The sequence below is a fragment of the Siminovitchia sp. FSL H7-0308 genome (assembly GCF_037980985.1).
In the GTDB taxonomy this organism is placed as follows: Bacteria; Bacillota; Bacilli; order Bacillales; family Bacillaceae_C; genus Siminovitchia; species Siminovitchia thermophila.
Map to the genome: position 1 here is coordinate 3,287,275 of NZ_CP150282.1, position 230,686 is coordinate 3,517,960.

General features: G+C 41.6%; 205 protein-coding genes, 12 tRNA genes, 3 rRNA genes, 4 pseudogenes and 2 riboswitches (1 of these 226 cut by a window edge). Of the genes and pseudogenes, 47 read left to right on the top strand and 177 right to left on the bottom strand.

The window, feature by feature from the left end; translation table 11 throughout:
• Window positions 1–67: 67 nt before the first annotated feature.
• From MHB50_RS15515 to MHB50_RS15540, 6 genes are all read right to left on the bottom strand, one after another.
• A complete protein-coding gene (locus MHB50_RS15515; RefSeq protein ID WP_340084146.1) occupies window positions 68–1,714 on the bottom strand; it encodes an ABC transporter substrate-binding protein in 1,647 nt (548 codons plus the stop codon).
• 50 nt (window positions 1,715–1,764) lie between these two features.
• Window positions 1,765–2,730: a dipeptide ABC transporter ATP-binding protein gene (locus tag MHB50_RS15520; RefSeq protein ID WP_077113589.1), complete on the bottom strand. Its 966-nt coding sequence runs from the start codon at window positions 2,728–2,730 to the stop codon at window positions 1,765–1,767.
• Window positions 2,705–3,721 carry an ABC transporter ATP-binding protein gene (locus MHB50_RS15525; protein ID WP_340084147.1) on the bottom strand — a complete coding sequence of 339 codons (1,017 nt, stop codon included), beginning with the start codon at window positions 3,719–3,721 and terminating at the stop codon, window positions 2,705–2,707. The genes MHB50_RS15520 and MHB50_RS15525 overlap by 26 nt, the downstream gene beginning before the upstream one ends.
• 241 nt (window positions 3,722–3,962) lie before the next feature.
• Window positions 3,963–6,131: a Xaa-Pro dipeptidyl-peptidase gene (locus MHB50_RS15530; RefSeq protein WP_340084148.1), complete on the bottom strand. Its 2,169-nt coding sequence runs from the start codon at window positions 6,129–6,131 to the stop codon at window positions 3,963–3,965.
• A gap of 321 nt (window positions 6,132–6,452) precedes the next feature.
• Window positions 6,453–7,412, bottom strand: a complete 960-nt coding sequence (locus tag MHB50_RS15535; RefSeq protein WP_340085353.1) for a carbon-nitrogen hydrolase family protein — start codon at window positions 7,410–7,412, stop codon at window positions 6,453–6,455.
• Window positions 7,413–7,653: 241 nt separating this feature from the next.
• Window positions 7,654–8,211, bottom strand: a complete 558-nt coding sequence (locus MHB50_RS15540; RefSeq protein WP_077113592.1) for a thioredoxin family protein — start codon at window positions 8,209–8,211, stop codon at window positions 7,654–7,656.
• 141 nt (window positions 8,212–8,352) lie between these two features.
• Here MHB50_RS15540 and MHB50_RS15545 point away from each other — a divergent pair, with 141 nt between their 5' ends.
• A complete protein-coding gene (locus MHB50_RS15545) occupies window positions 8,353–8,745 on the top strand; it encodes a thiol-disulfide oxidoreductase DCC family protein (protein WP_077113593.1) in 393 nt (130 codons plus the stop codon).
• Window positions 8,746–9,262: 517 nt separating this feature from the next.
• Here the strand turns inward: MHB50_RS15545 and thiT are convergent.
• Together thiT and MHB50_RS15555 are read right to left on the bottom strand one after the other, a co-directional pair.
• Window positions 9,263–9,835 carry an energy-coupled thiamine transporter ThiT gene (gene thiT / locus MHB50_RS15550; protein WP_340084149.1) on the bottom strand — a complete coding sequence of 191 codons (573 nt, stop codon included), beginning with the start codon at window positions 9,833–9,835 and terminating at the stop codon, window positions 9,263–9,265.
• 74 nt (window positions 9,836–9,909) lie between these two features.
• Window positions 9,910–10,007, bottom strand: a riboswitch (TPP riboswitch).
• A 52-nt stretch (window positions 10,008–10,059) separates the two neighbouring features.
• Window positions 10,060–11,334, bottom strand: a complete 1,275-nt coding sequence (locus MHB50_RS15555) for a DUF3238 domain-containing protein (RefSeq protein WP_340084150.1) — start codon at window positions 11,332–11,334, stop codon at window positions 10,060–10,062.
• A 697-nt stretch (window positions 11,335–12,031) separates the two neighbouring features.
• Between MHB50_RS15555 and MHB50_RS15560 the strand changes: the two genes are divergently transcribed.
• Complete coding sequence (locus MHB50_RS15560; protein ID WP_077113597.1) at window positions 12,032–13,639, top strand: methyl-accepting chemotaxis protein; 1,608 nt, start codon at window positions 12,032–12,034, stop codon at window positions 13,637–13,639.
• A gap of 212 nt (window positions 13,640–13,851) precedes the next feature.
• The gene (locus MHB50_RS15565) at window positions 13,852–14,391 is read left to right on the top strand and encodes a DUF420 domain-containing protein (RefSeq protein WP_340084151.1); all 540 of its coding nucleotides are present in this window, start codon (window positions 13,852–13,854) and stop codon (window positions 14,389–14,391) included.
• Between the two features lie 557 nt (window positions 14,392–14,948).
• Here MHB50_RS15565 and MHB50_RS15570 read toward each other — a convergent pair.
• From MHB50_RS15570 to MHB50_RS15650, 17 genes are all read right to left on the bottom strand, one after another.
• Window positions 14,949–15,536, bottom strand: a complete 588-nt coding sequence (locus MHB50_RS15570; RefSeq protein WP_077113600.1) for a CalY family protein — start codon at window positions 15,534–15,536, stop codon at window positions 14,949–14,951.
• Between the two features lie 54 nt (window positions 15,537–15,590).
• Complete coding sequence (locus MHB50_RS15575) at window positions 15,591–17,228, bottom strand: M20/M25/M40 family metallo-hydrolase (protein ID WP_340084152.1); 1,638 nt, start codon at window positions 17,226–17,228, stop codon at window positions 15,591–15,593.
• A gap of 75 nt (window positions 17,229–17,303) precedes the next feature.
• Entirely contained in the window at window positions 17,304–17,891 is a 588-nt protein-coding gene (locus MHB50_RS15580) for a CalY family protein (RefSeq protein WP_077113602.1), read from the bottom strand.
• Between the two features lie 193 nt (window positions 17,892–18,084).
• Window positions 18,085–19,509: a M14 family zinc carboxypeptidase gene (locus tag MHB50_RS15585; RefSeq protein ID WP_340084153.1), complete on the bottom strand. Its 1,425-nt coding sequence runs from the start codon at window positions 19,507–19,509 to the stop codon at window positions 18,085–18,087.
• A gap of 111 nt (window positions 19,510–19,620) precedes the next feature.
• A complete protein-coding gene (locus MHB50_RS15590) occupies window positions 19,621–20,208 on the bottom strand; it encodes a CalY family protein (RefSeq protein ID WP_205179117.1) in 588 nt (195 codons plus the stop codon).
• A gap of 66 nt (window positions 20,209–20,274) precedes the next feature.
• A complete protein-coding gene (locus MHB50_RS15595) occupies window positions 20,275–20,826 on the bottom strand; it encodes a signal peptidase I (RefSeq protein WP_340084154.1) in 552 nt (183 codons plus the stop codon).
• A 45-nt stretch (window positions 20,827–20,871) separates the two neighbouring features.
• Entirely contained in the window at window positions 20,872–21,306 is a 435-nt protein-coding gene (locus tag MHB50_RS15600) for a hypothetical protein (RefSeq protein WP_340084155.1), read from the bottom strand.
• 30 nt (window positions 21,307–21,336) lie between these two features.
• On the bottom strand, window positions 21,337–24,819 hold the full coding sequence (locus MHB50_RS15605; protein WP_340084156.1) for a M28 family peptidase: 3,483 nt from the start codon (window positions 24,817–24,819) through the stop codon (window positions 21,337–21,339).
• 942 nt (window positions 24,820–25,761) lie between these two features.
• Window positions 25,762–27,363, bottom strand: a complete 1,602-nt coding sequence (locus tag MHB50_RS15610; protein WP_340084158.1) for a M48 family metalloprotease — start codon at window positions 27,361–27,363, stop codon at window positions 25,762–25,764.
• A gap of 435 nt (window positions 27,364–27,798) precedes the next feature.
• Window positions 27,799–29,385, bottom strand: coding sequence for a methyl-accepting chemotaxis protein (locus tag MHB50_RS15615; protein ID WP_339164676.1), 1,587 nt, complete (start codon window positions 29,383–29,385; stop codon window positions 27,799–27,801).
• 410 nt (window positions 29,386–29,795) lie between these two features.
• Complete coding sequence (locus MHB50_RS15620; protein WP_077113611.1) at window positions 29,796–30,152, bottom strand: Na+/H+ antiporter subunit G; 357 nt, start codon at window positions 30,150–30,152, stop codon at window positions 29,796–29,798.
• A complete protein-coding gene (locus tag MHB50_RS15625; protein ID WP_077113612.1) occupies window positions 30,130–30,414 on the bottom strand; it encodes a Na(+)/H(+) antiporter subunit F1 in 285 nt (94 codons plus the stop codon). Before MHB50_RS15625 ends, MHB50_RS15620 begins: the two co-directional genes overlap by 23 nt.
• Entirely contained in the window at window positions 30,414–30,896 is a 483-nt protein-coding gene (locus MHB50_RS15630) for a Na+/H+ antiporter subunit E (protein WP_340084160.1), read from the bottom strand. Before MHB50_RS15630 ends, MHB50_RS15625 begins: the two co-directional genes overlap by 1 nt.
• 26 nt (window positions 30,897–30,922) lie before the next feature.
• The gene (locus MHB50_RS15635) at window positions 30,923–32,407 is read right to left on the bottom strand and encodes a Na+/H+ antiporter subunit D (RefSeq protein ID WP_340084161.1); all 1,485 of its coding nucleotides are present in this window, start codon (window positions 32,405–32,407) and stop codon (window positions 30,923–30,925) included.
• Window positions 32,400–32,738, bottom strand: a complete 339-nt coding sequence (locus tag MHB50_RS15640) for a Na(+)/H(+) antiporter subunit C (protein WP_077113615.1) — start codon at window positions 32,736–32,738, stop codon at window positions 32,400–32,402. Before MHB50_RS15640 ends, MHB50_RS15635 begins: the two co-directional genes overlap by 8 nt.
• 4 nt (window positions 32,739–32,742) lie before the next feature.
• A complete protein-coding gene (locus MHB50_RS15645) occupies window positions 32,743–33,165 on the bottom strand; it encodes a Na(+)/H(+) antiporter subunit B (protein ID WP_340084162.1) in 423 nt (140 codons plus the stop codon).
• Window positions 33,152–35,509: a Na+/H+ antiporter subunit A gene (locus tag MHB50_RS15650; RefSeq protein WP_340085354.1), complete on the bottom strand. Its 2,358-nt coding sequence runs from the start codon at window positions 35,507–35,509 to the stop codon at window positions 33,152–33,154. Before MHB50_RS15650 ends, MHB50_RS15645 begins: the two co-directional genes overlap by 14 nt.
• 565 nt (window positions 35,510–36,074) lie before the next feature.
• Here MHB50_RS15650 and MHB50_RS15655 point away from each other — a divergent pair.
• On the top strand, window positions 36,075–36,776 hold the full coding sequence (locus MHB50_RS15655) for a histidine kinase (protein ID WP_340084164.1): 702 nt from the start codon (window positions 36,075–36,077) through the stop codon (window positions 36,774–36,776).
• A 167-nt stretch (window positions 36,777–36,943) separates the two neighbouring features.
• Here the strand turns inward: MHB50_RS15655 and MHB50_RS15660 are convergent, their stop codons facing one another.
• The 6 genes and pseudogenes from MHB50_RS15660 to MHB50_RS15685 all read right to left on the bottom strand — a co-directional run bounded on the left by MHB50_RS15660 (window position 36,944) and on the right by MHB50_RS15685 (window position 44,880).
• Window positions 36,944–38,863: a heavy metal translocating P-type ATPase gene (locus MHB50_RS15660; protein ID WP_339164682.1), complete on the bottom strand. Its 1,920-nt coding sequence runs from the start codon at window positions 38,861–38,863 to the stop codon at window positions 36,944–36,946.
• A 1,283-nt stretch (window positions 38,864–40,146) separates the two neighbouring features.
• Window positions 40,147–40,344 carry a hypothetical protein gene (locus MHB50_RS15665; protein ID WP_339164683.1) on the bottom strand — a complete coding sequence of 66 codons (198 nt, stop codon included), beginning with the start codon at window positions 40,342–40,344 and terminating at the stop codon, window positions 40,147–40,149.
• An 872-nt stretch (window positions 40,345–41,216) separates the two neighbouring features.
• Window positions 41,217–41,600 (bottom strand): annotated as a pseudogene (locus tag MHB50_RS15670) (IS3 family transposase); the annotation flags it as partial.
• A gap of 399 nt (window positions 41,601–41,999) precedes the next feature.
• Window positions 42,000–42,707, bottom strand: a complete 708-nt coding sequence (locus tag MHB50_RS15675) for a nucleotidyltransferase domain-containing protein (protein WP_340084165.1) — start codon at window positions 42,705–42,707, stop codon at window positions 42,000–42,002.
• A 168-nt stretch (window positions 42,708–42,875) separates the two neighbouring features.
• A complete protein-coding gene (locus MHB50_RS15680; RefSeq protein WP_340084166.1) occupies window positions 42,876–44,192 on the bottom strand; it encodes a HAMP domain-containing sensor histidine kinase in 1,317 nt (438 codons plus the stop codon).
• 1 nt (window position 44,193) lies between these two features.
• Window positions 44,194–44,880, bottom strand: a complete 687-nt coding sequence (locus tag MHB50_RS15685) for a response regulator transcription factor (RefSeq protein ID WP_077111300.1) — start codon at window positions 44,878–44,880, stop codon at window positions 44,194–44,196.
• A gap of 262 nt (window positions 44,881–45,142) precedes the next feature.
• On the opposite strand from MHB50_RS15685, the gene MHB50_RS15690 reads away from it, so the two are divergent.
• From MHB50_RS15690 to MHB50_RS15705, 4 genes are all read left to right on the top strand, one after another.
• Window positions 45,143–45,364, top strand: a complete 222-nt coding sequence (locus tag MHB50_RS15690; RefSeq protein WP_077111298.1) for a hypothetical protein — start codon at window positions 45,143–45,145, stop codon at window positions 45,362–45,364.
• An 84-nt stretch (window positions 45,365–45,448) separates the two neighbouring features.
• Window positions 45,449–46,453 carry a DJ-1/PfpI family protein gene (locus tag MHB50_RS15695; protein ID WP_077111297.1) on the top strand — a complete coding sequence of 335 codons (1,005 nt, stop codon included), beginning with the start codon at window positions 45,449–45,451 and terminating at the stop codon, window positions 46,451–46,453.
• A 15-nt stretch (window positions 46,454–46,468) separates the two neighbouring features.
• Entirely contained in the window at window positions 46,469–46,903 is a 435-nt protein-coding gene (locus MHB50_RS15700) for a hypothetical protein (RefSeq protein ID WP_077111296.1), read from the top strand.
• 17 nt (window positions 46,904–46,920) lie between these two features.
• Complete coding sequence (locus MHB50_RS15705) at window positions 46,921–47,535, top strand: DUF2306 domain-containing protein (protein WP_340084167.1); 615 nt, start codon at window positions 46,921–46,923, stop codon at window positions 47,533–47,535.
• 320 nt (window positions 47,536–47,855) lie between these two features.
• Here the strand turns inward: MHB50_RS15705 and MHB50_RS15710 are convergent, their stop codons facing one another.
• The 43 genes and pseudogenes from MHB50_RS15710 to MHB50_RS15920 all read right to left on the bottom strand — a co-directional run bounded on the left by MHB50_RS15710 (window position 47,856) and on the right by MHB50_RS15920 (window position 90,132).
• A complete protein-coding gene (locus MHB50_RS15710; RefSeq protein WP_339164693.1) occupies window positions 47,856–48,692 on the bottom strand; it encodes a malate synthase in 837 nt (278 codons plus the stop codon).
• 325 nt (window positions 48,693–49,017) lie between these two features.
• A pseudogene (locus MHB50_RS15715) lies at window positions 49,018–49,399 on the bottom strand (nuclease domain-containing protein); the annotation flags it as partial.
• A complete protein-coding gene (locus MHB50_RS15720) occupies window positions 49,377–49,574 on the bottom strand; it encodes a hypothetical protein (RefSeq protein WP_205179140.1) in 198 nt (65 codons plus the stop codon). The pseudogene MHB50_RS15715 and the gene MHB50_RS15720, both read right to left, overlap by 23 nt.
• 540 nt (window positions 49,575–50,114) lie before the next feature.
• Entirely contained in the window at window positions 50,115–51,242 is a 1,128-nt protein-coding gene (locus MHB50_RS15725) for an acyl-CoA dehydrogenase family protein (RefSeq protein WP_205179149.1), read from the bottom strand.
• A gap of 75 nt (window positions 51,243–51,317) precedes the next feature.
• Complete coding sequence (locus MHB50_RS15730; RefSeq protein ID WP_340084168.1) at window positions 51,318–52,076, bottom strand: SDR family NAD(P)-dependent oxidoreductase; 759 nt, start codon at window positions 52,074–52,076, stop codon at window positions 51,318–51,320.
• 449 nt (window positions 52,077–52,525) lie between these two features.
• A complete protein-coding gene (pcaF, locus tag MHB50_RS15735) occupies window positions 52,526–53,731 on the bottom strand; it encodes a 3-oxoadipyl-CoA thiolase (RefSeq protein WP_328799784.1) in 1,206 nt (401 codons plus the stop codon).
• Window positions 53,728–54,378, bottom strand: coding sequence for a 3-oxoacid CoA-transferase subunit B (locus MHB50_RS15740; protein WP_205179151.1), 651 nt, complete (start codon window positions 54,376–54,378; stop codon window positions 53,728–53,730). Before MHB50_RS15740 ends, pcaF begins: the two co-directional genes overlap by 4 nt.
• Window positions 54,375–55,067, bottom strand: coding sequence for a CoA transferase subunit A (locus tag MHB50_RS15745; protein ID WP_205179153.1), 693 nt, complete (start codon window positions 55,065–55,067; stop codon window positions 54,375–54,377). The genes MHB50_RS15740 and MHB50_RS15745 overlap by 4 nt, the downstream gene beginning before the upstream one ends.
• The gene (locus tag MHB50_RS15750; RefSeq protein ID WP_205179155.1) at window positions 55,064–55,906 is read right to left on the bottom strand and encodes an alpha/beta hydrolase; all 843 of its coding nucleotides are present in this window, start codon (window positions 55,904–55,906) and stop codon (window positions 55,064–55,066) included. Before MHB50_RS15750 ends, MHB50_RS15745 begins: the two co-directional genes overlap by 4 nt.
• A 25-nt stretch (window positions 55,907–55,931) precedes the next feature.
• Window positions 55,932–56,399 (bottom strand): DUF3237 domain-containing protein, encoded by a 468-nt coding sequence (locus MHB50_RS15755; RefSeq protein ID WP_340084169.1) that lies wholly within the window; start codon window positions 56,397–56,399, stop codon window positions 55,932–55,934.
• Entirely contained in the window at window positions 56,396–57,535 is a 1,140-nt protein-coding gene (locus MHB50_RS15760) for a muconate/chloromuconate family cycloisomerase (protein WP_205179159.1), read from the bottom strand. The genes MHB50_RS15755 and MHB50_RS15760 overlap by 4 nt, the downstream gene beginning before the upstream one ends.
• Window positions 57,536–57,615: 80 nt before the next feature.
• On the bottom strand, window positions 57,616–58,383 hold the full coding sequence (locus MHB50_RS15765; protein WP_340084172.1) for a dioxygenase: 768 nt from the start codon (window positions 58,381–58,383) through the stop codon (window positions 57,616–57,618).
• A gap of 344 nt (window positions 58,384–58,727) precedes the next feature.
• Window positions 58,728–58,991, bottom strand: a complete 264-nt coding sequence (locus MHB50_RS15770; RefSeq protein WP_205180401.1) for a ferredoxin — start codon at window positions 58,989–58,991, stop codon at window positions 58,728–58,730.
• Window positions 58,992–59,048: 57 nt separating this feature from the next.
• On the bottom strand, window positions 59,049–60,086 hold the full coding sequence (locus MHB50_RS15775; protein WP_205180402.1) for an NAD(P)/FAD-dependent oxidoreductase: 1,038 nt from the start codon (window positions 60,084–60,086) through the stop codon (window positions 59,049–59,051).
• A gap of 124 nt (window positions 60,087–60,210) precedes the next feature.
• Window positions 60,211–61,521: a TRAP transporter large permease gene (locus tag MHB50_RS15780; protein WP_205180403.1), complete on the bottom strand. Its 1,311-nt coding sequence runs from the start codon at window positions 61,519–61,521 to the stop codon at window positions 60,211–60,213.
• The gene (locus MHB50_RS15785; protein WP_340084173.1) at window positions 61,521–62,021 is read right to left on the bottom strand and encodes a TRAP transporter small permease; all 501 of its coding nucleotides are present in this window, start codon (window positions 62,019–62,021) and stop codon (window positions 61,521–61,523) included. Before MHB50_RS15785 ends, MHB50_RS15780 begins: the two co-directional genes overlap by 1 nt.
• Window positions 62,022–62,049: 28 nt before the next feature.
• Window positions 62,050–63,054, bottom strand: coding sequence for a TRAP transporter substrate-binding protein DctP (gene dctP / locus MHB50_RS15790; RefSeq protein ID WP_340084174.1), 1,005 nt, complete (start codon window positions 63,052–63,054; stop codon window positions 62,050–62,052).
• Between the two features lie 103 nt (window positions 63,055–63,157).
• Window positions 63,158–64,165 carry a 3-hydroxybutyryl-CoA dehydrogenase gene (locus tag MHB50_RS15795; protein ID WP_205180249.1) on the bottom strand — a complete coding sequence of 336 codons (1,008 nt, stop codon included), beginning with the start codon at window positions 64,163–64,165 and terminating at the stop codon, window positions 63,158–63,160.
• Entirely contained in the window at window positions 64,152–65,252 is a 1,101-nt protein-coding gene (locus tag MHB50_RS15800) for an NAD/NADP octopine/nopaline dehydrogenase family protein (RefSeq protein ID WP_205180251.1), read from the bottom strand. The genes MHB50_RS15795 and MHB50_RS15800 overlap by 14 nt, the downstream gene beginning before the upstream one ends.
• Before the next feature lie 18 nt (window positions 65,253–65,270).
• Window positions 65,271–66,317, bottom strand: coding sequence for a TRAP transporter substrate-binding protein (locus tag MHB50_RS15805; protein WP_205180254.1), 1,047 nt, complete (start codon window positions 66,315–66,317; stop codon window positions 65,271–65,273).
• 13 nt (window positions 66,318–66,330) lie between these two features.
• Complete coding sequence (locus tag MHB50_RS15810) at window positions 66,331–67,728, bottom strand: amidase (RefSeq protein WP_340084175.1); 1,398 nt, start codon at window positions 67,726–67,728, stop codon at window positions 66,331–66,333.
• A gap of 138 nt (window positions 67,729–67,866) precedes the next feature.
• Window positions 67,867–69,156, bottom strand: a complete 1,290-nt coding sequence (locus MHB50_RS15815) for a TRAP transporter large permease (protein WP_205180255.1) — start codon at window positions 69,154–69,156, stop codon at window positions 67,867–67,869.
• Complete coding sequence (locus MHB50_RS15820; protein WP_205180257.1) at window positions 69,156–69,725, bottom strand: TRAP transporter small permease; 570 nt, start codon at window positions 69,723–69,725, stop codon at window positions 69,156–69,158. Before MHB50_RS15820 ends, MHB50_RS15815 begins: the two co-directional genes overlap by 1 nt.
• A gap of 21 nt (window positions 69,726–69,746) precedes the next feature.
• Window positions 69,747–70,796 (bottom strand): TRAP transporter substrate-binding protein, encoded by a 1,050-nt coding sequence (locus tag MHB50_RS15825; protein ID WP_205180259.1) that lies wholly within the window; start codon window positions 70,794–70,796, stop codon window positions 69,747–69,749.
• A 32-nt stretch (window positions 70,797–70,828) separates the two neighbouring features.
• Window positions 70,829–71,191: a hypothetical protein gene (locus MHB50_RS15830; protein WP_205180261.1), complete on the bottom strand. Its 363-nt coding sequence runs from the start codon at window positions 71,189–71,191 to the stop codon at window positions 70,829–70,831.
• 263 nt (window positions 71,192–71,454) lie between these two features.
• A complete protein-coding gene (locus MHB50_RS15835) occupies window positions 71,455–71,871 on the bottom strand; it encodes a membrane dipeptidase (protein ID WP_236017168.1) in 417 nt (138 codons plus the stop codon).
• Window positions 71,868–72,491: a membrane dipeptidase gene (locus MHB50_RS15840; protein ID WP_236017169.1), complete on the bottom strand. Its 624-nt coding sequence runs from the start codon at window positions 72,489–72,491 to the stop codon at window positions 71,868–71,870. Before MHB50_RS15840 ends, MHB50_RS15835 begins: the two co-directional genes overlap by 4 nt.
• Before the next feature lie 149 nt (window positions 72,492–72,640).
• The gene (locus MHB50_RS15845; protein ID WP_340084176.1) at window positions 72,641–73,918 is read right to left on the bottom strand and encodes a Rieske 2Fe-2S domain-containing protein; all 1,278 of its coding nucleotides are present in this window, start codon (window positions 73,916–73,918) and stop codon (window positions 72,641–72,643) included.
• Window positions 73,919–73,965: 47 nt separating this feature from the next.
• Window positions 73,966–74,448, bottom strand: coding sequence for a flavin reductase family protein (locus tag MHB50_RS15850; RefSeq protein WP_205180264.1), 483 nt, complete (start codon window positions 74,446–74,448; stop codon window positions 73,966–73,968).
• Between the two features lie 32 nt (window positions 74,449–74,480).
• A complete protein-coding gene (locus MHB50_RS15855; RefSeq protein ID WP_340084177.1) occupies window positions 74,481–76,370 on the bottom strand; it encodes a XylR N-terminal domain-containing protein in 1,890 nt (629 codons plus the stop codon).
• Window positions 76,371–76,381: 11 nt separating this feature from the next.
• Window positions 76,382–76,717, bottom strand: a complete 336-nt coding sequence (locus tag MHB50_RS15860) for a hypothetical protein (protein WP_205180266.1) — start codon at window positions 76,715–76,717, stop codon at window positions 76,382–76,384.
• 791 nt (window positions 76,718–77,508) lie between these two features.
• The gene (locus tag MHB50_RS15865) at window positions 77,509–79,557 is read right to left on the bottom strand and encodes a catalase (RefSeq protein WP_340084179.1); all 2,049 of its coding nucleotides are present in this window, start codon (window positions 79,555–79,557) and stop codon (window positions 77,509–77,511) included.
• Window positions 79,558–79,876: 319 nt separating this feature from the next.
• A complete protein-coding gene (locus MHB50_RS15870; RefSeq protein ID WP_205180268.1) occupies window positions 79,877–80,977 on the bottom strand; it encodes an aminotransferase class V-fold PLP-dependent enzyme in 1,101 nt (366 codons plus the stop codon).
• A gap of 55 nt (window positions 80,978–81,032) precedes the next feature.
• The gene (locus tag MHB50_RS15875) at window positions 81,033–82,211 is read right to left on the bottom strand and encodes a M20/M25/M40 family metallo-hydrolase (protein WP_340084181.1); all 1,179 of its coding nucleotides are present in this window, start codon (window positions 82,209–82,211) and stop codon (window positions 81,033–81,035) included.
• 21 nt (window positions 82,212–82,232) lie between these two features.
• Window positions 82,233–82,961, bottom strand: a complete 729-nt coding sequence (locus tag MHB50_RS15880) for an MBL fold metallo-hydrolase (protein ID WP_205180269.1) — start codon at window positions 82,959–82,961, stop codon at window positions 82,233–82,235.
• Between the two features lie 22 nt (window positions 82,962–82,983).
• Window positions 82,984–83,988 (bottom strand): Gfo/Idh/MocA family oxidoreductase, encoded by a 1,005-nt coding sequence (locus MHB50_RS15885; protein ID WP_205180270.1) that lies wholly within the window; start codon window positions 83,986–83,988, stop codon window positions 82,984–82,986.
• Between the two features lie 15 nt (window positions 83,989–84,003).
• Window positions 84,004–85,488, bottom strand: a complete 1,485-nt coding sequence (locus MHB50_RS15890) for a sodium:solute symporter family protein (protein WP_077111286.1) — start codon at window positions 85,486–85,488, stop codon at window positions 84,004–84,006.
• Window positions 85,489–85,836: a hypothetical protein gene (locus MHB50_RS15895; protein WP_077111284.1), complete on the bottom strand. Its 348-nt coding sequence runs from the start codon at window positions 85,834–85,836 to the stop codon at window positions 85,489–85,491.
• 19 nt (window positions 85,837–85,855) lie between these two features.
• Window positions 85,856–86,473: a bifunctional 4-hydroxy-2-oxoglutarate aldolase/2-dehydro-3-deoxy-phosphogluconate aldolase gene (locus MHB50_RS15900; RefSeq protein ID WP_205180272.1), complete on the bottom strand. Its 618-nt coding sequence runs from the start codon at window positions 86,471–86,473 to the stop codon at window positions 85,856–85,858.
• 41 nt (window positions 86,474–86,514) lie between these two features.
• Window positions 86,515–87,462, bottom strand: a complete 948-nt coding sequence (locus MHB50_RS15905; protein WP_339164695.1) for a sugar kinase — start codon at window positions 87,460–87,462, stop codon at window positions 86,515–86,517.
• Between the two features lie 10 nt (window positions 87,463–87,472).
• Window positions 87,473–87,940, bottom strand: coding sequence for a RidA family protein (locus tag MHB50_RS15910; RefSeq protein ID WP_205180276.1), 468 nt, complete (start codon window positions 87,938–87,940; stop codon window positions 87,473–87,475).
• A 58-nt stretch (window positions 87,941–87,998) separates the two neighbouring features.
• On the bottom strand, window positions 87,999–88,763 hold the full coding sequence (locus tag MHB50_RS15915; protein WP_339164696.1) for an IclR family transcriptional regulator: 765 nt from the start codon (window positions 88,761–88,763) through the stop codon (window positions 87,999–88,001).
• A 325-nt stretch (window positions 88,764–89,088) separates the two neighbouring features.
• Window positions 89,089–90,132, bottom strand: a complete 1,044-nt coding sequence (locus MHB50_RS15920; protein ID WP_077111278.1) for an AI-2E family transporter — start codon at window positions 90,130–90,132, stop codon at window positions 89,089–89,091.
• A 187-nt stretch (window positions 90,133–90,319) separates the two neighbouring features.
• Between MHB50_RS15920 and MHB50_RS15925 the strand changes: the two genes are divergently transcribed.
• From MHB50_RS15925 to MHB50_RS15950, 6 genes are all read left to right on the top strand, one after another.
• A tRNA-Thr gene (locus MHB50_RS15925) sits at window positions 90,320–90,392 on the top strand.
• A gap of 325 nt (window positions 90,393–90,717) precedes the next feature.
• A tRNA-Ser gene (locus MHB50_RS15930) sits at window positions 90,718–90,807 on the top strand.
• Window positions 90,808–91,100: 293 nt separating this feature from the next.
• A complete protein-coding gene (locus tag MHB50_RS15935) occupies window positions 91,101–91,247 on the top strand; it encodes a hypothetical protein (RefSeq protein WP_339164697.1) in 147 nt (48 codons plus the stop codon).
• Window positions 91,248–91,491: 244 nt separating this feature from the next.
• On the top strand, window positions 91,492–91,731 hold the full coding sequence (locus tag MHB50_RS15940) for a helix-turn-helix domain-containing protein (RefSeq protein WP_339164698.1): 240 nt from the start codon (window positions 91,492–91,494) through the stop codon (window positions 91,729–91,731).
• Between the two features lie 121 nt (window positions 91,732–91,852).
• The gene (locus MHB50_RS15945) at window positions 91,853–91,990 is read left to right on the top strand and encodes a hypothetical protein (RefSeq protein ID WP_339164699.1); all 138 of its coding nucleotides are present in this window, start codon (window positions 91,853–91,855) and stop codon (window positions 91,988–91,990) included.
• A gap of 148 nt (window positions 91,991–92,138) precedes the next feature.
• On the top strand, window positions 92,139–92,327 hold the full coding sequence (locus MHB50_RS15950) for a hypothetical protein (protein WP_339164701.1): 189 nt from the start codon (window positions 92,139–92,141) through the stop codon (window positions 92,325–92,327).
• Between the two features lie 69 nt (window positions 92,328–92,396).
• Here MHB50_RS15950 and MHB50_RS15955 read toward each other — a convergent pair whose 3' ends face one another.
• From MHB50_RS15955 to MHB50_RS15995, 9 genes and pseudogenes are all read right to left on the bottom strand, one after another.
• Window positions 92,397–92,525, bottom strand: a complete 129-nt coding sequence (locus MHB50_RS15955) for a hypothetical protein (RefSeq protein WP_339164702.1) — start codon at window positions 92,523–92,525, stop codon at window positions 92,397–92,399.
• Between the two features lies 1 nt (window position 92,526).
• Window positions 92,527–93,020: pseudogene (locus MHB50_RS15960) on the bottom strand (terminase large subunit); the annotation flags it as partial.
• On the bottom strand, window positions 93,017–93,376 hold the full coding sequence (locus MHB50_RS15965) for a hypothetical protein (protein ID WP_339164703.1): 360 nt from the start codon (window positions 93,374–93,376) through the stop codon (window positions 93,017–93,019). The pseudogene MHB50_RS15960 and the gene MHB50_RS15965, both read right to left, overlap by 4 nt.
• A 113-nt stretch (window positions 93,377–93,489) precedes the next feature.
• Complete coding sequence (locus MHB50_RS15970; protein WP_339164705.1) at window positions 93,490–93,795, bottom strand: HNH endonuclease; 306 nt, start codon at window positions 93,793–93,795, stop codon at window positions 93,490–93,492.
• A complete protein-coding gene (locus MHB50_RS15975; RefSeq protein WP_340084182.1) occupies window positions 93,792–94,085 on the bottom strand; it encodes a hypothetical protein in 294 nt (97 codons plus the stop codon). Before MHB50_RS15975 ends, MHB50_RS15970 begins: the two co-directional genes overlap by 4 nt.
• On the bottom strand, window positions 94,082–94,546 hold the full coding sequence (locus MHB50_RS15980) for a hypothetical protein (RefSeq protein ID WP_340084184.1): 465 nt from the start codon (window positions 94,544–94,546) through the stop codon (window positions 94,082–94,084). The genes MHB50_RS15975 and MHB50_RS15980 overlap by 4 nt, the downstream gene beginning before the upstream one ends.
• Before the next feature lie 77 nt (window positions 94,547–94,623).
• A complete protein-coding gene (locus MHB50_RS15985) occupies window positions 94,624–95,187 on the bottom strand; it encodes a hypothetical protein (RefSeq protein ID WP_340084186.1) in 564 nt (187 codons plus the stop codon).
• A 114-nt stretch (window positions 95,188–95,301) separates the two neighbouring features.
• Window positions 95,302–95,754 carry a hypothetical protein gene (locus MHB50_RS15990; RefSeq protein ID WP_340084187.1) on the bottom strand — a complete coding sequence of 151 codons (453 nt, stop codon included), beginning with the start codon at window positions 95,752–95,754 and terminating at the stop codon, window positions 95,302–95,304.
• A gap of 119 nt (window positions 95,755–95,873) precedes the next feature.
• Window positions 95,874–96,557: a DUF4145 domain-containing protein gene (locus tag MHB50_RS15995; protein WP_340084188.1), complete on the bottom strand. Its 684-nt coding sequence runs from the start codon at window positions 96,555–96,557 to the stop codon at window positions 95,874–95,876.
• Between the two features lie 129 nt (window positions 96,558–96,686).
• On the opposite strand from MHB50_RS15995, the gene MHB50_RS16000 reads away from it, so the two are divergent.
• A complete protein-coding gene (locus MHB50_RS16000; RefSeq protein WP_340084189.1) occupies window positions 96,687–97,127 on the top strand; it encodes a DUF2243 domain-containing protein in 441 nt (146 codons plus the stop codon).
• Between the two features lie 96 nt (window positions 97,128–97,223).
• Here the strand turns inward: MHB50_RS16000 and MHB50_RS16005 are convergent, their stop codons facing one another.
• The 4 genes from MHB50_RS16005 to MHB50_RS16020 all read right to left on the bottom strand — a co-directional run bounded on the left by MHB50_RS16005 (window position 97,224) and on the right by MHB50_RS16020 (window position 99,628).
• A complete protein-coding gene (locus tag MHB50_RS16005) occupies window positions 97,224–97,715 on the bottom strand; it encodes a sigma-70 family RNA polymerase sigma factor (protein ID WP_340084190.1) in 492 nt (163 codons plus the stop codon).
• 548 nt (window positions 97,716–98,263) lie between these two features.
• Entirely contained in the window at window positions 98,264–98,932 is a 669-nt protein-coding gene (locus MHB50_RS16010) for a hypothetical protein (RefSeq protein WP_340084191.1), read from the bottom strand.
• Window positions 98,925–99,125: an XtrA/YqaO family protein gene (locus tag MHB50_RS16015; RefSeq protein ID WP_340084192.1), complete on the bottom strand. Its 201-nt coding sequence runs from the start codon at window positions 99,123–99,125 to the stop codon at window positions 98,925–98,927. The genes MHB50_RS16010 and MHB50_RS16015 overlap by 8 nt, the downstream gene beginning before the upstream one ends.
• Window positions 99,126–99,310: 185 nt before the next feature.
• Entirely contained in the window at window positions 99,311–99,628 is a 318-nt protein-coding gene (locus tag MHB50_RS16020) for a hypothetical protein (protein ID WP_340084194.1), read from the bottom strand.
• Between the two features lie 519 nt (window positions 99,629–100,147).
• Between MHB50_RS16020 and MHB50_RS16025 the strand changes: the two genes are divergently transcribed.
• Window positions 100,148–100,306 carry an aspartyl-phosphate phosphatase Spo0E family protein gene (locus MHB50_RS16025; RefSeq protein ID WP_083717369.1) on the top strand — a complete coding sequence of 53 codons (159 nt, stop codon included), beginning with the start codon at window positions 100,148–100,150 and terminating at the stop codon, window positions 100,304–100,306.
• Between the two features lie 563 nt (window positions 100,307–100,869).
• On the opposite strand, the gene MHB50_RS16030 is transcribed toward MHB50_RS16025, so the two are convergent.
• Window positions 100,870–102,345 carry an amidase gene (locus MHB50_RS16030; protein WP_253191860.1) on the bottom strand — a complete coding sequence of 492 codons (1,476 nt, stop codon included), beginning with the start codon at window positions 102,343–102,345 and terminating at the stop codon, window positions 100,870–100,872.
• Window positions 102,346–102,552: 207 nt separating this feature from the next.
• On the opposite strand from MHB50_RS16030, the pseudogene MHB50_RS16035 reads away from it, so the two are divergent.
• Window positions 102,553–103,764, top strand: a pseudogene (locus MHB50_RS16035) (amidohydrolase).
• 38 nt (window positions 103,765–103,802) lie between these two features.
• On the top strand, window positions 103,803–104,501 hold the full coding sequence (locus MHB50_RS16040) for a DUF5058 family protein (protein ID WP_083717367.1): 699 nt from the start codon (window positions 103,803–103,805) through the stop codon (window positions 104,499–104,501).
• 261 nt (window positions 104,502–104,762) lie between these two features.
• Here MHB50_RS16040 and MHB50_RS16045 read toward each other — a convergent pair whose 3' ends face one another.
• From MHB50_RS16045 to MHB50_RS16060, 4 genes are all read right to left on the bottom strand, one after another.
• Window positions 104,763–105,938, bottom strand: coding sequence for a trypsin-like peptidase domain-containing protein (locus MHB50_RS16045; RefSeq protein WP_340084195.1), 1,176 nt, complete (start codon window positions 105,936–105,938; stop codon window positions 104,763–104,765).
• Between the two features lie 435 nt (window positions 105,939–106,373).
• A complete protein-coding gene (locus MHB50_RS16050; protein ID WP_077110370.1) occupies window positions 106,374–107,807 on the bottom strand; it encodes a HAMP domain-containing sensor histidine kinase in 1,434 nt (477 codons plus the stop codon).
• On the bottom strand, window positions 107,791–108,471 hold the full coding sequence (locus tag MHB50_RS16055) for a response regulator transcription factor (protein ID WP_077110368.1): 681 nt from the start codon (window positions 108,469–108,471) through the stop codon (window positions 107,791–107,793). The genes MHB50_RS16050 and MHB50_RS16055 overlap by 17 nt, the downstream gene beginning before the upstream one ends.
• Before the next feature lie 355 nt (window positions 108,472–108,826).
• Window positions 108,827–110,077 (bottom strand): DUF5068 domain-containing protein, encoded by a 1,251-nt coding sequence (locus tag MHB50_RS16060; RefSeq protein ID WP_077110366.1) that lies wholly within the window; start codon window positions 110,075–110,077, stop codon window positions 108,827–108,829.
• A gap of 1,014 nt (window positions 110,078–111,091) precedes the next feature.
• Between MHB50_RS16060 and MHB50_RS16065 the strand changes: the two genes are divergently transcribed.
• The gene (locus MHB50_RS16065; RefSeq protein ID WP_340084196.1) at window positions 111,092–111,529 is read left to right on the top strand and encodes a DUF5392 family protein; all 438 of its coding nucleotides are present in this window, start codon (window positions 111,092–111,094) and stop codon (window positions 111,527–111,529) included.
• 457 nt (window positions 111,530–111,986) lie between these two features.
• Here the strand turns inward: MHB50_RS16065 and MHB50_RS16070 are convergent, their stop codons facing one another.
• A complete protein-coding gene (locus MHB50_RS16070) occupies window positions 111,987–113,159 on the bottom strand; it encodes an MFS transporter (RefSeq protein ID WP_340084197.1) in 1,173 nt (390 codons plus the stop codon).
• A 784-nt stretch (window positions 113,160–113,943) separates the two neighbouring features.
• The gene (locus MHB50_RS16075) at window positions 113,944–114,714 is read right to left on the bottom strand and encodes a class I SAM-dependent methyltransferase (RefSeq protein ID WP_340084199.1); all 771 of its coding nucleotides are present in this window, start codon (window positions 114,712–114,714) and stop codon (window positions 113,944–113,946) included.
• Between the two features lie 119 nt (window positions 114,715–114,833).
• On the opposite strand from MHB50_RS16075, the gene MHB50_RS16080 reads away from it, so the two are divergent.
• Window positions 114,834–115,751 (top strand): LysR family transcriptional regulator, encoded by a 918-nt coding sequence (locus MHB50_RS16080; protein WP_340084200.1) that lies wholly within the window; start codon window positions 114,834–114,836, stop codon window positions 115,749–115,751.
• 172 nt (window positions 115,752–115,923) lie between these two features.
• Here the strand turns inward: MHB50_RS16080 and MHB50_RS16085 are convergent, their stop codons facing one another.
• From MHB50_RS16085 to MHB50_RS16105, 5 genes are all read right to left on the bottom strand, one after another.
• Window positions 115,924–116,652, bottom strand: a complete 729-nt coding sequence (locus tag MHB50_RS16085) for a hypothetical protein (RefSeq protein WP_339164732.1) — start codon at window positions 116,650–116,652, stop codon at window positions 115,924–115,926.
• The gene (locus MHB50_RS16090; protein ID WP_340084201.1) at window positions 116,649–117,356 is read right to left on the bottom strand and encodes a hypothetical protein; all 708 of its coding nucleotides are present in this window, start codon (window positions 117,354–117,356) and stop codon (window positions 116,649–116,651) included. Before MHB50_RS16090 ends, MHB50_RS16085 begins: the two co-directional genes overlap by 4 nt.
• Window positions 117,353–118,207, bottom strand: a complete 855-nt coding sequence (locus MHB50_RS16095; protein WP_340084203.1) for an ABC transporter ATP-binding protein — start codon at window positions 118,205–118,207, stop codon at window positions 117,353–117,355. The genes MHB50_RS16090 and MHB50_RS16095 overlap by 4 nt, the downstream gene beginning before the upstream one ends.
• Window positions 118,204–118,815 (bottom strand): TetR/AcrR family transcriptional regulator, encoded by a 612-nt coding sequence (locus MHB50_RS16100; protein ID WP_340084204.1) that lies wholly within the window; start codon window positions 118,813–118,815, stop codon window positions 118,204–118,206. Before MHB50_RS16100 ends, MHB50_RS16095 begins: the two co-directional genes overlap by 4 nt.
• Window positions 118,816–119,787: 972 nt before the next feature.
• Entirely contained in the window at window positions 119,788–121,044 is a 1,257-nt protein-coding gene (locus MHB50_RS16105; RefSeq protein ID WP_339164739.1) for an NlpC/P60 family protein, read from the bottom strand.
• A 391-nt stretch (window positions 121,045–121,435) separates the two neighbouring features.
• Between MHB50_RS16105 and MHB50_RS16110 the strand changes: the two genes are divergently transcribed.
• Both MHB50_RS16110 and MHB50_RS16115 read left to right on the top strand, forming a co-directional pair.
• The gene (locus MHB50_RS16110; RefSeq protein WP_339164741.1) at window positions 121,436–122,017 is read left to right on the top strand and encodes a TetR/AcrR family transcriptional regulator; all 582 of its coding nucleotides are present in this window, start codon (window positions 121,436–121,438) and stop codon (window positions 122,015–122,017) included.
• A gap of 53 nt (window positions 122,018–122,070) precedes the next feature.
• Window positions 122,071–123,279 carry an ABC transporter permease gene (locus MHB50_RS16115; RefSeq protein WP_340084205.1) on the top strand — a complete coding sequence of 403 codons (1,209 nt, stop codon included), beginning with the start codon at window positions 122,071–122,073 and terminating at the stop codon, window positions 123,277–123,279.
• Window positions 123,280–123,350: 71 nt separating this feature from the next.
• On the opposite strand, the gene ltaE is transcribed toward MHB50_RS16115, so the two are convergent.
• From ltaE to MHB50_RS16215, 20 genes are all read right to left on the bottom strand, one after another.
• Complete coding sequence (gene ltaE / locus MHB50_RS16120) at window positions 123,351–124,394, bottom strand: low-specificity L-threonine aldolase (RefSeq protein ID WP_340084206.1); 1,044 nt, start codon at window positions 124,392–124,394, stop codon at window positions 123,351–123,353.
• Between the two features lie 88 nt (window positions 124,395–124,482).
• Window positions 124,483–125,232, bottom strand: coding sequence for an alpha/beta hydrolase (locus tag MHB50_RS16125; protein ID WP_077110342.1), 750 nt, complete (start codon window positions 125,230–125,232; stop codon window positions 124,483–124,485).
• A gap of 58 nt (window positions 125,233–125,290) precedes the next feature.
• Window positions 125,291–125,905, bottom strand: coding sequence for an HAD family hydrolase (locus tag MHB50_RS16130; RefSeq protein WP_339164748.1), 615 nt, complete (start codon window positions 125,903–125,905; stop codon window positions 125,291–125,293).
• Between the two features lie 388 nt (window positions 125,906–126,293).
• Window positions 126,294–126,695 (bottom strand): effector binding domain-containing protein, encoded by a 402-nt coding sequence (locus MHB50_RS16135; protein WP_340084207.1) that lies wholly within the window; start codon window positions 126,693–126,695, stop codon window positions 126,294–126,296.
• A 658-nt stretch (window positions 126,696–127,353) separates the two neighbouring features.
• Window positions 127,354–127,899 (bottom strand): bifunctional transcriptional activator/DNA repair enzyme AdaA, encoded by a 546-nt coding sequence (locus tag MHB50_RS16140; protein WP_339165495.1) that lies wholly within the window; start codon window positions 127,897–127,899, stop codon window positions 127,354–127,356.
• Between the two features lie 187 nt (window positions 127,900–128,086).
• Window positions 128,087–129,361: an amino acid permease gene (locus MHB50_RS16145; protein ID WP_340085355.1), complete on the bottom strand. Its 1,275-nt coding sequence runs from the start codon at window positions 129,359–129,361 to the stop codon at window positions 128,087–128,089.
• Window positions 129,362–130,303: 942 nt separating this feature from the next.
• Window positions 130,304–130,918 carry an ABC-2 transporter permease gene (locus MHB50_RS16150; RefSeq protein WP_340084208.1) on the bottom strand — a complete coding sequence of 205 codons (615 nt, stop codon included), beginning with the start codon at window positions 130,916–130,918 and terminating at the stop codon, window positions 130,304–130,306.
• Window positions 130,919–131,779, bottom strand: a complete 861-nt coding sequence (locus tag MHB50_RS16155) for an ABC transporter ATP-binding protein (RefSeq protein ID WP_077109751.1) — start codon at window positions 131,777–131,779, stop codon at window positions 130,919–130,921.
• 2 nt (window positions 131,780–131,781) lie between these two features.
• Window positions 131,782–132,156: a GntR family transcriptional regulator gene (locus MHB50_RS16160; RefSeq protein ID WP_077109752.1), complete on the bottom strand. Its 375-nt coding sequence runs from the start codon at window positions 132,154–132,156 to the stop codon at window positions 131,782–131,784.
• Between the two features lie 301 nt (window positions 132,157–132,457).
• Window positions 132,458–133,765, bottom strand: coding sequence for a serine hydrolase (locus tag MHB50_RS16165; protein WP_340084209.1), 1,308 nt, complete (start codon window positions 133,763–133,765; stop codon window positions 132,458–132,460).
• 583 nt (window positions 133,766–134,348) lie between these two features.
• Complete coding sequence (locus MHB50_RS16170) at window positions 134,349–134,651, bottom strand: hypothetical protein (protein WP_077112808.1); 303 nt, start codon at window positions 134,649–134,651, stop codon at window positions 134,349–134,351.
• Entirely contained in the window at window positions 134,651–134,869 is a 219-nt protein-coding gene (locus MHB50_RS16175) for a helix-turn-helix transcriptional regulator (RefSeq protein ID WP_077112816.1), read from the bottom strand. The genes MHB50_RS16170 and MHB50_RS16175 overlap by 1 nt, the downstream gene beginning before the upstream one ends.
• A gap of 637 nt (window positions 134,870–135,506) precedes the next feature.
• Window positions 135,507–136,535, bottom strand: coding sequence for a hypothetical protein (locus MHB50_RS16180; RefSeq protein ID WP_340084212.1), 1,029 nt, complete (start codon window positions 136,533–136,535; stop codon window positions 135,507–135,509).
• A gap of 57 nt (window positions 136,536–136,592) precedes the next feature.
• The gene (locus MHB50_RS16185; protein ID WP_340084213.1) at window positions 136,593–136,733 is read right to left on the bottom strand and encodes a hypothetical protein; all 141 of its coding nucleotides are present in this window, start codon (window positions 136,731–136,733) and stop codon (window positions 136,593–136,595) included.
• Window positions 136,734–136,836: 103 nt separating this feature from the next.
• Complete coding sequence (locus MHB50_RS16190; protein ID WP_340084214.1) at window positions 136,837–137,568, bottom strand: glycerophosphodiester phosphodiesterase family protein; 732 nt, start codon at window positions 137,566–137,568, stop codon at window positions 136,837–136,839.
• Between the two features lie 17 nt (window positions 137,569–137,585).
• On the bottom strand, window positions 137,586–138,884 hold the full coding sequence (locus MHB50_RS16195; protein ID WP_340084215.1) for an ABC transporter substrate-binding protein: 1,299 nt from the start codon (window positions 138,882–138,884) through the stop codon (window positions 137,586–137,588).
• Between the two features lie 33 nt (window positions 138,885–138,917).
• Window positions 138,918–139,658, bottom strand: a complete 741-nt coding sequence (locus MHB50_RS16200; RefSeq protein ID WP_139345674.1) for a carbohydrate ABC transporter permease — start codon at window positions 139,656–139,658, stop codon at window positions 138,918–138,920.
• Window positions 139,659–139,782: 124 nt separating this feature from the next.
• Window positions 139,783–140,661, bottom strand: coding sequence for a sugar ABC transporter permease (locus MHB50_RS16205; protein WP_077112799.1), 879 nt, complete (start codon window positions 140,659–140,661; stop codon window positions 139,783–139,785).
• Window positions 140,662–140,664: 3 nt separating this feature from the next.
• Complete coding sequence (locus MHB50_RS16210) at window positions 140,665–141,708, bottom strand: ABC transporter ATP-binding protein (protein WP_077112797.1); 1,044 nt, start codon at window positions 141,706–141,708, stop codon at window positions 140,665–140,667.
• A 54-nt stretch (window positions 141,709–141,762) separates the two neighbouring features.
• Window positions 141,763–142,854 (bottom strand): alcohol dehydrogenase catalytic domain-containing protein, encoded by a 1,092-nt coding sequence (locus tag MHB50_RS16215; protein ID WP_236017066.1) that lies wholly within the window; start codon window positions 142,852–142,854, stop codon window positions 141,763–141,765.
• 398 nt (window positions 142,855–143,252) lie between these two features.
• On the opposite strand from MHB50_RS16215, the gene MHB50_RS16220 reads away from it, so the two are divergent.
• From MHB50_RS16220 to MHB50_RS16235, 4 genes are all read left to right on the top strand, one after another.
• Window positions 143,253–144,014, top strand: coding sequence for a DeoR/GlpR family DNA-binding transcription regulator (locus MHB50_RS16220; protein WP_077112793.1), 762 nt, complete (start codon window positions 143,253–143,255; stop codon window positions 144,012–144,014).
• 1,695 nt (window positions 144,015–145,709) lie between these two features.
• Window positions 145,710–147,413: a molecular chaperone HscC gene (locus MHB50_RS16225; RefSeq protein WP_340084216.1), complete on the top strand. Its 1,704-nt coding sequence runs from the start codon at window positions 145,710–145,712 to the stop codon at window positions 147,411–147,413.
• Window positions 147,410–148,741 (top strand): tetratricopeptide repeat protein, encoded by a 1,332-nt coding sequence (locus MHB50_RS16230; protein ID WP_340084218.1) that lies wholly within the window; start codon window positions 147,410–147,412, stop codon window positions 148,739–148,741. The genes MHB50_RS16225 and MHB50_RS16230 overlap by 4 nt, the downstream gene beginning before the upstream one ends.
• A gap of 13 nt (window positions 148,742–148,754) precedes the next feature.
• Window positions 148,755–149,465, top strand: coding sequence for a DUF1266 domain-containing protein (locus MHB50_RS16235; RefSeq protein WP_339164764.1), 711 nt, complete (start codon window positions 148,755–148,757; stop codon window positions 149,463–149,465).
• Between the two features lie 167 nt (window positions 149,466–149,632).
• Here the strand turns inward: MHB50_RS16235 and MHB50_RS16240 are convergent, their stop codons facing one another.
• The 4 genes from MHB50_RS16240 to MHB50_RS16255 form a co-directional block, all read right to left on the bottom strand.
• Window positions 149,633–150,397 carry a hypothetical protein gene (locus MHB50_RS16240; RefSeq protein WP_339164765.1) on the bottom strand — a complete coding sequence of 255 codons (765 nt, stop codon included), beginning with the start codon at window positions 150,395–150,397 and terminating at the stop codon, window positions 149,633–149,635.
• A 695-nt stretch (window positions 150,398–151,092) separates the two neighbouring features.
• Window positions 151,093–151,662 (bottom strand): DUF6434 domain-containing protein, encoded by a 570-nt coding sequence (locus MHB50_RS16245; RefSeq protein ID WP_340084219.1) that lies wholly within the window; start codon window positions 151,660–151,662, stop codon window positions 151,093–151,095.
• A gap of 449 nt (window positions 151,663–152,111) precedes the next feature.
• Complete coding sequence (locus tag MHB50_RS16250; protein WP_339164767.1) at window positions 152,112–152,870, bottom strand: class I SAM-dependent methyltransferase; 759 nt, start codon at window positions 152,868–152,870, stop codon at window positions 152,112–152,114.
• Window positions 152,871–153,289: 419 nt separating this feature from the next.
• Window positions 153,290–153,904, bottom strand: coding sequence for a PH domain-containing protein (locus MHB50_RS16255; RefSeq protein ID WP_077112784.1), 615 nt, complete (start codon window positions 153,902–153,904; stop codon window positions 153,290–153,292).
• Between the two features lie 563 nt (window positions 153,905–154,467).
• Between MHB50_RS16255 and MHB50_RS16260 the strand changes: the two genes are divergently transcribed.
• The gene (locus MHB50_RS16260; RefSeq protein WP_339164768.1) at window positions 154,468–155,007 is read left to right on the top strand and encodes a PadR family transcriptional regulator; all 540 of its coding nucleotides are present in this window, start codon (window positions 154,468–154,470) and stop codon (window positions 155,005–155,007) included.
• Window position 155,008: 1 nt separating this feature from the next.
• Window positions 155,009–156,163 (top strand): MFS transporter, encoded by a 1,155-nt coding sequence (locus tag MHB50_RS16265; RefSeq protein WP_339164769.1) that lies wholly within the window; start codon window positions 155,009–155,011, stop codon window positions 156,161–156,163.
• Window positions 156,164–157,037: 874 nt separating this feature from the next.
• Here MHB50_RS16265 and MHB50_RS16270 read toward each other — a convergent pair.
• From MHB50_RS16270 to MHB50_RS16280, 3 genes are all read right to left on the bottom strand, one after another.
• Entirely contained in the window at window positions 157,038–157,262 is a 225-nt protein-coding gene (locus tag MHB50_RS16270) for a hypothetical protein (protein WP_077112778.1), read from the bottom strand.
• Window positions 157,263–157,540: 278 nt separating this feature from the next.
• The gene (locus MHB50_RS16275) at window positions 157,541–160,117 is read right to left on the bottom strand and encodes an adhesive domain-containing protein (protein ID WP_340084220.1); all 2,577 of its coding nucleotides are present in this window, start codon (window positions 160,115–160,117) and stop codon (window positions 157,541–157,543) included.
• Window positions 160,118–160,783: 666 nt separating this feature from the next.
• Window positions 160,784–161,335 carry an XRE family transcriptional regulator gene (locus tag MHB50_RS16280; RefSeq protein ID WP_077112776.1) on the bottom strand — a complete coding sequence of 184 codons (552 nt, stop codon included), beginning with the start codon at window positions 161,333–161,335 and terminating at the stop codon, window positions 160,784–160,786.
• Between the two features lie 115 nt (window positions 161,336–161,450).
• Here MHB50_RS16280 and MHB50_RS16285 point away from each other — a divergent pair, with 115 nt between their 5' ends.
• The 7 genes from MHB50_RS16285 (at window position 161,451) to MHB50_RS16315 (ending at window position 170,350) form a co-directional block, all read left to right on the top strand.
• The gene (locus tag MHB50_RS16285; RefSeq protein WP_205179396.1) at window positions 161,451–162,425 is read left to right on the top strand and encodes a cysteine synthase family protein; all 975 of its coding nucleotides are present in this window, start codon (window positions 161,451–161,453) and stop codon (window positions 162,423–162,425) included.
• Window positions 162,426–163,024: 599 nt separating this feature from the next.
• On the top strand, window positions 163,025–163,459 hold the full coding sequence (locus MHB50_RS16290) for a hypothetical protein (RefSeq protein ID WP_340084221.1): 435 nt from the start codon (window positions 163,025–163,027) through the stop codon (window positions 163,457–163,459).
• Window positions 163,452–165,488: a hypothetical protein gene (locus MHB50_RS16295; RefSeq protein WP_340084222.1), complete on the top strand. Its 2,037-nt coding sequence runs from the start codon at window positions 163,452–163,454 to the stop codon at window positions 165,486–165,488. Before MHB50_RS16290 ends, MHB50_RS16295 begins: the two co-directional genes overlap by 8 nt.
• Before the next feature lie 54 nt (window positions 165,489–165,542).
• A complete protein-coding gene (locus MHB50_RS16300; RefSeq protein WP_340084223.1) occupies window positions 165,543–165,959 on the top strand; it encodes a hypothetical protein in 417 nt (138 codons plus the stop codon).
• A complete protein-coding gene (locus MHB50_RS16305) occupies window positions 165,956–166,201 on the top strand; it encodes a hypothetical protein (RefSeq protein ID WP_340084224.1) in 246 nt (81 codons plus the stop codon). Before MHB50_RS16300 ends, MHB50_RS16305 begins: the two co-directional genes overlap by 4 nt.
• Window positions 166,202–166,724: 523 nt before the next feature.
• Window positions 166,725–168,635, top strand: coding sequence for a Dam family site-specific DNA-(adenine-N6)-methyltransferase (locus MHB50_RS16310; protein WP_340084225.1), 1,911 nt, complete (start codon window positions 166,725–166,727; stop codon window positions 168,633–168,635).
• 20 nt (window positions 168,636–168,655) lie between these two features.
• Window positions 168,656–170,350 (top strand): AlwI family type II restriction endonuclease, encoded by a 1,695-nt coding sequence (locus tag MHB50_RS16315; RefSeq protein WP_340084226.1) that lies wholly within the window; start codon window positions 168,656–168,658, stop codon window positions 170,348–170,350.
• A gap of 49 nt (window positions 170,351–170,399) precedes the next feature.
• Here the strand turns inward: MHB50_RS16315 and MHB50_RS16320 are convergent, their stop codons facing one another.
• The 3 genes from MHB50_RS16320 to MHB50_RS16330 all read right to left on the bottom strand — a co-directional run bounded on the left by MHB50_RS16320 (window position 170,400) and on the right by MHB50_RS16330 (window position 174,687).
• The gene (locus tag MHB50_RS16320) at window positions 170,400–172,262 is read right to left on the bottom strand and encodes an ATP-binding protein (protein ID WP_340084227.1); all 1,863 of its coding nucleotides are present in this window, start codon (window positions 172,260–172,262) and stop codon (window positions 170,400–170,402) included.
• A gap of 342 nt (window positions 172,263–172,604) precedes the next feature.
• Window positions 172,605–174,230 carry a DUF927 domain-containing protein gene (locus tag MHB50_RS16325; protein WP_340084228.1) on the bottom strand — a complete coding sequence of 542 codons (1,626 nt, stop codon included), beginning with the start codon at window positions 174,228–174,230 and terminating at the stop codon, window positions 172,605–172,607.
• A gap of 148 nt (window positions 174,231–174,378) precedes the next feature.
• Window positions 174,379–174,687 carry a hypothetical protein gene (locus MHB50_RS16330; protein WP_340084229.1) on the bottom strand — a complete coding sequence of 103 codons (309 nt, stop codon included), beginning with the start codon at window positions 174,685–174,687 and terminating at the stop codon, window positions 174,379–174,381.
• A 310-nt stretch (window positions 174,688–174,997) separates the two neighbouring features.
• Between MHB50_RS16330 and MHB50_RS16335 the strand changes: the two genes are divergently transcribed.
• On the top strand, window positions 174,998–175,372 hold the full coding sequence (locus MHB50_RS16335; protein WP_340084231.1) for a helix-turn-helix transcriptional regulator: 375 nt from the start codon (window positions 174,998–175,000) through the stop codon (window positions 175,370–175,372).
• 69 nt (window positions 175,373–175,441) lie between these two features.
• On the top strand, window positions 175,442–176,596 hold the full coding sequence (locus MHB50_RS16340; protein ID WP_340084232.1) for a site-specific integrase: 1,155 nt from the start codon (window positions 175,442–175,444) through the stop codon (window positions 176,594–176,596).
• 92 nt (window positions 176,597–176,688) lie between these two features.
• On the opposite strand, the gene groL is transcribed toward MHB50_RS16340, so the two are convergent.
• Together groL and groES are read right to left on the bottom strand one after the other, a co-directional pair.
• Window positions 176,689–178,317 (bottom strand): chaperonin GroEL, encoded by a 1,629-nt coding sequence (gene groL / locus MHB50_RS16345; protein ID WP_077112772.1) that lies wholly within the window; start codon window positions 178,315–178,317, stop codon window positions 176,689–176,691.
• 60 nt (window positions 178,318–178,377) lie between these two features.
• Entirely contained in the window at window positions 178,378–178,662 is a 285-nt protein-coding gene (gene groES, locus MHB50_RS16350; protein WP_077112770.1) for a co-chaperone GroES, read from the bottom strand.
• A 369-nt stretch (window positions 178,663–179,031) separates the two neighbouring features.
• On the opposite strand from groES, the gene MHB50_RS16355 reads away from it, so the two are divergent.
• From MHB50_RS16355 to MHB50_RS16370, 4 genes are all read left to right on the top strand, one after another.
• Window positions 179,032–179,844 carry a basic amino acid ABC transporter substrate-binding protein gene (locus tag MHB50_RS16355; RefSeq protein ID WP_077112768.1) on the top strand — a complete coding sequence of 271 codons (813 nt, stop codon included), beginning with the start codon at window positions 179,032–179,034 and terminating at the stop codon, window positions 179,842–179,844.
• 51 nt (window positions 179,845–179,895) lie between these two features.
• Window positions 179,896–180,624 carry an amino acid ABC transporter permease gene (locus MHB50_RS16360; RefSeq protein ID WP_339165499.1) on the top strand — a complete coding sequence of 243 codons (729 nt, stop codon included), beginning with the start codon at window positions 179,896–179,898 and terminating at the stop codon, window positions 180,622–180,624.
• A gap of 4 nt (window positions 180,625–180,628) precedes the next feature.
• Window positions 180,629–181,351 (top strand): amino acid ABC transporter ATP-binding protein, encoded by a 723-nt coding sequence (locus MHB50_RS16365; protein WP_077112766.1) that lies wholly within the window; start codon window positions 180,629–180,631, stop codon window positions 181,349–181,351.
• A 134-nt stretch (window positions 181,352–181,485) separates the two neighbouring features.
• Window positions 181,486–182,391, top strand: coding sequence for an AEC family transporter (locus tag MHB50_RS16370; RefSeq protein WP_340084235.1), 906 nt, complete (start codon window positions 181,486–181,488; stop codon window positions 182,389–182,391).
• A 988-nt stretch (window positions 182,392–183,379) separates the two neighbouring features.
• Here MHB50_RS16370 and MHB50_RS16375 read toward each other — a convergent pair.
• Genes MHB50_RS16375 through MHB50_RS16385 form a run of 3 tightly spaced genes read right to left on the bottom strand, consistent with a single transcriptional unit; the run spans window position 183,380 to window position 185,730 of the window.
• The gene (locus tag MHB50_RS16375) at window positions 183,380–184,780 is read right to left on the bottom strand and encodes a nucleoside recognition domain-containing protein (RefSeq protein ID WP_077112762.1); all 1,401 of its coding nucleotides are present in this window, start codon (window positions 184,778–184,780) and stop codon (window positions 183,380–183,382) included.
• Window positions 184,743–185,486 carry a FeoB small GTPase domain-containing protein gene (locus tag MHB50_RS16380; protein WP_077112760.1) on the bottom strand — a complete coding sequence of 248 codons (744 nt, stop codon included), beginning with the start codon at window positions 185,484–185,486 and terminating at the stop codon, window positions 184,743–184,745. The genes MHB50_RS16375 and MHB50_RS16380 overlap by 38 nt, the downstream gene beginning before the upstream one ends.
• Window positions 185,464–185,730 (bottom strand): FeoA family protein, encoded by a 267-nt coding sequence (locus MHB50_RS16385; RefSeq protein ID WP_077112758.1) that lies wholly within the window; start codon window positions 185,728–185,730, stop codon window positions 185,464–185,466. Before MHB50_RS16385 ends, MHB50_RS16380 begins: the two co-directional genes overlap by 23 nt.
• A gap of 247 nt (window positions 185,731–185,977) precedes the next feature.
• On the opposite strand from MHB50_RS16385, the gene MHB50_RS16390 reads away from it, so the two are divergent.
• Both MHB50_RS16390 and MHB50_RS16395 read left to right on the top strand, forming a co-directional pair.
• Window positions 185,978–186,721: a type II CAAX endopeptidase family protein gene (locus MHB50_RS16390; RefSeq protein WP_339164787.1), complete on the top strand. Its 744-nt coding sequence runs from the start codon at window positions 185,978–185,980 to the stop codon at window positions 186,719–186,721.
• Window positions 186,718–186,912 (top strand): YdiK family protein, encoded by a 195-nt coding sequence (locus MHB50_RS16395; RefSeq protein WP_077112753.1) that lies wholly within the window; start codon window positions 186,718–186,720, stop codon window positions 186,910–186,912. Before MHB50_RS16390 ends, MHB50_RS16395 begins: the two co-directional genes overlap by 4 nt.
• A 246-nt stretch (window positions 186,913–187,158) precedes the next feature.
• Here the strand turns inward: MHB50_RS16395 and ssuE are convergent, their stop codons facing one another.
• The 6 genes from ssuE to moaC all read right to left on the bottom strand — a co-directional run bounded on the left by ssuE (window position 187,159) and on the right by moaC (window position 190,842).
• Window positions 187,159–187,707, bottom strand: a complete 549-nt coding sequence (gene ssuE, locus MHB50_RS16400) for an NADPH-dependent FMN reductase (RefSeq protein WP_077112751.1) — start codon at window positions 187,705–187,707, stop codon at window positions 187,159–187,161.
• Window positions 187,708–188,082: 375 nt separating this feature from the next.
• Window positions 188,083–188,265, bottom strand: a complete 183-nt coding sequence (locus tag MHB50_RS16405; RefSeq protein ID WP_077112749.1) for a YezD family protein — start codon at window positions 188,263–188,265, stop codon at window positions 188,083–188,085.
• Between the two features lie 71 nt (window positions 188,266–188,336).
• A riboswitch (SAM riboswitch) is annotated at window positions 188,337–188,443 on the bottom strand.
• A gap of 157 nt (window positions 188,444–188,600) precedes the next feature.
• Window positions 188,601–189,344: a twin-arginine translocase subunit TatC gene (gene tatC / locus MHB50_RS16410; protein ID WP_077112747.1), complete on the bottom strand. Its 744-nt coding sequence runs from the start codon at window positions 189,342–189,344 to the stop codon at window positions 188,601–188,603.
• 15 nt (window positions 189,345–189,359) lie between these two features.
• Window positions 189,360–189,539: a twin-arginine translocase TatA/TatE family subunit gene (locus MHB50_RS16415; RefSeq protein ID WP_077112745.1), complete on the bottom strand. Its 180-nt coding sequence runs from the start codon at window positions 189,537–189,539 to the stop codon at window positions 189,360–189,362.
• Window positions 189,540–189,606: 67 nt separating this feature from the next.
• The gene (locus tag MHB50_RS16420) at window positions 189,607–190,269 is read right to left on the bottom strand and encodes a redox-sensing transcriptional repressor Rex (protein WP_077112744.1); all 663 of its coding nucleotides are present in this window, start codon (window positions 190,267–190,269) and stop codon (window positions 189,607–189,609) included.
• Between the two features lie 78 nt (window positions 190,270–190,347).
• Window positions 190,348–190,842: a cyclic pyranopterin monophosphate synthase MoaC gene (gene moaC / locus MHB50_RS16425; protein WP_139345671.1), complete on the bottom strand. Its 495-nt coding sequence runs from the start codon at window positions 190,840–190,842 to the stop codon at window positions 190,348–190,350.
• A 123-nt stretch (window positions 190,843–190,965) separates the two neighbouring features.
• Here moaC and MHB50_RS16430 point away from each other — a divergent pair, with 123 nt between their 5' ends.
• A complete protein-coding gene (locus MHB50_RS16430; RefSeq protein WP_077112740.1) occupies window positions 190,966–192,903 on the top strand; it encodes an ABC-F family ATP-binding cassette domain-containing protein in 1,938 nt (645 codons plus the stop codon).
• A 210-nt stretch (window positions 192,904–193,113) separates the two neighbouring features.
• On the opposite strand, the gene tsaD is transcribed toward MHB50_RS16430, so the two are convergent.
• The 18 genes from tsaD to MHB50_RS16520 form a co-directional block, all read right to left on the bottom strand.
• Window positions 193,114–194,133 (bottom strand): tRNA (adenosine(37)-N6)-threonylcarbamoyltransferase complex transferase subunit TsaD, encoded by a 1,020-nt coding sequence (gene tsaD, locus MHB50_RS16435; RefSeq protein ID WP_077112738.1) that lies wholly within the window; start codon window positions 194,131–194,133, stop codon window positions 193,114–193,116.
• Window positions 194,130–194,600 (bottom strand): ribosomal protein S18-alanine N-acetyltransferase, encoded by a 471-nt coding sequence (rimI, locus tag MHB50_RS16440; RefSeq protein ID WP_077112736.1) that lies wholly within the window; start codon window positions 194,598–194,600, stop codon window positions 194,130–194,132. The genes tsaD and rimI overlap by 4 nt, the downstream gene beginning before the upstream one ends.
• Complete coding sequence (gene tsaB / locus MHB50_RS16445) at window positions 194,597–195,295, bottom strand: tRNA (adenosine(37)-N6)-threonylcarbamoyltransferase complex dimerization subunit type 1 TsaB (protein WP_077112734.1); 699 nt, start codon at window positions 195,293–195,295, stop codon at window positions 194,597–194,599. Before tsaB ends, rimI begins: the two co-directional genes overlap by 4 nt.
• Window positions 195,276–195,749, bottom strand: a complete 474-nt coding sequence (gene tsaE, locus MHB50_RS16450) for a tRNA (adenosine(37)-N6)-threonylcarbamoyltransferase complex ATPase subunit type 1 TsaE (RefSeq protein ID WP_077112732.1) — start codon at window positions 195,747–195,749, stop codon at window positions 195,276–195,278. Before tsaE ends, tsaB begins: the two co-directional genes overlap by 20 nt.
• A gap of 94 nt (window positions 195,750–195,843) precedes the next feature.
• Window positions 195,844–195,917, bottom strand: a tRNA-Met gene (locus MHB50_RS16455).
• Between the two features lie 831 nt (window positions 195,918–196,748).
• Window positions 196,749–196,864, bottom strand: a 5S ribosomal RNA gene (gene rrf, locus MHB50_RS16460).
• 183 nt (window positions 196,865–197,047) lie between these two features.
• A 23S ribosomal RNA gene (locus MHB50_RS16465) occupies window positions 197,048–199,978 on the bottom strand.
• Between the two features lie 499 nt (window positions 199,979–200,477).
• Window positions 200,478–202,028 (bottom strand): 16S ribosomal RNA (locus tag MHB50_RS16470).
• Together the 16S, 23S and 5S rRNA genes with 9 tRNA genes alongside form the textbook arrangement of a ribosomal RNA operon.
• A gap of 83 nt (window positions 202,029–202,111) precedes the next feature.
• Window positions 202,112–202,185, bottom strand: a tRNA-Gly gene (locus tag MHB50_RS16475).
• Between the two features lie 20 nt (window positions 202,186–202,205).
• A tRNA-Pro gene (locus MHB50_RS16480) sits at window positions 202,206–202,282 on the bottom strand.
• 23 nt (window positions 202,283–202,305) lie between these two features.
• Window positions 202,306–202,382, bottom strand: a tRNA-Arg gene (locus tag MHB50_RS16485).
• Between the two features lie 10 nt (window positions 202,383–202,392).
• A tRNA-Leu gene (locus MHB50_RS16490) sits at window positions 202,393–202,479 on the bottom strand.
• Window positions 202,480–202,568: 89 nt separating this feature from the next.
• Window positions 202,569–202,641 (bottom strand) — tRNA-Lys (locus tag MHB50_RS16495).
• 7 nt (window positions 202,642–202,648) lie between these two features.
• Window positions 202,649–202,723: transfer RNA gene (locus MHB50_RS16500), tRNA-Gln, on the bottom strand.
• Between the two features lie 62 nt (window positions 202,724–202,785).
• Window positions 202,786–202,861 (bottom strand) — tRNA-Asp (locus MHB50_RS16505).
• 287 nt (window positions 202,862–203,148) lie between these two features.
• Window positions 203,149–203,220: transfer RNA gene (locus tag MHB50_RS16510), tRNA-Glu, on the bottom strand.
• Window positions 203,221–203,230: 10 nt separating this feature from the next.
• Window positions 203,231–203,321, bottom strand: a tRNA-Ser gene (locus MHB50_RS16515).
• A 75-nt stretch (window positions 203,322–203,396) separates the two neighbouring features.
• Window positions 203,397–203,867: a SprT family protein gene (locus tag MHB50_RS16520; RefSeq protein ID WP_340084236.1), complete on the bottom strand. Its 471-nt coding sequence runs from the start codon at window positions 203,865–203,867 to the stop codon at window positions 203,397–203,399.
• Window positions 203,868–203,952: 85 nt separating this feature from the next.
• Here MHB50_RS16520 and cmpA point away from each other — a divergent pair, with 85 nt between their 5' ends.
• Window positions 203,953–204,066, top strand: coding sequence for a cortex morphogenetic protein CmpA (gene cmpA, locus MHB50_RS16525; protein WP_139345618.1), 114 nt, complete (start codon window positions 203,953–203,955; stop codon window positions 204,064–204,066).
• A gap of 21 nt (window positions 204,067–204,087) precedes the next feature.
• Here the strand turns inward: cmpA and MHB50_RS16530 are convergent, their stop codons facing one another.
• From MHB50_RS16530 to MHB50_RS16575, 10 genes are all read right to left on the bottom strand, one after another.
• Window positions 204,088–206,262, bottom strand: coding sequence for a Tex family protein (locus MHB50_RS16530; RefSeq protein WP_340084238.1), 2,175 nt, complete (start codon window positions 206,260–206,262; stop codon window positions 204,088–204,090).
• A 1,396-nt stretch (window positions 206,263–207,658) separates the two neighbouring features.
• Window positions 207,659–208,255: a PP2C family serine/threonine-protein phosphatase gene (locus MHB50_RS16535; protein WP_077111405.1), complete on the bottom strand. Its 597-nt coding sequence runs from the start codon at window positions 208,253–208,255 to the stop codon at window positions 207,659–207,661.
• A complete protein-coding gene (gene sigB, locus MHB50_RS16540) occupies window positions 208,252–209,046 on the bottom strand; it encodes an RNA polymerase sigma factor SigB (protein ID WP_077111407.1) in 795 nt (264 codons plus the stop codon). The genes MHB50_RS16535 and sigB overlap by 4 nt, the downstream gene beginning before the upstream one ends.
• Window positions 209,024–209,497: an anti-sigma B factor RsbW gene (gene rsbW, locus MHB50_RS16545; RefSeq protein WP_077111409.1), complete on the bottom strand. Its 474-nt coding sequence runs from the start codon at window positions 209,495–209,497 to the stop codon at window positions 209,024–209,026. Before rsbW ends, sigB begins: the two co-directional genes overlap by 23 nt.
• Complete coding sequence (locus MHB50_RS16550; RefSeq protein WP_077111410.1) at window positions 209,498–209,827, bottom strand: STAS domain-containing protein; 330 nt, start codon at window positions 209,825–209,827, stop codon at window positions 209,498–209,500. It abuts the gene before it with no gap.
• Window positions 209,828–209,903: 76 nt separating this feature from the next.
• Window positions 209,904–210,911 (bottom strand): PP2C family protein-serine/threonine phosphatase, encoded by a 1,008-nt coding sequence (locus MHB50_RS16555; protein WP_077111411.1) that lies wholly within the window; start codon window positions 210,909–210,911, stop codon window positions 209,904–209,906.
• A 15-nt stretch (window positions 210,912–210,926) separates the two neighbouring features.
• Window positions 210,927–211,328 carry an anti-sigma regulatory factor gene (locus tag MHB50_RS16560; RefSeq protein WP_077111412.1) on the bottom strand — a complete coding sequence of 134 codons (402 nt, stop codon included), beginning with the start codon at window positions 211,326–211,328 and terminating at the stop codon, window positions 210,927–210,929.
• A gap of 3 nt (window positions 211,329–211,331) precedes the next feature.
• Window positions 211,332–211,688, bottom strand: a complete 357-nt coding sequence (locus tag MHB50_RS16565; RefSeq protein WP_077111413.1) for an STAS domain-containing protein — start codon at window positions 211,686–211,688, stop codon at window positions 211,332–211,334.
• Window positions 211,685–212,521 (bottom strand): STAS domain-containing protein, encoded by an 837-nt coding sequence (locus MHB50_RS16570; protein ID WP_321189672.1) that lies wholly within the window; start codon window positions 212,519–212,521, stop codon window positions 211,685–211,687. Before MHB50_RS16570 ends, MHB50_RS16565 begins: the two co-directional genes overlap by 4 nt.
• A gap of 765 nt (window positions 212,522–213,286) precedes the next feature.
• Window positions 213,287–218,545, bottom strand: a complete 5,259-nt coding sequence (locus MHB50_RS16575; RefSeq protein WP_340084240.1) for an immunoglobulin-like domain-containing protein — start codon at window positions 218,543–218,545, stop codon at window positions 213,287–213,289.
• A gap of 265 nt (window positions 218,546–218,810) precedes the next feature.
• On the opposite strand from MHB50_RS16575, the gene MHB50_RS16580 reads away from it, so the two are divergent.
• Window positions 218,811–220,388, top strand: coding sequence for an alpha/beta fold hydrolase (locus MHB50_RS16580; RefSeq protein WP_340084241.1), 1,578 nt, complete (start codon window positions 218,811–218,813; stop codon window positions 220,386–220,388).
• 390 nt (window positions 220,389–220,778) lie between these two features.
• On the opposite strand, the gene MHB50_RS16585 is transcribed toward MHB50_RS16580, so the two are convergent.
• From MHB50_RS16585 to acpS, 8 genes are all read right to left on the bottom strand, one after another.
• The gene (locus tag MHB50_RS16585; protein ID WP_340084242.1) at window positions 220,779–221,342 is read right to left on the bottom strand and encodes a hypothetical protein; all 564 of its coding nucleotides are present in this window, start codon (window positions 221,340–221,342) and stop codon (window positions 220,779–220,781) included.
• Window positions 221,343–221,585: 243 nt separating this feature from the next.
• Window positions 221,586–221,936, bottom strand: coding sequence for a type II toxin-antitoxin system PemK/MazF family toxin (locus MHB50_RS16590; protein ID WP_077111417.1), 351 nt, complete (start codon window positions 221,934–221,936; stop codon window positions 221,586–221,588).
• A 4-nt stretch (window positions 221,937–221,940) separates the two neighbouring features.
• Entirely contained in the window at window positions 221,941–222,222 is a 282-nt protein-coding gene (locus tag MHB50_RS16595) for a YlcI/YnfO family protein (protein WP_018709208.1), read from the bottom strand.
• 180 nt (window positions 222,223–222,402) lie between these two features.
• Window positions 222,403–223,566, bottom strand: a complete 1,164-nt coding sequence (gene alr, locus MHB50_RS16600; protein ID WP_213089054.1) for an alanine racemase — start codon at window positions 223,564–223,566, stop codon at window positions 222,403–222,405.
• 620 nt (window positions 223,567–224,186) lie between these two features.
• Window positions 224,187–225,935, bottom strand: a complete 1,749-nt coding sequence (gene ade, locus MHB50_RS16605; RefSeq protein WP_205179590.1) for an adenine deaminase — start codon at window positions 225,933–225,935, stop codon at window positions 224,187–224,189.
• Between the two features lie 368 nt (window positions 225,936–226,303).
• A complete protein-coding gene (locus MHB50_RS16610) occupies window positions 226,304–226,444 on the bottom strand; it encodes a hypothetical protein (protein WP_205179583.1) in 141 nt (46 codons plus the stop codon).
• Between the two features lie 566 nt (window positions 226,445–227,010).
• Window positions 227,011–228,030, bottom strand: coding sequence for an outer membrane lipoprotein carrier protein LolA (locus MHB50_RS16615; RefSeq protein WP_077111423.1), 1,020 nt, complete (start codon window positions 228,028–228,030; stop codon window positions 227,011–227,013).
• 297 nt (window positions 228,031–228,327) lie between these two features.
• Window positions 228,328–228,684 carry a holo-ACP synthase gene (gene acpS / locus MHB50_RS16620; RefSeq protein ID WP_077111424.1) on the bottom strand — a complete coding sequence of 119 codons (357 nt, stop codon included), beginning with the start codon at window positions 228,682–228,684 and terminating at the stop codon, window positions 228,328–228,330.
• 96 nt (window positions 228,685–228,780) lie between these two features.
• Between acpS and MHB50_RS16625 the strand changes: the two genes are divergently transcribed.
• Window positions 228,781–229,383 carry a rhomboid family intramembrane serine protease gene (locus MHB50_RS16625; protein ID WP_077111425.1) on the top strand — a complete coding sequence of 201 codons (603 nt, stop codon included), beginning with the start codon at window positions 228,781–228,783 and terminating at the stop codon, window positions 229,381–229,383.
• Here MHB50_RS16625 and MHB50_RS16630 read toward each other — a convergent pair.
• A protein-coding gene (locus MHB50_RS16630) for a PH domain-containing protein (RefSeq protein WP_236017093.1) crosses the window boundary here: on the bottom strand, window positions 229,361–230,686 show its 3' portion. It continues 132 nt past the right edge of the window; the window shows 1,326 of its 1,458 coding nt (coding positions 133–1,458); its start codon lies off the right edge, out of view; it ends in the stop codon at window positions 229,361–229,363. The two genes, MHB50_RS16625 and MHB50_RS16630, sit on opposite strands and share 23 nt — an antisense overlap.

Sequence of the window (230,686 nt, forward strand, 5' to 3'; positions counted from 1 at the left end):
CAACTCGTGTGGTCTGCGCCACTCTTTTTCTAATGAACCGGCTTTTGTCCCAGCCCCATATTGATCTTTATTCCAGTTCTACTTCTTCCAACGGATCACTCGTGGATGGATGAGGTATAAAGTTTTTCACGGTGCTTTTTGCCGCCACAAGCGGTTTGGAATGTACCAACAATGCTGTCGGGGCGTCTTCACTTAACAGTACTTGCGCTTCCTTGTATAGTTTGGCCCGCTCGTCTTGCTCTATAGATAGCCGTGCCTGATCCAATAATTTATCCACTTCTTTATTTTCATAGAAGTTTCTGTTCTCTCCTCCGATCGCTTTACTGTGCATCAAGCTGTCAAAGAAGTAATTCGGGTCGCCATTTGTGCCCGACCAGCCCATTAAATACAATTCTTGATCACCTTTCGCCGTTTTCTCCAAATAAGGCGCCCATTCTTCACGGACAATGTTTACCTTGATGCCAACCTGTCCCAAATTGTTTTGAATGATTTCGCTTACCTTTTCTGGGTCAGGCATATATGGCCTTGATACAGGCATGACCCATAGGTCAATATCAAATCCATCCTTATACCCTGCTTTTTCCAGCAGTTCTTTCGCTTTCTCCGGATCGTAATCATACCCTGCCACTTCATCGTTATACCCCAAATAGGTTGGCGGGATGAGGTTCTTCGCGGGCGTCGCGTAGCCCGAATACAATGCGTCAATGATAGACTGTTTGTCAATGGCATAATTGATCGCCTGGCGTACTTGCTTATTATTTAACGGTTCTTTCTGATTGTTGAATCCCAAGTAACCTACGTTATTTTCGCTGCGTGTAAATAACTGCAAATTTTCATCCGCTTCAATGCCTTCGGCATCTTCGGGGTTTACATCATCAATGATGTCCACTTCACCCGATTTGAGGGCAATCAAGCGGGCGGCGGTGTCTGGAATGACTTTATAAATAACTCTATCTAATTTGGGCAATCCTTCTTTCCAATAATCTTCATTTTTTTCCAAAACAATTTGGTCATCCTTCGTCCAACTAGCAAACTTGAATGGACCAGTTCCCACCGGATTTTCGTTAATTTTTGAGCCATGTTCTTCTAAAGCGGCCGGAGATGTTATGGAAAAGTAGTGCATGGCCATATTTTGCAAGAAAGAACCTAACGGCTCATTTAAAACAAACTCGATTTCATAATCTCCTTTTACATTGACCTCCTTGATGATATGTCCCTCTTCCCCTTTATAGCCTCCGAACATGGCGCCGTATAAAGGATAAATATATCCATCATCGGTAAAGCTGTACTGATGTTCCGGATCGGACCAACGTTCAAAGTTGATTTTTACTGCTTCTGCATTGAAATCTGAACCGTCATGGAATTTCACTCCTTCTTCCAGGAAGAAAGTATACGTCAATCCATCTTCCGAAACTTCCCATTCCTTAGCAAGCTTGGGTACGATTTCAAATGACTCTCTGTCATAATCGAGTAAGCTTTCGTAAATATTCTTCGTCACACGGGAGGTTTCTCCATCAGAAACACTGGCAAAGTCCAAACTGCTGGAATCCCCGCCGCGAGCATAAATAAGCACCTGTTCAGTATCTTTTTCTTTCTTCCCCGATCCTTTTGAATCATCTGATGAAGTCTGATCTCCACCGCTGCATGCCGCAAAGAACAAAGCTAGTCCCGTGACAAGTGAAAGTAAAAGAGTTAAGCGTCTCTTCAAACCCATTTCCCCCTTTTCATTCATAAAATAAATTTAATAAAGCTTATTCCTTCTATTTAATAAAGATGACAAGCCACAAAATGCCCTTCTTCCATCTTGCGAAATTCTGGCCTTTCAATTTTGCAAATTTCCATGGCCTTTGGACATCTTGGATGAAAAGCACACCCCAATGGCGGACTCGAAGGGCTCGGCACATCTCCTTTTAAAATAATCCTTTCTCTTGCTACATCCGGGTCCGGTACGGGAGCCGCCGACAAAAGGGCTTCCGTATAGGGATGTTTCGGATTTGAGTATAGTTTGTCTTTCTCGGCCAATTCCACAATCCGTCCCAAATACATGACGCCAACACGATGGCTGATATGTTTGACCACACTTAAATCATGCGCGATAAAAATATAAGTCAAATGAAATGTTTCACGTAAATCCTCCAATAAATTAAGAATTTGGGATTGAACGGAAACATCCAGAGCAGACACGGGCTCGTCACATATGATCAACTTCGGATTGTTCGCAAGCGCTCTTGCAATGCCGATCCTTTGCCGTTGCCCCCCGCTGAACTGATGGGGGTAGCGGGAAGCATGATACATGCTTAGACCCACAATTTCGAGCAGTTCTTTCATCCGGGCTTTTCGTTCCTTTGCGGATGCCATTCCATGAACGAGAAGTGGTTCGGTGATAATTTTTTCCACTTTATGCCTTGGATTTAAGGAAGCATATGGATCTTGGAAGATGATTTGCATATCCCGCCTTAACTTTCGCATTTCTTCAGGTGGTATGGTGGTGAGTTCTTTTCCCTCAAAGCGAATTTTTCCGGCTGTCGGTTTCATCAATTGTAAAATGCACTTGCCGGTAGTGGACTTTCCACATCCGGACTCGCCGACGATTCCAAATGTCTCTCCCGGCATGACATGAAACGAAACTTCGTCAACAGCTTTCACTGCTCCTATTTTCCGTCCCAAAACGCCGCCTTTTATGTCAAAATGTTTCTTTAAACCCTTAACTTCCAAGAGTGGCTTTTGCATGTTCTCCCTGTTCACTCTCCTTCCCCTCATCTAAAAAACAGCGACTGCTCCTCCCTTTTGCAAGCGCATACAATTCTGGCGTTTCAACAAAACAGCGATCAAATGCAAACTCGCATCGCGGCGCAAAATGACATCCAACCGCTCCAATTTTCGGCTGTGGAACCGTACCTGGAATAGAATACAATTTTTGCTGTTTTTTATGTAAAACGGGGAGGGACTTGATCAGGCCCTGGGAGTAGGGGTGCTTCGGGTCTTTTAAAACTTGCCGCATCGTACCTTCTTCAACAACCTGTCCGGAATACATCACCAACACCCGGTCACATATTTCGGCCACAACCCCCAAGTCATGGGTAATGAATAATATGGCAGTCTCGTTTTCTTTATTTAACTTCTTCATCAAATCAAGAATTTGGGCTTGAATCGTTACATCCAGAGCTGTAGTCGGTTCATCCGCTATCAAAAGTTTCGGCTCGCATGCCATCGATATCGCAATCATGACGCGTTGCCTCATTCCGCCCGAAAGCTGATGGGGGTATTCATGGATAATTTGTTCCGGCCGGGGAATACCAACGAGTTTCAGTAATTGGATCGATTTCGCCCGGGCCTCTTTTTTGCTGATTTTTTGATGGATTCGGATCGCTTCAATGATCTGATCTCCAATCGTAAACAGAGGATCGAGAGATGTCATTGGCTCCTGAAAAATCATGGAGATTTCATTTCCCCTTATTTTTCTCATTCGCTTGTTGGAAGCTTTTACGAGATTTTCACCTAAAAAATAGATTTCCCCTCCCACAATTTTACCGGGAGGATTTGGAACCAATTGCATAATCGACAAGGACGTGACGCTTTTTCCACATCCTGATTCCCCAACAATTCCCAGCACTTCTCCTTTATGTATCTTGAGACTCACTCCATTTACAGCTGGAATTTCTCCGGTGTCGGTAAAAAAATGGGTATGTAATTGATTGATCTCTAAAATTACTTCATTCAAATATGTTCACACCTCCTAAAAAAAGCCATCCTATTTGGAATTATGTAAAAAATGAGATTAGGTTAAATATACTTTATTTAATCACAGTTTTCAAGTTTTATTGCAATAACATTTGTGTCTTCTTTCATTTTCAACCGCTTGTTTATTTCGTTACTGTTCATTTAAAATTTCCCGGCATCGCCTCGCCGACTGCTGCCGGGAAACAACTATTTTTCAAAAATATCATCCTATTACCGGTAAACTACGGCCCGCTTTCAATAAGTGATTCAGCTTCTTCTTTGAGCATATAATAGCCTTTATTGGATATTAGCCCATTATTTCGTTGCTGGTCCAGCAACAACATAAATCCATTCATATGTTTCGCTACTTTATCACCGAGCCCTTTTTTCTCATAAAGTTCAACTGCCGCCATATGAGTAGTTAAAGCACGGGCTTCCTCTTCATTTTGAAACTCGCCATCCTCTTTTAAACTCTCCACAAGCGATAGAATTTCTGTTGCGGTTGTTGGGGTTGTTTCTCCAAGTGCGTTTTCAAGAGCTTTTCTGCCTCCAACGATCGGCAATTCTACCAAACTCTTTCCTAGATGGACATGAAATGCAGCACGGTTTGGGTCCGTAAGGAGCCTTCCTTTATTGCTTCCAGCAATGACAATTCCAATCCGATGGCCTTTTTTAAATACATAATCTTCTGGAAGGGTTTCCCATTTGATGCGATGATTTTTTCCAGGCTCCAGAAAGACAGGGTGTTCAAGCGATTTTCTATTCTTGGCGCTAAGCCATCCATGTGTCACAATTTCATAGGGGGATTCAATTGTTGTTAATTCCGTTTCCAGATAGCAGGCGCTGTCGGTTGGAGAACTTTCACCCCAGCACGTTCTGTTGGAAAGTGTCCGGATCCCTTCATCACTGCTTTGATGATCTACCCTTACATCTGTTCCATAATCTACGATCAGCGCTGTAAGATTCGTATTTTCCTTATCAACGACCGTTCGAATATCTATTTCGGGAACACCGCTTAACCGGACATCTTCCTGAAGTTCCGGAGACAAAAAGATGAGTCTGTCCTCTTTTACTGTAAATTCATTTTGCACCATCTGCATGTCAGTTTGATCCGGGTTATCCGTGAATGTTTGGACAGCTTCTCCATTCACCGGTCCAGTTGTCAGCGTGCCTGGCAAGCTTTCATTTCCTGGAGCAAGTCGTACTCTGACAAACGTTGAATTTTCAGACGGCCAACTGGAATATGTTTCCCACTCACCCGGACCTGTTTCCAAGTCTAAAATCGGTTCATCCATGATGCCGTTTTCTATGTCCAGCAGCCAATAGTCGAACCAGCGGTGAAGTGTCTGTACCCATTCTGCTCTTCTAAAATCAAACGGGTCTACATGCCCTGTCTGTGTAAGCCATAATTTCCTCGGTATATCGTTTTCAGCTAACGCTTCCCACCATTTGGAAAAATGGTTCGCTTTCACATTATAGTCATTTAATCCGTGAATCATAAAAACGCTTGCCTTGACATTGCCTGTATCTTTATAGTAATTGCGCTCATCCCAAAACTCATTGTAATTTCCGGTTTCATCATCAGCGGCGACTCTTATTCTTTCGTGGATCGGTGCGCATTGCCGCACCCTTTTACTGTTTGTCACCCTGCTTGCCAAACCACTGGGGCCGTTGCGGTAAAACGGAATGCCTTCGTAACGATAATAATAATACCAGCTGCTGATGGCACCGATCGGCACGATCGTTTCCAAGCCTTCTACACCCGTGGCGGCTACTGCATTGGCCAAGGTTCCATCGTAAGACTTGCCGACCATTCCCACTTTTCCAGCAGACCAATCGGCACTCACTTCATTTCCCTCTTTGTCGAACGCTTTTCCCTTTCCGTTTAACCACTCGATGACCACTTTTACGCTTTCCGTCTCTTCAAATCCACCTGTTGTGGGACAGCCATCGGAATTGTTTGTTCCCACCATATCCAGCAACACGACCGCATATCCCCGCGGAACGAAGTAATTGTCGTAAAATAAAGGGAACATTTCGTTTGTTCCGGAACCATCCGGATCTTTTACTTGGGACTCATTACCTCGTCCCAACTTTTCATAATAAGGACTTGCCTCCATGATTACGGGCACCTTTAATCCTTCCTCTGTTTCTTTTGGACGCATAATGTCAATCGCAATCCGATCCGGCTCTCCATTTTCATCACTGTCCAATTCCGATTGAATGAAAACGGTTTCTTTAATGGCGTCCAAATAAGAATAGATGGGCCGTGTGACGCCATCTTCCAATTCATGTCCAGAAACCGTTACCTGCTCGGCATATACTTTATCATTGTCGAGGTGGGAAAACGACGGCACTAACAAAAGAGACAATACTAGACTAAGGGCCACTCTACTTGTACTCCAACGCATTATATCATTTCCCTCCCTTTTATTTATATTTTCATAATAATTTAAATATTCTTGATAGAAAAGGGTCTTTTCGGTTAATTATCTGGGATATTTTACAAATTTTTTTTACGAGAATGCTAGATTTCCCAAATCGACATTAGTCTTGTAGTGAGGAAAACGCCATAACATGGTCAGAACGGCTGAAAAAAGAAGCAGATTAAAAAAGCGTCATCAAAACACGCCGGATTAAATCTTTTGGTGCAGATAGCCCCATGTCTACCTTTGCAATATAAAAACCCTTCCAAGAAGTAATACCTATTTCCTGAAAGGATTTCTATCGTTCTACTTGATCCAAACTGTGTTTTTTTGCTCTTGTTCGTTCACAGTCAGCTGGAAAATATCTGGTCGCGCATAATGGCCTACGACATCAAAGTCAAACTGCGCTTCGGCAATCTTATCCAGATCGATTTCCGCGTAGAGAATCTTTTCCTTTCCAAACACTGGCTCAACAATAAATTCGCCCAGCGGATTCACAATACAACTCCCCCCGCGGGTGAGTTCTTCCGGCCATTCGTTCAATTCCTTGCGTGAAGAAAGATCCTCCGGATACATACTCTTTGTGGCATACTGGTTGCATGACAAAACAAAGCATCTTCCTTCCAGCGCGATATGCCTCATCGTGGAAAACCACGTATCCCTTCCGTCAGCGGTTGGCGCGACGTAAATTTGCACACCTTTATCATACATGGCCGCGCGCGCAAGCGGCATGTAATTTTCCCAGCATATGAGTGCGCCTATTCTTCCGTACGGTGTATCAAAAACGGGCAATGTGCTTCCATCACCTTCTCCCCAAATAAGTCTCTCCGCCCCAGTAGGCTTCAGCTTGCGGTGTTTTCCCAACAGCTCCCCATCCGGGCCGAAAAACAACGCTGTGCAATAGAGCGTCCCCTGGCTGGATTCACTTTCTTTTTCAATCACCCCTATCACAACATAAGCTTTTGCCTTCTTGGCAGCTTTGCCGATTTCTACTGTCTCCTCTCCAGGCACTGTAATGGAATTGTTCCAATACCGAAAAAAATCCTTTCTCCCTTCATCAGACCGGGAACCTACCACCGTTCCAAAGGACATACCCCTTGGGTAAGCCGGTATGAACGCCTCCGGGAACACAATGATATTGGCCCCTTTTTGGCTCGCTTCTCTGATCAACCGGACCGTCTTTTCGACCCCTTTCACTTTGTCCATCACTTCTGCGCCGGCTTGAACAACAGCGACTTGACACTGTCTTTTTTTCTGCAAAATCATCATCCTTCCACTTTTCTTTCCGGGAAAATATATTTCCACCATCTCCCTCTGATATAGATGTTTCTCCCGCATATCTGGCTACCTTCTGTCGGCAAACTGATGCCAAAATTGCGGCAATTCCGAGTGCTTTGTACCTTTGGCAAAAACGAAAAGGCCTGAGCCTGATGCAATATCGGGCTCTGGCCTTATTAGCGTTTCACTTTTCGCAGCACTTCAAGAGCATTGCTTGTCCCAATTGTTTTTAAGGTTTATAGTTATATAGTGCTGTTTTCATAGACTCATAAGAGTTGTTCCAAAAGTCCGGATTCTCCCTAAAAGATTTTGCCACTTGTTTTACCATCACTTTAAATTTTTCATCGTACCCTGGATCATCCTTCGGCGGCAAGTCTTTTTTGAACCCGTCAACAAACTTTTTTGTAAAATCTGTAATCGGTCCCCATTTCGCCACTTCATTTCCGTTTTCGTCTATAAAAATAAAAATCGGAATAATTCGTTTTTCATTCGTCAAATATCGGTCCATCAGTTCCAAGTTTTGATCCCGGAGCAAAAAGCGGACCGGCATATCCGTTTTTTCAGCCAAACGGAGCAAAACAGGGATGTTCAGCATACAATGTCCGCACCAAGGTTCTGCCAAGACAATGACCCGCAATTGCTTGTCTTTTATGGATTGAAAAAAGCGTTCATCCTCCGGGGGAGTAAACTGATCATAAACCCGCGAAAAGCCGTCCTTGTGATATTCAAGTGTTTCGATATATTCATCCGGCGTCAACCCTTTTTCATACCAATTATGTAAATCCATTCTCTTCATCTCCTTTTCCACTTTTATACTAAGAGTACTTCAATAAAATAGATTGTGTAAACCAAACCGCATTCTTCCGTTGTTTCAATTTCGCCAAATCGGTTAAAGTAAAAAGAGATTCCATTTGGAAGAGGTGTTAAGATGCATCCCATCGTATTGTTTGACGGCGAGTGCCATTTTTGTGATGCCAGTGTCCAATTTATCATTCAAAACGATCCAGAAGGAAAGATTCACTTTGCTTCTTTACAAAGCGACATCGGCCAAAAATTATTAAAAGCCCAGGATGTACCTGCCCATATCGACAGCATGATGTTAATCGACGAAAACAAAGTGTACTATAAATCGGCAGCAGCACTGCGGATATGCAGCCATTTGAACGCACCTTGGAAATGGTTATATCCATTGATGGTCGCTCCTTATCCAATCCGCAATCTATTTTATGACTTGATTGCGAAAAACCGTTACAAATGGTTTGGCAAAAAAGAAAGCTGTATGCTTCCGCCGCCGGACATACGCGCCCGATTTTTATCGTAGCAAAAGAACTTGTCACATCCACTTCGGATTTGACTCAAAAGCGGCACTTGGCCGGAGGGGGTTCGCTCAAATGGCGCTCCCTCCGGCTTTTGCTTTATTTTCATTCCAGACTCTTGAAAGAGGCTGTTTGTCTGCCGATATTCCCAACATTCCACCCTGAATACAACTTGACAGGCGTTTGACCAAGCTCAAACTGTTCGGGCCGATATTCCCAACATTCCACCCTGAATACAACCGCCGGAAAGCACCAAAGCGGTCTTGTCATGAAGCCGCCGTTGGCATGCCCTTGCCGGGGCCAAGAGCAATATTGCGCTTTCAAGTCGGGGAGAGGGAGCGGACTTCCCCTCTGACGACCTTTTCTTCGCCCCCCGATCATTCTTTTTCTAAATCCTTCACAAGCTAATCATAGAAGCCTCCGTATTCCCTAGTACACGATTTAGCCGAACTTTCACTTTCACAAAAAATAAGCAGCAAGCCCTTTGGCCGTGGGTTGTGCCGCTGCTTTCTACCTTTTCCATTATTTTACTTGAAGCAAACGGGGCGCCGTTGTGACGAGCAAAGCGATCACGATAAAACATGCCAATGAAGAGATAATGTAAGAAGTGCCGTTGGAAATCAGTGAATAAAGAAAAGCGGATTGACCCGAAGGTGCAAACTTACCCCAAAAAATGATTCCGGCTATGAAATGCCAAGTATATCTGGCAAAGCCGCCAACAAAGATCGCTGCAAACAAGAGCAGTACGAGCCTTGTTTTTCCTTCAGACCATACAGCCTTTTGCACTGCAGGCGCAAACCATCCTGCCGCTCCAACAAAGCTAAAAGCAACGAAAAATTCAATGAATCCTTGCAGAGGCGTTAATATTTGTCCCGCGGCTTCCCCGGAAACTACTTGCAACATCCCCCACAAAAAACCTGTAGCAAAACCGGCTTTAGCCCCCCAACGAAGCGCCACAATAAAAATAGGCACCATGGCAAACGAAAATTTGATCGCCGGCGTTACCTGAATCGATGGAATCATGTCCAGCATCATCGCAAATGCCGCAAAGATCGCTACCTCGATCAAAATGCGTAAAGACATCTTTTTTCCCATAAAAAAACCCCCTATGATGTAATAACCGACCGTAACCATAGGGGAACAAAGACAATGAAATACTCCATTGCCTTCACACCTCAAATAACCATCCCTGCGCTGGAATTAACCAACAGGTTCTAAGGGTCTGGAACGAATCCACTCTCAGCCAAAAGCTCCCCCTGGCACGCCGATTCAACTACTATCCTTTATTGTAATCGTTTTTTGAAAAATTTCAATATTTGTTATTGCAAATTTGATACCCGCCAATACTGTGAAGCCATCGTCCCCGACATCCATTCCAGGCCTTGGTCCTGCGCCTGATGGACAGGCTCCCATACTGCTTTGGATTGAGCGTCCGATTGAACATATACTTCATGGTGAGGCGACTGATCATGCTTCCCGGAAATATCATACAAACCATCCCGCCAAAAAGTGGCACAAACTTCATAGTCGACAGCCGGGGAAACAACAAGCGGGTTTTTTACGGAATGTGTAAGCCGAAAGATCGCTTTTTCACTAGTTTTCTCGATCTCTTCCACTTTCATGCCCTCACTGGATGCTGTTGCTCTATCCTTCATTCTTTTCGTCCATCCGTATCCCCTCGTTTCTCCCACATCTTTCTCAAACTGTATGTGCGGAGTTCCTCCTCCAAGCCGCACATGGACTTCTGCTTTCGTTCTGTAATTGGAAGAATGGGGATCAAACCCCCGATTGTCCCCTTGAAAATAACGATACGGAGAAAAAAAGTTGGGGTTTTTTATCCACTTGTTGTTTAAAAATGTTTGATAAAGAAAACGCCATTCAGTTTCGGAATCCTTCCCATTTGACTGTAAAACTTGTTCAATGGCACGAATCTTTTTTGTCATCCGGAACCTCTCCATCGTGGCGTCTTTTTCCCTTTTTCGTCCTCGTTTAAAAAATCCGATGACTCCCGCCGCCAAAAATTTTGGTTCATTTAAATCCTCTTCCGAATACGGAAGGATCCGCTCCGCCTCGATCGAGTATGTATACTCGGCATCCTGCCGGACAGTTTTGTCCGTGTAAAAGCAATTTGTAACACATGCAAGCTTTTCTCCATTGCGCCTGATTATATATTCACTGACCCCGGATATGGGCTCCCAACCCAAACTGATAAGCGAACGCGACACAACAGTCGTTACGATGAGATCCTTAAGAATATTACTTTCATCATTTTTTTCCGGCTTTGTCGCCGTTTGGATTTTTACTGGTCCAGATGTTGTTTCCATCATTTCCACGGTGTATAAATAACTCGTTGCCGGGTTAAGCCCCTTATCCGAAAAACAAATGTCGGAACCGCTGTATATTAACTGACCTTCTCTGTACAAACGGTAGAAGCCTATTCCTTCTTTCCAACGAAACGTGATGGCGTTCGTGGATTGCTCAATAGACTCAAGCTGGATGTCAGGCAGATTCGGCACCGATCGCTTTCGCCGTTTGGCAACAAACATAAGGATTCCGGCCAGACTCGCCAATGCAGCAAAAGACCGTTTGACCATAGAGTCACCCCCTAGTTGAAGTTCATTATTTAATACCCAAAAATATAACCGACAACACTTTCTGAAATTTGGCGGTAATAAGCGCACAATCGCTCTGTAAAGAAGAGAAGTCAACTCCGCGATACCGGGAAACGTCGAAACTTTGGTTCTAACAAAGATTTTCTTCGGCTGGGTATCCCTCTTTGGTGAATAAAATGTACGTTTCAGTCCCATATGATCGAAATCGATCGGTTTGTATAGCAATTCAGAACAATACATGAGAGACTGGTAGGAACATTAAAGAATGGCAGATTGGCGAAGAGAAACCTTTATAGGGAAAAACTCCAATTCAGAAAATATATTTGGAAAACATTTACAGTAATCCCCAATTTATATCCATACATTTACATTTATTTACTTCTCATCACATGATGAAAAACTTCTTTCATGAGATGACTTCATTTTTTAAAATTTATGCCGATTAAATATAATGTAGGAACTGAATTTTTTGCTAAATTTTGTCGAATGAGGAGCCGGAGCAAACAAAGCCTTCGTTAACAACGGCGCCTTCCTCCATTTGACCCCATACATCTAATAAGAACGGTCGTTCCTTTACATGGATCATTTAGAGGTGATGCGAAAAGGTTAAATCATCCTTTTTAACCATTATTAACAGTAAATATTATTTTCATATTATGTAGGGGTTGGTGTAATAAAGATGAAGATTTTTAATTGGTTTTTAAACTTAAAAACGGCAGTAAAATTGATCACAGCTTTCCTTATTCTCGCATTGCTTCAAGTGGGAACCGGAGTGGTCGGGTTGACTCAAATGAACACATTAAATCATTCCATTTCCAACATGTATAACAATAACTTGAAACCAATACAAGAAGTGGCGGAAGCCCGGGATTTAGTCCAACAATTGAGATTGGCCAGCAGGGATTTGTATTTGACGAAGACACAACAAGAAACCGAAAAGTTAGTTGAAGATATTAAGAGAATCAGAAAAGAAATTGAAGGACATGTTAGCGCATACAGTAAAAGCGAATTAACAGAAGAACAGGAAAGTAAAGTATACAGATTTAATAATATTTGGGAATCACACAACAATTCATATGATCGCGCCCTCCAATTGGCGACGGAAGGAAAAAGCGAAGAATATTTGTTAAGCCTTAATGGCGGATTGCTAAATATTCAAAATGGGCTGATCAATGAATTGAATGACCTTATGGACATGGACGCTGCTGCTGCCGAACAAGCCCAAAAGGACGCGCAAAAAGTATATTCCACTACATTCATGATAACGATAGGCATTATTGCTTTTATCTTTTTACTAAGTATATTGTTCGGCATCTTCATTGCCAGAATCATTTCTCGTCCACTTGGAAAAGTGGCTGATTTAGTGGAAAAAGTAGCTGACGGTGACCTATCCGAAACAGTCGATATACAGGCTAAAGATGAAATCGGAATTCTCGCCCGCTCTGTAAACAAGATGATTGGAAATTTGCGGGCCACTATTCAAAACATTTTAGGTGCTTCAGAAAATTTATCAGCTTCCGCCGAGCAACTTTCAGCCAGCACTGAAGAAGTCGCCAGCGCCAGTACAAATCAGGCGAATGCCGCGCAAACGATCAACGAATTATTTAAAGAATTGGCGGCTGCCATTGCCTCCATTGCCCAAAATACGGAACAAGCCGCGGAATATTCAAATAGGACGATTAAAATTGCCCAAGAAGGAGAACAAGTCGTCCACTCCTCTGTCGAGGGAGCCAATATGGTGAGCGTCCAAATGTCCGCACTCGAAGAAGATTCCAATAAAATTGGCGAAATTATAGAAGTCATCAATGATATTGCCGATCAAACAAACCTTCTTGCTCTAAATGCAGCAATAGAAGCAGCGAGGGCGGGAGAACAAGGTCGCGGATTTGCCGTAGTAGCCGACGAAGTCCGCAAGCTGGCGGAACGAAGCAGTGAGGCAACAAGTGAAATATCCGACATTATTAAACATATGCAAGACGCCACTATCCTTAGTGTGAAATCCGTTGAAGAAGGAGTCGCGACAACAAAGCAATCCGGCGAGGCCTTCGAAAATATTATTCAAATGATTAATGACACCGGGAATAAAGTAACAGAAATTGCCAGCGCCAGTGAAGAGCAATCTGCCCAGACATCCGAAATACTCTCCTATATTGAGAGCATTTCAGCCACAACAGAAGAAGCCGCTGCCAGCAGTGAGGAAACTGCTTCAACAGCCAATGCTTTAACTGAACTGGCTGAGGAGCTAAATGCCTCGGTTGCAACCTTTAAGCTAGACAAAAAAATATAATCTATTCTGAGGGCGTCCCCGAAGTCAACTTTTCGACCTTTGGACGCCCTCTTCCATTTAACAAGTTAGAAGTCTGACAGCCAGGGACCCTCTTCTCTTGTTGTTTCGTTTCACGATCATTCATGAAAAGAATGTGAACCTTTTCGTCCGTTGCGCCCTGGTAAAAAGATTATGATACACTAAACATAAAAAGTGACGGAGTGTGTCAAGCTATGAATAACCCCGTTGTATACAAAAAACGAAACTATCGTCCTGCTATCACGGCGATTTCCATCATCTTGATCGGAGCAATCGGTATTCTATTCGGACTGCCGGGAGTGGAAAACTTCGATGCGTTTGATGTTACCATTCTCCCGTTGATAAACGCCATTTTAAACAGCTTTACGTTTGTATTTTTATTTTCGGCGCTTATCGCCATTTTAAAGCGGAATATCACCGTTCACCGCAGATTTATTTACGCTGCTTTCACAACGACATTTCTTTTCCTCATCACGTATGTCACGTATCACTTTTTAGCTCCCTCCACCTCGTATGGAGGAACGGGCTGGATGGCGGCTTTATATTATTTTATACTCATTTCCCACGTGCTACTGGCGGCTGCCATCGTGCCGCTGGCGTTAACAAGCGTCGCTCGCGCCTGGAACATGGAAAATGAGCGCCACAAAAAAATAGCCCGCTGGACAATGCCGATTTGGCTATATGTCAGTCTTACAGGCGTACTCGTATATGTCATGATTTCTCCATATTATTAACAAGAAAATGAGACTGGGACACAAGCAAATACGAAATAGCAAAAGCCGAACAATTCATTTATAATTGTTCGGTTTATTTGTGTTAAAAAAATCCCTATCATCGCTACGTCAAAATATTTCGCTTTCCGCAGGCACGGCTTTAGCTTCCTCGGCTAGTTTACCGCCTGCTCCCCGAAAGGCAGCACGACGTTCAAGGTTAAGGTTCACTACCATATTGTAAGTCGCCCATCCCTTGCGGAGTTTTCATTCATAGTCCCTTTACTCGGATCGGGGGATAAAAATTTTTCAACGGGTTGATACAGTCAAACTGTTTCCAAAGATAAAAAGGACCTCCAATCGAAACAGTACCGGCATGCAGATCGGCGCCGGGGAGTAATGGGAATTTTTTCTTCCATGCAACCGCATCATAAACCTCTTGCGACAGTATCCGGCAACAATTGTGGTGAAAAAATGCCCCTCATCCATTTACTAGAACCCCTTTTTATATTGACGTGAGTCTTGTTCAATCAGAAAAAAGCGTACTCGAAACAATGTGAGTACACTTTTTCCTCTAACTGTTAATGATCAGTCCCGTCCGCTTGAACCGCTATAAACGTCCATCCCAAATTCAATGAATCACCCTGAAATTGATTTTGATCTTGGCCATTGTCAACAAATTGGAACTTTACAACAAGGCGGTCACTGGAACCAATGGGCAACCCCTCTTCACCAAAAGCGGGAATCGTAATATTTGTAGCAACAGCATCCGGGGTCATATTTTTTAATCTTGCCAGTGTCGTTTTGTAAATAGGTTGATTGTGTTTATCCATATTCAACAAAAACTCTACTGAAATATGTTCACCAAAATCTTCTGTATTGTCACCTTTTGCATCAATAACCTCATAGTCTGTCTCGATGATCACTTTTCCAATGTCCAAAGAACCTTTGTTTTCCAATTTAAAGTCACGGAGAAAAGAATCTCCGGGCTTGATATTTTTTACTTGAATGAGTGTTTCAGGGTTCACAGACAAATCAAGAGTTCCCGATGCAAATGTGTTATCAGAGACTTTATGATCACTGAAATAAGCGTACGTTCCTCCTCCTATTAATGAAATGCCTAGCAAGATCGACATTAGGCCAATGCCGAGTTTATTTTGATTACCCATTCTTTTCCCCCTCGTTCCATCTCCCCAGAGATCAAGATAGAGTCCATTTTGCCATTATGAAGCATCCTTTAAATGAGTTTGTTGGGGATGATGATCCGCCACATAATCCAATATAGCCGTACTTATCATATCCCCTGCAAATTGGAGCCTTTCCGGACTGATATTTTCGATCGTGTCATATGACGTGTGATACTCCGGCTCCAATCCGCCATTGGCGGTTCCCATATTAAAGCATACGGCCGTTATGCCCGCATTGTGGAATGGAACATGATCTGACAACCCTCTCTGAAACAGGATCAGTTTTTCTTTATCTTTCCCCCATTTGTCAAATGCGGCGTTCATATAATCCCAAGCGATATTAGGTTCGCCATCCACAGTATTAAAGGCCAGGTATGAGGCCGGTTCATATTTTGCGCCCATCATCTCCATCTGGAAATGAATCGCGCTACGATCAAGGTCTTCTTTTGGCAAGTGATCAACATAATAATGCGAACCGACCAAACCGATTTCTTCCGCGCCAAAAGCAATGAACCTCAGCTCTTTATCAGTTGGCAAGTCTTTCATCATCCTAGCCATCTCAACAATAGCGGCAGTCCCGGAGCCATCGTCATTGGCTCCTGGCGAATAAGGAACACTGTCATAATGAGCCGTAACATAAACGATTTCAGGATTTGTAACATCGGACGGCTTTTTCACCGCCACCACATTTTGTGATGTTTGATTTGTATGGGTGCGAATGATGAGATTCGCTTTTGCCGCCCCTTTTGAAAGCTGCTCCCGTAATGATTCGCCATCCACTTTTGTAACACCCACAACCGGAATGGTGCTGTTGTTATTTAGCGTCGGACGGAGTGGAGCAAGGCTTTCATCATGATCATAAATGATGACCCCTGCCGCTTGCGCATTCGTTGCATTCTGCACTTTTTCCCAGAAAGTATTCTCACCTCTTCGAACTAATGCGATTTTCCCTTTTGCTTCATCAGAAAAGTCTCCAGAAAGTCCATGATTCGCATAATATAATTCGGCTGTAATGCCATGCTCATCTGTTGTGGCCGATCCACTCGCCGCTCCCACCGGGAGTTCCTTGTTTTTATCAGTTAAAATGCGCAATGTCCTTTCCACTCGATTGTTAATGGGAAACTCTTGAATGGAAACATCGTAGCCAAAGCTTTGAAATTGCTTTTTCAAATATTCCGCCGCTTTCTTTTCTTCTTCCGTTCCGGCAACCCGCGGCCCAATTCCTGCACTTAATTCCCGTATATGATCCATGACTCGCTCAGAGTCAAAAACGGCTTCCCACTTTTTTATTAAGGCATCCGCATACTCTTTTAAAATATTTGCCGCATGATCGGAAATATGCTTGTTTTCGAGGTGTTTGTGTAACAAAATGTGAAAGCTTTCCATATGCTTGATCGCTTTCTTATATAACTTTCGTTCCTCATAATGTCCCACTGCAGTCATATGGGTGCTTAATGCACGATAAGTTTCCGGAGTGGAAAATTCCCCATCTTTTTGAAAAATCTCCATAAGAGCTTTCATGTTGGCAATACTAATATCATCTTTATCTTGAGTCGCAACAGGTGAATCTATCAGATTCACAGTCTGAAAAGCTGAATTTTTTGGTGAAAATCCCATTAATAGAAAAAAGATGATGAAAAGGGAAATAGATCTTCCAAAGCGGCCTGACTTCATATAAAAGCCTCCTTCGATCATCATTCAATGACAGTTCAGCTAAATTGGAGCAGAAAACCCTGCTCCAATTATTTCTTATCGCTGTTCACCCGGCTTTTGCGTTGCGTTGAATGTCCAGGTCAACTGTAAGGAATCTCCCTGAAATTGGTTTTGGTCCTCTTCGTTATCCATAAAGTTGAATTTGACGACAAGATCGTGAATCTCCCCGGCCGGAAGTCCTTTATCCCCAAACTCGGGATAAAATATATGCTGATTGATCGCTTCCGGTGTCATCTCTTTCAATTCGGCCAACGTCGTTTTAAAAATCACTTCATCCAGATTGTCTACGTTGTAGAGAAATTCCACTTCAATATGCTCCGCAAAATCTTCGGTGTTGTCCCCTTGCGGATCACTTACGGTATAGTCTGTTTCAATAAACACTTTGTCGATATCCAAAGTGCCGCCATTTCCTAATTCAAAATCACGAATAAAAGAGTCTCCCGGTTTCATATTTTCAATGTTGATGATTTCAGTCGGAGCGACAGTCAAGTCCAGAGTACCCGCCGCAAAGGTGTTGTTTGTCACCTCTCTGTCGCTAAAATAAGCGTAAGTTCCTCCCCCGATAAGCGCGATCCCGAGAGCCGCCGACATCATACCCATACCAATACGTTTTTTCATTCCCATTTTTCATTCCCCCTCAATAATGTTTGATCTCAAAAAGAAAGTTGCTCCTTTGTGTTGCAGGACATTTTGTTACTTTTCGCTTCAAAGGCGCTGCGTCCAACCGCATTCCCCTTCATAATGAATGTCAAGCAACATGCCGGATGAAACGTCGCCGTAGCCCGCAGCTATCAAAAAAGTTCCGCACATATTGCCTTTAGCCGGCGTTTGCAACGGACGAGCCATTGTCAGGCTGATGAAGCTGATTGATGAAATAATCGGAATTTCCTTTCAGCATTTGATACGCTCCAGTCGTCATGCCATCTTTATGATGGTCAAGCAACTGATGAAAAGCCGCCATATGTTTAACCACTTTATCCATCTGACCTTTAGCTTCATAATGGCTTAAAGCTGTCGCGTGCATCTTCAACGCTTGCGCGGCACCGCTGTTCGTAAATTTCCCCAACTCCTCATAGCGTTCAATCGTTTCTTTTATATGAAGCGCAGATACTTTTACAGGTATTTCCGGCCGGGGAGGACTGATAGGAATGATCCCCTGATAATCGGTGTTAAAGCCGCTAATTGGGCGGATTGGCACTTCATTCCACCGTTCAGGATCGACTTGATACAAATCACCGGACGCCAGCCCGTATAAAAAAGCATGAGTCGCAATCACATTTTGCTGAACTAAAGGCTCGCGCTCCCCATCCAAAAATTGACCGGACGTCTCTAAGAAAACAGCGGGATTGCTGTGTCCATTCGGATTAAGACCTTCATAATTAATACCGAGCATCATACCGGATGAAACGCCGCCCCGGATATCAATGACGTTAGCGCCTGTAATATATTGGTCTACGGTGAACTCTTTATACGGTTTCATCGCATCGAATACGGTAACCATCGCCTGGCGGGTCAAATCCTCATATCGTCCGCCCTGAATATGAGGCAATGTTGGCCCTCCCGGATTTAAAGAAATGCCGAGTGACAAAGATACGGGGATACTTGTCCCATAAAAATTTTTGCTTCCCTGATGGTGAATGTCCATCATAAATTCAGGCTGTACTTGGATCCAGAATTTGTAATACCCGATCGATTCGATCGCCTGAAATCCGCCTTCAACCCAGTCTCTGTTTAAATCAACCGTAACTGTTCTGCCATCTACTAATTTCGGTTCTCCTGTTTCATGGTCATACAGGATCGTTCCCCGCTGATTCCTTTCAGCGCCATCGACATTGTACATGGGGATAAAATAAACCGTTAATTCATCCATGATTTTTTTGTCGGAAGCATCTTTTTCATTTATCAAATTTTCAATCAGACGCAGCGTGGCGTTTGTTCCATACGGCTCATTTCCATGGATGCGTCCCTGAACCCATACTTTCTTGTTCCCATTACCTATTTTTGCAATATAAAGATCCTTGCCTGTCTCACTTCTTCCTTCTTCAATCCCTATTTCCTTTAGTGTAAACACATCCAGCTTGCCGCCACTTTGTTCTTCCAGTTGTTCTAAAACTTGCACCATTTCATCATATTTCATTATTTCTGAACCAACGATGCTGTCAGATGCTGCCCCTGCCATTCCACTGAAGGAGAACATGAGAAATAAAGTTATGACGATGAAACACACACGCGTCCTTAACATTGAATCTCTCCCTTTTGATTTATTCATCTCTTTATGGTATTGCGGTGAAGCATCTGATCATACTGAATCGAAGGGAACTCCCAAGCAGTTATAAAACTCAAACTCTATGAATTATCGTTTTTCACCCGGCTTTTGTGTCGCTTGGAACGTCCAAGCCAACTGTAAGGAATCTCCCTGAAATTGATTTTGATCCTCTTTGTTATCTACAAAGCTGAATTCAACGAGAAAATCATGAGCCTTCCCGGCCGGAAGTCCTTTTTCCCCAAGCTCGGGGTAAAATATATGTTGATTGATCGCTTCCGGTGTCATCTCTTTCAATTCGGCCAATGTCGTTTTAAAAATCACTTCATTAAAATTGTTTACGTTAAAGAGAAATTCCACTTGAATATGCTCCGCAAAATCTTTGGTATTGTCCCCTTGCGGATCACTTACGGTGTAGTCTGTTTCAATAAACACTTTGTCGATATCCAATGTACCGCCATTTCCTAATTTAAATTCACGAATAAAAGAATCTCCCGGTTTCATATTCTCAATGTTGATAATTTCCGTCGGAGCGACAGTCAAGTCGAGCGTACCCGCCGCAAAGGTGTTGTTTGTCACCTCGCTGTCGCTGAAATAAGCATAAGTTCCTCCGCCAATAAGCGCGATCCCGAGAGCCGCCGACATTATCCCCATGCCAATACGTTTTTTCATTCCCATTGTTCATTCCCCCAAAAGATTTCATTTTTATACAATTGTTCCTTATGAGAACAAGAAATTATTTATTCAGCGGATTGTTTGATAACTTTTGGCCATTCTTACTGTTCTCCATACGGTCAAAAAGCCATAGCCGATTAAGAGTATTCCCGGCAAAAACAGGATGAGGGCGGCTCCTAACGAAGAATCGGTCCATTTGAACATATAACCCGCATACGGTATCGCCACCCCTGTATACTGTGCGATTATATTTTCGATATAAACAGGATCCAAATCGGGGCCGTTATTGTTATCTCCTTTTGTCGTAAAATAGCGGCCTTTTGCATGTACTTCCTCAATTCTATGTGTAATGAGGAGATTCTCTTTTGTAATGAAGGTAATGACGTCGCCTTTTTTATATTGATCCCCTTGCGACTTTTGCTTCATCAATATAATAGAGCCAGTTTTAATGCCGGGTTCCATTGAACCGGACAGAACAGCTTTCATTTCATACCCAAAGATGCTCGGATTTTTGCCGGATGCTTTAGATATGGCCACGTTTAATAAAACAATAGCCAGAATCAGCAATATGAGGGTGGAAAAAGTATGGCCAATTGCCTTTTTGGTTGTTTGCCAGTTCATCACAAAGTTTCACCCCAGTCTGTCGCAAACATGTCCATATTCGATTTACGGAGTCTTTTCATTGAGCGCTTGCTTTTCTTCTTTCTCATTTATGTCAGTTGGAACAGGATGATCCGAATACTCATTTTCAGACTTGAATTTGCTGGAAGCTGCCGCATCATTGTCCGTTTGCTTTTTTGTCTCAACCTTACCTGCTTTGTTCTCCTTTTTTTCCACCTGTTCAACCGTTTTGTGTTGTGTATCTTTTTCACCAGTTTTTGTCACTTCTGCCTGCGAATTTTGTTCATGGTCTTCCGATTGAGCGCCGGGCTCCCCGCGCTCTTCTAATTCCGCAATGACTGCAATCTCTCCAACAATGCTTTCTTGATGGGTATAATACGCATTGGTCGGAGTGATCAGATGAGAGGTGATAAAAAAGAACAAATAGATGACGGAAAGAAAGTAAATATGTGAATTTTTTGTTTTCTCATAACCTCTCATCCTATTGACCCCTTTCAAAAAACGATTACATTAGGAAGCTTTTGTTTTCTCAATTGCTTGTTTTTGAGTAATCAGCTCTGTTACAGCCGACTGAATAACATTGCCGACTAATTGCACTCTTTCAGGACTAATGTTTTCAATTTTGTCATCGGGCGTGTGGTACCAAGGCTCCAAGCCGGCGGTTCCCGGAACCATCCAAATAAATAGGGCGGCATCAATACCGGCTTCATGAAACGGCACATGGTCCGATCTGCTAAATTGATAAAGGTTTAATATACCCTCATCGATCTCTAACTGTTCAGATGCCGCTTTCACTGATTCCCAAACAAGATTGGAATTTCCATCAACCGTATTCACATGTAATTGGGAAGCGGACTCATATTTTGTGCCAACCATATCCAAATTGAAATTGGCGATGCTTCTTTCGATATCTCCTGCCGGCAACTGGCCGACATAATATCTGGAGCCCACCAACCCAATCTCCTCCGCGCCAAATGCGACAAATCTAATTTCTTTCGTCGTCTCCAAATGCTTCATCGCCCTTGCCAATTCAAGCATTGTCGAGGTTCCCGATCCATTGTCATTCGCGCCGGGAGAGCGGGACACACTGTCATAATGCGCCGTTACATAGACGATTTCAGGGTTGCTAATTCCCTTTGGCTTATTGACTGCAATGACATTTTGCGATTTTTGGCCGCCGCGAATATCAAATTCTTGAGTAGACACCTCGTAGCCCATTTTTTCAAATTCTGTTTTGATATATTGGGCAGCTTGTTTTTCTTGTTCAGTCCCCGTAACTCTTGGACCAATATCCACACTTAAATGTTGAAGATGTTTCATGGCCCTGTCGGAAGCAAATTGCGGGTCCCATAATTCAATCAACTTGTCGGAATAGGGCTTGAGAATTCGTACTACTTTCGCAGAAACGAGTTCATTTTTCTCCTGCTGCTCAAGTAAAGTATGGAAGCTCTTCATATGCTTGGCTACTTTTGCCGCATCCTTTTGCCTTTCGTAAAGGTCTACCGCAGCCAAATGGGTTTTGAGTGCCCGGGCAGCGACTTCACCGGCGAACTCTCCGTCTTTCTCAAAACGCTCCACAAGTGACTTCATGCCATTGGCCGTTACACCTTCCGGCAAATAGTCGATGACAATGGCGGCTTCGTTATATTGATTTTCTTCACCATCCGGATCGTAGCCATTTTCAATATTTCCGGCGGCATCAACCGAGAACCATTTAATCGTTGTCGTTTCTTCAATGGTTAACGTTTCCGCCCCTTCTCTTGTGCCAGCCACTCTGATCACATTGGAATCCAATGTCGGTCTTGAGCCATCAAGTGTATAGTAGACAGTAGCCGGTTCACTCGTCTTAAACGTCACTTCGATCGGCTCATGATATGTGCCTTCTTCAACACTAAGAGTTGATTCAGGATTTGTTTCATCGGTGGCATTTTGATAAGCTACTTCCAACAGCCCGATCAAACCGCTCGCAAATTCCATTGCTTCTGCATGTCCTTCTTCAAAATCCGGCTGGAATCCGACACTGACCCAACGTTTCGTGTCCGAATCCCACAATGGAGCTCCCACTTCGAAATTCCACGCATAAATCCCATATTCATACCAAAGTGTGTCCGCAGAGTTTCCTCCCGCAGAATATAGTACATCCGGAATCGGTCCCGTCCGCCCCGGTAAAATAACAGTTCCACGGTGCTCCTTAATTCTTTTCAAAATATGTTCGGATGCTTGCCAGAAATAGGCTTCCTGACCGGCAGTGGGACGAGGGAGTGTCTTGCGATTCGCATCATATGCACCAGGTGACCACATAAAGTAACCGCCATGTGAATGTATATTCATGGCAAATGTAATGTTCGGGTTTTGTTCTGCCAACCAAGTCAAATTGCGGCTTTCCGGCTCGGATGATGGCTCCGGTCCGGCATAAAGATCAGATAGGCAGTTTGTTGAACCGCCAATCCAGCCTTCATACACGGTTCCGACTTTGTGATTTCGATTTAAGTCCACTCCCCAAGAATTTCTGTTGGCGGAATCAGATCCTTCCGGTCCGCAATAATTGACCAAATTTCTTCGCTGCATATTATAATCGTAGAAGGAATATAGCCCGCCATCAGGATTGACGCTTGGCACAATAAAAATATCCAAATTATCTACAAGTGTTTTCGTATTCTCATCTGTATGATAGTTTCGCAGCAAGCGCTCTGCAGTTTCTACAGAAACGAGAGGGGTTACCCATTCACGGGCATGTTCCTGCGAGTATCCCAATACTCCCGGTTTGGAACCGTCCCTTACTTTTCCAATTCGGATGGCTTTCACTTCTTGCGGCTCCCTGGAAACCTCTTTCGGCGCATTCAAAAAGTCTGAGAGTTTGATCCCGGATTCTGGTTGAACGATTCCAGTCCCGTTTGAATTTCTATATCTTGTCGCCTTTATTAGCTGACCGGCCGCCCCATTCATGGCAGCAATGACTTGATCAGCTGTACTGTTTGGCTTGGAAGAACCATCCGTTCCCAAATGAACGGTTATCTTATTACCTTCAACAGAAACGCTTATATGTTCATTTGCTTTATCGGGAGCCTTTAGATCGATCTCTATGTCGTTTCCGCCTTCATGCCCCCATGCCTGTGATGTCAAAACGAACGCTGAATTCACAGTGCTTCCAATTGTCGCTTGCGCCTTTCTTCTATATCCGTTTGTTTTATTAGGCAGCGTCACGATTTCAGCCAGTTCGGGAAACTCTTTTGCCAGTTGTTCTATTCGTTCGGTGATTTCAATAGGTGTCATATAGTGATCAACAAAATCGCTGAAGTACTCATCTTCAGAAGGGGTTCCATCACCAATCCATTCTTTTAATGTTGTTTCAATCTTCCCGCCCAGTTGTGTTGTGATAGTGACCTTTTCCGGAACTGCTTCAATATCTTTTAAGATATAGTGATAGAGATACTCGCCGGCATCGACTTTTCTTGTCATCATTGCCGTCTCTTTTTCACCATTCGAGTTTGTCCACTCAGCTGTCATTGCGACATCCGGACCCGCGCTAGACTTCACTTCCAAGTATAAAAATGTTCCCGATTGGTTCTTGAAATAATCCGATCTGAAAATGTTCAATTTATCTTCCGCCTGTTGTTGGAGACGCTGCATTTTCTTTTGCTGCTGCCTTAACTGCTGTTTTGCCTCTTCGGATGTTTGAATGACTTTTACCGTTAGGCCTTGACGTTTTAGCAATTCCATTTCCGCCTGGCTCACAACTAATTGAACCTCGATATCATCATTCCGCGTGTTTATTCCTGCTATATCATAACCGTTGGCGACCAACTCTTCTAATGTCTTTTGATCTGGGACAATCATTTGGACGAGCGCCATTTCCTGCTCCAACTCGACTTCCTTTTCAGGAACAGGTTCTGCAGATATTGCTTCCAATGGGGTGATAACAAATGAAGTGGCAGTTAACGCCAAAGTACTTGTGACAGCAAGAAGAAATGACAACAACCTTTTTGCTCTCAATTTTTACCCTCCCCCTAAAAATTGTCTAAGCATAGAAGATTATATCACTTTATTCTGAATTTTGTTTACATTCCGAAGAAAACAATGCTTAAGAATTAGTAATTTTGTTAAAATTTCCAATAGTTTCAGGAATAAAGACTGAAAATCCAATTGAATCAGGATAAACATTATTGGGAAAATAGACCCGCAGACGTAATCCAAAATACAGAATCATAAGTCTAACCAATCGTTGTTTGTGGCGCACGATCAGATGCAAAAAGAGGAAAAAATCCCCTTACCCAGGAGAAAATCGAATGACGTAGGAACAGGAGGAATGCAGCTCAAAAGAAATTGTTTATTATGTAGAATAATCGGTGATCCACACGCCTATAACGGAGTCATTTAGGAGGGAAAACACATATGAAAGACATGATCCATTCGCTATGGCTATGATGAGGAACAAAATCCAAATCAATTAGAAAATAGGGTATTGTATGTATGGAGAAATAACGTGGAGCGTATTAGTGGCTTACATATGGATAAATTGTTTCCTGTTAAATCCCGTGGAGTTTTTCATCCCATAGACCATAATTCGACCGCGACAGGGAAAAGTAAGAGAAAACTTGAAACAAATAAGAAACAAAATGGAAACAGCGTTGAAAAGCTTCATTCATTTTTTCACGAAATAGAAGTCTCAAGTAATAAGTTAGTCATAAGCACTCTCATGATTGGATATTACCAAGCACTTTTATTCACGGCAAGCCAATTATTTACTGCGCTTGCCATCGAACGATCACCGACCATAATGGTTCGCTTAAAAGCAATGTCGTATAACAAGAAGCCATACCAAAGGTTGACCTCGTTCCCCCATGCATTTCACATATTCTTCATTCATAAAAAATTGGAAAGGGTATAAATAAACTCTTTATCCACTGTTAAATCCAAGTGATCATAAACACCGCCCTATACCCCATGTAAACCTTTAATATAATGAATTCTTTTTTGCAAGGATGGATGAGTTTCCTTCCATTCTTTCCTTTTCGGCGTCCATTCGCCTTCCTCTTCTTCGCTGATATCATGAAGTTTCACCAATGTTCGAATATATAGTTCCGCATCCCCCAATTGTCTCACGGCATATTCATCAGCCTGATGTTCGAACAGTTTACTGATTTTATTCGGGAGCCATTTCATAAGCATTACGACCCCAACCATGCTGATCGAAAGCAAGAAAGTATAATATCCCCATCCATATCCCAACATGATTTTTCTCGCGAAAAACATCAGCGAACTAATTGCGACCATTGCACAAGTAGTGGTCGCAAAGATTAATCGGCCATGTTTCAGCTTAATATGGCCAATTTCATGAAATAAGATAGCTTGTAACTCAGCCAATGTAAAGTTTTTCATTAATCCTTCGGTCATATAAATGTTAATGCCTTTTTTGGAAGCAAACGGAACAGTATACACCCAGGCATTTGTCTCGTCCCGGGATTCCTTTTTCTTAAAAAGATTGACGTTCGTTCCGCACGCTTGCTCTACCGCTTTTTTCAAAGAAGCAAACGGCTCTTGAAGCCCAATGTTTTCATAGTTTCCGATAAAACGGTGCCCAGCAGTATAAACGATCATGATCATGAAGGTAACCGACAAATACCAAGCGATAAACAAATACCATTTTTCAGTAATATTTACATATACCGATAAAGGAATGGAAAAAAGTGCGAAGAAATAGGCAATACCGCCGCCCATCAGCAGCGAAATGCCAATGGTCTCCCTCCTTGTCCAATAAAGAAAGCCTGTCTCTTCCATTTCCGGCAGGGAAACCTCATCCTCTTCACTGTTCAACGTGTATTGATATATAGCAGCCGTCAACGCAATCGCCAGAAACGCCGGCAGGAAAATACACAAAACAATGCTCCAAATATAAGAGCCGGTTAACAGCAACCCATACCCCATCGTAAAGTGATAGTTTAATAACAAAGGCAAAAGACCGGCCAATATAAATGGGAAAAACAGTGTAAAAAGAGGGCGCCAGGAAAAAACATGATTAAACGCCAACGCCAGCATACTTGGCAATAAAAATGAGCCGAAATAGATCAAAAGGGTGAGAGCTAGACCAAACTCAGATCTTAATTGAATAGAAATTGATGTCTCGCTTTCAGCAGGGCTTATTGTATATTCATTAAAAAAGAAGCTCCGTTCATTGGATTGAATGCTTGTCTTATTACTAATATCGACATCAATCCCCCTTCTCGTCATTACCTTCATTTCTTGTCCTGCTGGCAACGACACATTTTCCGGATGTATTTGCTTCAATTGATAATCTTCGCTTCCTATGCGAAAAGCAAGCGGACGTCCTTCGTGGCTTTGTGTATCCCTTTGCATTTCCAGAAAATAATGTCCGTGGTAAATGGAATATCCGGTTAAAAGCTTGGGGACTTTCGCTTCACTGGAATCAAACAGTATAAGCGGTGATGACATTGGTGAACGGACGACCAATTCAATCAACATAACCGCAGCTGTCAAAAACGCCGCGACAAGTAAACATATAAATGCTGTTCTTTTCATGGCGATACTCTCCTTAAGCGATCGTCAAACTTGGAAAATGTTTATTTGTGCGGGAAAAAGATGGGACGACTTTGTGATATAAATCGGAAACCTGTTTCGTGCCATACATGCGATCGTCGGAACATTACTGTTATACACCATTGTAAACGTTCTTTATGGAAAAACAAATTTTCACTCAATCTAACATGACGTGCTCATCTGGCCCATAAAATCGTTCCCGGTCTATTGAACAATGGTGATACCCATAAAGGGGAGAGGGTTTCCGAAAAACAGCGGGCCTCATGAAACTTAAAACAGGAGGGGCCATCAGTCGATTTATCCGACCTTTAGCACCCCCTCTCCTTTTTAAAAACCGTTGTGATGGCAATATTGTTGAGTATAGTCTGTTAAAGTGTATTCTTATGGGCAAGTCTCCATGATGGGACTGACCTCCTATTAACTGATTTTAAACGATGCCGCTGACTGATTGAGCTCTTCCGCCAAGTCAGCAAGCGCCGTAGCAGTCGAGGCCGTTTCTTCACTGCTTGCTGTTGCTTCTTCGGTGGCGGCCGAAATGCTTTCTATAAACCGGAGCACTTCCGCGGATTGGGCAGCCTGTTCTTCACTTGCTCCGGCAATTTCCGTTACTTTTTGTCCGGTGTCGTTAACCATGTGAATGATGTGATCAAAAGCTTCTCCTGTTTTTTCTGTAAAAGCGACTCCATCCTCAACCGCTTGAACGCTTTGCACAGTATTTTTCTGCATGTTTTTAATAATATCTGCGATTTCCTTGGTAGCTTTACTGCTTCTTTCGGCAAGATTGCGAACTTCATCGGCAACAACCGCAAATCCGCGTCCCTGTTCTCCAGCACGCGCGGCTTCTATGGCGGCATTTAAAGCGAGAAGGTTGGTTTGATCAGCTATATCATTGATGACTTCCACAATTTCTCCTATCTTATTTGAATCTTCTTCCAAGCGGGACATCTGGCTGCTGATCACATTCATCCCTTCTACCGAAGAATGGACGACTTGCCCTCCTTCTTGGGCAATCTTGTTCGTTTCGTTTGATAGCTCAGCCGCGCGTTCTGTATTTAAAGCCACAGATTGAATCGCGTCTGACAGTTCCTTAAACAATTCATTCATAGTCTGAGCCGCATTTGCCTGATTAGTGCTGGTACCCGCAATCTCTTCAGTACTGGCAGATAATTGTTCCGCGGAGGCCGATACATTTTCGGAGGCCTTTAATATGTGTTGGATCGTTGTTCTTAGATTGCTCACCATCTTATTCACTGATTGTGACAAGACGCCGATTTCATCCCTTGTTTTTATATCAACGGTTTCCGTTAAATCCCCGCTAGCCACCTTTTCAACCAAACCGACTACCTTGTTCAACGGACCTGAGATCGTGCGTGCTATGAACAGGCCAAGTCCAATACTCAACAAAAATGTAAAAACACTAGAGACAATGGTTACCGTTTTTGTAAAAGAGTACATCTCTTGCGAGTGTTTATACTGTTCCAATGCTACATCAGCATCCATGTCTGCCATTTGATCAAGAATATCCACTAAGGCCCTTTGTGAATCAGCCAAATCCCCATTTACAAACTGATTATAATCTTCTTTTCTGTCAATAATGGCGTAAATAGAGTCATCATAAGCAGTTTTATATTCTTCATATGCTTGATCAAATTTCGTCAATAATGCCTCCTGTTCCTTCGTTAAAGAGGACTGGCCGTACAATTGTATATTTTGTTCTATTTTCTCCCTAAGTCCGTTCACATCTTTCATTAATTCATCACTGGAATCCGTAATCGTTACATCACGCCACTTCACCCTTAATTCCTGAAAAAGAAATCTCGCTTCAGATAAGTACTCCGCGGGCGCCAATCTCTCTTTATACATGTCATCAACATTTTTTTCTATCTCCCCCATATTTGCCAACCCTAATAAATTTATACCAATTTGAAAAACAGCCAGGATCACAAACACAGATATCAACTTGACAGAGGTTTTTAAATGATAGAACCAGCTAAATAATTTCATTGCCCTACACCTTTCTCACATGGATTATTTTTAATATTCAAATATCTATACCGAAAACACCTATTGTTCTTTCCAGCCCATACCGCCTTTCCTGATAAAAGATTTTCAAAACCAAGCTTAATGATGGGACTTTAGAACTACAAAAATAGGAAAAAAATCATGAATATTGATGTAGTTTATTAAAAAATACTACAACACCTGACAAAATTCAACATATTATGGTTATTTTTTCCTAAATCTTTACAAAAGATCCCAATTTCTTATGTTCATAAAAACAACCTCACTCCGTATGCCGGAAGCAACCTGCACATCATAAAAAAACAGGAAAAAGAAGCATGATCTTTTTCCTGCAAACATTGCATTTTTCACTCATATACAGTTCCTTTTATCGTGTAAAATCGGCTTAAACATTACCTTTTATCATTTAAAACGGGTTTTAATTCATCCTCCACAGTATCTTCCGTCATCTCCACATGAGAGCGGTAAGCCGCCCGGATAATCAAGTGTCCCGACACGGGGGCGGTAATAAAAACGAACAAAATTCCAAGTATTAGGCGGACACTTATAAAATGGTCCGTCAACCAAATGTATATAAAGGCTCCCGTAAGAGATAGCAACACACCCAAAGTCGCGCTTTTTGTGGCAGCGTGGGAACGGGTATATACATCAGGAAAGCGGATAATCCCCAATGCACTAATGACACTTATTATGCTGCCTATTAAAATAAGCAATACAACCAAAAACTCACCGATTTCGCTTGCGTTCAATGATAACACCCCTCTCAACATATTTAGAGAGGGCGATCGTACTGATAAAAGCAAGAATACCCAAAATCAAAATGACTTCAAGAAACGCTTTTGTCTCCAGCAAAATCGAAATGATGGCAACGGCCGAAATGAGATTTACCACAATCATATCCATGGCAACGACCCTATCAGGGAGGGAAGGCCCGCTGATAATGCGATAAAGCGCGATCGCAATGGCAACAGAAAAGAGAACAAGCGCAGCAGTAAGCATGATTTTAATCATTAACGGGTTACCTCCATAATTGCTTTTTCAAATTTTCCAAGCGAGCGCAATAATGATGCTTTATAACGTTCAATATCCAGGGCATGTATATAGAACACATTTCCTTCGGGTGATATTTCCATCACGACGGATCCCGGGGTCAGCGTTAATAACAGGGCAAGCGTTGTCACTTCCCAATCGCTCTGCAGCTCCGTTTTATATGAAAAAATGCCTGGTTTAATATCCACCTTTCTGCTCACAATATGTTTCATAACCAAAAAAGCGGATAAAAATAGCTCCCAATTAAAAATAAAAATCAGTTTTACTACATAATAAAAACGTTGAAGGTAAAACTGCTGTCCAAAAAAACGATGCATAAGAAAAATAATGACGATACCAGTCAAAAAACCAGTAAGGAAAGTGGAAAACCTTAGCTCATCCTCATCATTTAAGACCATCCAAAGAAAGGCGATAAACAAATTCAAAATAAATTGGGCAGGCATGATTCCACCTCCTTTTGGGTTCATTCTTATTGATTTTGATATAATACAGCTTCAATATATTTTTCGGGATTCATAAGTATGGATGCCGCATCTTGTACATAGGGGACCAACCACTCTGCCCCAAAGCCAAAACCGATCGTGGCGGCAGCAAACAGTATACTTGGATATATCCAGCCTTTTTTGAGCGGCTTCTCCTCTTCTTCACCAATAATCGTTTCTCCCCAAAACGACTGCAGAAAGATACGAAGCAAAGAATAAAGAACAAATATACTCGATAACAAGGATAAAGCAAGCAGAATATAAGATTCCCCTTCGATTGCACCTTGACTGATCAATACTTTCCCGATAAAACCACTAAGCGGCGGGATGCCGGCCAATGAAAGCATAACGATAAAAAACAACCATCCCAACACAGGATAATTACGAATGAGCCCGCTCATTTCATTCATCTTACTTGTTCCAGTCAAGGTGATCATCGTTCCCGCCAACAAGAACAGCATTGCCTTCGTAATCATATCGTGAACAAGGTAAAAAATGGAACCTTCCACGGCTGCCGGTGTAGCTACCGCCAGTCCGACTAAAATAAAACCCGCACCGATAATAACATTGTAGGAAATAATATAACGAATGTCTTTATACGCAATCGCACCAATACTTCCTCCGACCAACGTCATTGCAGCCATGATTCCAATGATCGTATGGGTAATATGCGGTTCATGATAAAAGAGCAGAGAAAACACGCGAAACATGGAATAAATGCCCACTTTTGTCAATAAAGCGCCGAATAAAGCCGCAACAGCAGTCGGCGGCGCACTGTAAGAACCGGGAAGCCAGAAATAAAGCAACAGCGCCGATTTTAAGGAAAAAACAATCAAAAACAAAATACCAATTACCGTTAAAATCGGAGTCTGTCCGGCTTCTGCAATCCGCTGGGACAACTGGGCCAAGTTCAACGTCCCAAGCGTTCCATATAAATAAGCGATTGCCACAAGGAAAAGCCAAGAGGACAATACGTTAATCGCTACATACTTGACCGACTCCCTCAGTTGTCTATTGGATCCCCCCAGGGAAATAAGGATATAAGATGCCAAAAGCATTACTTCAAAACAAACAAATAGATTAAATAAATCCCCCGTTAAAAAAGAACCGTTGACACCCGCCACCATAAAGTGGACAAATGGATAAAAAAACATTTTTTCAAATGATTCTCCTATGGAATAAAAGGAAAACAAAAGACAAATGGTGGTAACAATGCTTGTCGTCAAGACAAGAAGCATCGAAAAGGAATCAGCCACAAAGACAATTCCAAATGACGGCTTCCATCCTCCAAAATGTAGAGACAATATCCCATTGGTCTGTATAAGGTGTAAAATGTACAGGCTAATCCCCGCTGTAAGAAGCATCGTCCCGAAACTGATCCAGCGCTGGGTTCGGATAAACTTGCGAAAAAACACAAGTAATATACCCGTTAAAATCGGAAGAACCATCGGTAATACGAGAATATTATTCATGTTCAGAACCTCTTAATGAATCGGAATGATCTAATCTGGCGCTTTGATAAGTACGATAAGCCAGAACAAGGAATACCGCCGTTACAGCAAAACTGATCACAATAGCCGTTAAAATAAGCGCTTGGGGAAGTGCATCGGCATAGACTTCCGCCTTTTCTCCCAGCAACGGAACACTGCCTTTTTTCAATCCCCCCATGGCCATCAAAAGCAGATGAACGGCATGCGACAGGACCGCCGATCCCAAAATCACCCGCAACAGATTCTTGGAAAGAATGAAATATGTGGCCACTGAAACGAGGACTCCCGCCAAAATAATCGTTAACGTTTCCATATAGTTAAACATCCTCACTTATGCTCAAAATAATCGTTACAACGACACCGACCACCGTCAATGCGACACCTGCTTCAAAAAGCGTAATGGTCGCCAGCCCGATTTTGCCATAGTAAGGAATGCCGATATAAGCAAACGCCTGACTCAAAAAAGGTTTGCCAAATAATAAAGAACCAGCGCCTTCAGAGACGGCGATCAATACTCCCAATGCAGCTACAAGCTTAAAATCAAAGGGAATACCTTTTTGTATTGTTTCTATATCGTGTGCCAGCAACAGCAAAATAAATGCTGAAGCGAGTACAAGGCCGCCAATGAATCCTCCCCCTGGCGTGTGGTGTCCCGAAAAAAACAAATAGACAGCAAAAGTTAAAATAATGAATACGACAATTTTAGTAACGGTCTTGAGGATGACATTATTGATCTCCAATATTCTCTCCCCCTCTGCCGGCCTTTAGCTTCGTCAAAGAGTAAACGCCAATCCCGGCAATGAAAAGGACCACTACTTCAAGCATTGTATCAAATGCCCGAAAATCGCCGATAATCGCGTTCACGATATTTTTGCCCCCGGCTAGTTCATAGGCTTTTTCATAATAGCCGGAAATCGTTTGAAACAATCTTTCACTCTGAACGGACAAAGCCACCATAATAAAGATGGCGCCGACGGAAATGGAAATAATCACATTGAACAGCTTTGTTCCAGCCGGTCTCTTTTCTTTTTCCCATGCCGGCAAGAAATAGAAGCAAACCAAGAATAATGCCGTTGTAACAGTCTCAACAGCGATTTGCGTCAGAGCCAAATCCGGCGCGCGGAAAATAACAAATAAAAGGGCTATGCCGTATCCGAGAACACCATTCAGCAGAACAGCCGTCACCCTGTATTTGGCTAAAGGAAGGGCTAAACCAGCTGCCATCATAACAAAAACGATCAGCCATTCATATGAACGGATTTCCGCATTACCGGATGTGTCAAAAGAAAATGCTCCTGTCATCAATAAGGCGCCGCCGATCATCACGATAAAAAAGAGATAAATATACGTTACATAATGCCAGAGTTTTCCTGTCATATAAGAACCGGTGACGCGTATAGAAGCACTTTCCGCCCATTCCAGCGTTTTGTTGTAAAGCGCATCGAAAGACAAGGCTGACGGAAGCAGATACAATAGGCCTTTCCAACTTGACAGATACTTATAAAGCACAATTCCCAACACAACGACACCAAATGTCATGAATAATTCGGCATTAAAACCGTGCCAAATCGTAATAGGTTTCATGAGGCCCGATATTTCTGGAATTGTTGGAAAAATTTCCGCCAAAGCCGGCCGCAGCAAGTAATCTCCAACAATATTCGGAAAAAAGAATATCCCCAAAATGCAAATGGACAAAATAAGGGGAGAGACTAACATGCCAAACGGAGCTTCGCGAACAGGAAATTCTTCATTCTCCAAACGAGAACGACCAAAAAATGTTTGAAACACAATAATCATACTGTAAATAAAAGTAAAAATACTTGCGATCCAGGCAATCACGGGAACCAGCCCGCTCCATTCAGATAATGAAAAAAGCTGGAGGTTTCTTGCATCCAAAACAGCTGTAAAGAACATCTCTTTACTCAGAAAGCCGTTAAAAGGCGGCAGTCCGGCCATAGAAAAGGCGCCAATCAAAGCAACGGTAAAAGAAATCGGCATAATGGACATGAGCCCTCCAAGCTTGCGAATATCCCGCGTTCCCACTTCATGGTCAATAATGCCCACCACCATAAAAAGCGCTCCCTTAAAAGTGGAATGATTGATCAGATGAAACAAAGCGGCAAAAATGGCTTGGGCATATATGGCCGTTTCGGTACTCGAACCCATGCGCAAGGCTGCGGCCCCAATCCCGAACAAACTCATAATCAAACCCAATTGACTCACAGTGGAATACGCGAGCAATGCCTTCAAATCTGTTTGGCGGACAGCCGTAATCGATCCCCACAACAAAGTTGCCAGTCCAACCCCGGTAATCAGCAAGGTCCAAATCTCCTCCACACCAAATACGGGAGTAAAGCGGGCCACTAAATAGATCCCCGCTTTGACCATGGTCGCAGAATGCAAATAGGCGCTGACAGGCGTCGGAGCCTCCATGGCATCCGGAAGCCAGATATGAAAAGGAAACTGGGCCGATTTTGTGAACGCTCCAATCAGCAACAATATCAGAGCCGGTATAAACAATTCATGATTCACATCAATTGTTTTGATCAGTTCCCGAATACTCATTGTGCCAGCCATCATGTACATCATGATAAAGCTCACCAACATGGCCAATCCGCCGCTTACTGTGATCAGCATCGCCTTTTGCGCCCCATATCGCGATCTCTTTCTATGGAACCAAAAAGCAATCAGCAGAAAAGAAGAAATGCTCGTCAGTTCCCAAAACACATAAAATACAAGCAAGTTGTCGGTAAAGACAACTCCAAGCATACTCCCCATAAACATCAGTACATACATATAAAAATGCAGTAAAGATTCCTCTGAGGATAAGTAGTAAATAGAATAGAGGATTACAAGACCGCCTATACCTGTAATTAACAGCCCAAATATCAAGCCAAGTCCATCGAGGTATGTAGTAAAATCAATGGAAAGTGAAGGAATCCAATAAAACGTGTGGTAATAAGTGCTTCCGCCTGCTATGGAAGGAATGTAACTTCCAAGAACAATAAACAAAACTGCCGGTACAAAAAGAACGATCCAGCCGATCTGAAAGGATATTCTTTTGTATAAAAAGGGAAGGATCATGGCAGCCAAAAAAGGAATAAGAATGATCGTATTTGCAGTGAACAAAATCATGCCTCCCATTCAACATAAAATTTCAGTGGCAGCTCATTAAATAATGATTATCTCCCGTCTGGTAAACAAAAATACGAACAGGCATAAGATATTCAAAGCAGCGAAAAACAAATCTGGGAAGCCCTTCATCGGTACTTGACTCTTTGGTTGGCTCGCGAGATAATGGGAAACCATAGGATCTCTTTATTATATATATCAGTTAGAGAGGTGTTGAGCCTATGCTGGTTAAGCAGGAGATTTTATTTTGGACCCGTTGCGATGAAGAGGACAGGCATAAATCACCGTCGGGTATTTGATGAATTTTCCTTCACTATTATACACGAAACCGGGTATTTCCGCACAGAAGATGCTGTTTTCTCTATCGTCCAGACGGTTTCTTTGAAAATGGCCACTCACATATTTGGGTGAATATTGAATTTACCCGAACGATCATTTATAATAGAGGAGTTTTATATCGTGAGTATTGGCCAGTTACAAATGAAATGTATCATCTACTTTCGAGGTGAAATGTGTCATGAAAAAAATAAAGGGACGGATGGATGAGAGTATTCTCGTCTGTGTGTATTACGGCCCAAATGGAGAGCGGTTAATTAAACGCGGTTCTAAAATTGCCAATATGCTGGATTGCCCTTTTTATATATTAACAGTGGACCCACTCCCATTTGATGAATTCGATGCGGAAAAGTCCGCCTACGTCGACAGATGGAAAGAACTGGCTGATGAATTGGGGGCAGAGAATTTTATTCTCAGAGATAATGAAAAGCGACCAACCGCCAAAGTGATTGCCGAAGTTGCCCACCGTCACAATATTACTCAAATTGTGATCGGCCAAACCGCGCAAAACAGGTGGGAAGAAATCACACGTGGTTCGTTCGTCAACGTCCTTTTAAGAGCCATCTCTTTTGTAGATATTCATATCGTATCCATCGACAGAACGGTCCATACCGAAGAAAATATGACCTTCGAACCCGGGGTTCGCTGCTATTTACTTGAAGACGGAGATGGCTACCGTGTCAGTTTCGCCTATCAAAAAGACGTCTGTTACGATGGCATCTTTTTTAAGGATATAGGGACAGACTTTAATAACGGGATATTTAAATATGTATACAATGGAACAACATACCAAGTCCGGGTACATGACGATAAAATCATCGATCCGATTAAAACACCGAAAAATGTAAAATGTCATGATGCCGCAAAAACAGAAAAAGAGTAGTAAAAATTCAAAACTTGGCGAGTGTGCAGGCGAACTCGCACCCGTTCGCTATGGCAAATGGACTTTTCGCCAATGTGTTCGCTCAAAAAACAGGAAAGGCCGGCAACCTTGAAAGCAGGCCTTTCCTTTCTTATGTTTTACATCTTTCAAACGTTACACACCACACATTATTTCAAAAGCCGCAAGCTGTTTAATATAACGAGAATCGTGCTTCCTTCATGTCCAATGACACCCAACGGCAAATCGACCAACTGTGTAAAGTTCGATAAAATCAGTACAACAATAACCCCGATGGAAAAGAATATATTTTGCTTGATGATCCGATTCATTCGTTTCGAAAGGCGTATCGCTTCCGGGATGCGCAACAGATCATTTTTCATGAGAACCATATCTGCTGTTTCCAAGGCCACGTCAGTCCCGTCTCCGACGGAAATCCCCACGTTGGCTGTCGCAAGTGCAGGCGCATCATTAATTCCATCCCCGACCATCGCAACAGTCCCGTACTTTTTCTTTAATTCCTTCAAATAAGTAGCCTTTTGTTCCGGCAGGCAATCTGCTATATAGTCGTCGACATGACTCTCTTTGGAAATAACTTGAGCTGTTTTAACATGGTCCCCGGTAAGCATCACCGTATACAGCCCCATTCTTTTCAACCGATCAATCGCATCCATCGATTCTTTTCTCACCATATCTTTTAAAGCAATGATTGCCGCCAACTCATCTTCCTTCTGAACAAAAACAATCGTTTTTCCCTCGTCTGCCAATTTTTCTGCTTCGTCCAATAAGAACTGATCAGCCCTAGTCGTATCAACAAAACTTTTCTTGCCAATCTTCCAAGCCTCATTGTCGATGGACGCTTTGATTCCAAAACCGGCCACATTTTCCAATGATTCAGGTTCCATGAACGATTCGGATAAATGCTTCTCGGCATACTGTAAGATGGCGTTGGCGAGAGGATGATTGGCATGCCTTTCAATTGATGCCACTGCAAGCAGAACAGGTTCTTTGTCCAAACCTTCCCGAACAACGAAATTGGCCACTTCGGGCTTTCCTTTCGTTAATGTGCCCGTTTTGTCAAAAGCAACCGCCTTAATATGGCTTAATTGTTCAAGATGGACGCCTCCTTTAAATAAAATGCCTTTCCTTGCGCCATTTGAAATAGCCGATAATGTGGCAGGCATTATAGAGGCGACAAGCGCACATGGCGAAGCGACAACGAGCAAAATCATGGCCCTGTAAAAAGTCTCTGTCCAGCTCCAGCCCACAAGGTAATGGGGCAGAAACATCATAAGGACAACGGCGGCCAAAACGAACTTTACATACCTTCCTTCAAATCGCTCAATAAAAAGCTGTGATGGCGATTTTTCACTTTTGGCAGACTGAACAAGCTCGATAATCTTTTGAAATAGTGATTCCTCATTCGGCTTTGTAATCCGTACTGTAATCGATCCATTCACATTCATTGTCCCCGCAAACACTTCATCGCCCAATCCTTTGGAAGCGGGCATGGATTCACCAGTGATGGCCGATTCATCCATTGTTGTGCTGCCTTTCATAATTTCCCCGTCGGATGGAACCCTTTCCCCCGGTTTAATAAGTATCATGTCGCCAACCACAAGCTCGGAAACATGCACCCTTTCCGTACCGGATGGAGTGATCCGCCATGCCTCTTCAGGTTGAATTTCCATTAACGCCGATATTTCTTTATGGCTTTTATTCATCGTATAAGTTTCCAAGGCGCCGCTCATGGCAAAAATAAAGATCAATATGGCGCCCTCCATCCAAAATCCGATAATAGCAGACCCGATCGCCGCCATGATCATCAACATCTCTACATTAAGCTCTTTGTTCTGAATCGTGCTTTCAATGCCTTCCTTTGCTTTAAAATACCCGCCAATCACAAACGCGAGGATAAAAAAAGCAATGGAAGTTGTTTGATAACCATTTATATCAATTAGCCAGCCGAGAAAGATCAACACGCCACTAAAAATAGCCGCAATCAGTTCAATATGTGTTTTCATTTTCCCCCAAACTTTATTACTTTTTACGATTGAATGATCTTTTACATATTGTGTTGATAAATTCATTTGCTCGCCCTCCCTTTTTATCTAAAACTCGCCCAAGCTATTTATAATTATTATTATATAAATATATTACTAAATTCGCTCCCTCCAGTCAAGTGTAATTGAGAATTTATTATTCTAATTGAGAATGATTATTACTGATAAAGATTATCATTACTATTTATAACAGACATTTATCTTTTCCGAAAATGATAATTATTATCAAATTATTTTAATTATCATCTGTTGTAAAAATGGCTTGCTCCCTCCCACTCCATACAGAGAGGCGGACTTTTAACCTTAACGAAATGAAGTTTCAATATTTTCCCGCTAAAACAGATCAGCGCAGACCCTCATTCCATTTGTTCATATCTTCCTTTTTAGATTGAATAACATCCGTTTTATTTAACGTCATGACAAATAGGTATACAGTGCCGCAGGCTACACCTGTTCCTTCTTCCATATGACCTGGAGGAGAAAAGGTTCCTAAAAAAAATGGTTTGAAATGTAAATAATGTGATGAGGTGTTGTAAATCGTAATCATTGCGATTTACAAAAGGGAGAAGTTGGCTGAATAAAATAAAAAAATATTTGAGAGCAAGATAAGCCATTTGGGGGGACCGTATGTTACATAATAGGGAAGGATGACGCCATCGCTGTCATTGAGTGGATTGGATATCGCTACCGAGCTTACCTCATCAACCGATGATCAGGGGCCTGTTTTTTTCGTGATCTCTGTCCTTTCAGTTGGATTAGCGCTTATACCGTTCCAGAAGATTCAGTGGAAAAGCTTGTGAACTGCCAAGTGGCAGTTTTTGTTGGAGATCGTATGGCAGAAATAGCGATGATTGGCTATGGAAAAAATTAGCAAATGTCTATTAATATCTGTTCATTGCTCCCTGATGAAATGAGGTCATCGCATAGCCCCTTCCCTGCCTTTATGAACATATATGAATCTATCCTTTAAATTGTAATGATGACGACTGTAATCATTTTAAAGAAAAGAATTGGAACGATGAAAAATACGTCTATGCTTTTTACTAAGTAAGATGAAACCCAACAATTGGAATAAAATTTGATTAAAAGATCTTATTCAATCCTTATTTAACGGCAAATAAAAAAACCTCCATTTTGAAAAAGGATGGATCAAAATAGAGGTTTTTATTTTAGCTAAGTATGAGACCATTTCCTAATAGTAGCGCGCTACAATTGCGCCCCATTGCGGAAGACTGTGGTCAAACAGCGCAACAAACCTAAGAGAATAGTCCTTCGTATAACTACTCCCTTAGGTTAAATAGATGATGTGATTAATTTGCGGCTTCTGATTTCCCCGGAAAAATCTTTTCAAACAATGAAATTAGAGAAACACTAACACCGACAACAAGCAACCCAGTTATTAACGATGATGTATTCATCCCATAATGAGCGAATGCTGATGTTATGATATAACTGACAACGAAACCGAGTAGCAAAAAAGACAGAGAAATACCTATTTTCTTCTCCATAAACTTCACCTCCTTCTCCATAAACTTCACCTCCTTCTCCATAAAATTTACCTCCATTTATATACGTTTATAAATAAAACAAAGTTTCAAACAATACATTTAGATATGTCTTTCGGTCGTTCATTCCTCTATACACTATGTACAAAATGGTCCTTTTGTGGAATAAAAAAGGCTTAGACACAAGCAAATAAGAAATAGAAAAAACTGAACCATTCATTTATAATTGTTCGGTTTATTTGTGTTAAAAAATCCCTATCATCGCTACGTCAAAATATTTCGCTTTCCGCGGCCACGGCTTCAGCTTCCTCGGAAAGCAAAGCTCGCTTTCCTGCGGGATCTTCAGCTCGAGCTATTCCCGCAGGAGTCTACATATTTTGACTACGCTAAAAGCTTGCCTATTATACACTAGGACAATTTATCCCGCATGTAAGGTGCCGTAAGACTCCCACTTTCAAAATCTTGAGTGAATACACAAGGTCCAGGTGGGAGATAACGGCACCTAAATGCCCGATTAGTTCAACTAACATTCAGTAGGAGATGGAAGAAAACTCCTGCTGAATGAAGTTTCACTTTATCCCGCATGTAAGGTGCCGTAAGACTCCCACTTTCAAAATCTTGAGTGAATACACAAGGTCCAGGTGGGAGATAACGGCACCTAAATGCCCGATTGGTTCAACTAACATTCAGTAGGAGATGGAAGAAAACTCCTGCTGAATGAAGTTTCACTTTATCCCGCATGTAAGGTGCCGTAAGACTCCCACTTTCAAAATCTTGAGTGAATACACAAGGTCCAGGTGGGAGATAACGGCACCTAAATGCCCGATTGGTTCAACTAACAATTCAGTAGAAGCCCTACTGAATGAAGTTTCACTTTATCCCGCATGTAAGGTGCCGTAAGATGGAATGTCAACACTAAACTGTACAAAAAATGAAAGGTGCATTAACTTGTATTCATTTGGTGTAAGATAGTTTAACGATCCTGTATACGAAAATTGTTGAACCAATGTACAAAATCAAAAAGTTCAAATTCAAGTGATTGTTGGCTAGGAAAAACTCTTCCACTAACAAACTCTGTTTTGATGATCTTAAATGTCGCCTCAGCGACCGCATTGTCGTACGGAGTTCCTTTTTCACTCAATGACCGTTTGATAGATACCAAACATGTCTAATGCTTGATCAATCAGGCTGTTTTTAAACTCACTTCCACGGTCAGTGTGAAACAATTTAAGCCGATTTAAGTTGTATTTTTATGACCTTATAATATTTGTCTAATTAAGTGTAGACTATCCAAACTTCTCACATTTATTATCAAAAAAAGTAGCAACCAGTAATAGATAAATGGGACACGGCGAAAACAAAACGTGCTCTCAAAATGGGACGTCGACGGAAACGGAAACGTGGACCACCGAAACTATCTATGAATAATGGCATAAAAAAATTCCCTCTTTATGGAAAGATATTATAGGTTATGCCACAAAGTTAGGGGAATCGTCAAAAGGTAAAGTTAATAGAAGCACAAGGGATCGTTTACTTTTAGAAAAGTTTCTTTCATTTTTGGTGCCACGACCAGGAGTTTGCTAAATCTTGTCGAATAATGAATAGGATTACTCTGTCCTCCTCAATTGATTTCTTCATTCACACGCCCCTCGAAACCCTTACAAAAAGCATCTTTTATAACCAACAAACAATTCTCCACCATAATGATCAAGTGTAGATTGAATGAATGAAATTAGTTCAGTTTTATCATTTGTACTCATGTATGTTTTTGTATATTTAGCTAGTTTATCGCACATGTCTTTATCATATGATTTAAGGCTCCTGGCAACCCACTTGCCTTCACCAACCCAATGGCCATCTGCCCTTAGAATCAGTTCAGTTAACGTATTTATTAACTTATTTAAAATAAATAAACTTTCTTCGAAGTCTTCTGAACTTCTAAAGTCTGACAAAAAATCTGTCATTTGATACCTGGCTTTATTTATTTGCTCCTCATCCCAAAGTTGTGGACCCTGTTCATAAAGTATTTTTGCCTCTTTTTGGAGTTCCTTTCCCTTCCCTTGTTTATCTTCTATAAGTAGACCTTCGGCACACATTTTAATGATGGTGGGCATTCCTATATATCTAGCTGTTTGAAATTCAACCTCTAGAGAAAAAGCCGTAAAAATAAATGCTTCTATTTTCCATCCAAGAAAGTGATAACATTCAATTCTTGGTGTTTCTGTTTCATCCATAATAATTAAGTCAATATCAGATTCTGTTGTTAAATTTCCATAAACAGCACTTCCACCTATCAAGACTATATCCGATTCAGGAAAGTGGGAAACGATAAACTGTTGAGCTATTCGCTTGATCGAGTCTCTCATATGAAACACCTCCCATATCAGGATATTCATGTAGATGATTAGTGTTCTAGAACGCAAGAGATATTGTCATATGATAAGGCTGAAATTTTTCTACGTAAGATCCCATAGTCAGAAGAAGTCAATTAACAAGGTTCTCTATAGGCATTCAAGCATTTAAACAGAGGATTTTTAGCCATGGGAGGGGATCCAACCTCTCAGGAGTGCACCACCGTCAGAATGGTTATCTACCATTAGGTCACCTCCATGTCGCCTAATGATTTTTTGTGAAATAGTCAATCCTAATCCCACGCCTCCGGTTGAACGATTTCTCGATGCTTCCCCACGATATAGTGGTTCAAATACTCGTTGGAGGTCCTTCGAGGAGAAACCCTCCCCTGTATCCCGAACAGTAAAAATCACTTTGTTACCATCCTTAAAGCATTGGATAAAAACTTTACCGTAGCATGGTGTATGCCTGACCGCATTATCCAATAAATTGTTCATGGCTCTCTCCAGCAAGTGCGAATCGCCCATGATTGCGCAATCCTCCCCAAAATGATTCACGATAATCGAGATGTGCTTTTTCCGAGCTAAAGGTTTCAGGCTGTCAATCGACTTCTGTAGCACAAGTGGAAGATCAATCGTGTTTTCTTTCAGTTTCACATCTAAATATTCTGTCTTTGTAAATGTAAAAAGCTCCTCTACAAGTCGGTCCAATTGTGCCGACTTTTCTTTACAAACCGCCAAATATTTTGCCATTTTATCCGGCGAATCGGCAATGCCTTTCTCCAGGCCGTCCAAATAACCCCGTAAGGCGAATAACGGTGTCCGTAAATCATGGGCAACAGCAGAAATCACAAACCGCCGTTCATCTTCTAATTCCACTTGTTTTTGAAAAGATTCATTTAGACCATCTACCATCACTTTAAATCCGTCATGAACCTCAGCGATTTCTGTGATCCTAGATGAAGGTAACTGGACATCCAAATCGCCTTCTGCAATCTGCCGAGCACATTGGCTCGTTTTCTCCAGAGGTATGAGAATATATTTCCGAATGGCATATCCGACAATAAAAAAAGCCGATATTAGACCAACGAATGCCGCAATCATTTGTGTTACTTTTGAATTTGCTTGATACATAGCAACCCGTCCAAGTACTTGACCATCCTGAATGATCGAAAAATGTTCTGCCCGCATAAAGGAGGGCTCCCGTTCGGAATTCGTTCGGAAAATCTCCTGATTAGAGTCGGATAGAATCGATACATCCATATTCATTTTCTCTAATTGTCTGCTCAATTGTTCTTGCCAAGCGGGGTCTGTCCACTTATCGGTGTTTGTCTCGATCAAGTGAATTGTTGCTTCCAAATTCTCTTTTTGAGAATCATCCATTCCTAACCTGACAGTTTTCGTTTCCATAAAATGCGCGGCTACATAGAATAACCATGGCAGAGTGAGGATGAGCAATAAGCTGAGTATTGTAAACTTACGAATGCGAATTGTTTTCATTTTATTCACCTTTGAAACGATAGCCGATGCCCCATACATTGACTATGAATTGTGGATCATTCGGATCGGCTTCAATTTTCTCACGAAGTCGGCTTAGATGGACGCGAATGGTATGTTTGTCGCCAATTCCACTCCAAAATTTTTCAAGTAATTGGTCATATGAAAAAACATATTTTGGATGTTCGGCAAACAATAGTAGTAAATCATACTCTTTCGGTGTGAGTGAGATGGGTCGCCCTCCTACAAATACTTCTCTTGTGGACAAATCCAGCGTAAGACGTCCATATTCCAAGACCCTCCTCTTCAATTCTTGGTGAGAACTGGAGCGTCGTAATACAGCCTTCACTCTGGCAACAATCTCACCCGGTGATGCGGTTTTAACTATATAATCATCTCCTCCAAGTGCCAGACCGCGAATCTTATCTACATCATCGCTGCGAGCACTCAAGAAAAGGATAGGTACGTTGCTTTCCGAACGAATCTGTCGACATAACTCGAAACCATTCATTCCTGGCATCATGATGTCAAGTATGATGCAATGAATTGTACCTTGTTTCAGCACTGCCAGTGCCTGAATAGCATCATATGAAGTTTCCACATGAAAACCGTCATTCTCTAAGAAGTCCCTCAATAGTTCCGCAATGCTTTTGTCATCGTCCACGACTAGAATCGTCTGTAATTCCTTCATGCAAATCCCACCTTTCCTTCCATGACTCTCCCGGGATAATAACCTATCAATCAAATTTCATATTTAGTCTATCATTTTTTCCATAAGGAACAAGGAAAGTTATAGGTTTGATAATGGATTGTGATTGTTTTGTGACTTTTTTGCACCATCGTTTGTGATACTTAAAGGTTATTATTTCATTGTGAACGATCGGCGAATATCCACTATAAACTGAGTGCAATGTTTCGCCCACTCTTTAACTACTTGAAAGGAGGATTTTCAAATGGGTTTCGGAAATGACAGTTTCGCATTCTTTCCATTCGGTGCATTGTTTTGCCTTGTCCTTTTCTGTTTTGCTGCGGTTCGAGTATTTGAAATTCGATACCGTTATCGTGCTTCCAAACAAGGAGACCGAAACATCACCTCGATTCTTCAAAGCCGGTTAGCCAAGGGAGAACTTGACGAGGCGGAATATCAAAGGTTGAAAGATCTTCTTACAAAATAAAAAAACCTCAAGCGTCACAGAATCTCAAATTAATCAGACACGATGGTTTCGGCTGATCATTATTTTAAAATGGAGGTAATATGTATGCATGTTCAAATTGTTTTATTTGATGGATTTGATTTATTAGATGCCATTGCACCTTATGAAGTATTTTCCTCTGCTGCCATGCTCTCCAATGAGGAGATAACAGTAGAGCTTGTGTCCGCTGAAGGTGCGGGAATGGTAACAAGTGGAATTAATCAGTTAAAACTTCAAGCAACTGGTACATTTGATTTATCCCGTAAAGGGATCATTCTTGTTCCGGGAGCATCCGGTACTATTCATGATAATGGGCCGGATTCCATTCCAGTAAAATTAAAAAAAGCCGCTGAATCTGAATTAAGCAATCTACTACGAGAAGCAATGAAGAAAGCCGATAGTTTACTTTCCACAGTTTGTGGCGGTTCTCTCATTTTAGCAATGGATGGTTTATTAGAAGGCCGCCATGCAGTAACGCATCATATGGGAATGAGTCTTTTGAGTGCTACCAACGCTATTCCAGTTAATGCCCGTATCGTAGATGATGGCGATCTTGTTACTGGCGGTGGCGTTACTTCGGGGCTCGATGTTGCCCTTTACTTAGTTGAACGTGAATTAGGCCCTCGGATAGCACATGCTGTGGAACAACTATTTGAATATGAACGCAGGGGTACGGTTTGGAAAGCTGAAGGAAATGCACCAAAGGAAAGCCAACAAGATAATCCAAATGAAGCGACAAAGGATCATTCCTCCATCCAACCTAATCAGAATGTTAACTTTCAAGGGAAATGGGATACTAAAATTTCCACTCCTATAGGAAACCTTTCCGTTTTATTAGATTTAACTTCTAAAAATGGACAAATAGTAGGAACTGCAAAGCAAGGAGAAGAAATTGTCACTTTGGACAAACCTGTACTTGAAGGGAATCAATTAAAGTGGTCCATGAAAGTGACTAAGCCCATGCGTCTAACTTTAAAATTTATCGTTACTATAGTTGGAAACAAGATGTATGGTGAAGCAAAAGCTGGAATGCTTCCCTCATCTAAATTAACTGGACATCGTATTTCTTAAAATGGAGTGGGAACGGTGTATTCAATTATTGTATTTTTTCATGTAGTTAGTGCTTTATTTTTGGGAAGCTTGCTAGCTCTCCCTTTAGTCATGAATAGCTTTTTTTCTCGCACGAGTAATGAATTAAAGACAGCACTTAAAACAGCTTTGAGCTTTACTCGAGCAAGTCATTATGCATTAGTTCTTTTAATGATTTCAGGGGTTTGGATGGTCGTTGCGCATTCATCCTATCCTTCTATTTTATGGATAGGGATTGCACTCATGCTCCTGATCCTTATTGGTGGCCTGATAGGAATGATGCATAAAAACATAAAAAGGATCATTTTTGCAGAGAACCCTGAGAAGAAATTATTAGAGCATGTGTCAAAGTTAAAATGGTACAGCTGGATCACATTTTTACTCATCATTGCTTCTATCTTTGTGATGACAAATCGCAGCTTATTTGCCTAAAGGAAGGAATAGATCTGATGAAAAAAAGGATTGGAATAATCGTTTTAATCCTCCCAATCATGTGGGTATTACATACATTTTCAAAGAATTTTATGATTGACCCTGCTTTCGAAAAATTTATTTCTAGAAAAGATCTGATTCTAACAGATCAATCCCTATGGATATTCATGATTCGTATTCATATTTCGCTGGCTATTATTTCGCTTCTCACGGGCCCGTTAGGCGTTATTAAAAGAATACGAGTAAAATCTATCAAGTTCCACCGTTGGAATGGCCGATTGTATGTCTTGTCTATCATTTTAAATTTCATTCCCGGAGTCTATGTCTCTTTCTTTGCAACCGGGGGATGGCCAAGCACAATAGGGTTTCTTATTTTAAATACATTATGGCTCGGAACAACTATCCTTGGTTATTGGTATATCAAGAGACAAAAAGTAACCTTACATAGTCAATGGATCATTCGAAGTTTCTTTCTTTCCTTTGCCAATATGACTATTTATATAATCGTAGCCATTGCCCATAACGCTATGAATTTTTCCTATGGAAATGCCTATACGATCGCTGTCTGGTTATGCTGGACACTTAATCTACTTATAGCTGAATTCATCATTAGAAAAAAAACATTCTCATAAAAATCGACTTGTCATTTTCGTTGGGATTCCTTTCCCTTTGTGTATATACATTTTCACATGAGGTAAAAGGCTTAATCAGAAGGTTGTAATCATTTGCTACTAAGCTAACGGGGGGTTTAGTTCAATAACGTCTTCAACAATCGGGCGCTTATCGGGAATACTGATGGCGCCCTATTTTGCAGAATCCAAGTTTTGGAATAGAGATGTTCAAACAACACAAAAGTTTAATCATTTCCTAAACAGAGGGAAAGCTTGGGAAAGGAAGTTATTTGACAGATGTTTTCAGATCATGCGAACCGTCTCTGTATGCCATCTGATTATTATTGCTTTAAAGCTCCGTTCGCCTCTGGGATGTTTTCCATGTCAAGCGCATTCATTTGACAGAAGTATTCCAGAAAGTTTTTAGCTTCTTTGATTTGCACTTCATCCGTTTTTAATTCAATGATATCTTTTAAGATTTGAGCGGTCCAAACATTATCAAAATAACGAAATTTACCAGAATTCCATGTAGTTCGATGAGGATAGTTCTTATTGACATAATAATTCCAGAAAAGCATCTTCTCTGCTTCTTGATCCGTGAGCTCGATTCTAAATTCTGCATGGGACGGGACCATCCCATCTTCGCTAAGATTGCCAGAAAACGTTTCATTTACCATGTAGAGACCGAGAATCCGTCTTTTTGTTTCTGGTTGATCCGACTCTCTTGCAGTCAGAAGGCCTGCGCTGTTTGGACGCAAACGAGCTACTCTGTTTAGCTGACCTTTATTTTTTCCGCTTTGAATCTTGCCAGTAGATACTTGCCAATCGGTAAATACTCTTTGTTTCTCTTCTTCGTCCAGCCAGAAAACAATTTGTGAGCTTTCATAAACTCTAGGGTTCTTCAGCTTTTCCCTACGCTGCTGTTCAGACGCCTGTCGTTCTTTCTCTTCTTCACGTTTCCTTTCAAGTGCTTCTTCCATTTCCCTTTTCAAAAGGACTTTCTTCAAAGCTTCTGCAACATTCCGGTCATTTAGTGTAATAAATTTTCCAAAAGCATCAGGGTAAACAAATTTTTTTATATCCTCATTAAAATCAATGGTGATGACAGATTCATCATGATCCACGATATTTCCTTCACCAAAGACTTTATGAGTTACTTCTTCATTAATTAAATTCACTAACCCACTCTCCTTATATAAAATATTCAGGTATTTATTGACACCTATTATTTCTAATTAGCCTGCTTGAATGGAACGAAAATAAGTTTCAAATTAAAAAATCGTACTCAAACTCTGTCTAGAAGAAGTTGAGGACGATGATCAAATGCTGTCTCAAAACTATTCTAACTATAGAATATCATATCATATAATCTAAATTAATGCAAATTTATTATTGACAATGGTAATTTTTTATCGTATAATAATTATTTTTTTAATGTAAATGTGACCGTTTGGCATTTCTCCTAAAATCTTGTGAGAACACATACACGGCAGGATTCCCACTTCCTTCCTGCAGTTCCTCTGGGTTGCTCTCCACTAACCGGTCGATCAACTGTTCAACAAGCTTGAAAGAACCAGTAAAAAGGACAAAGCACCAATATCAGCTTTTTGATACTCTGGTAAAATGGATGCTTCTCATAATTATCTTCATCCTGCCAAGGGAACAGAACATAAGCGCCAAAAGCGAAACGCTCGTAAGGTCCTTCCTGCTTGACTACATGGGCATCACGATAACGATGCATCGTATTAATATCTTCCTCCAGTGGTCCAGGATCTTCCCGGAAAAAATCGATACGGTACTTTGCATCAAAGATATAATCATACGAATACATCTTGCCCTTTTTCTCAATCTCCAACATGATATCAGGTTTTTGTGGAACAGTAGGTCAGAAATTCTTTGTCACTGAGCAAATCGATTCGTTCTTTAAGGGTCATATAAGGTGTATCAGTTACCTTTTCTATGAGCATAATCTGCTGAAGAATCGCTTCTGCAAATGTCCGAGCATATGTCAGCATTGTCTGCGGACTGGAATATATGCTGTTTTCAAGCTCCCTTGCCAAATAAGCAAATTCCTTTGATATCGGTTCTAGAAATTTATAAAAATAGGTGTTATTATTCTCACAAAAAATAACTTTCCATAAATATTGGTCCTTAACCGTTACCTATTCTATCATATAGGAATTTTGTTAGATGAAAAAACAAAGAAAGACGCCTGACTTCCTCAATGAAGAAGGCAAAGCGTCTTACAGATTTTATAATCGTTTACCTAGCAATTTTAATGAATCCGCCAGTACATCTCTTCTCTGAACCTTACAGGCTCTTCCCAGTTCCCTTGCTTTTTCAAATACTGCTAATAATAGTTTTGTTACGCCATCACATGCAGCAACGCTCAAGTACTCATAGAGTATGTTCTTTCCTATTCGGCAGAAGCCTAATCCTGGTAAAAATGTAGTTTTGGAGTGTCTCTCTGAACGTGCTCTAACCTTCAACACAGCGTGATTGAACCTGTGTGGATGAGTATCATATTTAATATACTTTTATATTCTAGACTTTCTTTTAAAAAGTTAAAATGTAAGTTTGTTCGTTTAACCTTGACAAACTTAGATGTAACCCCGTATCGGTGGCACGCCCAGGAATACCGATCCTGCCCCATCGTACATGCTTTCATTAAGAAATGCGTGCTGAGTCACGACCATTGCGTCGCGAAGATGGCGTTGCAGCGGGTGCCCATCGTAGATCGCTGCAGTGCCAGAAAGCAGGTAGGCTGACTGCACGACACGCGCACCTTCACGGGCAGCTTGAGTGGCGGCCAAACGAAGGATGCTCGTTTGGTCATCGGATACCCCATCGCCCTTTAGAATCGATTCCCACGCAGAGTCAGTGGCCTCGTAGAAGAAAGAGCGTGCCGACCTTAAGGATGCTTCTGCCTTTGCCAAGGAGATTCGCAGATAGGCGCGTTCGGCCATCTTCGGTGCCCCGGTGATGCCGGCACGGTTACCAGCCATCTGAGAAACTTCATCAAGCGCTGCACGGGCTATACCAAGATTGACTACCGCCAATACCTGTGCTGCATAAGCGATGGATGGGTACTGGTAGATCGGTTCTTCAATAGAAGGTACACCACCCCGGACAAAGGTCCATTCGTCAGAAACGATGACGTCTTTTACCCGTAGGTCATGGCTCCCTGTTCCACGCATCCCGATGACTTCCCAGTTTTCGACAATGTCCACATCCTTAGGTTTAAGTACGGCAGTAAGCGGTTTACCGCCTTCTCCAGCTCCAATACCGACTCCGAGAAGGTCGGCTCCCATACAGCCACTTGCAAACTTCCAGAGGCCATTCACACGCCAGCCTCCCTCAATTCTCTCCGCGGGCTGAACTGGAAACAAGCCGCCGGCAAAGGCCACGTCCGGACTATCTGCGTAAATTTGTGAAAGTGTTTCGCGCGGTAGAGCCGCTAAATAGACCGCCGAGGATCCGAAGCTTGCTACCCATCCAGTGGAACCGTCAGCCTCTGAAATAGACTCAATCAGCTTGAGGAATTCCGAAGGAGAGAGGGCATCCCCGCCAAAGCAGCGCGGCGTATGAGCACGATAGACACCCAGTTGTTTTAGTTGTTCCACCATATCCCGGGGCACATGCCGTTTCACTTCAAATTCATCCCGTCTGTCGCGGATTTCAGTCAACACACAATTAAGTAGGTTTTGACTTTTTATATCAATAGCCATAATCATTTCCTCCCTGCTTGTTATAAAACTTTGCCCGATCGATTTTCTCTAATAAATACATTTAAAACTATAAACTTATCTCATAAGCCTGCCGCCATTTATATCGAACGTTGCTCCAGTTGTGAATCCGCCTGAATCAGAGGCCAAATAGGATACTAAGTCTGCCACCTCTTTCGATTCTCCTACACGTTTAAGTGGAATGGTCTCTACCATTTGAGCCAGTTTATCCGGATCCATTTTATCCATCTCCGGTGTACGAACAGAAGCTGGAGCAACAGCATTAACCGTAATTCCATAAGCCGCCAACGAGCGGGCAAAGGTTTTGCTCAACGCGATTTGTCCTGCCTTAGAAGCGGAGTAATGAGCCCCTGAAGTTAATGGACCTGCTTGCCCTCCAAAAGAAGACATATTGATGATTCGTCCCCACTTCCTCTCTTTCATTACAGGAATGACAGCCTGTGAAAAAAAGAATGTACTTTTTAAATTTACAGACAAAACTTGATCCCATTCTTCCTCATTGATTTCTTCTATCGGAGTTTCAAAACGAATTCCCGCATTATTTACGAGAATATCGATTCTGCCCCATTCATTGATCACTTGGTTGGCAGCCTTTTTTATCCCGTCCATTTCAGATACATCCAATTGTATGAACATCACTTGGTTTTGCATTGCTTCCTGCTGAAACAGCTGTTTTGTTTGTTCGAGATTCTCCTTATTTCTAATTACGAAAACCGTTTTTTTTCCTTCTTTCACAAAATTTTCGGCGATAGCTAACCCTAGACCTTTATTAGCTCCTGTAACTATCGCGACCCTTTGATCGTTCATTGTCATCATCAAATTCCTCTCTTTCCCTAAAAGTAAAGAAACCTATTCTTTGGTATATAAGATTTATTGAACACGTTCTCATAAAGTAATCTGATTCATGCAGGTCAACTTAGAAGTAACCTCTATAGTAATAGTAGAATATTTAAAAAACTCAAACCACATCACATTAGGTTTGAATATTCCGCAAAGTTCAGTACGATTCGTATCATATAAGGCAGGAGCTAAAATTGGGGAATTGTCTACGAGGGGGTGCGATCGGAGTTAAGAAGGTCCATAAAGCAGCCTTCTTCCTTTTTATTGGGAGGGCTATCCAGATTACCGAATGTCAATCCGGTAAGTACTACTGGGTATTTCTTATATACGGAAGTTTGCTGCTTTATTAAATGTATTTAAGTAGCAATAGCTGACATTATTAAAACCTCCCGAAGAAGGAGGTTTTTTGGGAAGTTATATATGTTTTAATAATGGTTTTCAACAGAAACCGATATTCCTTGACCGACGCCAATACACATTGTTGCCAGTCCTCGCCTGGCATTACGTCTCCGCATCTCATAAAGAAGAGTCGTCAATATTCTTGCCCCGCTGGCTCCAAGGGGATGACCCAGCGCAATAGCTCCTCCGTTTACGTTCACTTTGTCTTTATCCAAGCCAAGTTGCTTGATACATTCCAACGATTGGGAGGCGAAGGCTTCATTCAACTCAATCAGATCGATATCATTGATTGTCCATCCCAGTCGATCCAACAGCTTGTTCGTGGAGTTGATTGGGCCTAATCCCATTACAGCAGGCTCCACTCCGGCGGATGCAGATCCAACGAATCTGGCAAGAGGTGTTAACCCCAGTTCTTTTGCCCGCTTCGCACTCATCAATAACAGGGCAGCAGCTCCGTCATTCACTCCAGAAGCATTCCCAGCCGTAACCGTCCCATTTGCAAATAAAGGCTTAAGATTCCCCAGCTTTTCCAGGGTAGTCTCTGGACGTGGATGTTCGTCCGTTTCTACAACGGCCTCATTGCCTTTACGGTCCGTGATAGTGATAGGCACGATTTCATCGGAAAACCGGCCGGCTTTCATGGCTGCTTTCGCCTTCTGTTGGCTGAGATATGCGAACTCGTCCTGCTCTTCCCGTGAAATGCCAAACCTCTGTGCCACGTTCTCCGCTGTCTGGGGCATAGAGTCCGTCCCGTACATCTTTTCCATCTTTGGATTAACGAACCGCCAGCCAATCGTCGTATCAAACATCTCCATATTTCCTCTCGGAAATTCCGCTTCGGGCTTTTTCATCACAAACGGCGCCCTTGTCATACTTTCTGTTCCACCAGCGATAATGATATCAGCTTCCCCCGCAAGAATCGTGCGGGCGGCCATACTGACGGCATCCAGACCGGATCCGCACAGACGGTTGATCGTCGTTCCGCTCACTGTCTCAGGTAGCCCTGCCAAAAGCAGCGACATGCGAGCTACGTTCCGGTTGTCTTCTCCGGCCCCGTTGGCATTGCCGAATATGACATCCCCGATTAACTCCGGGGGCAGACCGTGGTTACGGTTCATCAGTGCTTTGATGACGATAGCTCCCAGATCGTCAGGGCGGACATTCTTTAGTGCGCCCTTGTATCTTCCAATCGGAGTACGGACCCCATCCACAATAACGACTTCTGTCATCATCTTCCCTCCTTTTGGAGAAGTTCCTCGCAAATCTGGAATGGAGCCAATGTCTTTTCCTGCACTTCTCTCAATGTGGCATCCCCCGTCAGCTCAGTCAACTCATATGCTCCATCTTTCCAGTGGAAGACGGCGAGATCCGTGATAATGACATCGGCCACACGCTCAGCCGTAATTGGAAAAGTGCAGCGCTCCACAAGCTTTGGGGAACCGTCCTTAGAAACATGGCTCATCGTGATAATGATCTTTTTGGTGCCGGATAACAAGTCCATGGCTCCGCCGACACCGATGATATCCTTCCCGGGAATGGCCCAGTTGGCCACATGACCACTTCCATCGACCTGCAACGCCCCGAGAATAGCGACATCCACATGGCCTCCTCTGATCATCGCGAATGAGTCCGCACTATGGAAATAAGAAGCACCTACGGCTTCGCCGACCGGGAGCTTGCCCGCGTTGACCAGATTCGGATCGACCTCATCCTCTTCAACAGATGTCACGCCCAGAAGCCCGTTTTCCGTATGGAGATAATATTTGCTCTGGTCCAGATAATTGGGAACTAAAGTAGGAATGCCGATTCCCAGATTGATGATGGAATATGGGGTCAGTTCTTGCGCAGCCCGCTTGGCAATCAGTTCCTTCCTATTCATGCTTCGACCACCCCTTCATTCGTCAAGATGAGCCGGCTGGTAACAATAGCATCTACATACAGATGAGGAGTGACGATCTCTTCAGGAGACAGCTCTCCTTCTTCAACGATTTCATCCACTTCCGCAATGACGTAATCCGCGGCGGTAGCCATGATCGGGTTGAAATTCCGTGCCGTCTTATAGTAGATTAGGTTTCCCTTTGTATCCGCTTTTTCTGCCCGAACCAGGGCCACGTTGGCCTTCAGCGCTTTTTCAAAGAGATACGTCTCTCCGTCAATTTCCTTCGTTTCCTTGCCTTTTGCCAGCTCCGTGCCGACTGCAGTCTTCGTGTAAAACCCGCCGATCCCCGCACCGCCTGCGCGGATGGCCTCAGAAAAAGTTCCTTGTGGAAGCAATCCGATTTCGAGCTTGCCTTCGTTATACCACTGGGCGACTTCCCGGTTGCTCGTAAAATAGGAACCGATTGCCTTCTTGATTTTTCCCTGCCGCAGCAAAAGGCCCAGACCCCGTCCGGCTTCGCCCACATTGTTGCTGATGATGGTCAGGTCTTTCGCGTCATGGCGTGTGAGCTCGTCAATCAGTGTCAGGGGACTGCCGATCAGTCCGAAACCGCCAACCATGATGGTGTCTCCAGACTTGACGATATTTCGTATGATCTGCTGTGCATCCGTCTGTTTGGTCCCAGTCATGACTTCACTTCCTTTTGAGATAAAAATGATTCCAACTGCCCGATGATCTCCGGCTGCCGGTTGAACACTAGTTCATAATGGTTGGCCGATGTCACGGCCGTCCAGATGTTTCCGGCCGCCTCTTTTGTCTGGGCATACCCCTCTTTTTTAAAAAGAGGCCCATTGTCCCCAAGGCTGCCGGTCGCCGTCAGTAAGAAGACGGGACAGTCGATCTGCGCCAGCACGTCTTCCGGTTGGAACGTATAAAAGCTCTCGAAGTCCCGTGCAATGGTGTCCGAATCGGATTTGTTCCTCCAGGCGCCGCTGTCTTCTTTGATTTCATAACGGACCACTTCTTCCATATGCGGTCCCCAGTCGACGCCAAGAGTGGTATACAGCTTTTTCGCCTCCTGCCCATAGTGATCCGGGCTGGAGAAAGTCTTTTTCAAACGATCCAGGGAGGGGAGGACAAGCTTTCGGGTCGCCTCGTCCGCTTTACCAGCCCCATCCAGAAGGATCAACGCTTCTGCCCCCTCCAGTCGGCTGGCGGCAATCGCGCTAATATATGCGCCCATGGAATAGCCTAAAAGGATGGGATACTCAATCTTAAGCGTGTCAATCAGGTCCAGCAGGTCAGCAGCATGGGTGTCAATCGAGCTGTCTTTCGGAGCTGGGTCGCTGTTTCCGCGGCCAAGGATGTCGTAGCTGATGAATCGGTAATCCGAAAGAGCCTCCTGAAAATAATGGAGCTGTTTGTGGTTGCCGGTGAGCCCGTGGGAGCCTATGATCGTTCCGCGCTCTCCGGGCGTTTCATGGATATAAAAGGTGCGTCCTTTTTTGGTTTTCACGTACTGTCCCATTGTTCATATCCCCGCTTTCTACGTATTAATCGACGATGTAGATGGAATAGTTCACTTTCCCGGGCAACCGGATGCCTATGGAAACGAACATCCGGCGGTTCAGCCAGTCATATTTGGCAGACGCGGTCTCAAAGATGGGGGCGGTCCGGAAATAATACTCGTCCGGGTCGACCTCTTCATTGTTGTCCAGTCGCTGCAGAACCTCAGGCTCTCCGGTACGAATGCCTCTATAGGACATCATGATCAGCTCACCGTCATCTGTTTTCAGCAAAATCCGCACATCCTGAATGATGGTGCCGTCTTCCCGGACAGTGATCCAGTCGTCGCCTCCGGGAATCACCTCAGCCGTCAGCCGGTCTCCTTTGAGGGACCCGCCGGTGACGCGGATGATCCGCCGGTTGCCGATCGGGGTCTTCCCGGGCAGATGGGCACCTTCAACAGTCAACTCCATATCACATAAAAAAGAAAGGGAGGGGGCAGGCAAATGTCTCATCGGGTTAGCACTCCTTTCTCTTCTCTTCGATATTTTTCCACTTTTTCTTCATCTAGCTCCACCCCAAGTCCCGGCCCATCAGGAACCAAAATGGAGCCGTCCTTGATGGTCAGCGGGTTTTTCACCGGATCATCGGCCAGCCAATCAGGACCGAACAGCTCACTGCCGTAATCAAGATTCGGGATGGAGGCATAGGCATGCACACAGGCGGCGGTTCCGATGGAGCTTTCCAGTGACGTTCCCCCAAAACAGGAGATGCCGGCTGCTTGGGCGATTCCTGCAATTCTCACCGTGTTCTTCATTCCGCCCGATTTATGTATTTTCAGAGAAAAAATATCCGCCGCTTTTTCTTCCGCCAGACGAAGGGCATCCTGGACAGTGGCCAGGCTTTCGTCGGCCATGATGGGTACTTTTTTCATCGCAGCAAGTTGGGCAAGACCCCGGATGTCTTCGGGTGGAAGCGGCTGCTCAAGGAAGTCGATGCCAGCTTCGAAGAAGGCGTCCATCCATTTCATCACAGTGACCTTATCCCAAGAACCGTTCGGGTCGATCCCAATGGAGGACCTGCCTCTGATGCCTTCGGCGATCCTTATATTGCGCAAGGCATCGTCATCAGGACTCTCCTTGCCGGATTTCGTTTTGAAGTCGGCATAGCGTCCGGCACCCACGTGTCCGATTGCTTCTTCGATATCCCCTTCGGGAGTTCCGGAAGCAAGGGCCCAGCGGACAGGGATCTTTTCCAGGTGCAAACCGCCCAGCAGCTGATGGACAGGTACATCATACATTTTTCCGAGCGCGTCAAACAGCGCTATTTCCACAATGGCTTTCGCAAAAGGATTCGCACGGATCTGCCGGTTCAACTTCTGCATGAGCTTTTCGATATAAACAGGATTCTCCTCCAGGAGCAGGGGGACGGCGTACCGGTCGATGACGAGCTTCATCGTTTCTACACTCTCACCATTCCACCAGATTCCCGGTGTAGTTCCTTCCCCGATGCCGACGACACCGTTGCTAAGTTCCATTCGGATGAGCACGAAGCTTTTGACGGCCACCTTTTCGGTCGAAAACTGGTGGGGTCTTTTAATGGGGATGTCCAGCAATTCCGTAGTAATTCGTTTAATTCGCAAGGTTGTCAAGAAAAATCTCCTCCTGTACTTATAAAGAACCTCAGGCAAAGAAAAAAGGGGACAGTTTTTATGCCCCCGGCAGCCGGAGGTTATTCCCGGCGCATAACAAAATCCAAAGAAGCTTCCTTATAATCGCACTTGTCCTCCAGCTTGGTGATAAGCTCGGTGCGAACCCCGTCTGCTACATCCGTCTCCAACCACTTGTCCCCTTCGAAGAATACTTGGGTAATAAGTGTTTCATGGCCGTCGGCTTCAAACATAAAGTGGAGGTGCGCCGGGCGCATCGGATGCTGGTCCATATACTCCAGGAACTCCCCCGTAGGGCCCTGATCCGGAATTGAATAAGGGAGTGGTACAATGGATTTTACTTCAAAGTTTCCATTTTCATCAGTGAAGAAATGCCCTCTTAGGTTATATCTGGGTGCATCGGCATCAAAGGCTGAATATTTTCCTGTACTGTCGTTTTGCCACATTTCCACCTTTACGCTTGCCAGCGGCATACCATCTGTATTGCTTACATTTCCTTTGAAAATCAGAATCTCTCCTTCTTCATCAGGCCGCTGAGTTAAAGTGTAGGGTTTGCCCGGTTCCTTTTCTATTTCCGGCGAACCTTCAATGAAGTAAGGTCCCAAGAGGGAAGGCTGAGTGCCCGGCTTGTCCGTATACATAGCTCTTAGTACATGTGTCTCCAGGAAAACATCCGTATAAAGAGGAAGTTCTCCAGCTCTCCCAAGTCTATCAGCCCAGTTGACGAAGTTGGTGTATTCCTCGTGGTTCAACTTTGCTTCTTTCAAAAACTCCTGCATATGCGAGATAAATAGATTAAAGACTTCTTCGACACGTTCGTTCTTTTTCACTACTTGTTTCTGCAAGATCATTACCTCCATTAAGTTAACTATTTACTTTCATCTTGTGCTTTGAAGCAGGTTAGATCTCACTGTTAAGATAGCGATTACATTTCAGTGCATATGTATAAAACAAGAAAGATAAGAATAGTCTCATACACTAAATGGGTGATAGACCAGGTACCTATAACTCTAGCACGAAAGATTCAAGTTATTCAAATTGTAACAATATTTAGTTATGTGTTATACCGCATAATCCTACTAATATATTTGAAATAGCCATACGAATAGGCTATATTGCTTTATAAAAACAAGGGAAACCCTCTCATCAGGTCCCCCATTTGTTGACATTCCTACTAAAAGCCTCCGGCATCCGGAAATTTGTACGGATCTCCATTAAATGGTTCATCAGATATTTTAATAGATTCTGTCGGGCATCCTTCATGGGCATCTTCCAAATCATCCATCAAATCCTCAGGAACAGGTGTATTCCCACTATTGTCATCCAATAGAACAAACGACAGTCCTTCTTCATTGTAATCATAAACATCGGGTGCAGCAGCCCCGCAAGCTCCGCATGCTATGCAGGTGTCTTGGTCAACAATTGTATATTTGGGCATCGGAATTTTTTCCTCCTCGCATGAAATTTGGTCTGTATATTTTTCCAGTATTGACCGTCATAAGATCATTGGCTGCTTTTCTTCCCTTTCCCTTTCCCTTTTTTCCATGATGGTTGTGCTGTGAAGCGACTGTACTCTTGCAGCAGGGTCAATAAATACTTTGGCATTGCTTACAGCTGTTGTAGCTTCTCCAAACCCGGAAGCGATTAATTTCACTTTGCCTGGATAGGTTGTAATATCACCCGCTGCATAAATCCCTTCAATATTTGTCTCCATTTTGGAGTTCGTTACAATTGAATTCTTCTCGATGTGTAATTCCCATTCCAAAATAGGACCCAATGAAGATACAAATCCATAATTGATGAGTACGTCGTCTACAGGGATCGTGATTTCGGCGTCACTCTTTGCTTCTTGCAAAATCACTTCCTTCACACGATCATCACCTAGGAACTTAATAGGATTAAATGGCGTCAATACCTCTGCTGAAGATTGCTTTAGCAACTCTACGCTGTGTTCATGAGCCCTGAACTTATCCCGGCGATGCACAACGGTAACCTGTTTGGCAATTGGTTCGAGCATTAAAGCCCAATCTACGGCTGAGTCCCCTCCGCCGAAAACGGCTACACGCTTATCTCTGAATCTTTCAAGGTTAGTAATAAAATAGTGAACATTGGAATCTTCAAACCTACTGACCTCTTCCAACTTTAATTTGCGCGGCTGGAAAGCTCCATTTCCCGCTGTGATAATAATCGTTTTAGAATAGTGAATGCTGGAGCTCGTCTCGATCCTGAAAATTCCGTTCTCTTTTTGGATAGATTGAACAGTTTGATTCAAACAAATAGAAGTATTGGAAGCAAACATGTTCATTTGCTCAATCAAATTGTTTACAAGCTCTTGTGCCCGTACCTTCGGAAAGCCAGCAACATCGTATATATATTTCTCGGGATATAATGCGCTTAATTGTCCACCTAATTGCGGAAGGCTATCGATTATTTTGGCAGTTGCCTGTCTCAGGCCAGCATAAAACGCCGTAAAGACCCCAATAGGCCCTCCGCCAATAATCGTAATATCACGCACTTCTTTGTCCTCCTGCAAGTCAATCCCTCCCTCAAACCGAAATAAGTGTATATTTTTAATTTTAAATTTACCCTTCAACCCTCACAACATACCAATAGGCTGAAAAAAAGAAGAAAAACCATACTATTCCCTTGTATTTGCCTTACATCAAGCTTGGAAGCCATAATACTAACTGGGGAAACACGATGAGTAATCCCATACAAACAACGTTTAATAAAATAAACGGGGTGACTGCTCTGTAAATCTGCCCCATGCTTACTTTATCTGCCAAAACGCCCTTCATCGCAAACAGATCCATTCCAAATGGCGGAGTGATCGTTGCCAATTGCATATTCAGCAGTAAAATGACCGAAAACCAGATTTTATCGAATCCAACCGCTCCGATTATGGGCATGAGTAATGGCAGGGTCATCATCATAATGGAAACGGGCTCCAGAAAGCAGCCAAGAATAATAAGCAGGACCTGTAAAATGATTAATACCAAAATAGGATGTATGGAAAGCTCACTGAAAAACAAGATAAGGGCTTCAGTAATTCCTGTAAAGCTGAGTAGCTGACTGAATATGGAAGCTCCCGCCATGATCATTAAAATCATAGCAGTTGTTTTTAATGTTCCATGAAGTGACTCCAACAGCAGTTTATACGTCAGTCTTTTATAGAAGGCTGCCAGGAGTACAACGGCAACTGCTCCGAGGACCGCCGATTCAGTCGGTGTAGCGATCCCTAGCATGATCAAAGCTACAATAATGGCTACAATAAGCCCAATTGGCATGATGTACTTTATTGTATCTATTATCCTTTCAGCCAAAGATACCTTCTCCACATGGTAAGAAGGAGCCAACTCCGGTTGTAGGGCACATCGTATAGTGACATAAGCAACAAAAATCAGCGCTAGTAGTAGTCCTGGAATCACAATAGCTACCAGGAAATGCCCGACAGGTATTCCCGCAAGGGAAGCAAGGATGACACCAAGCGCAGTCGGCGGGATCATTGTGGCTAATCCTGCACTTCCCAATATGGGCCCGATAGACATCTTGTGACTGTAGCCTTTTTTCTCCATTTCAGGGACTAAAAATGAGCCCAGCAAGGCGGTGCTTGCCACACTTGACCCGCTCAAAGCGGAAAATAGCGTTCCGCTCCCGACTGCCAGCAGACTCAATCGACCCGGCAGCGCACCCAACCACTTGCCAAGCGCTTCAAACACACAGGCCCCAACACCCGTCCGGAACATAATCTCTCCCATTAAAATAAACATGGGGATAGGGAGAAGAGAGAATAGACTGACAGATTGAAACATATTCATAGTCAATAATTCCACCCCGTTGGTCCCATTCCAGAGAATAAAAACGGCGATCGTATTTACAACCAAGAAAGCAAAGGCAACAGGCATACCTATCCCGAACAAAAAAGCCAAACCTAAAAATATGAGAGTTAACACAATATACCATTCCATCAGTTTTCTCCTTTCCGTTCGGCAGGGTGCTCATTAAAGGAGTCAATCATTCGGAACAAAAATTGCAGCGAGGCAATGAACAGGCCAACCGGCACTATACCAATAAGCAGTGCTTTGGGCAGTTCCAAGACTGTCTCTGTCACTATCCCCTGGGATATTAAGTCCGCCACTTTATAAAAACCGAAAATTGTCAGTATAGCAGTAATCAAAAGTCCAATAGATGAACTGAGAATGTTTGAAGCCCTTTTATATTTAGGCGACAATCTCTCCGTAATTAAATCGAATTTGATATGGCCATCCGCTTTCAATAGCCACCCCGCTCCGCAAAAAGTTATAAAAGCAAGCATGTACTCTGTCATCTCAATCGTCCAGTCCATCCCTAAATAGAGAAAATTCCGGTTGATAATTTCAATGATCACCAGACAGCACAACCCGATAATAAGGACGATGCCGATCATGCCAAATACATCCGTCATACGATTTACTACTTTTCTCAACATCCTCTGCCTCCTTTGATTACTCCTTTAGCTATGATCCCCTGGTCGTAAGTTCTCGAAGTTTTTCCACTTTATCAGGCACCTTTTCTTCCAGATATCTCCACTCCACCTCGTAAGCCTGGTTGGTGAACTTTTTTCCATCCTCTGCAGACAGTGGAATAAACTCAATTCCTGCTTTGAGTAATTCTTCCTTCTCAACTTCATCTTCTTCCAAGTAATGTTCAACCATTTTCTTTTCATAAGCGGCCGTTGCATGAATGATGGCCTGCTGATCTTCCGGTGATATTTCATTCCATTTATTATCATTCATTAAAATGGTGCAGTTCTGATTCCAGAACGGATGATCCAGTACATATTTTGAAGCATCTGTCCACCCATTTCTCCGGGGTCCTACAAGCCCACCGTATACAAAACCTTTCACCACTCCAGTTTGTAGAGAAGTATAAACTTCTGTCGGAGCAATCATGACGGAAGAGATCCCTATGTTGTTAAAAAAACGTCGATAGTTGGGGGCAGAGCGAATTTGCATGCCCTCTAACTCCTTTAACTCCTCAATCGGTTCATTCAGCCAAATACGCGGTGAGCCTGAGAGCCACCTGCCAATATACTGGACTCCAAGTGATTGATGCTCCCTGACCATTTCATCGTACAATCCATTTTCCCTTTCCTCCGAAGGTGACAGCTGTGAGAGCGGTAAAGCAGAAACAGCCGGCGCCTGTGAATGATATTGACCCGTATATGTAAAAAGCACATCGACAATTTCTGACTTCAATGCTTCAAACTGAAGGTTTACCGGGATGATATTGGCCCCGCCCTTCCAATCAATCCTGACCCTTCCTTCTGTCACTGTTTCAACTTCTTCGATCCATTCATTTAAAGTAATGGCCAGAGGATCATTTTTCGGAAGAAAACTGACAGCTGTAAAAGTGACAGACTCTGATTTTTGTTCACCAGATGCCCCGGTCACCTCTTTATTGCCGCAAGCGCTGATAAAAATCATGCACAACAATAAAAGACCAACGAGTAGTTTTTTCATATAACCACCTTTTTGCGCAAAGTTTTATTTGAAGCAGGGATTCTATCGTGTAAAGGAGTCTTATTAAAAACGTTCAGCCCTCAAGTAGAGCTGAACAGATATGTTAGTCCTTAGTCACTAATGGCTCAACAGCCGGCTTCCGTATTAAACCCAAATGTTCCAATAAATGAATGAACTTTTTAATGGTTTCCAGTTGATATTGATCCATCCCTTTTTCATCGAAGGAATAAAACCCTCTTCCGGTCTTTAATCCGATTTCCCCCTGCTCTATTTTTTCTTGAATGATCTGAGCAGGAGTGAACCTGTCTGTTCCCAATGACCGTTGCAGATGGTTACTTGCATGGTAAAGTGTGTCTGCCCCGCCCCAGTCAATGAACTCCAACAGACCCAGAACGGCAAATCGCAGGCCGAATCCGACTCGGACAGCTTTGTCAATGTCTTCTGGAGAAGCCACTCCATCTTCGACCAGTCTGGCAGCTTCGTTCATGGCAAGCGCCTGAACCCTTGGTACGATATACCCCGGAGAGGGTGCACATTTGACTGGAACTTTCCCAATTCGTTCAAGCAATTGGAAAACATGCCGAAGAACCTTTTCGTTCGTCGCTGTTCCCGGGCTTACTTCCACCAAAGGAATAAGATAGGCAGGGTTCAGCCAGTGAGTATTTAAGAACCTCTCTTTCTGCGTGACCATTTCTGCCAGTTCGTTTGCAGAATAAGCTGACGATGTAGATGCAATCGGCACCTCACTAGGAACTTTAAGACAGATACATTTAAAAGCCTCTCTTTTCGCCTCCGCTATTTCCGGTACCGCTTCAAACACAATATCAGCTTGTTCCCATTGGCAATCTCCTTCTTCCTTGGTGCGAATGTGTATCCGGTCCAAAACCAGTCCAATGGTTTCCTCAGGTAATATGCCGCTTTGAGACAAAATGGACAATTGCCCCCTCATCTCCTGCTTTGCTGTGATGACATATTGCTCAAACTCCTGTTCAGTCCTTCGCTTAAAATCAATCAACATGACTTGAAAGCCTTGATAGGCAAATGTTAAAGCGATTCCCCTGCCCATTCTCCCTGCCCCAGCAATCAGGATGCAGCCCCTAATTGACTTCATATTGAACTAACCCTTTCTGCAGCAACACCTTCAGCTCTTCTCTGGTTTTAGACGACAGGCCGATATTTTCCATCGTCCGCCCTGTTTTCCTTAAATCTTCTTCAACTATGCTGCTTGCTATTGAAAGCAATCCAGCAGCTGTCGGAACCGGTATATTCAGCCATTCACCGAGGGAGACAAGAAAGGCTAAACCGCAGGCAATGTCTTCCCTCAAATACCGGTGCGTCTTCAAATCAAGCGGTTCATACCAATCTGCTCCATCGACCAACTCTTCATGAGCGCCGTTCCCATACATCCATTCGTCGCCGTCCAGATTGTAGTGGTCATCCAAAGGAAAGTGCGGAGCTGTATACCCGAGTGCTTCTCTAATTTTAATCCTCTCTGCATCAAGGGCTTTATGGACATTCCTGACTGATGGCTGAGTCCCTTCATCATGGATATCCCATCTATCGAAGTGTTCGATGGGACCTGCGTTCATAATAATAAGTGGAGGGTGGATAATCGGACCTGCATTCATTAAGGCTCCATCCAGCGCATCCTGTATAGGCTCAACCGATGGATATGCCTGTTTTAATATGTGAAAAGCCCGCTCTGACTGATTGGAAGGAAAGACACCTGTCGGGAGCTTCGTTGCACGTCCTGAAATGGAAACAGTCTCCTCGTCATATTTTCTGGCAAGATAAGGAAGTGTTCCTGTTTCCGCAAAAGCAACGCTTGCTTGGCATCCTTCTTCTGCTAATGCTTTTGACATCAGATAGCTTCCAAAGGTACCTGGCGGAAGAAATATCACCTGGTCATCCTCGAGTATGGGAGCCAGCTGCTTTGCCAAGGGAACCTGTGTCGTCGCAGGTAGTGGAATGACAATCAACTTCGCATCTTGCACTGCTTCTTTTAAATCACTAGTCGCTTTATAGAGCGGTACCTCCCGCGTTCCTTTTCGATCTTTCACATTAATGGTCTGTTTGTCCAATACACCCTTGAACAATTCCTGATTTCTTCTCCACAGCCTGACCCGGTGACCCTGTTCTGTTAAATCAACCGCTGCCGCATAGCAGCCGTTTCCGCCTCCAAGTACTGCGATCTCCATGTGAATTTCCCCCTATTTTTATTTTCCTTTGTATTCCTCAATCAGTTCGTACAGCCTTTTCTGGTACTCTTTTGCCGGCAAGCCTTTTGCCTCTGCCTTTTCAACAGCTTCTTTCTGCGTGGTCTTCAATAGCTCATTCCACTTCTCTTCATCAGACAGCGAAACTACGCTTAGTCCTTCCTCTTCTTCACTCCATTGCATCGCCTCTTGGACATGCTCATCCAAATACTTTCCGGTGAATTCACTCATTTCACTGCTTAGTTCCTCAATGACCTCCTGCACATCCTCTGGCAAGGCATCCCACTTATCCTTGTTCATAACTGCAACAAATGAAGTAATCGTCAACGGATAGTCAGTGACATGTTTGACGGATTCAGCAAGTTTCAAGTCTTTTAGTACCTCTCTGGAAGAAATATTCCCTTCAATAACACCTGTCTGTAACGCTTCGGAGGCTTCATTCTGTGACATTCCTACCGGTGCCGCTCCCAGCTTTTCCATGACTGGGGTCAAACCGCCGGATATTCGCAGTTGTTTTCCCGATAAATCTTTTAAACTGGATATGGCCTCTTTGCTTTGGATGTAGGACGGCTCTGTGGCAAAGGCTGTTATGATTTTAAAATCTTTCAAGGCTTCAGGTGGATACTCCTTCATCAAATCATGTACCACTTGACTTGCGACTTCCGAGTTGGGATAACCGGAAGGTAAGTCTGATATTTCTAATAATGGAAAACGTTTGGGTTCATAAGTTGTCGCGGTAAGCCCTATATCAGCGGTGCCGTTGGCAACCCCGTCAAACATGTTGCTGGCCTCAAGAAGTGTTCCGCCGAAAAACATTTCTATTTTGACTTGCCCATCAGTTCTTGACTCCAATTCTTCCGCCCATTTTTTCATTTGAATCGCAGGAAATGTATTGTCAGGTGCAAAGAAAGCATAAGACAGGGTTATGCTTTCTTTGCCTCCGGATTTATCTCCCGCTGTTTCTTTGGTGCCGCAGGCAGCCATCAGAAATACCATGAAACAACATAAGAAAAGAGTAAGGAATTTCTTTTTCTTTATGAACCTCATCACATTCTCCCCATTATGAGTGATTTAACTCTAGGTAACTCTTATTCTCTTTTAAAGCTGCCGTCCATGATTCCGAGCGCTCATAACAATCGGCGATTTCCATTATGTGATGATCAGAAAAAGGTTTTCCTATCATTTGAAGTCCTACAGGGAAATGATCTTTCGTAAATCCACACGCAACAGACAACGCCGGAAAACCCAAAACATTAGCTAACGGAGTTTTTCCAAGTACAAACATATTGCTTATGGCTTGCTCCGGAACCATCGTTCCAATCTCAAATGGAGGCTGTACATTCGTCGGCCCAATGAGAGCGTCTATACCCTTCATTTGAGTGAGAGTTGATTGAATGAACTTTTTTCTAACCCTTTGTGCATTAATATAAGAAGTTGCCGATATATCCCGTCCATACTGAAAACGATACTTTAGATCATCTCCATATAGATCTCCGTGTTTCTTTAACAGGGGTTCATGATAGGCGACGACCTCGGATTGAGCAATCGTTTTCAATCCTTCAAGGGCACTATCGATAAATGGTAACTCAATGGGAATGATTTCGGCTCCCAATGATTCCAATTGTTGAAAAGCTTTTTCGATGACATTTTTCACATCCGAGTCAATACCTGAATACATATAAGGTTCGTAGAAACCTAGCTTGATACCTTTTAGATTATCCCGTTCATTAAAAGTAGATTTCTGCCCATTAAGTCCAATCATCGCCTCAAGCATAATGGCCGAGTCTTTAATGGTTCTGGTCATTGGTCCTACATGGTCAAGTGACCAGCTAAAAGGAAGGCCCCCTTCCCGGCTGACTAGATCATAGGTGGGTTTGATTCCTGCCGTTCCACACATGGCTGCTGGCAGTCGTATAGACCCCGCCGTGTCAGTTCCTATTGCGCCAAAAGCCATGCCTGCCGCAGTAGCAACCGCCGACCCTCCGCTGGAACCCCCCGGGATATATTTCCCATTCCAAGGATTCCTTGTTCTCCCATAATGAGGGTTTTCCGTTGTGGCCCCCATGGCAAATTCATGCAAGTTCGCTTTGCCTATAATGACGGCACCTGCTTCTTTTAAAAGTCGAACCACAGCGGCATCCTCATCAGGCACCCAGTCCCCAAAAATCTTTGAACCCCCAGTGGTTAGAATGTCTTTCGTCTGCACCATATCTTTTACAGCAATTGGTACTCCGTGCAAAGGACTCCGAATATATCCTTTCTGTGCTTCCGTCTCTAATACTTTTGCTTGTTCAAGGGCTTGTTCGTCCGATACTGTGATGAAAGCGTTGAGAGCAGGTTCCACCTGCCGGATACGCTCAATGGTCAGTTTCGTCAATTCCACCGGCGACAGTTCTTTATCCGCAATACGCCTGCTTGTGTTATCAATAGTGTCAAACAAGAGCTCACTCATTTTCATTCTCCTCTGTCCCCTCTAGTGAAAAAGAAAAAGCGGGATCTGTTAATAATAAGGCTTCTTTGTTGACACCCAATAACTCACTTATGTATTCTGCCAACGACAACACACACACCCCATTCTTAAATGTTTCCAATTGTTTTAGACTAAAAATAGAACGATTTTTGGGAACAGCAACAGCAAGCCAATGAAAATTACATATGTGACCAAAAAATAAGCTGTCCCTTTAAAAATGGTCGTTACAGGTGTTTTGGGAGTAAGCCCCTGCACGACGAATACATTCACTCCAACAGGCGGAGTAATGGCTCCCATACTGGTCACAACACATAGGAGGACAGCAAACCAGATAGGATCATATCCCAGTGCCAAAACGGTCGGATAAAACACTGGGATTGAAATCATTAAAAATCCAAGTGCATCCATAATCGATCCGCCAACGATATAAATGATCAAAATCGAGATCAACACGAAAATCGGCGGGACAGGAAGGTTGGTCACCCACTCAGATACTTCATAGGGCAGCCTCGTGATCGTTAAGAATCTACCAAATACCATGGCTCCAACTACTAACATCATGACCATCGCTGATGAGCGGAGTGCTCCCGCAATGGCAATTTGGAAATTTTTCCAGTTCAGCTTACCCATAGCCAACGACAGTATAATTGCTCCAAAGGCTCCGAATGCCCCTGATTCTGTCGGTGTGAAAAATCCTTTGTACAACCCGCCGATGACAAAGATGAACAAAAGGGCGATCGGGATGACATCCTTAAGAGACTTCACTTTCTCTCCCATGCTGAATCGCTCTCCGGCCGGACCAAAATCCGGATTTCTTTTACATAGAAAGACAACGGTTAATATAAGGAGAATAGTGAGAAAGATCCCTGGAACAATACTTGCGATAAAAAGATCTTTAATCGATTGCTCCATCTGAAGCGCCAAAACGATTAATACAGTACTTGGAGGAATGATAATCCCCAGAGTACCTCCTGTTGCAATGCTTCCAGTGCTGAGGGCTTTGTTGTACCCGTATTTATTTAGTTCAGGAAGGGACATCGTCCCCATCGTTGCTGCTGTTGCTGAGTTGGAACCACAGATTGAGGCAAAACCGGCACTCGCCAAAATAGTCGTGCTTGCCATTCCTCCGTGATAATGTCCAACCCACTTATATGCAGATTCAAACAGCCTTTCAGCAATGCCTGTTCGAAAGACCACTTCCCCCATTAATATGTAAAGAGGGATTACACTTAAAGAGTAACTGGAAAATTGATTCCATAAGTCTGCACTTAACACATTGTAAGCGGCTTTTGGAGATGCTGCTAACAGCAAACCTACAAAACCCACAATGAACATAGAAAAGCTTAACGGCATTCTCAAGAACATCAACACGAAAAGAACGCAGATCCCTAATACAGCCAAAAGAATTGGATCCATTATCTTGCCTCCCTCCACACTTCAATGGTTTCTTTTATTAAGGTTAGCACCAGGCTGAAAAAACCGATGGAACATAAAATGACCAACGGATAAAAAGCAACCTGCATTGTTTCTGATACGACACCGCTCTGTTTCAAACCCATTCCATACAAGGTAATTTGCCAGCCAGCCATGGCAAAGAACAAGATGCTAATTACATTTACCATTGAGTGTGTCAGCTTTTGCAGTCCCGAAGAAAATTTCACAATGAACAGGTCAATGAACACATGGCCTTTGTGCAACTGTGCATATCCAAGTGAAAAGACGGCGGTCAAGGCTCCAAGCCAGCTGACCAGTTCAACAGTCCCGGCAATGGGATCAGAGAATAATCGCTTGATAGAATTAAAGACGATCAATAGCATCATGCAAATGAGAGATAGACCGGCTAAAAAAGCCAGTCCCTGATTAAAAGAATCTATTATTCTAAAGAAGATATTTGGTTTACCTGTGCTTGGTGGAGCATCAGTCGAATCTTTATGCGCCGTAATTTTCGGGTTTTCAGTGTCTAATTGGATGGACTGTTCTGCCATGTTCGAACCTCCTATATTCCATTACTTGAATTGCTCGTTGTATTTTTCAATTAAAGATCTCATATCCTCAAGGTATTCCTTTGCAGGCTGCCCATCCTTCTCTAGCTTTTCAACATACTCTTCTTGCATTTGATTCAATCGCTCATCCCATGACTTTTTCTCACTTTCGGACAATTTAACAATTTCGAGGTCGTGGGTTTCCTGGCTCCATGTAATGGATTCTTGAACATGATTGTCTAAATAATCACCGGTAAACTCCGTCATCTCCCTATTTAACTCATCAATTGCCTGTTGAACATCTTCAGGCAAAGAATCCCATTTATCTTTGTTCATAACAGCAATAAAGGTGTTAAGCGCCAAAGGATAATCAGTAACATAGCTGACCATTTCTGCCAGTTTCGTATCTTTTAAGATTTCTCTTGATGAAACGTATCCCTCAACAACCCCTGTTTGTAATGCTTCAGGAACTTCAGCCTGCGACATCCCAACTGGTGCAGCTCCCAGCTCCTCCATGATCGGTGTAAGTGCACCAGCGATTCTCAGTTGTTTTCCCTTTAATTCTTTAATAGAAGAAATTGGCTTTTTGCTCTGTATATAAGCAGGTTCAGTCGCAAAAGTTGTAATGATTTTAAAATCTTTCAGTGCTTCCGGCGGGTATTTCTCTACCAGATCAGCTGCTACATGACTCGTCGATTTGGCATTTGCATAGCCTGATGGCATATCAGAAATGGCCAGAAGGGGAAACCTGCCCGGCTCATAGGATGTAGAGGTTAGCCCGATGTCAGCCGTCCCATTCGCTACTCCATCATACATATTGTTCGCTTCCAATAAGGTACCACCTGGAAAAAGCTCAACTTCCACTTTTCCATCTGTCTTCTCTTCAAGCCGCTTTTTCCACTCTTCCATCTGAACTGCAGGAAATGTCCCTGCTGGAGCAAAAAATGCATAGGTTAACTTGATTACGTCACCTTTACTTTTATTAGTAGCTGATTTCTCGGAACCGTCTGCCCCGCAGGCACTTAGAATGACAGCTGCCAATAGCAATGGGATAAGAACGAACAATCTCTTCATTTTTCCACCTCTTCTTTAATATGTGCAGCAAACTATTTTTCCACTAAGAAAAATGGTCGTCCAATCGAGGCTTCCAGTCGGAAATAACGATCCAGTCCTGCCTCTCGAAAGGAATGCGTCATATTTGTAACCGTTTGCAAATCAGGGATGTTGAATAGGAAGCATGCATGCCAGTTATTCGGACCTGCATGTCCGGCAGTAAAAATATCCCTGTCAAAGGTACCCAATAGCTCAGATCCGTTGTCTCTCCAGCTTTCCAATATTTGATTAAGCGCCGGAAGGATTTCTTTTTCCTTCTGCTCTTTTGATGTATCAAACCACCCTGTGGATTCGAATGTCATAAAAACTCTTAGTGGATTGGGGATTTCAGGTGCCCCATGTTTAATTTCACTCATTTTTACATACTCCTCTCATTATTAACGCACTCATACTCCGCAGCTCATATCAAAACTAGCTTCAGTGATATAATCTTTTTTCGAAGCAAGAAAGCTTACTAGCTTCTCGGCCTCCTCCGCTGTTCCAACATGAAGGCTTCCTTTCATTTTTTCAGTTTCAGTGGATTCATTTCAGATGCAACGGAATTAACTGTGATTCCCTAGCCGGCACCCTGACAACAGGTACCAGATTTGTTACCTGCTTTACCATAGTCTTTCATTATTTACTGCAAAATTTCTTCCATAACACGCATGGCATTACCGCCGGCTGCTTTGATGATTTCTGTACGATCGTATCCTTGGTTCACCATCCATGCGATCATGTTTTTCATGGCTTCAGCGGGATTTTCAAGTCCTTCTACATAGGGGGATTCATGAAACTCCTCGCCGCTGTGTGAATCGGAAATCCCCAACCGGTCATCAAAGGCATGCTGTATAGCTGAGTGGTCACCGAAGAAAGTGTCCGGACCGAAACCGACATGTTCAATTCCGACCAGCTCAACTAGGTATTCAAAGTGCTCCATCACTGATTCAATGGAATGGTTTGAATGGTTTCTTGTCAAGGTGGTATTTGGTGCTGCGCAGACACCAATCAGTCCCCCTTTTCCAGCACAAGCCTTTAATACCTCATCGGGCTTCATCGTGCTCCTGCATGTGTGATAAGCACCGGCTGAGTGCTGGCTTCAATCACATCCATGCTTGTCCGGTCCCCACAGTGTGAAATATCGATCATCATCCCCAACTGATTCATTCTTTCAATGACTTGTTGGCCAAAATGGGTTAATCCACTGTCATCCTTTTCTCCCAGCCCCGACCCCAGTGTATTGGCTTGGTTATATGTAGTTCCCATACAGCGAATTCCAAGCCCGTACAGGACATCGACACGGTCAACCTCATTTTCCAATGCGCTTGCCGCCTCCAGGGACGGCAGGAGCGCTATTTGCCGATTCACCTTCGCCTGCTTGACATCTTGAAAATTGTTTGCAATACATACTGTCCTCTGTTTTTGTATATCCGCATATCTGATCCCGAGTAAGTAAATCACATCATCCCACTTCAAGCCATTATTTGAAGTGATGAGTGAAATTCCATCCATAAAGTTCTCAAAGATGATATCAATGCCTGACCGGGCAATACCTTCATAATGGAAATGAGTATGCAGTTGACTGCAGTATGGAATAATATCTTTATCATTCTTCGGAGAGATGAAACCATGATCCCGCAGCGACACAATCTGCTCCGTTTCCATAATGTCATTCAAAAGCCTTTCTTTCTCTTCCTTTAAATCCAAAGTAAAATGGGGGACCCGGTCAAGTTCGTACGAAAGTTCATACTCTCTAAAGTCCTTACCGGGTTGTAAATAACTGAAAGAGCGATACCCATCATACTTTTTCCCATTTATAGAGCCTATTATTGTTCTACCTTCTTTCTAATTTCAAATTGTTCTTTCATCGGAAAAGCTTCCTGCCAAGTTTTCTTGTTATCGTCATATAAGCCGTCACTGTATAAGGTTTTTAAAGACTTATTATCAAGCTTCATCGGATCTTTTCCATCCCTGAATGCTTTCGCTTGGGTAAGGAGCAATCTTCTCATATGAATGATCGGTATATCACTTGTTCCCAAGCGCTCGCGTGAACGGTCAACGATTGCGCCCATCGTCTCTGTAGCTGCATGGTCCTGGTTGGCAATCCCTCGAATTCCCGTAAAGTTGGCTGTTTTTTGCAGTTCACGATCTTGGCCATACTCATTTTCCATGTTGATTTTTTTCTTGTAGTCTTCATCCAAAACCAAGCCCCTTCTGGCATGCTGAGCTGCTACATCTATCGTTCCCTCATGGGTAAACTGGACATCCCAAGTCCACGTGCTATGGTCATCCCTTGGTATGAAGGCATGCCACATTCCATCTTCTCCACCAAACCGAGGTGGGTAAGTATAAAACGGGAAAATGTAATGAATTTCCATGAAGGCATTCTTTTCTTCAGATCCGATTCCAACGGCTATACAGCGTTTTCCGTAATTTGTATCTTGAACAGCCTGCTTTACAGGCGGATTTTTCACAAGCGGGTGGTCAGGGTCGATCCCCAGGTCACTGCTTAAAATTCCTTCTTGGACGTTTTGTTCCTGGTGGGCCCTGTGCAAGAAGGCGGCATGCACAAAATCCAGGTCATTTTCCATTGCTTGCGCATAGTTACACTCTTGCCATACACGTTCTATTAATTTGCTTTCTTCGGGCAATCCCATCCAATAGAATTCAGGAAACGGAGGCATATGCTCTTCCGGCCCCATATACGTCCAAATGATTCCACTGACCTCTTTAACCGGGTAGTTTTTCAATTTGATCGATTGTCTGAACTTGCCATCGGTCGGTTCGGATGGAATCTCCGTACAGTTGCCCTCAGTATCAAACTTCCAGCCATGATACATACATCGAATTCCGCAGCCTGCATTGATTCCGTAATATAACGATGTTCCCCGATGTGGACAGCGCTCATCAATGAGTCCAACCTTTCCCTCTGTATCCCGAAAAGCCACCAACGCTTCCCCCAGCAATTTTACACGCTGCGGTTTTCCGTCCTTCGCTAGTTCTTCAGATCGGAGAGCCGGTATCCAATATCTCCGGAACATATCCCCTATCGGGGTACCGGGGTCTGTTTGAGTTAAAAGCTGATTATCTTCTTTTGATAGCATTTTGTCTTGCCTCCTAATATATAAATTTGATATATGATTCCAATTGATCAGGTTACAGCCAAGTCCTTCATTTTCCGTATTTCTCCCCTGAAAAATAATAGAGGATTTTTTTCCTTGTCATAATTGGCTTTCTTCACCTTACCGGTAATGATATAATGGTCGCCGCCTTCAAATATTTCGTCTACATTGCATTCGAGAGTAGCCAAGTTCCCTTGGAGAACAGGTACTCCATCTTCAGATAATGTGTAATCGGCATCGGCAAATTTATCCTGCCCCCTTTTGGCAAACCCCCAGCAATCTGCTTCCTGACCCTGTTGAAGAATATTGACAACAAATGGACGGTTCTTTTTAAAAGCTTCAATACTTCTAGCTTGTTTATCAATGCAAACGAGGATCAATGGAGGGTCCAGCGAGAGGGATGAGAAAGCATTCGCTGTCAAACCGATATTTCCCCCCTCGTTTGTTGTTGTAATGACTGTTACACCTGTGGCAAAATGCCCCAATGTGTTTCTAAATTCTCGCGAATCCATATTCTATTCCTCCTCATTTTTTCTGTTATTGGCTATGCAATTGTTAAGTCATCCACATTGCCAAGCAAAAGCAATATCTGCAGGGAAAGCTGTACCTGAAATCTGCTGTTGGAATCAGATAAGTCTATTTCCAGCAACTCTTCAATTTTTTGAACCCTATAACGCATTCCACTGATGGAAATGCACATTTCTCTTGCTGTTTTATGAAGATTGAACTCATTTTGGGAATACTGCATAAGGGTATGTAACAATTCTGCATTTCTTCTTTCATCGTACTCGATCAAAGTTTTTAAGTTTTCACTTGCAAAGGCTTCCAATTCTTCCGGGTCTCTTGCACTCAGAAAGAGTGTCAAGTGTCCAAGTTCATTAGCAAGGACGACTTTATTATCAGTTTTCTTCCAAATGGCCAATTCCACTGCCCGCTTCACTTCCTGGAACTTTTTGTAAAAATCGGATACGTCCTTTGTCTGGTCGCTTAATCCAATATACACGTTGGACAAACCCAACTTTTTTATCAGCTGTTCACCAAAGTGTTTTGGGGATTTATACCTCTTATCAATTGAATTTTTAGCAATAATTGCTTGTATGCAATTTAATTTGGGCAATAATAATGGCTGATTATCTTCGTATAAAAATTCTTGATAGATATATTCAGAGATTCTGTTTCTTATTTTTAAATATTCATAATCATCAATCTCTTTTGCGCTGGCTTTTTCCTGGATGACAACATACATGACGTAGTGTTCGGTAGAAAGGTTGTAGTCGAGGTATGAAAACCTGTCATATATTTCCTTTCTGTTAATTTCTTTATTATTAAGCAGCTGCTCCAAGAGTTCGCCTTTTAAGCGTTGTTCTGTTTCAATGGCAACCCTTTCATTTTGCATATGGAGAGCTGAAATAATCGCTGCCCTTTCTAGCAAGTCCTTGTAAAAATCATCACTCTCATCGATAACGATCGTTATATAACCGAATATTTTACTTTTTATTAAAATAGGGGTGGTTAATAATTTAAACGTTTTATCTTTGTGTGACCATTCAACAAAAGAATTGCCGGCCAGGTCTTTTAATTTTTCTTTTATATTGGTGACACTCATATATTTATGAATCCCCGGGATTTCTCCGTGTTCAGCCAGCTTTTCAAAGTGCTTGCCCTCAATCAAGACCGGGCAATGGAGGCTTTTCCCTATCGTTTCCGCAAATCCCGGCAGCCCCTTCCCCAGTAGCATATCTTGGGTAAGTTTCTGGCTAAGAGTATATCCGATCTTAAGCCGTTCTTTCTGCTGTTCAATTCTTTTGTACATCTGGTCCAGCTCTTTAGCCATATCAGTATCTTCAAAAAAGAAGAGCTCCTCCGAAATCTCTTCTCCCCATTCCTCTACTGTCTTACCGATATAGCTGCAATGGTCATCTCCTTTTCCTTTGCAATTGATTTCTTTAAAGATCACCTTTTTACCCATGCATTCACTTGTGTATCCGCTTGCATAACCGATTAAAAAATAGCAGACTGGTTCATGGTGCTTGCCTGAATAAGTTAAATGTTGGTTCGCCTCATAAGAATCAATCCAGTATCCGGAGACATTAAATTGGCCCCTTTCCATATCCACCTGAAAATTCTTAGGGTATGACAGGACCCTCCCTGTGAGGTGGTGCACCTTTGAGCCGGCTATCAGCCATTCAATATCATCTTTCCAATCAATTGCTTCCTTTAGAATCCTTGCTTCATGAACACCGCAGTTCCATCCATATCGGAGCAAAAACCTCTTCGCCCTGCTAATGCCAAGGGCATTGGTTAAATCCTTCCGGAGCAACCCCCAGGCATCTGTGCTTGTAAAAGTCAGTTGCAAGTCCTTTAGTTTCATTCCAGATTTTTCTTCAGTAGTTATTAAGTGGCTTAATGAGAGTTCATGTGCCTTAATTCCCAAAGATATCACCCTTATTCATAAGTTTGATTCTCATTTAAGCACTTATCTGTGAAATAATAAAGGTGACTTTTGACTCCACCTTTCCCAAACTGTAGATACATCTCACTTTGATCCGGCTTCTTCTTTTCATTAACATAAGCCAAGAATTGTAATATTGTTTTCCTTCTGGCAGTTATGTCGGTCACCCCATAGTTGAAAAACCAATCGTCAATGACATTAAACACTCCGCGATTGATGGAATATTTTCTTCTGCATAAACTGGTGAATTCCAGATCGGGTAAGTTTACCAATCGCTCATACCGATCGAATTCGGATTCAGAAACAATGTTTACCTTATTAATGTTCATGTAAGATAACCTCTCCGCCAATATTTGAATTACTCGGAAATAACTTCAGGTAACCATGTCTGTGTTTCTGCTATTGTCCATATGCTCGATTGATCATGTAGGTCTCTATACTGCTCCGGGTTTTGCATCTCGGCATAAAGGCCACTTTTCATTCTCTCACCCTTTAAATAATAAATATAAAATGATTGTCATAAATTGTTTTTTCTTAACTATCTCAATTTTATGTCATGGGATTTCCACAAACAATGAACGATTCAGTCTAAAGAGTAACTATTTTCTGTATTATTGTGCCGAATTACGTAAGTAACAATGATTCATTAAACAAGCAAGGATCCTTTCTTAATTTTAGTTTTGCAAACCTATGGCCTTGCCTTTTTAGCCGAAATATCCGAAGATATGAGCGGACTCCCAAACTGTATTCTCCTAGATTTTTAATAAATAAACACCTAATTATTCACCCGCTCAACAAGCTGTAAAAGCTCCCGACTCGGCCCCCAAAAAAGAATCATGCGTCCACCTTCAAGGGTTGACTTAATTTCATCGGAACAAAATTCTACATTTTTATCCTTTAAATAGCCGATGGCCGCCTCTATACTTTTTTATGAAGGCCACCTAGCGAAAGCACGGTAGAAAACTTGTGTCTACTTTCTTGACATAGTATCACTTCAGCATGATGAAAAAATATAGACACACTTGAAACAGTTTTAGGAAAAGAATAAATAAAGGCCTGTCCTCTATCCTTCAAAGCAAAGTTAGAAAACAAGCCCTTTATCAAGCAAATTTCGTAGCGATTAATGGGTGGTCCTCTTCCAAAAACGGTGTGCGGAAACAGCCTTTGTAAACTCTTCTATAAACTCACTTGGGGCATCCCCGATAACAACCCCTTCGTGGCTGGGTAATTGCAGTGCAAGTATGAATTCCTTCCCATGAAATGAAGCTCCTACAGGTTTATAATGGGAATAAGCTTCCTTTATGAAATAAGAAGCGGATTGTGAAAAGGAATTTCCAGTTTCGGCCCCTCCGACAACATATACTGAATCAAATAACACGGAATCACTTGTCAGAAAAGTATGGTCCACTTCTAAAGCAATCCCTTCTCCACCTTTAATCATTCCTTGTGCTTCACTAATGATCAAAGGACGGATGCCGGTTTTTTGCAGGGCTTCTAATATAATCGGAAGATTTTTGTCAAACCCTTCCCCAACCAAGACAGCCATTTTTCTGGTATCCGGTCGTTTCACTGTATTTTCCTGACTAAGTGCGGGAGAGGACTTTGTGATTGTCGGCCCTTGAAAGCTGTCAGGTGGATGGACACCGATTTTGCGGGCAACAGCTTGCGCCAATCCAAGATCAATATTTGCCAACATATCAACTACTTGTTGACGGACCGTCTTTTCCTTGCACATACCCAATTCAAAGCTAAAAGCATTTGTAATATGCTCTTTTTCCGGCTCACTCATGCTATTCCAAAACATGATCGCCTGGGAAAAGTGATCTTTGAAACTGTCACTCCGCGCTTGGATTTTTCTGCCCTCAACCTTTTCTTGATAGTGAATATATCCTCCTTCTTCTTCGCTGGACGTTGAAGGTGTATTGCCCGCAAGGGCATTTTTATGGTAGCTTACCTGACCGACATTGATCGTTTGTCTCCCATATCCATCCCTTTGATTATTATGGAATGGGCAGATCGGCCGGTTAATCGGCAACTCATGAAAATTAGGTCCGCCAAGTCGAATGAGCTGGGTATCTGTATAAGAAAACAATCTTCCTTGCAGAAGAGGATCATTTGTAAAATCAATTCCCGGCACCACATTTCCCGGATGAAAGGCCACTTGTTCCGTTTCGGCAAAAACATTATCCACATTCCGATTCAACGTCATTTTTCCAACGATCTTAACCGGGATATCTTCTTCCGGCCATATTTTAGTCGGATCTAAAATATCAAAATCAAACATAAACTCGTCTTTTTCATCTATGATCTGCACACCAAGCTCATATTCCGGGTAGTCCCCATTTTCAATTGCTTCATATAAATCCTGCCGATGAAAGTCCGGGTTCTTTCCATTCAATTTTTGCGCTTCGTCCCATACAATTGAATGGACACCCAGCTTCGGCTTCCAATGAAATTTCACAAAAAAAGCTTTGCCTTCCTCGTTTACAAAACGGAAGGTATGAACACCGAACCCTTCCATCATGCGGAAGCTGCGCGGTATCGCCCTGTCGGACATGGCCCACATCACCATATGGGCAGATTCCTGGTTATTGGCCACAAAGTCCCAAAAAGTATCATGGGCGGTCGCCGCCTGCGGAATTTCATTGTGCGGCTCAGGCTTGATCGCATGAATCAGGTCAGGGAATTTGATGGCGTCTTGAATGAAGAATACCGGTATATTGTTGCCGACCAAATCATAGTTGCCTTCTTCCGTATAAAATTTCGTCGCAAAACCGCGCACATCCCTCGCCAGTTCACCCGAACCACGAGACCCGGCCACAGTGGAAAATCTAACAAATACAGGTGTTTTCTTTCCGGGCTCTTGTAAAAATCTAGCTTTTGTATATTTTTTCAGTGATTCATATACTTCAAACTCACCGTGTGCCGCATATCCTCTCGCATGCACCACTCTCTCCGGGATCCGCTCATGATCGAAGTGGGTTATTTTTTCCCGAAAATGAAAGTCCTCCATCAGAGTGGGCCCCCGTTTGCCCGCTTTCAGTGAAAACTCATCCTCTGACACTTTCAGGCCCTGGTTTGTCGTCAATTTCTTACCTTCGTCATAAGAGCGATACCGCTCTAATTGCTCGTCTTTTTCATTGTGGTTCAGCTTATCGTCTTTGCTCATTTTATATAACCTCCCCAAAAAAGATCTCCACTCATCCCCTACCCTTACACCGGATGATAAAACTGAGAATTTCGGAGGATATTTCATACAGAAAGAAAAAGCGCTAGCCCATGCCAAAAGCTGTTCAACTAGCTTATAAGCAGTATCACGGCTGCTCGCGTTTGGCAAATGAAGCATCAACACCTCTTGAACTTGTCACAAAGTTTTAGCATGCAATCTAACACTTTCTTTCCATATAAAAAACAGCGGAGATTTCCCCCTCCACTGTTTGATATTTTCCTGTTCTAAGTACGAATGTTACATATAGTACCAACCACCATTACATATAATTTAAAAATCTATCAATTTCTTCTTCGGTGTTGTAAAAATGTGGCGAAACTCTAATTCCGCTTCTATAATTGACCATTACATGATGTTTAGCGAAATTCTCCAAGTTTCCTCCTTGAAATAAAGTAATCCCTGATATACTGTCTTCCGGAGACAATAACGTTACATGAGGAATTGTTTTAAGACCTGAGCGCAAGCGCTTCGTCAACTTTTGTACTCGCTCATTGATATATTGTTTCCAGGGCAGTAATACACTCAATGTTTCGTGTACTCCTGCAATGGCGGAAAAATTCATATTCCCTGTTTCATACCGCCGAGCATCCTTGCTTAAATGAAAATCAATCTTTTCATATTCAAATGGGGCTTCCATACTAGCCCATCCAACCCAGGGCATCCGCATCTTGTTCATAGTAAGTTTATTTATATAGACGAATGAAACGCCATCGGGTCCCATCGCCCATTTATAAAACCCGCTCACAAGCACATCGACGTGTATTTGTGACAAATCCAACTCACGGCTACAAAACCCTTGAATGGCATCTACTACAAACAAAATATTATTTTCTTTGCAAAAATCTCCTAACCTTTGAATGTCTATCATATTACCATTTGTGGCACTCACCCAACTTACACTAATCACTTTTGTTTTGGATGTGACAGATGCAATAATATGATCAACTGTCAGGCGGTTATCAGTAAAAGGAACCGTCTTCACATTCACCCCACATTCTTGTTGTAAAGCAAGCCAAGGATAAACATTCGACGGAAATTCTTTGTCTGGTATAATGACTTCATCTCCTTCAGACAATAAAAATCCTTGTGCTGCCAAGTTGATTCCTGCAGAAGTATTCCATAAAAACGCTATTTCACTTGATTGTACATGGAGCCACTCGGCTACTAATGAACGCGTTTCCTCTATCAGATTCCACCATTTTGGAAAATCAGGTCCATCTTTTTGTCTTTCCAAATGAAAGTCATGAATGCGGTTAACTACATCAGTATGAAGCGGGGACATTGCCGCATGATCCAAATAAATCTTCTCATTTACAATCGGAATGCCTTCCCGGAAGCGATCTATTGCTTCATTATTCATGTTCTCCCACTCTCTTTCTTATTCGGGAATTATACTCAATAACAACATTTCTATTTTACAGCTTTAGATGTTGAAATATTTTCGCGTATATTTCAATTGCTTGCAACAGTGAATTCTCATCTATCCATTCATCTGCGGTATGTGCTTGCTGAATACTGCCCGGCCCGAATACAACAGTTGGAATTCCAACAGGCTGAATTTTACTTGCATCACATCCGAATGGTAATCCGACATAAGAAACATCTTCTGGTTTATCTTGTTTCATGATTTCCGCCAAGCTTACAAGCGCTTTATCTGTAAGGTTATTCGTCAAAGGCGGATCAATTAAGTATGGATCATTCCACCTAATTTTGGCCCACACCGAATCCGTAACATGCTGTTTTACAATATTTTTGATTTCATTGAATGCTTCTTCCCAATCTTCTTGCGGGTTAAGGCGTCGATCTATATGAATGGAACATGTATCGGGAATTATATTCACCTGTTCTCCACCCGCTATGAGGGTGACACTGATTGAACTTTTACCACAAAGAGGATGTGTCTTATATTCAACTGTTTCTTTTGCGGCCGTTTTTAATACCTGAATGACATCGGCCATGATCTCAATCGCATTTACACCTTCCCAAGGAGTAGCAGAATGGACACTTGTCCCTAATGCATTGACTTCAAAACGTATACTCCCTTTATGAAACGCCGCAAATTGAAGCTCTGTTGGCTCTCCGACTATCGCCAAATCAGCATGAACAGAATTTTTCACCAAAAAATCGACACCGCGATGTTTGTGCTCCTCATCCACTACTGCGGCAAACAAAATATTGATTGGCAGTTGGCCACCACATTCCATCATGGCTTTTCTGATACCGAGAACCATTGCCGCGATTTGGCCCTTGGCATCACATGCGCCGCGCCCATACCATCTGCCACCCTCGCTTTTTAATGTAAACGGATCAATTGACATGCCCTGAATGCTTACTGTATCCAAATGTGTTTCCAGCAGGATTGTCGGACAATCTTCCCCTGCTTTGTAAGACGCGTAACAGTTAAAACGATTAGGCAACACTTCCTCTTGCCAACAGAAAAAATCAGGCAAATACTTTTTTATATACGCTAGCAATTTATCGCCTACCGCTTTTTCACCAAATAATTCACTCGTTTCGCCATGGTCTTCCGGATTGACACTAGGAACCCGAACCAATTGTTCCAGTAAAATAAATGCCTCTTCTTTCCAGTCCATTTTTCTCCATCCCTTCATTTTTTAAAATGTAGAGGGAACAATCACTTTATTTAATTGCTCTATTGCTTTTTGAATATGAGCTTGCCCATTTTGCAAAAGAAACAAGCGATGGCCGGAAAATAAGGCATCCACATGTAAACCACTTAACTTTTTAATATCTTCACGATAACTGGCAAGATCAGATCCCGGAGCATTTAATAACCCAATATCTCCGTGAATAAAAACAAAATCACTCGCAAAGAGCACATTGCCTTCATCTGTTTTCATCAAAAAACAATACATCCCCGGACTATGTCCGCGCACATAAATGGGCTGAAGCCGCAACGCCCCACATGAAATCATTTCTGTTTCATTCATGACATGATCCGGTTCAAAATAAGTAAAAACATAATCTTCGGGATACCCCCCTGCATTTTTAGCAAGGCGCAGTGCCCATTCCACTTCATCCCTTTGATCATTCATCCAATTATATTCTTCCTCAGACAACCATACCTCCTTCCCCTCTTTTTGAAAAAATGTTGCCCCGCCGCTATGATCAGCGTGCGAATGTGTACAAATAACCCGGGAAACTTTTTCCCATGGAACATACTTCTGGACATTTTCCTTAATTTTTTCGGAATCAATCCCTACTCCTGCATCAATTAATAGGGCATCATTATCACCATTTACAAGGTAAACGTGGCAGTCATATTCATTAGATAAACCGATTTCGCCACTGCCAACTAAAAATACATTTTTTGTTAATTGCATGTTCCTGTCCCTCCCACACAATTCACACATTTTCCCATGAAATTGCTCTCCGTTCTTTTGCAGACGTAATCAATGCATCACATATTTTAATGCCCAAAACGGCTTCTTCCATCGGAACTACTTGACGTGTGCTTTTATTCTTGATCAATTCCACAAAATGCTCCAGCTCATTCCGCAGCGCTCCATAAACATGACCGTGTATGAATGGCGAGAGCTGGATATCTGGTCTCATCATTTTCCCATGATCAATAACAGATAGCGTATCTCCCGGAAAACGATAGCGAATATGTCCGCCATCATACATCATTTCTAATTCCACATCGAGATATTGTCCATATTCATTCGGTAAGCACCACTGTGTTTCCAGGGAACAAATCATGCCGTCTTCCATTTCAATGAAGCCAAAAAAGATCCCTGGCATATCAATATCGGACACAATCTTTTTTTCCATGGCAAAAAATCGCTTTGGCTTTGAATTCGTATACCATACTAATTGATCAATATCATGAGAAAGAGCCATAAACACCGGATGAGTACGAGCATGTAATGAAAACCGCTCAAAAGGTACATTGCGTTTGAATCTGACTGAATGTATGGGTCCTGTAATGGTTTCCAATTTATTTTTCACGGCCGCATAACCAGGATCAAAGCGAAGCATGTGGCCCGGCAATATGATTGAATCACTTGTTTTAGCCAGCTTTAATAACTGTTCCGCTGTTTCAACTTGAGTAGAAATCGGCTTTTCAATTAATACATGTTTTCCATATTCCACAGCCTGGCGCGCGATCGGTTCATGACTCTGTTCATCAGTTGCGATAACAACCGCGTCTAATGCTTTTTCTTGTAACAACTTCGTTACATCCGTATACGTTTTTTCACTGCTAATCCCATATTCTTTCGCCACAATCATTAAACGCTCTTCACTGCGATTACAAATTCCGAATAATTCCACTCCATTCATGGAACGTATCGTACGAATATGCTCAACTCCGAAAGCTCCGGTACCGATCACCGCAATCCTTACCACTCATATCACTCCCGCTTATTCTTCTATTTCTTTACTGCCCATCTTTTCAAAAAACAGTTGTACTTTTGCTTCATATTCGTTCGTGGGTTTGATCATAAGACTTAACACAACACCTGTAATCAGCGTCATGAATGTACTAGTCGCTGTAGTGGCAGCAAGACCTTGTATCCCTCCTACTCCCAGTATAGAAACAAGCAGTCCGCTTCCAGCTCCCACAACAATAGAAATCACCGCGGCCATCGCTTTCATTTTTCGCCAAAATATCGCTAAACAAACAATGACAAAAATAGGCATGTCGGTTACAGCTATCACATTGAGAATGGCATCCACCGCTCCGCCTAAAAACGGCACAATCATGGCCCATATCGTGCCAATAATAGCTAAAATGATCGTTGCGATCCGAGACACTTTTAAATAATGTGAAGGTCTTTCTTTTGGTTTCCACTTTTTATAAAAATCTTCTGTGAATAAGGATGAAGATGCGCATAATGCCGAGTCAGCGGTTGATATGCCGGCAGACAATAACGCGGCAAAAAATATCCCCAATAAACCAACCGGTAATAATTCAATATACACTTGCGGACCAACCATATCCGGGTTAAGACTGGCAACTAATTCTTCGGATAAAATAGAGTGTGCCGCCAATCCCGGTAAAATTTCTAAAATAGCGATTGGAATCGCAATAATCGCAGCGAAAATTAATCCCCATCTCGCCACATTGACTGATTTGGCGGCAAGTCCTCTTTGCATCACAAATTGGCTCGTAATAAAATAAGGGAAACCTAAAATAGTCATCGCGATAATCCAAGGCCAGCCATTGGCATTCTCTGCTGACGGAACCCATTCCGTTAAGTGGCCAGGAACAGATTGAACGACCCCGTTCCATCCCCCTAATTGGGAAAAAATATAGGCGCCTCCGATAAAAAGGCCGGCAAACATAAAGATAAACTGAATGGAATCGGTTATAACGACTGATCTCAAACCACCTAAATACGTATAGATCACGACAATTAAAGCAATGATTAATATCATCCAGTTCATATGAATGCCGAAAACCAACCCTAAAATAACCGCTGCAGCGTAAACCGTCACACCATACCGATTTAACGTATCAGCCAGTATCCAAATGACACTTATTAACCCTCTTACGCGACCATCATAACGGTCTTCAAAAATCTCCGACATGGTATTGTATCTTAATTTTCTGTAAATAGGCACAAAAACGACAGCTGCCAGTACACATGCCATGGCGTTTAACGCGATCCAACTGACAGAAACACCCGCATTATAAACTAACCCCGGCTTACCAACCAAACTCCATGTTGAAAAGTTTGTCGCACCAAAAGTGGCCGCCAACATGAAGGGACCAAAAGTTCTCCCCGCTACCGCAAAATCTTCAAAACTAGAGATACCTTTTGAAACCCACCAACCGATTAATAAAGTAAGCAATACATATAAAATGATAATCACGATATCGATGCTTGCGATCGTATGATCCATTTACCGATTCTCCCCCTTCACCGCTTCCTTTTCCTCTTCAGAAACCATAAACGATAACAACTCGTTGCGGGCGACAGCTATAATCCCTCCGACTATCCATAGTAAATAACCAATCATCACAAAAGGAGTCACTACACTTCCGGCAAGCACTGATCTTAAGATTAAGGCAATGACAAACATGAAGAAACTGACAACCATTAGCCCCATGCCAAATCGCCCTTTTAACACCGGGTCTTTTTCCTGCTTTTCAAATAAAATCTTTCCCTTTAATTCCAAGTACGGGCCGACACTCAGCAAAATGGCGAACACGACAACAGAACCTAATATTAAAACGCTTCCGAAATCCATCTATCATTCCCTCCTCATTTCATATGACTTCTTGCTTAAATACCTTCAATCGCTCTAACACTTTTTCTTTCTCTCTATTTTGAATCCACTCGGCTTCTACTAAACTACCGCCCACGCCAACAGCTTTTACTCCCGCTTGAAACAGCGCTTTCACGTTTTCAAGTCCGACACCTCCAACCGCCAGTAACTGAATCTTGTTTAACGACGCCAGCACATCTTTTATATAGGAAGCGCCTAATTGGCGAATAGGAAAAATTTTAATCAATTCTGCCCCCAACTCACTCGCATATTGAATTTCGGTCGGCGTCAATGCCCCGGGAATATACGGGATCTCTATGTCACGCGCTGCCATGGCCACTTCTTTTGATACGTTTGGAGCCAGAAAAAAGGTGGCCCCACAATCTCTTGCATCACATGCCATTTTTTTCGTTAAAACGGTCCCGGCACCTATGTCCATGTCCTTCCCAAATTCCTTCGCCAATTTCTCTAATACAATGTAACTATTCGGACGGTTTAGTGAAACTTCCAATATGTTTAACTCCGCTTCCTGTAAACAACCCGCTAAAAATAAAGCATCTTCTATTTCCATCCCCCTTAAAATGGGGACAATCTTGCAAGCTGTTATTTTTGCTAACATTTGATCACCGATCCTTTCACTCATTATTGCGACTATTACAATTAACGAAGCGTTTCCGAGTCTTTATTCAAAAAGCGCTCCAACTCATGTTTCATCGGCAGTCCACTTGTATCTCCTTCTGAGCTAACCACAAAAGCGGCACAAGCGTGACCAAATTTTACAGACGTTTCATGATTTTCGCCTCGTAGATAACCATGTAAAAATCCCGCCGCAAAAGCATCTCCCGCACCAATCTCATCCACTACACGCCTCACTGGAAATGGAGGTACAAAGGTATGACAGCCCTTCTGTATGATCCACGCTCCATTGGCTCCATCTTTCATCACAGTAAGCGGGATAGCCCATTCAGCCAACTGCGCTTGGATATCCCGCAAATGTTTTGCTCCACATAGCAGCTTCATCTCACTTTTCCCGGGTAAAAAAATATCGCACTGTTTTGCAATGGGGATCAAGACTTTTTTCGCCTCTTCTATACTCCATAATTTCAAACGAATGTTTGGATCAAAGCTAATGACCGTTTGATGTTGCTTTGCCAACGCGATGGCTTCCATCACCAACTCTTTACAAGAAGCGCTTAATGATGGCGTAATACCAGTAATGTGGAGAACTTTGGCATCTTTCACCCACTTGTTTTGGAGATCTTTTTTACTCAATTGAGTGGCAGCAGAATGGTCCCGATAATAAATCACTTCTGTATCTAATAACTCTTTTTTTTGTTTAAACATAATTCCTGTCGGATAATGAGGATCAATCATAACGCCGCTCGTATCAATCTGATGGGCATTTAATTCATATAAAATTTTTCGTCCAAATGGGTCATCCCCCAATCTGCTAAACCATTTAACCCGATGTCCGAGCCGTGCCAAAGCGATGGAAACATTCGTTTCAGCACCGGCGACAGAAACAAACGAATCGTGGTGTTGCACAATTGAACGATTATTTAATGCGGTAAAAGCGACCATTGTTTCACCAAATGTCAGTACATCCATGTCGTAACCCCTATTCTTCTAGTTCTACGATTGTCTCAATTTCTACTGGTGTATTAAAGGGCAACTCATTCGCTGACAAAGCGGAACGGGCATGTTTGCCTTTTTCCCCAAAGACCTCTTCTAAAAATTCAGACGCGCCATTGATGACATAAGGTTGTTCAACAAACCCGTCTGCCGAATTAACAAAGCCCAATAGTTTAACAAAGCTTTTAATATTGTCTAAGTTGCCAATTTCGCTCTTTATCACCGCTAACGTATTGATCATCGCTTGTTTAGAAGCCTCGTACCCCTCTTGAACTGTTAAATCCTTACCCACTTTTCCTTCATACAAAAGCTTTCCATTTACACGGCAATCTTGACCTGATACATACAGCATATTACTGCCAAACCTTTTAGCGGGTATATAAACGGCAGCAGGTTGAGGCGCCGGAGGCAATTCAATTCCTAATTCCTTTAACTTTTTTTCAATTTGTGACATCGTAACATCCCCTTTGTTTTAATATTTAAAACAACGTTTCAATATATAGCGAAAAAAATTAGAGACTTCCCAAACGGCGTGATATGAATTGAGCAGTCTCTTTCACCTCTAAAGCCAAATCAAATAATCTTTCTTCATCTATACGTGAAGAGGGACCAGCAATACTAATCCCGCCAAGCACTTTCCCATTATAATTGAAAATAGGCGATGCTGCGCAACTCACACCCAATTCATGCTCTTCTCTATCTAATGCGAATCCTTGTGCCCGGATCATTTTTATTTCTTTTTTAAGATGGGCAGCATCGGTAATTGTGTTTTTGGTAAATGGATGAAAATGAATATGATTCATAATATGGTTCCTTTTTTCCTCAGGAAGAAAAGCCAAAATTGCCTTGCCTACGCCCGTACAGTAAACCGGTGCCCGTTTGCCGACTTTTGAATACATACGAATCGATCTTTCACACTCTACTTTATCAATATAAACGACTTCGTGATCATCAATGATACCAAGGTGAACGGTTTCATTCACACGATCTTTTAAATCAACCAAAAACGGACGTATATCTTTTGTCCAATCCACTTTATTCACGATACGTGAAGCAAGCTCAAACAATCTAATCCCGGAATGATATTTTTTTGTATCAGGCTCTTGTTCCAAATATTGTTCTTCTTCTAATGTCGCCAAAAATCGATAAATAGTACTTTTATTTAGATCTAGTCGTTGTGCTAATTCCGTGACACCAATTCCATCATCACTTTTGGCAATTTCTTCTAAAATACGCAACAACCTTACAGTAGATGAATTACGTAATGACTTATTCAAGCTATCCACCTTTTTCAACTATTAAAACATTGTTTTATTATTTTTTCATATTATAATCGAAGCGAAGCATAAAAGTCAAATAAATATAGTTAAAATTTTTTCTACAATGGCATGAAAAATGTGAGAAATCGGACATAACACAATCTAGCTTAAGCGCCGCATCCTGCCCAAATAAATGAGTATTCCACACTTGAGCGATAACAAAAACTCGACTAAATTAAATAGCCTAAACGACCTCAAGTGAGGGATGAAAAAAAACCGCAAATCTCGCGGTACAAAAGTTGAAAATGATTCATTCCATTGTTCATTAAGGAACAGCGGAGAGCTAACTCTCCACTGTTTTGGAACGTTCGTTTTGCGCTTCAGATCGTTTCTTTCTGTCTGTTACCTCAAGGACATCAAGCAAAAACACAAAAACCGGAATCCCGATGATCAGCCCCCAAACCCCAAAAAAGTGTTGCGAGAATATCAGGACGATGAATGTATAGAAAACGGGCAAATCCGTTTTGGCCGACATGAACTTCGGATTTAATACATACGCCTCAACCGCATGAATGATCGCAATGGCCGCCACAACATAAACGACCTTAATCAAGCCACCGATCGAATAGGCGATCAAGCAAAGCGGAATCAAGGAAATGATCACACCCGCAACCGGAATGAGTCCCAGAAAAAAAACCATGAGCGCCAATACAAATAGCTGAGGAAAATCCAAGATCACGAGCGCCACCATTGTCAAAAAGCAATTGACAAGGGCGATCATAAACTGGACTTCTATCACCTTGCCAAAGGTACGCGTAAATTTTTTTCCGAAAAACTCAAGCTCAAAATAAAAGGGAGCGAGTTTACTGCTTTTAAATTTTGCCGTAAATTCTTGTAAACGGGGCTTTTCCAGCAAGAAAAACAAGCTCAATACCAAAGCAATCATCACGTGGATACTTATTTTGCTAATATCCGTAAACGATTTGATCAGAAAAGAAAAGCCATTTTCCAAATAGGACACGATTTGATTTTTGGAAATAACCGCTTCGATATACTTGATCACAGTATTGTCGTGCGGCTGCGTGTAAAAAGCGTTGACTTGTTTAATCAACTGGCTTATTTCCAAAGTTAAAATGGGAAGATATTTCACAAGCCCGTATGCCAGCACACCGACAATGACCGTATACATAAACAAAACGAGCAGCTTCCGGTTAACTGGAATTCGCTTTGCGGTGAATTCAATCAGGCGATTCATTAAATACGAAAAGATAAAGGTCAGTAAAATCAAATTCATCATACTTCTCATGCTGTATAAAATCAGGACAATCAGAGCAAAAATAATGATGCGTTTGACCCCTTTTTTTTGAAATATTTCCATGATGCCCATTCAGTTCGTGTCCCCTTGTCTATATATCTCTTATCCCTCTATTATAACAATGATCCCGTTCTGGCAGGAAATTAGTTTTAAAAAAATACATCAGTCTTTTTTGGAACAATCAGGAACCACTTGCAAAAAAAATGATTGAAAAATGGTTATAGATGTACTATTATTTGTATGTGAATTTTTAAGAATTGCTGGTGTAGCACAGTTGGTAGTGCACGTCACTCGTAATGACGGGGTCGCAGGTTCAAATCCTGTCACCAGCACTTGAAAACGACGTTGAAATGTCAACGATTCCGTAAATGTGGAGTCGTTTTTCCTTGTCGGCAAGCTTGTTCCCCAGCGGCTTCGTAAAAAGTGTGTGGTGATATCCCGTCCATTCAATTTAGAATCCGCAAGAACCCTTTGCGCCATCTTAAAATCAAAAGACTGCACGGGAAGTGTGCTGGCCAGACCACTATTTCACTATGGATGACAGCTATTCGGCACCACCAACGAGCCGGGCGGAAACATCATCCCGATATGCGAATGCTGATGCATTGTCTGATGAGAACTTTTACCGTATAATAGCTTTGTTCCACCTCTTAAAATGGAGAAGTACCCAAGTCCGGCTGAAGGGGATGCACTCGAAATGCATTAGGGCGGGCAACCGCCGCGTGGGTTCGAATCCCACCTTCTCCGCTCTACATTTTATTCCGACTTAATATTAAGCGGAAAACCTTGATACACAAGGGGTTTGTGAGTTTTTGTGATTTTTCAATAAGCCTATAATTTTACTCATTTGTTACCAAAATGTTACCACGGAAAGAGAGTTAAAAGCTCTCTTTTTTTATTTCCCCATAAAGAATAATAAAATTTCAAACTCCTATCGAGGGCTCTTTTTATTCAAAAAAACATTACCTTTATTTTTGTGATACCTATTTAATTTTTTGAATAGGTATAGTATAATTAAATTATCGAAAGGGGGTGAACAGGTGGATGTAGAAAAGTGTATCGCAACATTCGCTCTACTGGCAGGAGCTTTCAAAGCCATCACATCGGGCATGAAAGACCTGCACGACATATCGAAAGAGCGAAAAGAAAAGCGACGTTCTCCGGGCAAGAAGAAACGTCGCAGGTGAAACAGAGGGAGGCTAAAACCTCCCTTACCCAAAAATTATAACACATCCACTCGTAAAATATGCTTAAAAAATTTGGTTACAGTAACATAATGGTATTAGCAATTGGCCTTGTAATCATGTTCGTTTATGTTGATTTCCAAACCCCTTCTAAGCTTGACGTGTTCATGATGCTTGTTTTTGGGCTAACAATTTTAGTTTATATATTTAAGCTGGTGTTGATTATGTTTAAGAAAGGGGATGGAAAGTGAAGTACCAATTTGAATCAACTGAAGATTTATTGAGATTTTTAAATGAAAATTTATTGTCTACAGTTGAAGCAGCAGAAATATTAGGTGTATCAAAAGCGAGGATCGGTCACATGGTGCGAGATGGAAAATTAATGCCTGCCAAGGACCAGCCTAAAATCTTTTTGAAGGAAAGCGTTTTGGAAAGAAAAGCAGAGCAAGGGGAATTAAGAAAGAAATACAGGCCATACGATGAATAAAGCCCGGGTTTATCGGGCTTTATTTCTGTATTCAATAGGAAATTTTTACGAAAAACACCATAAAATGCTTGCCTAATTATACTATGCATAGTATAATTAGATATAGAAAAGAGGTGAAGGAGTGGATGACTTAGGCAAAATAATAGCCCTAACCATTTCGATTTTAACAGTTCGTCAAATGTGGTTGACCGCCCGCAAGACGAAGTTGGAAATCAAAAAGTTAGAGCTAGAAATCAGAAGGAAGAGGCGGGGAGGATAACTCCCCTCTCTCCCCTAAGTATACCACAATAACATGGATATATTAACAATCGGCATTATTGTTGTTTGGATACTTGCGATCCCCATATTTATTCGTTACCTGTTTTTAAATGCAAGGAAAAAGAGGCTAATGAAGGAGGCTGAAAAGCTTGCAAAGGAACAGACAAACCGAAGCAAATAAAAAATGGCAGCAGAAAAACAAAGAACGAGCCAAATATTTAAGCGATCGCTCTAGGACAAGGAGCTTCATACGGAATCAAGCGACACTTGAGGACGTTGAGGAGCTTAAAAAGCTTCTCGATGATCGTAAGGAGTTGTTAAAAAAAGATGAAAATTAAAATCGGACCACGAAAGCTCAGTTTAACGGACGAGTATACAAAGACAGCTCGTCCATTAAGGGCTTGTTTTTATTTAAACTCAATGGTGACTTCTTCTTCACCAACCATAATCTCTCCTTTTTCGTTATGCGGTATTTTGGCTTTGGCCAATAGTTTATCGTTACTTTCGTCAAACACCCACAACCATACAGCATCCACTCCGTACCATCCGCTTTGATTCCAGCCAAACAATTTTGGCTTGGTCTTTTTTGGTAGCGGCTGATACAACTTCCGGCCCAGGGGCTCCCCATCTGCCACAAGCATGTATAATCCGATTGCGGAAGACCAGGCAGACTTCCCATTTTTCCTTTCCACAATTAAAATAAACTCGCGATATTTGCGAGTTTCGTCAATTTTATGGATAAAACCAAATAGAGCTGCAGTCATGGACTTTTGCCATAACTCCATTATAAAAGGTTTGCCGCCCATCTCGCCTTTTGAATGTTTGCAGAAATTCTCTACAAATTCAATAGCGTGATTTGCCCTAGTTGGTGAGTATTCATATTCTGAATCTTGGTTGTGTAAATCGTCCACAAGCTTTTTATAAACCCTACGGACTTTATTGCTGACTACCTCTTCACCAGAATCAATTTTGTTCCAGTATTCGATGATTGGATTATATGTAAGTGGATAGCGTTTTATTTTCTGTTTCATCGTCTATTCACGAACGCATCAAACCCGTCATCTTCCTCCGCGGCCACTTCCTTAGGGAGAAGGTTGAACAGTTTATCATAGGCAGCCGTGTATCGGTTGATCATCGTGTTAAAAGATTTCTGAGCCGGGTTCTCGACCATCATTTTTTGTGGCCCTTGAACCATTTGATATGTCGGACCTTTTGTCTTGATATTATCTTCAAGGATCTGGAGCGTAATTGTCATAAAAGCGACTCTCTCAATCAATCTTTTTGCAACTTTTTGTTTCTCTTCAGATATATCCTGAAATATTTCCTCTAATTTTGCGATTTCTAAAGCTATCATTTCATCCTGTTTTTTTCTACTAGGTTTTGCCATTTTCGTGTTAACCCCCCCTTATGCGAAAATGACCTGTGTATTACAGAAAACTTGGCGCTCGCTCGGCAGGGCCCCGCTTTTTTGACCGTACCTAGGGGGGCCTGACCAACTTTTCAATTTGTTTTTATCAGTTGTCCAATTTCATCGAACCCACATCCTTCACGGATTGGAGAATGAACTTGCTTATGTTCCTTGTTATGGCAGTCGTGGCATAGTAACTCCAGTAAGTCTTTGTTCAATGTTATGGAAGGATCATTCACATTTTCTTTTGTAATTGGAATTGTATGATGAACAATGTCTCCTGGACTGCCGCACCGTTCGCATATACCGTGTTGACTATCATAGTAGTACTGTCTTAACTTCCTCCACGCTTGAGTTTGGTAAATTTTATCTCCGATTCTTTTGCGCTTGTATGTCACATATCAGCCCGCCCGAAGTTTATCAAATTAAATTTAAGCTGAGACATTCTTTCGTTGATCTCTTCTTGCAACTCCAAACGGTTAGCTGCATTGTGTAAGCCCTTGATGTTATCCTTCTTACGCTGTAGCTTCCGTACCTTGGCATCCGTAACAAAAGAAGTGTAATGATAATAACAGTGCTCGCATTTAAAGTACGTCTCCTGTATTTTGTTTGGATGATACTTAACTTTAAAGACGACATCCGTAATCTTTTCACAATGATTACAAAGTGCGGTTACTGGTTTGGTCATGTTAAACCACCATCCCCAATAACTACATGGGTTGGCACCCCGTGTTTATCACGTTCATAATGCTTCAGGATGTATCTGACTTCACCCGGTTTGTCTGTTTTTGTAGTCCAATAAAAGTCCACCGCGGTCTTGTCCTTTATCTCTTTTCCTTTATATAAAACTTTAGGAACACTATCTAACGATTCAAGTTCGATTGTTAACAGTGGTTTATCTGTTTCATCTTCTAACTCTTTCAATGCAGCCGTAGCCTTCCTTGCTTCACGCTGGATTGTTTTTAAACCTTTGATAGTTTCGCTAAAGTCCATCTTCGCCATAAGTTTCTCACTGTCTTTATTTCTAGTATCTTGTGTTTCTTTAGTCTTTGCTTCTGCGGCATACGTTAAAACATCAAATTCGCTTCCGGCCTTTGCTAATACTTTCGTTGCCTTTTCTACATCTCCGCACGACTTATTGTCCGCCATGATCAACACTCCTTTTATAATTTTTGTATATGAAAAAAGACACTCACAAAAAGTGAATGTCTTAGCATATAGCTTATTTATTGCATTTCTCCGTTAATATCTACCCTTGTAGCATTCATTGCTCCGGCAACTCCAACCACGTTGTCTACTCCTAAATCAGAAGAAGCATACCCATCGCCAGATAAAGGTCCCCATACTTCAATTTCATCCCCTGCCGATGCTGACATTTCATATGGCGGGAATATAGGCATTATATATCCATTTTCATTCTTCACCAAAAAGGCATCTTCCATATTACCAAATAGGCCTTCCACTTTTTCTACTTTGACTAATTCGCCTTTGAAGTGATAATTCATTCCCTTGAACTTTTCTTCTGTTTTGTCATATAACATCGCACCGGGTTTTGCCGGATATGCTTCGGCGTTTGCTTCTGCTTCTGTTACGAAATCTTTTTCTTGCTCCTCTTCCTCGATCTCGCTTGCCTCTTCGCCTTCCTCTAGATCTGCTGTTTGCTCAGGTTGCTCTTGCTTCAATTCTTCTTGCGGCTTCTCTTCTTTCGGCGCAGAAGACTCTTCCTTTTCGCCTGAACAACCTACCATAAACAACAAAGCTACTACAAAAACAATTAAAACTTTCTTCAAGACACCATCCCCCTACACATATGTATAGGGATATCTTACCAATTAAAAGATGTTAGCGCTATATCTGTTGTGTTTTAAGAAAAAGCACCTCAATGGGTGCAAATGAAGATATTATTATTTTTCTATTTTTTTATCAGAAAGATTGCTCAAGATTGTTTTCGCTTCATGTAAACAAAGCTGTCTTAATAATAATTCACCTGTTACATCTGTGGATTCCTCTTGCTCTTTTATCGCTTTTTTAAGAGTTGCATACTCTGCAAAGTAATCACTATACACTTTTTGGATTTTTTTATACACTTCGCCTACTTCATTTTTGAAATTCTTATCCAATTCATTACTCATAATAGAGTATGGTGGTTCCAACAGTCTAGCCTTCACTATACTATCGTCACCGCTTTTTTCATGATGTTTTATATCCAGGATTAGAACATTAAGATAGCGTAAGAGTTCTTGCTTTAAGCGATGTTTTTCCTGATTAACTCTCTTTCTTTTTTCTAAACTATAACTTATTACATAAACCAATAAACCAGTACCAATACCCGTTATAATATTAAATATAATATCCATCTGCCTTCCCCCTCCCATCGAACCTATTCGACAAAAGGAGATATTTTCCTGCATCTATTTGCCTAGCATTTTACTAGGTACCAAGGTAATGATTTTTAAGCAAAAGAGAAAGCACCTCTTTAGGATGCAGATTCTTTAGTTTCTTTTTCCTCTTCTTCTTTTTTCCTGTCACTCATTGTAAGTTGTAATCTTTTAATTTCATATGGTAAAACATAAACATATTCCAAAATAATATCTGTGAATTTCAGCAGTGATCTAATCAACGGTTCATCAAATTCAGCGTCATCAGCATGTGCAGCTTGATTCCCGATATCCTTTATAAGAATGGACATATCATCAAGAATAGGAGGGATTATCCCCTTGTCTGACAGTTGTTTCAACTTAGTATATAAATTCCTACCGGTAGCTCCTTTATCTTTACACATCCTTTCAAGGGTTCTTCTAATAGCAATAGCACAAATTGCGCCGTCAATATTCCTTACTTTTTGCGCTGCTTGATATGCCGCTCTTATACTGCTTGGTAATCTGTTTTTAGATGTATCAATTGCCGGATAAAGTGTTTTGATTGTATGAATAAGCTCTCCACTCGGAAAACTGGAAAACGTATCCGACTCTTTACATTCTAAGGTAAATTTATTACAAACAGGACATTGATAAAAAAAATATTCTTCATAATACTCTCCTATTGGATAAGCACCACCTTCTAGATCAAATTCATATTCTGTTTCCGTGTGGGAATGATTATTAATTAATTCCATTTGTGTTTTATTGCCGCAATGGAAACAGACTTTTACCTCTTTCACTTATCTTCTCCCCCCTTTGTCTTACTTTTCCTTTTCGACAAAAGGAGGGTTTTTCCTGCATTATAACTACTTATAAACTTTTTCGTTTATGTCAATAATTAAATAACAAATAACCAAAGGAGCTTTGTTATGCGTTCAACATTTGTAGGGTCTTTTTTATTAGGAATCGGAACAATAGGAATGATAGATGGTATTTTTTTTCATCAAATATTGCAATGGCATAGTACTTATATGCACACTAACCGTTTCAATCAAATAGTTAGTGATGGATTTTTTCATTTGTTCGTTACAATCGTTATTTTTATAGGTGCAATAATATTATGGAAAAGCGATCCATCAGATTCAAAAAATAATAAGCTTACCTTTTTAAGTGGTATATTTCTCGGTGCTGGAATATTTAATTTTATTGAAGGTATTATAAATCACCATATATTGCAAATTCACCATGTAAAACCAGGTCCAAATCAATTTTTATTTGACATCCTCTTCGATGTCTCAGGGATTATTTTAATTATCATTGGATTAATTTTTAAAAAAATTGGAAGCCAAGAGTTAAAACCTCGCATATAAAATTGCGCCATCCTTTTCCAAGGGACAGCGCCGACAGATTCACTATTACCCTTTCATTAATACAGACTTTGTATGACAAGCGTATGACAAAATAATTTAACCCAATCTTTTCTCCGCTTTTTTTCTTGCTCTAGAAATGTACATTTGCACCGTTGCTTTGCTTAAACATAGTTCATTAGCAATCCGCTGCATACTCAATCCATGTGCTTTATGCAGTATAAAACACTGCCGTTCCCGTAGAGAAAATGATGAGAGAATATCCGCAAGAATAACTTTTTCTTCTCTTGTCATTTTTGGTTTTCGTTCGGTAGCATCTTCCAATTCCTCTGTAATATCAGGGATTAAATCCATACACTCAAGGGAACGTATTTGATATATCGATTTTTTATCAATCCCTCGATATGTCCCTGGCTGCCGGCCAGTTTTTAACCACTCAATAGCAAAGTCCATATCGTCAATCATCCTACTAATTCTTTTTCTATCCTCTCGATCAACAGGATCCGCTTTATCCAAACTTTTATACAATCTAATAAGCTGGCTTTTTCCGTCCAAGTATTCTTGGATCAATCTGTCTGCCCAATTCAGCATAAATAGACCTCCTAACGCTGCCTAAATGAACCTTTGTGTCTTCTGTATGTCGACCTGTTTACATCCATAAGGCTTTTTTCTGTTAAACCTCTGTGCCGCGTGCCTGGGGCTTCCTGCTTTGCTTACATCCTGATGCTCGTTTCCATTCCCTTAATGGTTCTAAATGGTGGGTTCACTTAAAACACTCCTTTCAACAAGTAAAAAAGGACACCAAACAACGCATAATGCGTCATTCAGTGTCCTCCAGTGAGCTGGTAGAACTTAAACATTTTTAAAATATTTTTTATAAACATTTTTAATATTTGCTATTTCATCTTTTCTACACTCTATTTCAGGAGTAGTAAGGTGAAAGTGGTTCCCTATAGAATCATTTCCTTTTCACTCAAACCTAGTAATAAAATCGCTTTTTTATCCAGTTGTAGGGATATTATATAACCCTCGTTTATATCAGTTTGCTATTTAAATGTTTTCCCTATGTTTCGATACCCATCTACCGATACTTGAATAGTCGAAAAAACATTAACAATTAATATGATAAATCAACTCTTCTAATCTTCCCTTAATTCATTTTCCTCAATACATTTTTGAACTATTTTTAAAAGAAAGTTTACCTTATTGCTTTTTCGAGCATTATTTAGGGTGATTAAAAAATACATGCCTAGTAAAACAAAAAAGAGAAGTAATACAACGGAAACAACATCGAATGAAGCTTTTAACTTAACCATTTCAACAAAAATAGGAATTGATATGGCAATTAGTATAGATTGAAAAGAAATATTGTACATTTCTTTTCTCTTACTTTCCTTGTTTACTTCCAAAAATATTTTTAGCACTTCTAATTCTTCTTTAGTTTTACACTCATCTAATATTACTTCTTTTGTTTTATTATAATTGTATAAGAGATCATTTTTTCTACTTTTTATATTTATTAAATCAGTCAATATATTTATTGGTAAATTATCAGATTCAGATAACCACATATTAATTGAGTAGTTGTCTTTAACCTTATTTAATCTATTTTCTATCTTTCCTACAAAAATGAATCCCTCAACCATAATAAAATTAAACAACGTTATAATTACTATTCCTGCAATTATAGATTCTAGCAAGTCCCCTTCATTTATAAAAGTAAGTATCGCTGATATAATAATCGCAATATCAAATAGGAATATAATTATAAGTTCCATTCTTCCAATGTTATTTTTGATTCTATTCAAAACTCTTCCCCTCTTCCCTCCGCATCCGCTTCACCTTCCCTTGGTGAGTAACAATTTTATATTCACCGAAAGGAGGAAGCTCTCTAATTTTTGCTTTCCCATCGCAGATGACGATTACACAGCTGGATGGTATATCCATTATATCAAATTCTAACCTTTTTCGACCGTTTATCTCTATATCTTGTATCTTCATGACAGATACCCTCCCGTATATGGTATAATCAATATGCATAAAATCTTTGCCGGGAGGAATCCTGGCTTTTTTTCATTACCGATGAAAGGATAGAGTCCATTGAAGAAGGCAGTCTTTTCAATAATTGCATTTTTTATATTGGTTTATCTATTAGGAAAGTGGACTAGTATAAATCTCATTCCATTTTAATCCCACATGCCTTGATTTATTTGTTGCATGGGATCACGTCCAATTCGATGGAAGAACCCTTTCTCTGCAGCAACTGGATTGATCCAGAGGACTTCTTGTCTCTTTGCTCCAGCTTCTGCAGATACAGTCATTGTTTCTTTATGCCAATTAACCAGTGCGTTATTGTATAATTCGTGGTCATACCCTGATAACAAAACAGGTCCTGGATGATGGTTTAACACTTCAAGTAGTTCGATATGATCATCAAGTGTCATTTCGTGCTTGTAATGTCGTTTTGTGCGGGTTTCAATAATGTAAGGTTGGTCAGCATACATTAAAACCTCTTTTCTTTTATATCGTTCTAGCAACTTTACTGCTGGTTGGTTTTCAATTTGGGCTTATTTCAACCTACTTGCCACCTTGATTATTTTCTCGGGTAGATTATCCCATTCTCCGCCATTATATAGGTTTTGATAGACAAAAGCGCAACCGCTTTTTCATTTGAGATATGAACATTTTTACAATGCTTGAATAAACAAACGATCAACCAACCTTTTCATTAACATACAAGGCACCTAGAGCAGGTGCTTTTTTACTGTTACCGACTAAACCTTTTGTCCTATATCAAGGTCCTCTGCCAATTTTCGTCAAAGATAAACAAAAATCTTTTAGTAAACAAGAAACAATATATTGTATCTATATAGAAAACACCACTCAACATATGGTATAATTCATGTAATCGTTTGATTAGCCCAAATATATTCGGGAATCATTTTGTATCTCAAGTATGACACTGTATCGGATGACTATTTTCCCGCCGCAAGTTTTCTATTACTTACAAAGGAGAAGTAGGGATGAACAAAGCTAAAGGAAAAGAAGCGCTATTAGTTGAAATCAACGCTTTGAGAAAAGAAATGGTTCGCATCGGAATTGCAAAAGGTCTAAACAATAATCAGACGGTCGAATTAAGCAAAAAGCTTGATATAGTTTTAAATAAGTATCAAGTGATTTAAATGTTATCATTTTAAAAGTAATTTTTAAGATTAAATAGAAAAAGAGCATCATACGCTCAGCTTGTAGAGTCCCTACAAGCTTTTTTATGTTGTAAAATCAAAAAAAGAGCGACCCTATATTACAGAAAAAGCCATTGAGGCGCTTTCTGGGACACGCTCCACTATCAACACCTTTTATGAAGAAAGAAACCACATGGAGATTTTTTATTTTTAGATAAAGGATTAAGTTTTATAAAAAAGAGCGACTGTATTAAAAAGAAATGTGCGGCTTCCAAGTTGGGTGCTCTCTACATATACAGGGACGGACATATAGGAGAAAGTCTCCATTTGATTGTCCATCGCCTCTGCTTTATGTGCCTAAGCTGTATTCAGGGTTTCCAGCCATTTTAGGTGTCGCCGCCAATCGCCCTCTGTACAAGCAAATGCGTCACTTGTGTTCGGGTAACCCAGGAAGACGGAAAATCTTTGAATCATAAACGCTTTGGGGACGATAACCGGAAAATTCCATCCTCATGCCCGTTGTTAGCAATGGATGATCAACACAATGTAGGGATTCATGCTTCTTATGAATGGGAACGTGCTTCCACCGCTATGTCGGGACGTTTATCTCCGTAGCGAGTAGCCTGTTCAAAGGCATAACCAATATGCAATACTTCGTAGTCTCCATGATATGGGCCGACGATTTGGAGCCCGATCGGAAGACCGTCGGAAGTAAACCCCGCAGGCACGGACAAAGCCGGATTGCCCAGCACGGAAATGTAACAGCAAGACCGCATCCAGTCTATGTAATGTTCCATCCGAACTCCGTTTATTTCCGTTGGATATTCGATCGTTACATCAAAAGGCGGAACTTGGCTGACTGGCAAAATCAACGCATCATAATTTTCAAAAAAGACTCTCATTCGGTGGTACAACTCATTGCGAAGCCTCTCGGCTCTCCCAATATCAATCCCGCGGAGTTTGCGGCCTTTGTTGAAATTCCAGACATAACTCGGCTTCATTAATTCGCTAAACCGTTCAAACAATTCATGATTGGACATTTCAAATTCCCAGGCTCGTAAAGTATGAAATACTTCATCCGCTTCTGCCAGGTCCGGATTCACTTCTTCTACATGGCATCCCAAATCAGTAAAGACCTTTATTTGCTCCTGAAGGTTGTTTCTGATCTCTGGATCAACAGGAATTTCCCCGCCAAAGTCGCAAGTCCATGCCACCCTTAGGCCGCTTACCTCTTCTTTAAACGGCTCTGAAAATTTCTCTCCTGATTCATGTATCGCAATTGGTGACCGGTTATCATAACCCGATATAACCGACATCATAAAAGCCGCATCTTCCACATTTCGGGCAATCGGCCCTTGTACGCCCAACGTCGAGTAAGGCGCCGCTTTTGGGTATGAAGGCACTCGTCCAGGCGATGGTCGCATTCCCACCACATTATTAAATGCAGCCGGAAAGCGGCATGACCCTCCCATATCACTGCCATCCGCAAAGGGAATCATTCCGGTCGCAACCGCTACAGCAGCCCCTCCACTGCTTCCTCCTGCAGTGCGCTGAAGGTGATACGGATTTCTTGTGGCACCGTATACCTCGTTAAATGTATGGGCACCCGCACCAAACTCAGGAACATTCGTTTTTCCTATGACGATGGCGCCGCTGTTTTTTAACCGCTCAACAATGAGATCATCCTCTCTCGAAACGTTGTCACGCAAAGTCCGCGAACCACATGTCATGGGAAAACCTTTGGCGTTATGAGTATCTTTAATCGCGATCGGGAGTCCATGAAAAGGGCCTGTTCTTTCTCCTGAAACAAGCATACAATCTGCTTTGTCCGCCTCTTTTAGTGCTCTCTCTTCATCCAGAGAAACGATTGCATTTACACTTGGATTCACCTTCTCAATTTGTTCCAAGTGCGCCTGCATTACTTCACGGGCAGACAACTCCCGATTTTGAATCGCTTTTGACAGCTTGCGCAAAGAATAAAAACAAATCTGATCCATACCGCCCTCACCCCATGCTTGATTGATAGTCCGTAACACCACTACAATCTCTCCAGTTTTTTTATATTGTATAAAAAGTCAGAGTTTACCGCAATATTCCTTCGTTAATATCCCTAACATCAAAGTAATCTATTTTATTTAATTTAATTTTTCGATTATTTACATATAAAATTCAATCAAGAAGGTTGAAAGGAGGCGGTTTTTTTAAGCACAAGGACACCAAACCAATATTGATAAGGGGGATGCCACTTGTTACAGGAACAGTATTTTACAAAACTGGAAGAGATATATCCTGAATTGATCAAGTTTAGAAGAGATTTACATATGTATCCGGAACTTTCCCATAAGGAAATACACACACCCGCAAAAATTGCAGACTATCTATCTTCTATCGGCTTAAAGGCAAAACAGGTGTGGGCGGCCGTGGGGTGGTTGGATTGCTGAAAGGAGGCAAACCCGGGAAGACAGTGGCACTGCGGGCTGATTTCGATGTATTGCCCATTCAAGATGAAAAAGATGTTGAATATAAATCACGCATCCCTGGTGTCATGCATGCCTGCGGACATGATCTGCACACAGCCGCTCTTTTGGGTGTCGCAAAAGTATAAAGTGAAAACCGGGAATCCCTAGAAGGAAATGTTGTTTTTATTCATCAATTCGCGGAAGAAGTGATTCCGGGTGGAGCCAAATCCATGATTGAGTATGGCTGTTTACAAAACGTTGATGTTGTATATGGAGTTCATGTCAGCTCGCTGGATTCGCTTGGGACGGTTGGCATAAGAGAAGGATATACGATAGCCAATGGAGATATATTTGAAATTGAAATTTGTGGAAAAGGCGGTCATGCGGCTACTCCCCACCTGACAGTCGATCCCCTTGTCGCAGGCAGCCAATTGCTTTTAAACTTGTAACAAATTGTCAGTAGGCAAGTTGATCCAATAGATTCTGCCGTGGTCACCGTAGCTTCATTCCACGGGGGCAAAGGCTATAACGTGATTCCTGGCAAGGCAATATTGACCGGTACGGTAAGAACGTTTAAGGAAAGTGTCCGCAACCATATTGAAAAAGCGATCGAACAGATTTCAATTTCAACTTGCGGCGGGCTTGGCGCAACGGTCAATTACAAATATGTGCGCGGCTATCCTGCTGTTGTAAACCATCCCGAAGAAACGGGTGGAAAAAGTGGCGATTTCATTATTTGGAGAGGAAAGAGTTCAACACAAACCGGCCCAAATGGGAATGGAAGACTTCGCCTATTATGTAAAAGAGGTGCCAGGTTCCTTTTTCTGGGTAGGCGGAGCTTTGGATGATCAAGAGAAAGTCCACCCCCATCATCACCCAAGATTTGATGTGGATGAAAAAGCAATCCTGTATATCGGCAAACTTTTTATCGGCTTAGTATTAAACTACCTATCCACAAAAGAACATGCTTCATCTACGGATAAAGAAACGATCCAATAACCGTTTTCCGATAAAACAGTTGACAGGAGAACAGGTTCATGACAAAAGAAGTAATGACAGCTTTCAGTACAGTTCCTCTATGGATGATTGCGTTTACTGTTATATGCATCGTGATCTTCCAAGCATTGATGTTTATAAGGTTGGCTAAAAAAGCGGCGATCGAAGTTGGGATGACATCCAAAGAAGTGAAAATCGCGATCAAAACCGGATTGATCGGTTCTATTGGTCCATCTTTTGGCATCGGGATTGTGATCATTTCTCTGATTGCATTAATCGGGTCGCCCTTAACCATGATGAGAATTGGCATTATAGGATCGGCATCAACTGAAGCTGCCGCAGCCGAAATAGGCGCAAACGCTTTTGGCAGCAGTCTGAGAACCGAATCTTTTACAGTTGAAGCTTTTTCAACCGTTGTTTGGACCATGTGTCTTGGTGGAATGGGCTGGCTCCTATTTACCTTTCTTTTTACAAAATCTCTCGGAAATGTTCAAAACAAACTGAAAGCCAAAAACCCAAAGTTAATGGGGATCGTTTCCGCGGCTGCCATGATGGGTGCTTTTGGTTACCTGGCTGTTGAAAAAATGGTCATAGACATCAGTTCGGCGGTTGCAGGATTTATGGCCATTTTTACATTATTCATTGCTAAAAAGACCGGTAAAACTTGGTTAAAAGAATGGTCATTGGCCATAGCAATGATGGTTGGCATGTATAGCGGCTACCTTATGTCTCTCATTTAACCGGGAAGCAATGTTTTTAGAAGTTCTTTTATGAGGAGGCCCTTGATCCACAAAACGTATTACAAACAAAATAGACCTTTTGTATTCACTCAAGATTTTGAAGTGGGAGGCTTTTTTACGGCACCTTACATGCGGGATAAAGTGAAACTTTATTCAGTAGGGCTCCTACTGAATGTTAGTTGAACCAATCGGGCATTTAGGTGCCGTTTCTCCCAGCCGCAAAATCACATACCGCCATAAATGCGAGCCTATTAAGCTTTTCTAAGAGTTGCTATCATTTTTCATTTCCAGTTGCTGATTGCTAGCAAGCTTCGCGTTGAACGTTTGTTTTTTCCCCAATCGGTAGACGTCCAATGATACTTCATCACCAATGTTCATCTCTGTATATAAAACTTTACGAAGGTCACTCTCGCTCTTAATCGCTTTTCCATTAACAGAAACAATGACATCTTGGGCTTTCAATCCCGCTTTCGCTATTTCACTGCCCTCATCTACTGAAACAACCAAGACTCCCTCTTTAACATTTTCGGGAAGATTCTCCAAATAGACGGATGGAACCTTGTCCAGGCTCATGACACTTACACCTAAATAAGGGCGGACAATCTGCCCGTTTTTAATCAATTCTTCCGTAATCCGGGAAACTTGGTTGCTCGGGATGGCAAACCCCAATCCTTCCACACCCTTTTCGGCAATTTTCAAGCTGTTAATGCCTACAAGTTCCCCTTTTGTATTAATAAGGGCGCCCCCGCTGTTTCCGGGGTTGATCGCGGCATCAGTTTGGATGACGTCAAAGTTCCAAGCACCCGCAGAGGTCGTCATTTCGATAGTACGATTCACCCCACTGACAATCCCCTGAGTAACCGTTCTAGACAAATCAAGCCCCAGCGGATTTCCGATCGCAACGACTTGATCGCCCGCCCGGAGCAAGCTGGAATCCCCGAAGCGTATTGGTGTGATGCCGTCACTTTTTTTCATTTTTAATACGGCAATATCTGTTAACGGATCGGTGCCAACGAGTTCCGCCGCGACTTCCTTGCCGTCATGTAAAGAGATATTTATTTGATTTGCTCCTTCGATCACATGATTATTGGTCACTATATAGACGGCATCATCTGTCTTTTTAAAAATGACTCCGGAGCCGCTTCCAGACGTTTCACCAGCCGCTCGTTGAAACGGGTCGTTGCTGCGCCTCTCACTTACTACTCCCACAACAGCTTTGGAAGCTTGCTCAACGATATCAGCAAATGAAACAGATTGGGCCGAGACATTTTGCGTATTGACGTTGGATGGAGCCGTTTCATTCACTTTTTGAGAACTTGATTGAAAACCACCTATATACTGTAAAGAAGCCAGTGTAATGACTGCACCGATCATTCCCGCGGCGGCCGTTGATAAAAACCGTTTAACGACTGATCTTTTATTTACTTGCTTGTCCATCTTTTAACACCCTCCAATAAGTGCTTTTATATAAACTACTATAAAGAGACAGTGTGTCAAACAGATGTCCGGCTTGCGTTGTTTTAAAAGAAAAGCGCAAGGCGGGATAAAAGGCGTTTTTAGCCACTTCAGCATGTCTGCTGTCTTCTCCATATCATGATGAATATGCCTTAGTGCCGCAGCAGCACAGTTAATCTGACTGTTGGCGATCTCCAGTTAATGGCCACACCCACAATCTTCAGAGTTGGTGCTTTTCCTTCCGTGCGATGAGACGCTGGCAGGCCTTTCCTTCTCGTGACACTTGAACGTCCTGTTGGCGACACCCTGGCAAGATCGCCTGCACTTGGTCGTTCCTTTCCGCCCAACCAAACGATTCGGTCTTATTTTATGCATTTTTTATAAAAAAATAAAACTGCTGGATGTAAAAATAGCAGTTTATATAAATGATGAAGCGATCTTTGGTAAGCATATCCTGAAAATCGTGCCTGTTGGAGTGCTTTTAATCAGCTCCAAATCGCCATCCATGGCCTGGGCCACCATTTTGCTGAACGGGAGTCCTAGCCCCAATCCTCCCACTTTATATTTTTTCTCATGGCCGCGGTAAAATCGTTCAAAGATGAAAGGCTGTTCTTCTTGTGGAATTCCGCTTCCTGTATCTTTTATATCAACGTGCAGAGTATTGATCGATTTTTTGACGGTCACTTCTATTTTTCCTGGCGGGTCCATCGCCTGCTTGGCATTGTTTAGAAGGTTCGTCATAATTTGCTGAAATCTTACGGGATCTACTCGGACATTCTCTTCTTCCTGAAGCAACTCAACATCCACAACCAAATCTCCCAGTTCTTGTCCCACTTTCCATTGGTGGACAGCATCTTTGACAAGTTTATTAAGTGATTGAGTCTTTAAAGAAACAGGAACAGCGCTTGCCGCAAAAGAGTTGAAAGCCAGTAAGTCCTCCACCATTGTTCTCATTTTCGCCGTTTCTTTTAAGGAAATTTCCAGAAACTCTTTCGCTTCTTCTCCACTGACGACACCGTCATTCACAGCTTGCAATAGGCCGCTGATGGATGTTACCGGTGTTTTCAATTCATGTGTCACTCCCGCCAATAGCTCGGTGCGAAGAGCTTCCAGCTTTTGAAGCTGCTGCGACATTTCTTTAAAGGAATGGATTAGTTCATGTACTTCTTCCGCCTTGGCATCGTTTGGAAGACTGATTTGATAGTCCCCATTTCGAACTTGTCGGGCCGCTTTAGAAACCTCTTGAATGGGGTGGGATAACTTCCTGGATACAATATAAATAGCAGCCCAACCGAGCAAAGCAAGGCCGATAATCATAATGAAAAGCTGACGGTATTCCTGTTTCACTTTCGTCAAATTACTTTCCGTTTCAGCGATTACAACCCATCCGAATAAAACAGATTCCGATTCTATCGGCTTTTTCACGACATACAAGGGCTCGACTCCCCCATCTTCCGAAAGCTTTTGCACATCACTTTCCTCGTTGAGAATTGCAGCATCCAGCCGTCCTTGCCAAGGATGTTCCGGACGGTTGCTCGCCAGAATAATTCCTTGCGGGTCAGCAATGTAAATCAATGGATTTTTTTCCATATCCATCAAGTGCCCACGTTCAGGAAACAGACCGGACGAATTTTCACCAGGAAGCATTTCGCGATCCTGCTGATTGACCATTCGGCTCACCATTTCCTCAGCCATAAATTCCATCATATGTAATCTGTTTTTCAATGTCGTATGTCTGATCCACAAGGCTGATACCACTGCGATAATTGTTAAGCCAACCAAAATGGTAAGCAAATATCGCGTCGTCCAATAACGTTGCAGCGGCACCCTTTTTTTAGTCGTTTTTGACACTAAGCTGATACCCCAATCCCCTGAGTGTTCTGATTTCTCCTTCTTCTTTGGGCCAATCCTTAAGAGACTTCCTTAAACGTTTAATCGATAAGTCAACCGCGCGGTCACTGCCTTCATATTCCCAGCCCCATACGTGCTCGATCAACTGATCTCTTGTGAATGTTTGATTAGGATGTTCAGCCAGAAAAAGCAACAACGATAAATCCCGCGGTATTAAACTGATTTCTGTTCCATTTACTGTCACCCGATGAGCCTGAAGGTCTATTGCCAAATGTCCATATTGCTTCACTTGATGGTGATCCCGTTTCACTCTTCGCAAAACCGCCTTTACTCTTGCCACCACTTCATCTCCAATAAACGGTTTGGAAATGTAATCATCTGCCCCCTTGTTCAAACCATCCACCCGGTGATTTGCTTCCCCGAGCGCCGTCAACATAATAACTGGACAATCGCTTTTTCTTCTGATTTCTTTTAATATTTCCCAGCCATCGATTCCCGGAAGCATCACGTCCAGCAATACCAAAGCCGGTTTTACTTCATCAAACTTGATTAACGCTTCTTTTCCGTTTGAAACCAGCTCTGTTTGAAAATGGGCCTTTCTTAAGTACACCTTTAACACTTGGCTAATAGGATATTCATCTTCTACAATCAGTATGGTTTCCATCTTTCCATCTCCAATGTCTCTGACCGGTTGTACCAATCGGCCACTCTTTTGGTTTATTGACTATATCATGAAAAGATGTCAGCGACATGTCAAGTTTGATAAACATGAAACTTCGAAGAAGCATTCTCCACCAATACCCATTTTATATGGGATGTGCCCAGCAATTTTCTCCTTATACTGTGAAACCGCCTCTTCTGATGATGGTTCTTATTTTTTGTAAAAAAAATGAGTCCAGGCAAATTGGGCTTACGATGTCAAAAGTGATGAACTCATACCATCAATGATCATGTAAAACCCGCCAACGAAAAAAATCCGTTTCAAAATGAATCCATCATTTTGAAACGGATCGAACCCTCTATTGTTTCATAGGTATGTCAAATGTAACGGATTTTTCCTTGAACAGCTTTTTCGCATTTTCATCAGCAAGCGGTCCAACTTGAAGTTGGAACTTTTTAAAGATGTCAAATTCATCTTTTCTAAACAAGAAGACGGTCAAAATTTCTTCTTTGTCCCCAGGATTGAATAATCCGCTATAATTCGGCTCCAGCATGCCTTGGTTCAACATCGTTCCGCGGTTTTCATCAACGGTCAATTTTCTTTCAATGAAAAACTTATCAAAAGGAGTCTCACTGCCATTTTCAATGGTTGTTTTTACTGTCAATGCAACTAATTCACCGTCTCCGAAGTTTGTAAATCTTTCTGCGTGTGCTGCCGTCGGGGTCACATTCGCATACTGAACGCCGTCGAGCGTAATTTTAACGCCATCTATTTCTTTTGTTTCGTTAATATCCGTCTTTTCAAAAAAGACCTCTTTATCCGCAATATTGTCTGTCACCATTTTATCTTGGTACAACGTCGATGATGTTTCGGCTTTCTCGGTACCCTTTTCGTTAAAAGGCAATTTGAATACAGCCTCTTCCCCCAGTGTTTGAGCTACATCGTCATTCAAGAATAACTTATCAATTGTTAAAGTAGGAGCAGTCAATTTATCAAATTGTGCTTTCGTCATCGTATGGGCGATCATCCCTGTGAAGCTTTTCCCTTTTGAAAACTGGGAAACATTTTCCGTGCTTTCATCCTTCAGCCATTTATCTCTGTCAACCAAATGTTGTCTTTTACCAAGGTCATCCACGCCATCGTCTGATTGCAGTGTCACTCCTTGTGAGAAATAGACATCTTCATCTGATTGGTTATCTAATGTCATTTTATAGGTGAGTACATACCCTTCATCTTGATCGTCGAAATCCGCTTTCCGCGACTCATTCATATTCGATACACGGACAATTTGGTATTCATCAATCTCAATTGTTACATCATCCTTGTAAGCATGTTTCAGCCCGGGATTTTTGTTTGTATACACAACCTCGACATCTCCGCCGGTTTCCTCTTCGATATACGGATTCAAAACAGCGCCATCGTCTTCTTTGTCGGCGGAGTCTTTCTCGTCTGCTTTCTGTTCATCCTCTTTTTCTTTTGCTTTATCCGCTTTCTCTTCTGTCGCGGCAGGCTTTGACTCGCCTTTTTTGTCATCTTCCTTACTTCCGCATGCTCCCAACAAAAGGATCATTAAGGCAATTGCGTATAAGGTTAATTTTTTTACATTCATGCTATTGTCCCCTTTTACAATTAATTTTCTAACACATCATAGCATTATCCAAGTGATCTGAGGGGAATTTGAGGGAAAACGAAACAAATGACCCAAACGGACAAATTCAGGTAAATAGTTACTTTGATTCAGGTATTTCCTTTTTTATACAAAAAAAACATGCTATCGGCGTAACCTGAGTATTCCTATTGGAATTTTGAATATCCATTTCACAACTTACTACACACCATGTCACAAAAGAAATGCATTTCGTGGAACATACCATGAATTTAAAGAGGGCAATCGGATTTTCGTGTATATGGTTTGGAGTTGTTGGCTGGGCTATGGTAAAAGTAGGGAATGCCACGGCTCTCTGGATTGTTTCCTATCTATTTGAAGCGTTAAATCAACTTCTTAATAGATTGCATTAGCTTATATTCAATGCAATACTTGTCGTTAGTTTGACGATTTTTTAATACACTAATCTATCCTAATATGAGTGGAGCGCAGTCATATAATGTGTAATGAGGATGATGACAACTTCTCACTTTTTCATACAGTCCAAAGAAACGAATAAAGTAGGTTACCTAGCAAAACTTCAAAATATTGATAAAATGGAACTTGTAATAGGTGGAATCCTTATAAAAGTACTGTTAATATAATGATATTACATGCAAAAAGTTGTATACGATAAGTTCCACGTCGAACGTTAGCCGATGAAACGTTAGAACAGAGACAAACCAACCAGCAAACGCTGTCGCTCGTAACGTGCGATGACAAACTAAAAAGACCTAATTGACTTAAACCAAATGAAGATGCGAGTATCGAATGATTTTTCCGCTACTTGGGTACTTGGTTCCCGGGTCTTCAAAATAGGCAGACTTTTCCACACGAACCCAAGGCAATGGAATAGGAGTCCTTTTTCCCACAACTTTCCGATTGCTGTTTAAAGATAAATAGATGGAAACGCTTTTTTACCTTGCGGCAGATCACAGAACTGTCGCTGATTCAAAATGAATAAGAGGAGTGAATCTCATGTTTCCGATGACAAATATCCCTCCCTTTATCCAGAGGGAACTTGAACAGCTGAATGAGAAAATCGCCCCGCTCTTAAAAAAGGCATCGAAGTATGGATTTTGGTCAATCCCTTTAATCCTGATCTCCATTTTCAACCTGGTAACGGTTTTATTTCTCATTCCCGATAAGCAAAAAATGATCCTGGCGATGATCCTTTATGCCATAATAGGAGCACTTGGCATGGCGTTATGGAAAGAAGCAAAGCTACAACGCAAAGAAATTCAAAAAGTCAGTGCGGATTATGTAATCAACCGTATTGAAAAAAGCGATATCGCTTCCGCTTCCTTGAAAAGGAAATATACGTCATTGGTAAAAGAATCTCCCATTTTGGCCATCAACTATTTTGTCAAGTTTTTGGAGGCCGAAAACAAAGAAAACCACTATTTTCATCCATAAAGAAACAAACATTGATCCGGGAGTTTTCAAGAGTTCCATTGTTCGAGACTTCCATCTCCCATCATGAAACGCGCGGAAGCTTTTTATCCATAAAGACGATGCCATACTACTGGCTCACTGAACTAGCAGAGCAAGAAAGCGGCAATTTCCTATTCATAGGGGCGGCCTGCTAAACGGCGTTGAAGATTGGAAACTGCATTCGTGGATTAACGCCGATCATTAAGACCGCGAAAACTCCAAGCAACAGCATCCTAAATCGGATGAAAGTGCTTGAACATTTCCAACGACAAAGATCTGTTCCATGTGCTGCAAATAATCACATCGGTCACATTCGCGAATTTGGCCGAAGCCCTTGGAGCATCTTAAAATGCGCGAATCAGCGCTTAAACAAAAACGGCAGGCATTCAAGTCCCTGCCGTTTTTTATTCATAATGCCAAAAATTGCCATCAAAACCCGTCAATCAAGACTAGACGACGACTCTTGTTCCGGCTTTTTCCAAGCAAGTGACAGCGCGACACCGACCAATAAAAAGACGGATGAAAAATAGAAAGGGTAATCTAAATCTATGTCAAATAAGATGCCGCCAATAATCGGACCCAACACATTTCCAATGCTTGTAAACATCGAGTTCATGCCGCCTACAAACCCTTGTTCATCGCCGGCGATTTTGGATAAATAAGATGTGATGGCCGGGCGAATCAGGTCGAAACCGACAAAAATGATAAATGTGACAAAAAGAATGTGGAAGTAAGAAGTGACAGTAGTCATCAGGAAAACAAGTATGACCGAAACGATCAGGCAATACCGCACTAAGCCGATTTCGCCCAAGTGTTTCGTCAAGCGGTCAAAAAAGGCGACCTGCGCAACCGCACCCACAATCGCACCACCGGTAATGACGATCGCAATATCTTTTGGCGTGAAGGAAAATTTATGGTCAACAAAGAGAGAAAATAATGACTCAAAGGCCGCCAAACTGAATGCCGTAATGAAAATAATGATAAAAGCGAAAAAATACATCGGGATAAACATCCGTTTGATACCGGCTTTTTGATTAAGAGCCGCCTCATCCCGATTCCGCTCCGGCTCCCGAAGAGTAAACATGGATAAAACCGCCGCAATCAACGCGAATACGGCCGCAGTAAAAAAAGGAATTCGCGGTCCAATTTCAGCTAAAAATCCCCCAAACCCCGGGCCAATAATAAACCCCGTCGAAATGGCGGCCGACATGTAGCCCAGTGCTTTCGGGCGGGTCGCCATTGTTGTAATATCAGCAATAAACGCTGTAACCGCCGGCATGATAAACGCCGCGCTTATACCGCCGAGAAAGCGGGAAGCAAAGAGAACTTCGACTGTTTTACCAAGCCCAAACAACAATTCGGAAAGACTGAAGATGAACAAGCCGTAGACAATCATTTTTTTACGCCCATACTTATCTGCCCAGCGCCCCGCGATCGGTGACATGATCAATTGCATAATGGCAAAGGCCGCCACCAAATTTCCCACAACCGAGCCCGATAACTTTAATTCATTCATAATGGTCGGAAGTACCGGAATGACCAGCCCAATCCCCAAAAAGGCAATAAAAAGATTTATAAGTAATATGGTTAACGTCATATTTTGGTTTTTCATCTGACTATCTCCTTCTGTTATTCCATTAAGGAATATCCAAGAAACAATATAATCCTTTCCAAGGATAAGAGTCAATCGTTTTGAAAAAAAATTCAGTATCTCTGCGAAAAAAAAAGAAAATCGGGGAAAAAGTCCAAAAAAATGTGGAGAAAAAATAAGGATTTTCTCCACATAGTTTGTTATTAGTATCTTGTTCCAGCCACATTGGTTGTAAGCTAAGAAAATCAAAGAGTGACAAAACCAGACTTTTTGGACCCTCTTATTTCGCGGATAATTAACAAGAGACAGTGCGTTTTTTGGTTTTTCCCCTTGGATGGACACTATGATTTGGAAGTCTAGCCCAGCGCAAACCGGGACATAGGTGCTACAGTCAAATCATGACTTCCCGCGGAGGCTGAATTTAGCATTACTGACGAGCCCCGAAGACAGTATCCACCAGTGGTTTTCAAAGAGAAGAACCCCCAAATCATGCAGAGCAAACATCGGTTTTTCTTCCCTCTCCCCCGATTGATTTTAGCATTCATTATATCCCATTCAGTGTTGGTTTGAAAAAGTTCAACTAACTTATAATGTAGACCGTTGCAGATGAATCTTAGCGGGACATGTCCATTAGAAACACAAATAGCAAGCAATGCAATGATGATATATGTAAACTGTAGAACGTTGCACTTTTTGGCTTTTACAATCTCTATCCAAACGCCTTTCGATGATATAAAGCGGGCACGGCCCCCTCAAATGAAAGTTTCTTTTGACCGTGCCCCATCTTGTTGGGAATGAAAATTTGTCATGATGCCTTCACTGCTATGATTTGAATTCTGCTATAATCCGCTTCCCATACCCCATCCTTCCATAAATATGGTTCAATCTTATCCTTTATTTTTCCATAAAGAACCATTTTCTCTCCTTCGGAAAATTCGGGGAAAAAATCATCTGCAAAACCTGCCAGCCAATGATACAGTCCTTTTTCTCCATCCGGCAATACGGTCGGTCTTAGAAAATGATGGGCGTATGTTACATTCAGCCCACATTTCTCCAATAATGCGCTATATTCTCCTATACTGGGGAAGTACCATGGATTTCTTTTTGCAGCATCCACTCCATACTCCTGGCCAAGCACCTCGGTTATACCCCAAATAACCGTTTGGACATTCCCTTTACCGCCGAATTCTGCCACGAAACGGCCATCAGGCAGTAATGCCTGCTCAATGGATTCGACGACTTTTTCAGCATTTTTCATCCAATGAAGGGCGGCATTGGAAAAAACAGCATCGTACTTTTCATTTGTTCTAAACGTTTCACCATCGCCAATGAAGAACGGTATGGAAGGATATTTTTCACGAGCCTTTGCAATCATTTCATCTGATGAATCCATTCCTGTCACCAGCGCGCCTGATTTCGAGATTTCATATGACAAATCCCCTGTTCCACATCCCAAATCAAGGATTCTTTCTCCCTTTTGCGAATGAAGCAGCCCTACAATGGACTTCCCAAAACGAGATACATAATGCAATTTATCATCATATAAATCCGCCTTCCACACATTGCTAGCATTCATGCCATAACACCTCTTTACAATGAAAAATATTGATATTTTGATTATAAGGTATAAAATAAATATTCATCCAAGATATAAAATCTATTATATTAATAGCTGTAAGCTATGGAGGGAATGCGATGGACATGAGACTGTTTGAGTATGTCTTAGAAATATATAAAACAAAGAGTTTTACAAAAGCCGCCAACCAGCTTCATATCGCCCAGCCATCCTTGAGTAAACAAGTTGCCAAATTGGAACAAGAACTGGGCGTATCTTTATTTTCCCGAAAACCCGGCTCTCCAGTGCAAGCAACACCTGATGGCCTTGTATTTGTGAAGAAGGCTGAAAAGATTTTACAAATGCGTCATGATCTAAAACGTGAAATGCTTGAACGCAAAGAAGGAATAAGGGGCGAATTAAAGATTGGATCTACCGCGATTACAGGAGGACTTATTTTGCCTCCCCTTTTGAAAACGTATAAACAACAATATCCGAATGTCAAAGTGGAACTCATAGAAGAATCAACGGAAACATTAATAGACTTGACAGCAAGAGGGGTGGTGGATGTTTCCATTCTGTCTCTCCCAATAGAAGACTCCCGTTTACATACGAAAACAATGTTTACGGAACCACTATATCTTGTTCTGCCACAAAATCTTTCTGTAAAAGAAAAACAGCATCCCTTGTCTATTCAGGATTTTGCTCATTGTCCGTTTATTTTATTGAAGAAAGGTTATGGCTTTCGCCGCACAGTATTGGAATTATGCGCGAGGGATGGGTTTGAACCACAGATCGCTTATGAAACTAGCAGTATTGAAACAGCACAAGCGCTTGTAGGACATGGTCTGGGAATTACCATCGTTCCTGAAATGGTGATTCAACAAAGCGCTTGCCAAAGCTCCCTTGTCTATTTCCCATTACGTTCAAATCCTACTCGTACATTAGTATTTACCTACCAAAAAGATAGATATGTCAGTATGAATGCCAGAGCTTTTTTCAACATATATGAAAAAAATGCAGATCACTGCACAGCCCATTTGCCGGCAGTAAAATAAGTAGGTAGAAAAGATAGCACCGTATGATCGATCCAATCGAACTCCCTACTCAAAATTAAAGAAGGGTTCATAGAAAAGATTCGACTTGGATCGTAACGGTCCCGATGTTTTTATTAACTGAAATACTTGCCCTTTAAACTCCCGCCAAGATGTTCCAGAGGAAGATTTTTGTCTAATGGATATTCCTGACGCACTTTCTATAAAAATACCATAAGATGAGCAGATGAATGAACAAGGCACACATTCCGTACAGGATGCTTTGCCCACTGTTGTTCCAAACACTTTCGATGAATTTCACGATCCAAAAAGTAGGGAGAACGCCGGCAAGCCATTGCATTCCTTTTGGAACAAAAAAAAGAATAAAAGGAGCGGTAATCAAAAAGCTTGCCATTTTACTCAAGGCAAATCCGTCAACCCTTGTTGTCGCATAAGCCACTAAAAACAACGAAAACAACGGGGCCAGCAAAGAGACAATACAGGAAATGATGACGCTCCAAAAAATGGACATCTCAACGACAGAAGCCAGCCGAAAAAATAGAAAGACCGCAACAATCGTCATCACGAAAGGACTTATTAATCGATAAAACAAATACCCTTTTTTCCCAAGCGGAGTGATTGAATAATAAGAAATCAATTGCAAATCTTTCTCTTCCAGCATTAAAAATCCCCCTACCATTCCCGTAAGCAACGGCAATAGCAATAAAAAGACTAAAAAAATGATTTTTGAATAAACAGCTATGTTGAAGTCAAATTTTTGCTGAAAGAAGGACAAGGCGATGGGGCCGCCCACTTGATATACTGTTATTAAAATAATGGGACCAATGAATGCCAGCAGAAGCATGGGGTCATGACGAATATTTTTCACATCCGCGAACGCGATAGGTGCAACTTTTTTCATCAATTTCTTGTGGCCTCCTTTTGAACGATGTAAGTGGAAAACCACCGCTCAGCCCAGACATAAAAAACGAGCACCCATCCTGCCAATAACAACACGGCCAAAAGAACATCTTTCCAACCTGTCTGTTCAAATCCCGCATTCAATAGACGTAAAGCCCCCTGCGCTGGAAGGATTATGCTAAAAGGCATCGGAAACAATTGCAAATGATGAACGATTGGCAGACCGGCTAGCACGAGTCCGAAAGGAAGTGACAGCAGGATAAAGCCATTGATGCTTTGACACCTTGTCGCCAGCGCCAGGCCGAGCAAACTAAAGAGGATGGACGTCAGAAAAATCCCCGCTATGAACTCCAGGCGAATCGTGTTCAATCCGAACGAAACGGCAAACAAAATGGTTCCGCTAATAAATGCTGGCGCTGCCAATGAAAGAATCTTTGCTTGTAAAAAAGAATGAATGTTGATAGGTGTTACGAAAAGCGTATCATATAGCCTTTGCTCCTTTTCCAACACAATGGTCGCCGCGACAAATGTAGAACCAAATGAACTAATTTCCGTTAATAAAAGGATCATCCCTGCCTGTTCTTTGGCGAGTCCAGAAAATAGCGACAAGAGCATAAGCAGCATCAACGTTAACACAAAGTAAGCCATATAAAAACCGTGGCGATATTGAAACTTGAGATCATTTTTGATTAACATCCATGTTTTCATGCCAGCGATTTCCCCGTCACTTTCACAAAAATGTTTCCCAAGGTTGTTTCTTGTGAATGAATCGTTTCTATTTCCTTTTCTTGAATTAGCTTGATAAAAGCCATGTTTGATCCAATTCCATCCAAGTCAAATTCTTGGCAATGTAAAGTAGAAGCAAGTTTATATTCAACGCTTAATTTTCGACGGCCATACTGAAGTTTCAAGTTTCTCGGTTTATCGATTAATGCAATCTTCCCATTCACAATAAAAGCGACACGATCGCAAAGATCATCGGCTATTTGCATATCATGGGTCGTGACTATCATTGTTTTCCCTTCTTCTTTCTTCTTCAAGATCATCTCTTTTAACAGTTCTTTATTTACTGGGTCCAAACCAGAAGTCGGTTCATCCAAAAATAGGAGCGCTGGATCGTGCAAAAGGGCCCGACAGAAGTTCAAGCGCATCTTCATCCCTTTGGACAAGTTGGAAAAACGTGTATTTCCATGCTGTTCCAAGCCAACCATTTTCAATAGTTTGTAAGGATCCTCTGTTTTTCGATTATAAAGGCCGCCGAAAAAACGCAAGTTCTCCAGCACTGTAAAACGGGAATAAAAATTTGGAAACTCAAAAGCAACGCCTATTTCTTCATAAAAATCTTCTTGAATCGCGCGAAGCTCTTGATTATCAATATAAACATTCCCGCGATACCCCGTAAGCATCCCTGTTAGAATGTTTTGCAGTGTGCTCTTTCCAGCGCCGGAAGGACCCAGAAAACCAAAAATTTCACCATCGGCAACATGAAAATTGACTCCTTTAATGGTTGGTACGGCCGCTTTTGGATAGGCATATTCCAAGTTTTCAACTTGAATCATTGAGTATCCTCCTCAAGGACGAGACTGTCAGCCATCATCTGGATAAATTGCGCCATCGCTTCCTCATATACGTCTTCCCCAATTGCATTTTTTTGCAGCGCCAAAAGAACTAAGGCACGAATCATACCGATAATCACATTCGGTGGCAGTTTCTGCATTTGCCCCTCTGTTTGCCAGCGTTCAATCAATGGCAATAGAAAATCCGCGTCACGTTGATGATTCATGGCCAGTTTTTCTTCAGGTAATTTTCGCATCAGCAATGCCATCGTATGTTCATCATGAAGCTGATGTAAAATCGGGCTTTTTTCCAATGAGTATATAGCTTGCTGAAGAAAATGAACGAAGCTGCTTTTTGTTAATCGGGCTGTTGCAATTTGATCGACCAATTCTCTTTGTATTGCCTGCTCTTCTTGTTCAATAATGTCAAAATACAATTCCTCCTTGGATGAAAAAAACTGATAAAAAGTCCCTTGGGCAATTCCTGCTTTTTTCGTCAGCTCTCCGATGCTCGTTTTTTGCAGGCCATGCACTTCAAATAAACGTTTTCCTTCAGTCAGTAATTTCTGTCGAATAAAGCGTTTTTCTTCTTCTGTAAACTTTTTTGCCATTATATCGTCTCCCGCCTTGATGAATGTGTGAATAATTTTATTTTATATTCATATAATATCATACCAACAGATCGTTTGAAAAGGCCAAAAGAAAAAATAAAGTGAAACTTCATTCAGTAGGAGTTTTCTTCCATTTCCTAACTGAATGTTAGTTGAACCTAATCGGGCATTTAGGTGCCGTTTTCTCCCACTTGGACCTTTTGAATTCCCTCAAGATCTTGAAGTGGGAGGCTTACGGCACTTTACATGCGGGATAAAGTGAAACTTCATTCAGTAGGGCTCCTACTGAATGTTAGTTGAACCAATCGGGCATTTAGGTGCCGTTTCTCCCACTTAGCCCTTTTGTATTCACTCAAGATTTTGAAGTGGGAGGCTTACGGCACTTTACATGCGGGATAAAGTGAAACTTCATTCAGTAGGGCTCCTACTGAATGTTAGTTGAACCAATCGGGCATTTAGGTGCCGTTTTTTCCTTTTGTATCAACTCTGATCTTGAAGTGGGAGTCTTACGGCACTTTACATGCGGGATAAAGTGAACTTTCCTTTTATACTTTTTACGTTTAAACAATCACCATGAGTACTTGCACATTGGTTGCAAAAGATACTGCTCATACCTGTCCCCCTTTTATGATTTAAAGAGCGAACATGCGCGAATACAAAAGTCATAATATTCAAAATAAAATGAGTGGATAGCATCATTCGTAATGGTTGTAGATTCGTCAAATAAGGCTCCAGTTAGGTTGATTACATTAAATTGGAGGGGATTTTTGTTCACCAAGAACGCCAGTGAAAAAAATCAAAGAGGTGAGATGTACAAGAAAGCGGATGGACATTTGCGCTGAATGGTTTGTTTTTAGGCAAAAGACCTTCAACGAAAAGCCAATATCATGTTTCACCGTTGTGAAATGAGTAACACCCAAAAACACGCAAACGAAAAACAGGAGGAAAACCCCCTGCTTTTGCTGTTCAGTCTTATTCAACTACACGTCTGACGTGGCCTTTAAAAACTCCGCTCCAATAACTTGAACCCATGCTATCAATAGCCGCACCATCAGTAGAGTTGCAGTTTAAGAAAGTTCCATTGCCAAGGTAAATGCCGACATGACCGTTTTTCTTGTAAGTATCAAAGAAAACAAGGTCTCCTCTCTTCATTTCCGAAGGGCTGACGGCTCTTCCTTGAGAGGCAAGCGCGCCCGTTGAAGACCCGACACTCACACCTGCAGACTTAAAGGACCAATGGATAAATGAAGAACAATCAAACAATCCGTTTGCGATATCACTAGGAGACCTGCCTCCTCCAAACTTATAGCTAGAACGGCCGATCAGTGAAGAACCCGCATTAATGGCTGTTTCAATAGCCGATGATCCTTTTTTAAATGTAGGAGTGGATGGCGCAGAAGGCTTGCTACTCTTGACCGCCTTACCACCTGATGTGTTTGTTGTCTGTGCAGCCGCTGTATTTCCGGATGCTGCTGCTGTTCCATTGCCAGATGATGATTCTGCTGTTGCATTGCCGGAAGCTGCTGCCTCTTCTTTCGCTTGTTGCGCTTCTGCGAGAATGGCAGCCTTTTGGATCTCTAAATCTTTCAATTCCTTATTTGCTTCATTTTTTTGCTCTTTCATGGCCGCAAGCAAGCTATTCTTATCGTTCATTTGATATGTAAGCTGTTCTTTCAACGCTTCTATTTCGGTCAAGTCGCTCTCGACTTGAGCCAACTTCTTTTGTAATTCCGCTTCAGAAGCTTCCAATGTTTGTTGGTCTTTCTTTTGCTCCTCGATAATCATTTTATCAGCGTCTAGAATTTTTGACATTGCCATCGTGCGGTCAACTAAATCTCCAAAGCTTTCCGCCTCTACAATCATATCCAGATAGTTGGAGGAACCTCCGTTTTGTTGGACGGCCCGAGCCCGATTTTGCAATACTTCTTTGCGTTTTTCAAGCCGCTCTTTCACCTCGGCGATTTTTGTTTCCAATTGCTTCGCTTCTTCTTTCGTTTTTGCAATGTCTTTTTCGGCCCCTGCTATTTTTTGATTTGTTTCATTCACTTTGGCCTCCAATGTTCCCAAAAGATCATTGATTTCCTTTTCTTTTGCTTGCAAAGATGAAAGCTCCTGCTTTTTCGCTGAAATCTCCTGATCCAAATTCTGATTCGCAAATGCGACACTATTTGGAAGTGAAGAAAGTAACAGACCTGTGCCCAATACGGATACGAGTAATCTTTTTTTCAATTTTACGTTTCCCCCTAAAAACTCTCTCTTTGTAATCTTAACTGCTAAAAAATGCTCTATTTCGTCAATAAAGCATATATCCGACATTCTGTATGTAATCCATAATGATTATAACATCAATTTTCGACAGAATGACTTTACAATCACCTTGCATTATTGTTTCAATCGTGTTACAAATATTACCTCCGTATCCATACTGTGGTTCACGTATGTTTTGATTCAACGGGCGACAAGCCTTTACACACCTTGTTTTGCGTAATGCATGAACTCTATATTGCAGCAAGTTTCCGCGGATTCTTTTGTAACAATCGGAATGAAACACTGTTGCCTTTTTATTATATCCATGCTACCATGCAAGTAATCACTTGCATTTATCAAGGAGTTGACCTATTTGCCTTCACAGTCTACATCTGACCGCATTCTTGATGCCGCTATCCGGTTGATCAGCGAAAAAGGATATGCCGCTGCCACAACCCGCTCGATAGCTGAGCTTGCTGGTGTCAATGAAGTAACAATCTTCCGCCATTACGGAAATAAACGCGCCATTTTAAAAGCGATCATTGACAAACTCTCTTATGGCCCGGTTTTGCAAAAAACAATTGAAACGGATGTCATATATGAATTGGAAACAGATTTATTTCATTTTGCAAACAAATACTTTCAATCTATGTTACCCATTAAGGACTTAGTTCTGATCGCCATCAAAGAAGTGGGGACATTTCCAGAAATTGGTGAAGAACTTGCAAATGTTCCCCGCTTTTTGAAAGAGCAGTTAATGGGGTATTTCGAAGAAATGAAAAAAAGAGGGAAACTGTTGGATATCAATGTAGAAGAAGTATCCTTATCCTTCATTGCCATCAATTTTGGCCATTTCATCTCCTATATCCGGTTGGGCCCAAAGATCACCGACTTGGATATTCACCAACTGCTGAAAACGAGTGTGTTTATTTTTTCTAGGGGAATCACCCCCTAGAAAAAATTTTGACCTACATGCAAGCAAGCACTTACACACAAGGAGGAATTTTCATGAAAGAATTAAAAGCATTTTTTAAGGTAAGGACTACTTATATGGGCATCATGGCGGCCATCATGTTTCAGCTCATCTTTTTCTCCGTATGGTTGACCGCTTATAAAGGAGTGCAGGATCGGACAGATCATCTGTCAATCGGAGTTGTGAATGAAGACCAAAAGAATGAAATGGACATAGCGAAGGAACTTGGGCAAACTCTCCCCTTCCAAGTAAAGCAATACAGTACTTTCAAAAAAGCTTCCCGTGAAATGGATGAGCGGAAAATAGAAATGATTATTCACATACCAGCAAATTTCACATCTTCTTTAAAATCGGAAGAACGCCCTTCCATTTATTACTGGATCAACCAGGCAAACGCAACATCCAGCAAAACGATGATGGAGCAAGTTGCAAAGCAAGTGAATCATGAGCTTAACGAAAAAGTGTTCTTACTTCAGAAAGCTGCAGGGACGGCGATGTTTGAGCAGAAGTTGCAGGAGATGCCTTTGGAACAGCCGGTTGCACAAGCCATTGAGGAAGCGGTGCAATCTGCCATTGCATCCATTGATCCAGAACCGGTTGAGGGAGTCATCAAGAAAACAAATGCCGCTGAAGAATTTTCAGCCAACCTTGTCCCACTCATGGTAATCATTTCTTCCTTTGCCGGTGCCATGGTTATGATTATGCAAATTCATGAAGCCGCCACAACCATTCGATCCGCCTATTCAAAATGGAGACTGTTCTTTGCCAGACAGTTGATTAATGTGGGGGTCGCCTTCCTGCTGCCGTTTTTGACCATCAGTCTCATGAAGTTATTTGCCGTTACAAGCCAGGAACCGTTTGGAATGATCTATCTTTTTCAAGCCATTATGTTTTTGTCCTTCCTAACGTTCGCTCAAGTATTTGTCTTTCTCTTCGGCAATCTCGGCATGGTGTTCAACATTTTGGCCCTCTCCCTTCAACTTGTCACGTCCGGTGTATTGGTTTCGAGGGAACTGTTGGCGAAAGGTTATCATGCCCTGGCGCCTTTCCTGCCGGCCACATATGGGGCAGACGGTTATTACGCCATTGTCTTTGGTGGAAACAGCAGCATACTTAAGGAAAATATATGGTATTTATTGCTGATTACAGGCATTACTTTCCTATTAGCCATCGGGGCGGTTGCAGTTTGGCGAGATTCCAGCAAGGAAAAGGTCCGTCCGCAAGGTACATCGGTGGTAAAGTAATATTCATGTATTGACGAAAAAGACTGATCATCCACTCAGTTTCCACTGATATGATGATCAGCCTCTCGTCATTAGCTTGAATGATTACTGCCGGCTATCTGCTTGACCACTTCAATAGTCCTGTCAATATCTTCACCCGTGATCCCTCTATGCGTCACAAATCTAATTCTGTATGGCCCCAAGCGGTTGGCTAAAACATCCAACCTGTTTAATCGCTTTATAAATTCTTCCGCACCCATCCCTAAACCAGCAACAGAAAACATCATTATATTACTTTCAACACCGTTCGCGTCAATGTCAATTCCGGCAATACGCTCCAATCCTTCAGCAAGCTTTTTCGCGTGACGATGATCGTCTTTTAGGCGGTCAATCATTTCTTCAAGCGCCACAATGCCGGCAGCCCCGACAATCCCTGCTTGGCGGGTTCCGCCGCCCAGCATTTTCCGCCACTTTCTCGCCCTTTCAATCAATTCTTTAGACCCTGCTAAAATGGAGCCCATTGGTGCGCTTAATCCCTTAGATAAGCAAAATTGAACACTATCTGTATATGTTGTTATTTCTTTAAGGTCAACACCAAGGCCAATGGCTGCGTTACATAATCTCGCGCCATCCAAATGGACAGGAATATCATGCTTTCTGGAAACTTGGTACACTTCTTCCATATAATGCAAGGGCAAAATTCGCCCGCCCGAATCAGCATGCGTGTTTTCCAGGCAAATCAAAGCGGTTCTCGGACAATGGACATCATCTTCCCGTATTGCCGCAACGATATCAGGAACGGGCATTTGTCCATTCACCCCTTTAATCGTCCTCGCCTGAACACCGGCAATTGTCGAAATCCCAGCTGTCTCATAATAGAAAATATGGGAGTTTTCCTCTAAAATGATCTCATCTCCACGTTGTGTATGTGATAAAACAGCCACCTGATTTCCTTGTGTTCCGCTCGTGACAAACAACGCAGCCTCTTTCCCCACCATCTCGGCAGCTAACCGCTCCAATTGCTGAATCGTCGGGTCCTCGCCATATACATCATCTCCCACTTCAGCATCCCGCATCGCATCGCGCATCTTCTGAGTGGGTAATGTGACTGTATCACTCCTTAAATCTATTGGCATTGGCAGAGCTCCTTTCAAATATGCCCCATTATTGATTCCAATACATTCCTATGTATACATGAACGGAAAAAGAAATGGTGAGATATGATTAATGCTCGTTCAACCAGTTTTCTACCAATTGATGAAACCCTTCTGGATCGGCTAAAGAGAAACCATGGCCCATTCCGGGAATGACCATGCCTTCGCAGTTCGGATGACTGTCCACAATCGCACTCATAGACTGTTTCATGATTTTTTTCTCTTTCTCGCCAACCGTTGCCAAAATGTGGCCGGTCGCGATTTCAAAGTTATTGGGGATCGTAAAAGACATGTTCTCTTCCATGACTCTCATGAAAGTATCTTTACTCATTTGACAACTTTCTTCATAGTAAATATCGAAATAGGATTCAGGTATGTACATAGATTTGGCTTGAATGTTGGAAAACGTCTTATTTTTTATTAACGGATGGGTGAAAGCCAACATTTTTGCTATTACTCTCGAAAAGGGGATCGGTTTCACTAAAGCGCTGTTGATCATTGCGTAATCAGCCACATCCGGCTTCATCCCAAGCATAGCAATGAGCACTTGGGCCCCTAAAGAAAAACCGATTGCAATCACCGGTTTTCCTTTGCCTTTTTCCTCAATCAAATCTATGATTCTTTCCGCACTCGAATGTATCGTGAATAAGGAATTGCCCTTATTTTGTCCATGCTCAGGCAAATCGGGAACGAGACAATGAAAATTAGTAGAGAAGTGGTTCACTTGCTTGTCCCACATCCAGCCGCTGACCCCGCCGCCGTGAATAAAAACCATTAAGGGAGACTTGTCCATTCCATATTCCTTGTAGTACAACGCCACTTCTTCACCTCCTGTTTCAACAAAATCATGATGGCCATATCACCGTAACAGTCCACTCTCAAAGCTGAAGCAAATCTTCGAACCGCTCAATCCTAGCATCATATTGTTCTACTGTTCCAAACCCGTATGCAGCGTAAACAAAAGGAATGCCTGCATAAGCTGCGGCGTCACGGTCTCCCTGGGTATCACCAACATAAATGGGAGAAGACAAATGATTTCGCTCCATAATAAGCTCGATATTTTGCCCTTTCGTCAGTCCGGTTCTCCCCGGGTTCTCAAAGTCTACAAAATATTTTTCAAGACGATGAAATGCAAAAAATGATTCAATGTACCCTTCCTGACAATTGCTCACAATAAACAATGGATATTTTTGGGAGAGCTCTTGTAATACCTCTTCCAACCTCGGATATAACGTTCCGCCGTTTTCCAACAAGTATTGATTTTCAACTTGGGAGCACTCCCGGATTAAGGCCAATTGACGTTCTTCATCCAAATAATCAAATAGCACCTTTGCAATATCTTGGATTTGCAAGCCCATCGTCTTCTTTAAATCATCTTTTGTAATCGTTCCTCTTGCATCGGAATATTGTTTAAGAACTTGATTCCAGACTTTAGCGACATTTTCCCGCGAATCCCATAACGTCCCGTCCAGATCAAATATAATACTGTCCACCCTTCTTCCTCCTTTAAAACAAGCTCTATTTTAAAGATACCATAGGGCCTGCCACCCGTGGCGTAAACATAAACATTCATCCTGGAGAGAAAATGTTATAGCCACTCAAGACAAAATCGGACATCGTGTTGACCTTATTACTTTAAAAAGGCAAAGCCGCTGAAAAAAAGATCGATCAAATGAAACAATAAAAAAAACAAAAAAAGATTTCTGAGAATGGATTTCTGTTTCACCTGTTGGAATAAAACGACGGAAGTATCCAAGAGTATTGAAGAGTTTTTGCAGCAGTCGATCCGAGGCAAGACGATCATCATTGAATGAAACGAAAACAGGCCGCTGGGCCTGTTTTATTGTGAAGGGAGACATTCAAAATGAGTTTTTTTATCCTTTATGATTGAACCGCGATATGAATTTCAATGTCTCCATTTGGTAAGTATTTTTCAAAATCATAGGAGTAAGCTCTCGCCAATAATCCCGCTTCTTCTTGTTCCCATATCTTTCCCCAAGTCTTTACGACACCTTGCTCATCACTGGCATCCACTTTAAAAATTTTATAATTTTCGCTTTTCGGTATTTCAATACATGTCTCACCAAAACGATCTTCAATGGCAACGCTTAATGAATAATCGCCTTTGTAATCTGATTCATAATCATAATAAACCCCAAATATGTCATCTTGATGTTGTCCCAGATGGCGATAAGCTTCCTCCCACATCGTTGTGATTTTTCCAATGAATTGGCCGTCATGAAAATTATTCGTCCTAATGCTGTCGACTACATATAATTTCATTTTGATCCTCCCTATCATTCGTTCTTTCACTTCAAGTATAGACTATAGTAGTTACGTCCTGACTTCGAAATAAGTTTCATCTATTTAGAGATTCTCGGGCATTTTTATGCCGTTTTAGATGGGATTTTGGATAAAACCAAGGGGGAGTTCAAAATAAAGTGAAACTTCATTCAAGGAATGCTTTTCTCCTTGAATGTTAGTTGAACTAATCGGGCATTTAGGTGCCGTTTTCTCACACTTAGACCTTTTGTATTCACTTAAGATTTTGAAGTGGGAGCCTTACGGCACCTTACATGCGGGATAAAAGAGAAGACAATCATAGGAACGTTAGTGGTCACCTCAAGTGTTTCACTTTTTTCTCAAAACCCTTACTATGGTGATATCTTTAGTGCGACTGGTGATTGACGAGCATTCATCTGGGTTTTCTCGTGACTTCAATCCACGCACTATTATAGAGTGCGCTCGTTTGGTCATATAAGAATCTATTACAGTGATCTATTTCAATCCACGAAACTTCATTAGTTTGGATACATATAGAAAGCCTTCTGGTTGAAACTACTCTTTTATATTATCCTATTTTCAGCGTTCTATTTGAGGATCTCGGGAGCCGCATATCCGTAGAAAAAGAAACGTGACAAGGATAGTCCACTTAGCAAAGTCACAATTTCCATCCCTTTTCCGCTCTAAATTGTTTTGGTGAACATCCGGATATTTTTTTGAACTGCCTGTAAAAGCTGGAAAAACTTTGGTACCCTACTTGAAAGCAAATTTCAGTGCTGCTGTAAGCCGTAGACAAGAGTAAATTCTTCGCCTTTTCAATTCTCATATGTTCCAGGTACATATGAGGAGTAAAACCCGTTTTCTCTTTGAAAATCCGATTTAAATGGTACGGGCTTACTCCAATTTCTCCTGCTAAAGTGCGTAGTAAAATTTTTTCATGGTAGTGATCTTCCAAATAGTTTTTTGCTTGTTCCACCACTTCTAATTGAGGATCATACATGTCAACGTGCAATTCGGGCTTGCATCGTTTACACGGCCGAAACCCTTGTTGCAAGGCATCTTTGGCCGTTTTGAAAAAACAAATATTTTTGTAATTCGGGGTCTTGGATTTACAAGAAGGCCGACAAAATATGCCTGTTGTTTTCACGGCATAAAAAAACTTGCCATCATATTGTTGATTACACGTAACAACCGCTTCCCACATGAATGCCGTTGAAAATGCAGTTTCCGCTGCCATCAGCAACCTCCCCTTTTATCAAGTGAAACTCAATACTCCACTGATTATTTGTTGAGCCCCATCAAGCTTTTACCGGGTGTTGAACACCAACTACACTTCACCTTTTACCTCGGTTTCTTAATCATCAGGCTTACTGCTAGTGAATGCTTCATTTCTAATCATGGAAATGCTCGCCAGTTGAAGGCCAAACCTTTTTCTGTAGTGTCATATAGCCCGCATACAACACAATGACGATGAATGGGGCTGTCAAATACAATTGAAAAAACGGCAGTACTAATATACACAGAATAAGTGATAGGAGCGAGCACCACCAAGGAAATGTGCGATTAGCGAACAGCTTAACACCTGCCGCCATTGAAAGAATATATACAAATACACCCAAGGAGGTCGGTATAAACAGAATATCATTGAAAGACATTGAATAGAACTCTGTCGTAACAACTCCCACTATTGCAAAGGCAACGACAAATATCACCATGCGTCTGGGAATTTGTTTTGTTCCATGTAAAACGGCGAGCTTTTTGGGAAAAGCCCCATCTCTTCCCAACGAATATCCGAGTTGGGCCAAACTGGCTACAAATGCATTAGACGTTCCAATACATATAATGAGGGCTAAAATGGCCGTCACTATTTGAGCTCCCACTCCAATTGTTTCTCCCATCATCACGCCAATTGGCGATAAATTGCTGTCTATATTTCCGTATGTTCCGGTGCCGATTGTAACAAAGCTTAATGCCAGGAACAATATGCTTATGATTACGGCGCTGACAATCGTGCTTTGAACAATATTTTTTTCCGGCTTTTTAAAATGATGAGCGAGGTTGCAAATAGCTTCCCATCCAAAAAATGACCAAAAAATAACGGTTACTGCTTTCCCAATAGAATACCAGCCATTAGAAACGAAGGGCGTGAAATTTCCCCATTCGATATGGACTAATGAGACAAGCACTGTAAAAAGTAATAAAAAAAGCAGACAGGCGCTGATCACCAGCGCAACTTTACCGCTTACCACAACACCATGATAATTGGCTATCCCTGCAATCAGCAAGATGATGATCGCCAACCCTGCCCTTTCAAAATCGTCCAGCCCAAAAGCAAGGCTGATGTAAAAAGCACCAGACATCGAGACAACCGTTTGGCCAACCGCGGCAGTGACAAAATATAACCAGCCAACCACATTGCCTAAGTGATCACCAAAGGAACGCCGAACAAATGTGGCTGCTCCTCCAGCGTCGGGATATTCACGAGCCAGACAGGCAAATGAATAAGCAAGCGGAAAGCTGATCATCACCACAATGGACCAAGACAGTATAGATGCCGGGCCTGCTATCGAAGCCGTTACACCGGATAAAAAAAGGACACCCGAACCAAGAATCGCGGCAATATACAATGCGACACCTTCATATAACCCAATCGATCGTTTTTCCACTGGCCACACCTCTTTCATAATGTGAAACTTCATTCAGTAGGGCTCCTACTGAATGTTAGTTGAACCAATCGGGCTTTTAGGTGCCGTTTTCTCACACTTAGGACCTTTTGTTTTCACTCAAGATTTTGATGTGGGAGGCTTACGGCACCTTATATGGTGGATAAAACTACCTTACCAGCCTTACACTTCATGTTCTTCTCTTTTCTTGCATTCTAATTCTGCTTTTTAGCCCAGGTTAAGAAAACCCGAACAGAAGTGAAAATCCAAGGCAGAGCATGAAAAAAAGAGGTTCCTTGCCAGGGAAAAACCTCTTCAGAAAAACGGTATTCGAATGTCGCTAGAATTTATACTGATAGGACGTTTTGCTATCTCATATGGGAAAACCCGGAAGTAGCATGTCCCAACTTCTCGCTTTGCGTTTAGCTAAAACTGAGATCGGCAACAGCACGTCCTGCTTTTCATTCTGATGGCGTAATGCAAGGTATCCGATTGACATAATGGCTATAAGGAGCGCCAAGACTTTCTTTAAAAAGCCGAATTCAGAAAAAATATGTGTAAAAGCTTCTGCTACCACAAGTAGAATGATTCTTACTATCATGAACCTTGACATACTCCCTATTTCCTCTTCGTTCACTCATTCTTCACCAAATAAAGTGAAGTTTCATCCAGTAGGCGTTTCCTTCCACCTCCTACTGAATATTAGTTGAACGAATCGGGCATTTTGCCGTTTTCTCCCACTTCGACCTTTTGTATCTACTCAAGTCTTGATGTGGTGTATATGGCACCTTACATGCGGGATAAAATTCGGCAATCGGCAAAAATAATCTCTTTTTTCCCATTTGTTACTCGTTCCGCAATCGAGAAATACTTTCATGCTATTCAACCATCGAAAAAGAAACAGAAGAGCGAAAGCTGTTTCTTCCACTCTTCGGTTTCAGTCACCTAAAAGGCTTTTCTTTCATAAATTCTAATGGAAAGTAACCAAGATAACCCGAACAAGATAAGAACGAAGATGCCGCCCATCAAATAAAGCTGTACATCAGGAGTTTTCATCAACCAGTTGATAAAAGTCCGAAATGACTCCTGAAAAAATTCAGAAATTAATTTAAAGGTAAGTAAATAAATAGCCATTAAAATCATGCCGCCCATCAGTACATGCTGTGGTTTAAATATATAAGAGCACGGTATGCTAAATGACGTAATCAACATCACCAATCCAAAGCCAACCAAGATATTTTCCAATGAAAATGCGGAGATATTTCCATTAATGAGTAAATGTCCCATATAAACCAACAGCACTACGCCTGTTGTATAAAGAACTGTACCGACATACTTTGAGCTGACAATTTCTTTTCGCGTGTAAGGCAAAGAGTTTAATAAAATATTCACCTGATCCTTCATGTCATAATACAAGGTATTCATTATAAAAGCTAAACTCATCGCAACAACAATCGTGGCATTTGGGATATTTTCCCATACAAAAAAACCAATAAGGGCTAAATAAAAAATAAAATAGTTCTTCTGAATTCGAACATCTTTTTTAATCAAATCCAACATCTAGACCTCTCCTTTATTTGTATAATACATGATGTCTTCTAACGTTGGTTTTTCTATTATGGCTTCTTCCCCAAATATGTTCATCACCCGTTCTTTATGTTCTGTCAATGCCTCAAAGCCGCTTTCGGTTTTTCTGATTGAAATAAATTCTTTCTCAGTATCGGCATCCAGCAAATCAAGGCTGCCTTTTACGATGGCATACTGTTCTTCAATTTGATACATTTCCTTTGTGAAAATATGCCTTCCGCCATGTATAAAGGTAATATAATCCGCAATCCGATCTAAATCTGTTGTAATATGCGTTGAAAACAAAATCGTTTTGTCTCCTGTAAGCATTAACTCGCGAAGAATTTCTAACAATTCCCTTCTAAATACAGGATCAAGTCCAGATGTTGGTTCATCCATGATTAACAATTCTGGATGATGGGATAGAGCCATGGCCAGCGAAGCTTTCATCTTCATTCCTTTAGAAAAAGTCTTTACTTTTTTCTTTAGCGGAAGTTCGAATAATTCAACATAGTAGTTAAACTGACTCTCATCCCATTGTGTATATGCAGGACGTATAATATTTTTCATCGCTTTTAAAGTTGAATCTTCATAAAACACATTTTCATCACAGACAAAGCCAATTTTTTCTTTGATATTTTTTGCATTTTTTTCATAATCCATGCCAAAGACCTTGATCGTCCCGCGGTCTGCTTTTATTAAATTCATGATCAATTTAATCGTAGTTGATTTCCCCGCCCCATTAGGGCCTATCATTCCAGTAACATAACCTTTTTTTACATCCAAGGAAAAATTTTGCAATTGAAAACCCTTGAACGTTTTTTCTACATTTCGCAGTTCGATGACGTTTTCCATTCTCAATCCACCTCATATAATAGCGTCAGCATTTCTTTAAGCTCTGATAGGCTTATGCCCATTTCTTTGGCATTCTGAATCGCATCCACCAGCTTTTCTTCCATGACCTTCAGCTTCTTTTCATGAATGATTTCTACGTTTTGTTCTGCCACATACGAGCCTTTTCCTACAATCGAGTAAATAAAGCCATTTTTCTCCAATTCCTCATAAGCCCTTTTCGTCGTAATGACACTTATTTGTAAATCCTTTGCCAGCTGCCTCATGGAAGGCAGAGGCTCACCCTCCTTTAATTGGGAGGTTAAAATAAGCTTTTTTATTTGGTTGGCAATTTGCTCATAAATGGGTGCCTTAGAACTATTGGATATGATAATTTGCATATTGGGTACCCTCTAATCAAATATTGTATATACACTATATATACAATATACACAAGATGAACACTCATGACAATGGAAAGATTTTTATTCGTAATTATTTTAATAACCAGATAATAAATGCGACTAGGAACCTAAAGGCCGCTCACTCTTCTTCCGGAAGATTTTCAAACGAAAAAAGCTTGTGGAAAACAATTGCTTTTTCCACAAGCCGAGTAAAGAATTAAATTGAATCCTGCTCCATGACGATGGATACCAAAATCGCCAAGCTGACAAGAATTAGCACAGTTAAATTGCTCAACGCTTATTTTGCGTAAGCTTGCAGTGTGGATTGGATTTTTTTTCGAAACTGTTTATTATTCACCATTTCTACAATAAAAGAATTAGAATGAAATTGCAGCATCATTGACTCCCATAATGATAAGTCATCCATGAACAGCACAAATTCCATTTGATTGCCAGAAAGATCCTCAAAATACATCGCTTGATTATAAATAAAGGCAGTCGAGCCTCCTTTTGCTCCAATGTAGCGATAATGTTCTTTATTTTCCGGGATCATTTCCATTGGCCATTCCATCAGGTCTCGTAATGTATGGGATATTTCTGAAGGGAAGCCTTCTCTGGAGATCATATGAAGCAGTCTTCCGTATGTGGCTGGAGAGGCTTTTGGCATGCGGTCAGACCAAACACGCTGTTCTTTTACAGAAAGGTCTACCCCTGCAACTGTTATCTTTTTATGCTTCATTTTTTCGCTTTGTATAAGGGCCTCTTTTTTATAGTTCTCATCAGACATTTCTCTTAATTCTTTTTGCCAGTCAGTATCTTTTTTTTCCTTTTTATATTCATTTAATGCTAACAATGCTCCTACAAGAGGATACACATCGTCATGGTCTTTTAACGCTAATTGGTCGATGCGATTGTTGATGCTTTCAACGCCCAGTACATCAATCAGATAATCAGTGTTTGCATTGGAGCTAAAGGCAATCATCCCTTTTGCGATATCGTGCAGCTTCACTTTATCATTCTCAATTTGACCTGCTTCCTCCATTTGTTCCAGCCATTTTTGATGGGCGCCGCCATCGGTATTCTCTATATAATAACGATTGACTGTTTCTAGTGGAACGGTTGCGTCTTTATGCAAATCGCCATTTTCAATTTGATAGGCGTATTCGATGGCGACGATGATTTTTACAACACTTGCCAGCGGCCGCGGTATATCAGATTGATACGTAATCATTTCTTCATCATTCATCGCAACAAATAAAGAAGAGCTTTCTGGATGTTTCATCAGGTGGTTTAATGTGTACTCGGGATTATGTTTCAATAAAAAATACAAGACTGTTATGATGATGAGTGTCAAAGAGGCGTAAATCATCATTCTTTTTTTCGTGTATGTTTTTTTATCCAATAAAATCAAAAGAATACAGCCTGCGATAATCGCCAGTATAAAAGAAACACCCATTACTTCAACAAAAAAGATGACACCCAATACAATCACCGTTGTGACGGCAAATCGCAGGATATTCCCCTTTGATCGTTGTGACTTTTTGAACAGCGGAACACTGGAGAGTAAAAGAATTCCCATCAGTCCTATCCACGCATAAATATTCAATAAAATAGCCTCCTTATAAATTGAAACTTCATTCAAGGAATGCTTTTCTCCTTGAATGTTAGTTGAACCAATCGGGCATTTAGGTGCCGTTTTCTCACACTTAGACCTTTGGTATCATCCTCACGTTTTGAAGTGGGAGGCTTACGGCACCTTACATGCGGGATAAAGTGAAACTTCATTCAAGGAATGCTTTTCTCCTTGAATGTTAGTTGAACCAATCGGGCATGTAGGTGCCGTTTTATCACACTTGGACCTTTGGTATCACCCTCACGTTTTGAAGTGGGAGGCTTACGGCACCTTACATGCGGGATAAAGTGAAACTTCATTCAAGGAATGCTTTTCTCCTTGAATGTTAGTTGAACCAATCGGGCATGTAGGTGCCGTTTTATCACACTTAGACCTTTGGTATCACCCTCACGTTTTGAAGTGGGAGTCTTACGGCACCTTACATGCGGGATAAAAGTGGTGAGGAGCGCCCCTACAAAATCTTCAAATCATGTCAAAATATACCATCATGCAGCACTACTTGTTAAAGGCGAATAGTGCTCACAATGGCGCACTCCGATGAGTCTCAAGTTTCTATTTAATATTTCCTTTTTAGTATCATGATGTTGAAAGCATGTATGATGGTGAGCCCCGTCATTAAGAACCAAATAAGCAGCTTGTAAGTTTCATAGTTTAAAGGCTGTATAAATTGATCGACCATTTCAATGGTGAGCCATCCAAGCGGCAACATCGGAAAAAGAATACTGTATGATTGATTAGCGATTGTTTTTCCCCTCTCGTCGCTTCCTTCAGATCCCCATTCAAAACGCAATGATATCAATAATGCTGCAAAGAAAATGATGACATATAGTAACCTTAAACTAGTGTAAAATATTTCCATTAATGATCCTCCTCCAATTCATACTGAAAAACGTCATGCACATCTACACCAAAAAAAAGGGCAAGATCAAATGCCAATTTTAATGAAGGATTGTATCTATTTTTTTCTAAGGAAATAATTGTTTGGCGACTGACTCCTACGCCGTCCGCCACATCCTTTTGTGATAAGTTGCGTTCAGCACGAAGAATGACTATACGATTTTTTATTTTTCTATTCATCAAAGGCATCGACACCATCTCCTTCACCTAGATAGTAATATATTTTTTACAATAAGTAAAGTATTTCATACATAAAGTAATATATTTCTTACACAACCGATTGCACCATTGAAAACAAATGAGAGGGTTGAATCAGAGATTGATTGTGCGAACTATTAAAGAATCATTTTTTATTGAAAAAATAGTCATACATACATTTGCTGCCGCATTTTTTCACTCGTTCATCCTACCGTGTGAAAGCCGCCATATCTTTCACGGATAGCCAAGTTTATGGAAAATGAATTGATAAAAACGACGAAGGCGCTAAATGGAAAAGGGGCTGGGGCTGTCCGAAAAATAATATGGGAGCTTGAAAAGCAAAAAAAATAAAACCTAAGAATGCTGTAAAATCAACATTCTTGGGTTTTAAGTTTTAGCGTCTTTACTCTAAGTTGGACTTTTTAGACAGCCCCAACCTTCCGTTTGGGAAAGCAATGGGTAGGTGCTCGATATTAGAAAACTTTGGCCGGTAACTTATATCGCAGCTGTCAACAATGATTCATTTCAGTCAAAACAGGAATCCATGAAAACCCATCCTTAGCTTTAGTACCGAACCGCACTCCTACCCAACCTAGATTATACGATCATTTCTTCTACATTAATGATTTTCCTTTAATAATGAACACCGGTGGTGGTTACTATTTATTGGCATGAGTTGATCAAAATAATATATATTAGCCAACCTATTTGGCGCGGCGTTTGATGCAAAACCAATATGTAATTGAGCTTTATGAGGCTGTTTTGGATCAGGGATTCTAATAGCCATACCTTCAGGTTCCCTAAATGTCATTGCATTGCCCGCCGAAATCAATTGTCTGGCTACCGCCTTTCCAGAATTTAAATCGACCGCTGTTACATACGTATTACCGTAAGGCGCAACCGATCCGTTGACCCCATAGGCGTTACCTTCTAATAAATACAAATATGTTCCGTATGAGGCAAAACCTTGGAATGTTCCAACGGGAGGTTGCGGAACATCCGCAATAGGATGGTAGTTTCCTTTCTTCACTTGCTCTAAATCAAACACACCATATCGAAAACTTCCATCCAATCTGTATCGCATTGTCAGTAAACCGTGAGCTTTATCAATGTTGACAGTTGTACGCTCAGCTCCTTCGATAAGTTTATGTTTTTCAAGGACTGGAGAATCTGGTGTTCGTATAGTACCGTTCTCAAATGGAAATCTAGCAATCTGTGTTCCCCAACCGTCATTTCCTTCTGTAACTGCATCCGTTTCAGTCCATAAATACGTAACCCCGTTTTCAACCTCTACACCAATTTGGACTCCGTGGCCGAATCCTTTTAGGTACATATGACCTAACTTATTGCCCTCTTGATCTAATTTCGTCAGTGTTACATCACCATTTTTAGCCCTGATTGCCCCACTGACTGGTTCATTTTCATCCGGGAGCTGTTGACCACCAGCCATTAATTGCACAACATAGATATGCTTATTTTCATCATCAAAAGCAAAAGATTGCAGTACCGTGCCATTGTGCAATGGCTTGTCTTGAATGAATGGAAGCCCTTCGTTTGATAAAACAAACATGTTTGTATTAGGTACTGGCTGTTTTGCCTTTGTCGTAAGAGGAATTGTAGAAATCAGAATGACGATGATTAGCATCATTGGTATTTTCCTACATAACTGAAACAGTCGATTCATTTTGTATGTCACACATCCTGCCTAAAATATTGTTCTATCAACGGTTAAAGTCGCAGTGGAGGTGTCGAATTTTTTAAACATGACAGAAATAGCCCTGTCCCTGCATAGTCGTCTCTTTACGCTATCCATTCCGATGCCAAGTGTTTTCTCGACTCTGCTCATTTTGGGAATCCTCCCTGGTGCTAAAATGGGGTGTCAATTCTCGCGATTTGACACCCCGCTTTTTTGTTCTATTCCACGAAAAAAGCTTCTCCTATTTCCGCCTCTACTTTTTAATATACTTTAATGCAGGTAATAGATCATTACATGTTAATAACGTTACTCCACAATCCAACGCGTATTTGACTTGCTCCATATCGTCCGGACAATAGCACCATGCCAGTTTTCCTTTAGCTTTGTAACTTTGTACAAGTTCAGGGTTCAATAACTTCATGCTCATTCCGATTGCCCATATTTTAGAAATGGTCCCGTCTTCACCGGGAATATAATGAAGCATTTTCTCCCCGGGAAAACCTTGTGTTTTTACATTGTATTTGTCATGAAGATGCGTAATCACTTCTGCATCAAAGCTCGTAAATACACATCTATCAAGGAAATCATATTTTTTAAGCAATTCGACCGTACGGTCGGCGACTTCAATCGCTTGATCACATGGCTTGATTTCAACATTGAAAAGTAATTCAGCATACGGTTGAAGTGATTCGCAAAATTCTTCCAGCGTGGGAATCTTTTCCCCTTCACCAGCATCCAACTCTTTTAATTCTTTTAATGTAAAATCATTTACCATGCCTGTCCCATTTGTCGTTCTATCGACAGTATCGTCATGAATAATGACGACTACATTGTCTTTAGATAGTCGTAAATCAAACTCAATCATATCAACTCCAAGATCAACTGCTTTTTGAAACGCCAACAGAGTGTTTTCCGGATATTCAGCACTATATCCGCGGTGGGCCGCAACGATTATACCGGTTTTTGATTGAAGTTGTTCTATCATAATATGGATCTACTTCCTTACTTATTTAAAATTCTTTCTGTTTCTTCTTTAAAATTTTTCAATGTAGGCTTAATTTCTTCGTCATTATACATAATCGCTTCTATTGCGGAGAAGAACTCATGCATGATGACTGGCCATTCAACATCCTTGTTCGTGTCAACAGCATGTTCAAGCTGTTCATAAGCTACTTGTCGATTTGGTTCTTTTGCCCACAGTTCTTTCATCTCTTGCGATTCAACCATCGTGTTAGTAAATGGAAGATAGCCCGAATCTATGACAAACTGTAATAATCCTTCCGGCTCTTTCAACATCCATTCGATAAATTTCCATGCTGCTTCTTTATTTTCCGAACCGGCAAGCATAGCAATATTCCCGCCTCCGGTAGGTGCTGCGTATTCATCATTTTTAGGCAGGAACGTTGTGACATAATCGAACTCAACATTTTCCATTAAAGTACCGATTGTACCAGTTGATTGATACATGATTCCGATATTTTCACTCATGAACATTTGGTTAACGATATTACCCGAGTCCTGGGCAGGAGGATAATACATAGCGCCAGTACTTTGTACGTCTTTTAAAAATGAAAATACTTCTTCACCTACACCATTATCAAAAAATCCAACCGATGTATTATCTTCATTAAAAAATGTTCCACCTGATTGAGTAATCATGGCAATTGGATACCAAGTATCGTAAGGCATACTAAATCCATAACGTTTGTATTCATCTCCTTCTTTAATCACTAAGGCGTTCGCCACTTCTTTCAATTCCTCCCAAGTAGTTGGAACCTCTAAGCCGTTTTCATCCAGCATTGACTTGTTCACATGTAAAATGGGAGTCGAACGGTTAAATGGAAGAGAGAGAAGCTGATCATTAAAATACGAATGACCCATTAATCCCTCTGTAAAATCGTCAACATTTAGATCACTTGATTCAAAATAAGGTGTCAAGTCTTCTAGCACCTCTGAATCAGCAAACATCTCTACATATGCCCGTTCTATCATCGCAATATCGGGAGAAGTGTCGGCCGAGATGGATTGTTGTAATTTCGTGACCGCTTCATCGTATCCACCCTGAAAAGAACCAACAACTTCAATTTCATCTTGTGAATCATTGAAACGTTTTAACATTTCATCAATTAGTTCACCATTTTTACCGCCTAATGCGTGCCAGAACTGAATCGTCGTTTTCTCACCATTTTTCTTCTTCCCGGCATCATCATTTCCTCCTGAGGACGAACTATCAGAACTACAGGCAATAAGCAACATTGAGATGATTGCCACTATCAAAATCATCAAAATATGTTTTCTCATTTCTTCCCCTCCGAAAATTTTTATTATTAGGAATTATTTAATCCCTGAATAAACAAATGCTTTCACAATATGCCTTGCGCAAAATACATAAATAATCAATATCGGCAGTACTAAGACCACATTTCCGGCCATAATTATATGCCAATTACTAATTCCTTCCGTTTGTCTTAACATCGCAATTCCTAATGTTAGCGGGCGGACCTCGGCAGAATCCGTCATGACAAGCGGCCAGAAATAATCATTCCAATGACTGACGAAACTAAATAATGCAATGGTTGCAAGCGCCGGTTTTGACATGGGCGTCATGATTTTCCACATAATTTTAAACTCACTTGCGTTATCAAGCCGTGCCGCTTCAATAATTTCATCAGGTATTTGCATAAAATACTGTCGTAATAAAAAGATCCCGAAGGCATTGGTCATAAATGGAAGTATTTGGGGAAGCAGGGTTTTTATAAGTCCCCACTCGGCCATCATCAAATACACTGGAATGAAGGTAATCTGCCCGGGTATCATAAATGCAAGTATTACCAGGGCAAACAATACTTTTTTTCCAAAAAAGTCATATCTGGCAAATGCATACGCAGCTGGTATCATAATCAACAGCTGAATGACAATAATGGATGTTGTCACGATCACTGAATTTTTGGCGTAAGTTACAAATGGTCCTGCTTGCATCGCATCTACAAAGTTAATCCATTGCGGTACTTCAGGAATCAACGTAGGTGGAAATGCCATTGTTTCTTGAAACGTTTGTAAGGATGTAGAGATCATCCATAAAAACGGAAATATAAAGATTAATAATACAAGTATCTTTAATAGAATGTTTACTGTTCCTTTAAAACGCGGAAAAAATCCTGAACTCAATCATGCTCCCCCTTCCTGGTGCCACCTCATTCTATTGATAAAATATCTTTTTAGACAGCAACCGGAAATATATGATTGTTAACAGACCAATAATGAACATTAAAATCACACCAGTGGCTGAAGCATACCCTATATTCGTTGTTCGGTATTCGTAAATATAGTAGACTAGCGTATTGGTCGCATTATTCGGTCCCCCGCCCGTCATTATTCTGACAGTGTCAAATACTTTAAAGGAACCAATCGTCATAATGACCAAAATGAAAAAGAGTTGTGGCGAAATTAATGGTAATGTGAGCTTATAAAATACTTTTGATTTTTTCGCATTATCCAGCGCGGCTGCCTCATAAATACTAGGCGATACACCTTGTAATGCCGCAACGATGATAATGATGTAATATCCGATCGCCTGCCATACGGAGACAATAATGATGGAAATTAAAGCTGTTTTGGAACTCTGTAACCATTGGGAAGTCGGCAATCCCAAAGTTTTCAAAATATAATTGAGAAATCCTATACCCGGCTCCATCATCCACAACCATATCAACGCGATTGATACGATGGAGACGATATGGGGCGTAAACAATCCAGCTTGAATGACAAAATTTAGTTTCGTTTGTTTACTTAGCCATAGGGCAATCAATATAGAGATGGTCATTGTTAGTACAACGACACCCAATGTGTATAAAGACGTATTGCTTAGCGATTTATAAAAATCACTTCGCGAAAGAATCTGTACATAATTGTCGAACCCTACAAACTTACTTTTTGCTTTGTTCATTAAGTTATAGTCAAAGAAACTTAAGTAGATCAAATTCAATATTGGATAAATGACAAAAATAAATATCCCCATCATAGCAGGACCAATCATTACATATGGACGCAACTTCTCCCATACTTTCTGTTTGTTCATATCCTAATACTCCCTTAACTTTTCCAAATAGCTTTGGAAATTTGGATGATCTGGCCGAATCCGTTCTTCGTTTTCTCCAAAGAAGAATATATCTTCCGCCTGAACCCCTACGTTAATATCCTGATCAACTTGGTATTTGTCTTCGGTACTTTTTGCCATAAAAGAAATATCATTATATCTGATCTGATAGATCGTCTCCGATCCTAACATTTCACGCGTAACGATCCTTCCTTTTATTGAAAAATAGGATTTGATCGGTGAAGTAGATAATATAAGTTTCTCTGGTCGAAAACCAAACTTAACATGATCTACGCCCAAGTTTGAGATATTCATGGGAGGAACCCCGATAAATTGCGCAACAAATAAGTTGTTAGGATCACGGTACATTTCTTCAGGCGGCGCTTCTTGTTGAATCACTCCCTTATTCATTAATACGATTGTGTCTGCCATAGACATCGCTTCTACTTGGTCATGAGTTACATAAACAAAAGTAGTCCCCAGTTTTCTATGTAGTTCAATCAAGTCAATTCTCATTTGCGCCCTTAATTTTGCATCTAAATTTGATAATGGTTCATCCATTAAAAAGACGGATGGATTTTTTACCATGGCGCGCGCTAACGCGACCCGTTGTCGTTGTCCTCCTGATAAAGTGGATGGCATTCGATCAAGATATTCGAAGAGCCCGACACTTTTACTGATACTGCCTACCAGTTGCTTTCTCTCATGTTTTTTCACTTTATGATTGACTAATCCAAATTCTATGTTTCCCCTGACAGTCATTGTCGGATAAAGCGCATAGTTTTGAAATACCATTGAGACCCCACGTTTACCCGGCGGAATATTTGTCACATCTTTTTCGCCAATCATTACTTGTCCAGATGTTTGAGGACCAATCCCGGCTATCATTCGAAGAAGAGTTGTCTTCCCACAACCAGAAGGTCCTACCAATACTGTAAAAGAGCCGTCTTTAATTTTTAAATTTAAATCTTCGATCACTACATTTTGCTGAAATGTTTTTGTAACTTGCTTAAATTCTATGGACGCCAATCAACGTACCCCCTCGCATCAATTTGTTATTGTTGAAAAGCACAATTTTGCAAATCACCAATGGAACTCTAATAAACATTTTTCCCATCCACGGTTTTGAAGCGCGTCATCCATTACATTTTTCAAATCTTCTACAGATGTAATCTCTGTCCTTTTTCTCGGAAGCAACGCTCTTAACGCCTCTTGGTAAGAAGGGTTTTTCATGGCTTTTAAAACAGGCGGGTAATCGGAGAATGAACTTCTACTGCTTCCTCTCAACGAGATGCCTTTTTCCAAAACATCTCTTGTATTAATCCAAACTTTTTCCTCGGAAACACCAAGCAAAATGATTTCACCCAGCGGGTTTAAGAGATCAATCGCCTGATTGATGGCATTTTCGGAAAATTTGCCTCCTGTACAGTCAATGGCAATATCATATTGATTGCCTTCTGAGAAATGATCATTCAACACATTGAAACATTTCGCGAAATCAAAATGTTTCAACTTATCAGCATCCGCTCCAAAAACTGTAAGTCTATCTTCTTTTATGCCAAATATGTGTGTAAGCATCGTGGCTGTAATATAACCTACTGGTCCGTCTCCAAAAACGGCGACGGTTGAGTTTTGCAGCTTTTCCTTAATCGAACGAAGCGCTTGATATGATACTGTGCACAATTCTGATAAAACAGCTATTTCATCTGGAACTTCATTTGGTATGGGAATCACACAAGAAGAAGGCATGACTATCTTGCTTTGGGTTAACCCATCATAGCCACTTCCCAAAAATCTCTTATGCTCACAATAATTATCCCCCATTTCTTTTTGACATATCGGACAGCAATCATTTGCTTGCTTTCCTTCTAAAATGTAGCCGGGAATGTTGGGAACGATGACTACCCGAGTCCCTTCGGGCAGCGAGTCCAAGTTACTTTTTACTATTTTTCCAATCCCCTCATGAATCAATGCCATTGGCAGTTTTTCTTTTAGCGCTTCAGGCCTTCTTTGACCAGAAAAATAACGGAGATCTGCATGACAGATGCTTCCCAAAGTAGGCTCAACGACTACTTCCCCGTTTTGTAAGGGGTGAGATATGTTTACTTCTTTAAAAACACCAGGTTTTATCAATTGATAAACATTGGATTGAATTTGTTCTTTTGTTTCTAACAAAATGTCGAGCTCCTTTCTGCTATCCATTACATCTAAACGTTCAAATAAACAGGTGATTTTTGAACTGTTCGATTAATAGGATACTAAGAAACAAAATGCTTGTAAACACTTACTTAAACAAAAATGAACATATTTGAGTGAAACAAACCGGTATAACCATAGGTAAACTATTCGTTTTTATTCATTTATGTTAAAAACGAACAACAAATTAGATTTAGTTAGCATTTTACTATTGTATTATCAATAATGATTATGTTTTTTGTTAATATATTGTAAAGAACCTGTTAAAATTGAATTTAAATGAGCTTATTTAAGCACAAAGAGAAAAAAAAGAGCATAATAGAATAGGATGAGTTCCTCTCTCGAACATCCAAATATTGATTCAAGAGGTGCATTCAATGTTGCCATTGGAAAGACAACAACAAATATTAAAGTATGTTAGAAACAATACCGCCACTACCATTTCAGATCTCGCTAAGCATTTTAACGTTCATGAGGCAACCGTTAGGCGTGATATTCGTTCATTAGTAAAAAAGAGATTGCTCATTAGAACACATGGAGGCGTCATGATAGATGAGGAAGTACATTCTGAGCCCCCTTTCCAAGAACGTACCACCGTCCAATACGAGGAAAAATCACGTATTGGCAAACAGGCAGCAGAGCTAATAAAAGACGGAGAAAATATCATTCTTGATTCGGGTACAACAACCCTTCATATCGCGAATGCCATCATTCATAGAAAAAATATAACTGTCATAACAAACGATATAAACATTGCGGCGATTCTGCGGTCCGCGAAATCAATCAAAGTGATCGTTACAGGAGGAACTTTATTTCCTGATAGCTTTATGTTAAATGGAATGATTACGGATGAAGTTTTAGGGACACTCCATGTTCATAAGGCCTTTTTGGGGACACCGGCCCTCCATCACAAAAAAGGATTAACACATTTTGATGAGTATCTCGTTTCCGCTAAGCGGGGAATGATTCGCGCCGCCAAACAAGTGATCGTCGTTGCTGATCATACAAAGATTGGCAGTGTCTCCTTACACAAGGTAGCCGGCATTAAGCAAATAGACGATATCGTTACTGGAAAAGAAGCTGAAGGTTTAGATTTACATCTGTGGGAAGAGCAAGGGGTTCGTATCCATCTGGCATAACAGCCATTGGATACAAAAGGCAGTTATTGTACAAGGGTAAATGAAACTTCGAATTTGCAAATGATTAACGGCAAGCAATGAAGGCCTAATAATTGAGAAACATCAGATAATCTATGGTTCGCGAACAAAAAAGGGGCCGGGACATACCCCTGTAAAAATGAATAAACCGCGTGAAATCAAGTGGTACTTACCCCCTAAAATGAGACTTTCTACTCTAACTTTTAGGGGTAACCACCAGTTTGAAAACCTTAACGGTTTTATTCTCAGATTCTTACGAATAACAATCAGCTTTTACCTTATGTCCACTCCCCTATTTGAGTAAAAAAATCCCTATCATCGCTACGTCAACATATTTCGCTTTCCGCGTGCCCGGCTTCAGCTTCCTCGGAAAGCAAAGGTCGCTTTCCTGCGGGATCTTCAGCTCCAGCTATTCCCGCAGGAGTCTACATAAGTTGACTACGCTAAAAGCTTGCGTATGATACACTGGGGCCATTTATCCCGCATGTAATGTGCCGTAAGACTCCCACTTCAAAAGCTTGAGTGAATATAAAAGGTTTAAGTGGGAGATAACGGCACCTAAATGCCCGATTGGTTCAACTAACATTCAGTAGGAGCCCTACTGAATGAAGTTTCACTTTATGGTTCGTTTTTTCATCAGCTGATTTAGTTGTGTCAAACAGACTCTTTCTTTTATGATCGTTACGGAGCTTTTCTTATGTTTTTCACGTATACTTCGGGCTGCTTCAATCCCGTAAATTAAGAATGACTTAATTAATCATTCCATCGCCATCACATTATCGTACTGATCATCTTATTACTTTCTGAGGTCATGCACACCATTCCTTTTTTTCGGCCTTCAATGCCCGTCTCAACAAGCGAACCGGATTTTCCACCTTATAGGGCTGTTAATTTCTGTTGCGTTACGATTTATTCCAAGTGTCATCGCAACATCGTTGGATGGCCTTCATAAATGAGACGAAGGGACAAAGCAGTGGAAAAATGGAATGTCGGATCTCAAGCTCAGAATGAAGTTTTGAGGCTGTTTTTTCATGCCGATAAGCAGAGCTTACTGCTAGGGTGATCTTGCTGAAAACATGTAAACACATTAATCAAATGTTCTTGCTTTTTCCCAGTAATAACCTCCCCATCGTTCATGTTTTCCGGGATATAGCGGTCAGCCACAATCGTTATGGAATGCGAGGTACATTAAGGTATATTTTTTAGACAATAAGGATTTTACACATAAAATGTTTTTGTCTGACATATCCCATTTCATTGAAGACAAATGAAAGGATTATGTATACCCGTCAAGACAATGAATAAAAAACTTTGAAGTCTCCTATTCTAGAAACTTCCCAAAACTATTTTGGGTGCTAAGGGGATAAAAATCCTTTTTCATACGCATCGCAACCTCATCATCCGTTGCACAAAATAAAGAGTCATTTTAATTCGTTAAAGGAATGTTCAAGTCGATCGATGCATTGGCTCATGACCAAAATTTCCATCGACTTTCCCTCAGAAGAAACAAATACACCTTTACTGAATTGTTCAAGTCCAAGAAAATTTCAGCCTGCCGGGAATTTTTCAGCGGCATTGATTGCGATAAAAAACATTTTAAAATAGGATAGAAATAGAGGATGATCCAATAAGTGGAATTTTATGTAATAAAGTCACAGATAGAAAGAGGGATATTCTTTGACAACGATAGGAATTGATTTAGGGACAACCAATAGTCTAGTAACCTATTGGACGGAGGATAAACCCGTCATTATCCCTAATGTACTCGGTGAGCGAATGACTCCATCCATTGTCAGTGTAGATGAAAATGGGAGTATTTTGGTCGGGCGTATTGCCCAAGAGAGACTCATGACTCACCCGCATCTGACCGCATCCGCTTTTAAACGATATATGGGCTCGGAAAAAAAGTATGATCTTGGAGAACACTCCTTCTCTTCGGAGGAGCTTTCCTCTTTCGTGCTGAAAACACTAAAAGAGGATGCAGAGAATTATCTTGGCAGACAGGTTACGGAAGCGGTTATCAGCGTACCGGCTTATTTCAACGATGCGCAGCGGAAATCAACAAAGCTCGCGGCAGAGATTGCCGGATTGAAGGTAGAGAGACTTATTAGCGAACCGACCGCCGCGGCCATTGCTTACGGATTGCATCAGGAAAAACCGGAAACGAAATTTCTCGTGTTTGACCTGGGGGGCGGAACGTTCGATGTGTCCATTTTGGAGCTGTTCGAGGGCGTTATGGATGTAAAATCAATTGCGGGGGATAACTTTCTCGGTGGGGAAGATTTTACAGAGCTGTTGATTTCCCATTTCATGAAGACGCACAAACTTGAAAGTGAAGCGCTCGACTCGAAGACGAAAGCGGCTATTTACAAGCAGGCCGAAAGGTGCAAGCTATCCATTGGCCAGGAAGCAACTGTGGACATGAGCATGACCTTAAACGGTGAAGTTTATGACTGTCAGCTAAGCCGTTCAGAGTTCGAGAAGCTGGCTCAGCCTCTCATTCTTCGTCTGCGCCAGCCGATTGAACGGGCGCTTCGGGATGCTTCCCTGTCCCCTTCAGACTTGGATGCAGTCATTATGATCGGCGGAGCAACCCGAATGCCGCTCATTAAAAATGTCATTGGCCGTATGTTCGGGAGAATGCCGTACACAAATATCAATCCTGATGAAACGGTCGCCTTGGGTGCGGCCATCCAAACCGCTTTAAAACAACGGAATCAAGCGTTGGAAGAGATCATTTTAACGGATGTATGCCCGTATACGCTCGGCACGAGCGTCGTTCGGGAATTAGGCAGCGGGCAATATTCCGACGGAAACTTCTTGCCGATCATTGAACGGAACACACCGATTCCCGTCAGCAGGGTAGAACGGCTTTGTACGATAAGGGATGATCAAACCAGGATAACGGTAGATGTTTATCAAGGGGAAAGCCGGCGAGTCGAAAATAATATCAAACTTGGAGAGCTGAACATTAAAGTGCCTCCGGCCCCAGCCGGTGAGCAAATGATTGATGTAAGATACACCTATGATATAAATGGCATTCTTGAAGTCGAGGTGATTAGTGTCTCGACGGGCGAGAAGAAGCGGACGATCATTGAGCAAAATGCCGGGAGTATGACAAAGGAACAGATCGAAGCGCGGCTGTTGGAATTGAAGGATATTAAAATCCATCCGCGGGACCGCACCGAAAACAGGTTGTTGATCGCCAAGGGAGAACGTCTGTATGAGGAGACGCTCGGCGAAGTCCGTGATGCCATCGCGCTGTTCATACAACAATTTGAAAGTGTACTACAAACGCAGGATGATCAAAAAATCAAAATGGCGGCCGAACAGTTTAAGGAACGGTTGGAAGAAGTAGAAAGGCGGTTGAATTTCTTGTGAGCATCTGGGATATTTTGGAGATTGATCCGACCTCTGAAGAATCGGCCATCAAAAAAGCTTATGCCAAAAAGCTGAAACTTCACCATCCTGAAGATGATCCTAAAGGGTATCAGCGGCTTAGGGAGGCTTACGACGCCGCCATGAAACAGGCTAAGAGCCAAGCTGCCTCCTTGCCTGTTTTTCAGGATGAAGAGGATGAGAGTCAATATGAAGATAGTGAGGAATCTTTTGATTCGGAGCAACACTTTTTCAACTCAAATGATTTTTTCCCTGTGCCGCTGGAGGAGCCAAGAACCGAACGCCATCCGGTATACGCGTTTCTTCAACAGGTGAAAGAACTATATGACGATTTTTACGCCCGCATCACCCCCGAGTCTTGGCAAACCCTTATGGACGAAGATATTGTATGGGAGATGGAATACAGCCAGGAGCTGCGGGATGGGCTCATTTCCTTCCTTGAAGATGATCATCATCTTCCCCGTATCGTTTGGGAAGTGCTGGACAACACATTCGGTTTTCGCGAGGACAAAGAAGAGCTGCTGAAGCATTATGATGAAGAATTTGTAGAGTATATGATCAGGCAAATTGAAGGAACGATGGAGCTCAGATATGATTGTTTTGTTAATCAAGAAATCGCCTTCGATATCGAACAATATTTGGATCTGAGAGAATCAGCCCAATATATGCTGATGAATGGGGAAGTAGAGAGAGCAGGCGATTTGCTGGAAGAAGCCCATGGGCTGTTCACGGACGACCCCGATCTGGAATTAATGAGAGGGAAATATTATCTGGAAATAAGGAAGCCCGATGAGGCGTTGGAATGCTTCACCCGCGTCATCGCTCTTCAACCCGATGATCCTGATGGATATTGGCAGCGTGCCCTGCTTTACTATGATCAGCAGGAGTATGAGGCCGCCCTTGCCGACTGCATGCATCTTCTGAACAAAGACGAAGGGAACAAGGACCAAAATGTGCTGGTCTTGGCTGGTCGTTGCCATTTAGCGCTGGGTAATACGGCAGATGGCCGAGAGTTGATAAAGGAGACATTAGCAATAAACAAGCTCCATTTTCGATCATATATCCACTGGTGTATTGCGGAGAATGCGTACGGCAAGACCCTCGATCCTGCAGAACGGAAGCAACCGCTCCGAGACGATTTCTTGTTTCACTCATTCCTGTTTTTAAGATTAACCTGGTTTTATATTTGTCTTTACTTGATTGTTTCGCTGCTTTTTGATCTACATCCGTATTCTACAGACCTGTTGCTCATCCTTTTACTGTGGAATGCCTGGAAAATATGGAAGGTTAGACGAGTTTTATCAACTTAGAAAGGAGTTACTCATGTTACATCAATACAGCCGCAAAAAAAGGAAGCAGTTGGAGTTATATTTCCGCTGCCTCTCTACCATATGTACGGACAGTGTTCTCGGCCACTACTATTATGTCTATGAATTTCATAAGGCAGAACGCTGGCTGCGAAAACAGGTTATGAAAAATGCTCTTCTCGCTTGGAACATTACCGATGCGGCATCATTCAAAAGCACCATTCGCTGGTTGCTGGATGACGGTTATCGTGATGAATATAGACAAATACATGCTCATCTGTCGGCTTTGACGGATGCCTCACGCAAAAGATATATGGAAACATCAACGAACCACCCCGACTATGCCAGAAGGGCGGTTGTTGATAAATTCCTTCCGCAACTGCCTTCGGGAGACATTGCTGCGTTTGGAGGAGGATGGGCCATTTTTTTAAGCCGAATCGGCCCTGTTTATGGGTATGTAACAAGCGAAACAGCTTGGAAAACCAAAATAGAAATAGCCAGGCGTCTACAGAGCCATTACAACAATTGGGAGGATTATATGACAGCTTTTGCCGCAGGATACGCTTTTAGCCAATCCGATCCGGAAATGAAGAAAGCCAGGCATATTTTTAACGGGGCTATGAGCTTGTTTGCTAGCAATACATTAGTCGATAAAGTGGTATGGCACCAGAACCTGCTCCCTGATAAAGGGGAATCCCTTCACAAGCAAGGGAAATTGTCTATCTGATGAGCCTTCGTCGATCATACAATGTTGCGCGCAATGAATGGTGTGCCTGAACAGTGATGTTATGTGCAAAAAAATAACCCTTAGAAACCGGACTTGTTACAACCATATTCGTCTGCCGAAACGTAAAAACCCTTGAATTTTTTCAAATAATTCAAGGGTTTTTATCTTTAAAAATAGTTAACGATTAACCATCCATCTTTTAACTCGATATGGTACCCTGTTGATCCCCAATTCACCTGCACCGTTTCCCCTGTTTGTATGGCTAGGTCGACATTCTCCTTAAACCCCTCATATCTATTTGTTAACATATCTTTTACCAATTCCGCATAGTCCGGAAGAGCCTCTAAAACTCCGGCACTCATATAAGCAATAGGATTCTGATCCTTTATGATGATAAATACATCACTATCAGGAATAGCGTATAGTTTTGCACCATGATTTCGTACGGCAATGATGATATCACTTAAATTGGGATGTTTATTCTCATCCATAACCAGAACATATTTAGTACCGTCAATAATGATCTCATCTTCGGCAGATGTATCTTTTCCTTCATTTACTTGTTCTGGATTGGTGTTATGTTCATTTTTTGCTGTTTGTTTATTTGTCTCTTCTTTAACCGCTGGAGTTGTTTCTTCTTTTTTTACGGCATCCACTGTCTTTTCTTCAGGTTTTGCCTTTTCTTCAGGTTCTACTTTTTCTGCTTGTTTATTCGTTTCCTCTGTAGCCGTTGATATTTTTGCAGTTATGGCTGTTGTATCAAGTACTTTTTCTTCTGGTTTCGTATTTTCCGCCGGTTTTTGGAGGTCCCTAACTGCCATTTCTTCTGCTACTTGAGTAGCTTTTACATCACTTTTTGTCCCCGAGTAATGGAATGCACTAGCAGCTAACAAAAATACAGACATCAATACAATAGCATAAAACTTTTTCATCGGTCTCCTCCTTTTTACATTTCCCATGTTTATATATTATCACAAATATTTCATTTAGGTTACAAATGTTACATTTATATTTCTGTATTTTTCTAAACTAGGTTTTCTCTTCTGTTCTTGCTTTTCATTTACCCCTGAAACTTTCTGGCAAACACTATTTTAGCAGCCGTCTTTTATCCGAACCATTTGTCAGGCTAGCTTACGTTTCATCTAAAATTGGAACGAAATAAAAGTGGATATATGAGCGTTTAGGAGACGTTCAAGGATACGGAAAGAGGATATTGAAGAATTAAGCGGACTCAGCAAATCATATCTATGAAACAAGATTTGTTTCCAAATGAACAAGTATTCGTGAAACCGATTTATTAGGTTTCGGATATGTTCATGACGGCAACACAAGTATCGTTCAAGACACAATCATCGCCAAAAGCCCCTCAATGATATGGCTTATACACTACCATGAAAATATATTCAATGAATGGGCGCGGCTTAAAGCCGCATATTTATTAAAAGAGCATGAGGCCGTCTTTGTTTTATCGATAGTGACGGAACCTTCTGACACTTCAAGGGTCGAGCAACTAACTGCTCGGTATTAGGACAAACAAATAGCATTTGCTGAACGAGTCAACCAAATGCTTGTTTTTTGCCTGGCAAAAGTCAAATCACATCAATAAAATATGCTGAAAAATGCTCAACTAATGATTAGACATATATTTATTGCTTCCGGGAAGTTGCTTGATTACATTCCAGGCTGCAATCGCTTCTTTACGGCTTTTTCCTTTATTTTTCGGATCAGCAAAAAAGTCGCGTATAAATTGATTATATTCAAATTGAGGTGCAATGTTTTTCTTGTACGAAGGGTCTTTCTTTCGTTCCCCTTCCTCATACCAAGCGTCTACTACATCACGATATGTTTTTCCGACATTGTTCTTAAAATAGTTTTGGATATAAGTGGAAAAATGAAAGTTGGGGATTACCGATTTAAAAAATGCTCTTACATGCTGGCTGCAGCGATGGTTTTCCATAATGACTGTATCAAGACTAAGATCTGCTTGTGGTTGCACCTTCTTATTCGTTTTTGATTTTCTCGCAGTTTTTTTTATCTCCCCTGTCCGAAGAAATGTTTCAATCCTATCGGAAATTTCTATCTTAGAACCAGAGGCACTTATTCCATTTTCCCTACAAAAAGATTGTAATTCGTCCTTTAACCAATAGAAATCTTTAAAATTTTCCACGCTTGTATTTTTCGTTAGACTAGGTCTCATACATTTTCCCTCCACATTTACTTCATACACATTATAGAACGTAAGTTCCCATTTTGCAAAAAACGTTACAAATAAATCCGTTTCCAAAAAACGCTGGGACATAAGCTGAAAACTAACGAATATTCGCAAAAAACATGAAAACCGTGTGAAATGAAAGGTTTTTACATTTGCCTTCATGTTGTTTATAGGGCTTTAACGCAGCCTCTTGTCAACGATGTGGAGTGCCCAAGTCTGGCCATGCCGAACAATGGAAACCTTAGTCTGAGCCGACATGCCACTTATCGTAAAATGAAAGGTTTAAACTGATTTTGAGCTAAGCCATATCAGTCCATTCAAAAAAAGAACTCATGATCAGTGTCCACCAACGGTAAAAAACCCTTGAATTTTGTACTGCTCGACTCAAAAATCCAAAGGTTTTTTTGCTTTCCAAAACAACTTGATGTTCTCAACTATTTACGTACAGCTTCAAATGTAATCAATTGCGTTTCTTTCGTTGGCTCCTTCATGTAATCATAATCAGCGGAGCAAGTGATTTCAGAGAAACCAACATTTTTCAAAATCAGTTTGAACTCCTCTATTCCATACCACCGGATGGCAAATCTTTGTAATTCAGTGTCCACTAACTTGCCTTTTTTCCATTTTTCATATTTTAAGTGCGTTAAAGTATATTGATCTACCCAATTTATTTCAATCGATTTGCTTTCTAATAAAATACCTTCTTCATCGGAAAAAGGAAAAGTGGAAGTGGATGTTTCTCCTGTACGCCACTGAACAGGAAAGAGCAGGTCAATGATGACACGCCCTCCAGGTATAAGATGGTTATAAAAACATGTAAGGGCATTTTTGGCATCCTCTAATTTCTCAATCAAACAAAATGAACCCGTAGGTATGACAATCGCTTCGTATTTTGAAGGCAATTGAAAACTGCGTAAGTTCCCTTCATACAGATTCGGATGTAACCCTCTTTCTGTACAGCGCTTCCTGCAAGAATCTAACATGGCAGGCGAATAGTCAATGCCGTCAACAGTATATCCTTTCTCCAGCAAAGGTATTAAAAACCGCCCTGAACCCACTGCTGCTTCCAGTATCTTCCCATTCGTACCTGTTAATCTTTCAAGGTAATATTCAATATCACCATCTACTGAATAGCCAATAGGCTTTGTAACATTATAAAGCTCTGTACTGAGTTCACCATAATAACTAAACAATGCAATTCCTCCGATTTTATATGCGGAAAAGCTCATTGAATGACTTTTCGCACCTTATTCTTGTTACCTGAATATAAAGAGCCGACGATTATCATGAACCCCTCTCTTTTTTTGAATATACACAATTTTTGATATAGTTTAATGATAAAGCTATTGAAAAACCATGAAGCTGAAGGGTACATATTAAAAGAGTGACCCACAAAAGAATCACTCTTTCATCTAAAATCCACTACCTATCCGCGCCGATATATAAACAATCCAGCTCTAGGTAGTTGTGGTATTTTGTGAACATTTTGATGTGAACTTTTTATGTATTCAAAGCATAGTTTGAAAAGCCATCATCATATCGGACACCGCAACAGCATATTATGCTTCATCAAAAAGTTCGCCAAACACGGACTAGATAAAACAATGTATCATTAATTTTGAATATATTTTTCAAAAACGTCCCCAAAGTCTTTTTGTGTGTTTTCTTCATACGTCGTTTTATACCAATCAAAGGCAAATGTTGCCGCTTGTTCAAATTCTTTTGAGATAAGCCCTTCATGGAAACGATTATTCTCAAAGAGGGACTTCGATACTTGCAAACTATCTTTTGCAAATTTCTTCATTCGCTTATTTGTATCTTGGATTTGTGAAATAGCTACCAATGATTTATACAAATCTGCAATCGCTTTTCCTTCTTTTTTGTTAATATCAACAGAAATAGATTGCTCCCCAATCGTAAACTTTATTTCCAAATCTAAATCAATTGTTCCAGCAGTCTCTATTGTGACATTTTTTATCGGATGTTTATAATAATCGTACCGATAAATATTACGCTTGCTACTTGTCGCTTTTTCACCATCAAGATGAATTAGTGCACGATTCGTAAAGCAGTATTCATCAGATTTCGATTTGATTAAAAAGTGGATCTTTTCTCCCTCTTCATATAGTACATAATCATCAGACTCTGTCTTGTCAAAATCTTGCGGAGAGATAATTTTTCCAATGTCACTTAATCCCAAAGCATCACTTGCGATTTTTTTAAACATCCTTACAACCTACCTCCTCAGTATTCATTTCTCTTTTATCATATCTTATAAATAGCCACACAAAAAGCTATTTGGTTAATTTTGTCACATTTTATTTAAAAATAGCAGAAAAAAATCGCAAGCGTTTGTTTAGTAACATACAAATATATAATATTTCCATGTGACATAACCTCCTCTTCATCACTGCCAAAAAAGGTGGCTTTAAAAATTCTTTCAACACTGAGGTCCATTATTCATTTTTCCTTATTTTTTTCTTATACATATATTTGGCCATGCTTTTTTAGCTCTCCTAATAAATGACAGTGAATCTGGTAAAGCCATCTCCATAATCACTTTATCACCCGACTTTATACTCTTACCTGGTTTGCTACATGTAATCTTCGAAACATTTAGTGTAAAAATTACTCAAAAAAAAAGACATAGCAAAAACTAATTAAAATGGGAGTATTTAGTGGGATAGTAATTTTGGCTATTATATTTTTCTTTTTTTTGTTACAATATCTTTATTCCAATACTAAACGTTTAGTATTTAACGTTTAGTATGATGATGGAGGGGTTAATATATGACACGCACTATAGTTCTTGGACTTCTAAAAGCAAATGGCCCGATGTCGGGATATGAAATTCAACAAATGATGGAATCATCACAAACAGATATGTGGGCTTACGTAAAACCAGCATCTATTTATCACGCTTTAAAGAAAATGCAAGAAGAAGGAAAAGTCATCTTGGAAAAAGTTGAAAAGACTGGGTTAAGAACCAAGTCAATATTTAAAATAACAGAAGATGGAGAGTATGAACTTAACCAGCTACTTATAGATTCTTTTACTGATTCATCTGTAGTATTCCCAGCGCCTCTTTATACAGCATTGACATTTATGGAAAACTTACATGATGAACAAGTATTAAGTAGCTTAGAGAAACAAAAACAAGAGATTACAAGCGTTTATAAAAATATGAAATCTGGTTACGAGGCAAAACAGAAAGTTTTAGGGCAATTACCTGCTAATATAAATTTTATTTTTAATAATATGTATGAGCAATGCGAATTACAACTTAAAACCATTGAAGAAATCATTAAGTTTATTAAGGAAGGGAAATAAAATGAAAGGAAACATTCAATATTCTGTTTTAATTGTAGTGATTCTAGCAATTTTTGCAGATATGCTTATGTATGGATTAGTAGTCCCTTTCTTACCAGTTCATGCTGAATCATTAGGAGCCTCACAATCAGAAATAGGTTTATTATTTTCCAGTTATGCCCTTTCCTTGTTTGTTGCTACCCCATTTTTTGGAGCTTTAGCGGATAAAATGGGGAGAAAAAAACTTTTGGTATTAGGCCTTATGGCATTAGCGGTAACAACTTTAATATATGCTTTTGCTACAAGTTTCTGGGTTCTGGTTTTGGCACGTTTACTACAGGGATTTGCTGCGGCAATACCCTGGACAGCTGGATTAGCATTATTAGCAGAAGTGTTTCAAAAAGAAGAAAGAGGAAAAGCGCTGGGATTGGCCATGTCTGGTCAAGCAGGAGGAGTACTATTGGGCCCTCCAATTGGAGGTTGGCTTTATGAATTTGGTGGATACCACTTTCCTTTTTTCATTGCTACAGGGATTGCACTTATTATCGCGATTCTAAGTTTAATATTGCTTCGGAAAATCCCTGAAACGAAGGCAGAGAGTTTTACATCACCTTTTAAAATCTTACAAAACAGAAATGTTTTCATAATTGCTGGGGTTGCAGTAATTGGTGCAACTGTTTTTGCAAGTATTGAACCAACATTGCCAATTCACTTCAATGAAAGCTTAAAAATCTCCCCGGGGGCAATAGGAATTTTGTTTGCTGTAGTAACTCTTGGTTATGGATTAACTTCCCCTCTTATTGGGTCTATTTCTACTAAGATTGGTCATGTTAAGACAATAAGGATTGGTATTGTAATGGCAGCAATTGTACTACCACTAAACGCTTTACCAACTCTTATTTGGTTGCAAGTTGGTACACTTGTACTGTTAGGAATCACCCTTGGAATGATTCTAACTCCTGCACTCCCTAAGTTAGCAGATATTTCTCAAGAAGCAGGTGCTACTTCTCAAGGCCTAACTTATGCGGTTTACAATACAGCCTATTCATTTGGCATGATGGCCGGGCCGGTGGTCGCGGGTACACTTACAGATGGATTTGGACTAAAAATAGCGTATTCAGCATTGGGCGTTCTTTTCATTTTATACTTATTTCCTCTAGCAAAATTAAAATCTTAAAAATGGTTGTTACCAAGAGGATAAAATGTAAAGATTCTATATTGGTCTATCTGAATTTAAACTACCAGAAGATATTCAAGAAAATGAAAATGACATTTTAATTAGGTTGAAGCGAATTCCAACCCACCCCATTGCAGTCTTCCAGCTAAGCTTTACAAACATGGGAGCAGAAAACAAGTTATTTTACATTTGCCCATTTTTTTAAAGCGCGAGTAGGCTTACAAGTATACCGCAAACGTTATAAGTGTCTTGAATGTGGTTCTACCTCTTTTGGGAACGTCTTATATGTATTGGTGAAAACCGTATTATGACTAAAGGTTGTTAGCGTCCATTGAAAAGCAGACCATGTCTAAGGTAGAAGTAGCAGAAAGCGTTATTTATCATTGGTGAATTACATCCAAATGTTGGGCAGGTTCTAAATCATATAAATCTTGCAGGTTATCACTTTTCATAAGAACTTCCTTCTGCCTTAGAATTAGTGTCGTTCTTACTTATTTCGACATTTGGGAAGATACTCCTTTTTTTGTTCCTCAAAATTTTTAAATCTTTTAGGGTTCAAATTTTAAAATTCATTAATAAGTATGTTTAAAAAAGGCTTGTTTGGACAATTCACCAATCAACGAAATATCATGAGACAAGAAATGATTATGGTAAAAAATATCGCTCTGTAGACAAACTAAATCTCGCCGTAACAAACGTGTATCATTATCATTTGATCTCATGTTTTTTCAAACTTGATCAATAGTGGCATGTAATTGTTTTGAAGTACTTTTTAGATCTTTTTTAATGCCATCCTTCCGAACGCTTTCAAAATGATTATGTATTAAAAAGCGAGTTTTACATATGCCCTACATACCCATTAAAATGACAAGGGTCAATTGAACAATTTATAAATAATAAGGGCAATATTAATCACAACAACTAATACAAGAGCGGTTGTCATCACAAATTGGAATATCGTTTGAATTGAAGAATGATAGACTTCCTGTTCCTCTTGAGGTGGTTTTCCACTCTCTAAGTAGTGTAATAACTCTTCCTCAATTTCCTGATTCAACTTTTCTAAGTCTGGCTTTTGTTGATGGTGTATATTTTTTTTCATTAAGCAGTCCACCTATTACTATTGGTTTATTTCCAATTGACGTTTTTTCGAACCAATTGCCACTCACCTTTTAAAAGGGCCGTTCAAATGGTTTCATAGCACCCAAGTTTGACTTGTTCAAAGTTAACTTTATTGATAAATAATCAGCCTATATTTCTAATGAAACATAGGCTGATTATATTGAAAAGGTGCTATCTTATTTTAATTTGCTGTTTTACCTTTTTTTCTTCTTCCAGTAAGTAATCCAGCAATTCCAGCTAGCAATGCCATTAACCCTGCTAGTCCTGTGCTAAAGATGGATGTTGCAGTATTCGGTAGTTTGTCACCGTCTCCTTTAGTGTCATGGCTACCGACTTTGCCGTTTGTATCATTGTCTGTTTGACTTCCTGGCGTTTCATCTTTATCGGCGTCGGCATCGGCATCAGCATCAGCATCGGCGTCAGCATCAGCGTCGGCATCAGCGTCAGCGTCAGCATCGGCGTCAGCATCGGCGTCAGCATCGGCATCGCGTCAGCATCGGCGTCAGCATCGGCGTCGGCATCAGCATCGGCATCAGCGTCAGCATCGGCGTCAGCGTCGGCATCGGCATCGGCGTCAGCATCAGCGTCGGCATCGGCATCGGCATCAGCGTCAGCATCAGCGTCGGCATCGGCGTCAGCATCGGCGTCAGCATCAGCGTCAGTCAGCATCAGCATCAGCATCGGCGTCAGCATCAGCATCGGCATCAGCATCAGCATCAGCATCAGCATCAGCATCAGCATCAGCATCAGCATCAGCATCAGCATCAGCATCAGCATCAGCATCAGCATCAGCATCAGCATCAGCATCAGCATCAGCATCAGCATCAGCATCAGCATCAGCATCGGCATCAGCATCGGCGTCAGCATCAGCATCAGCGTCAGCATCAGCGTCGCGTCAGCGTCGGCATCAGCATCAGCGTCGGCATCAGCGTCAGCATCAGCGTCGGCATCGGCGTCAGCATCAGCGTCAGCATCGGCGTCGGCATCAGCGTCAGCATCGGCGTCAGCGTCGGCATCGGCGTCAGCATCAGCATCAGCATCGGCATCAGCATCAGCGTCAGCATCGGCATCGGCGTCAGCATCGGCATCAGCGTCAGCGTCGGCATCGGCATCAGCGTCAGCATCGGCATCAGCGTCGGCGTCGGCATCAGCATCAGCGTCAGCGTCAGCATCAGCATCAGCGTCGGCATCGGCATCAGCATCAGCATCAGCATCAGCATCAGCATCGGCATCAGCGTCAGCATCGGCGTCAGCATCGGCGTCAGCATCGGCGTCAGCATCGGCATCAGCGTCAGCGTCAGCGTCGGCATCGGCATCGGCGTCGGCATCAGCGTCAGCATCGGCGTCAGCATCGGCGTCAGCATCGGCATCAGCGTCAGCATCAGCGTCAGCGTCAGCATCAGCGTCAGCGTCGGCATCAGCATCAGCATCGGCGTCGGCATCGGCGTCAGCATCGGCATCAGCATCAGCGTCAGCATCGGCGTCGGCATCAGCGTCAGCGTCGGCATCGGCGTCGGCATCAGCATCAGCATCGGCGTCGGCATCGGCGTCAGCATCGGCGTCAGCATCGGCGTCAGCGTCACCGTCATCTAGACATTCACCAAAATCTAATGTAGTTCCTGTTCCGTGATTAGCAAATAGGTCTAGGTCAATGATTGCATCTTGAACTGCGAGACCTTTTATGTCAACATTTCCACAAACTTTTTCATCAACTTTTACACCGTTTACATTTACCGTCGTACCCGCAATTAATTTTAATGCAGCTACATCATTTACTAAATCAAGTGTTAAATCTGTAACTTGGTCTGCTACATTCGTTATTTCTCCAGTTAAACTACCTACAGTCGTTAATAATTCATTTACTAGGTTTTCGAGTACTCCTGCAACTCCTTCAACTGCAGGACCAAGTAAAGGTTTTAATATGGGATCTAAAATGGGGCCTAATAAACTGCCTAAAGCATCAATTAATTTACCTAAAGGTCCATCACCTAATAAAGGTGCTAATGCATCGCCTAAAAGAGGTAAATTATCTAAGTTTCTGGCAAGATCTAATATATTATCTGTATTGAGTCCGCCCGCTAATATTTTTATTTCCAAATTACCTAATGCTTCTGATAAGTCATTTAACAACTCTACTACAATTGAATCAATTGTTTCCTGTAAATGTTTACCTAAGCCATCATCATATTCAACCGTAATTGTTCCATCAGCATTAATCGTCACTGGAATATCTGCTTCTTTATATGATGTCAATGAATCTAATGAACTTTCTAGATTATTGAGTGCATCAAGTGCTGCAAGAACATCATCCAAACCGTTTACCTGCAGAATTCCAGGTGCGATATTTAATAATTCATTTACAAGTATACCGATTTCATTTGTTAAGTCTGTAACTGTCGTAGTTAATCCACCGACAGCAGAATAAAGTCCAGGCAGATTTTCTTTTGTAATCGGTAAAATATCAACCGTTACATCTGCCGTGCCCCCTTCTATCAAGTTCCCTGCAAGCTCGGGTGCGTAAAATTGCATCACAATGTTCGGATTAATAATTTCTGTATCAGCTAGTCCGCCAGAGGTCATTGTTAATGATAGCTCCGATGGCTGACCTGAAACTACATTAACGGCTCCTGAAAGTTTAACATCTGTTAAAATATTTACATTTGCCAAGTTTTGAGCATAGACAGCATTAGTGTTTAAACCAGGTAAACTTAAGGAATTTGCAAATGTGTTTACTGGTATGGTTAAGATCAGTGATGTCGCAGCAATTGTTGCTACTTTTTTCAACTTTTTCTTTCGATTAATAGCTTTTTTGTAATCAAAATTTCTTTTGCTCAAGAATTTCGTACCTCCTTAAATGTTTAATTTTGGTCCTGTACCCCTTGTGCAATCAATTCCTTATAATCTGCACCTCCGAAAAAATGTCGCTTTCTGTCCTAAAATGTGACATGTCTAATTTCGAAATAACATTACCAAATGCGAATGCTCAGATTTCGAAGAAAAATATAAGCAAAAACTATACAGCAAGCCCGAAATATAAAAAAAAGCGTACCAAAAGGCACGCATAGCGAATAGCAGTCTATTCCTGTTTTTTAACGAATAAAGAACTGCACCCCCATTATCAGGCACAGTTTAAACACTTAGAGGTGCTAAAAATAATAGAGCAGAAAAGGGATGCTGTCTGAAGTGAGAAGATATGTATATGTTGAGGATGAATTTTTTTCTCTGTAACTCAATGCCATTTTCACGATGGCAAGCTTTACGATAACCGAGTTCCTTATGGATGACATGAAAGGGATTTTTTTCTTCATCTTGTTCCCATTTGAATTGAATCAGTTCCGAAGCCTGTTCGTCACCATATCATGTAATCGTTGCTTCCTCGTCATTGATCGAATCCACCGAGACAGCTCCATCATTACTAATACTGTGGTCTTTCTCTGTTTGTTCGAGATAGAGTCATTGTCACTGGCAATGTATGAGCTAGAATCACACAACACAAAAATATTATGGATAAACAATAACCACAATAGCTTTTGCGTCTTGATTTGAAGAAAGATTAAAATAGGAATGCGATGTATTTGCTTTAAATCTTAGCATTTCATCTTTTTTAATAATGGTAGCAATTTGCTTTGCAGTGATTTCAATCTCGCCTGAAAGAACAAAAACATATTCAAAAAGTGCTTCGGTATGTGCTGGAGATTCATGTTTAATTTGCGGTTTTAGTTCAATCATAAAGGCTTCAAATTTTCTGTTTATATTAAACGGTATATAAGTATAGACCTTATAGCCTTCGTCGGCACTTAATGAATCCACATCTTCTTTTTTGATAACAAATGATTCCTCACTTTCGTCTTCCATCAATGATGAGAAAGATATTTTTAAACCATTTGAAATTTTCCACAGTGTTGTCACTGTCGGTGTAGATTCCCCCCTTTCAATCTGACCAATCATACTTTTACTCACATTGGTTAATTCTGCTACTTGATCCAATGTATATCCCTTCTCGATTCGAAACCTCTTTAAATTTTTTCCAATTATTTTATTAATTTGGTCCATTTTGCCATTCCACCTAATTCTAAAAATATTTGTACGTTATATTGAAATTATATTCATCATAACGCATACGCTATAGTATAATTTAGACAATATATTATATCAAGGAGAGGTACTTATGTCATATATAGCTGCAAATATACTTGAAACGATAGGTTTAACTCCATTAATCAAGCTGAGTCGGTATACAGAAAATGTAGAAGGCAATATTTTTGCCAAATTGGAGTATTTTGCACCCGGACTTAGTAAAAAAGATCGGATGGCTCTTGAAATAATTGAGAGTGCAGAAGAAAAAGGCTTGCTTAAAAAAAAGCAACCTGTCATTGAATTGACAAGTGGCAGTATGGGGACAGGACTTGCGATTGTTTGCAACTTAAAAGGATATCCCTTTATAGCTGTCATGTCTAGGGGGAATTCAATTGAACGTGCACAAATGATGAAAGCTTTCGGTGCTGAAGTTGTTTTAGTGGACCAACATCCAGATTCTGAACCTGGTAAAGTAACAAGCAAAGACTTAGATCTTGTTGAAGAAAAAACGCAAAAGCTGACAAAAAAATATAATGCTTTTAGAATTGACCAATTTACCAATCCAAGCAGTGTTGAAACAGGTGAGAAACGGCTCGGTCCCGAAATTATTGAACAGCTAGGCGATATAAAAATTGACGCTTTTGTTGATTTCATAGGTACAGGAGGGACTTTTATCGGCGTGTCAAAATCACTACAAAAAGCTTTTCCCCACATCAAATGCTATGGTGTTGAGCCGGTAAACGCACCATTTTATAGTTCAATCCAAAAGACAGATGGGAAACATATCATTCAAGGTGGTGGATATAATATTCCATTAAAGTTTATTGAAGAGAATAAAGAACTGATAAATGGATTTATTACGGTCAGTGATTGTGAAGTCACCGAAGCCACTCGATTATTAGCGTTAAAAGAGTGTATCTTTGCGGGGGATTCCAGTGGGGCAAATGCTGCGGCCGCATTGAAACTATTAAAAGGGGACTTGAAAGGGAAAAATGTTTTAATTCATATTCCAGACTCAGGAACTAAATATCTAAGCACTAATTTATGGGATATTTTAGATAAATAGACACGAGTCTTTATGTAATGGGATGAAAAAAAGCTTTTTATCCCTGTTTTATTTTTTTATTACTTTTCAAATTAAATGGACCGATTGTTGAATGATTACTGTATAAAACTTTTTTAAAAATTATCGAACTTTATTCAAAAGGATCATTCTTTAAAATCAATTATCAAACATTATTTCAAAGCAACAATAACTATTTTTATTCATATGGTGCCAGAATAAACAAGGATGCTGTAAACCCTTATATATGACAAGCCTTGCATTATCCCCAGGGGTGTTGGCAAATCTGACAAAGAAAAACATCCTTCACTCCATTTAACGAGTGAAGGATGTTTTTTACATAAAATTGTTTTTATTGCACAAACCCTTATGGTTCAGGGGGTTCGAGAGACGACTACATCATGCCGCCCATAAGCTAGCCACCAAAATCCTCTAAAACAACTACAAAGAAACACCGGTATATCAACATTTCACAGAAAATCGATAAACAATCCTAAATGATGAATCAATCTCTGATGACCAAAAAAATGACCATGTGTGTGACCACAGTTTTTCAAAAGGAATTGTGCCAACTTACTAAATAGTTTTAGGAGGGCTATTGCATGAAGCTTGTAAGAGCAACTTTTATTGCTTTTAGTATAACACTGTTTGCAACAGGGTGTAACCAGAGCGACGGACTAAAGACAGCCACTACTGACGATATACAGCAGATGTTAGATGACCAAAAAGACGGTTTCGTTGTCATTACGAATGAAACCGATGCTCCATTCTTAGATGAAACCAAAAAAGCATTACTAGAAAAAAAGGAAAATGCTTTGCAATTCAATGTCTTCCGCAATGATGGTAAAAACGAGAATCCAGACGGTTTAAGTAAAAATCCTTTCCGTTTTGAAATGCAACATGTGAATGCCATTTACTATCTGAAAGGTGGGAAAGTCTACGGAGAATACGAATTAGAAACTCATGAAGGACTGCGCCAGCAAGAGGAATTACGATACTTTATTGATTCCATGACTGGAGGTGCGACCAATGAGTAATGAGGAAATCGCTCGAAAGCTTGAGGAATTCCAAGATTACCTAAGCATCTCCAATATTTTCACAGACATCTTGCGTTGGCTTGGATGGGTATTCGTAAAAGGGCTTGCTTGGATTGTCGATATGTTGGAGAACGTGACAGATGACATTCTGTTGGTCAAAAGCTTTTATAATAACCCTGAAATTGTAGCGTTTGTAGATTCAATCAAACCATTTCTATACATCTTGCTCGCCTTTTCTTTGCTTTATACAGGGTATCTTTTGATTTTCCAAAAGAAGTTCAATCGTGAAGGAATAGCGATCAACCTTTTTATCGCCCTAATGGTCATTCTTGCTCTAAATGCTGGAATGGAAAAGGCAGACGAGTTTACGGACGCTGCAATCGACGCTGTAAAGGTGGATTCACTTTATCCGACTGATGAATCCTCATTAAGTGGTTCGATCATACACCGGAACGTCGTAGATCTCACTGAAATCGACAAAAATAATTGGTCTTCGACTGAACTAAATGTGCCGAACAGCACGCCACCCAGTAAAATTGCCAATATTAACGTTCGGGAAAAGTACGGGAAAGATACCGAAGATATTTCAAGTGAAGGAAAAGAGATTTCCAAATACACGCTTTCGTTTAACAATACCGGTGAATACCGTGCCGAAAAGCTTGATCAGTCGGGATTAGAATGGAACAACGAGTATTATTTCCGTTACTCCATCAACTGGTTCACCATCTTTGTGACGTTAGGGGTCATTGCCTTTACCCTATTTTCCATCTCTCTCAAGCTGGCTAAGTTGTTCTTTGAACTAACGTTCAACTATATTTTAGCGCTGATTGTCGCACCTGCCGACATTCACGATGGACAGAAAACAAAGAAAGTCATCCAGGCGATATTAAACACCTTCTTTGCCGCAATTCTTATTTTTCTATCAATGAAGGTGTATATGATTGGTACAGCTTATTTGGAAGAAACGTTAGATACCTTCCCCTATCTCATTGCGTTAATCGCCTTTTCTTTAGCAGTTATTGATGGGCCGAATATTGTTGAAAGACTATTCGGCATTGATGCTGGATTGAAAAATGGATGGGGTATACTCGCCGGAGCGTATGCAGGAAGCAAATTAGTTTCTGGCACTGGAAAGCTTGCTGCACAAGGTGCTGATCTTATGACGGGCGGCAAACTTAGCAATACAAAAGATTCACTGGCTAAGTTCGGGAATCGCAATAGCAAAGGAATAAATAACTCGAAAGCGCCTTCGCCTAACGCATCAACGAAAGATGGAATTCAAACAGGCATGAGTAATTCAACAGGTGTAAATGACTACAGCAAGAATGTTTCCTCTAGCAATAATGATAATCGACTTGATGAATCGGCAGGAACATCCGAAAGTGCTGCGTCAAAAAGCGTCTCTTCTCAACTAGAAAATGAACAGACATCAGGACAGAGAAAACAACGGAGAGCACCTTCGCCTAATGATGCAGATAAAGGGGTGTCTGCACAAAGCAGAACACGCATTGGCGACGGAGATCAAGCGGGTATTCATCATTCCCAAAGGGAGTCTATAGCAGACAGTGTGTCGGAACAAGGACAAGACCCTGGAACGTTATCTAATAGGGCTTCAACAGTTGGTGCAACAAATCCACCTAAACCAAGCCCAGAAGGTAACGCCCGATCAATCAACGCACAAGGCACGCATAGTTCGCAAAAGATACAAGCTGCTCATCGATCAAGTGTTCAGACAGACATTGATGTGACGAATGAAATTGACCAATCTACTACAACAGCAACACGCACAGTACAGTCTAGCAGCGGTAGTGTTGTTCAAGATAATTCAGCCAGTACTCACACAGTGACGAATCAACAGAATGTACAGCATACTGACCAAGTAAACGTTCATTCGACCCAAATATCTCATGGAACTGTCTCAGGGCAAGAAACACAGCAACAGGTGTCTGTTCCTACAATCAAGCGCAGACCAAGCTCGTATCAGATTCCTAGTACGGTTAGTATGCAGAAGTTGAAATCGAAAACATGACGCCTCCCTTTTTTCTAGTAATTCTTTTGATTCTTTTTGAAAGGACGGGACAATATGAATAACAAACATCAATTTCGTGCAAGAGTGAGAAACGTCAACTACGAGTATCTGGAAGACTACCAGATCACCAATGATTACAGCAACATCGGCGAAGCATTAGATTCCATTTTGGAGGAACACAAGGAACTGAAAAAGAACCATTGGAATCTACAATATATCTCCCATACAGTTGCCGAGATCGTGAATGAGCGAATGTCAAATGAGTTGAACCGGATTCGATTAGGGACAAACAACACGGACAGGAACACACAAATATTAATTGAATTATTGCAGGGATATATGCAACTGCAAAATGTACGACACATTCCGACAACGGATATGTATAAGACTGAGTTTCTAACCCATACCGAAGAAGTTGTCCGTAGCAGAATAACTAAAATGAAACAACGAAAGGATTCGAAAGTAAAATGAATTACAAGTATAAAGAATTTGATATGTTTACTGTAGACCAAATTAAAAGCATGGTGAACCATGATATAGACAAAGCTCTAGAATTATTTGCAGATGGTTATGTGGCAGCCTATCGAATTGAACATGAGATTAGGCAGGTTTATGAACTTTTTGAAAAAAGAAATGACGAGCTTCGCCAAGCACTTGATCTGTGTAGACAGTGTTTAAAGTTGGTCGAGACTGCAATTCAAAATCGAAAATAAAAAACAAAACCACGTTCCTGAAAAATAGGAGCGTGGTATTTTTATTCCACTAACAGGAAAATAAAATTGCAGTTCCATGCAAAAACAGATAGAAGAGCATAAGGGAAAATTGTCCCCACTCGTCGTGCGGAATCAGGCAAAGCCTGATATTTTCATGGGGTCATATTTTTAAAGTTTGTCACACTCCTGTGACAGATAAACGATTCACCGTCACAGGAGTGTGACAAACTTTTTTATTTTGATATCACCGAAACATCAGGCTCTGCCTGATCTATCTCGAGAAGTGATAGCAGTTTCTCCTTATGCTCTTTACTTTACTTTACCTTTACCTTTACCTTCTAAATTGCTAATGTACGACCTCACTTAATGTATTTTGACAAAAGGCATTAATTATATTACAATTGACGAAACAAGTAAAGCATTTAATCACTTATTTAGTTCATTATTAAATTCTTTTTATAGGGGGTGGCGCCTGTTTGCGTCACCTTTTCTTGTAACGACTTAATCTTAGAGGTGTAGAATAATGGAAATCAATAAAAACTTATCATTTGATCTTGAAGTATTCCCAACTAAAGCTCGTCCTATTTTGAAATGGGCTGGAGGGAAAACACAGATGCTCGAAGTCCTTTCTGCTGCCTCTCCAAAAAAATTTAATAAATACATAGAACCCTTCATTGGTGGAGGAGCGCTGTTTTTCAATCTCAACCCTAAACATGCTATTATTTCAGACCTGAATCAGGAACTGGTAAACCTATATTCAACAATCTCTTCTAACGTAGAGGAGGTTATAGAGGTTTTAAAAACCATGCCTAATGAAAAAGAATTCTTTCTGCAAGTCAGAGAGCAGAATGAAACCTTATTATCTCCAATTCAAAAAGCTGCTAGAACAATTTATTTAAATAAAACTTGTTTTAACGGTTTGTACAGAGTTAATAAACAAGGAAAATTTAATGTCCCTTTTGCAAATTTAAAAAACCCAAAAATTTGTGATGAAGAGAACTTAAAAGCAGCAAGTCTTATCTTACAAAACACTTCTATTATCCATGGTGACTATAAAACTGTTTTACAAAATTTTGCTGAACCGGGGGATTTCATTTTTCTAGATCCTCCTTATTTGCCGGTCAGTGAGTACTCTGATTTTAAAAGATACACCAAAGAACAGTTCTATGAAGAAGATCATGTTGAACTGGCGGAAGAAGTAAAAAGACTTCATGAACTAGGCTGTCACGTCCTTCTAACAAATTCAAATCATCCTTTAGTTCACGAACTGTATTCTGATTATAATATCAGTGTTCACCAAACTAAAAGAAATATCAACAGCAATGGGACCAAGCGAACAGGAGAGGATGTGCTGGTTAAAGTAACTCCCAAAAAAAGATTCTCAATTGTCTCACCTTCAATCAAACTCCCAGATCAAGTTGAAAAATATCCACCCACCCGTTATATGGGAAGTAAAAAAGATTTATTAGAAAGTATTTGGTCAGTTGCATCACAATTTGAGTTTGAAAGTGTTGCCGATTTGTTCTCTGGGAGTGGGATTGTCTCATACATGTTCAAAGCTCAAGGTAAACAAGTTTTTAGCAATGATTATATGGCTTTTTCATCGACTTTCACTAAAGCGCTCATAGAGAATAATAAGACAACTTTGTCTGCAAATGATTTAAAAAAGCTATTAAATACCGAGGTTGTTTCTGATAATTTTGTATCAAAGACCTTTAAAGGGATTTATTATAATGATGAGGATAACCTTTTTATTGATAAATTGAGACAAACGATACCCTTGCTTAAAAATAAAAACAAACAGGCTCTTGCAATGTCGGCATTAGTAAGAGCATGTATGAAAAGGAGACCTAGAGGAATATTTACGTTCGTTGGACTTGATAAATATGATGATGGACGTAGAGATCTTCAACTTTCTCTTCAAGAGCATTTTATTGAGGCAGTGCAAATTTATAATAATGCTGTATTTGATAACGGACAAAGAAACTCATCTAGAAATGGGGATGCTATGAGTTTTAGAAAGAAAGCCGATATTGTATATATCGATCCCCCTTACTATAGCCCTCATTCAGATAATGAATACGTTAGAAGATATCACTTTGTCGAAGGTTTAGTAAAAGACTGGGAAGGAATTGAGATTCAGGAAGAAACAAAGACTAAAAAGTTTAAAAGCTACCCTACTCCTTTTAGTTCAAGAAAGGGTGCTCATGACGCATTTGACTTGTTATTTAAAAAACACAAAGAAAGTGTTTTAATTGTTTCTTACTCTTCAAATTCTCTACCTACAAAAGATGAAATGCTTGATTTGCTTGCAAAATACAAAAGTAATGTGGATGTAGTTTCTATTAATCATCAATATTCATTTGGTAACCAAAATCACAAAATCGGGAATAATAAAAATAAAGTTGAAGAATTTCTCTTTATTGGTTATTGATCCTAGGAGTTGAATATAATATGCCATGGTTAATTGCTGATAACGGTGTGCGAAATCCCCAAAGGTTAAGAGATGGATTAGAGGTTTTAGTTAACTCTGAATTTCATGGAGATTTTAGTAAAAAGAATGAAAAAGGAATGGCATTACTCTTAGACAAAGAAGGCATTATTTCGCTACAAACTAATACTGATAATACAGTTTCTAGAAAATGGAGATTGAATTTAATTAGATTGGGTTTTATTAACAATGAGACACACACTATTACAGACAATGGTAGAAGGTTAATTCACACTTCTTCTCTCCCTGAACAAGAGGATTGTTTTTTAAGAGCCTTATTAATCCACCAATTACCCTCCCCTATTCATCCAATGCCATGGGGAGATATTGATCATCCTATAAACCCGTTGCGAATGGTATTAAGTGTTTTAGTGGGTTTAGAGGAATTAGGTCAAGACTCAACGATATCTAAAAACGAAATGGCTTCTATTGTAATGATTCATTATAATATGACGGATATACCACACATCGTAAATGAAATCATTCACTATAGGAAGCTTAAGCAGAAAGCTACTGGAAGGGTAAGACAGTTTGAGAAGGAATACAGAGAAAAGGCTTCAAAAATTGATGGTGGCAGAGTTAGTTCAGAAAGCTTAAATTCCTATGCGGATGTAAATATCAGATATTTGAAGCTCACTGGCCTTTTTGAGGAAGAAGGAATATCTGGTCTAAGTATTGCAGAGCATAAGAAGACGATTGTTAAACAAATTTTAGAAATACCTTTCAAGCCAGTTTCTCAAGAAGACTACCAAAGAGCTTTGGGCCAAGGCGCTTCCCTGCCTACGGACAAGAAACATGAAGCTATTACAGCTATTAGAAACTTATTTGATCTTTTAGTTCAACACAATGCTACTATCGAACCTCTCCCGGAAGGTTGGGAGCATATGGACATTGCTGATTTATCCATCATAAGGATTAGACTAGAAAATGAATGGATTCATAATCAAGAAAGACAATATGCGATTAGACAAAAAGATGAGTGGGAAGATATTCTAAAATACATGACAGAATTACAACAGCCTTCCCGAATTGGAAAGAGAAATTCGCTTATCCCTAGCGGAGAAGGCCCCGCATATTTAGAGTGGGCTGTCTGGAGAGCTTTTTTAGCAATAAATTCACTGCACAATGAACCATGGGAGTCTCGAAAGTTTCCAGTCGATAGAACCTTTAAGCCTGTTAGACATGCTCCAAGTGGGGATGCGGATATGGTCTTTGAATTTAAAGATTTTGTTTTCGTAGTCGAAGTAACTTTGACAACCTCTTCAAGACAAGAAGCTGCCGAAGGCGAACCCGTGAGACGTCACGTTGCTCAGTACGTTGATAAGTTTTCAGTCTTAGGAAAGCGTGTGTTTGGAGTGTTTATAGCAAACAAGATCGACACAAATACAGCAGAAACATTTAGAATAGGCGTTTGGTATAGAAACGATGATTCCCAGATGTCTGTTAACATTGTACCAATAACTCTTGAGGACTTTACTAAAACATTTAAAACTATTTTCCAAGACGGTTTTTACGAGAATGCAGAGGAATTTTTGAAACAGTTGGTTATTGAATTGCGCTCATATAGTAATGAACGTGCTCCTGAATGGAAATTATTGATAAAAGAAAGCTTTGAAAACCGTATAAACTATTTATCTAATTTAAAATCTGATAAATAAAATTATGGGGCTATTAGAAATTTAGCCCCATGTAATATTTCCCTATTATTCACACATGGATTAGCATTCTTTTTTCAACAATATTTTTAGCATCTGTATATTTTTTATTTTTCAGATGGTCTAAAATAAGGAAAATATCCATTAACTCTTCAAATACTCCATGCTCAACAAGATCTTCTTCATTAACAGTCCTCATAACCTCTTCATTTAACTTTGCTTTAATTTGCTTATCATTAGAACCTATTAGTGTAGTCTTCAAATGGTTGACAATATCTATTGTTTTTGAGTCTTCTATTTCTGTATTAAAATACTCATTAATTCTTCTAGTTGGTATGTAGTTTTCTAACATGTTATGTTCAGTACAAAATCCCATTCTAGAATCATCATTGTCCTGATTCATTTCGCTTACAATATCTATATATTTCTGTACATCCGAATCATAGAAATGAAATTCCGGTACTCCAATGTTTTCTAAATATCTTTTTTTAATAATATTTACCAACTGCCCACCGTTTGTAGGCATTATTGACACGTCTTTTTCAATATCAATTATACTTTTAAAAGTTGGTAACTGAGCAATTGTATTTATAAAACGAATGTCATTTTCCCCTTCAACAAACATTATAATCTTGCTTGATATAGGAGGAAGCTGCCCCAATGTTTCAATTACTCTATCTGCCTTCTGGGTGCTATTTAGTGAACAAACAGTTGGATATCCATCCTTTCTTTCAATTAGATTAATATCATCTATTTCAAAAAAACCCGCAATTTCAGGGCTATGCGTTGTTATAAATACTTGGCGTTTATCAACTTTTGCAATATTAATCAAAGCATCTATTATCATTTTTTGGAAATCAGGATGTTGGCTAGTTTCCGGTTCTTCAATAGCGTAAATAATGCTATTTTTAGGAGATTTTTTTAATAGTCTATCTGCTTCGGCGCGAAAATAACTTAATAAGACTAAACGCCTTACACCACTTCCCCTCTTATTTAACGGAATTCCATTGTCAGTTAATATATCAAACGAGAAGAGTGATTCTACTTTTCCAATATTCATATTTGGCGTCAAATCTACATCTGAAAACTGGGAAAACTCTTTGAGCTTTTCAATTGTATTTTCTAATACCTCTTTTACATGTTCTTCAACTTCTTTGGCCATGATACGAAACTCTTTATCAATTTCTTTAACAGATTCAGCTACAACAGTTTTAATTGGATCTTGAACATCTTTATCTTTATCACTATTAGATCTATCCACTTTGAATAGCTGAAATATAGGTAATACTAGCTTAATTTTATCCCAAGCTTTCTTTTGATTTTCAATTTCACTTATATTGATCTCAGTCAATTCCTTATCCGAAGAATCAATCTCCGAATATAATGCTGCTCTAATAGTTGGGTTAATTGATAGGTTAATTTCTTTATGCTTAGCCCTTAATTCTTCTGTTACAAGTTTTTTTAATGCAGTATTATTTAAGGTAATCAATGGTTTGCTTTGGTAAGCTGTTGGATAGAAGGCCATTAAACTTCTTTTAATAGAACTAGCAGTTATCGAGGTAGCATCCCTTTTAATTTCTACGGACAATTTTAACTCAAGTAAACCTTCCTCATTTAATAAATTCTCTTTACGTAAATCCGTCGGATAACTAGAGTCGATAACAACTAAATATTCGTCTTCATCTAATTCAAAATATGTAGTGATTTCTATCTTATTTTCAATTGCAGACACACACAAATCCGAAACGTCTAATAGCTTATTAGGAGTATCAGAAAAGAACACTTCAAGCGCTTCCAAGATTGTCGATTTACCTATATCATTTTTTCCTATGATAGCCGTTATATCATCTGAGAAGTTTATCTCACATTCACTATAACCTCTAAAGTTTTTTAATTTTACTTTTTTTAGAATCAATAATAACTCCCCCTTTTATACTGTGAACATGTACCTACTATGGTATCAATGCTCGGGAAATAATACAAGAAGTCTTAGTCAGTATTTTCAAATAGAAGATTAATGCCAAACTAATTGTTACCATGTAATTTTGTAATTTCTCTTCACAAACTGCATCACACCAACCAAAAAGGGGATTACAAGTTGTAATTTCACTTGTAATCCTCATACATATAGTTTGTAATTTTTCTAGTAACCGCTTTGTTTGTAATTTGATTTGTAATCCTCGTAAACCCTATGATGACGGCATTTACAGGTATTGAATTACAAGATTACAAATTTACATGCTAATATATTGTAAATTTAAAAACTGTTTCTAGAAAAATCGAACCCCTGCTCTTCTAATAGCTCTTGATTTACATGAATAGCACGCTGACTACGTTTTTTATGCCTCACGACTTTATAGTCAACTATTTTCCCCTTATTCTTTTGCTGAATCGTTAATTGTTGTTTCATCCACGCTTCCCTGATTTGCTTAGCATCCGAGCCTAATTTTTGTTTTACATAGTTTACAGTCAAAAATAAGCCCTCTTTATTCACGATGGCATGGGTACCATTGGTCGGTTCGTATTCATCAAAAATATGGCTTCTATTGGCGTCCAGCTCTTCCAGAATTTCAATCAATACATTTCTCGGCCGATCTGCATGACTATTTTCTGCACAGATGGTTAAGAAAAGTTCCGGAAAGTCATCTACTGGCATATCCATTCCTTCGTCATTAAAAAGATCATTCAAGACTTCAGCGACAAATACGATGAATGAAAAAGGTCGTGCAATTCTTTTCAGTATTCTATTTGTTGAAGCTGCTTCTTTGTATTGTCGTTCTAATAATTCGAAGCGATGTTTATATTGTTCTTTTTTCATGTTCCAGCGTTTGATAAACTCTACACCGATTGCGCCGCAAATTTGTTCTACATCATCGTCATACGTCTCAAAGTATTTACTGTCAATGTTATCCGTATTAAAGTTCGTTATCGGGATCACTCGGGCAGCAGCCCCTTGTGAATTTGTATATTCCAGTATGTTGTTTTCTCCTGTTGTAATGAATACTGATTGCCAGCCACTGATCGCCCGGCTACCCTCTATATTTCCACGTAGCTTGCCTTTACCGTTGGCGAACTGATAAATCATGTTTTGGAATTCATGGGGCTTATCGGAAGTATTGGTGTCATCCAAAATTAACGGGAAAGCATTTAAAAAACCTGCAAGACGTTCTATCCCTACTTTGGTTGCGGACATGGTACCCATATAATCCTTTGGCACTCCCCAGACACTCGCACAAGCCTTCTGGACGGTTGTCTTGCCGTTCGTAGAGGAACCCGATATGTCTACAACTATTGGTGACAGATTAAACTCTTTGAACAGTACAGACGCAAAGGAAGAGGCTATTGCAAAGGCTCCCTCTGCATTTAGCCTAAATGGTGCAAAGATTGAATCCACCCACCGCCGAGCTGTGCCGAGTTCCTTGAAGGCGTTTAACCGCTCTTGCTCACCTTCTCCTGGCGCAACTACACGGTACTTTGTTTCTAATAACGGATGGATTAAATGGTCTCCTAAATATCCTAGACGGCTCACCACCATCGATTTTCTAACTCCATTGATTGTCAGAAACAGATCAAAATACTCGATGAGATGCCGGGCATTCCGGTCATTGCTGCTGAATCCCTTATTTGCCAAGGAAATAACTTCTCTCTTTGTTGCCAAGGCGATTGCCGGAACAACTTCGCTGTACACTTTGCCTTCATGAAACCATTTTAATTCATATTGCACATTATTCTTTTCAATATCATCAAAGCATTTTGTGACATAGGGAACGTGTCTGCTTATAAACTCTTCTTCATCATTCTTCCTATTTACCCTATATAATCTATTATCCTTAGTGAAAAAAGGGTCTGGAATTCCAAACCCTTTCACTTCTTCTCTAAACATTTCATACGCCATCAATCACAACGCCCCCCAAACCGGGACGTTGCGATTATCGCCTCTATACGATAAAATATTCGTGAACAGTTTTTTAAGTGCCCATTTAACTCATTGCAGTGAGTTAAGGGGCTTTTTTTGTGTTTCTTCATTGGTTTCAACCCTTCCTCCGATACTTCAAAATATCTCTCCCATTACGCTTTAATTCCTCGTAATAGCTATCTAAATAACGATCCACGTCTTTTTTATGGAACATATAGCATTTCCCCTTTTTTAACGTTGGAAAGTTCGGATCACTCAGGAATACTTTTGAGATTGTCGGCCAGGACAAGCTAAGGTATTTTTCCAACTGTCTGGCATCCATGAAATACACATCCTCTTCCAATTCCAATGAGCGAATATGCTCGTCCACTTTTTCTAAAACAAGTTGATTGATCGCCTCTTCATTGAATTCCATGATTCTCATAAAGCTCACCTCCCTTCTTCTGTCATTAAGTAATAGTCTCAAATACTATTAAACTTCAATGACTGAATTGACCACATTTTACAATAGAGTTTTTTTAAAAGCAACCGAAAAGTTTACTATCACTTCAACTTTTATCGGTGATAATTAAACAAGTATACAAAGCCTATAAAACAGCGTCATTTCAATAAACTACATGTAGTTTTGTAGTTTTAAAAAAAATTCTTTGTTTCTAATATATAAACTTTGATATTCATACCGACATATTGTAATATGGTAGCCACACACGTCATTTTTAAAAGGATGAAGCGAGATGAAATCATTAGGAGAAGTAGTACGTCAAAGAAGATTAAGTAAGAACTTAACTCTAGATCAACTGGCTATACTCATTGATTCATCAAAGTCCTACTTGTCCAAGCTCGAAAATAACCATATCGAAAAGCCGAAACCAAGCACCTTACGGAAGATTGCTAAGCAGCTGGATATGGAATATAACGAGCTGGTCATGCACAGCAACTATGTAGATAAAGACACGATGAGTTGGAAACTGCCCTCTGCTACTTACTATGAGATAGATTCCATTTTAGAGGATAAGAAAAATATCATTATGGTGCAGGGGAAAATACTAGAGAAAGGAGAACGAGAGAAATTATTGAAGATGGTTCAATTGCTTTTTGATCTGGAGTAAGTTAGTCAATTCTCTTCTTTGACATTCGTTTTCTGTGAACAGTAAACGTCATGAAGGAGAGAAAAGAGAATGGCTTATATTAACCAAGATAAGTCGTCATGGTACTTTGTCGTTTCTAATGGGAGAGATCCAATTACAAACAAACCACGACAAATAAAACGAAGAGGATTTAAAACACGAGAAGAGGCAGAGTTGGCAGCATTGGAAGTTGAGCTACAAATTAAACGGGGTGAATACTTTCAAGGGGAAAATATGAAGTTTCAGGCATTATATGAGGAATGGATTGAATCTTACCCTTTTACTAGAAAGAAAAGTTCCACGAGAAACCGTAAAAGCTCTGCCAAACATTTATTAAATGTTTGGGCACAGACACCTATTCATAAAATCACAAAGCAAGTGTACAGGCAGTATATGAATTCTCTAGTATCTAAATACATGTACAACACGAGGGAAGGTATTCATATCGTCGCTAAAATGATATTCGATTATGCGATTGAAATGGATTATATCAACAAAAATCCAACGGACAACTATAAACTGCCTAAGAATCTTGAATACGAAGAGAACGAAGAAAAGCTTGTTTTTCTAGAAAAAGAAGAACTGAAGGTTTTCTTGCAAATCGCAAAAGACGAAGGATTACCGAACGACTACGAATTCTTCAGTCTTCTCGCCTATTCCGGTATGCGAATAGGAGAAGTCATTTCACTTCAATGGAAGGACCTAGACTTTCAGAATTCGTCTCTTTCGATTACGAAGACCTACTATAACCCAAGCAACAATAAGCGTGAATTTGAATTGCAAACACCTAAAACGAGGAGCTCCATGAGAAGGATACTGATTGATTCGACCATCATGGAGTTATTAAAGGAACTAAAGGAAAAGCAAAATGAATTTATTAAGAAAAATAAACGCTTATACAAAGATCAGGGTTTCATTTTCACTTGTTCGGAAGGTTATCCGTGTACAATTAAACAATTTTCCAACCGTCTACAGCGTCTGCTAGCAAAAATGCCTGACTTATGTAAGCACATCACGCCACACTCATTCCGGCATACACACGCTTCGTTGTTAATTGAAGCAAATGTTAATATGAAAGTTATCTCTCATAGGCTCGGGCATTCTTCAGTAGCGACGACGGACGAAATTTACGGACATCTGACAAGAGGATTAGAAAAAGAGGCCTCTCAAAAATTCAGTGAATTAATGAGAGACCTCCATATTTAGAGTGATTTTATCGGCGCTTATGACCAATAAAATGACCACGGTTTGATGATAAGTGCTCTAACCCTTGGTATATCAAGGGCTTAGAGTTTTCCTTACATCATGCCGCCCATGCCGCCCATGTCTGGCATTGCAGGGGCGCCACCAGCGTTTTCTTCCGGCTTGTCGGCAACAACTGCTTCGGTAGTGAGAAGCATAGCCGCAACGGAAGCTGCGTTTTGGAGCGCGTAGCGCGTTACTTTTGTTGGGTCGACGATACCAGCGTCGATCATGTTGACCCACTCGCCGTTTGCAGCGTTGAAGCCGATGCCGACTTCTTCTTTTTTCAGGCGGTCAACGATGACGGAGCCTTCAAGACCGGCGTTTTGAGCGATTTGACGTACAGGCTCTTCAAGGGCGCGCAGAACGATTCTGACACCAGTAGCCACATCTTCTTCGCCTTCGATTTCAGCCACTTTTTTGTAAACATTCACAAGTGCTGTTCCACCGCCGGAGACGATTCCTTCTTCAACTGCCGCACGAGTAGCGTTCAATGCGTCTTCGATGCGAAGTTTGCGCTCTTTCAACTCGGTTTCAGTTGCAGCGCCGACTTTGATGACAGCTACGCCGCCAGCCAGTTTCGCCAAGCGCTCTTGAAGTTTCTCTTTGTCAAACTCGGAAGTTGTTTCTTCCAGTTGCGCGCGGATTTGGTTGATGCGGCTTGCAATGTTTGCAGAGTCGCCCGCACCTTCAACAATTGTTGTGTTTTCTTTGGAAACAACCACTTTAGCAGCACGTCCAAGAGATTGGATGCCGGCTGTTTTCAGGTCAAGACCGAGATCTTCAGTGATGACTTCTCCGCCAGTTAAGATAGCGATATCTTCAAGCATAGCTTTGCGGCGGTCACCGAATCCGGGAGCTTTGACAGCAACTGCGTTGAATGTTCCGCGAAGTTTGTTCACAACAAGTGTTGCCAATGCTTCGCCTTCTACATCTTCAGCAATGATCAACAATGGTTTGCTTTGTTGGACCACTTGCTCAAGGAGTGGAAGAACTTCTTGGATGTTTGTAATCTTTTTATCCGTGATCAAGATATATGGATCCTCAAGAACAGCTTCCATTTTGTCGGAGTCTGTTACCATATAAGGAGATGCATATCCACGGTCAAATTGCATACCTTCTACAACGTCAAGCTCTGTTGTAAATCCTTTGGATTCCTCAACAGTGATGACACCGTCATTTCCAACGCGTTCCATTGCTTCTGCGATCAATTGGCCAACTTCTTCGTCACCGGAAGAAATGGCGGCAACTTGCGCGATGGATTCTTTATCTTCAATTTGCTTAGAAATAGCATGAAGCTCTTCCACAGCAACGGCAACCGCTTTTTCGATTCCTTTGCGAACGCCAACCGGATTGGCACCAGCCGTAACGTTTTTCAAGCCTTCTTGAATCATGGCTTGTGCAAGTACTGTAGCGGTTGTTGTACCGTCCCCTGCCACATCGTTTGTTTTGCTTGCTACTTCAGATACAAGTTTGGCTCCCATGTTTTCAAAAGCATCTTCAAGCTCGATTTCTTTCGCAATGGTTACACCGTCATTCGTAATCAATGGAGAACCGAATTTTTTCTCAAGAACAACGTTTCGTCCTTTTGGCCCCAAAGTTACTTTAACGGCGTCAGCCAGTTGATCTACTCCGCGAAGCAGTGCACGGCGCGCGTCTTCGTTAAACTTAATCTCTTTTGCCATTGATAAAATGCCTCCTTATCGATCGTTAAGATTTTTTCATATGGAAAGATCACATAATCATTAGCCAATTACAGCCAATATGTCAGATTCACGCAAAATCAAGTATTCTGTACCTTGGTATTTCACTTCTGTACCAGCATATTTAGAGAAGATAATGTTGTCGCCTTCAGAAACTTCAAGCGGTACGCGTTCACCGCTGTCGAGAACACGTCCTGTGCCAACGGCAACTACTTTTCCTTCTTGTGGTTTTTCTTTGGCTGTGTCAGGAAGCACGATGCCGCTTGCTGTTTTTTCTTCCGACTCAACAAGCTCGATAATAACACGATCCCCAAGTGGTTTTAACAAGTGAAACAACCTCCTTAAAAATATGTAAGTTTTATGTTTATTAGCACTCGCACCCGGTGAGTGCTAACCCAGATATAATATTAAATAATTTCATTTGTTTTTGCAAGTATAAACCCCCAAATTTTTATTGAAAAAGTTTTTTACTATTTTCGACAGAGTGATGGAGCATTACATATAACAAACATAGGCGTTTTTCCATCTATGAAATGGGTTATCACTATTTTTCCCCGTTCTGTCTATCTCTCCTTCCTTCTTTGTTTTATTGATTAGCCCGGCCAATTCGCTTATAATTGTATTAATCATCTGAAGTAACTGAATAGTTTTGTGTTTCAGATGTACATACAAAATCAACTAAGGGGGAAATCATTTATGAGAAAAGGCATGCGTCTTTGGCCTATCGGTTTCTTGTTGGTTTGCTTAAGCCTCGTTTTGTTCGGCTGCGGCACTGGCGGCTCGGAAGAAGCAGGAAAAAAAGAAGAAGGATCAGCCAGTGAGGGCGCCGGAGACAAAAAGAAATTCATCGTTGGAACAGATGCCACATACGCACCTATGGAGTACATGGATAGCAGTGGAAATATCATCGGTATTGACATCGATGTTGTGAAAGCGGTTGCAGAAGAGGTGGGAGCGGAAGTTGAGTTTAAAAATATCGGCTGGGAACCGCTATTTCCAGCGGTGAAAAATGGAGAAGTAGACTTCGCCGTTTCTTCTATTACAATGACGGAAGAGCGCAAGAAAGAATTTGATTTTACAGATCCTTATTATATTGCCAATCAAGTGATACTCATTCCGGAAGATTCGGATATATCCAAGCTTGAAGATTTAAAGGATAAAAAGGCTTCCGTCCAGATTAATACGACAGGCCATGAGGTTTTAAAAGAACTTATGGGGAATACGAGCGCTAATATCATCGCAGCGGAAACAATGCCGCTTGCCATTGAAGAGATGCTGAATGGCAATGCCGACGCTGCGGTTGGGGATAACTCGGTTGTCAATGAATATTTGAAAAACAATCCAGACAAAAAATTAAAAGTGATTGAAGATGAGAGCTTTGAAAAAGAGTATTATGGTTTAATGGTGAAAAAAGGAAACCAAGAATTACGTGATTTGCTCAACGAAGGAATCAAAAAAATCAAAGAGAATGGAAAGTTAAAAGAAATCACCGGTTATGATGTTGAGTAATTGCATTGCCATTGATGATCAGACACTGGCTCACATCAGGAGGTGGTTATCATCGACTTTTTAGATATCCGGCTGGATATGATTTGGAATTATAAGGAGTTATTTATTCGGGGCATTTGGGTAACTCTCAGTCTTACAGCGGTCGGTTATGTCGGGGGGATTATTTTAGGGTTACTATTCGGTTTGGGGAAGCTGTCAAAAAGAAAATGGATCTATTACCCGTGCAAGTATTATGTTGACTTTTTCCGTGGCACCCCGCTACTTGTGCAAATTTTAATCATTCACTTGGCTGTTATCCCTACGATTTTTGGCCATTCTTTGGGTTATTTCATCTCGGGGGCTATTGCTCTTATGTTGAACTGCGCCGCTTATAACGCGGAGATTATCCGCGCGGGCATCCAATCAATTGAGCGAGGCCAGATGGAAGCGGCGCGATCACTCGGAATGCCACACAAGACTGCGATGCGCTACATTATTTTACCACAGGCGTTTCGTCGAATGGTTCCGCCTCTAGGAAATGAGTTGATCGCATTATTGAAAGATTCCTCACTCGTTACGGTCATTGCCGCGAATGATTTATTATATGCCGGTAAAGTCGTTGCAGGAGCATATGCCAGATTTTGGGAGCCGTACATCACTGTCGCTATTTTATATTTGCTGCTGACTTATATTTTTACGAAAATCATTACATATGTGGAAAAGCGGTTCAGCAACAGTTATATCCCAACTCAAAGACGAAGGGTATTTTCATTTGGCCGTTCACCATCGGCGGGAGGGTGAGCAGATGATTAAAATTGAAAGATTATGTAAATCGTTTGGAGATTTGGAAGTATTAAGAGGGATTGACTATGAAATTAAGGAAAAAGAAGTCATATGTGTGATCGGTCCGAGTGGATCCGGGAAAAGCACCTTCTTAAGATGCATTAATTTATTGGAAGAAATTACGGATGGAGCCGTTTATATCAACGGTGTCAGCGTAAATGACCGACAGACAGACATCAATGCGATACGCAAAGAAGTCGGGATGGTGTTTCAGCAATTCAACCTTTTTCCCCATATGACCGTGCTGGATAATATTACGATTTCTCCGATAAAAATGAGGGGAATGAACCAGCATGATGCAAAAGAGCTCGCGCACCACTTGCTTCAAAAAGTGGGGCTGGGAGATAAATCCAATGCGTATCCAGAACAACTGTCCGGAGGGCAGATGCAACGTGTGGCGATTGCCAGAGCTTTGGCGATGAAACCGAAAGTCATGCTGTTTGATGAACCGACATCTGCCCTCGATCCCGAGATGGTCAATGAAGTGCTCGATGTCATGAAACAGCTTGCGGTTGAAGGGATGACGATGGTGGTCGTTACACATGAGATGGGCTTTGCACGAGAAATGGGAGATCGTGTGTTATTTATGGATCAAGGGCTTCTTGTTGAGGAGGGCACACCCGAGGAAGTATTTAATCATCCAAAAAGTGAACGGACGAAAGCGTTTTTGAGTAAAGTGCTTTAATAGAATGAAAGTTTCTGGGTGATCCAAACCTTCTTTCTGGTTTGGATTCTTTTTTTTCATTATGGCCGACGTTTCTGAATGTATCGGAATTTTGATATGATGGTCGTAGGTATAGAGATGGGGATGAATGGGATATGGAATTTGTAATGATGGTTTTGCCAATTTTTTTAATATTTTTCACGGGATTTATCGGACAAAAAGTCATTGGATTTGATATTCGTTCGATCTCAACCGCCGCCTTATATTTAATGTCTCCCTTTCTAGCTTTTCGCACATTTTACAAACATGAATTGACCATCGACTATGTATACATATTTCTTTTTTGCTGTGTATTGTCAGTCTCTTTGATTCTGATTGTCTGGATAACGAGCAAAATGATGGATGCGGAACGCTCACAGCTGTCCGCACTGATTTTAGGCGGGGCCTTTATGAATAGCGGAAATTACGGTGCTCCTGTCGTTCTCTTTGCGATGGGAGCAGCCGGGTTCGATTATGCAGTGATTGTCATGGTCTTCCAGTCTTTCTTGATGAATTCGCTCGGCATTTTCTTCGCTTCGATCGGCGGAAAAGAGCGGGCTTCCCTTCAAGAGTCACTACAGAGGGTGATTCGCATGCCTGTCATTCATGGGGCTTTCTTGGGCATCTTGCTGCAAGTGTTTTCTATTAAGCTTCCGGAAACAACCTTTCATGCTGTTGACCTTGTAGCGGATGCATCCATTCCAACTGTAATGCTTGTCCTGGGCATGCAGCTTGCTGCGATCAAACGCAAACGCGTTCCCTACAAGTTTGCTTCCGCAGGAATTGTCATTAGAATGGTCATTTCACCGGTGATCGCAGTTGCTATTTTGCATTTTTTCCCTGTTAATGAGTTAATCAAAGCGGTCCTTATTTTGCAATCGGCGATGCCCGCTGCGGCGAATACGACTATGTTTGCGATTCAATTTGATACCGAGCCGGATCTCGTTTCCTTTACGACTTTGGCCACTACGCTCCTTAGTTTATTTACGATCCCTTTTGTTTTGTTTTTGATCGGAGCTTAAGCAAGACAAGCCATTACAGATTTTTTTCAATAAAAAACTGTCTGTGGTTATACAGGAGGTTGCCTCGTTCCGCTTACATATGGAACTATGAATTTTTTCACTGCTACAAATGTTATAAACCGGCGCATAAAAAAATTAAGTATTCGGATTAGTGTATGGAAACCATTGAAAATGAAAGGAGCAGAGTGTAAATAACAAGCATTATTTTCAATACATTTATTAATAGTTGGGAAAAAAATGATCTTAATGGAAATGATTGCAGATGATTTATACGATCTTGCAAAGCTATATAAGCAATTTTGGAACGAGGAATCTTGATAATTTATGTATCGCATTATTCCAAAAGTTATCGCATATCAAATTTGCTAAGAGGACGAACCTTAATGAAGAGCGACGCTGTCCTTTTAAGTTATGTAAAGTAGGCATCTAAGACAAATTAACAAGCATGGGGGCTGAATTATGAGCGGATCTGATCTTTACACATTGGTGACACACGTCCGGTTGGTTGGTGCACGATTACGAAAACAAACCGTGTACCTATACGCAAAAAAGAAAAAAAGCTGGGACAAAACTTTATAAAAATGAATAAACCTCATGAATCTTATTTAAAAACCTTGGTTTCACGCGGCTTTATTTTCACGATTTATACTAAAATCAATTCGTTTTCAACTTATGTTCCAGCCCAAATATCTTCGAGGATCCGCCACCACGAGGAAAAACAGTGTTTGTTCTTTATCAATATTGGATCTCTATTTAAAGAAGAGCCCTTTGGTTGGATGATAGCTACGGAATGGACAAATACGCCAAATGTGCCTCTTTTAGAATACCTCACATATAAAATACTTTGATTAAAAACACGTAATTTGACAAAGCCCACTAACCAGTGTTTTCCGGTTTAATACCGAATCACACTGGTTGCATGGTCTTTTTTTCAATCTGTCTATTTGACAAGGGTATATCTGCTTCCGGAGCTTTCTTTCGGATATTTTTACACCCAGCCGAATCCTCTTACTACCTGGGCAACGATAAATGTGACAATAATCGCAATCGCTGTTGGTAATGCAAAGGCAACAAATGTCCACTTCTTGCTATTCGTTTCTTTGTAAATATTAAATAATGTCGTCCCGCACGGATAATGAAGCAATGAAAACAGCATCATATTCAAAGCGGTTAACCACGTCCAGCCATGGTCTACAAAGATTGATTTGATCGCGGTTAATTCTTCTACTTCTGTCATGGCACCTGTTGATAAGTAACCCATCAATAAAATCGGCAATACGACTTCATTCGCCGGAAGTCCAAAAATAAAGGCCATCAGAATAAATCCGTCCAATCCCAATAATTGGGCAAAGGGGTCCAGAAAGTTGACGAAGTACATTAATAAGCTCGTATCCCCGATATAGATATTGGCAGCCACCCACGTCATCACACCGGCGGGAGCCGCTATAATGACCGCTCTTTTTAACACGAACCATGATTTATCTAGCGTGGCGCGAATAATCGTTTCCCAAAACCGCGGACGACGATAAGCAGGAAGCTCCAATGTATAATGAGTCGGGACTCCTTTCAGGGCGGTTTTGGATAAAGCCCATGAAACAAATAGTGTGACGACGATTCCAAATAACACCATTCCCATGACGATCCCGGCCGTCACCAATGTTCCCATTGTACCGGAATAGCCTACCGCCATAAATAAAGAAGCTAATAAGATCAGCGTTGGCCATCTGCCATTACACGGAACAAAGTTATTCGTCAAAATCGCAAGCATTCTTTCCCGTGGCGACTCGATGATTCTTGTAGACATTATGGCAGCCGCGTTACAGCCGAAACCCATCGCCATTGTTAACGCCTGTTTCCCATGGGCACCTGCCCTTTTAAAGAGCCGATCCATATTAAAAGCCACTCGGGGTAAATACCCGTAGTTTTCCAACAGGGCAAACATGGGGAAAAAGATCGCCATCGGAGGAAGCATGACACTGACCACCCACGCCGTACCTCGATAAAGCCCTAAAACAAGGATGCCATGGAGCCATTCAGGCGCATGAATCCATGTGAAAAAAGCCGTTATATACTGCTCCAACCAATTGAACGTATTGGCCAACATGGTAGAAGGGACATTTGCCCCGGCAATCGTGATATAAAAGACGACTCCCAACATCGCAAGCATAATGGGAAATCCCCAAACCTTCGATGTGAAAATTTTGTCCAGCTTTTCTGTTTGCCGCAATTTTTCCGGGGCTTTATAAGCAATTGTTTTTTCACAAATGGCATTTGAGGTTTGGTAAATATTAGTAACAATCTCATCACGAATATCTTCCGTTGATAGCGACTGTGCCAAATGTAATAATTCATTATAGTTGTTGGGTTTTGGCTGGATATGAGTGCTCATGTGTCAATCCGTCACCCCGTTCTTTCTCTATCTTTTTAGAATAAGCAGTGATAAATGATTCATCCCCATCAAGCAACCGCAAGGCGAGCCAGCGGGCGGGAAGCTCTTTGCCAAACACTCTTTGCACATGGGGAATCAATGTTTCCACCTTCTTTTCAATCTCTGGTGAATACTGTATTTGATACGGAGAAGTGGAAATCTTTCCTGAGATCATCCTGTCGATCGTATCTAATAACTGATTGATGCCCACTTTGTTACGAGCAGAAATTTTGATGACAGGAACACCGAGTTTTTTCATTAATGCTTTCTCATTGATATAAATCCCTTTTTTCTTTGCTTCATCAATTAAGTTAATGCAGACAATCACTTTATCTGTCATTTCCATGACTTGCAACGCCAAATTCAAATTCCGCTCAATCGAGGTGGCATCAAGCACAACAATCGTCAAATCCGGCCGCTCGAAGACAATAAAATCTCTTGCTACTTCTTCGTCCGCCGAGTTGGAAAAAAGGGAATACGTACCAGGGAGATCAATGATTGTGTAATCTACCCCCTTATAGGAAAACTGCCCTTCCGCATGGATAACGGTTTTTCCCGGCCAATTGCCAGTATGCTGTTTTAGTCCTGTCAATGTATTAAATAAAGTACTTTTTCCAACATTCGGATTGCCTGCCAACGCAATTTTAACTGGTTGCTGATGATTCATTTGCTACTAACTCCCCATATATTTTTGAACTTTCTTCCCTTCGCAGGGCAATAGTCGTATGGCTGACACGAAAGGCAATCGGATCGCCGAGAGGACTTTTTTGCAGCACAATCACCTCTGCCGAAGGGACAAACCCTAAATCCAATAACCTTCTCCTCATCGTGCCCGTTACGAGTAACTTCTTTATTTTGATGCAATCCCCAGTGTTGGCTTCATTAAGAGCAATCAACTCATGACCTTTCATCTCCTTTACCTCCCTCATATAAGTTGGATTGTCTTTACAATGTTTCCCCCGACCAACATTTCTTTAATTTATATTTTATGCACACTAGTTGCCTATGTCAAACTTTTTCGCCAGAATGAAAAAAATGGGCACAGGATATTTTTAGGGCAGGGGAAGGAAAACATAAACGCGCTGTTTGAAACAATCGTCCATTAAGAGTAAAATAGAAATTATCGTTCGATATATATGAAGGAGATTTACTATTTTCATGAAGAAATCATATCTTTTGATTGTCCTCACTTTTATCGTTATGCAGTTGTCCTCTTATATTGGAGTACCGCTCTTTTTCCAAATAGGTACGAAGGTGCTTCATATTGATCCGGAGCAAATGAAAGTGAATGCGGTTGGTTATTGGATTCTGTTCTCTTTTAGTGTTGGACTTGCCCTTGTTCTTTTTCTTTTGAGAAAAAATGAGAAGTATACAAAAATAGAGAAGGACCAGCCGCTCCCCGTCGGACAATCTTTTACTTGGGCAATTATCGGTATTTTTATGGCCTTCTTTGCCCAGATTTCCGCAGGTTTGGTAGAGAAGGCGATTGGCATCAACCCGGGATCAGAGAATACACAGCAAATTTTACAATTGATCGAGTTATTTCCGGCAATCGTCATCATCAGTTCCATTATTGGGCCCATTTTAGAAGAGATCGTATTTCGAAAAGTCATATTCGGAAGCTTGTACGACCGCTTCCCTTTCTGGGTAGCCGCTTTACTGAGTTCCGTCATTTTTGCACTGGCCCATTTCGAGCCTGTTCACATTATTTTATATGCTACCATGGGATTCGTATTTGCCTTTTTATACGTTATGACGAAAAGAATTATCGTTCCTATCATCGCACATGTCTCGATGAACACGATCGTTGTCATACTTCAGTTATTCCTTGTCGATAAGCTGGAGAAATATATAGAAAAAACAGCACAATTTGTATGGTGGATAGGAGGGTTCTTTTCATGAGGTCACCATTATTTTCAGGTACTTTATATATCGTCTTGGGGTTTGTTTTTACATTTTTTGCTGTCCAGCAAGTGGATAAGAACGGCTTTGGTTTTATGGTTTATTTGCTGATAATTTTAGCCACACTGGATTTTGGAGCGGGGCTGCGTCTCATTATGCTCCACTTTCGGTTAAAAAAGGATCAGAAATAGGATGTATATAGTAACAAAGCCTGCTAGTACAGCGCTGGCCGCATAGCAAGCTCCCGTGTTGCCTTTTGCTGAAATGCAGTGCTGGAACTTCCTGCCTACAGGTTACGCCAAAGCCTCTTGATCAGTTTGTACGAGGACTTCCTGGATAAAAAACAACATCTATTAAAAAAAACAGAGACATCGGTTTTTCGAAGTGCCCCTGCCATCGACAGCAAGCATTTCATTACCAAATGTCTCTTTTCTGTTTTATAAAGAAGACGCAAGACGCTTATTTTTCTTTACTATTTCGATAAATTCATAAAGCTGTTTTTTCGTACGTAAAAGGCTTTCTTCATCAATGATTGGGTTTTTCTGTTCCCTGTTAATTTGGCTATCGAGAAAATAAAGTCCTTGAAGACTTTTTCCTTTTAAAGAAGCAATGAGCGGTTTCAATGAGAATTCAATCGCCAATAAATGGCCCGGGCTGCCCCCGGTCATGAGCGGCAATACCGGAATATTTTTAAACACATCTTGAGGCAAAAGATCGAACAATGTTTTTAAAACTCCCGAATAAGCCGCTTTATAAACCGGTGATCCGACAATCACCCCCGCCGCCTCTTGAATAACAAGTGACACTTTTTGAATGGCAGGGCTATGAACATTTCCGTAAACCAAGTCCTCCGGCGGAATATCTTTTACTGAAACATGTTTTATTGAAAAATGTTCCCTCTCCAGCAATCTGCCTAGATAATCCAGAATCTTTCCAGATCTGGAAAATTCAGATGGACTTCCTGAAATAATGACAATATCACTCATTTTATTTTCCTCCCTTTAAGTGAAAACGATTTTAATTAACTGTATGAGCATGTTCTTCTCAACCCAAACGGATTAAACTTGCTACATTTTTTTAATTGGCCACCGGTTTTATATCCAACAAATATTATGTATCATTCACCAACCAATCAAATCCCTTCCATGAATGATTTTTCTTCCTTTACAGTCGTATGGAGCGCAAAATCCCAAAACTCTTAGTTCTTCCACATCCTTTTTATGAAAGAACTGAGGAGTCACCCTTCTTCTCTGCATTTGCTATTTTCTCGCTACCATTTTAGGCAACGGTACAAAAAAAGCACCCTCCCAATGCATGATCATTGAGAAGATGCCTTTAGTTGTCTAATCGGCAGCCTGTTTTCATTTGTTTGCTTTCATCATCGGGACTTTCCTTTGTTTCCTTTGCATGTTGTAACGCTTTTTTTCAGTCGTATCAATTTGGGTGATTTCTCCATCGTGCACTGTAATGACCAATGAACCATATTCCATCTTTTTCAAGGCCGAAACAATGTCTTCAATCGCATTTTCCTCCACTTTTGCCATCTTCATCCCCCCATTAAAAAAACCTCTTCTACAAAATAAGAAGAGGTTTGCTTTAAACGTCATTTGTTCTCTTCTTATCTTTCAAGCTTACAAACAGCCTGCTGGAATTGGCACAGTACCTTGACGGTCTGTTGCCGAGGCTTCAAAGGGCCAGTCCCTCCACCTCTCTGGATAAGAAATTACCTATTATTCAGTTGAAACGTCATTTATAAACGTATTTATATACTATCCCACTATAAATTATCTGTCAAGGATGAATTTTTCATCTTATAGCATTAACCCACTTGTTTTATGGGCTATAGATTAAAAAAGCACCGGAAATATCGGATGCTTTTTTAATCTTCATCACTCTCTGCTGCGGAAGCCTGCGCTTTTTTATAACCCACCTTTGAAATCCAGATGCTGATCTCATACAAAATGAGTAATGGAACGGTCACCATCATATGCGAGATTAAATCCGGAGGCGTAATGAACGCTGCGATAACCAGCAAAATAAAGTACGCATATTTTCTGATCTGTACCAAAAACATCGGCGTAACGATGCCCAACCTTGTTAAAAACAAAATGACGACCGGAAGCTGAAACAAAACTCCAAACGGTACGGTTATCTGAAAAAGAAATTGAAAATATTCATTAATGCCAATTGTTGTCTGTATCTCCATATTGCTCGATAACCCAAGCATGAACCGTATCACAAATGGAAACAAAATAAAATAAGAAAAAAGGACACCTGCTAAAAATAAAAAAACTGAAACCGGTATATAGCTGAGCGTTGCCTTCCGTTCCTTTTCCAAAAGACCCGGACTGATAAAGGCCCAGAGCTGATACAAAATAACGGGGGATGTTAAAATAAACGCCAGAACAAACGTCATTTGCAGAAACACTTTAAACGGATCCGTCACACGGAACGCATTCATCGTAATGTCCTGGGCAGCGCTTGCATGCTGAATCAGCTTAATAAGAGGCTGTGATATAAAAAAGCTGGCAATGACAGCCAACACAAAGAAAACGACTATAATGACCAGCCGTTTTCGCAATTCCTCTATATGATCGATGATCGACATATTGTTTTGACTCATGATTTGTTCATCCTATCACTTATCGCTGTCTTTTTTCGTCTCTTTTTCATCATCGTCTGCCAAACCTTTCGTCGCGTTCTTAAATTCACGCAACGTGTTGCCCGCAGCCTTACCAAGTTCCGGCAACTTCTTTGGTCCGAAGATCAATATAGCAACAAGTGCGATTACAAGTAAACTGCCTACACCTGCACTCACTGCGGCCACCTCCTATCTATAGTTTTATTTTAATGGAAACCCGTCCAATTAGCCATTGAAAAATCATTTATGGTTGTGAATTTTCCGTGTCATCGAGAGGATAATGTTTCAAAAAGTAAACGAGCGACTGCAACTCCACCGCTAGATCGATATGATGAACACGGATCGACTCCGGCACATTCAGCCTTGCAGGGGTAAAATTCAGTATTCCCTTTACACCGGTATGTTTAATCCGGTCAGTGATGGCTTGGGCGGCACTTGCCGGCACAGTTAAAATAATGACGGCCACTTCCTCTTTGCTCAATCTTTCTTCAAGTTCGGACAAAGCATAAATCGGTACATTGCTGATCTTTTTCCCGATTTTGTTTTTGTCGACATCGAAAGCCATTTCAATTTTTGTATTGTTGTTTTTTAAGAAATTATAATTTAAAAAAGCTGTGCCTAAATTTCCTACACCAATTAAAGCGACTTTCGTCACCTCATCTTGGTCAAGTGTCTTGCGAAAAAATGACAGCAAGTAATTTACATTATACCCATATCCTTTTTTTCCAAGCGCGCCAAAATAAGAAAAGTCCCGCCGAATGGTAGCGGAGTCCACTTTCACCGCTTCACTTAATTCGGCCGAAGATACGCGCTGTTTTCCTGATGCATGTAAATTTTTCAAAAACCTGTAGTATAGCGGAAGCCTCTTTGCAGTAGCCTGTGGTATTTTTAACGTTTCCCCGTTCATATTCAATCCTCCATGCCAAAAAGAAAAAAGCGCTGCAATTTACCCGTTTGCGGAATGAATGTCCTGCAACTGATAAACCTATTCCATTTCACGGCGATAATCGCTACTGGATACCCCGCCTGTTTTTTCTATTAGATAGGTTGGACCTATGATCATTCCCTTGTCTACGGCTTTGCACATATCGTATATAGTGAGTGCTGCTGCCGAAACAGCAGTTAATGCTTCCATCTCTACTCCTGTATTACCGACAGTTTTTACTTCAGCAGTAATTTCCAGGATTTTATGATTCTCGGATCCTTCCATCCAGTCAAAGGAAATATTAACTCCTTTTATCGGGATCGGATGGCACATCGGGATTATTTCCCATGTTTTTTTCGCGGCCATGATCCCGGCTACTTGCGCCACAGCCAAAACATCGCCCTTTTTTATTTGCTGATTCGTAATTAACTCATAAATATGGTCGTTCACTTCAATACTGGAGCGGGCAGCAGCAGTGCGGACTGTTTCCGGCTTTCCGCTGACATCCACCATCTGTGCCCTGCCTTCATTGTTAAAATGCGTCAATTTTTCCACGGCCAAACACCTCCTTATCATTCTACACTATTTCGTGTATACTGTCTGTTTTTGCCACCTAAAAAATCAATTGTCAAATATAGTCAACATGCGATACACTGTCTATGACTAGGGGTGGAAATTATGCTATTATTGCAAGTTCAACAGCTTTCAAAGTATTTTGGGGCTGATTTGGTACTTTCAAATATAAAATTGGAAATTCGCGAAGGTGACCGGGCAGCTCTTGTCGGCAGGAATGGAGCCGGAAAGTCTACCTTGTTAAAGATCATCGCTGGAGAACTTTCACATGATTCCGGCCAAGTAGTCAAACCGAAAGATGTAACAATTGGTTATTTGGAGCAACATACAGGCTTGGAATCAGAATTAACGATTTGGGAAGAAATGCTTTCCGTATTCAGCGAAGTACGAAACATGGAAAAAGAGCTTCGAAAAATCGAGCAGAAGCTTTCCGATCCGGCGAATTACGAACGTGAAGGTGCCTATGAACGTCTATTGAGTGAATATGACAGGCTTCAAGAGCAGTTTAAAAAAATCGGCGGTTATCAATATGAATCAGATATACGTTCTGTCCTGCACGGCTTCCAATTTTTCGAAGAAGACTATGATAAAAATATCGCCAGGCTGAGTGGCGGACAAAAAACGCGCCTGGCGCTTGCAAAATTGTTGTTGTCCAAGCCGGACTTGCTGATTTTGGATGAGCCAACAAACCATCTTGATATTGAAACCATGGCCTGGTTAGAAAAATATTTGCAAAATTATCCGGGAGCCCTTCTCATCGTTTCCCATGACCGTTACTTTCTCGACCAAATCGTTTCTTTAGTATATGAGCTGTCCCGCCATGAAATGGCGGTCTATCATGGAAATTACAGTAAGTATCTCGAGCAAAAAGCCGAGAGATTTGAACAGGAAATGAAACTGTATGAAAAACAGCAAGGTGAAATTTCCAAACTGCAAGACTTTATACAGCGTAACCTCGCAAGAGCGTCAACGACTAAACGAGCGCAAAGCAGACGCCGCAAATTAGAAAAAATGAATATCATGGATCGTCCCGAAGGCGACACAAAATCCGCTTCTTTTTCATTCACAATTGAGAAACAAAGCGGAAATGACGTGTTATCCGTTTCAGAGGCGAGCATTGGCTACAATGGACAGACATTGGCCAACCATATCAATATGAGACTTACCCGCGGCGACAGTGCCGCCCTTGTCGGGCCAAACGGGATTGGCAAATCTACGTTGTTAAAGTCGATCATAAAAAAAATCCCCTTCCTATCCGGGGAGATTCGATATGGAGCAAATGTTCAATTCGGATATTATGATCAGGAACAGGCCAACTTGTCAACCAACCGAACTGTTTTACAAGAATTATGGGATCGCTATCCGCTAATGAAGGAAAAAGAAGTCAGATCCGTATTGGGCAATTTTTTGTTTACCCAAGATGATGTATTAAAAACCGTTTCGTCATTGAGCGGGGGAGAAAAAGCGCGGCTCACCCTCGCCATTCTCATGCTTCAAAAGGCGAACGTCCTCATTCTTGATGAACCGACGAACCACTTGGACTTGGATAGCAAGGAAGTGCTGGAAAACGCGCTTGTGGATTACCCGGGAACCATTTTATTCGTTTCCCATGACCGATATTTTATCAACAGGATTGCTACGAAAGTGATCGAACTATCCACAGAAGGAACAAAAGAATTTCTGGGCGACTATGATTATTATGTGAATAAAAAGACGGAAATGGCGGAGCTGGCACAACTGCAACAGCCGGAATCAAAGAACACACAAGTAGACAGTAAACATTCATACGAGCAGGAAAAAGAAAAAAGAAAACGCGAACGGCAACTCAAAAGGCGGATCGCTGAAATGGAAGAATTGGTGGACCAATTGGAAGCGGAACTGGACATAAAAGAGCAGTTGTTAACAGATCCCGCTGTGTTCAATGACCACGAACGAACTCTTGAAATTCATCAAGAAATGGAAAGAATTCAAAGCGAAATGGATGAATTGCTGGAAGAATGGACGAGGCTTTCAGAAACACTTACGGAATATGACATACCGTAACAAAAAATCATGTATTATCCCGATGGGTACTCCGTCGGGGATTTTTTTACCCACAATCTTGTCCACATTTTAAACGTTTACAACATAAGTTATAAACAAACCTATACACATTATCCACACTATATTCGCTTAATCATCCACAAAATGTCGTTTTCAAGCTTGCATATGATCAAGTTATCCACAAAAAAGACTCCGTTCCAACCGGAGCCCTTACTTTTCTATATCCAAACCGGGGTGCGCATTCATATCAAGTGCACCTCTTATTCCAACTTCAAATAAGACAGTTCCTGCCGCCGCAATCATAGCGGCATTATCTGTACATAAATACAGGGGAGGAATAACGAGATCTACATGTTCTATTCGCTCAAAAGCGGATTCAAGTGATTTACGCAGCCCTTTATTTGCGGCTACCCCTCCGGCCAAAAGTACTTGTTTTACGCCCAATTCTTTAGCAGCCCTGATCGTTTTTTCCGTCAACACTTCCACTACGCTTGCTTGAAAACTCGCCGCCAAATTTTCTGGAGATATTTTTTCCCCGCGCTGTTCCGCATTGTGGAGCGTGTTGATAACTGCGGATTTAAGACCGCTAAAACTGAAGTCATAAGAATCCTCTTCCAACCATGCTCTTGGAAGATCAATAGTCGCCGTCCCCTCTTGGGCAAGTCTGTCGATATGCGGTCCGCCGGGATATGGCAAATTCAATGTCCGCGCGACTTTGTCATATGCTTCTCCAGCAGCATCGTCCCGCGTTTCACCAATTACTTTAAATGAACCGTGCTTTTCCATATACACAAGTTCCGTATGGCCTCCTGAAACGACTAGCGACAACAAAGGAAACGTAAAGTCGGTGATCAGTCGGTTCGCATAAATGTGGCCGGCAATATGATGAACACCGACAAGCGGAATATTGCGGCTAAAAGCCAATGCCTTCGCAGCATTTACACCGACGAGCAGAGCACCAACCAATCCCGGTCCCTCCGTTACGGCAACAGCATCAATATCTTCAAAAGTAACGGCTGCTTGCTTCATTGCTTCTTCAATGACAATGGTAATTTGTTCTACGTGATGGCGTGATGCCAGTTCCGGAACGACACCGCCAAACCGGCGATGGCTTTCAATTTGGGAAGCGACCACATTTGATAATATTTCCTTTCCATCACGAACGACCGCAGCTGCCGTCTCATCACAACTTGTCTCAATCCCCAGAACAACTATATTTTCTTTCTTCATAAATTCACCCACATCACTAACGCATCTTCTTGGTTGTCCGTATAATATCTTTTTCGAATGCCGCCTTCTTGAAATCCCAGTTTTTTATAAAGAGACTGGGCAATGTCATTACTTACCCGTACTTCGAGTGTCATCTTATTCGCTCCGGCCTCTTTGGCAAGATTCATCACTTTAAAAAGCAGTTGTTCCCCCAATTTTTTTCCACGATGTTCTGGAAGCACAGCAATGTTTGTAATATGCGCTTCATCCAAAATAATCCATACACCGCAATAACCTACTTCAATCCCGTCGAGCGTAATAAAAACGTAATATGCAAAGCGGTTATGAGCGATATCGTTATAAAACGCCTCTTCGGGCCAAGGCGCCGAAAACGAGCGGCTCTCGATCTCCACCAATTTACCAATATCTTCAAGTGAGGCCAAGCGAAAAGATATATCTTGGCCGACACTCGTGCTTCGATTTATCATGGTTTCTTCCCCTGCCTCTCCAGCCACTTAGCTTCGGCTTCCACAAGGCGTATATAATTTGGAGTAAACGAATGAATATCCTCAGGGGGTAGGTATAGTCCAAGCAGGCCTAGTTCTCCTGGCCTTGGATTGTATTCACCAACGTGAGAAAAAAATGCCTGGTCTTTGAGAGCGGACCGAAAAGTTTGCTCATGAAGCGGCACGTCGTTTCCATTAAATAAAATCGGTACCGTTTGGTCTTTTAATAATTCAGCCCACTCCGTGGCCAATATATTCCGGTCCTCCATGACCACTTGAAGCTTGCTCTCTTTAAATTGGTATAGGCCCGTGTAAATCAAACCCCGCCTCGCATCAAACAGCGGTGAAATATATCCTGGAAAATAGCTGCCTGTCATTGCAAGCACAGCCAAGCTGGAGACACCCGACAAAGGTATACCCAAACTCCAGGCCATTGTTTTAGCGATTGTCACACCAATCCGCACCCCAGTATAAGAACCTGGTCCTTTGGCTACAACAATTTTATCAAGTTCACCGGTATCTGTTTCACAATCTTTCAAAAGTTGCTGAATCGCCGGCATGACTCGCACACTGTGGTTCTTCTTTATGTTCGTAATGTATTCCCCAATTACTTTCGACTCACTTACAAGGCCTACTCCCAATACTTCGTTCGATGTATCAATTGCCAGGACTTTCATGAAAAAACTCCTTACATAAAGCTTTATATCTGGTGCCATAAGGTTTAAAAACAATCTTGCGATTTTCGCCGCCTACATGATGCAAATAAACAGCAAGTCTATCCGACGGAAGTTGCTCCTGGATAAAATGAGCCCACTCCACAACCGTTACACCATCGCCTTCAAAATATTCATCAAAGCCGAGGTCTTCAAAAGAATCTTCCAAACGATAAACATCCATATGATAAAGCGGAAGCCTTCCTTCATACTCTTTAATGATGGTAAAAGTAGGGCTATTCACTGTTTTACGTATCCCAAGACCGGCAGCCAAGCCTTTTGCAAAAGTCGTTTTTCCTGCCCCTAGATCCCCTTCAAGCAAAATCACATCGCCTGCTTCCAATAAATGTCCCAGTTTCTTTCCAATGGCAAATGTTTTTTCCGGAAGGGCTGAAACGATTTCATAATGATTTTCCATGTTAAACTCCCTCAATCGTTTATACAAAAAAACCTTAGGACGCACACCCCTAAGGCTGATTAGTTATCAGACTTGAATAGACCAATTTCAGTAATTGCGGGAGCAGGATTTGAACCTGCGACCTTCGGGTTATGAGCCCGACGAGCTACCGAACTGCTCCATCCCGCGATAATAAAAATTAAACTACTTATAATAGTTCTTGCTTATTATAACGAATCAAGTTCATAAAAGCAAGAATTCTGAAGTTCTTTCTTATTCTTTCCACTATGGAGTCCCGCTGCAAGATCAAATCATGAATGCGGCAAGATGCGAGATAGTGTGTGGCATCAGAACGTCACGAAGCTTGGTTGGCCTTTTCTGACTGCTAACTGCCCACATAAAACAGGCGATCTTTTTTAAAAAAACTAAAATAAGACACCCATTGATATGGATGTCCTGCTTGCCCGGCAACGTCCTGCTCTCACAAGGGGAAGCCCCTCATTACCATCGGCGCGCGAACTTAACTTCCGTGTTCGGGCTGCGGATCATGATGACCGGCGAATCTCTTCGTCATCTGCACTCGCTCGATTCTCATGGGCATTGCCCATTGCGAGTCTCTCTCCCTTGATTCCTTGATCTTCTTGGTCCTTCTGATCCTCGCTTACATTGAGTTTCTTTATATCTTTCAATACTTTTTAAATAAACTAAAATAAGACATCCATTAATATGGATGTCCTGTTTGCCCGGCAACGTCCTGCTCTCACAAGGGGAAACCCCTCATTACCATCGGCGCGCGAACTTAACTTCCGTGTTCGGGCTGCGGATCATGATGACCGGCGAATCTCTTCGTCATCTGCACTCGCTCGATTCTCATGGGCATTGCCCATTGCGAGTCTCTCTCCCTTGATTCCTTGATCTTCTTGGTCCTTCTGATCCTCGCTTACATTGAGTTTCTTTATATCTTTCAATACTTTTTAAATAAACTAAAATAAGACATCCATTAATATGGATGTCCTGTTTGCCCGGCAACGTCCTGCTCTCACAAGGGGAAACCCCTCATTACCATCGGCGCTGAAGAACTTAACTTCCGTGTTCGGGATGGGAACGGGTGTTGCCTCTTCGCTATCGTCACCAGACATATGTTGTTGTGAGATTCATTCTCTCAAAACCAGGATACATGAGAAGAAGTCCGAGAATCGTTTTTGTTCAATCCAGCTCCGGACGCTATCGCTTTGCGTCACTTCGCTTCTTCTGGCAAAGTCGATTGACTTTTCCGCCAGAAGCTCCAGTGATGGACAAGCGTCCTGCGCTTTTTATATTTGATTAAGTCCTCGATCGATTAGTATCCGTCAGCTCCATGTGTCGCCACACTTCCACACCGGACCTATCTACCTGATCATCTTTCAGGGATCTTACGTTGCCTGGCAAGCCAGACAATGGGAAATCTCATCTTGAGGGGGGCTTCATGCTTAGATGCTTTCAGCACTTATCCCTTCCGCACATAGCTACCCAGCTATGCCTCTGGCGAGACAACTGGTACACCAGCGGTGCGTCCATCCCGGTCCTCTCGTACTAAGGACAGCTCCTCTCAAATTTCCTGCGCCCGCGACGGATAGGGACCGAACTGTCTCACGACGTTCTGAACCCAGCTCGCGTACCGCTTTAATGGGCGAACAGCCCAACCCTTGGGACCGACTACAGCCCCAGGATGCGATGAGCCGACATCGAGGTGCCAAACCTCCCCGTCGATGTGAACTCTTGGGGGAGATAAGCCTGTTATCCCCGGGGTAGCTTTTATCCGTTGAGCGATGGCCCTTCCATGCGGAACCACCGGATCACTAAGCCCGACTTTCGTCCCTGCTCGACTTGTAGGTCTCGCAGTCAAGCTCCCTTCTGCCTTTACACTCTGCGAATGATTTCCAACCATTCTGAGGGAACCTTTGGGCGCCTCCGTTACCTTTTAGGAGGCGACCGCCCCAGTCAAACTGCCTGCCTGACACTGTCTCCCAACCCGATCAGGGTCGCGGGTTAGACGGTCCATACAGCCAGGGTAGTATCCCACCGTTGCCTCCACGGAAGCTGGCGCTCCCGTTTCCATGGCTCCTACCTATCCTGTACAAGCTGCACAGACAGTCAATATCAAGCTACAGTAAAGCTCCACGGGGTCTTTCCGTCCTGTCGCGGGTAACCTGCATCTTCACAGGTACTATAATTTCACCGAGTCTCTCGTTGAGACAGTGCCCAGATCGTTGCGCCTTTCGTGCGGGTCGGAACTTACCCGACAAGGAATTTCGCTACCTTAGGACCGTTATAGTTACGGCCGCCGTTTACTGGGGCTTCAATTCGAAGCTTCGCCTAAGCTGACCTCTCCTCTTAACCTTCCAGCACCGGGCAGGCGTCAGCCCCTATACTTCGCCTTGCGGCTTCGCAGAGACCTGTGTTTTTGCTAAACAGTCGCCTGGGCCTATTCACTGCGGCTTCTCAGGGCTATTCACCCTAAAAAGCACCCCTTCTCCCGAAGTTACGGGGTCATTTTGCCGAGTTCCTTAACGAGAGTTCTCTCGCTCACCTTAGGATTCTCTCCTCGCCTACCTGTGTCGGTTTGCGGTACGGGCGCCTATTGCCTCGCTAGAAGCTTTTCTCGGCAGTGTGGAATCAGGAACTTCGGTACTTTTTTTCCCTCGCCATCACAGCTCAGCCTACACGGTAAGCGGATTTGCCTACTTACCGGCCTTACTGCTTGGACGCGCTTTTCCAGCTGCGCGCTTGCCTTATCCTCCTGCGTCCCTCCATCACTCAAACGGCAATGAGGCGGTACAGGAATCTCAACCTGTTATCCATCGCCTACGCCTTTCGGCCTCGGCTTAGGTCCCGACTTACCCTGAGCGGACGAGCCTTCCTCAGGAAACCTTAGGCTTTCGGTGGAAGGGATTCTCACCCTTCTTTCGCTACTCATACCGGCATTCTCACTTCCAAGCACTCCACCGCCTCTTTCAAGACGACTTCGCCGCGCTTGGAACGCTCTCCTACCATTGCTATTGCAATCCACAGCTTCGGTGATACGTTTAGCCCCGGTACATTTTCGGCGCAGAGTCACTCGACCAGTGAGCTATTACGCACTCTTTGAATGGTGGCTGCTTCTAAGCCAACATCCTGGTTGTCTAAGCAACTCCACATCCTTTTCCACTTAACGTATACTTCGGGACCTTAGCTGGTGGTCTGGGTTGTTTCCCTCTCGACTACGGATCTTATCACTCGCAGTCTGACTCCCAAGGATAAGTATTTGGCATTCGGAGTTTGTCTGAAGTCGGTAACCCGATGAGGGCCCCTCGTCCAAACAGTGCTCTACCTCCAATACTCTCACCTTGAGGCTAGCCCTAAAGCTATTTCGGAGAGAACCAGCTATCTCCAGGTTCGATTGGAATTTCACCCCTACCCACACCTCATCCCCGCATTTTTCAACATACGTGGGTTCGGGCCTCCAGTCAGTGTTACCTGACCTTCACCCTGGACATGGGTAGATCACCTGGTTTCGGGTCTGCGACCTCATACTCTTGCGCCCTATTCAGACTCGCTTTCGCTGCGGCTCCGTCTTTTCAACTTAACCTTGCATGAAATCGCAACTCGCCGGTTCATTCTACAAAAGGCACGCCATCACACTTATTGTGCTCTGACTACTTGTAGGCACACGGTTTCAGGTTCTATTTCACTCCCCTCCCGGGGTGCTTTTCACCTTTCCCTCACGGTACTGGTTCACTATCGGTCACTAGGGAGTATTTAGCCTTGGGAGATGGTCCTCCCGGATTCCGACGGGATTTCTCGTGTCCCGCCGTACTCAGGATCCACTCGGGAGGGAACGACGTTTCAACTACAGGGCTGTTACCTTCTTTGGCCGGCCTTTCCAGGCCGCTTCGTCTACGCCGTTCCTTTGTCACTCCACTTTGAGTGTCCTACAACCCCGAAAGGCAAGCCTTTCGGTTTGGGCTCTTCCCGTTTCGCTCGCCGCTACTGGGGGAATCGATTTTTCTTTCTCTTCCTCCGGGTACTTAGATGTTTCAGTTCCCCGGGTATGCCTTCCATTCCCTATGGATTCAGAAATGGATACTGCCTCATTATTGGCAGTGGGTTTCCCCATTCGGAAATCTCCGGATCAGCTTGCTTACAGCTCCCCGAAGCATATCGGTGTTCGTCCCGTCCTTCATCGGCTCCTAGTGCCAAGGCATTCACCGTGCGCCCTTATTAACTTAATCTTTTTCGGTCAACGATTAGCGTCGAATCTCTGTGTCAGCTCCCTCATTCACGTCATCACGCACTCGTAGTGCGCTCCGGTGCTCATTCGGTCGCTTCCTTGATCTTCTCGCTTCTCGTTGCCCTTGGTTGAGTGATACTGACACTCAAACCTAAAGGTTTTACACTTCTTATGGTTGCTCCATAATGGATCATCCATAAGGTGAACGATTCTCGGTTTGTTTCTTCTCATGTTATCCGGTTTTCAAAGAACGAAGCTGCTGACTTCCATCACGTCATGTGATTCATCAGCGCTAATGCTTCATGCAGCTTTGCGACGAGGTGAAGTGCCTCGAACACGTTGTGCCGCAAGAGCACATGTTTTGAGAGTTGTTTCTCATAAAGCGAGAAAGGTTTGACCTCTCAAAACTAAACGAAACGAAAGCGTCAATTTGTATCTATTGGAAATGTTCAGTTGCGGCTCCTGCCGAGCAGTCGCACCCACATTTCAATTATCCTTAGAAAGGAGGTGATCCAGCCGCACCTTCCGATACGGCTACCTTGTTACGACTTCACCCCAATCATCTGTCCCACCTTCGGCGGCTGGCTCCAAATGGTTACCCCACCGACTTCGGGTGTTACAAACTCTCGTGGTGTGACGGGCGGTGTGTACAAGGCCCGGGAACGTATTCACCGCGGCATGCTGATCCGCGATTACTAGCGATTCCGGCTTCATGCAGGCGAGTTGCAGCCTGCAATCCGAACTGAGAATGGTTTTATGGGATTCGCTCCACCTCGCGGTCTCGCGGCCCTTTGTACCATCCATTGTAGCACGTGTGTAGCCCAGGTCATAAGGGGCATGATGATTTGACGTCATCCCCACCTTCCTCCGGTTTGTCACCGGCAGTCACCTTAGAGTGCCCAACTTAATGCTGGCAACTAAGATCAAGGGTTGCGCTCGTTGCGGGACTTAACCCAACATCTCACGACACGAGCTGACGACAACCATGCACCACCTGTCACCGATGTCCCCGAAGGGAAAACTTTATCTCTAAAGCGGGCATCGGGATGTCAAGACCTGGTAAGGTTCTTCGCGTTGCTTCGAATTAAACCACATGCTCCACCGCTTGTGCGGGCCCCCGTCAATTCCTTTGAGTTTCAGCCTTGCGGCCGTACTCCCCAGGCGGAGTGCTTAATGCGTTTGCTGCAGCACTAAGGGGCGGAAACCCCCTAACACTTAGCACTCATCGTTTACGGCGTGGACTACCAGGGTATCTAATCCTGTTCGCTACCCACGCTTTCGCGCCTCAGCGTCAGTTACAGACCAGAGAGCCGCCTTCGCCACTGGTGTTCCTCCACATCTCTACGCATTTCACCGCTACACGTGGAATTCCGCTCTCCTCTTCTGCACTCAAGCCTCCCAGTTTCCAATGACCCTCCACGGTTGAGCCGTGGGCTTTCACATCAGACTTAAGAAGCCGCCTGCGCGCGCTTTACGCCCAATAATTCCGGACAACGCTTGCCACCTACGTATTACCGCGGCTGCTGGCACGTAGTTAGCCGTGGCTTTCTGGTCAGGTACCGTCAACGCACCGGCAGTTACTCCGATGCGGGTTCTTCCCTGATAACAGAGTTTTACGATCCGAAGACCTTCATCACTCACGCGGCGTTGCTCCGTCAGACTTGCGTCCATTGCGGAAGATTCCCTACTGCTGCCTCCCGTAGGAGTCTGGGCCGTGTCTCAGTCCCAGTGTGGCCGATCACCCTCTCAGGTCGGCTACGCATCGTTGCCTTGGTAGGCCGTTACCCCACCAACTAGCTAATGCGCCGCGGGCCCATCTGTAAGTGACAGCAGAGCCGTCTTTTATCCTTTCTCCATGCGGAAAAAGAAATTATCCGGTATTAGCCCCGGTTTCCCGGAGTTATCCCAGTCTTACAGGCAGGTTGCCCACGTGTTACTCACCCGTCCGCCGCTGACTAAAAAGGAGCAAGCTCCTCTTTTGTCCGCTCGACTTGCATGTATTAGGCACGCCGCCAGCGTTCGTCCTGAGCCAGGATCAAACTCTCATGTAAAAGTTTGGTTAGCTCATAATTAAAGCTGACTAATTAATTATTGATTGACGTTTCGTTTCGTTCAGTTTTCAAAGATCAAACAATGGAGCGGGTGATGGGAATCGAACCCACGACAACAGCTTGGAAGGCTGTGGTTTTACCACTAAACTACACCCGCATGGCTTTATCATCTATAAATGGTCGGGAAGACAGGATTTGAACCTGCGACCCCTTGGTCCCAAACCAAGTGCTCTACCAAGCTGAGCCACTTCCCGTTTCATAGATTGACAGAAATAAGTGGCGCGCCCGAGAGGAGTCGAACCCCTAACCTTTTGATCCGTAGTCAAACGCTCTATCCAATTGAGCTACGGGCGCACTTTTATGTTGGTGCGGTCGAGAGGACTTGAACCTCCACGGTATTGCTACCACTAGGCCCTCAACCTAGCGCGTCTGCCGATTCCGCCACGACCGCTCTTTTCAAAGACAAGATATATATTACCATACTACTAAATAAATGTCAACTGGCTAATCTATTCGGATATACTTTCCAAGAAAGATCAATGAGCCATGCAGGAATCGAACCTGCGACCCTCTGATTAAAAGTCAGATGCTCTACCGGCTGAGCTAATGGCTCGATCGTTTGGCTGGGCTAGCTGGATTCGAACCAGCGAATCACGGAGTCAAAGTCCGTTGCCTTACCGCTTGGCTATAGCCCAATGTCATTGAGCAACTTTTCTATTGTACAACACACATCAAAATATGTCAACAATCTTTAAAGTGGCGGTCCCGACGGGAATCGAACCCGCGATCTCCTGCGTGACAGGCAGGCATGTTAACCGCTACACTACGGGACCATACATATAATTGTAAAATACTTTCCATTCTAATGACCAGTGTGTTGATGACATCGAGCCAATGTGCAGCCAAGTAATCGGCGCTCAAAGAAGCGTGAGCTCTTGCAAGTTTGCCACTTTACACTTGCTCTACCGCAAGTCAAGAATCGTCACTTCATCAAGGCTTACGCTCGCCTCTTCGCAATGCTGCCGGAAACTGAATCAAGGAGCGAATGCGACAAATGGAAGCAACTTGTCTTCTTTAGATGCCGCGTAACCAGTATCATTGCATTCACTCCGGCTATTGATGACCCCTACGGGATTCGAACCCGTGTTACCGCCGTGAAAGGGCGGTGTCTTAACCGCTTGACCAAGGGGCCAAAATAAAAATGGCGGAGAAGGAGGGATTTGAACCCTCGCGCCGCTTACGCGACCTACGCCCTTAGCAGGGGCGCCTCTTCAGCCTCTTGAGTACTTCCCCGTAAAAAATAATGGGCCATTCGTTTTGGTTTTTCTTGAACGGCTCTTACGATTATAAATAGTCGGCGAATGCCTGTCAAGGGAAAATCGGAACTTTTCCAGATTTCTTTTCAAAAAGTTTTCCTTTGCACTTGCCACAAAAATAGCGGCTCGTGTTCACCCTGCGCTGCCGGGTATAAATATAACCACAGCGAGAACATTCATACATCCTCCTCGTTGCCTTTTTCTGCTCGGAGAGCGGTGAACAATGGCGCGGAGCACCGACTTTTTTCAAGAGCTCCCTGAATTCCCTGTCACCGTGCTTGTACCCTTTACCTTCGAGATGAAGGTGGTAATGGCACAACTCATGTTTAATAATCCCTTTCAACTCTTCCAGTCCATGCTCGTCATAATATTTTCGGTTGATTTCTATATGATGGTTTGTAAGCAAATAACGGCCGCCTGTTGTTCTCAATCGGGGATTGAAGACGGCTTTATGTTTAAACGGCTTTTGAAAAAATTCCTGCGACAATCGTTCAGTTAAGCTTTGCAATTGTTCGTTTGTCATGCACTTCCTCCCTCAGCCTCACGGGATAACTTTTCTTATCATATCCTAATGATACCAAAACTTTTACCTGGGAGGATACGAAAAAATGCCTGCCTGGTTTCAAAACCAAATGCAAAAAGCTTTTCTTAAAAAAGACAGAAATCAAATTAAAATGCTGAATCAATGTTGGTTTTTTTACAGAAAAAAACACTGCTCGTAACTGGCAGTGTTTCTTTCTTGCTTAAGATTTCTTCATTGTAAGGGACAATCTTCCCTTTTGGACATCCACTTTTTCAACCCAAACCGTAACGATATCTCCTAGCGATACAACGTCAAGGGGATGTTTGACAAAACGGTCGCTTAGCTTTGAAATATGGACAAGTCCATCCTCTTTCACTCCGACGTCGACAAAGGCGCCAAAGTCAACGACGTTTCTGACAGTTCCTTGAAGTTCCATTCCCGGTGTCAAGTCTTCAAGTTTTAAAAGGTCCTTCTTTAAGATCGGCTTTGGCAATTCATCCCGCAAGTCGCGGCCAGGCTTCATTAAAGAGTCGATAATATCACGAAGCGTCAACTCGCCAAGGCCAAGCTCTTTTGCTGTTTCCTCGACAGGTATATTTTTTAATGCTTCGTTCAGCTTTTGCGAACCAAGATCCGCCGTTGTATATCCAATTGATGAAAGCAGTTGTTGAACCTCGGAATAACTTTCCGGATGGATGGGGGTCGAATCAAGCGGGTCTTCTCCATCCAAAATCCTCATAAAACCAACCGCTTGTTCATATGTTTTTGCGCCGAGCCGAGGGATATCCCGCAGTTGTGATCTACTCGTAAATTTGCCGTTTTCTTCACGGCGTTTTACGATATTGTTCGCTACTGTTTTACTTAATCCCGAAACATATTGCAATAATGAGGGTGATGCTGTATTCACATTCACACCGACCTGGTTTACCGCCGTCTCGACGACAAACGCAAGCTGTTCATTTAATTTCTTTTGCGAAACGTCATGTTGATATTGGCCGACTCCCACGGATTTCGGGTCGATTTTCACAAGCTCGGCAAGCGGGTCCTGAAGCCTGCGGGCAATAGAAACAGCACTTCTTTCTTCCACTTGCAGATCCGGAAATTCTTCCCTTGCAAGATCGGATGCGGAATAAACACTTGCCCCGGCTTCATTAACGATAATATAACTTGCATCAAAATTCAGCTCTTTTAACAAATGTACGGTAAATTGTTCTGTTTCCTGGGAAGCTGTTCCATTTCCGATCGCGAAAATTTCGATCTGGAACCTTTTTAAAACATCCGCCATTTTAGCTTTTGCTGCGTCCCGCTTTGCATTCGGCGGATGCGGGTAAATAACATCTATATAAAGCACCTTTCCGGTTTCATCGACGACTGCCAATTTACATCCTGTCCGGTAAGCAGGATCAACACCAAGGACCACTTTTCCTTTTAATGGCGGCTGCAACAATAACTTTCTCAGGTTTTCCGAAAAAATATGAATCGCCTGATCTTCCGCTTTTTCCGTTAATTCATTTCTAATTTCGCGTTCAATTGCCGGCTCAATCAAGCGTTTGTAGCTGTCTTCAATACTTTCTTTCATTTCCTTGGCAACAACGGAAGCGGAATTTTTAATAAAAGTTCTGCTTAAATAATCAATGATTTTTTCTGTATGGGGCTTGATGGAAACGCGCAATATATCTTCTTTTTCCCCGCGATTTAACGCAAGAATCCGGTGAGGAACAATTTTTCTGACAGGCTCTTCATACTCATAGTACATTTCATATACGGATTTTTCGTCTTTTTCGGCGTTTTTGACGGATGAAACAACAAGCCCTGATTGGAATGTTTCTTTCCGTACCCATTGACGAACCGCGGCATCATCTGAAACTCGTTCGGCTACAATATCCTTTGCTCCTTGAATTGCTGCGGCCGCATCCTCTACCTCTTTTTCAAGATTGACATATTTTGCGGCTTCTTCCTCAAGATTTCCTTCTGACGGAAGTTGCCACATCCAATCGGCAAGTGGTTCAAGGCCCTTTTCCTTTGCGACTGTCGCTTTTGTTCGGCGTTTTTGTCGATAAGGGCGATATAAATCTTCAACTGTTTGCAATTTATCTGCGCGGATAATTTGCAGCTTTAATTCTTCCGTTAGTTTTCCTTGCTCATCAATAAGCCGGATAACATCTTCTTTTCGTTGTTCTAAGCTTTGTAAGTACTGCCAGCCCTCCATAATTTCTTTTATTTGCACTTCATCCAGGGCTCCGGTCATTTCTTTTCTATAGCGGGCAATAAATGGAACAGTATTCCCTTCTTCAAGCAATTGAATTACACTGGTCACGTGTTTTTTGGAAAGACCTAAGCTTCCCGCCAACTTTTTGACGAGCAGGTCCTCATTTTTTGGTTCGGTTACGATCATTGGTACCCCTCGCTTCACTAAATTCTCTTTATTTTACCTTGTTTACAAGTATGGCGCCAATTATTCGGCTGATACAATATTGTCATATCACCTTCTGATCATGCAAGATAACATCCACTAGAACATATGAACTTTGACAACAATGCCTGAATTGACATTGCAAATCAGTTTAAAAAAAGCCAACAATAAAGATTTTTGTGGGGAAGACCGGTTGTTGAAAACTTTTTTGTTTGTTGTTCTTTGGCTTAATCTTTTTCCCACTCACATATTTGCCAATATGAACAGTTTCCATTAGGAGTAATATGAGAAAGCAGTAAATTCTTAGGGAAAGAAAGGGAATTCAAGCATCTGAATTATACAGTATTAACTAGTTGAGCAGGGGAAGCTTGAGTCAATCTCGGTGGTTACTTGCCGGAACGTAAATTACATTTTATATGGACATAATAAGTCATACAGCCATTTCCAAGACAAGTTTGATCAGTTGATGACCCATTTAATGAAAGTCGTATGAACAGCCATTTTTGCCACTGAGGAATATTTATAGACCGATATCGGGTGAAACCTTTCCAGATGATATGCGGAGGATGTGTTGACATAAAGGGGAATCGTTTAATTGAATACTTGTCAATGATGCATCAGTTTGCGGTGCGTGAGCGCCCAACGCAGACAACGTTTAGTTACATACTCGGGTTCTTTGAGAACAATGCAGGACAGACCTAACAGCGAATGAAATGTACTTGGAAAAAGGCTTACTGTTTTCGAGAACTTCCGTTGCTCGAACACGGCGGAAATGAAGACGCGCTCGTTCCTGAAAAATGTGAACATGACCATGAAGCGACCGACTGCGCAATGATCTTTTCAATGGATTGATCGGGAACATGTTATTCCCGATAAAATTCCTATTACGAGAATGATGCCATCAGTACAAGGGAGCGATCGATTCCATTAAAATCAAATAATATGATAAAATACCGGGATGGCTCCAGAGCCGATACGCTATACGGAAACGAATCCAAAACGTTGACGTACGGTATCACCGTTGGACCAATTCGGTTTGGACAGTTTTTGAGCCGGGTGATGATGAGACTTGTAAAAATAAAAGATCAATCACTATAAGTTCATCAAGATAAAAACGTTTCCGAAAAACACTGGGCACAGCAACGTTATCAATGATAGCCTTTGCCGCCAATGTTCCATCTCCCTTTTACTTAGCCGCTATATATATCCGCTCCATCCTACCTAACATCTTCGCACACCTTGGGGATTGGTTATTCCCCATAACGACAGAAACTCACATCACAAGCAAAGCGTTTGTGATTACTGCCTTTTGTGTTTTTACGTTTAACCTATCAAATTCACTTTTATACGATATTAGCCCATATTAAAAACCCGCTACTTAAAGCAGGCTGCCTACAATAAAAGTGACATCATCAGATTTGTTTGCTTGGGACAGTTGTAGCTTATTGGCGAGTGTATACATTGAAGCATAGGAGTTCAAAAGCTTTTTTGATTCAACTTGTGTAAACCCGTCGGAATGAATCAGAAATCTCGATTGCGGTTCATACGAAAAAGTCTGTGTTCTAATTTTTTGCGGCCTTCCCGACATATAGCCGGTAATAGGCATTGGATAAATTAAATTTCCAGAAGGAGTATATACATAAAATCGAATGTTTCCGACACAGCTATACTCAAAGACATGGCGGGCAAAGTCAACCTTTAAAATGGCGACTGCTGCCCCCCTTTTGCTTAATAACACCCTATTGCTAAATTCCATTAATGTATACACGTCTTCATCGGGATTTGATTGAACAACTGAAGTAACGGCTTGGGAAGATTCGTGCGCATATTCCCCGCTTCCCAGTCCATCGGCAAGTACACAAAGAAAATAGTCGTCGGTCGTCGTCATATAAAAACTGTCTCCGCAAAAATGATTGCCTTCTTTTGCTCTTTGAAAGGCGTATGCTTCCAGCTGTTTATGTTTTAAGTGGATCATAAGGTTGATTTCTCCGTATCAATTGGTTCTGCAAAAATGGCCTCCTGAAGCTTTTTAATCGCTCGCCTTTGCAGGCGTGACACGTGCATTTGCGATATGTTCAACAAGTCTCCGGTTTCCTTTTGGCTCAAGTTCTCCAAGTACGTATACTGGATAATTTTCTTTTCCCTTTCGGTTAATACGTGCAGCACTTTTTCAACAACAAGTTTTTGATTGACTCTTTCATAGCCTTCGTCCACATTTCCAATAATATCAAGCAACGTAACAGTGCTTCCATCCGCATCCGCTTCAATGGAATGATCAACTGATAGCGCCTGATAACTTTTCCCCATCTCCATTGCTTCCAGCACTTCTTCTTCCGTCACATCCAAGCACTCGGCAATTTCATGAATTTGGGGAGAGCGCTGAAGTTCACTCGTCAATTCTTCTACGGTCGTTTTGATTTTGGGACCTAGTTCCTTAATTCGGCGAGGTACATGAACGCTCCATGTTTTGTCACGTAAAAATCGTTTAATTTCTCCAATAATCGTCGGTATCGCAAATGCTTCGAAAGACTTTCCATAGGATTCATCATAACGGCGGATGGCTCCTAAAAGACCGATGATTCCAACTTGAAAAATATCTTCGTGATGCGATTTTCCTTTGGAATACTTCCGGGCAATCGATTCTACCAGATTTTTATAATGCATGACGAGCTTGTCTTGAGCTTCCCTATCTTCATGAAGTTGAAACGCCTTGATCCATTCGTTGACCTCGCTTTTGGCGATATCAGGTTGAGATTTTTTCGGCATCCATCTCCACCTGCTCCCTTTCGAGAAATTTCGTCATGAACACGCTGACGCCTTTGTGCAGCTTTACATTGACTTCGTCCATTAGACTCTCGATTAAATACAGACCCAAGCCTCCTTCACGCAAAAATTCCACTTGTTCTCCATTAGAATAAGGACCTGTTTCTGCGCGGGTTTCTTTTATATCGAAGCTTTTTCCGGAATCTGCTACCATAACTTCCAAACGGTTCTCATAAAGAGCAAAGCCTACTACAACTTCCCCGTTCTCTTCCCTGTTGTAAGCATGTTGGACAGCGTTGGTCACTGCTTCACTTGTGGCAATTTTAATATCTTCAATGACTTCATAGGAAAAGCCCATTCTGCTGGCGATTCCTGAAAGGGTTAACCGTATGACTCCAACATATTCCGGCTTTGCGGGAACCTTCATCTCGATATAATCAAACGATGCCTCCATTTATACTCCACCCTCTACCTCGGTATTGATGTCCATCACATCTGCAAGCCCGGTAATATCAAACAGCCTTTGCAATCTTTCCGACATTCCAGTTAATGTCAAATCTCCTTCATTTGCGCGGAGCTGCTTAAATAACCCTACGAACACCCCAAGACCCGTGCTGTCCATGTATGTAACTTCGGTTAAATCTACAACTAATTGCATTCCCTTCTTCTCGGCATGCTTTATTAATTCATCTCGAACTTTAGGAGCTGTGTAGGCGTCAATTTCACCAGCTATAGACGCGTGAACAGCATTGTTGTTTTCGGTTATTTTTATAGAAACATTCACAAATATCCACCCCTATATAATTCCTGAATAGTTGCTTTTAACACTTACCCGCGTTTTCAAAAAGATAAACATGTTTTTATTTCGTTCTTTTTAAAATGATTAACGTAAAGTCATCCCGCAATTCAAATTCCTGAAGTCTTTCCAAATCTTTAAACACATTATTCACGATTTCCTGGGCTGGAAGATGAATATATCGATCAATGTAACTTGTGAGATCTTCCCTTTCGATAAAACCTTCTTCCGTCCGGCATTCCGTTACCCCATCGGACATGAGAATAATCATATCACCCGGTTCTAATTGGATTTCATACTCTTTATATTCGGTATTTTTATTAATACCAAGCAATAAACCTCTGCCGCAAAAATCTAAGTATTCCTTGCTTTTCGCCTTATAAAAAAATCCCGGTTCATGTCCGGCGGTCGCATAGCTGAATAGATGTTGCTTTGCATCATAAGTGCCATAGCACATCGTTATAAACATATTCGGGTCAACGTTTTGCTCCACGACACGGTTTAAACTTTTCAATACCGAGCCGGGACTGTGATCATCTCCCGGAAGGCTGTCCATCGCATATTTAATCATTGACATCGAAAGTGCCGCGGGTATGCCTTTACCAATAACATCAGCGATGGCTATTCCGACGAGGTGGCTATCGTTTGAAACAAAATGGAAATAATCTCCATTCATTTGTCGGGCCGGCACACTGATCGCCCCAATATCCACCCCTTTAACCGAAGGAATGGATGTCCTTAGCAGTGTTTCCTGCATGTTTGCCGCTACTTCAATTTCGTTCCGCAAAGCCAGCTGCTCCGTTCTAAGGCTTTGATGTTCCCGATAAGCAAGTCCGTAGCCCAACATCACTTCTAGAAGCACATCAAAAGAGTCGATGATTTTTCCAGCAGAGTAATTTTCTTCCATCATAATGGACTTGTGAAGGCTGATTACTTCCTCTGGTGCTATTTGATGTTCAATCAATTTCCGGCTTAATTTTTGTCCTTGATAAAGGATATTTTCATCTTTATCGTTTAGGTATTTCCGAATAATCTCTTTGTACTTCGGTACAATTGTTTCCCAAAACCCCATTAAGAATCACTCCCCTTATCGGAGCCACTTCACCGCAGTTACCACAGTGCCTTTTCCTGGTTCAGACTCTATATTGAAATCATCCATTAGCCGCTTTACACCTGGAAGGCCGGCGCCCAATCCCCCAGAAGTGGAATACCCGTCCTCCATTACTCTGCGAATATCTTCAATCCCCGGTCCTTGATCCTGCGCGATAATTTTAAGCCCTTTTTTTCCATCCAAAAATTCTTTCTCTATCCAAACTTTTCCTTCACCTGCGTATAAAAAGATGTTTCGAGCCAATTCGCTGATTGCAGTTGTTATTCTTGCCTGGTCAACTACCCCAAAGCCCAGTTCCTTTGCTGCATTTCTGCCTAATTGGCGAACTGCCACGATGTCCCATTCATTTGATATTTTTACAAAGGACTGCAGCTCCATAGGCTAATCCCCCAGTTCCTGTTGTAATTTATCCAATCCATTTTCTAAATCAAGGGCTGTAGTCACGTCCTCCATGCGAATACCCAACTCAATAAGCGTAATGGCTACAGCAGGTTGGATCCCGGTAATGACTACTTTGGCTCCCATTAGCTTGGACATTTCCATTACATCGCCCAGCACTTTCGCGATAAACGAATCAATGATATCGAGCGAAGTAATATCAATCACGACACCACGAGCATTGGTGGCATGAATTTTATTTAAAAGATCCTCTTGGAACTCCAGTGCTGTCTGATCATCGAGTTCCCATTGAATCGAAACTAGCAGACAATCCCGAAGCTTTAAGATTGGTATTCTCAATGAGCACCCTCCTCAAGTACCACTATTTTTCTATTTGTGAAGGCTAGTGCTTTCTCTATTCCTTTTTGCAATGTACTCGTCGTCGTAATGTGGTTCAAATGAATGCCGAGATTGACGATTGTCTGGGCGATTTCCGGGCGAATTCCCACAATCATGCATTTTGAACCTACAAGCCGGACCGCATCCGCCGCTTGAATGATATGATGAGCCACCATGGTATCCACCACAGGCACACCGGTAATATCGATAAGAACGACATCCGCCCGATGTTTGACAACACCCGACAGCAAGTTTTCCATGATCAGCTTGGCACGTTCCGTGTCGATGGTTCCCACCAAGGGCATGACGGAAATTTTTTCAAATACGGGTATGAGTGGAGCTGACAGTTCCTGAAGAGCCACTTTTTGTAAAAAAACTGTTTTCTCCCAACTATTGGAATATGCCTCGACGATTTGTCTGTTCAATGGGGAAATCCAATTTTCTATTTCATGAAAAAGTTTCACAAGATCATCGGCCCCATAATTATTTTCTTCCTTCATCCAGTCAAAGATAAGGGTCTTCAGTACTTGCAGACCGGACATTAAAAAGGTGAGCGGCCAGCCAATTCTCACAACTTGTTCCGCAAATCTTTCGACTTTCGTTTCGTAACGATTCTCTGAATCTACGATATTGAAAACAGCGATGTCAAAAAACTCCCTGCTTATGCTTTCAAATTTATCGTCAGAAATGACATGTAACGGGCCATCCCCGCCCAGCTGTTTCATCTCCACGATCCAGTCATCCATCAATTTGTTCCTATTTTTTTTCAAAAAATTGGCGACTTCCATTTTCAACAAATTTCCTCCTATTCGTACAGCTCCTTAGCTTCAATGATATCAATAACCCTATTTTAACAATATCATGCCCAAAAAAACAATTTATCACCACAATATTTTACAAATAATTCCAATAATAATCGTTGCCAAACGCTATTGCAATCTCCTTATTTTTACAACATGGGGGCATGCAAAACGTGACGGCTACTAGTGAAGGCGGCCCATAAAACTTGGCTGTCACGCCGGTATGACTTTTACGACTCATCCATTGTGGCCAAATCATTATGAAAGAAATTAACGATGCGATTTCCAATTTTGTACAAAAATAACCTCTCTCATGGCCTATGGTGCTTTCTTTTCATTCTGATAGTCTAGTTGCATGAGAGTTTTTCCCAGATGTTACCGATCACTATCATCCCGTTCGAATGGGGCGCTCACCTCATCTGGACGAGGAATATTGATCATCGGCTTCCACAATGGACGTTTTTCCTTCCGCCTCCGTCCATACTAGTATAAGTGATCTCTTCTAACACCTTGTCCATATGAATTATATCAAATAAGGATGACTTCATTCGCATGTCTTCTTCATTTCACTAAATATGCATTACATTTCACCATTAAGAGGAAATTTAATAGTTAAAAAGTCTTTAGTTTGGTTATTTAATCATGATTCTAAGAAGGCCGTTTAAGAAGGCTTCACTATAAAAAAGTGAAACAAAAAACAGTCCACGCATTAGTTTCTAACACATGGGACTGTTTTTGTACATTAAAGAACTATTTCGTTCAAACTTGGCGTCTTCTTTTTAGCCACAACCAAAATAATATACTTATTCCGAGACTAAAAATAATCATTCCCATAAGCAAGTACCAAAGCATGTTCGTAGCTGTATTTGGCAGTGGTTTATTAGGAGCAGGCTGCGCTATTCCTTGATCATTTCCTGCCTCATCAACAACTCTTTTCTCTGTTTCTTTGTTAAGTGCAGCGGATTGTTTCGTGTTTTGATGTTTGTTACCCAATTCCGGCTGCTCGGTTTTCGGCGGGGTCTTCACCCCCGATATGGATGCGCTCTTCGTTCTGGCTTGAATCGTTTGGCTAGATTCATTTCCGTATATATCTCCCGATATTAATTGATAAGTATAAACCGTATCCGGCTTTACATCATGGTCTGTATATACTTCATCCGTTCCTTGTAATGTCGCAATTTCTTTTCCATTTTTTAATAGCCGATAATAACTGACCCCAGAGGCGTCTTCAGCCTTGAATTTTAATTTTACTGCTTTTTCCCCAGGTTCAGCTTCAAAGATGATTATGTCAGGCGATTGGTCATCTGAAAATACGGCATACGTTGAAAAATGTGGCACTCTTGCTGTAATGACATGTTTCTTTGGATCTACTTCGCCACCAACATGCACCCATTTCCTTTGTTGTTCATCAAGATAATAAATAGCTACTTGGGCACTTGACAATTTTTGATCGTATCCCATTGTTAAGGTATATGGATCTGTCAGGTGGAACGGATTTGGACTATCAACCGTAAATGAATATCTATCGCCTGCTTGGTTTAGCCCCTTATAATTTGTGTTTCGTATATCGGCATGTTGAATAAACATTCTCGTTCCTGCAAGCAGATTTTCGGGGGTGGAAAGCTGTACATTTGTACCTTTTAATGTGTAAGTTTTCCCTGATTTTAATATTCGTTGCTCGTTCAAGTAAAGATAATCATCGTCTATTTCAAACAACCAGCTTTCTTCTATGTCTCCGTAAGTTGCATAAATGACGAGTGTGCCGTACTTATGAAACTGAATAAGCCCATCATTTCGTACACTGGCAAGTTCAGAATTGCTGGATTTAAAAGTAGCTTTGTGCCTATATGTTGGTTTTGGTTCGTTCTTTTCATATACAGGAACGACATTGAGTTGATACGTATCCCCTACTTTCAGTTCATTGGGTACATCCTCAGTAGCCGTTAATCCACTTACTCCAACCACTTGCACAGTTCGATGTAATTTCGCCTCATTTCCTGCTGGATCTGTAATGCTATATGTTATCTTATGGGTCCCTGGTGTTGTTGTATCAAAATCATTTCCTATTATTTGAACTCGATCTGTTAAATTCCCAAAATGTGTATGGAAAGCATTCGCTCCTTGTTCTTTATAAGTCAATCCAGTTTCCATCACAATCTTTTCATTTCCATTTAATAATAATATTGGCGCGGTACGATTTATTTGAACAATGGACTGAGATTCGGCTCCGACATTTCCCGCTTGGTTGACTGTTCTCGCATAAATGTCGTGTTCTCCCGCTTCTTCTACTGTAAATGGCGATTGGTAGGTCGTCCATTTGCCACTTTCGCCTACTTTATATTCCGTTTCGGCTACACCACTCGGGCCAGGTTCTCCGGCAGCTATCGTCACTTCTACTGCTTCGTTTGTCCAACCAGACTTGGATAAAGTTATTTTTGGAGCCGTCGGCTTCGTTCGATCAATTTTCACCGTGGACTGCGATTCGGCTCCAACATTTCCCGCTTGGTTGACTGTTCTCGCATAAATGTCGTGTTCTCCCGCTTCTTCTACTGTAAATGGCGTTTGGTAGGGAGTCCATTTGCCACTTTCCCCCACTTTATATTGCGTTTCGGATACACCGCTCGGACCGGGTTCTCCGGCCGCTATCATCACTTCTACTGCTTCGTTTGTCCAACCAGACTTGGATAAAGTTATTTTTGGAGCCGACGGCTTGGTGCGGTCAATTTTTACCGCAGACTGAGATTCGGCTCCGACATTTCCCGCTTGGTTGACTGTTCTCGCATAAATGTCGTGTTCTCTCGCTTCTTCTACTGTAAATGGCGATTGGTAGGTCGTCCATTTGCCACTTTCGCCTACTTTATATTCCGTTTCGGCTACACCACTCGGGCCAGGTTCTCCGGCAGCTATCGTCACTTCTACTGCTTCGTTTATCCAGCCATCCTCTGATAAGCTAATCTTCGGGGCTAACGGCTTCGTTCGATCAATTTTCACCGTGGACTGCGATTCGGCTCCGACATTTCCCGCTTTGTCGACTGTTCTCGCATAAAGGTCATGTTCTCCCGCTTCTTCTACTGTAAATGGCGTTTTGTAGGTCGTCCATTTGCCACTTTCGCCTACTTTATATTCCGTTTCGGATACACCGCTCGGACCAGGTTCTCCGGCCGCGATCGTCACTTCCACTGCTTCATTTGTCCAACCAGACTTGGATAAAGTTATTTTTGGAGCCGACGGCTTGGTGCGGTCAATTTTTACCGCAGACTGAGATTCGGCTCCGACATTTCCCGCTTGGTTGACTGTTCTCGCATAAATGTCGTGTTCTCTCGCTTCTTCTACTGTAAATGGCGATTGGTAGGTCGTCCATTTGCCACTTTCGCCTACTTTATATTCCGTTTCGGCTACACCACTCGGGCCAGGTTCTCCGGCAGCTATCGTCACTTCTACTGCTTCGTTTGTCCAACCAGACTTGGATAAAGTTATTTTTGGAGCCGTCGGCTTCGTTCGGTCAATTTTCACCGTGGACTGCGATTCGGCTCCAACATTTCCCGCTTTGTCGACTGTTCTCGCATAAAGGTCATGTTCTCCCGCTTCTTCTACTGTAAATGGCGTTTGGTAGGTCGTCCATTTGCCACTTTCGCCTACTTTATATTCCGTTTCGGATACACCGCTCGGACCAGGTTCTCCGGCCGCGATCGTCACTTCCACTGCTTCATTTGTCCAACCATCCTCTGATAAGCTAATCTTCGGGGCTAACGGCTTCGTTCGGTCGATTTTGACATCTGCTTGAGCGATTTCGCTATATTTTCCTTTGCGATCTTTTGTTCTAGCGTAGATCTTATATTCACCAGCTTCGGTTAGGTGAAATGGCTTCTCATAAAACTGCCATTCTCCATCTTTTCCAATCTTATACTCTGATTTTTCTACACCGCTTGTACCCACTTTGCCATCCACGATGGTCACTTCCACCGCTTCATTCGTCCATTCACCGGACGGATTCACCTTTATGGTTGGTTTTTCCGGTTCCATATCGATTTCCAATTTCATATTCCCGGCATTTTTAGAAAACTCGTAGCCATTCGTCGCTTTCCATGTAAAATTAGTCATTCCAATCCACAATAAGGGAGGCATAAACGTTAAATCCTTCAATTGATCAAGAGGAATCACTTGACCAGTTGCAACTTCTTCTCCGCTTAAAAACAACCTGCCTTTATCAGGAAGAGTCTCCATTCTAACTGCTTCGATTTCCGTTTTGTCTCCGTTTTTATAAACAAAGTCCTCCTTTTTAAAACGGACTTTCTGACCAATCCCTCCCGTTACAACGTGATCTTCCGGAACTGGCAGAGATCTATATATAATTGCCGCCTCATATTCACTGACATTTTGAGCACGATCCCGCAGTTGCATATAAACGGTTTTCTGACTAACACCTGTCTCTTCCAACATCCATGGCTTCGTTTCTGAAAAATTCTCCCAATTATCCTGCCATGTATCTTTGTCATTACTAAACCGCATCTGCACCTGGCCAGAACCGCCTAAATCTTTTGCCGTTACATTCAAGATGACCTGGCGAGAGTTTGTATAATTTTCATTTCCGTTTATTATAATAGTTCCACTAGGGGCCTCACGATCGATCAAAAATTGCAGTGCAGTCGCTTCCCCGCGTGTATTGGTTATTTCCAGTTCTATTTCTCCTGTTTCTGCTATAGCCAACTGCTTAACCGCCGTATCTCCGCTTTCTCTTACAAATACCTGTTTTCCATTCATATGAACCGTTTTGACACGAGGGGCAAGTGTGACCGTTACATCACGATTGTATACACCCCCATCTTCAACTCCATCGATCAGTGGGCCGAGCTCCAAATCAATGCTGGCTGAAAAAGTGTCACTAATATTTCCAGCCGGATCCTTTAAGCGAACATACACCGTTTTTCCTTCTTCCACTGTCGGAGATTCCAATGTCCATTCATACGTTTTTGAAAACGGCACCCACTCATGAGGCCACTCATTACTTTTATTGGAAATTTGCATTTCTGTTACACCATTCGTATCCCGACCATCCATATGCAGAGTCACTTTTGGGGCCTTTGTACTCACTTCTCCCCCGTTGATCGTAACATTTCCGGCAGGCTTCACCGTATCCAATATGACATTGGCCGTGTATTGATTGGTCAAAGCTCCAGCCTGGTTTCGAAGCTGTAAATAAACTGTTTTTGGCCCATCACCCGATGGCAAAGTCCATTCCATTGATGATTGATATGGCCGCCATGGTGTGATCCAGTCATTAGAACTGTTTCCTAGCCGCATTTCAACCGGCCTGCCATTGTTGGGACGAGCATCGATTCGCAATTTTACCCCTTCTGTATTTGTAAAACCATTGCCTTCAATGGCTATTTCTCCCATAGGCGGCGAAGGCTCCTTATACATAACAAGCAGCATTGGTTCATAGTATTCTTTGCTGTGATTATATATTGACAAGTTCCGGTTCTTTTCGGGGGAGCCGGGATCAGGCGATTCAGTTGCCCCCCCAAATAAAAAAGCAGCTTTACTATGATGGAGTTGAGAAACGACATAAGTTGTGACGTTAAATGACATGCTAAAAGGAGCGTGAGTAATGGGCCTATTTAACAATTTCGCACTTTTATTACGTACAAACATATTTTCCAGACTGTAGTTATTGACTCCCCATATATCCAAAAAAGGGGCATTTTCCAGGGAAGAAGGTGCTACGCCAAACTGTAAGGCTACCATTTGTATGTCCTTGCTTCGGTCAATTTCTTCCAGAGAAAAATAGACTAAAGGTTCATGATAAATACGCGATCCCTCCTTCCATTCATACCCTACTTTGCTAGTACCAGAGCCGGGGCCCAACTCCCATGACCCATCAACACGTTGAAAGTCTAGTGTTTTTTCAGCTTTAATGATTTGAGACAAATTTTGCGCCTCTACTTTCCCCTGAAAAAAAGGCTCGATCATAGAGAAACTTAAAATAAAAATAAGGAAAATAGCGATCTTTCTTTTCATTTTTTTAATCCTTTCCGATATAAAAAGTGTACGTTATCATCTATACTAGTTGGTGAAAAAAACAGAATCTATTCCACCAATCTAATCTTGCTCGCAATCATACCAAATGGAGCGTTACACAAACGCAACACCTCATTTTAAATACAATGGATTGCACAAAAAAAATTCTCCCTTTTTTTTATGAAAAAAGGAGAATCTGAATGTCTATAAACTGTCAGCCATGTCATCTGTCCAATGAAACAAAACAAGCAAAAGGGGGGTCTTCATGCCGCTTATAAAAATCAATGACAGACAAGTTCATTATGTACTTCAAGAGGCGCAATCAGCCCATCATACTGACGAAATACTCGTCCTTATTCATTCAAATGCAGTCGATCTGCGGTCTTTTGAAACACTAATCAATCATTTGGGCGATACTTACTCTATCTTGCGCTATGACTTGAGAGGATATGGAAAAAGTGAAAATGATGTCCCCATTCAAGATTTGACGATCCAGCGATTCGTCATGGACCTTCATGAATTGCTGGAAGCTTTCGAGTTGAAAGCTGTACATATCGTTAGCTGGCAAATGGGCGCATTGATCGGCGCAGCCTATGCAAACCTACATCCAAATAAAGTAAAAACTCTTACATTAATGTCCTTACCATGCCACCCGCCACATATGATTCCAAGTATCCGATCCCATCGAAAAGAATTGTCAGGCGGAAAAAAAGAAATTCCATTTGACTACTTGGAGGCAATGGCCACCACTTTGCCAAAAGGGCATCCAGAGCTAGACAAGTTGAAAGTATATGCCGAAACGATTGAATTTGACCTTTACGCCAAGGTCATGGACTTGACCGTCAGTTCAGATCCCATTACGGATATCAAACAATTGCAATGTCCTACACTCATTTTGTCGGGAGCAAAAGACTTTTTGTTTCCTTTTCATTATTTAAAATTACATACGGTCCATTTGCGCCACTGCCAGCATTTAATGATACCAAACGCATCCAGTCTTATCATTCTGGATCAACCGAAACTGATTGCCCAGATTCTCCATGATTTTGTCACGCATCAGAATGGCCCGCCTGTTGTTCCTGATCCATTTATCCGTTCAGTGGATGAGACAATGCTTGATTATGTCAGTCAAATTCAAACAGAGTGGCTAGACAAGCTCCAGGCGCACAAACAGCTGCAAGTAAAAATACTGGAGCCATTTCATGTGCATCTTGAAGGAGAGCCGATACAAAATGGTTGGAATAAGCGTTTCGCCAAACCATTGCTGCTTTTTCTGTTAGTCAACCGTTCCACGACGCGAGAACATATATGTGAAACATTGTGGCCACATATTCCGATTCAGCAAGCAAAAGCCAATTTACGGGTATATTTGTCCTACTTGCGCAAACTTTTAACCATTCCAGGGAGCGATTACTCCTTTTTAGTGTTAGATGGCGCTCACGTATATCTTCAAGGAGAAGTGAAATGTGATGCCGTGATCTTTATGGAAAAAATTCGCGAAGCGCAATATGAATCATCATACAAAAAACGGCAACAGCTTATTGATCAGATGATTCACACTTTCCCCAAGCGCCTTTTTGATGAGTCTCACCCTACTGACTGGTTTTTAGAATTGCGCACCCAGATAGAAGAAGACGTAATGGATCTCGTTCTTTGGAATGCTTACGCTTATAAAAAGCAAAATAATTATATGACAGCCATTTATCAGTTAAAAAAAGCCATCCAATTAATACCTGCTCTTGAATTTTATGAATGTTTAATTGATTTTTACCGGAAAGAAGGGATGGAGGAACAAGCAGCGATGTGGAAGAGGCGGATGTTGGAGTATGATAAACATCAATAAAAGAACGTGAAATACGAAAGGAAACTTGGAGGGGACAGAGTATATTTCTTATCTCTCGTTTATAGGAAAGTGATTATAAATAAGAGCGAACCTGTTTCCATTTGCAAAATGCCGATAACAGCATTCGAAAAAGAAATAAATGACATTGTTGGCTGTTAGACAATACAGGGAAACTCTCCCCCTTGTTTATACAAGACATTCCCTGTACTACACCCGGCTGCTCTTTACCCGGTGAACAGCAACTGCTCCAGCTCATCAAAATGTTTCCCGGGCTTCCCCCACTTGTTCGGTCTACACGTGGGGATGTAGCACACGATTCCTCGGGCACTTTCCTCCAGACTCGTTCCTGAGAGAAGGCATTTTCCTCCAGACTCGGGTTCCTAAGGGTATTTACGAATCATTTATTTCGTTATGAACCATTTGCTTTAGTATTTTTTTTGTCGTAAAAGGCTTTATAAAAAGTAAATGGAATGTGTTTGTGATTCCACCCAAGACCAAAAAATCTAGCCGGGCAAATACCAATGTCAATATAAAAGAAATAAGGGCCATTAAAACACTCAAGCCGCCCCCGGCGTATATGGCTACACGATATTGTTGAATCCCTTTTCTGGCATATGTTTCCATGCTCTCCCTGTTTAAAAAAATCTCCCTTGGCTTTTGTGCATAGAAACTTCGATAGTACATTTTTGCTACGAAATAACTCCCGATGATCACAATGCCAATGCAAGTAAGTAAGAACATATTCACTGCATTTCCTGCAAATGAAAAGTAGAGAAATATTTCATTGGCCAAGTATATTCCTCCAAGGATGGCAAGTGAATAGATGATTAATATGAGAATCGCATAAAACTCCTGGTGCTGAAACTTATAAAATTTATGATGTTCTCGGTCATAAAATATCGTATATGCTTTTTGTTCCCGATAAATCGGGATGAGTTTATCTATTTTTTGCATTCCTTATAATCCCCTTTATATACTCGCTTTAACATGGGATTCTCACGGATCACAATGCTTTATCCAGAGGCTCTATCAGCATATTGATTGAGCATGTTTTCTACAACAAAAGCCTTATCATGAAAGCATCCATTGGTCAATAGCTTCATAAATGTGGCTCATATAGCCTGTTTTACTAAAAATGATCATAAAAAAGCTTGTAGAGAATCATAATACCTGCATTCCCTACAAGCTGACAATTTTTTAAAAAGAGATGAGGCCCAAACTGATTTGTAAGGCATCATCCACCTTTTCCATCATTTCTTCGTCCAGATGTGTAATTTTATCCGTTAGACGCTGCTTGTCAATCGTTCTAATCTGTTCAAGCAGAATGACTGAATCCCGTTCAAAACCATAACGCTTTGAATCAATTTCTACATGCGTAGGCAACTTAGCTTTTTGGATTTGTGCTGTAATGGCCGCAACAATGACCGTGGGGCTGAAACGATTCCCGATATCGTTTTGGATCACGAGCACCGGCCTGACTCCCCCTTGTTCCGAGCCTACTACCGGGGATAAATCGGCGAAATATACATCGCCTCGCTTAACGCCCAAAAGATCATCCCCCGCTTACAAGCCGTTCGACAGTATGCTCTGCCTCGTATTCCGCCTGTATAGCCTCCGATGCAATCGCAAGGTTGATCTTGGCCATTTCCATGTAGCCTCGTCTCATTGATTCTACTATGTGGCGTTTTTTTCGTTCACGAATATACATTTTCGTAGCGCGGTAAATAAATTCGTTTCGATTTACATTCTCTTGTTCTACAAATCCGTCCAGCTCCGCCAAGAGTTGCTGTGGTAAACGAATAATAATTTCAGTTGTTGCGCTGGATTCAGACACTAACCACACCTCCACCATCAATACAAGCCGTTTTAATTCAAATCAACTATAATCATACCATCAAACAGCAGTCCTGCAAAGAACATTTGGGATTCTTTTTCTATTATCGGCCCGGCAAAGAATTCCTTATACATCATTTCTCCCTTTTTAGCTGAATTCCTTCTTTTTTCTACTGAAATTTTACAAAAATCGAGTAGAAAGTTTATTTTCAATTTCGACGGCTTGCTTCCCTCGTTTAAACACCCTCGGAACACGAAAATTGATCGAACATGTTACTTCATAATTGATTGTATCAAGCTTTTTGGCGATGTCATCCACGGAAATAAACAGGTCTTGCCGCCCGCCGATGAGCGTAACTTCTGTTCCAACCGGAAAATAGCGGGGGAGACGAATCATAGTTTGATCCATACAAATTCTCCCAACAATCGGGGCAAATTCATCTTCTATAATAACCCGCTGGCCTTCCAGCTTTCTGAGCCAGCCGTCCGCGTACCCAACCGGAAGCGTGGCGATCCACTCTTCTTCGCGGGCCTTGTAACAAGCTCCATACCCGACGCACTCCCCGGCCTGCAGCTTTTTAACATGAACAATTTTTGTATGCCATGAAAGGACCTGACGGGTTTTCGGAATAAATTGTCTTTCTTCTGATGGAGAAAGACCGTAAATGGCGATCCCGATTCTCGCTGTATTGAACAAGGAATCATGGTGGCAAAGGGCAGCAGCGCTGTTTGCGGCATGAATATAAGTCGGAACTGTTTCCAAAAGATCAATAAATCGTTTGAACTTTTGCAGTTGCTGCTGATAATAACATTCTTCTTGTTGATCTGCAGTCGCAAAATGCGTAAAGATGCCCTCAAACAAAAACTTGTCCGATGCAGAGACCATTTTTTCAACTTCTTTCAGCTCATCGGCTCTTCTAAGGCCAATTCGTCCCATGCCGGTATCGCATTTTATATGGACTTTTAATACGTCGCCGTCCTTCATCGACCGGCTCGCTTCCTCTAACCAGTCTGTTTGAAAAACGGGTACGGAAATATTGTAACGGGCAGCCACTCCGGCATCGCTTGGCCGAATAGCGCCAAGCACGAGAATCGGCGCCTCAATTCCATGCTTTCTTAGCCATAATGCTTCATCTAGCAGTGCCACAACCAAACCGTGCGCCCCTGCTCTTAACGCTTCCAAGCCAACCTGCAAAGCCCCATGGCCATACGCGTTCGCCTTCACGGCGGCCAGCATATGTGTGTTCCGCGGCAACGCGTTTCTGATCATTTTAACATTGTCATACAAGGCATCTAAATCAATTTCCGTCCATGTATCACGGAAAAATGGAATTTCTTCATTCAAGTAAGTCACACTCCCCAGATCGACTTCACATTATTGATTATTCAATCAGGGCACACATATGTCAATTGATTTTTAGAAAACCTTCCCGTTCGCTTTATTGTGATTTTTGCGAAACATTAAGGTACTTTCTCTCTTCTGTCCAATTAAAAGCTGTTGTTTTCGTTGTAGCGGTTACAAACATTGATGCTGGAATGTGTGAATATGGAAAAATGAGGAAATGATCAAGTTGGGAAGGGGACAATCTACTGCCTCCCGAATATAAGAAATGCATCCATGTTGTAAATATTTATCCAATCCCATTCTGCGCTCTCCATCCAAACAACTGCCAGAAGACGGGTTTCCTAAAAGCTATGGCCGAAAAAAATTCTTTCTTCTATAAAAATTGCCTAAAAACGAGCATATGACTTTCACGTTAATGAATTGACATTTTTCGTATGCAAAATCCTGAATATTACCATCATAAGTCATTTTGGCAAAAAAACAACACCGCAAAAAACAAGAAAATATATTGAACCGTGGATTTTTCACTTCCCCATCGTTCCTTAAACCAATCAAGCTTTTCCTAGCGATGTATCTCCCGCCTTGAAACGGGAGACTTCATGCCAGATAATACGTTTCACCTATGTAATGTTACTCGCTTCAATTTCAATATGCCGGAATGCTTTTACATCAAATAACCCGGTATCAGTCAGTTTTAATTCAGGAATAACGGGCAAGGCAATAAAGGCTAAAGTAATAAACGGGTTAAATTCCATGGAGCAACCTATTCGCTCCAAAGCTTTATTAACCTCTTTGATCCGCTCATGAATCACCTGATAATCCAGATCCGACATTAATCCGGCAATCGGCAGCGGAAGGGAAACAATGGGCTTTCCACCTTCCACAACAACGAGGCCGCCTTTCATGTCTGCTGTCACCTGAATGGCCATCAGCAAATCATCATCATTTGTACCGGTGGCGACAATATTATGCGAATCATGGGCAACTGTCGACGCAATAGCCCCTCTTTTCATCCCCATCCCTTTCACAATCCCAAGACCGATATTTCCTGTTTCGTTATGACGTTCGACGACTGCTATTTTCAACTGATCTTTTTTGGTGCACGGCTGAAAAAAACCATCAATCACATCCACCTTCTCAATAAGGTGTTTTGTGACAATCATCTTTGGCTTGATTTCAATAATATTTGCTCTGTTTCCTTTATTCATTCTCACTTTTAAATCTTCACGAGATACGTGCTTTATATGAAGGCTGTCTGTTATGGCGGGTGACGCAACGAAAGCCTTCTTAGGCTGGATCACATGGCCATTTTGGGCTACTAGGTTTCCTCTTTTATATACCCGATCAATATCGACGGTCTTGAGGTCGTTTAACAGTAGGAGATCAGCTTCATACCCCGGTGCGATGGCCCCTTTTGTTTTAAGTCCGAAACATTCTGCCGCATTTAAGGTAGCCATTTGAATGGCAAGTAGAGGATCGAGTCCTTCACGTATGGCTGTTTTTACATGATAGTCGATGCTTCCCTCATCAATGATTTCATCCAGATGCTTGTCATCCGTAACGAATAGGCAGCGGCGCGCAGTATGTTCATGAACAGCTTTCAGCAGAGCAACCAAGTCTTTGGCCGCCGAGCCTTCCCTCAACATCACATACATCCCTTTTCTCAATCTTGTCAGGGCTTCCTCCGCTGTCACACATTCATGGTCGGTACGGATTCCCGCGGCCATATATACATTGATTCCATCCGAATGAATTCCGGATGCGTGGCCATCAATATGCCTTTCTCTAGCCGTTGCATTCATGATTTTGTCTAGCATATTGTCATCTTTATGAAGCACTGAAGGATAATCCATGACCTCTCCGAGTCCAATCACTCTGGGATGGGAGTAATATGGTTCCAAATCTGAAGCTTCAAGCGACGCTCCCGCATTTTCAAAAGGCGTGGCGGGAACACATGATGGCAGCACCAAAAGAACCTCCAGTGGAATATCTTCGGATGTATGGAGCATAAAGTCGATTCCATACGTTCCTGCTACATTTGCGATTTCATGCGGGTCGGCAATGATGGTCGTCACCCCATGCGGAAGGACTACATTGGAAAACACCGGCGGAGTGACCATCGCGGACTCAATATGGACGTGGCCATCAATAAAGCCGGGCACGATATACTTGTCGGATGCATCCACCGTTTCCTTCCCTTCAAATGTTCCTGTTCCGGCGATATAACCATCCACAATGGCAATATCCTCTCTGATAATCTCCCTTGTAAAGACATTGACAACCTTGCCGTTTTTAATCACTAAATCAGCCGGGGCTCTTTTTGCCGCCACGTCTATTCTTTTTTTCAAGTTTTCTATTGTAATGCCCAATCCATATCCCTCTCTTTATTTACTGCATAACCCATATAGCGCCTTCAACATTTTCCATAAAGCGCAAGTCACCCCTATGGCGATGTCTCCTATCAAAGCTAATATGTTATGAGTGCGCATGCCAATACGATCGGAACTATCCGCACCGGAAACACGAAAACGATCGCAGAAGAAAATAATGCAAAAGAAATCCTCCGCAAACACGCATCCCTATTAACGCCCTCCCAGAATAAAGGCCGTTCCATCGTGCCATCGAATCAGCCTCTGGTGAACACATTCAATTTTTGGATATCCGGACTTTCCTCATTAATCCAATGTTGGATGTCCGGCTTCCTCATCAACCCAATGTTGGATATCCGGCTTTCTCATCAACCCAATGTTGGATGTCCGGCTTTCTCATCAACCCAAAGTTGGATATCCGTTTTTCTCATCAACCCAATGAATGTAGCCAAGTTATCAAACCGTTCTATGATTGTAAAGAAACAATCACTGACACGCTGCCGTATCACCCACCACCTAACAAGCCGCGGGTCATACTTGCCAATTTCAGCGATACGCTATCAATATGATTGAAAAGCTGCTCAATCCTATGATATCAAAATATCGAGATGAAGCAGATGTGTTTGATCCAAGCCTTTTTCTATTATACCCATCATACGTTTCTCTTTTTAAATCAGCCAGAAAAAACTTTAGGATCCAAAGCGCAACATTTGCCCCCCCTTCCTCCACTCGATATTTTCCCGCATAAAAAACACCTCTTCCTACGTGCCGATCCTTTAAATGGAGGCTGGAAGAGGTAAACTTTTTCGCCATATCCGGATTTAAAACTTCAAATGAATTACACTTTCTTTTTATAGGTGGACAAAAGAGCCCGTTTTAAAGAACCACGTCGGGATTGCGAGTGGCAGACGGTTTATCCTCTATAGCCGGGACACTTACAGCGAGCCGTAAAACGGACCGACATCCTGGTCATAGCATTTTTTCATAAAACATTCCCCCCTACACATCTTACGGCAAAAAAAATCCCTTTCAGGTAGATATAACCTGAAAGGGAACAGAATATTTTTGCGGACCGTTATTTCTCTGAGTAGCCTTGAACTGAACGAGCAACACCCAATAACTCTTCCTGTGTCAAATCTTGTGACGCCAGCAAATAATCCACTCCGGCTTCGCTCCATACAATCGAATGGTCGTTCATCACGCCGACAGCAAACCCGAGATCCACCATTTCTCCGTCCATATCGACTGTTTCCATGGAAGCGGTTGGAATGACTTCCGCTTTTTCTTGAATCAGTGTAAATGATTTATTTTCACCTTCATAGGTCAATATCACACGCTTGCCCTCGTCAGTTTCGACGGATTTTTCATCGGCAAGACTCACACCCGGAATCTCGGCCATCGGATACTTCACTGTAAACTCTTTTGTGTTCAAATCGGCTAATACCGGAACTTCCAACTGTGCGCTCGTCATGTTTTTCTTCGTATCAAACGCATCATTATCAAATTTCGCGTCAAAATCGACTTTTGTGAATTCAACAGTGACGACCGGATTTTTATCCGTATCCATGACCTGCACACTAACCGGCTCCAACGTCTTTCTATGGAATGTAATTTCCTGCGATGGAAGCATTTTATTATTTTGGTAGCGTGTTTTTGTTTCAAAAATATAATGCTCTTTCGTCGATTTAAATTTCGCTTCCTGATCCTCTAGGACATCTTGGACAAGTGACTCATACAAATAAGCCTGACTGCTGTTTTTCGGCCAATCACTCTGGAAGCGATAACTTTTGTTCAAGGCAGGAGTCAATACGTAGACGCCGCTTTTATTACGAAGAATCATTTGACTCTGTTCTTTTTTGGCACTTTTCAAATGAATCCGGTAATCGCCCGGTTTATGATGCCAAACATCTATATCGTACACTTGCGGCTTACTCCCGACTTCCAGCGTCATCTTGGCCTTTGCCTTGTACCCTTTTAACTCCCCAACCTTCTTATCCAGCCCTTTTGTCACATCCTCCTTTGATTTTTCCCCACAGGCCGAAAGTACGAGCATCGCCAGCAACAATCCTGCAAATAGCCATAGCCCCTTTCTCATTCCTTCAACCCCTTCGTTGTCTCATTTACACATAAAAAGAAGAGAGGAAGCCGGAAACCCGGGATCATTGGCCATCATCCGTTTTTTCCCGCGAGCGCCCCGCACAACGTGGCAATCATTCCGGGCCCTGCCCCCTCTCTCCTGACGCATTAAAAATATATGAGACAACCGTGGACAATATGTCAAAAGAAAAGCCGCCAATTATGTGGCGGCAACGGAAAAGATTGTTTCAGGTTGAACTTTGCAGTCCGATAAGGTATCATTTGATTTTCCTATTTACGGTCCAGGAAAATGGGGTTATTGGCTATCTTCTATAATCACTTGTGCCGCGGCATACTGCTTCGTGTGCGTAATGGACACATGCGACTTCCCCATTGCAGGCTTCGCGATAAATGGCTTTCCGCTAGATTGCGACCCGATTTCAATGTCCATAAAGGATATACCCTTGCCAATTCCGGTTCCCAGCGCTTTTGCAAACGCCTCCTTTGCCGCAAACCTTCCGGCAAGGAATTCTGTTTTCCGCTTTGCGGGCAAGGTATCATATTGCATAAGTTCTTTTTGAGTTAAAATTCGCCCTGGAAACCGAGGCTGGCTCTGCCTAAGCCTCTCAATTCTGTCTAGCTCCACAAGGTCCAGACCGATTCCAGCAATCACGGCTGCACATCCCTTCTACTATTCGTCTCTGTTTAATATAATGGGAGAAGCAATATACGTTTCATTTTTTTATGAAAAATCCGAAAGGAGACACATATGTTTGTCCGTACCGAGTCTTTTAAACAGTTTAAGCAACTTTACCCGGTTGTTACCACAGTTGTCGCCATTCATTTGATCCTTTTTCTATCAATGAAGCTTCCGCTTCTTCCCAACAAGCTGATTTTCGAATCGCTCGTGGGTGTTAATATTTACATTGGCATGGGCGAGTATTGGCGGCTTGTAACCCCCATTTTTCTGCATGCAGGCTTAGCCCATGTTTTATTTAATTCTTTTTCACTTGTGCTGTTTGGCCCCGCTTTGGAGCGTGCTCTTGGAAAATGGCTGTTTGTTTTCGTCTATTTGGCCTGCGGAATTGCGGCCAATATTGCCACTTATTTGCTGAACCCTCCGTACTATACCCATCTGGGGGCGAGCGGTGCGATTTTCGGCCTGTTTGGAATCTATTTGGCTATTATTGCATTAAAAAAAGGAGCGATGCCCCCGCAAGGCAAGCAAGTGATCCTGCCAATGGCCGCGATCGGGGTCATCATGACATTTTTTCAATCAGGCATCAATATTACGGCCCACATTTCTGGCCTGATTGCCGGTTTTTTGATCGGCGCATTATTAATTCAGATCAAGCCTGTTCGCTTTTGGTAAATTCTCGATGGCTGTACCACTTATATATTTCTTGGGCAGCCTCCTGTTCTATATGGGGAATATGCCCCCTTTCAAACGCTTCTCCCGATTTTACCTTAGCTTCCACACCGGCAAGATCGGCACGATCTTGAAACCAGTTGACGCTCATGTCAAAGGCTTGAATCCGGTTCTTGTTCATGAGTACCGTGTGCTGTTCAATCGTTCGGAACCGCATCGTCAACTGCCGGCCATGGATATTCCAACCGGCTGAACGAAATTGGGCATACCCCCAGACCGCCGCTCCTCCAATCAAAATGCATGCCAGCAAGCCATACGGCCAAAAAGTGGCTGACAGTACAATGGTTGCTACGAAGGCGATAAGGACTTTAACAAATAAGTATCGCCTTAGAGATTTCTTTGGAGCGGGCTTCAAATCGGTCACAAATGAAAACTCCTGCAATACCTCTCCCAAAATATCGGGAATCTGGCTCTTTTTCACAACAGGCAAAAGGTCAATAGATGAGCTGTCCTCTTCCATGACAGTTCCTCCCGCACTCTCGATTTTCACACTCGCATATCCAAACGGCTGGCGAATCGGACTTTCCGTAATCTTCAATGCTTGAATCCGGTGCAGTGGAACAGTCGTCGTTCTTTTTTCGAGCAGCCCGCGTGTAATGATTAAATCATTTTCCACTTTTTTAACGGTAAAGTCATTGTACTTAAAGAAAGCTATTAATACGGAAATAAGCCAGGCAATGACCAAGACAACAAACACGATCGCCGATATAAACAAGACCCCGTAACGAATCAACTCCTGCATTTCATTAAATACCTTTTCATACGGGATGAAGTCTTCAAATTGGAAAATAAAAGCCAGAAAAGCGGAAATCACCACTCCGGCCCGTCCCGAGGTAGTAGCCAGAAAAAACAGTTGAGGCGTAGTGATTTTATAAACGACCTCTTCAATCACTTCTTCTTCCACATCTTCCGCATTCTTTCCCCGCTTGGCATCCGCAATGATTTTTTGCAAAGCGGCGGCCTCTTCTTTGTGAATGGCAGTCAGTTCCGCCTCCGCTTTATTGTCGCTGGAAGCCGCTGTTTCCACCTTTACTTTTACAAGCTGAAAAGGACGGTGAAAAATGCCTTCAGAAAGATCCAAGCTTTGAATCCGTTCAAAAGGGATGTATCTTTTCTTCCTTACGAACAACCCTTGGGTAATCCGTAGTTCTTGGTCTTCAAGCCAATAAGTAAAACGAAGCCATTTTATAAAGCCGGAAACGATCATCGCCACGATTAAAAGGATAAAAATAAAAAGCGGCACTTT

Excerpts from the sequence above, each read along its gene's own strand:
- MHB50_RS15515 (WP_340084146.1), bottom strand. The coding sequence starts at position 1,714 with ATGGGTTTGAAGAGACGCTTAACTCTTTTACTTTCACTTGTCACGGGA.
- MHB50_RS15520 (WP_077113589.1), bottom strand. The coding sequence starts at position 2,730 with ATGCAAAAGCCACTCTTGGAAGTTAAGGGTTTAAAGAAACATTTTGAC.
- MHB50_RS15530 (WP_340084148.1), bottom strand. The coding sequence starts at position 6,131 with ATGCGTTGGAGTACAAGTAGAGTGGCCCTTAGTCTAGTATTGTCTCTT.
- MHB50_RS15535 (WP_340085353.1), bottom strand. The coding sequence starts at position 7,412 with ATGATTTTGCAGAAAAAAAGACAGTGTCAAGTCGCTGTTGTTCAAGCC.
- MHB50_RS15540 (WP_077113592.1), bottom strand. The coding sequence starts at position 8,211 with ATGGATTTACATAATTGGTATGAAAAAGGGTTGACGCCGGATGAATAT.
- MHB50_RS15545 (WP_077113593.1), top strand. The coding sequence starts at position 8,353 with ATGCATCCCATCGTATTGTTTGACGGCGAGTGCCATTTTTGTGATGCC.
- thiT (WP_340084149.1), bottom strand. The coding sequence starts at position 9,835 with ATGGGAAAAAAGATGTCTTTACGCATTTTGATCGAGGTAGCGATCTTT.
- MHB50_RS15555 (WP_340084150.1), bottom strand. The coding sequence starts at position 11,334 with ATGGTCAAACGGTCTTTTGCTGCATTGGCGAGTCTGGCCGGAATCCTT.
- MHB50_RS15560 (WP_077113597.1), top strand. The coding sequence starts at position 12,032 with ATGAAGATTTTTAATTGGTTTTTAAACTTAAAAACGGCAGTAAAATTG.
- MHB50_RS15565 (WP_340084151.1), top strand. The coding sequence starts at position 13,852 with ATGAATAACCCCGTTGTATACAAAAAACGAAACTATCGTCCTGCTATC.
- MHB50_RS15570 (WP_077113600.1), bottom strand. The coding sequence starts at position 15,536 with ATGGGTAATCAAAATAAACTCGGCATTGGCCTAATGTCGATCTTGCTA.
- MHB50_RS15575 (WP_340084152.1), bottom strand. The coding sequence starts at position 17,228 with ATGAAGTCAGGCCGCTTTGGAAGATCTATTTCCCTTTTCATCATCTTT.
- MHB50_RS15580 (WP_077113602.1), bottom strand. The coding sequence starts at position 17,891 with ATGGGAATGAAAAAACGTATTGGTATGGGTATGATGTCGGCGGCTCTC.
- MHB50_RS15585 (WP_340084153.1), bottom strand. The coding sequence starts at position 19,509 with ATGTTAAGGACGCGTGTGTGTTTCATCGTCATAACTTTATTTCTCATG.
- MHB50_RS15590 (WP_205179117.1), bottom strand. The coding sequence starts at position 20,208 with ATGGGAATGAAAAAACGTATTGGCATGGGGATAATGTCGGCGGCTCTC.
- MHB50_RS15595 (WP_340084154.1), bottom strand. The coding sequence starts at position 20,826 with ATGAACTGGCAAACAACCAAAAAGGCAATTGGCCATACTTTTTCCACC.
- MHB50_RS15600 (WP_340084155.1), bottom strand. The coding sequence starts at position 21,306 with ATGAGAGGTTATGAGAAAACAAAAAATTCACATATTTACTTTCTTTCC.
- MHB50_RS15610 (WP_340084158.1), bottom strand. The coding sequence starts at position 27,363 with ATGAAAAGAACAGCATTTATATGTTTACTTGTCGCGGCGTTTTTGACA.
- MHB50_RS15615 (WP_339164676.1), bottom strand. The coding sequence starts at position 29,385 with ATGAAATTATTTAGCTGGTTCTATCATTTAAAAACCTCTGTCAAGTTG.
- MHB50_RS15625 (WP_077113612.1), bottom strand. The coding sequence starts at position 30,414 with ATGATTAAAATCATGCTTACTGCTGCGCTTGTTCTCTTTTCTGTTGCC.
- MHB50_RS15630 (WP_340084160.1), bottom strand. The coding sequence starts at position 30,896 with ATGCCTGCCCAATTTATTTTGAATTTGTTTATCGCCTTTCTTTGGATG.
- MHB50_RS15635 (WP_340084161.1), bottom strand. The coding sequence starts at position 32,407 with ATGAATAATATTCTCGTATTACCGATGGTTCTTCCGATTTTAACGGGT.
- MHB50_RS15640 (WP_077113615.1), bottom strand. The coding sequence starts at position 32,738 with ATGGAAACGTTAACGATTATTTTGGCGGGAGTCCTCGTTTCAGTGGCC.
- MHB50_RS15650 (WP_340085354.1), bottom strand. The coding sequence starts at position 35,509 with ATGATCCTTCCCTTTTTATACAAAAGAATATCCTTTCAGATCGGCTGG.
- MHB50_RS15655 (WP_340084164.1), top strand. The coding sequence starts at position 36,075 with ATGAAAAAAATAAAGGGACGGATGGATGAGAGTATTCTCGTCTGTGTG.
- MHB50_RS15660 (WP_339164682.1), bottom strand. The coding sequence starts at position 38,863 with ATGAATTTATCAACACAATATGTAAAAGATCATTCAATCGTAAAAAGT.
- MHB50_RS15665 (WP_339164683.1), bottom strand. The coding sequence starts at position 40,344 with ATGGAGAAGAAAATAGGTATTTCTCTGTCTTTTTTGCTACTCGGTTTC.
- MHB50_RS15675 (WP_340084165.1), bottom strand. The coding sequence starts at position 42,707 with ATGAGAGACTCGATCAAGCGAATAGCTCAACAGTTTATCGTTTCCCAC.
- MHB50_RS15680 (WP_340084166.1), bottom strand. The coding sequence starts at position 44,192 with ATGAAAACAATTCGCATTCGTAAGTTTACAATACTCAGCTTATTGCTC.
- MHB50_RS15685 (WP_077111300.1), bottom strand. The coding sequence starts at position 44,880 with ATGAAGGAATTACAGACGATTCTAGTCGTGGACGATGACAAAAGCATT.
- MHB50_RS15690 (WP_077111298.1), top strand. The coding sequence starts at position 45,143 with ATGGGTTTCGGAAATGACAGTTTCGCATTCTTTCCATTCGGTGCATTG.
- MHB50_RS15695 (WP_077111297.1), top strand. The coding sequence starts at position 45,449 with ATGCATGTTCAAATTGTTTTATTTGATGGATTTGATTTATTAGATGCC.
- MHB50_RS15705 (WP_340084167.1), top strand. The coding sequence starts at position 46,921 with ATGAAAAAAAGGATTGGAATAATCGTTTTAATCCTCCCAATCATGTGG.
- MHB50_RS15725 (WP_205179149.1), bottom strand. The coding sequence starts at position 51,242 with ATGGCTATTGATATAAAAAGTCAAAACCTACTTAATTGTGTGTTGACT.
- MHB50_RS15730 (WP_340084168.1), bottom strand. The coding sequence starts at position 52,076 with ATGATGACAATGAACGATCAAAGGGTCGCGATAGTTACAGGAGCTAAT.
- pcaF (WP_328799784.1), bottom strand. The coding sequence starts at position 53,731 with ATGATGACAGAAGTCGTTATTGTGGATGGGGTCCGTACTCCGATTGGA.
- MHB50_RS15740 (WP_205179151.1), bottom strand. The coding sequence starts at position 54,378 with ATGAATAGGAAGGAACTGATTGCCAAGCGGGCTGCGCAAGAACTGACC.
- MHB50_RS15745 (WP_205179153.1), bottom strand. The coding sequence starts at position 55,067 with ATGACTGGGACCAAACAGACGGATGCACAGCAGATCATACGAAATATC.
- MHB50_RS15750 (WP_205179155.1), bottom strand. The coding sequence starts at position 55,906 with ATGGGACAGTACGTGAAAACCAAAAAAGGACGCACCTTTTATATCCAT.
- MHB50_RS15755 (WP_340084169.1), bottom strand. The coding sequence starts at position 56,399 with ATGAGACATTTGCCTGCCCCCTCCCTTTCTTTTTTATGTGATATGGAG.
- MHB50_RS15770 (WP_205180401.1), bottom strand. The coding sequence starts at position 58,991 with ATGCCCAAATATACAATTGTTGACCAAGACACCTGCATAGCATGCGGA.
- MHB50_RS15780 (WP_205180403.1), bottom strand. The coding sequence starts at position 61,521 with ATGGAATGGTATATTGTGTTAACTCTCATATTTTTAGGTTTGGCTTTT.
- MHB50_RS15785 (WP_340084173.1), bottom strand. The coding sequence starts at position 62,021 with ATGTTGAGAAAAGTAGTAAATCGTATGACGGATGTATTTGGCATGATC.
- dctP (WP_340084174.1), bottom strand. The coding sequence starts at position 63,054 with ATGAAAAAACTACTCGTTGGTCTTTTATTGTTGTGCATGATTTTTATC.
- MHB50_RS15795 (WP_205180249.1), bottom strand. The coding sequence starts at position 64,165 with ATGAAGTCAATTAGGGGCTGCATCCTGATTGCTGGGGCAGGGAGAATG.
- MHB50_RS15800 (WP_205180251.1), bottom strand. The coding sequence starts at position 65,252 with ATGGAGATCGCAGTACTTGGAGGCGGAAACGGCTGCTATGCGGCAGCG.
- MHB50_RS15805 (WP_205180254.1), bottom strand. The coding sequence starts at position 66,317 with ATGAGGTTCATAAAGAAAAAGAAATTCCTTACTCTTTTCTTATGTTGT.
- MHB50_RS15810 (WP_340084175.1), bottom strand. The coding sequence starts at position 67,728 with ATGAAAATGAGTGAGCTCTTGTTTGACACTATTGATAACACAAGCAGG.
- MHB50_RS15815 (WP_205180255.1), bottom strand. The coding sequence starts at position 69,156 with ATGGATCCAATTCTTTTGGCTGTATTAGGGATCTGCGTTCTTTTCGTG.
- MHB50_RS15820 (WP_205180257.1), bottom strand. The coding sequence starts at position 69,725 with ATGGCAGAACAGTCCATCCAATTAGACACTGAAAACCCGAAAATTACG.
- MHB50_RS15825 (WP_205180259.1), bottom strand. The coding sequence starts at position 70,796 with ATGAAGAGATTGTTCGTTCTTATCCCATTGCTATTGGCAGCTGTCATT.
- MHB50_RS15830 (WP_205180261.1), bottom strand. The coding sequence starts at position 71,191 with ATGAGTGAAATTAAACATGGGGCACCTGAAATCCCCAATCCACTAAGA.
- MHB50_RS15835 (WP_236017168.1), bottom strand. The coding sequence starts at position 71,871 with ATGAAGCCCGATGAGGTATTAAAGGCTTGTGCTGGAAAAGGGGGACTG.
- MHB50_RS15845 (WP_340084176.1), bottom strand. The coding sequence starts at position 73,918 with ATGCTATCAAAAGAAGATAATCAGCTTTTAACTCAAACAGACCCCGGT.
- MHB50_RS15850 (WP_205180264.1), bottom strand. The coding sequence starts at position 74,448 with ATGGATTCGCGAGAATTTAGAAACACATTGGGGCATTTTGCCACAGGT.
- MHB50_RS15860 (WP_205180266.1), bottom strand. The coding sequence starts at position 76,717 with ATGAACATTAATAAGGTAAACATTGTTTCTGAATCCGAATTCGATCGG.
- MHB50_RS15865 (WP_340084179.1), bottom strand. The coding sequence starts at position 79,557 with ATGAGCAAAGACGATAAGCTGAACCACAATGAAAAAGACGAGCAATTA.
- MHB50_RS15870 (WP_205180268.1), bottom strand. The coding sequence starts at position 80,977 with ATGAATAATGAAGCAATAGATCGCTTCCGGGAAGGCATTCCGATTGTA.
- MHB50_RS15875 (WP_340084181.1), bottom strand. The coding sequence starts at position 82,211 with ATGGACTGGAAAGAAGAGGCATTTATTTTACTGGAACAATTGGTTCGG.
- MHB50_RS15880 (WP_205180269.1), bottom strand. The coding sequence starts at position 82,961 with ATGCAATTAACAAAAAATGTATTTTTAGTTGGCAGTGGCGAAATCGGT.
- MHB50_RS15890 (WP_077111286.1), bottom strand. The coding sequence starts at position 85,488 with ATGGATCATACGATCGCAAGCATCGATATCGTGATTATCATTTTATAT.
- MHB50_RS15895 (WP_077111284.1), bottom strand. The coding sequence starts at position 85,836 with ATGGATTTCGGAAGCGTTTTAATATTAGGTTCTGTTGTCGTGTTCGCC.
- MHB50_RS15900 (WP_205180272.1), bottom strand. The coding sequence starts at position 86,473 with ATGTTAGCAAAAATAACAGCTTGCAAGATTGTCCCCATTTTAAGGGGG.
- MHB50_RS15905 (WP_339164695.1), bottom strand. The coding sequence starts at position 87,462 with ATGGATGTACTGACATTTGGTGAAACAATGGTCGCTTTTACCGCATTA.
- MHB50_RS15910 (WP_205180276.1), bottom strand. The coding sequence starts at position 87,940 with ATGTCACAAATTGAAAAAAAGTTAAAGGAATTAGGAATTGAATTGCCT.
- MHB50_RS15920 (WP_077111278.1), bottom strand. The coding sequence starts at position 90,132 with ATGGGCATCATGGAAATATTTCAAAAAAAAGGGGTCAAACGCATCATT.
- MHB50_RS15965 (WP_339164703.1), bottom strand. The coding sequence starts at position 93,376 with ATGGCAAAACCTAGTAGAAAAAAACAGGATGAAATGATAGCTTTAGAA.
- MHB50_RS15975 (WP_340084182.1), bottom strand. The coding sequence starts at position 94,085 with ATGACCAAACCAGTAACCGCACTTTGTAATCATTGTGAAAAGATTACG.
- MHB50_RS15980 (WP_340084184.1), bottom strand. The coding sequence starts at position 94,546 with ATGGCGGACAATAAGTCGTGCGGAGATGTAGAAAAGGCAACGAAAGTA.
- MHB50_RS15990 (WP_340084187.1), bottom strand. The coding sequence starts at position 95,754 with ATGGATATTATATTTAATATTATAACGGGTATTGGTACTGGTTTATTG.
- MHB50_RS16000 (WP_340084189.1), top strand. The coding sequence starts at position 96,687 with ATGCGTTCAACATTTGTAGGGTCTTTTTTATTAGGAATCGGAACAATA.
- MHB50_RS16005 (WP_340084190.1), bottom strand. The coding sequence starts at position 97,715 with ATGCTGAATTGGGCAGACAGATTGATCCAAGAATACTTGGACGGAAAA.
- MHB50_RS16015 (WP_340084192.1), bottom strand. The coding sequence starts at position 99,125 with ATGAAGATACAAGATATAGAGATAAACGGTCGAAAAAGGTTAGAATTT.
- MHB50_RS16020 (WP_340084194.1), bottom strand. The coding sequence starts at position 99,628 with ATGTATGCTGACCAACCTTACATTATTGAAACCCGCACAAAACGACAT.
- MHB50_RS16025 (WP_083717369.1), top strand. The coding sequence starts at position 100,148 with ATGAACAAAGCTAAAGGAAAAGAAGCGCTATTAGTTGAAATCAACGCT.
- MHB50_RS16040 (WP_083717367.1), top strand. The coding sequence starts at position 103,803 with ATGACAAAAGAAGTAATGACAGCTTTCAGTACAGTTCCTCTATGGATG.
- MHB50_RS16045 (WP_340084195.1), bottom strand. The coding sequence starts at position 105,938 with ATGGACAAGCAAGTAAATAAAAGATCAGTCGTTAAACGGTTTTTATCA.
- MHB50_RS16055 (WP_077110368.1), bottom strand. The coding sequence starts at position 108,471 with ATGGAAACCATACTGATTGTAGAAGATGAATATCCTATTAGCCAAGTG.
- MHB50_RS16060 (WP_077110366.1), bottom strand. The coding sequence starts at position 110,077 with ATGAATGTAAAAAAATTAACCTTATACGCAATTGCCTTAATGATCCTT.
- MHB50_RS16065 (WP_340084196.1), top strand. The coding sequence starts at position 111,092 with ATGTTTCCGATGACAAATATCCCTCCCTTTATCCAGAGGGAACTTGAA.
- MHB50_RS16070 (WP_340084197.1), bottom strand. The coding sequence starts at position 113,159 with ATGAAAAACCAAAATATGACGTTAACCATATTACTTATAAATCTTTTT.
- MHB50_RS16075 (WP_340084199.1), bottom strand. The coding sequence starts at position 114,714 with ATGAATGCTAGCAATGTGTGGAAGGCGGATTTATATGATGATAAATTG.
- MHB50_RS16080 (WP_340084200.1), top strand. The coding sequence starts at position 114,834 with ATGGACATGAGACTGTTTGAGTATGTCTTAGAAATATATAAAACAAAG.
- MHB50_RS16090 (WP_340084201.1), bottom strand. The coding sequence starts at position 117,356 with ATGAAAACATGGATGTTAATCAAAAATGATCTCAAGTTTCAATATCGC.
- MHB50_RS16095 (WP_340084203.1), bottom strand. The coding sequence starts at position 118,207 with ATGATTCAAGTTGAAAACTTGGAATATGCCTATCCAAAAGCGGCCGTA.
- MHB50_RS16100 (WP_340084204.1), bottom strand. The coding sequence starts at position 118,815 with ATGGCAAAAAAGTTTACAGAAGAAGAAAAACGCTTTATTCGACAGAAA.
- MHB50_RS16115 (WP_340084205.1), top strand. The coding sequence starts at position 122,071 with ATGAAAGAATTAAAAGCATTTTTTAAGGTAAGGACTACTTATATGGGC.
- ltaE (WP_340084206.1), bottom strand. The coding sequence starts at position 124,394 with ATGCCAATAGATTTAAGGAGTGATACAGTCACATTACCCACTCAGAAG.
- MHB50_RS16135 (WP_340084207.1), bottom strand. The coding sequence starts at position 126,695 with ATGAAATTATATGTAGTCGACAGCATTAGGACGAATAATTTTCATGAC.
- MHB50_RS16140 (WP_339165495.1), bottom strand. The coding sequence starts at position 127,899 with ATGTGGGAAGCGGTTGTTACGTGTAATCAACAATATGATGGCAAGTTT.
- MHB50_RS16150 (WP_340084208.1), bottom strand. The coding sequence starts at position 130,918 with ATGTTGGATTTGATTAAAAAAGATGTTCGAATTCAGAAGAACTATTTT.
- MHB50_RS16155 (WP_077109751.1), bottom strand. The coding sequence starts at position 131,779 with ATGGAAAACGTCATCGAACTGCGAAATGTAGAAAAAACGTTCAAGGGT.
- MHB50_RS16160 (WP_077109752.1), bottom strand. The coding sequence starts at position 132,156 with ATGCAAATTATCATATCCAATAGTTCTAAGGCACCCATTTATGAGCAA.
- MHB50_RS16170 (WP_077112808.1), bottom strand. The coding sequence starts at position 134,651 with ATGGAAATATTTTACACTAGTTTAAGGTTACTATATGTCATCATTTTC.
- MHB50_RS16175 (WP_077112816.1), bottom strand. The coding sequence starts at position 134,869 with ATGAATAGAAAAATAAAAAATCGTATAGTCATTCTTCGTGCTGAACGC.
- MHB50_RS16180 (WP_340084212.1), bottom strand. The coding sequence starts at position 136,535 with ATGATGCTAATCATCGTCATTCTGATTTCTACAATTCCTCTTACGACA.
- MHB50_RS16185 (WP_340084213.1), bottom strand. The coding sequence starts at position 136,733 with ATGAGCAGAGTCGAGAAAACACTTGGCATCGGAATGGATAGCGTAAAG.
- MHB50_RS16190 (WP_340084214.1), bottom strand. The coding sequence starts at position 137,568 with ATGATAGAACAACTTCAATCAAAAACCGGTATAATCGTTGCGGCCCAC.
- MHB50_RS16195 (WP_340084215.1), bottom strand. The coding sequence starts at position 138,884 with ATGAGAAAACATATTTTGATGATTTTGATAGTGGCAATCATCTCAATG.
- MHB50_RS16200 (WP_139345674.1), bottom strand. The coding sequence starts at position 139,658 with ATGATCTCTACATCCTTACAAACGTTTCAAGAAACAATGGCATTTCCA.
- MHB50_RS16205 (WP_077112799.1), bottom strand. The coding sequence starts at position 140,661 with ATGAACAAACAGAAAGTATGGGAGAAGTTGCGTCCATATGTAATGATT.
- MHB50_RS16220 (WP_077112793.1), top strand. The coding sequence starts at position 143,253 with ATGTTGCCATTGGAAAGACAACAACAAATATTAAAGTATGTTAGAAAC.
- MHB50_RS16235 (WP_339164764.1), top strand. The coding sequence starts at position 148,755 with ATGTTACATCAATACAGCCGCAAAAAAAGGAAGCAGTTGGAGTTATAT.
- MHB50_RS16240 (WP_339164765.1), bottom strand. The coding sequence starts at position 150,397 with ATGAAAAAGTTTTATGCTATTGTATTGATGTCTGTATTTTTGTTAGCT.
- MHB50_RS16245 (WP_340084219.1), bottom strand. The coding sequence starts at position 151,662 with ATGAGACCTAGTCTAACGAAAAATACAAGCGTGGAAAATTTTAAAGAT.
- MHB50_RS16255 (WP_077112784.1), bottom strand. The coding sequence starts at position 153,904 with ATGTTTAAAAAAATCGCAAGTGATGCTTTGGGATTAAGTGACATTGGA.
- MHB50_RS16260 (WP_339164768.1), top strand. The coding sequence starts at position 154,468 with ATGACACGCACTATAGTTCTTGGACTTCTAAAAGCAAATGGCCCGATG.
- MHB50_RS16265 (WP_339164769.1), top strand. The coding sequence starts at position 155,009 with ATGAAAGGAAACATTCAATATTCTGTTTTAATTGTAGTGATTCTAGCA.
- MHB50_RS16270 (WP_077112778.1), bottom strand. The coding sequence starts at position 157,262 with ATGAAAAAAAATATACACCATCAACAAAAGCCAGACTTAGAAAAGTTG.
- MHB50_RS16280 (WP_077112776.1), bottom strand. The coding sequence starts at position 161,335 with ATGGACCAAATTAATAAAATAATTGGAAAAAATTTAAAGAGGTTTCGA.
- MHB50_RS16285 (WP_205179396.1), top strand. The coding sequence starts at position 161,451 with ATGTCATATATAGCTGCAAATATACTTGAAACGATAGGTTTAACTCCA.
- MHB50_RS16290 (WP_340084221.1), top strand. The coding sequence starts at position 163,025 with ATGAAGCTTGTAAGAGCAACTTTTATTGCTTTTAGTATAACACTGTTT.
- MHB50_RS16295 (WP_340084222.1), top strand. The coding sequence starts at position 163,452 with ATGAGTAATGAGGAAATCGCTCGAAAGCTTGAGGAATTCCAAGATTAC.
- MHB50_RS16300 (WP_340084223.1), top strand. The coding sequence starts at position 165,543 with ATGAATAACAAACATCAATTTCGTGCAAGAGTGAGAAACGTCAACTAC.
- MHB50_RS16305 (WP_340084224.1), top strand. The coding sequence starts at position 165,956 with ATGAATTACAAGTATAAAGAATTTGATATGTTTACTGTAGACCAAATT.
- MHB50_RS16310 (WP_340084225.1), top strand. The coding sequence starts at position 166,725 with ATGGAAATCAATAAAAACTTATCATTTGATCTTGAAGTATTCCCAACT.
- MHB50_RS16315 (WP_340084226.1), top strand. The coding sequence starts at position 168,656 with ATGCCATGGTTAATTGCTGATAACGGTGTGCGAAATCCCCAAAGGTTA.
- MHB50_RS16325 (WP_340084228.1), bottom strand. The coding sequence starts at position 174,230 with ATGTTTAGAGAAGAAGTGAAAGGGTTTGGAATTCCAGACCCTTTTTTC.
- MHB50_RS16330 (WP_340084229.1), bottom strand. The coding sequence starts at position 174,687 with ATGAGAATCATGGAATTCAATGAAGAGGCGATCAATCAACTTGTTTTA.
- MHB50_RS16335 (WP_340084231.1), top strand. The coding sequence starts at position 174,998 with ATGAAATCATTAGGAGAAGTAGTACGTCAAAGAAGATTAAGTAAGAAC.
- MHB50_RS16340 (WP_340084232.1), top strand. The coding sequence starts at position 175,442 with ATGGCTTATATTAACCAAGATAAGTCGTCATGGTACTTTGTCGTTTCT.
- groL (WP_077112772.1), bottom strand. The coding sequence starts at position 178,317 with ATGGCAAAAGAGATTAAGTTTAACGAAGACGCGCGCCGTGCACTGCTT.
- MHB50_RS16355 (WP_077112768.1), top strand. The coding sequence starts at position 179,032 with ATGAGAAAAGGCATGCGTCTTTGGCCTATCGGTTTCTTGTTGGTTTGC.
- MHB50_RS16365 (WP_077112766.1), top strand. The coding sequence starts at position 180,629 with ATGATTAAAATTGAAAGATTATGTAAATCGTTTGGAGATTTGGAAGTA.
- MHB50_RS16370 (WP_340084235.1), top strand. The coding sequence starts at position 181,486 with ATGGAATTTGTAATGATGGTTTTGCCAATTTTTTTAATATTTTTCACG.
- MHB50_RS16375 (WP_077112762.1), bottom strand. The coding sequence starts at position 184,780 with ATGAGCACTCATATCCAGCCAAAACCCAACAACTATAATGAATTATTA.
- MHB50_RS16380 (WP_077112760.1), bottom strand. The coding sequence starts at position 185,486 with ATGAATCATCAGCAACCAGTTAAAATTGCGTTGGCAGGCAATCCGAAT.
- MHB50_RS16385 (WP_077112758.1), bottom strand. The coding sequence starts at position 185,730 with ATGAAAGGTCATGAGTTGATTGCTCTTAATGAAGCCAACACTGGGGAT.
- MHB50_RS16390 (WP_339164787.1), top strand. The coding sequence starts at position 185,978 with ATGAAGAAATCATATCTTTTGATTGTCCTCACTTTTATCGTTATGCAG.
- MHB50_RS16395 (WP_077112753.1), top strand. The coding sequence starts at position 186,718 with ATGAGGTCACCATTATTTTCAGGTACTTTATATATCGTCTTGGGGTTT.
- ssuE (WP_077112751.1), bottom strand. The coding sequence starts at position 187,707 with ATGAGTGATATTGTCATTATTTCAGGAAGTCCATCTGAATTTTCCAGA.
- MHB50_RS16405 (WP_077112749.1), bottom strand. The coding sequence starts at position 188,265 with ATGGCAAAAGTGGAGGAAAATGCGATTGAAGACATTGTTTCGGCCTTG.
- tatC (WP_077112747.1), bottom strand. The coding sequence starts at position 189,344 with ATGAGTCAAAACAATATGTCGATCATCGATCATATAGAGGAATTGCGA.
- MHB50_RS16420 (WP_077112744.1), bottom strand. The coding sequence starts at position 190,269 with ATGAACGGGGAAACGTTAAAAATACCACAGGCTACTGCAAAGAGGCTT.
- MHB50_RS16430 (WP_077112740.1), top strand. The coding sequence starts at position 190,966 with ATGCTATTATTGCAAGTTCAACAGCTTTCAAAGTATTTTGGGGCTGAT.
- tsaD (WP_077112738.1), bottom strand. The coding sequence starts at position 194,133 with ATGAAGAAAGAAAATATAGTTGTTCTGGGGATTGAGACAAGTTGTGAT.
- rimI (WP_077112736.1), bottom strand. The coding sequence starts at position 194,600 with ATGATAAATCGAAGCACGAGTGTCGGCCAAGATATATCTTTTCGCTTG.
- tsaB (WP_077112734.1), bottom strand. The coding sequence starts at position 195,295 with ATGAAAGTCCTGGCAATTGATACATCGAACGAAGTATTGGGAGTAGGC.
- tsaE (WP_077112732.1), bottom strand. The coding sequence starts at position 195,749 with ATGGAAAATCATTATGAAATCGTTTCAGCCCTTCCGGAAAAAACATTT.
- MHB50_RS16520 (WP_340084236.1), bottom strand. The coding sequence starts at position 203,867 with ATGACAAACGAACAATTGCAAAGCTTAACTGAACGATTGTCGCAGGAA.
- cmpA (WP_139345618.1), top strand. The coding sequence starts at position 203,953 with ATGCCTGCCTGGTTTCAAAACCAAATGCAAAAAGCTTTTCTTAAAAAA.
- MHB50_RS16530 (WP_340084238.1), bottom strand. The coding sequence starts at position 206,262 with ATGATCGTAACCGAACCAAAAAATGAGGACCTGCTCGTCAAAAAGTTG.
- MHB50_RS16535 (WP_077111405.1), bottom strand. The coding sequence starts at position 208,255 with ATGATCCACTTAAAACATAAACAGCTGGAAGCATACGCCTTTCAAAGA.
- sigB (WP_077111407.1), bottom strand. The coding sequence starts at position 209,046 with ATGCCGAAAAAATCTCAACCTGATATCGCCAAAAGCGAGGTCAACGAA.
- rsbW (WP_077111409.1), bottom strand. The coding sequence starts at position 209,497 with ATGGAGGCATCGTTTGATTATATCGAGATGAAGGTTCCCGCAAAGCCG.
- MHB50_RS16555 (WP_077111411.1), bottom strand. The coding sequence starts at position 210,911 with ATGGGGTTTTGGGAAACAATTGTACCGAAGTACAAAGAGATTATTCGG.
- MHB50_RS16560 (WP_077111412.1), bottom strand. The coding sequence starts at position 211,328 with ATGGAGCTGCAGTCCTTTGTAAAAATATCAAATGAATGGGACATCGTG.
- MHB50_RS16575 (WP_340084240.1), bottom strand. The coding sequence starts at position 218,545 with ATGAAAAGAAAGATCGCTATTTTCCTTATTTTTATTTTAAGTTTCTCT.
- MHB50_RS16580 (WP_340084241.1), top strand. The coding sequence starts at position 218,811 with ATGCCGCTTATAAAAATCAATGACAGACAAGTTCATTATGTACTTCAA.
- MHB50_RS16585 (WP_340084242.1), bottom strand. The coding sequence starts at position 221,342 with ATGCAAAAAATAGATAAACTCATCCCGATTTATCGGGAACAAAAAGCA.
- MHB50_RS16615 (WP_077111423.1), bottom strand. The coding sequence starts at position 228,030 with ATGAGAAAGGGGCTATGGCTATTTGCAGGATTGTTGCTGGCGATGCTC.
- MHB50_RS16625 (WP_077111425.1), top strand. The coding sequence starts at position 228,781 with ATGTTTGTCCGTACCGAGTCTTTTAAACAGTTTAAGCAACTTTACCCG.